This is a genomic window from Rouxiella badensis, from assembly GCF_026967515.2.
Classification (GTDB): domain Bacteria; phylum Pseudomonadota; class Gammaproteobacteria; order Enterobacterales; family Enterobacteriaceae; genus Rouxiella; species Rouxiella badensis.
Window position 1 is genome coordinate 2,292,148 of record NZ_CP114062.1, and the last position, 230,686, is coordinate 2,522,833.

At 52.2% G+C, this 230,686-nt stretch carries 226 protein-coding genes, 2 tRNA genes, 4 pseudogenes and 1 other annotated feature; of the genes and pseudogenes, 102 read left to right on the forward strand and 130 right to left on the reverse strand.

Annotated elements, in window-relative coordinates; genetic code table 11:
• Positions 1-81 precede the first annotated feature (81 nt).
• The 6 genes from O1V65_RS10565 to gstA all read left to right on the forward strand — a co-directional run bounded on the left by O1V65_RS10565 (position 82) and on the right by gstA (position 6,997).
• Positions 82-1,257 (forward strand): CMD domain-containing protein, encoded by a 1,176-nt coding sequence (locus tag O1V65_RS10565; protein WP_084912654.1) that lies wholly within the window; start codon positions 82-84, stop codon positions 1,255-1,257.
• Between the two features lie 563 nt (positions 1,258-1,820).
• On the forward strand, positions 1,821-3,344 hold the full coding sequence (dtpA, locus tag O1V65_RS10570; RefSeq protein ID WP_227956055.1) for a dipeptide/tripeptide permease DtpA: 1,524 nt from the start codon (positions 1,821-1,823) through the stop codon (positions 3,342-3,344).
• 254 nt (positions 3,345-3,598) lie between these two features.
• Positions 3,599-4,798 (forward strand): enoyl-ACP reductase FabV, encoded by a 1,200-nt coding sequence (gene fabV / locus O1V65_RS10575; protein ID WP_017492950.1) that lies wholly within the window; start codon positions 3,599-3,601, stop codon positions 4,796-4,798.
• A gap of 195 nt (positions 4,799-4,993) precedes the next feature.
• Positions 4,994-5,266 carry a hypothetical protein gene (locus tag O1V65_RS10580; RefSeq protein ID WP_017492949.1) on the forward strand — a complete coding sequence of 91 codons (273 nt, stop codon included), beginning with the start codon at positions 4,994-4,996 and terminating at the stop codon, positions 5,264-5,266.
• A gap of 186 nt (positions 5,267-5,452) precedes the next feature.
• Positions 5,453-6,319, forward strand: a complete 867-nt coding sequence (gene dapA / locus O1V65_RS10585; protein ID WP_269130485.1) for a 4-hydroxy-tetrahydrodipicolinate synthase — start codon at positions 5,453-5,455, stop codon at positions 6,317-6,319.
• Between the two features lie 72 nt (positions 6,320-6,391).
• Positions 6,392-6,997 carry a glutathione transferase GstA gene (gene gstA, locus O1V65_RS10590; protein WP_017492947.1) on the forward strand — a complete coding sequence of 202 codons (606 nt, stop codon included), beginning with the start codon at positions 6,392-6,394 and terminating at the stop codon, positions 6,995-6,997.
• Between the two features lie 40 nt (positions 6,998-7,037).
• Here the strand turns inward: gstA and pdxY are convergent, their stop codons facing one another.
• The 5 genes and pseudogenes from pdxY to anmK form a co-directional block, all read right to left on the reverse strand.
• Positions 7,038-7,898 (reverse strand): pyridoxal kinase PdxY, encoded by an 861-nt coding sequence (gene pdxY / locus O1V65_RS10595; protein WP_017492946.1) that lies wholly within the window; start codon positions 7,896-7,898, stop codon positions 7,038-7,040.
• 92 nt (positions 7,899-7,990) lie between these two features.
• Positions 7,991-9,265 (reverse strand): tyrosine--tRNA ligase, encoded by a 1,275-nt coding sequence (gene tyrS, locus O1V65_RS10600; RefSeq protein WP_017492945.1) that lies wholly within the window; start codon positions 9,263-9,265, stop codon positions 7,991-7,993.
• Between the two features lie 192 nt (positions 9,266-9,457).
• Positions 9,458-10,135: a pyridoxamine 5'-phosphate oxidase gene (gene pdxH / locus O1V65_RS10605; protein ID WP_017492944.1), complete on the reverse strand. Its 678-nt coding sequence runs from the start codon at positions 10,133-10,135 to the stop codon at positions 9,458-9,460.
• 169 nt (positions 10,136-10,304) lie between these two features.
• Positions 10,305-10,629 (reverse strand): annotated as a pseudogene (locus O1V65_RS10610) (MliC family protein).
• 40 nt (positions 10,630-10,669) lie between these two features.
• Positions 10,670-11,803 (reverse strand): anhydro-N-acetylmuramic acid kinase, encoded by a 1,134-nt coding sequence (anmK, locus tag O1V65_RS10615; protein WP_017492942.1) that lies wholly within the window; start codon positions 11,801-11,803, stop codon positions 10,670-10,672.
• Between the two features lie 264 nt (positions 11,804-12,067).
• Here anmK and O1V65_RS10620 point away from each other — a divergent pair, with 264 nt between their 5' ends.
• Positions 12,068-12,538, forward strand: a complete 471-nt coding sequence (locus tag O1V65_RS10620; protein ID WP_017492941.1) for an outer membrane lipoprotein — start codon at positions 12,068-12,070, stop codon at positions 12,536-12,538.
• Positions 12,539-12,699: 161 nt separating this feature from the next.
• Here O1V65_RS10620 and slyA read toward each other — a convergent pair whose 3' ends face one another.
• Positions 12,700-13,134 carry a transcriptional regulator SlyA gene (gene slyA / locus O1V65_RS10625; protein WP_017492940.1) on the reverse strand — a complete coding sequence of 145 codons (435 nt, stop codon included), beginning with the start codon at positions 13,132-13,134 and terminating at the stop codon, positions 12,700-12,702.
• Positions 13,135-13,326: 192 nt separating this feature from the next.
• On the opposite strand from slyA, the gene O1V65_RS10630 reads away from it, so the two are divergent.
• The 3 genes from O1V65_RS10630 to O1V65_RS10640 are packed head-to-tail and all read left to right on the forward strand — an operon-like array spanning position 13,327 to position 16,487.
• Positions 13,327-13,563 (forward strand): DUF1656 domain-containing protein, encoded by a 237-nt coding sequence (locus O1V65_RS10630; RefSeq protein WP_165429655.1) that lies wholly within the window; start codon positions 13,327-13,329, stop codon positions 13,561-13,563.
• Between the two features lie 5 nt (positions 13,564-13,568).
• Positions 13,569-14,426, forward strand: coding sequence for an efflux RND transporter periplasmic adaptor subunit (locus O1V65_RS10635; protein WP_017492939.1), 858 nt, complete (start codon positions 13,569-13,571; stop codon positions 14,424-14,426).
• A gap of 9 nt (positions 14,427-14,435) precedes the next feature.
• Positions 14,436-16,487 carry an FUSC family protein gene (locus O1V65_RS10640; RefSeq protein ID WP_026110680.1) on the forward strand — a complete coding sequence of 684 codons (2,052 nt, stop codon included), beginning with the start codon at positions 14,436-14,438 and terminating at the stop codon, positions 16,485-16,487.
• Positions 16,488-16,503: 16 nt separating this feature from the next.
• On the opposite strand, the gene O1V65_RS10645 is transcribed toward O1V65_RS10640, so the two are convergent.
• Together O1V65_RS10645 and O1V65_RS10650 are read right to left on the reverse strand one after the other, a co-directional pair.
• Complete coding sequence (locus O1V65_RS10645; RefSeq protein ID WP_017492937.1) at positions 16,504-17,400, reverse strand: aldo/keto reductase; 897 nt, start codon at positions 17,398-17,400, stop codon at positions 16,504-16,506.
• 75 nt (positions 17,401-17,475) lie between these two features.
• The gene (locus tag O1V65_RS10650) at positions 17,476-17,715 is read right to left on the reverse strand and encodes a DUF1289 domain-containing protein (protein ID WP_084912657.1); all 240 of its coding nucleotides are present in this window, start codon (positions 17,713-17,715) and stop codon (positions 17,476-17,478) included.
• A gap of 204 nt (positions 17,716-17,919) precedes the next feature.
• Between O1V65_RS10650 and nemA the strand changes: the two genes are divergently transcribed.
• The 3 genes from nemA (at position 17,920) to rnt (ending at position 20,340) form a co-directional block, all read left to right on the forward strand.
• A complete protein-coding gene (gene nemA / locus O1V65_RS10655) occupies positions 17,920-19,011 on the forward strand; it encodes an alkene reductase (protein WP_017492935.1) in 1,092 nt (363 codons plus the stop codon).
• Between the two features lie 131 nt (positions 19,012-19,142).
• The gene (gloA, locus tag O1V65_RS10660; protein WP_017492934.1) at positions 19,143-19,550 is read left to right on the forward strand and encodes a lactoylglutathione lyase; all 408 of its coding nucleotides are present in this window, start codon (positions 19,143-19,145) and stop codon (positions 19,548-19,550) included.
• A 127-nt stretch (positions 19,551-19,677) separates the two neighbouring features.
• The gene (gene rnt, locus O1V65_RS10665; RefSeq protein WP_084912658.1) at positions 19,678-20,340 is read left to right on the forward strand and encodes a ribonuclease T; all 663 of its coding nucleotides are present in this window, start codon (positions 19,678-19,680) and stop codon (positions 20,338-20,340) included.
• 84 nt (positions 20,341-20,424) lie between these two features.
• On the opposite strand, the gene O1V65_RS10670 is transcribed toward rnt, so the two are convergent.
• Positions 20,425-20,772 (reverse strand): Grx4 family monothiol glutaredoxin, encoded by a 348-nt coding sequence (locus O1V65_RS10670; protein ID WP_017493909.1) that lies wholly within the window; start codon positions 20,770-20,772, stop codon positions 20,425-20,427.
• Between the two features lie 477 nt (positions 20,773-21,249).
• Between O1V65_RS10670 and O1V65_RS10675 the strand changes: the two genes are divergently transcribed.
• Entirely contained in the window at positions 21,250-22,161 is a 912-nt protein-coding gene (locus O1V65_RS10675; protein WP_026110797.1) for a C40 family peptidase, read from the forward strand.
• A gap of 143 nt (positions 22,162-22,304) precedes the next feature.
• Here O1V65_RS10675 and cydH read toward each other — a convergent pair whose 3' ends face one another.
• Complete coding sequence (gene cydH / locus O1V65_RS10680) at positions 22,305-22,394, reverse strand: cytochrome bd-I oxidase subunit CydH (RefSeq protein ID WP_017493912.1); 90 nt, start codon at positions 22,392-22,394, stop codon at positions 22,305-22,307.
• 335 nt (positions 22,395-22,729) lie between these two features.
• On the opposite strand from cydH, the gene purR reads away from it, so the two are divergent.
• Positions 22,730-23,755: an HTH-type transcriptional repressor PurR gene (gene purR / locus O1V65_RS10685; protein ID WP_017493913.1), complete on the forward strand. Its 1,026-nt coding sequence runs from the start codon at positions 22,730-22,732 to the stop codon at positions 23,753-23,755.
• Positions 23,756-23,803: 48 nt separating this feature from the next.
• Here purR and punR read toward each other — a convergent pair whose 3' ends face one another.
• On the reverse strand, positions 23,804-24,706 hold the full coding sequence (gene punR, locus O1V65_RS10690) for a DNA-binding transcriptional activator PunR (RefSeq protein WP_017493914.1): 903 nt from the start codon (positions 24,704-24,706) through the stop codon (positions 23,804-23,806).
• A 169-nt stretch (positions 24,707-24,875) separates the two neighbouring features.
• On the opposite strand from punR, the gene punC reads away from it, so the two are divergent.
• Both punC and cfa read left to right on the forward strand, forming a co-directional pair.
• Positions 24,876-26,075: a purine nucleoside transporter PunC gene (gene punC / locus O1V65_RS10695; RefSeq protein ID WP_017493915.1), complete on the forward strand. Its 1,200-nt coding sequence runs from the start codon at positions 24,876-24,878 to the stop codon at positions 26,073-26,075.
• Positions 26,076-26,421: 346 nt separating this feature from the next.
• Positions 26,422-27,573 carry a cyclopropane fatty acyl phospholipid synthase gene (gene cfa, locus O1V65_RS10700; protein WP_017493916.1) on the forward strand — a complete coding sequence of 384 codons (1,152 nt, stop codon included), beginning with the start codon at positions 26,422-26,424 and terminating at the stop codon, positions 27,571-27,573.
• A gap of 78 nt (positions 27,574-27,651) precedes the next feature.
• Here cfa and O1V65_RS10705 read toward each other — a convergent pair whose 3' ends face one another.
• A complete protein-coding gene (locus O1V65_RS10705) occupies positions 27,652-28,323 on the reverse strand; it encodes a riboflavin synthase (protein WP_017493917.1) in 672 nt (223 codons plus the stop codon).
• Between the two features lie 273 nt (positions 28,324-28,596).
• On the opposite strand from O1V65_RS10705, the gene O1V65_RS10710 reads away from it, so the two are divergent.
• The 5 genes from O1V65_RS10710 to O1V65_RS10730 all read left to right on the forward strand — a co-directional run bounded on the left by O1V65_RS10710 (position 28,597) and on the right by O1V65_RS10730 (position 32,807).
• Positions 28,597-29,970, forward strand: a complete 1,374-nt coding sequence (locus O1V65_RS10710; RefSeq protein WP_017493918.1) for an MATE family efflux transporter — start codon at positions 28,597-28,599, stop codon at positions 29,968-29,970.
• A 191-nt stretch (positions 29,971-30,161) separates the two neighbouring features.
• A tRNA-Val gene (locus O1V65_RS10715) sits at positions 30,162-30,238 on the forward strand.
• 48 nt (positions 30,239-30,286) lie between these two features.
• Positions 30,287-30,363, forward strand: a tRNA-Val gene (locus tag O1V65_RS10720).
• A gap of 501 nt (positions 30,364-30,864) precedes the next feature.
• Entirely contained in the window at positions 30,865-32,277 is a 1,413-nt protein-coding gene (gene pykF, locus O1V65_RS10725) for a pyruvate kinase PykF (protein ID WP_084912660.1), read from the forward strand.
• A gap of 293 nt (positions 32,278-32,570) precedes the next feature.
• On the forward strand, positions 32,571-32,807 hold the full coding sequence (locus tag O1V65_RS10730) for a major outer membrane lipoprotein (RefSeq protein ID WP_017492465.1): 237 nt from the start codon (positions 32,571-32,573) through the stop codon (positions 32,805-32,807).
• Between the two features lie 204 nt (positions 32,808-33,011).
• Here the strand turns inward: O1V65_RS10730 and O1V65_RS10735 are convergent, their stop codons facing one another.
• The 7 genes from O1V65_RS10735 to sufA form a co-directional block, all read right to left on the reverse strand.
• Positions 33,012-33,980: a L,D-transpeptidase family protein gene (locus tag O1V65_RS10735; protein WP_084912661.1), complete on the reverse strand. Its 969-nt coding sequence runs from the start codon at positions 33,978-33,980 to the stop codon at positions 33,012-33,014.
• Between the two features lie 278 nt (positions 33,981-34,258).
• Positions 34,259-34,675 (reverse strand): cysteine desulfuration protein SufE, encoded by a 417-nt coding sequence (gene sufE / locus O1V65_RS10740; protein ID WP_017492467.1) that lies wholly within the window; start codon positions 34,673-34,675, stop codon positions 34,259-34,261.
• Positions 34,676-34,704: 29 nt separating this feature from the next.
• Entirely contained in the window at positions 34,705-35,925 is a 1,221-nt protein-coding gene (sufS, locus tag O1V65_RS10745) for a cysteine desulfurase SufS (RefSeq protein ID WP_269130486.1), read from the reverse strand.
• A complete protein-coding gene (gene sufD, locus O1V65_RS10750) occupies positions 35,925-37,226 on the reverse strand; it encodes a Fe-S cluster assembly protein SufD (RefSeq protein ID WP_017492469.1) in 1,302 nt (433 codons plus the stop codon). Before sufD ends, sufS begins: the two co-directional genes overlap by 1 nt.
• The gene (sufC, locus tag O1V65_RS10755) at positions 37,201-37,947 is read right to left on the reverse strand and encodes a Fe-S cluster assembly ATPase SufC (protein WP_017492470.1); all 747 of its coding nucleotides are present in this window, start codon (positions 37,945-37,947) and stop codon (positions 37,201-37,203) included. Before sufC ends, sufD begins: the two co-directional genes overlap by 26 nt.
• Positions 37,948-38,021: 74 nt before the next feature.
• Complete coding sequence (gene sufB, locus O1V65_RS10760) at positions 38,022-39,542, reverse strand: Fe-S cluster assembly protein SufB (protein ID WP_084912663.1); 1,521 nt, start codon at positions 39,540-39,542, stop codon at positions 38,022-38,024.
• Positions 39,543-39,572: 30 nt separating this feature from the next.
• Complete coding sequence (gene sufA, locus O1V65_RS10765; protein WP_017492472.1) at positions 39,573-39,944, reverse strand: Fe-S cluster assembly scaffold SufA; 372 nt, start codon at positions 39,942-39,944, stop codon at positions 39,573-39,575.
• A gap of 458 nt (positions 39,945-40,402) precedes the next feature.
• On the opposite strand from sufA, the gene O1V65_RS10770 reads away from it, so the two are divergent.
• On the forward strand, positions 40,403-40,807 hold the full coding sequence (locus O1V65_RS10770; protein ID WP_017492473.1) for a hypothetical protein: 405 nt from the start codon (positions 40,403-40,405) through the stop codon (positions 40,805-40,807).
• A 171-nt stretch (positions 40,808-40,978) separates the two neighbouring features.
• Here O1V65_RS10770 and O1V65_RS10775 read toward each other — a convergent pair whose 3' ends face one another.
• Both O1V65_RS10775 and ydiJ read right to left on the reverse strand, forming a co-directional pair.
• A complete protein-coding gene (locus O1V65_RS10775) occupies positions 40,979-41,398 on the reverse strand; it encodes a hotdog fold thioesterase (protein ID WP_165429079.1) in 420 nt (139 codons plus the stop codon).
• A gap of 22 nt (positions 41,399-41,420) precedes the next feature.
• A complete protein-coding gene (ydiJ, locus tag O1V65_RS10780) occupies positions 41,421-44,474 on the reverse strand; it encodes a D-2-hydroxyglutarate dehydrogenase YdiJ (RefSeq protein WP_017492475.1) in 3,054 nt (1,017 codons plus the stop codon).
• 211 nt (positions 44,475-44,685) lie between these two features.
• Here ydiJ and ydiK point away from each other — a divergent pair, with 211 nt between their 5' ends.
• Positions 44,686-45,783 (forward strand): AI-2E family transporter YdiK, encoded by a 1,098-nt coding sequence (gene ydiK, locus O1V65_RS10785; RefSeq protein ID WP_017492476.1) that lies wholly within the window; start codon positions 44,686-44,688, stop codon positions 45,781-45,783.
• A 559-nt stretch (positions 45,784-46,342) separates the two neighbouring features.
• On the opposite strand, the gene ppsA is transcribed toward ydiK, so the two are convergent.
• Positions 46,343-48,721 (reverse strand): phosphoenolpyruvate synthase, encoded by a 2,379-nt coding sequence (gene ppsA, locus O1V65_RS10790; RefSeq protein ID WP_084912806.1) that lies wholly within the window; start codon positions 48,719-48,721, stop codon positions 46,343-46,345.
• Between the two features lie 531 nt (positions 48,722-49,252).
• Between ppsA and ppsR the strand changes: the two genes are divergently transcribed.
• The 6 genes from ppsR to O1V65_RS10820 all read left to right on the forward strand — a co-directional run bounded on the left by ppsR (position 49,253) and on the right by O1V65_RS10820 (position 55,300).
• Positions 49,253-50,074 (forward strand): posphoenolpyruvate synthetase regulatory kinase/phosphorylase PpsR, encoded by an 822-nt coding sequence (ppsR, locus tag O1V65_RS10795; protein WP_017492478.1) that lies wholly within the window; start codon positions 49,253-49,255, stop codon positions 50,072-50,074.
• A 243-nt stretch (positions 50,075-50,317) separates the two neighbouring features.
• Positions 50,318-51,370 (forward strand): 3-deoxy-7-phosphoheptulonate synthase, encoded by a 1,053-nt coding sequence (locus O1V65_RS10800; protein WP_084912807.1) that lies wholly within the window; start codon positions 50,318-50,320, stop codon positions 51,368-51,370.
• Positions 51,371-51,608: 238 nt separating this feature from the next.
• Positions 51,609-52,640, forward strand: coding sequence for a hemin-degrading factor (locus O1V65_RS10805; RefSeq protein ID WP_017492480.1), 1,032 nt, complete (start codon positions 51,609-51,611; stop codon positions 52,638-52,640).
• Positions 52,637-53,467, forward strand: coding sequence for a heme/hemin ABC transporter substrate-binding protein (locus O1V65_RS10810; RefSeq protein ID WP_017492481.1), 831 nt, complete (start codon positions 52,637-52,639; stop codon positions 53,465-53,467). Before O1V65_RS10805 ends, O1V65_RS10810 begins: the two co-directional genes overlap by 4 nt.
• On the forward strand, positions 53,464-54,492 hold the full coding sequence (locus tag O1V65_RS10815) for a FecCD family ABC transporter permease (protein WP_227952814.1): 1,029 nt from the start codon (positions 53,464-53,466) through the stop codon (positions 54,490-54,492). Before O1V65_RS10810 ends, O1V65_RS10815 begins: the two co-directional genes overlap by 4 nt.
• Positions 54,485-55,300 (forward strand): heme ABC transporter ATP-binding protein, encoded by an 816-nt coding sequence (locus tag O1V65_RS10820; RefSeq protein ID WP_017492483.1) that lies wholly within the window; start codon positions 54,485-54,487, stop codon positions 55,298-55,300. The genes O1V65_RS10815 and O1V65_RS10820 overlap by 8 nt, the downstream gene beginning before the upstream one ends.
• Positions 55,301-55,354: 54 nt before the next feature.
• Here O1V65_RS10820 and O1V65_RS10825 read toward each other — a convergent pair whose 3' ends face one another.
• Positions 55,355-56,797, reverse strand: a complete 1,443-nt coding sequence (locus O1V65_RS10825) for a protein adenylyltransferase SelO (RefSeq protein ID WP_026110611.1) — start codon at positions 56,795-56,797, stop codon at positions 55,355-55,357.
• 24 nt (positions 56,798-56,821) lie between these two features.
• A complete protein-coding gene (locus O1V65_RS10830) occupies positions 56,822-57,523 on the reverse strand; it encodes a CerR family C-terminal domain-containing protein (RefSeq protein ID WP_017492485.1) in 702 nt (233 codons plus the stop codon).
• A 132-nt stretch (positions 57,524-57,655) separates the two neighbouring features.
• Here O1V65_RS10830 and O1V65_RS10835 point away from each other — a divergent pair, with 132 nt between their 5' ends.
• From O1V65_RS10835 to O1V65_RS10850, 4 genes are all read left to right on the forward strand, one after another.
• Positions 57,656-58,765, forward strand: coding sequence for an HlyD family secretion protein (locus tag O1V65_RS10835; protein ID WP_225741461.1), 1,110 nt, complete (start codon positions 57,656-57,658; stop codon positions 58,763-58,765).
• Positions 58,762-60,324, forward strand: coding sequence for a DHA2 family efflux MFS transporter permease subunit (locus O1V65_RS10840; RefSeq protein ID WP_227989492.1), 1,563 nt, complete (start codon positions 58,762-58,764; stop codon positions 60,322-60,324). The genes O1V65_RS10835 and O1V65_RS10840 overlap by 4 nt, the downstream gene beginning before the upstream one ends.
• Positions 60,325-60,330: 6 nt before the next feature.
• The gene (locus O1V65_RS10845; RefSeq protein WP_084912810.1) at positions 60,331-61,740 is read left to right on the forward strand and encodes an efflux transporter outer membrane subunit; all 1,410 of its coding nucleotides are present in this window, start codon (positions 60,331-60,333) and stop codon (positions 61,738-61,740) included.
• A 196-nt stretch (positions 61,741-61,936) separates the two neighbouring features.
• On the forward strand, positions 61,937-62,164 hold the full coding sequence (locus O1V65_RS10850) for a superinfection immunity protein (RefSeq protein WP_081601416.1): 228 nt from the start codon (positions 61,937-61,939) through the stop codon (positions 62,162-62,164).
• A 236-nt stretch (positions 62,165-62,400) separates the two neighbouring features.
• Here the strand turns inward: O1V65_RS10850 and O1V65_RS10855 are convergent, their stop codons facing one another.
• The 13 genes from O1V65_RS10855 to O1V65_RS10915 form a co-directional block, all read right to left on the reverse strand.
• A complete protein-coding gene (locus tag O1V65_RS10855) occupies positions 62,401-63,414 on the reverse strand; it encodes a lipoate--protein ligase (RefSeq protein WP_017492490.1) in 1,014 nt (337 codons plus the stop codon).
• Positions 63,415-63,495: 81 nt separating this feature from the next.
• The gene (locus O1V65_RS10860) at positions 63,496-63,975 is read right to left on the reverse strand and encodes an NlpC/P60 family protein (protein WP_017492491.1); all 480 of its coding nucleotides are present in this window, start codon (positions 63,973-63,975) and stop codon (positions 63,496-63,498) included.
• A gap of 161 nt (positions 63,976-64,136) precedes the next feature.
• Entirely contained in the window at positions 64,137-64,529 is a 393-nt protein-coding gene (gene arnF / locus O1V65_RS10865) for a 4-amino-4-deoxy-L-arabinose-phosphoundecaprenol flippase subunit ArnF (protein WP_017492492.1), read from the reverse strand.
• Entirely contained in the window at positions 64,526-64,870 is a 345-nt protein-coding gene (arnE, locus tag O1V65_RS10870; RefSeq protein WP_017492493.1) for a 4-amino-4-deoxy-L-arabinose-phosphoundecaprenol flippase subunit ArnE, read from the reverse strand. The genes arnF and arnE overlap by 4 nt, the downstream gene beginning before the upstream one ends.
• Positions 64,867-66,534, reverse strand: coding sequence for a lipid IV(A) 4-amino-4-deoxy-L-arabinosyltransferase (arnT, locus tag O1V65_RS10875; RefSeq protein WP_227952810.1), 1,668 nt, complete (start codon positions 66,532-66,534; stop codon positions 64,867-64,869). The genes arnE and arnT overlap by 4 nt, the downstream gene beginning before the upstream one ends.
• On the reverse strand, positions 66,535-67,434 hold the full coding sequence (gene arnD, locus O1V65_RS10880; protein WP_017494083.1) for a 4-deoxy-4-formamido-L-arabinose-phosphoundecaprenol deformylase: 900 nt from the start codon (positions 67,432-67,434) through the stop codon (positions 66,535-66,537).
• A 13-nt stretch (positions 67,435-67,447) separates the two neighbouring features.
• A complete protein-coding gene (gene arnA / locus O1V65_RS10885; RefSeq protein ID WP_017494082.1) occupies positions 67,448-69,430 on the reverse strand; it encodes a bifunctional UDP-4-amino-4-deoxy-L-arabinose formyltransferase/UDP-glucuronic acid oxidase ArnA in 1,983 nt (660 codons plus the stop codon).
• Positions 69,430-70,416: an undecaprenyl-phosphate 4-deoxy-4-formamido-L-arabinose transferase gene (arnC, locus tag O1V65_RS10890; RefSeq protein WP_084912812.1), complete on the reverse strand. Its 987-nt coding sequence runs from the start codon at positions 70,414-70,416 to the stop codon at positions 69,430-69,432. Before arnC ends, arnA begins: the two co-directional genes overlap by 1 nt.
• Positions 70,416-71,558, reverse strand: a complete 1,143-nt coding sequence (gene arnB, locus O1V65_RS10895; RefSeq protein WP_017494080.1) for a UDP-4-amino-4-deoxy-L-arabinose aminotransferase — start codon at positions 71,556-71,558, stop codon at positions 70,416-70,418. The genes arnC and arnB overlap by 1 nt, the downstream gene beginning before the upstream one ends.
• 369 nt (positions 71,559-71,927) lie before the next feature.
• Positions 71,928-72,677 carry a vitamin B12 ABC transporter ATP-binding protein BtuD gene (btuD, locus tag O1V65_RS10900; RefSeq protein WP_084912813.1) on the reverse strand — a complete coding sequence of 250 codons (750 nt, stop codon included), beginning with the start codon at positions 72,675-72,677 and terminating at the stop codon, positions 71,928-71,930.
• 77 nt (positions 72,678-72,754) lie between these two features.
• Positions 72,755-73,306, reverse strand: coding sequence for a glutathione peroxidase (locus O1V65_RS10905; RefSeq protein WP_017494078.1), 552 nt, complete (start codon positions 73,304-73,306; stop codon positions 72,755-72,757).
• A 79-nt stretch (positions 73,307-73,385) separates the two neighbouring features.
• Positions 73,386-74,393 (reverse strand): vitamin B12 ABC transporter permease BtuC, encoded by a 1,008-nt coding sequence (gene btuC, locus O1V65_RS10910; RefSeq protein ID WP_227952806.1) that lies wholly within the window; start codon positions 74,391-74,393, stop codon positions 73,386-73,388.
• A 168-nt stretch (positions 74,394-74,561) separates the two neighbouring features.
• Positions 74,562-74,939, reverse strand: a complete 378-nt coding sequence (locus tag O1V65_RS10915) for a DUF2502 domain-containing protein (RefSeq protein WP_227952804.1) — start codon at positions 74,937-74,939, stop codon at positions 74,562-74,564.
• Positions 74,940-75,204: 265 nt separating this feature from the next.
• Between O1V65_RS10915 and O1V65_RS10920 the strand changes: the two genes are divergently transcribed.
• Entirely contained in the window at positions 75,205-75,351 is a 147-nt protein-coding gene (locus O1V65_RS10920; RefSeq protein WP_227952802.1) for a hypothetical protein, read from the forward strand.
• A 416-nt stretch (positions 75,352-75,767) separates the two neighbouring features.
• On the opposite strand, the gene ihfA is transcribed toward O1V65_RS10920, so the two are convergent.
• The 9 genes from ihfA to O1V65_RS10965 form a co-directional block, all read right to left on the reverse strand.
• A complete protein-coding gene (gene ihfA / locus O1V65_RS10925; protein ID WP_004717732.1) occupies positions 75,768-76,064 on the reverse strand; it encodes an integration host factor subunit alpha in 297 nt (98 codons plus the stop codon).
• Positions 76,065-76,068: 4 nt separating this feature from the next.
• The gene (gene pheT / locus O1V65_RS10930) at positions 76,069-78,456 is read right to left on the reverse strand and encodes a phenylalanine--tRNA ligase subunit beta (RefSeq protein ID WP_084912814.1); all 2,388 of its coding nucleotides are present in this window, start codon (positions 78,454-78,456) and stop codon (positions 76,069-76,071) included.
• Between the two features lie 14 nt (positions 78,457-78,470).
• Positions 78,471-79,454, reverse strand: a complete 984-nt coding sequence (pheS, locus tag O1V65_RS10935) for a phenylalanine--tRNA ligase subunit alpha (RefSeq protein WP_017492522.1) — start codon at positions 79,452-79,454, stop codon at positions 78,471-78,473.
• Between the two features lie 81 nt (positions 79,455-79,535).
• Positions 79,536-79,660, reverse strand: a sequence feature (Phe leader region).
• Positions 79,611-79,655: a pheST operon leader peptide PheM gene (gene pheM, locus O1V65_RS10940; RefSeq protein WP_106120997.1), complete on the reverse strand. Its 45-nt coding sequence runs from the start codon at positions 79,653-79,655 to the stop codon at positions 79,611-79,613. It overlaps the preceding feature by 45 nt.
• A 71-nt stretch (positions 79,661-79,731) precedes the next feature.
• On the reverse strand, positions 79,732-80,088 hold the full coding sequence (rplT, locus tag O1V65_RS10945; protein ID WP_009635878.1) for a 50S ribosomal protein L20: 357 nt from the start codon (positions 80,086-80,088) through the stop codon (positions 79,732-79,734).
• A gap of 59 nt (positions 80,089-80,147) precedes the next feature.
• Positions 80,148-80,345: a 50S ribosomal protein L35 gene (rpmI, locus tag O1V65_RS10950; protein ID WP_017492523.1), complete on the reverse strand. Its 198-nt coding sequence runs from the start codon at positions 80,343-80,345 to the stop codon at positions 80,148-80,150.
• Positions 80,346-80,444: 99 nt separating this feature from the next.
• Complete coding sequence (gene infC, locus O1V65_RS10955; RefSeq protein ID WP_071882841.1) at positions 80,445-80,996, reverse strand: translation initiation factor IF-3; 552 nt, start codon at positions 80,994-80,996, stop codon at positions 80,445-80,447.
• A gap of 3 nt (positions 80,997-80,999) precedes the next feature.
• The gene (gene thrS / locus O1V65_RS10960; protein WP_227952795.1) at positions 81,000-82,928 is read right to left on the reverse strand and encodes a threonine--tRNA ligase; all 1,929 of its coding nucleotides are present in this window, start codon (positions 82,926-82,928) and stop codon (positions 81,000-81,002) included.
• A 346-nt stretch (positions 82,929-83,274) separates the two neighbouring features.
• Positions 83,275-83,907 carry a transglycosylase SLT domain-containing protein gene (locus O1V65_RS10965; RefSeq protein WP_026110622.1) on the reverse strand — a complete coding sequence of 211 codons (633 nt, stop codon included), beginning with the start codon at positions 83,905-83,907 and terminating at the stop codon, positions 83,275-83,277.
• 322 nt (positions 83,908-84,229) lie between these two features.
• On the opposite strand from O1V65_RS10965, the gene O1V65_RS10970 reads away from it, so the two are divergent.
• Complete coding sequence (locus O1V65_RS10970) at positions 84,230-85,093, forward strand: fructosamine kinase family protein (protein WP_017492527.1); 864 nt, start codon at positions 84,230-84,232, stop codon at positions 85,091-85,093.
• Between the two features lie 121 nt (positions 85,094-85,214).
• Here the strand turns inward: O1V65_RS10970 and O1V65_RS10975 are convergent, their stop codons facing one another.
• A complete protein-coding gene (locus O1V65_RS10975) occupies positions 85,215-85,763 on the reverse strand; it encodes a YniB family protein (protein WP_017492528.1) in 549 nt (182 codons plus the stop codon).
• A 181-nt stretch (positions 85,764-85,944) separates the two neighbouring features.
• Here O1V65_RS10975 and hxpB point away from each other — a divergent pair, with 181 nt between their 5' ends.
• From hxpB to O1V65_RS11000, 5 genes are all read left to right on the forward strand, one after another.
• Positions 85,945-86,622, forward strand: a complete 678-nt coding sequence (gene hxpB, locus O1V65_RS10980; RefSeq protein ID WP_017492529.1) for a hexitol phosphatase HxpB — start codon at positions 85,945-85,947, stop codon at positions 86,620-86,622.
• A gap of 225 nt (positions 86,623-86,847) precedes the next feature.
• Positions 86,848-87,684 (forward strand): 5-dehydro-4-deoxy-D-glucuronate isomerase, encoded by an 837-nt coding sequence (gene kduI, locus O1V65_RS10985; protein ID WP_017492530.1) that lies wholly within the window; start codon positions 86,848-86,850, stop codon positions 87,682-87,684.
• 46 nt (positions 87,685-87,730) lie between these two features.
• On the forward strand, positions 87,731-88,492 hold the full coding sequence (gene kduD, locus O1V65_RS10990) for a 2-dehydro-3-deoxy-D-gluconate 5-dehydrogenase KduD (RefSeq protein WP_017492531.1): 762 nt from the start codon (positions 87,731-87,733) through the stop codon (positions 88,490-88,492).
• A gap of 149 nt (positions 88,493-88,641) precedes the next feature.
• Complete coding sequence (locus O1V65_RS10995) at positions 88,642-89,199, forward strand: metal-dependent hydrolase (RefSeq protein ID WP_084912815.1); 558 nt, start codon at positions 88,642-88,644, stop codon at positions 89,197-89,199.
• 193 nt (positions 89,200-89,392) lie between these two features.
• Entirely contained in the window at positions 89,393-90,784 is a 1,392-nt protein-coding gene (locus O1V65_RS11000; RefSeq protein WP_017492533.1) for an L-cystine transporter, read from the forward strand.
• 189 nt (positions 90,785-90,973) lie between these two features.
• Here the strand turns inward: O1V65_RS11000 and kdgR are convergent, their stop codons facing one another.
• Positions 90,974-91,765, reverse strand: a complete 792-nt coding sequence (gene kdgR / locus O1V65_RS11005) for a DNA-binding transcriptional regulator KdgR (protein WP_017492534.1) — start codon at positions 91,763-91,765, stop codon at positions 90,974-90,976.
• Positions 91,766-92,025: 260 nt separating this feature from the next.
• On the opposite strand from kdgR, the gene O1V65_RS11010 reads away from it, so the two are divergent.
• Positions 92,026-93,408 (forward strand): MFS transporter, encoded by a 1,383-nt coding sequence (locus O1V65_RS11010; RefSeq protein WP_084912817.1) that lies wholly within the window; start codon positions 92,026-92,028, stop codon positions 93,406-93,408.
• Between the two features lie 64 nt (positions 93,409-93,472).
• Here the strand turns inward: O1V65_RS11010 and htpX are convergent, their stop codons facing one another.
• From htpX to O1V65_RS11030, 4 genes are all read right to left on the reverse strand, one after another.
• The gene (gene htpX, locus O1V65_RS11015) at positions 93,473-94,354 is read right to left on the reverse strand and encodes a protease HtpX (RefSeq protein ID WP_084912818.1); all 882 of its coding nucleotides are present in this window, start codon (positions 94,352-94,354) and stop codon (positions 93,473-93,475) included.
• Positions 94,355-94,613: 259 nt separating this feature from the next.
• Entirely contained in the window at positions 94,614-96,665 is a 2,052-nt protein-coding gene (gene prc / locus O1V65_RS11020) for a carboxy terminal-processing peptidase (protein WP_017492537.1), read from the reverse strand.
• Positions 96,666-96,684: 19 nt separating this feature from the next.
• Complete coding sequence (proQ, locus tag O1V65_RS11025) at positions 96,685-97,374, reverse strand: RNA chaperone ProQ (RefSeq protein WP_017492538.1); 690 nt, start codon at positions 97,372-97,374, stop codon at positions 96,685-96,687.
• 95 nt (positions 97,375-97,469) lie between these two features.
• On the reverse strand, positions 97,470-97,967 hold the full coding sequence (locus tag O1V65_RS11030; RefSeq protein WP_017492539.1) for a GAF domain-containing protein: 498 nt from the start codon (positions 97,965-97,967) through the stop codon (positions 97,470-97,472).
• A 322-nt stretch (positions 97,968-98,289) separates the two neighbouring features.
• On the opposite strand from O1V65_RS11030, the gene yebS reads away from it, so the two are divergent.
• From yebS to O1V65_RS11045, 3 genes are all read left to right on the forward strand, one after another.
• On the forward strand, positions 98,290-99,537 hold the full coding sequence (gene yebS / locus O1V65_RS11035) for a membrane integrity lipid transport subunit YebS (protein ID WP_026110623.1): 1,248 nt from the start codon (positions 98,290-98,292) through the stop codon (positions 99,535-99,537).
• The gene (locus O1V65_RS11040; protein ID WP_269130487.1) at positions 99,506-102,136 is read left to right on the forward strand and encodes a PqiB family protein; all 2,631 of its coding nucleotides are present in this window, start codon (positions 99,506-99,508) and stop codon (positions 102,134-102,136) included. The genes yebS and O1V65_RS11040 overlap by 32 nt, the downstream gene beginning before the upstream one ends.
• A 180-nt stretch (positions 102,137-102,316) precedes the next feature.
• Positions 102,317-102,559 (forward strand): DUF1480 family protein, encoded by a 243-nt coding sequence (locus O1V65_RS11045; protein ID WP_017492542.1) that lies wholly within the window; start codon positions 102,317-102,319, stop codon positions 102,557-102,559.
• Here O1V65_RS11045 and O1V65_RS11050 read toward each other — a convergent pair.
• The 4 genes from O1V65_RS11050 to O1V65_RS11065 all read right to left on the reverse strand — a co-directional run bounded on the left by O1V65_RS11050 (position 102,543) and on the right by O1V65_RS11065 (position 109,289).
• Positions 102,543-103,160, reverse strand: a complete 618-nt coding sequence (locus O1V65_RS11050) for a C39 family peptidase (RefSeq protein ID WP_017492543.1) — start codon at positions 103,158-103,160, stop codon at positions 102,543-102,545. The genes O1V65_RS11045 and O1V65_RS11050 overlap by 17 nt on opposite strands.
• Positions 103,160-103,552, reverse strand: coding sequence for an ASCH domain-containing protein (locus O1V65_RS11055; protein WP_017492544.1), 393 nt, complete (start codon positions 103,550-103,552; stop codon positions 103,160-103,162). The genes O1V65_RS11050 and O1V65_RS11055 overlap by 1 nt, the downstream gene beginning before the upstream one ends.
• An 83-nt stretch (positions 103,553-103,635) precedes the next feature.
• Positions 103,636-106,515 carry a WG repeat-containing protein gene (locus O1V65_RS11060; RefSeq protein ID WP_192503525.1) on the reverse strand — a complete coding sequence of 960 codons (2,880 nt, stop codon included), beginning with the start codon at positions 106,513-106,515 and terminating at the stop codon, positions 103,636-103,638.
• Positions 106,512-109,289: a WG repeat-containing protein gene (locus O1V65_RS11065; protein WP_269130488.1), complete on the reverse strand. Its 2,778-nt coding sequence runs from the start codon at positions 109,287-109,289 to the stop codon at positions 106,512-106,514. The genes O1V65_RS11060 and O1V65_RS11065 overlap by 4 nt, the downstream gene beginning before the upstream one ends.
• Before the next feature lie 473 nt (positions 109,290-109,762).
• On the opposite strand from O1V65_RS11065, the gene O1V65_RS11070 reads away from it, so the two are divergent.
• Positions 109,763-110,941: a M20 aminoacylase family protein gene (locus O1V65_RS11070; RefSeq protein WP_017493700.1), complete on the forward strand. Its 1,179-nt coding sequence runs from the start codon at positions 109,763-109,765 to the stop codon at positions 110,939-110,941.
• A 26-nt stretch (positions 110,942-110,967) separates the two neighbouring features.
• Here O1V65_RS11070 and O1V65_RS11075 read toward each other — a convergent pair whose 3' ends face one another.
• Positions 110,968-111,666 (reverse strand): extensin-like domain-containing protein, encoded by a 699-nt coding sequence (locus O1V65_RS11075; protein ID WP_227955258.1) that lies wholly within the window; start codon positions 111,664-111,666, stop codon positions 110,968-110,970.
• Positions 111,667-111,749: 83 nt separating this feature from the next.
• Here O1V65_RS11075 and O1V65_RS11080 point away from each other — a divergent pair, with 83 nt between their 5' ends.
• Positions 111,750-112,466, forward strand: a complete 717-nt coding sequence (locus tag O1V65_RS11080; RefSeq protein ID WP_269130489.1) for a Type 1 glutamine amidotransferase-like domain-containing protein — start codon at positions 111,750-111,752, stop codon at positions 112,464-112,466.
• Here the strand turns inward: O1V65_RS11080 and idi are convergent.
• From idi to O1V65_RS11095, 3 genes are all read right to left on the reverse strand, one after another.
• Entirely contained in the window at positions 112,435-112,998 is a 564-nt protein-coding gene (gene idi, locus O1V65_RS11085) for an isopentenyl-diphosphate Delta-isomerase (protein WP_017493703.1), read from the reverse strand. The genes O1V65_RS11080 and idi overlap by 32 nt on opposite strands.
• Before the next feature lie 4 nt (positions 112,999-113,002).
• Complete coding sequence (locus O1V65_RS11090; protein WP_139802819.1) at positions 113,003-113,398, reverse strand: hypothetical protein; 396 nt, start codon at positions 113,396-113,398, stop codon at positions 113,003-113,005.
• A gap of 202 nt (positions 113,399-113,600) precedes the next feature.
• Positions 113,601-113,870: a hypothetical protein gene (locus tag O1V65_RS11095; RefSeq protein ID WP_269130490.1), complete on the reverse strand. Its 270-nt coding sequence runs from the start codon at positions 113,868-113,870 to the stop codon at positions 113,601-113,603.
• Positions 113,871-114,389: 519 nt separating this feature from the next.
• Here O1V65_RS11095 and O1V65_RS11100 point away from each other — a divergent pair.
• A complete protein-coding gene (locus tag O1V65_RS11100) occupies positions 114,390-114,638 on the forward strand; it encodes a biofilm development regulator YmgB/AriR family protein (protein ID WP_017493706.1) in 249 nt (82 codons plus the stop codon).
• An 87-nt stretch (positions 114,639-114,725) separates the two neighbouring features.
• Here the strand turns inward: O1V65_RS11100 and O1V65_RS11105 are convergent, their stop codons facing one another.
• The 3 genes and pseudogenes from O1V65_RS11105 to O1V65_RS23210 form a co-directional block, all read right to left on the reverse strand.
• Positions 114,726-115,142, reverse strand: coding sequence for an NUDIX hydrolase (locus O1V65_RS11105; protein ID WP_017493707.1), 417 nt, complete (start codon positions 115,140-115,142; stop codon positions 114,726-114,728).
• An 834-nt stretch (positions 115,143-115,976) separates the two neighbouring features.
• Positions 115,977-116,141, reverse strand: a pseudogene (locus O1V65_RS23205) (integrase core domain-containing protein); the annotation flags it as partial.
• A 56-nt stretch (positions 116,142-116,197) separates the two neighbouring features.
• Positions 116,198-116,434 (reverse strand): annotated as a pseudogene (locus tag O1V65_RS23210) (transposase); the annotation flags it as partial.
• Positions 116,435-116,756: 322 nt separating this feature from the next.
• On the opposite strand from O1V65_RS23210, the gene O1V65_RS11115 reads away from it, so the two are divergent.
• Both O1V65_RS11115 and O1V65_RS11120 read left to right on the forward strand, forming a co-directional pair.
• Positions 116,757-117,032: a hypothetical protein gene (locus O1V65_RS11115; RefSeq protein WP_084912825.1), complete on the forward strand. Its 276-nt coding sequence runs from the start codon at positions 116,757-116,759 to the stop codon at positions 117,030-117,032.
• Positions 117,022-117,219, forward strand: a complete 198-nt coding sequence (locus O1V65_RS11120; protein ID WP_017493711.1) for a DUF1737 domain-containing protein — start codon at positions 117,022-117,024, stop codon at positions 117,217-117,219. The genes O1V65_RS11115 and O1V65_RS11120 overlap by 11 nt, the downstream gene beginning before the upstream one ends.
• Before the next feature lie 55 nt (positions 117,220-117,274).
• Here the strand turns inward: O1V65_RS11120 and O1V65_RS23160 are convergent, their stop codons facing one another.
• Positions 117,275-117,475 carry a DUF1203 domain-containing protein gene (locus O1V65_RS23160; protein WP_227955259.1) on the reverse strand — a complete coding sequence of 67 codons (201 nt, stop codon included), beginning with the start codon at positions 117,473-117,475 and terminating at the stop codon, positions 117,275-117,277.
• A gap of 305 nt (positions 117,476-117,780) precedes the next feature.
• Between O1V65_RS23160 and O1V65_RS11125 the strand changes: the two are divergent.
• A pseudogene (locus O1V65_RS11125) lies at positions 117,781-117,993 on the forward strand (site-specific integrase); the annotation flags it as partial.
• Positions 117,994-118,349: 356 nt separating this feature from the next.
• Here O1V65_RS11125 and O1V65_RS11130 read toward each other — a convergent pair.
• From O1V65_RS11130 to ftnA, 4 genes are all read right to left on the reverse strand, one after another.
• Complete coding sequence (locus tag O1V65_RS11130; protein WP_017493800.1) at positions 118,350-118,685, reverse strand: YebY family protein; 336 nt, start codon at positions 118,683-118,685, stop codon at positions 118,350-118,352.
• Positions 118,686-118,745: 60 nt separating this feature from the next.
• The gene (gene copD, locus O1V65_RS11135; RefSeq protein WP_017493799.1) at positions 118,746-119,630 is read right to left on the reverse strand and encodes a copper homeostasis membrane protein CopD; all 885 of its coding nucleotides are present in this window, start codon (positions 119,628-119,630) and stop codon (positions 118,746-118,748) included.
• A gap of 4 nt (positions 119,631-119,634) precedes the next feature.
• The gene (gene copC / locus O1V65_RS11140) at positions 119,635-120,018 is read right to left on the reverse strand and encodes a copper homeostasis periplasmic binding protein CopC (RefSeq protein ID WP_269130491.1); all 384 of its coding nucleotides are present in this window, start codon (positions 120,016-120,018) and stop codon (positions 119,635-119,637) included.
• 227 nt (positions 120,019-120,245) lie between these two features.
• Positions 120,246-120,737: a non-heme ferritin gene (gene ftnA, locus O1V65_RS11145; RefSeq protein ID WP_265576811.1), complete on the reverse strand. Its 492-nt coding sequence runs from the start codon at positions 120,735-120,737 to the stop codon at positions 120,246-120,248.
• 419 nt (positions 120,738-121,156) lie between these two features.
• Here ftnA and O1V65_RS11150 point away from each other — a divergent pair, with 419 nt between their 5' ends.
• On the forward strand, positions 121,157-121,387 hold the full coding sequence (locus O1V65_RS11150) for a DNA polymerase III subunit theta (RefSeq protein ID WP_084912439.1): 231 nt from the start codon (positions 121,157-121,159) through the stop codon (positions 121,385-121,387).
• A 37-nt stretch (positions 121,388-121,424) separates the two neighbouring features.
• Here O1V65_RS11150 and pip read toward each other — a convergent pair whose 3' ends face one another.
• A complete protein-coding gene (gene pip, locus O1V65_RS11155) occupies positions 121,425-122,378 on the reverse strand; it encodes a prolyl aminopeptidase (RefSeq protein WP_017491913.1) in 954 nt (317 codons plus the stop codon).
• Between the two features lie 485 nt (positions 122,379-122,863).
• Between pip and O1V65_RS11160 the strand changes: the two genes are divergently transcribed.
• Positions 122,864-123,628, forward strand: coding sequence for a carbon-nitrogen hydrolase family protein (locus O1V65_RS11160; protein ID WP_017491915.1), 765 nt, complete (start codon positions 122,864-122,866; stop codon positions 123,626-123,628).
• 17 nt (positions 123,629-123,645) lie between these two features.
• Complete coding sequence (gene exoX, locus O1V65_RS11165) at positions 123,646-124,311, forward strand: exodeoxyribonuclease X (protein WP_017491916.1); 666 nt, start codon at positions 123,646-123,648, stop codon at positions 124,309-124,311.
• A 77-nt stretch (positions 124,312-124,388) separates the two neighbouring features.
• On the opposite strand, the gene O1V65_RS11170 is transcribed toward exoX, so the two are convergent.
• The 3 genes from O1V65_RS11170 to cspE (O1V65_RS11180) form a co-directional block, all read right to left on the reverse strand.
• Positions 124,389-126,425 (reverse strand): S9 family peptidase, encoded by a 2,037-nt coding sequence (locus tag O1V65_RS11170; RefSeq protein ID WP_084912437.1) that lies wholly within the window; start codon positions 126,423-126,425, stop codon positions 124,389-124,391.
• A 26-nt stretch (positions 126,426-126,451) separates the two neighbouring features.
• Positions 126,452-127,834, reverse strand: a complete 1,383-nt coding sequence (gene dbpA / locus O1V65_RS11175) for an ATP-dependent RNA helicase DbpA (RefSeq protein WP_017491918.1) — start codon at positions 127,832-127,834, stop codon at positions 126,452-126,454.
• A 199-nt stretch (positions 127,835-128,033) separates the two neighbouring features.
• On the reverse strand, positions 128,034-128,243 hold the full coding sequence (cspE, locus tag O1V65_RS11180) for a transcription antiterminator/RNA stability regulator CspE (protein WP_017491919.1): 210 nt from the start codon (positions 128,241-128,243) through the stop codon (positions 128,034-128,036).
• Between the two features lie 254 nt (positions 128,244-128,497).
• On the opposite strand from cspE (O1V65_RS11180), the gene purT reads away from it, so the two are divergent.
• Positions 128,498-129,676 carry a formate-dependent phosphoribosylglycinamide formyltransferase gene (purT, locus tag O1V65_RS11185; protein WP_084912436.1) on the forward strand — a complete coding sequence of 393 codons (1,179 nt, stop codon included), beginning with the start codon at positions 128,498-128,500 and terminating at the stop codon, positions 129,674-129,676.
• Between the two features lie 57 nt (positions 129,677-129,733).
• Here the strand turns inward: purT and O1V65_RS11190 are convergent, their stop codons facing one another.
• The gene (locus tag O1V65_RS11190; RefSeq protein ID WP_017491921.1) at positions 129,734-129,916 is read right to left on the reverse strand and encodes a YoaH family protein; all 183 of its coding nucleotides are present in this window, start codon (positions 129,914-129,916) and stop codon (positions 129,734-129,736) included.
• Between the two features lie 150 nt (positions 129,917-130,066).
• Here O1V65_RS11190 and pabB point away from each other — a divergent pair, with 150 nt between their 5' ends.
• The 3 genes from pabB to O1V65_RS11205 all read left to right on the forward strand — a co-directional run bounded on the left by pabB (position 130,067) and on the right by O1V65_RS11205 (position 133,610).
• Positions 130,067-131,458 carry an aminodeoxychorismate synthase component 1 gene (pabB, locus tag O1V65_RS11195; protein ID WP_084912435.1) on the forward strand — a complete coding sequence of 464 codons (1,392 nt, stop codon included), beginning with the start codon at positions 130,067-130,069 and terminating at the stop codon, positions 131,456-131,458.
• Complete coding sequence (locus O1V65_RS11200) at positions 131,455-132,045, forward strand: CoA pyrophosphatase (RefSeq protein ID WP_017491923.1); 591 nt, start codon at positions 131,455-131,457, stop codon at positions 132,043-132,045. The genes pabB and O1V65_RS11200 overlap by 4 nt, the downstream gene beginning before the upstream one ends.
• A 200-nt stretch (positions 132,046-132,245) precedes the next feature.
• Positions 132,246-133,610: an L-serine ammonia-lyase gene (locus tag O1V65_RS11205; protein ID WP_017491924.1), complete on the forward strand. Its 1,365-nt coding sequence runs from the start codon at positions 132,246-132,248 to the stop codon at positions 133,608-133,610.
• Positions 133,611-133,687: 77 nt separating this feature from the next.
• Here the strand turns inward: O1V65_RS11205 and O1V65_RS11210 are convergent, their stop codons facing one another.
• Entirely contained in the window at positions 133,688-135,250 is a 1,563-nt protein-coding gene (locus O1V65_RS11210) for a TerC family protein (RefSeq protein WP_026110537.1), read from the reverse strand.
• A 535-nt stretch (positions 135,251-135,785) separates the two neighbouring features.
• Between O1V65_RS11210 and manX the strand changes: the two genes are divergently transcribed.
• The 4 genes from manX to O1V65_RS11230 are packed head-to-tail and all read left to right on the forward strand — an operon-like array spanning position 135,786 to position 138,937.
• On the forward strand, positions 135,786-136,757 hold the full coding sequence (gene manX / locus O1V65_RS11215; protein ID WP_084912434.1) for a PTS mannose transporter subunit IIAB: 972 nt from the start codon (positions 135,786-135,788) through the stop codon (positions 136,755-136,757).
• 10 nt (positions 136,758-136,767) lie between these two features.
• Complete coding sequence (locus tag O1V65_RS11220) at positions 136,768-137,568, forward strand: PTS mannose/fructose/sorbose transporter subunit IIC (protein ID WP_017491927.1); 801 nt, start codon at positions 136,768-136,770, stop codon at positions 137,566-137,568.
• Positions 137,569-137,579: 11 nt separating this feature from the next.
• Positions 137,580-138,422: a PTS mannose transporter subunit IID gene (locus O1V65_RS11225; RefSeq protein WP_017491928.1), complete on the forward strand. Its 843-nt coding sequence runs from the start codon at positions 137,580-137,582 to the stop codon at positions 138,420-138,422.
• A gap of 56 nt (positions 138,423-138,478) precedes the next feature.
• Entirely contained in the window at positions 138,479-138,937 is a 459-nt protein-coding gene (locus tag O1V65_RS11230; protein ID WP_269130492.1) for a DUF986 family protein, read from the forward strand.
• 68 nt (positions 138,938-139,005) lie between these two features.
• Here O1V65_RS11230 and rlmA read toward each other — a convergent pair whose 3' ends face one another.
• Positions 139,006-139,836 carry a 23S rRNA (guanine(745)-N(1))-methyltransferase gene (gene rlmA, locus O1V65_RS11235; protein ID WP_269130493.1) on the reverse strand — a complete coding sequence of 277 codons (831 nt, stop codon included), beginning with the start codon at positions 139,834-139,836 and terminating at the stop codon, positions 139,006-139,008.
• A 226-nt stretch (positions 139,837-140,062) separates the two neighbouring features.
• On the opposite strand from rlmA, the gene O1V65_RS11240 reads away from it, so the two are divergent.
• Positions 140,063-140,782: a purine nucleoside phosphorylase YfiH/LACC1 family protein gene (locus O1V65_RS11240; RefSeq protein ID WP_227952781.1), complete on the forward strand. Its 720-nt coding sequence runs from the start codon at positions 140,063-140,065 to the stop codon at positions 140,780-140,782.
• Positions 140,783-140,845: 63 nt separating this feature from the next.
• On the opposite strand, the gene cspE (O1V65_RS11245) is transcribed toward O1V65_RS11240, so the two are convergent.
• From cspE (O1V65_RS11245) to mgrB, 7 genes are all read right to left on the reverse strand, one after another.
• Positions 140,846-141,055: a transcription antiterminator/RNA stability regulator CspE gene (gene cspE / locus O1V65_RS11245; protein ID WP_002221949.1), complete on the reverse strand. Its 210-nt coding sequence runs from the start codon at positions 141,053-141,055 to the stop codon at positions 140,846-140,848.
• A 41-nt stretch (positions 141,056-141,096) separates the two neighbouring features.
• Positions 141,097-141,213, reverse strand: coding sequence for a DUF2627 domain-containing protein (locus tag O1V65_RS11250; protein WP_081601405.1), 117 nt, complete (start codon positions 141,211-141,213; stop codon positions 141,097-141,099).
• Between the two features lie 1,199 nt (positions 141,214-142,412).
• Positions 142,413-143,399 carry an MBL fold metallo-hydrolase gene (locus O1V65_RS11255; protein ID WP_084912431.1) on the reverse strand — a complete coding sequence of 329 codons (987 nt, stop codon included), beginning with the start codon at positions 143,397-143,399 and terminating at the stop codon, positions 142,413-142,415.
• Between the two features lie 254 nt (positions 143,400-143,653).
• On the reverse strand, positions 143,654-143,890 hold the full coding sequence (locus tag O1V65_RS11260) for a DUF4060 family protein (RefSeq protein WP_017491935.1): 237 nt from the start codon (positions 143,888-143,890) through the stop codon (positions 143,654-143,656).
• A gap of 136 nt (positions 143,891-144,026) precedes the next feature.
• On the reverse strand, positions 144,027-144,329 hold the full coding sequence (locus tag O1V65_RS11265; RefSeq protein WP_017491936.1) for a phage protein NinX family protein: 303 nt from the start codon (positions 144,327-144,329) through the stop codon (positions 144,027-144,029).
• A 126-nt stretch (positions 144,330-144,455) separates the two neighbouring features.
• The gene (locus O1V65_RS11270) at positions 144,456-144,725 is read right to left on the reverse strand and encodes a YebO family protein (RefSeq protein ID WP_017491937.1); all 270 of its coding nucleotides are present in this window, start codon (positions 144,723-144,725) and stop codon (positions 144,456-144,458) included.
• A gap of 103 nt (positions 144,726-144,828) precedes the next feature.
• A complete protein-coding gene (gene mgrB / locus O1V65_RS11275) occupies positions 144,829-144,957 on the reverse strand; it encodes a PhoP/PhoQ regulatory lipoprotein MgrB (protein ID WP_376783539.1) in 129 nt (42 codons plus the stop codon).
• 291 nt (positions 144,958-145,248) lie between these two features.
• Here mgrB and O1V65_RS11280 point away from each other — a divergent pair, with 291 nt between their 5' ends.
• Positions 145,249-145,485, forward strand: coding sequence for a YobH family protein (locus tag O1V65_RS11280; RefSeq protein WP_017491939.1), 237 nt, complete (start codon positions 145,249-145,251; stop codon positions 145,483-145,485).
• Positions 145,486-145,547: 62 nt separating this feature from the next.
• Here O1V65_RS11280 and O1V65_RS11285 read toward each other — a convergent pair whose 3' ends face one another.
• The gene (locus O1V65_RS11285) at positions 145,548-145,793 is read right to left on the reverse strand and encodes a DUF2766 family protein (protein WP_017491940.1); all 246 of its coding nucleotides are present in this window, start codon (positions 145,791-145,793) and stop codon (positions 145,548-145,550) included.
• Between the two features lie 120 nt (positions 145,794-145,913).
• Between O1V65_RS11285 and O1V65_RS11290 the strand changes: the two genes are divergently transcribed.
• The 3 genes from O1V65_RS11290 (at position 145,914) to O1V65_RS11300 (ending at position 148,247) form a co-directional block, all read left to right on the forward strand.
• The gene (locus O1V65_RS11290) at positions 145,914-146,105 is read left to right on the forward strand and encodes a YdfD/YebW family protein (RefSeq protein ID WP_017491941.1); all 192 of its coding nucleotides are present in this window, start codon (positions 145,914-145,916) and stop codon (positions 146,103-146,105) included.
• 119 nt (positions 146,106-146,224) lie between these two features.
• Positions 146,225-147,862, forward strand: coding sequence for an ABC transporter substrate-binding protein (locus O1V65_RS11295; protein WP_269130494.1), 1,638 nt, complete (start codon positions 146,225-146,227; stop codon positions 147,860-147,862).
• Positions 147,863-148,034: 172 nt separating this feature from the next.
• On the forward strand, positions 148,035-148,247 hold the full coding sequence (locus O1V65_RS11300) for a hypothetical protein (RefSeq protein WP_017491943.1): 213 nt from the start codon (positions 148,035-148,037) through the stop codon (positions 148,245-148,247).
• 42 nt (positions 148,248-148,289) lie between these two features.
• Here O1V65_RS11300 and O1V65_RS11305 read toward each other — a convergent pair whose 3' ends face one another.
• Positions 148,290-148,577: a hypothetical protein gene (locus O1V65_RS11305; RefSeq protein ID WP_017491944.1), complete on the reverse strand. Its 288-nt coding sequence runs from the start codon at positions 148,575-148,577 to the stop codon at positions 148,290-148,292.
• Positions 148,578-148,887: 310 nt separating this feature from the next.
• Here O1V65_RS11305 and O1V65_RS11310 point away from each other — a divergent pair, with 310 nt between their 5' ends.
• The gene (locus O1V65_RS11310) at positions 148,888-149,112 is read left to right on the forward strand and encodes a hypothetical protein (protein ID WP_017491945.1); all 225 of its coding nucleotides are present in this window, start codon (positions 148,888-148,890) and stop codon (positions 149,110-149,112) included.
• Positions 149,113-149,197: 85 nt separating this feature from the next.
• Here O1V65_RS11310 and icd read toward each other — a convergent pair whose 3' ends face one another.
• Positions 149,198-150,451 (reverse strand): NADP-dependent isocitrate dehydrogenase, encoded by a 1,254-nt coding sequence (gene icd, locus O1V65_RS11315; RefSeq protein WP_017491946.1) that lies wholly within the window; start codon positions 150,449-150,451, stop codon positions 149,198-149,200.
• Between the two features lie 132 nt (positions 150,452-150,583).
• Here icd and rluE point away from each other — a divergent pair, with 132 nt between their 5' ends.
• The 3 genes from rluE to mnmA all read left to right on the forward strand — a co-directional run bounded on the left by rluE (position 150,584) and on the right by mnmA (position 152,927).
• Positions 150,584-151,210, forward strand: a complete 627-nt coding sequence (gene rluE / locus O1V65_RS11320) for a 23S rRNA pseudouridine(2457) synthase RluE (protein ID WP_017491947.1) — start codon at positions 150,584-150,586, stop codon at positions 151,208-151,210.
• Positions 151,203-151,649, forward strand: a complete 447-nt coding sequence (locus O1V65_RS11325) for an NUDIX hydrolase (protein ID WP_017491948.1) — start codon at positions 151,203-151,205, stop codon at positions 151,647-151,649. The genes rluE and O1V65_RS11325 overlap by 8 nt, the downstream gene beginning before the upstream one ends.
• Positions 151,650-151,817: 168 nt before the next feature.
• Positions 151,818-152,927 (forward strand): tRNA 2-thiouridine(34) synthase MnmA, encoded by a 1,110-nt coding sequence (gene mnmA, locus O1V65_RS11330; RefSeq protein WP_017491949.1) that lies wholly within the window; start codon positions 151,818-151,820, stop codon positions 152,925-152,927.
• A gap of 124 nt (positions 152,928-153,051) precedes the next feature.
• On the opposite strand, the gene O1V65_RS11335 is transcribed toward mnmA, so the two are convergent.
• Positions 153,052-153,483, reverse strand: coding sequence for a lysozyme inhibitor LprI family protein (locus tag O1V65_RS11335; protein WP_017491950.1), 432 nt, complete (start codon positions 153,481-153,483; stop codon positions 153,052-153,054).
• Between the two features lie 247 nt (positions 153,484-153,730).
• On the opposite strand from O1V65_RS11335, the gene hflD reads away from it, so the two are divergent.
• The 5 genes from hflD to O1V65_RS11360 all read left to right on the forward strand — a co-directional run bounded on the left by hflD (position 153,731) and on the right by O1V65_RS11360 (position 159,393).
• On the forward strand, positions 153,731-154,357 hold the full coding sequence (gene hflD, locus O1V65_RS11340; RefSeq protein ID WP_017491951.1) for a high frequency lysogenization protein HflD: 627 nt from the start codon (positions 153,731-153,733) through the stop codon (positions 154,355-154,357).
• 73 nt (positions 154,358-154,430) lie between these two features.
• The gene (gene purB, locus O1V65_RS11345) at positions 154,431-155,801 is read left to right on the forward strand and encodes an adenylosuccinate lyase (protein ID WP_017491952.1); all 1,371 of its coding nucleotides are present in this window, start codon (positions 154,431-154,433) and stop codon (positions 155,799-155,801) included.
• Positions 155,802-156,012: 211 nt separating this feature from the next.
• Positions 156,013-156,687 carry a two-component system response regulator PhoP gene (gene phoP, locus O1V65_RS11350; protein ID WP_017491953.1) on the forward strand — a complete coding sequence of 225 codons (675 nt, stop codon included), beginning with the start codon at positions 156,013-156,015 and terminating at the stop codon, positions 156,685-156,687.
• A 5-nt stretch (positions 156,688-156,692) separates the two neighbouring features.
• Positions 156,693-158,147, forward strand: a complete 1,455-nt coding sequence (phoQ, locus tag O1V65_RS11355) for a two-component system sensor histidine kinase PhoQ (RefSeq protein WP_165429016.1) — start codon at positions 156,693-156,695, stop codon at positions 158,145-158,147.
• A gap of 124 nt (positions 158,148-158,271) precedes the next feature.
• Positions 158,272-159,393, forward strand: coding sequence for a ribosomal protein uL16 3-hydroxylase (locus tag O1V65_RS11360; protein WP_017491955.1), 1,122 nt, complete (start codon positions 158,272-158,274; stop codon positions 159,391-159,393).
• A gap of 47 nt (positions 159,394-159,440) precedes the next feature.
• On the opposite strand, the gene pepT is transcribed toward O1V65_RS11360, so the two are convergent.
• The 5 genes from pepT to lolC all read right to left on the reverse strand — a co-directional run bounded on the left by pepT (position 159,441) and on the right by lolC (position 164,813).
• Positions 159,441-160,679, reverse strand: a complete 1,239-nt coding sequence (gene pepT, locus O1V65_RS11365) for a peptidase T (RefSeq protein WP_084912427.1) — start codon at positions 160,677-160,679, stop codon at positions 159,441-159,443.
• Positions 160,680-160,779: 100 nt separating this feature from the next.
• Positions 160,780-161,610, reverse strand: a complete 831-nt coding sequence (cobB, locus tag O1V65_RS11370; protein ID WP_017491957.1) for a Sir2 family NAD+-dependent deacetylase — start codon at positions 161,608-161,610, stop codon at positions 160,780-160,782.
• 53 nt (positions 161,611-161,663) lie between these two features.
• Positions 161,664-162,905 carry a lipoprotein-releasing ABC transporter permease subunit LolE gene (gene lolE, locus O1V65_RS11375; RefSeq protein WP_206024005.1) on the reverse strand — a complete coding sequence of 414 codons (1,242 nt, stop codon included), beginning with the start codon at positions 162,903-162,905 and terminating at the stop codon, positions 161,664-161,666.
• A gap of 8 nt (positions 162,906-162,913) precedes the next feature.
• Positions 162,914-163,618 (reverse strand): lipoprotein-releasing ABC transporter ATP-binding protein LolD, encoded by a 705-nt coding sequence (gene lolD, locus O1V65_RS11380; protein WP_017491959.1) that lies wholly within the window; start codon positions 163,616-163,618, stop codon positions 162,914-162,916.
• Positions 163,611-164,813, reverse strand: a complete 1,203-nt coding sequence (gene lolC, locus O1V65_RS11385; protein WP_084912425.1) for a lipoprotein-releasing ABC transporter permease subunit LolC — start codon at positions 164,811-164,813, stop codon at positions 163,611-163,613. The genes lolD and lolC overlap by 8 nt, the downstream gene beginning before the upstream one ends.
• A 223-nt stretch (positions 164,814-165,036) precedes the next feature.
• Between lolC and mfd the strand changes: the two genes are divergently transcribed.
• On the forward strand, positions 165,037-168,486 hold the full coding sequence (gene mfd, locus O1V65_RS11390; protein ID WP_084912441.1) for a transcription-repair coupling factor: 3,450 nt from the start codon (positions 165,037-165,039) through the stop codon (positions 168,484-168,486).
• A gap of 71 nt (positions 168,487-168,557) precedes the next feature.
• Here mfd and O1V65_RS11395 read toward each other — a convergent pair whose 3' ends face one another.
• From O1V65_RS11395 to yceD, 22 genes are all read right to left on the reverse strand, one after another.
• On the reverse strand, positions 168,558-169,100 hold the full coding sequence (locus tag O1V65_RS11395) for a glycine zipper 2TM domain-containing protein (protein WP_026110759.1): 543 nt from the start codon (positions 169,098-169,100) through the stop codon (positions 168,558-168,560).
• Positions 169,101-169,403: 303 nt separating this feature from the next.
• Complete coding sequence (locus O1V65_RS11400; RefSeq protein ID WP_017493567.1) at positions 169,404-170,708, reverse strand: NAD(P)/FAD-dependent oxidoreductase; 1,305 nt, start codon at positions 170,706-170,708, stop codon at positions 169,404-169,406.
• Positions 170,709-170,941: 233 nt separating this feature from the next.
• Positions 170,942-171,484 (reverse strand): alpha/beta hydrolase YcfP, encoded by a 543-nt coding sequence (ycfP, locus tag O1V65_RS11405; protein ID WP_017493568.1) that lies wholly within the window; start codon positions 171,482-171,484, stop codon positions 170,942-170,944.
• A gap of 57 nt (positions 171,485-171,541) precedes the next feature.
• Entirely contained in the window at positions 171,542-172,564 is a 1,023-nt protein-coding gene (gene nagZ, locus O1V65_RS11410) for a beta-N-acetylhexosaminidase (RefSeq protein WP_017493569.1), read from the reverse strand.
• A 26-nt stretch (positions 172,565-172,590) separates the two neighbouring features.
• Positions 172,591-173,478: a phosphotransferase gene (locus tag O1V65_RS11415; protein WP_227955284.1), complete on the reverse strand. Its 888-nt coding sequence runs from the start codon at positions 173,476-173,478 to the stop codon at positions 172,591-172,593.
• On the reverse strand, positions 173,432-174,049 hold the full coding sequence (lpoB, locus tag O1V65_RS11420; protein ID WP_017493571.1) for a penicillin-binding protein activator LpoB: 618 nt from the start codon (positions 174,047-174,049) through the stop codon (positions 173,432-173,434). The genes O1V65_RS11415 and lpoB overlap by 47 nt, the downstream gene beginning before the upstream one ends.
• Positions 174,050-174,070: 21 nt before the next feature.
• Positions 174,071-174,439 (reverse strand): YcfL family putative periplasmic lipoprotein, encoded by a 369-nt coding sequence (locus O1V65_RS11425; protein ID WP_017493572.1) that lies wholly within the window; start codon positions 174,437-174,439, stop codon positions 174,071-174,073.
• Positions 174,440-174,503: 64 nt separating this feature from the next.
• Positions 174,504-174,854, reverse strand: a complete 351-nt coding sequence (gene hinT / locus O1V65_RS11430; protein ID WP_017493573.1) for a purine nucleoside phosphoramidase — start codon at positions 174,852-174,854, stop codon at positions 174,504-174,506.
• A 321-nt stretch (positions 174,855-175,175) separates the two neighbouring features.
• Positions 175,176-176,609, reverse strand: coding sequence for a PTS glucose transporter subunit IIBC (ptsG, locus tag O1V65_RS11435; RefSeq protein ID WP_017493574.1), 1,434 nt, complete (start codon positions 176,607-176,609; stop codon positions 175,176-175,178).
• 395 nt (positions 176,610-177,004) lie between these two features.
• Complete coding sequence (locus O1V65_RS11440) at positions 177,005-177,799, reverse strand: metal-dependent hydrolase (RefSeq protein WP_269130495.1); 795 nt, start codon at positions 177,797-177,799, stop codon at positions 177,005-177,007.
• A gap of 45 nt (positions 177,800-177,844) precedes the next feature.
• Positions 177,845-178,819 (reverse strand): DNA polymerase III subunit delta', encoded by a 975-nt coding sequence (gene holB / locus O1V65_RS11445; protein ID WP_227955286.1) that lies wholly within the window; start codon positions 178,817-178,819, stop codon positions 177,845-177,847.
• Complete coding sequence (gene tmk, locus O1V65_RS11450; protein ID WP_017493577.1) at positions 178,816-179,466, reverse strand: dTMP kinase; 651 nt, start codon at positions 179,464-179,466, stop codon at positions 178,816-178,818. The genes holB and tmk overlap by 4 nt, the downstream gene beginning before the upstream one ends.
• Entirely contained in the window at positions 179,456-180,481 is a 1,026-nt protein-coding gene (gene mltG / locus O1V65_RS11455) for an endolytic transglycosylase MltG (RefSeq protein WP_017493578.1), read from the reverse strand. Before mltG ends, tmk begins: the two co-directional genes overlap by 11 nt.
• Before the next feature lie 36 nt (positions 180,482-180,517).
• Positions 180,518-181,321, reverse strand: coding sequence for an aminodeoxychorismate lyase (gene pabC, locus O1V65_RS11460; protein ID WP_165429014.1), 804 nt, complete (start codon positions 181,319-181,321; stop codon positions 180,518-180,520).
• A 142-nt stretch (positions 181,322-181,463) separates the two neighbouring features.
• On the reverse strand, positions 181,464-182,705 hold the full coding sequence (fabF, locus tag O1V65_RS11465) for a beta-ketoacyl-ACP synthase II (protein WP_084912422.1): 1,242 nt from the start codon (positions 182,703-182,705) through the stop codon (positions 181,464-181,466).
• Between the two features lie 100 nt (positions 182,706-182,805).
• Positions 182,806-183,042, reverse strand: coding sequence for an acyl carrier protein (gene acpP, locus O1V65_RS11470; protein WP_009637825.1), 237 nt, complete (start codon positions 183,040-183,042; stop codon positions 182,806-182,808).
• A gap of 152 nt (positions 183,043-183,194) precedes the next feature.
• Entirely contained in the window at positions 183,195-183,929 is a 735-nt protein-coding gene (gene fabG, locus O1V65_RS11475) for a 3-oxoacyl-ACP reductase FabG (RefSeq protein ID WP_017494366.1), read from the reverse strand.
• 13 nt (positions 183,930-183,942) lie between these two features.
• The gene (gene fabD, locus O1V65_RS11480) at positions 183,943-184,872 is read right to left on the reverse strand and encodes an ACP S-malonyltransferase (protein WP_017494365.1); all 930 of its coding nucleotides are present in this window, start codon (positions 184,870-184,872) and stop codon (positions 183,943-183,945) included.
• Between the two features lie 81 nt (positions 184,873-184,953).
• Positions 184,954-185,907: a beta-ketoacyl-ACP synthase III gene (locus O1V65_RS11485; protein WP_026110859.1), complete on the reverse strand. Its 954-nt coding sequence runs from the start codon at positions 185,905-185,907 to the stop codon at positions 184,954-184,956.
• Between the two features lie 6 nt (positions 185,908-185,913).
• Positions 185,914-186,960, reverse strand: a complete 1,047-nt coding sequence (gene plsX, locus O1V65_RS11490; protein ID WP_269130496.1) for a phosphate acyltransferase PlsX — start codon at positions 186,958-186,960, stop codon at positions 185,914-185,916.
• Positions 186,961-187,024: 64 nt separating this feature from the next.
• Complete coding sequence (rpmF, locus tag O1V65_RS11495; RefSeq protein WP_002210931.1) at positions 187,025-187,192, reverse strand: 50S ribosomal protein L32; 168 nt, start codon at positions 187,190-187,192, stop codon at positions 187,025-187,027.
• 12 nt (positions 187,193-187,204) lie between these two features.
• Positions 187,205-187,729: a 23S rRNA accumulation protein YceD gene (gene yceD, locus O1V65_RS11500; RefSeq protein WP_017493514.1), complete on the reverse strand. Its 525-nt coding sequence runs from the start codon at positions 187,727-187,729 to the stop codon at positions 187,205-187,207.
• Positions 187,730-187,870: 141 nt separating this feature from the next.
• Here yceD and O1V65_RS11505 point away from each other — a divergent pair, with 141 nt between their 5' ends.
• On the forward strand, positions 187,871-188,476 hold the full coding sequence (locus tag O1V65_RS11505) for a Maf family protein (RefSeq protein WP_086005829.1): 606 nt from the start codon (positions 187,871-187,873) through the stop codon (positions 188,474-188,476).
• A gap of 45 nt (positions 188,477-188,521) precedes the next feature.
• Here O1V65_RS11505 and rluC read toward each other — a convergent pair whose 3' ends face one another.
• Positions 188,522-189,478: a 23S rRNA pseudouridine(955/2504/2580) synthase RluC gene (gene rluC / locus O1V65_RS11510; protein ID WP_017493516.1), complete on the reverse strand. Its 957-nt coding sequence runs from the start codon at positions 189,476-189,478 to the stop codon at positions 188,522-188,524.
• A gap of 606 nt (positions 189,479-190,084) precedes the next feature.
• Here rluC and rne point away from each other — a divergent pair.
• A complete protein-coding gene (rne, locus tag O1V65_RS11515; protein WP_269130497.1) occupies positions 190,085-193,627 on the forward strand; it encodes a ribonuclease E in 3,543 nt (1,180 codons plus the stop codon).
• Positions 193,628-193,700: 73 nt separating this feature from the next.
• Here rne and O1V65_RS11520 read toward each other — a convergent pair whose 3' ends face one another.
• Positions 193,701-193,988 carry a putative quinol monooxygenase gene (locus tag O1V65_RS11520; RefSeq protein WP_017493519.1) on the reverse strand — a complete coding sequence of 96 codons (288 nt, stop codon included), beginning with the start codon at positions 193,986-193,988 and terminating at the stop codon, positions 193,701-193,703.
• A gap of 226 nt (positions 193,989-194,214) precedes the next feature.
• On the opposite strand from O1V65_RS11520, the gene pyrC reads away from it, so the two are divergent.
• The 5 genes from pyrC (at position 194,215) to O1V65_RS11545 (ending at position 198,315) form a co-directional block, all read left to right on the forward strand.
• Positions 194,215-195,264, forward strand: coding sequence for a dihydroorotase (gene pyrC, locus O1V65_RS11525; protein WP_084912419.1), 1,050 nt, complete (start codon positions 194,215-194,217; stop codon positions 195,262-195,264).
• Between the two features lie 118 nt (positions 195,265-195,382).
• Positions 195,383-195,640 carry a DNA damage-inducible protein I gene (dinI, locus tag O1V65_RS11530; RefSeq protein ID WP_017493522.1) on the forward strand — a complete coding sequence of 86 codons (258 nt, stop codon included), beginning with the start codon at positions 195,383-195,385 and terminating at the stop codon, positions 195,638-195,640.
• A 254-nt stretch (positions 195,641-195,894) separates the two neighbouring features.
• Positions 195,895-196,149, forward strand: coding sequence for a biofilm formation regulator BssS (gene bssS / locus O1V65_RS11535; RefSeq protein WP_017493523.1), 255 nt, complete (start codon positions 195,895-195,897; stop codon positions 196,147-196,149).
• Positions 196,150-196,291: 142 nt separating this feature from the next.
• On the forward strand, positions 196,292-197,407 hold the full coding sequence (solA, locus tag O1V65_RS11540) for an N-methyl-L-tryptophan oxidase (protein WP_017493524.1): 1,116 nt from the start codon (positions 196,292-196,294) through the stop codon (positions 197,405-197,407).
• Between the two features lie 248 nt (positions 197,408-197,655).
• A complete protein-coding gene (locus tag O1V65_RS11545) occupies positions 197,656-198,315 on the forward strand; it encodes a LuxR C-terminal-related transcriptional regulator (protein WP_017493525.1) in 660 nt (219 codons plus the stop codon).
• A gap of 131 nt (positions 198,316-198,446) precedes the next feature.
• Here the strand turns inward: O1V65_RS11545 and proP are convergent, their stop codons facing one another.
• Complete coding sequence (gene proP, locus O1V65_RS11550; protein WP_084912418.1) at positions 198,447-199,940, reverse strand: glycine betaine/L-proline transporter ProP; 1,494 nt, start codon at positions 199,938-199,940, stop codon at positions 198,447-198,449.
• 653 nt (positions 199,941-200,593) lie between these two features.
• Complete coding sequence (gene trhO / locus O1V65_RS11555; protein WP_084912417.1) at positions 200,594-201,661, reverse strand: oxygen-dependent tRNA uridine(34) hydroxylase TrhO; 1,068 nt, start codon at positions 201,659-201,661, stop codon at positions 200,594-200,596.
• A gap of 149 nt (positions 201,662-201,810) precedes the next feature.
• Between trhO and O1V65_RS11560 the strand changes: the two genes are divergently transcribed.
• From O1V65_RS11560 to mdtG, 4 genes are all read left to right on the forward strand, one after another.
• Positions 201,811-202,908, forward strand: coding sequence for an NADH:flavin oxidoreductase/NADH oxidase (locus tag O1V65_RS11560; RefSeq protein ID WP_017493528.1), 1,098 nt, complete (start codon positions 201,811-201,813; stop codon positions 202,906-202,908).
• A gap of 522 nt (positions 202,909-203,430) precedes the next feature.
• A complete protein-coding gene (locus O1V65_RS11565) occupies positions 203,431-204,351 on the forward strand; it encodes a Kdo(2)-lipid IV(A) acyltransferase (protein ID WP_017493159.1) in 921 nt (306 codons plus the stop codon).
• Between the two features lie 231 nt (positions 204,352-204,582).
• Positions 204,583-205,017, forward strand: a complete 435-nt coding sequence (locus tag O1V65_RS11570) for a DoxX family protein (RefSeq protein ID WP_017493158.1) — start codon at positions 204,583-204,585, stop codon at positions 205,015-205,017.
• A 247-nt stretch (positions 205,018-205,264) separates the two neighbouring features.
• Entirely contained in the window at positions 205,265-206,503 is a 1,239-nt protein-coding gene (gene mdtG / locus O1V65_RS11575) for a multidrug efflux MFS transporter MdtG (protein WP_017493157.1), read from the forward strand.
• Between the two features lie 41 nt (positions 206,504-206,544).
• On the opposite strand, the gene O1V65_RS11580 is transcribed toward mdtG, so the two are convergent.
• Positions 206,545-206,949 (reverse strand): hypothetical protein, encoded by a 405-nt coding sequence (locus O1V65_RS11580; protein WP_017493156.1) that lies wholly within the window; start codon positions 206,947-206,949, stop codon positions 206,545-206,547.
• Between the two features lie 229 nt (positions 206,950-207,178).
• Between O1V65_RS11580 and O1V65_RS11585 the strand changes: the two genes are divergently transcribed.
• From O1V65_RS11585 to O1V65_RS11595, 3 genes are all read left to right on the forward strand, one after another.
• Complete coding sequence (locus O1V65_RS11585) at positions 207,179-207,784, forward strand: GNAT family N-acetyltransferase (RefSeq protein ID WP_269130498.1); 606 nt, start codon at positions 207,179-207,181, stop codon at positions 207,782-207,784.
• A gap of 3 nt (positions 207,785-207,787) precedes the next feature.
• Entirely contained in the window at positions 207,788-208,579 is a 792-nt protein-coding gene (locus tag O1V65_RS11590; protein ID WP_227952759.1) for an ornithine carbamoyltransferase, read from the forward strand.
• 119 nt (positions 208,580-208,698) lie between these two features.
• Positions 208,699-209,103: a MysB family protein gene (locus O1V65_RS11595; RefSeq protein WP_017493153.1), complete on the forward strand. Its 405-nt coding sequence runs from the start codon at positions 208,699-208,701 to the stop codon at positions 209,101-209,103.
• Positions 209,104-209,145: 42 nt separating this feature from the next.
• Here O1V65_RS11595 and O1V65_RS11600 read toward each other — a convergent pair whose 3' ends face one another.
• Positions 209,146-209,391 carry a YceK/YidQ family lipoprotein gene (locus O1V65_RS11600; protein WP_017493152.1) on the reverse strand — a complete coding sequence of 82 codons (246 nt, stop codon included), beginning with the start codon at positions 209,389-209,391 and terminating at the stop codon, positions 209,146-209,148.
• Between the two features lie 281 nt (positions 209,392-209,672).
• On the opposite strand from O1V65_RS11600, the gene opgB reads away from it, so the two are divergent.
• Positions 209,673-211,556: a phosphatidylglycerol--membrane-oligosaccharide glycerophosphotransferase gene (gene opgB / locus O1V65_RS11605; RefSeq protein ID WP_017493151.1), complete on the forward strand. Its 1,884-nt coding sequence runs from the start codon at positions 209,673-209,675 to the stop codon at positions 211,554-211,556.
• Between the two features lie 60 nt (positions 211,557-211,616).
• On the opposite strand, the gene mdoH is transcribed toward opgB, so the two are convergent.
• Together mdoH and O1V65_RS11615 are read right to left on the reverse strand one after the other, a co-directional pair.
• On the reverse strand, positions 211,617-214,202 hold the full coding sequence (mdoH, locus tag O1V65_RS11610) for a glucans biosynthesis glucosyltransferase MdoH (protein WP_017493150.1): 2,586 nt from the start codon (positions 214,200-214,202) through the stop codon (positions 211,617-211,619).
• Positions 214,195-215,730, reverse strand: coding sequence for a glucan biosynthesis protein G (locus tag O1V65_RS11615; RefSeq protein ID WP_026110708.1), 1,536 nt, complete (start codon positions 215,728-215,730; stop codon positions 214,195-214,197). Before O1V65_RS11615 ends, mdoH begins: the two co-directional genes overlap by 8 nt.
• Positions 215,731-216,051: 321 nt before the next feature.
• Here O1V65_RS11615 and mdoC point away from each other — a divergent pair, with 321 nt between their 5' ends.
• Positions 216,052-217,239, forward strand: coding sequence for a glucans biosynthesis protein MdoC (gene mdoC, locus O1V65_RS11620; RefSeq protein ID WP_026110707.1), 1,188 nt, complete (start codon positions 216,052-216,054; stop codon positions 217,237-217,239).
• A gap of 76 nt (positions 217,240-217,315) precedes the next feature.
• On the opposite strand, the gene O1V65_RS11625 is transcribed toward mdoC, so the two are convergent.
• Positions 217,316-218,350, reverse strand: a complete 1,035-nt coding sequence (locus O1V65_RS11625; RefSeq protein WP_165429011.1) for an HlyD family secretion protein — start codon at positions 218,348-218,350, stop codon at positions 217,316-217,318.
• Between the two features lie 56 nt (positions 218,351-218,406).
• A complete protein-coding gene (locus O1V65_RS11630) occupies positions 218,407-220,017 on the reverse strand; it encodes an MFS transporter (protein ID WP_269129749.1) in 1,611 nt (536 codons plus the stop codon).
• A gap of 176 nt (positions 220,018-220,193) precedes the next feature.
• Between O1V65_RS11630 and O1V65_RS11635 the strand changes: the two genes are divergently transcribed.
• Together O1V65_RS11635 and O1V65_RS11640 are read left to right on the forward strand one after the other, a co-directional pair.
• The gene (locus O1V65_RS11635; RefSeq protein ID WP_084912415.1) at positions 220,194-220,973 is read left to right on the forward strand and encodes an IclR family transcriptional regulator; all 780 of its coding nucleotides are present in this window, start codon (positions 220,194-220,196) and stop codon (positions 220,971-220,973) included.
• Positions 220,974-221,011: 38 nt separating this feature from the next.
• Entirely contained in the window at positions 221,012-221,458 is a 447-nt protein-coding gene (locus tag O1V65_RS11640; RefSeq protein ID WP_017493144.1) for a universal stress protein, read from the forward strand.
• Between the two features lie 144 nt (positions 221,459-221,602).
• Here O1V65_RS11640 and O1V65_RS11645 read toward each other — a convergent pair whose 3' ends face one another.
• Together O1V65_RS11645 and O1V65_RS11650 are read right to left on the reverse strand one after the other, a co-directional pair.
• Positions 221,603-221,956 (reverse strand): DUF2502 domain-containing protein, encoded by a 354-nt coding sequence (locus O1V65_RS11645; RefSeq protein WP_017493143.1) that lies wholly within the window; start codon positions 221,954-221,956, stop codon positions 221,603-221,605.
• 329 nt (positions 221,957-222,285) lie between these two features.
• Complete coding sequence (locus O1V65_RS11650; protein WP_158086751.1) at positions 222,286-222,462, reverse strand: hypothetical protein; 177 nt, start codon at positions 222,460-222,462, stop codon at positions 222,286-222,288.
• Positions 222,463-222,640: 178 nt separating this feature from the next.
• Here O1V65_RS11650 and O1V65_RS11655 point away from each other — a divergent pair, with 178 nt between their 5' ends.
• The gene (locus tag O1V65_RS11655) at positions 222,641-222,853 is read left to right on the forward strand and encodes a YccJ family protein (protein ID WP_009637785.1); all 213 of its coding nucleotides are present in this window, start codon (positions 222,641-222,643) and stop codon (positions 222,851-222,853) included.
• A gap of 32 nt (positions 222,854-222,885) precedes the next feature.
• On the opposite strand, the gene O1V65_RS11660 is transcribed toward O1V65_RS11655, so the two are convergent.
• From O1V65_RS11660 to O1V65_RS11670, 3 genes are all read right to left on the reverse strand, one after another.
• Positions 222,886-223,146, reverse strand: a complete 261-nt coding sequence (locus O1V65_RS11660) for a hypothetical protein (RefSeq protein ID WP_017493141.1) — start codon at positions 223,144-223,146, stop codon at positions 222,886-222,888.
• Positions 223,147-223,181: 35 nt separating this feature from the next.
• Entirely contained in the window at positions 223,182-223,460 is a 279-nt protein-coding gene (locus O1V65_RS11665; protein ID WP_017493140.1) for a hypothetical protein, read from the reverse strand.
• Positions 223,461-223,578: 118 nt separating this feature from the next.
• Positions 223,579-224,085, reverse strand: coding sequence for a YlaC family protein (locus tag O1V65_RS11670; protein ID WP_017493139.1), 507 nt, complete (start codon positions 224,083-224,085; stop codon positions 223,579-223,581).
• A 210-nt stretch (positions 224,086-224,295) separates the two neighbouring features.
• Between O1V65_RS11670 and O1V65_RS11675 the strand changes: the two genes are divergently transcribed.
• Positions 224,296-224,766 (forward strand): GyrI-like domain-containing protein, encoded by a 471-nt coding sequence (locus O1V65_RS11675; RefSeq protein WP_240905274.1) that lies wholly within the window; start codon positions 224,296-224,298, stop codon positions 224,764-224,766.
• Between the two features lie 75 nt (positions 224,767-224,841).
• Here O1V65_RS11675 and deoR read toward each other — a convergent pair whose 3' ends face one another.
• The gene (gene deoR / locus O1V65_RS11680; protein ID WP_084912413.1) at positions 224,842-225,609 is read right to left on the reverse strand and encodes a DNA-binding transcriptional repressor DeoR; all 768 of its coding nucleotides are present in this window, start codon (positions 225,607-225,609) and stop codon (positions 224,842-224,844) included.
• A 71-nt stretch (positions 225,610-225,680) separates the two neighbouring features.
• On the reverse strand, positions 225,681-226,340 hold the full coding sequence (locus O1V65_RS11685) for a metallophosphoesterase (RefSeq protein WP_165429006.1): 660 nt from the start codon (positions 226,338-226,340) through the stop codon (positions 225,681-225,683).
• Positions 226,341-226,629: 289 nt separating this feature from the next.
• Between O1V65_RS11685 and O1V65_RS11690 the strand changes: the two genes are divergently transcribed.
• The 5 genes from O1V65_RS11690 (at position 226,630) to O1V65_RS11710 (ending at position 230,498) form a co-directional block, all read left to right on the forward strand.
• Entirely contained in the window at positions 226,630-227,124 is a 495-nt protein-coding gene (locus O1V65_RS11690; protein ID WP_084912411.1) for a P-loop nucleotide/nucleoside kinase family protein, read from the forward strand.
• Between the two features lie 106 nt (positions 227,125-227,230).
• Positions 227,231-227,503 (forward strand): hypothetical protein, encoded by a 273-nt coding sequence (locus O1V65_RS11695; RefSeq protein ID WP_017494437.1) that lies wholly within the window; start codon positions 227,231-227,233, stop codon positions 227,501-227,503.
• 204 nt (positions 227,504-227,707) lie between these two features.
• Entirely contained in the window at positions 227,708-228,325 is a 618-nt protein-coding gene (locus O1V65_RS11700; protein WP_165429004.1) for a cupin domain-containing protein, read from the forward strand.
• A gap of 76 nt (positions 228,326-228,401) precedes the next feature.
• Positions 228,402-229,151, forward strand: a complete 750-nt coding sequence (locus O1V65_RS11705; protein WP_017490456.1) for an NADPH-dependent F420 reductase — start codon at positions 228,402-228,404, stop codon at positions 229,149-229,151.
• A 30-nt stretch (positions 229,152-229,181) separates the two neighbouring features.
• Positions 229,182-230,498, forward strand: coding sequence for an NTP/NDP exchange transporter (locus O1V65_RS11710; RefSeq protein WP_084912409.1), 1,317 nt, complete (start codon positions 229,182-229,184; stop codon positions 230,496-230,498).
• Positions 230,499-230,686 lie beyond the last annotated feature (188 nt).

Sequence of the window (230,686 nt, forward strand, 5' to 3'; positions counted from 1 at the left end):
TTTATCACTTAACAGTATTTTATATGGCGTGAACGATCGGCAAGGATAGAGTCTGAAATTGCCCTCGCAAAGGACTCGATCATGGAACAACAGCGCCGGGCCGCTATCGATGGTTGGTATCACGAAACCCAATCCAGCCAGCAGCGGCATACACCATTGGATCCCTGTCAAACTGAACCTGACAGCATTCTCTTAGGTCTTGAACAAAAGATAGAGCCCTCACTGCGCCGCTTGCTGACTCAGCGCAACGGTTTATTGTTTGCGGCTCAAACCTGTTACAACAAGCTGTTTCCTAAAAGTGTCTCACTCTCACGCTTTCAGACGCTCTCACTGTACGACAGACTCAGCAGCGCATTGACCGTGGCGCAGGTTACCGGCATTCAGCCGCTCTGTAGCCATTATGCCGCACGCCTTGCCCCGCTCAACTGTCCCGACGCCTCTCGTGAAAGCAACATTCGTCAGACTCATCTCGCCCAATACGCCAGACTGCTCGCCACTCAACCGACGCTGATTAATTCTGCGATGCTTAAGCAGCTCGCCGACGTGGGTCTGAGTCCGCAGGATATTGTGCTGTTCTCACAGCTGATTGGCTTCGTGAGTTTTCAGGCTCGACTGCTGGCGGTGGTTAATGCGCTGGCAGGCCGTCCGGCAACGGTATTGCCTGGTTTCCCACGGCCAGAAGATAACGACCAGCGCGGGTTCTCCCTGCAGCTGCGCAGCTGGCACGCATTTTTGCCGGAGGTCGATCTGCATAAAGCCAGCAAAGAACAGCTGGATGTGCTCGACTTCTGCGCCCCCGACGCACGTGAATCCTCGTTTTATCGCCTGCTGTTGCAGGATTCCGCCACCCTTGACGCGCTGTCTGCGGTGACAACGCACATTATGCAACAGCATGGCGATGAAAAATCGGCGCTTAAAGAGTGGGCTGCCGCTGCCACTTCGCGCATTAACGGCTGCCTGTTCTGTGCCGGTATCCACGGCCGCTATTATCTCGACTGCGGCGGAGAGACCGCGCATATCGACAGCCTGTTCCAGGACAATGAGGTGAAAAATGTGGCTCAGTCGTCGATTGACCCGCTGGTTAAATCCGTTAAAACCTTAACCCAGGCACCGGAAAAATTTGATGCCTCAGCCATCCAGCCACTGGTCAATGCGGGGTATAGCTACCCGCAAATTTTAGACGTTTTATTGAGCAGCGCGCTGTTTAACTGGTTGAATAGACTCATCCAGACGCTGGGCGAATCTCGTCCAGCCTAAGCCAACTGTTATCGTGGTTATTGCAGGGGATCTCTCTCTGCAATGACCGTTTTCTAGTCATCCCTCTCGCTCCCTACCTCCTCAACTGATACTTGGCTTAATTCCTATCTAAAATTTAGTGTTAAAAAGTGACGAATATCACATTACAATCGTCACCCAAAAAACGCTTGCAAAATCACAGAGTTTACTTATTTATAAAATCCTGCAAAATATTCTAAAAACAGAGTTTACTCTCAGTTTAATCCGATAAAGTGCCTTCATAAATCTGATATTACACTGTGATCCAGCTTTTAAACCCTCGTTATAAATGATTGATTATTAGTCAGGATATAAATTCAACAATTTTATTAAACATAAACTTTAATCCTGCGTAACAATTCGAACAGAGTTTAATCAGGGGGCGAAGTATAACTGTAACAGGATATGACAAAAAGCTTGCCTGAATACGAAAGATAGTGAACATTACCCGCCGTCACACATCCTATAACTATGCAAAGCGTGCTTGCCCGCACGACATTTGTAATGCCTGTCCTAGAAACAGGAAGAGATAAAAAGAGGTATTAGTGTCTAAAACAAACTCAACACCAACCCAAGAAAGCGTCAGCATGAACGCCTTCAAACAGCCTCGCTCGTTCTACCTTATTTTCTCCATCGAATTATGGGAAAGATTTGGTTACTACGGCCTGCAGGGAATTATGGCGGTTTACCTGGTCAAGATGCTTGGCCTGAGTGAATCAGCTTCTATCACCCTGTTCTCGTCTTTCAGTGCACTGGTCTATGGCTTCGTTGCCATCGGCGGCTGGCTGGGCGACAAAGTGCTCGGGTCCAAACGCGTCATCGTTCTCGGCGCCTTGGTGCTGGCACTGGGCTATGCTCAGGTTGCCTACTCCGGTCACGATATTTTCTGGGTTTACATGGGTATGGCGACTATCGCCGTCGGCAGTGGCTTGTTTAAAGCAAATCCATCCTCTTTGCTGTCTACTTGCTATGCCAAAGATGACCCGCGTCTCGATGGCGCGTTCACCATGTACTACATGTCAGTCAATATCGGTTCATTCTTCTCCATGCTGGCAACGCCATGGTTAGCCGCGAAGTACGGCTGGAGCGTCGCGTTCTCTCTGAGCGTGGTCGGGATGCTTATCACCCTGGTGAACTTCATGTTCTGCCGTCATTGGGTGAAAAACCACGGCTCCAAGCCTGACTTCCAGCCGATGCACCTGGGTAAACTGCTGATGGTTGTGGTAGGCGTGGTTGCGCTGATCGCCGTTTCAAGCTTCCTGCTGCATAATCAGAGCATCGCGCGTTGGGCACTGCTAGTAGTGGCTATTGGCATCGTTTGCATCTTCGGTAAAGAGACCTTCGCACTGAAGGGCATCGCCCGTCGCAAGATGATGGTCGCCTTCATTCTGATGCTGCAGGCTATCGTGTTCTTCGTGCTGTATGCCCAGATGCCAACCTCGCTGAACTTCTTCGCCATCCATAACGTGAACAACCATCTGCTGGGTATCGACTTCCAGCCAGAGCAGTATCAGGCGCTGAACCCATTCTGGATCATGGTAGCGAGCCCGATTCTGGCGACTCTTTATGCCAAGCTGGGTGACCGTATGCCTATGCCGCACAAATTTGCTATTGGGATGGTGCTGTGTTCACTGGCGTTCCTGGTGCTGCCTTGGGGCGCAACCTTCGCCAGCGATGCGGGTATCGTTTCCGTTAACTGGCTGGTGCTGAGCTACGCGCTGCAGAGTATCGGCGAGCTGATGATTTCTGGTCTAGGTCTGGCTATGGTCGCACAGTTGGTCCCTCAGCGTCTGATGGGCTTCATCATGGGCTCCTGGTATCTGACCACCGCGGCGGCGGCAATCATTGCCGGTAAAGTGGCGGCGCTGACCGCCGTTCCAGGCAACATCACCGATGCACATGCGTCTCTGGCTATCTATAGCCACGTGTTTATGCAAATCGGCCTGGTGACCGGCGTGATTGCACTGCTGATGCTGGTGACTGCATCAAAACTGCACCGCATGACACTGGATCGCGACTCCGATGAGAAACATCAGCAACAGGCGGGAGTTTCCACCTCTCGCGCATAATTTCTCGACGTAATCTGCTTTTCAACTCTCCCCTTAGACGATTTATGCGTCATCAGGGGGAGAACGCCGGTGCGGCATCCCCCGCCGCACCGGTGGCAAAAGCGATTAATCCTTGTCCTTTTGTTTCTCATTTCACAGCCTTAGCTATAATTAAATTCCGACAATTTACTCTGAGACAAAAGCAGAGTGTTAAGCTTGTCGAGAAAATAAGGTAATATTACCGTCCATCAATAACTAACAAGATAAGCCTTGTCATGATTATCAAACCTAAAATTCGTGGATTTATCTGTACGACCACTCACCCAATCGGCTGTGAGGCCAACGTGCGTGAGCAAATTGCATACGTGAAAGCGCAGGGCAAACTGAAAGACGGACCAAAACGCGTCCTGGTCATTGGTGCCTCCACTGGTTATGGGCTTGCCTCAAGAATTAACGCCGCGTTTGGTGCAGATGCTGCCACCATTGGGGTGTTCTTCGAAAAACCGGGCAGCGAAAGCAAAACGGGTTCAGCCGGCTGGTACAACTCTGCCGCTTTCGATAAAGCCGCTAAAGAAGAAGGCTTGTATTCTAAAAGCATCAACGGTGATGCATTCTCCAACGAATGCCGCGATACCGTCATTAAACTTATCAAAGAAGACCTGGGTCAAATCGACCTGGTGGTTTACTCACTGGCCTCTCCAGTGCGTAAATTACCTGATTCAGGCGAACTGGTGCGTTCTGCGCTGAAACCTATCGGCGAGCCGTACGAATCAACCGCGCTGGACACCAACAAAGACAAGCTGGTGACCGCCGTTGTTGAACCTGCAAACGAGCAGGAAATTGCCGATACCATCAAGGTGATGGGCGGTCAGGACTGGGAACTGTGGATGAACGCGCTGGAAGACGCAGGCGTATTGGCCGACGGTGCCAAGTCTGTGGCCTACTCTTACATCGGCACCGAGCTGACCTGGCCAATTTACTGGCACGGTACGCTGGGCAAAGCGAAAGAAGACCTCGATCGCGCAGCTCAGGCTATCGACACCCGACTGAAAGCCAAGGGGGGTTCTGCGAACGTTGCGGTGCTGAAATCCGTGGTGACCCAGGCTTCTGCCGCTATTCCAGTAATGCCTCTGTATATTGCTATCTCTTTCAAAATCATGAAAGAGCAAGGCATCCACGAAGGCACTATCGAGCAGATCCAACGTCTGTTCGCGACCAAACTGTACAATAACTCCGTGCCTGACACCGACGACAAAAATCGTCTGCGTCTGGACGACTGGGAACTGCGCGACGAAGTGCAGAAGACCTGCGGCGTTATCTGGTCTCAGCTGACTGATGACAACATCTATGAGCTGACCGACTATCAAGGTTACAAAGACGAATTCCTGCGTCTGTTCGGTTTCGGTCTGAAAGGCGTTGATTACGATGCCGACGTCAGCGCTGAAGCGAACTTCGACGTTATCGAATTAGTCTGATAACTCAGAGATAGAAAAGGGGGGGAACGGCGACGTTCCCCCCCTTTTTTTATCGCTGCCCTTCCCCCGGCGGTTCTTGATGTAAGAGACCGCACATTTTTAACAAAAAATGCTGATATTTTTAAATGCGGCCCAGTATTTGCTTATTCGTTTTGTTATATTTGATTCAATCTTGAATTCACCAGGAATGCCTCCATGGAAAAACGTAAAGTCCTGGATGAAGGACGCCAACTGAAGCGGCTCAACGCCGAGACCCGCAAGCTCTCACACGTGCATAAATGGTTCGCCATCGTCGCCGCGCTCGACTGCGTGCTGGTTTACTTCTACGACCGCGATATGCGAAATCTGGTGTTCTCGGGCGGAGTATGTCTGGTCTGTACCTTCCTGTGGTTAAAAGGACGACGGAAATCCCGGGCCTATCGCCGTGAATTCCGTGAAAAATACTCCAATACCTCTCCCAAACCCTGATCTGTGCTTCGGCATATGCCATTAGCCAGATAAATAATGCTGGCGGCCTTATTAAATCATTCCATTAGCCGACGCCGCCTTTTTACCGCAGACTGTTTGTAAGCTGAAAAGCAGCACGTTTTTATTTGGTTTGTGAAAGCCTTTCCTACAATTTTTTGGATGACCTCTGCGTCAGGCGTATAAATTATGTCAATATTTTCAGGTATTTGGGTTCCACTGGTTACGCCTTTCAATCAGGGTGAAATTGATTTTCCCGCGCTGACCGCACTGTGCCAGCACGTTATGGACAGAGGCATTGACGGCGTTGTGGTGTGTGGCACCACCGGCGAAGCGCCGATGCTCAGCAAAGAAGAACAGCTGCAAGTCCTCGACGCCGTGCTGACCGTCGTGCCGGGTAATAAAGTGATGATGGGCCTTTCTGGCACCCACATGCCCAGCATTGTGGCAATGCAGAAAGCCATTACCGAGCGTCCAATTGCCGGTATTTTGCTGCCTGCACCTTACTATATCCGCCCTTCTCAGGCTGCTCTGGAGGCGTTCTTCACTCAGCTTGCCGACAGCTCAAGCGTGCCAATCGTGGTGTACAACGTACCTTATCGCAGCGGTATTCATCTCGAGCTGGAAACCCTGCGTCGTCTGGCCAAGCATCCACGCATCGTGGCAGTGAAAGACTGCGGCGGCAGCACCGATTTGACCTATTCCCTGATTGCCGACGGCGAGTTGGACGTGCTGTGTGGCGAAGACGGGCAGATTCTGGCCACCCTGTGCATGGGCGGAAACGGCGCTATCGCCGCTTCGTCTCACCTGTTCCCAGAGAAATTCGTGGCGCTTGTCAAACAGGTTCAGGCCTGTGACCTTGCCGCCGCACGCGAGAACTTCTTCCAGCTGATGCCACTTATTCGCCTGATGTTTGCCGCGCCAAACCCGGCATCTATCAAGTTTGCGCTCTCATTGGATGGCCTGATGCAAAACGAACTGCGTGCGCCAATGTTGCCTGCCCCCGCAGAAGTTGAAGAAGCTATCGTCAATTATCTCAATACATTCAGCAGATAGATTATAATGTGAACAGCTGCAACCAGACGACGATATAGTTCCTGGCATACCATCTGATAACTCGGGGTTTGTATGAAACTTTATTATAAAGCGGGTGCCTGTTCACTTTCTCCACACATTGTCCTGCGTGAAGCCGGTCTTGATTTCACTATCGTTAAAGTCGATTTAGTGACAAAAAAGACCGAGCAGGGCGAAGATTTCTATCACATCAATCCCAAAGGCCAGGTGCCAACGCTGGTCCTGGATGACGGAACGGTGCTCACCGAAGGTGCTGTGGTGGTGCAATACATTGCTGACCAGAAACCCGACCGACAGCTTTTGCCGGAATTTGGCTCTCTGGCCCGCTATCATGCGCTGGAATGGTTGAACTATATTGCGACCGAAATTCACCGCAGTATTAGCCCGCTGTTTAATCCCAAAACCCCCGACGAATACAAATTCATGACCCGCGAGGCGCTGCATAAAAAGCTGGCCTACCTGAATACTTCATTGAAGGACAAACAGTTCCTGCTAGGCAACCGTTTTAGCGTGGCGGATGCGTATCTGTTTACCATGATGAGATGGGCCAAGGCGCTGAAGTTTGACCTCTCTTCACTGCCCGATTTGAACAGCTACATTGAGCGAGTCGCGGCCAGGCCGGCGGTGGATGCGGCGCTGGTGGCCGAGGGACTGAAATAATAGAAATCGGTTCCCCCTGAGCCGGGGGAACCTAATAATATCAAAGCTTAACGGCAGGGAAATGGTGGGTCGGATGCACAATCTTGTCCTGCGCTGCCACGACCTGTAGCTCGTATTCACCCATTGAATGAGTGGCCAGCATAACCTCGTAAACGGCCGCCGTCACGTGCTCTAGCGCCTGGTCAAGCTGTTGGCCTTTAAGCAAGTCCACCAGCAGTAATCCGCTGGTCAAATCGCCTACGCCCACCGGTTGACGCGCGCCGAAATCCACCAGCGGACGGTGGATATGCCACGCCGCCTCTGCGGTCACCAGCAGCATTTCGAAACGATCGCTCTGATAACCGGCACGGCTAAGGTGTTTGATAAGCACCACTTTGGGTCCTTTGGCAATAAGCTCACGCGCCGCTCTCACCGCGTCTTCGACGTTATTGACCGTGCTCCCGCTCAGCATTTCCAGCTCCAGCAGGTTTGGTGCGATAATATCGCAGTTAACCAGCGCCTGTTTGCAGTGGAACTCAGCCACGCCCGGTGCAACGATGCACCCCTTCTCAGGATGCCCCATCACCGGATCGCAGAAGTACCAGGCTTCTGGATTCGCCGCTTTGACCTGCTTAACGATTTGCAGGATATGCTCGCCCTGCTCCGCCGAACCAATGTAGCCACTCAGCACGGCGTCACAGTCCTTAAGACGGTCAATCTCGGCAATACCGCGTGCGATATCGGTAAGATGGCTGGCGGGCATCACGCAGCCGGTCCAGTGGCCATATTGGGTATGATTTGAAAACTGGACGGTATTCAGCGGCCAAACGTTTGCGCCCATACGACGCATAGGAAATTCTGCCGCGCTGTTGCCTGCGTGACCGAAAACGGTATGGGATTGAATCGAGAGAATATTTTTCATGAGAGTCCGATGCCAACGTCATCAGCGAGATGGCGCAACGGGTCAATGAGATTGCCGACGGCAGGCCTGGAGCGTCCCGTCGGCGGTTCGGTTTATTTCCAGACTGCCAGGCAGTAGTTCTTCTTGCCGCGACGCAGCAGCGTATAACGGCCAAAGAGGCGGTCGCTGTCGCTGAATTTGTATTCAGGATCGGCCTGCTTCTCGCCGTTGACCATCACCGCATTAGACGAAATAGCGGTACGTGCGCGGCCGCGTGAAGGTTCCAGCTCGGCGTTAACCAGCGCCTGCTGCAAATCAACATCACCTTCCAGCTCGATGCTTGGCATACCGTCTTGCGCCAGCTGGGCGAAGTCGGCTTCGCTCATGTCGCTTAATGCGCCGGAGAACAGGCTGGCAGTGATGCGACGCGCTGCGGCCAGGCCTTCTTCGCCGTGAACCATACCGGTAACCTGCTCGGCAAGCACGTACTGTGCACGCGGTGCGGTACCGCTATTTTTGTCTTCTTCTTCCAGCGCATTAATTTCTTCAATGCTCATGAAGGTGAAGAATTTCAGGAAACGATAAACGTCGGCATCCGCGGTATTGATCCAGAACTGGTAGAATTTGTAAGGGCTGGTTTTCTTCGGATCCAGCCACACGGCGCCGCCTTCGGTTTTACCGAACTTGGTCCCGTCTGATTTGGTGATCAATGGAACGGTCAGACCAAACACCTGCTTCTGGTGCAGACGACGCGTCAGGTCGATACCCGAGGTGATGTTACCCCACTGGTCAGAACCCCCAATCTGTAGCTCAACCTTGTGCAGGTCGTACAGAGAAGAGAAATCGTAACCCTGTAGCAGGTTGTAAGAAAATTCGGTAAAGGAGATACCGCTGTCGTCACGATTCAGACGCTGCTTAACCGCTTCCTTGTTAATCATCTGGTTAACTGAGAAGTGCTTGCCGATGTCACGCAGGAAGGTCAGCACGTTCATGCCGCCGAACCAATCGTAGTTATTGGCAGTGACCGCACTGTTCTCACCGCAGTTGAAGTCAAGGAACGGGGAAACCTGATGACGGATTTTTTCAACCCATTCGTTTACGGTTTCGTTGGTATTCAGCTTACGTTCGGTCGCCTTGAAGCTCGGGTCACCGATGAGGCCGGTTGCGCCACCGACCAGAGCAACAGGCTTGTGGCCGTCCAACTGGAAGCGTTTCAGGCACAGCAAAGGCACCAGATGGCCCAAGTGCAGGCTATCGGCGGTAGGATCGAAACCGCAATACAGTGCAATTGGCCCTTGCGCCAGTCGCTCTGCTAACGCATTTTCGTCCGTAACCTGGGCGATAAGCCCCCGCTCCTGCAATTGTTGAATCAAGTTGCTGCTTGCCATCAAAAACTCCATCAATTCTGGAAAATTGTTTATCGGGATTATTCATGCAAAAAACGCGCCGACACCCTCGTCCACGCGTTTGCGAAATCTGGGATTACAAAGACTGACCATTAAGGCACAGGGAGTTTGTAAGGGGTATAGAATAAAGCGCCCGAGGGACGAGCGCTAGGTTTTCAGACAACTTTTAGCGGCTTAAGGCGCGAGTCGGTCTATTTTCCAACCAGTTCCCGGCGCATTGCCTTCAGATGCCGTCTCGCGCTGATAAATGAAGCGGTCATGCAGGCGATGTTCGCCGCCCTGCCAGAACTCCATCGAATCGAATTTCACGCGGAATCCGCCCCAGAAGCTTGGCAACGGGACTTCGCCATTGCTGAATTTCTGCTTCAGCTCGAGGAACTTGCTTTCCAGCACGCCGCGGGCAGAGATACGCGTCGATTGCTGGGAGACCCAGGCCCCGATCTGGCTGTCTTTCGGACGGCTGGTGAAGTATTTCATCACCTCCAGCGTCGGTAAACGTTCGGCCTGCCCCAGCACGATGACCTGACGGTCAAGCATGTGCCACGGAAAAAGCAGGCTGATACGCGGATTCAGCGCCAGCTGCTGTGCCTTGCGGCTGCCCAGGTTAGTGAAGAACACCATGCCATGCTCATCGTAGTGTTTGAGCAAGACGATACGTTGGAAAGGCTGACCATTTTCGTCCACGGTAGCGACGCACATTGCGGTCGGATCCGGAAGTTTTGCCTCGCAGGCCTGTCTTAACCAGTGCTCGAACAGCGCCATCGGCTCTGCCGTCAAATCTTTGCGGCGCAAACCACCTCGGGTATATTCACGTCGCAGATCGGCAACGTCAAACTCATTATTTTCAGCCATATAGGTTCAACATTTAGTCAGTAGTGGGATGGGTTTATTTTGCGCCACACTTTAAAAGATAACAATGCTCTATCCCCAAGTAATCGGGATTACAGCAACGCGGCAAGTGAAAGCATTTCCGGACGCTGACTCAGGTAAGTGGCCGGGGTGAACAGGCACGCTGTCGCGCCTAGTTCGCAGGAACGATGACACAATCGTCGATGATCACGTCATCGCCGCGCTGGACTAATGCTGCGTTACCTTTGGACCAGAACGTGTAGGCTGTAGCGCGTACCGGACGCCGCTTCTACCTGCGGCAGATGCAGCTGAATCCCGTCGAGAATTAAACTGACCTGCCGTGCCGGTTTGTAAAGCGTTACGCTAAGCGGCGTCGTGCCGCATTCATAATGCAGTTGAACGCTGTCGGGAGCGGCGTCGGAGGCCGGTTGATGGCTAAACTGACTGCAACCGGCCAGTACAACGCTGGTTAGTCCGACGAGAATGGCTTTTTTCATTTTGATTTTCCTGATTTTTGCCCGTGCTAACCACTCTAGTCTATTCACGTACAACGTTGGAAAAAACCGGATAAATCGCACCGAGCACCGTTTCGCGGCTCGCACCAGTCACAGAAGGCAGATTGCCCGGCTGTCCCGAAAGCGTGCGAAACGCCAGCCACGCAAAGGCTAACGCCTCCATGTCATCACCGCTCACGCCAAATGCGTCAGTAGGGCTAACCTCGGTGCCGGGCAGCATCGCCGACAGACGCGCCATCACCAACGGATTTCTCGCCCCGCCGCCACACACCAGCAGCCGGTCGCAGCCGCCCGCCAGCTGAACCTGTTCGGAAATACTGGTGGCCGTCAGTTCGGCCAGCGTCGCCTGCACGTCCTCCGCCGCCAGCGGATGCGCACTCGCCAGCTGTCGCTCGAGCCACGCCAGATTAAAATATTCGCGGCCGGTGCTCTTTGGCGCAGGTTCGGCAAAATAGGCGTCGGAGAGCATGTGCTGTAACAACATCAAATCCACTCGCCCTTCACTCGCGAACGCGGCGTCTTTGTCGTAGGGCAGCGCGCGCTGCTGCCAGATCCAGGCGTCCATCAGCATATTGCCCGGACCGGTATCATAGCCGCGAATAGGCTGGCCGGGCAGCAACAGCGAAAGGTTGGCAATACCGCCGATATTAAGGATCATCCGGCGTTCGGTGGGATGCGCGAGCAGTGCCTGATGGAAGGCGGGCACCAGCGGCGCGCCCTGCCCGCCCCATGCCATATCACGACGACGAAAATCGCCGATGGTGGTAATGCCGGTCATCGCGGCAATGCGATTATTGTCACCCAGCTGCATGGAGAACGGCGTGTCGCCTTTCGGCTGATGCCACACGGTTTGCCCGTGGCAGCCGATGGCGGTCACCTCTTCGGCGTCGATCCCTGCCTTGTCGAGCAATCCCAGCACCGCCTCGGCGAAAAGACGTCCCAGACGGGCATCCAATTCGCCGACCTGTGAAAGCGTCACCGCCTGTCCCTGGCACATGCCGAGTACCGCCTCTTTAATGTCCGGCGGGATAGGATGCGAGTAGCTGGCCTGCTGGGCCACCATGCGTTCATCGATCGCCGCCAACACGACGTCAACTCCATCCAGACTGGTGCCTGACATAACGCCGATGTAACGGCCTGACTTCTTGGTTAGCATCTTATGAACTCCCGCAAAAATCCCGAAGGATAAAGGTTAATTAAACAGGCTGTCACAAAGAAAGGGTTTTGGTCGCGTATTTTTTTGCTAATCTCGCAAAAATAAACCAACGTTTATTATTAGTTGATAAGCGCGTCTATAAGATAATCACCAGTTTGAGTTATGATAGTAGCTGACACTATCTACAATGATGTTGAACTGTGTCCCGATTTCAAACGTCGACTCGCTGAACTGCGGGGACGTGACTATAAACAGGAGCTTTTTATGATTAAGCGTATTCTCATCGTCGCTCTGATGGGTTCCACTCTCGCCGGTTGCGTAAGCGACTCACTGTCAGGCAATGTCTACTCATCCTCACAGGCGAAGCAGGTTCAAAACATTTCTTACGGTACCTTGGTGTCTGTTCGCCCAGTGCAGATTCAGGGTGATGACCAAAACAACGTGATAGGCGCTATCGGTGGAGCCGTATTGGGTGGTTTCCTGGGTAACACCATTGGTCGCGGTGCAGGGCGCAGCCTGGCGACAGCCGGTGGTGCAGTGGCCGGTGCGGTTGCGGGTAACGCAGTCACTAATGGCCTGAACCGTGCAAACGGTGTTGAACTGCAGATCCGTAAAGATGATGGCAACACCATCCAGGTCGTGCAGAAAGTTGACAGCAGCACCAAATACTATGTTGGCCAGCGCGTCAGCATGGCGACCAGCGGCAGCACCATCACCGTTTCTCCGGGCGTTTAATCTCCCCTCGCTCGTGACCTTGTTACGGGCATAAAAAAATCGGAATCCCTGCCTGCAGGGGTTCCGATTTTTTTCCTGGCTACGGTCTTGCTTAAAAACAAATCGAAGATTAAATCACGGTAAACGCATGGCCATCGATGTGGTTCTAATGCTTGCTGTCGTTATGGTTTGTTTTGTAGAGAAGCAATGTTTTTTTCTAATCTTGCCAACATTTCTAACAGCAAATTAATATCGGTAGAAGACATCCCTGAGAGGATCTCTTTGCGGGTATCATCAATCACCGTTTCCATCTGATTAATGATTGGTGCCGCTTCTTCCGTGAGTTTAATGCGCTTCGCACGGCGATCGCTGGCGCAGGTTTGACGCGTTATCAGCCTTTTCTCTTCCAACTGATCCAAGGTTCGCACCAGCGACGGCTGTTCAATACCGATAGCTTTTGCCAATTGAATCTGAGACTGCTCAGGCGGTAAGATATTGATGTTATGCAAGGTAACCCAATGCGTTTGCGTCAGCTCCAATGGCTTCAGCCGATCGTCGATTAACGCACGCCAGACACGAACTAATCGTGCGAGATCTGACCCAAGGTTTGATTCCAATGCACCCTCCTTATAATTAGCATGCTAAGATAACTCCCCAGAGTTTAGCTTAGTTCTCGTGAATTTAATCGTAAAATTACAAATCTAAAACGGTAACACCTTATACAATTAATCTGAGACTCGTGCCCCGAATGCAAAACGCACCCAGAAGCCAGGTTATTTATAACACAACCCGATGCAGAGATTAATATTGTGATTGCGCAAATGTTCCATTCTGGCCCTTTTCTCCCAGATCTTGTGCTGGGTGCCTCTCTATATTTTCCTCCTATTTTTAAAGCTTTTTTACTTGGATTGTTAATTTGGTTGATTATTCACCGATTGTTGCGCAACTGGATCTATTCCGGTGAAATCTGGCATCCCACTTTGATGGATTTATCTATATTTGTCATATCGATATGCGCGGCGCTATTACTGATCGTTAATGAGTAAAAAAGATGAAATTTAAGACACTAAAATATTTTTCAACGCTTGCAGTGCTCGCCGTCGCATTATGCGCGGGTTGGTGGATGTGGAACTATTACATGCAGTCGCCGTGGACTCGCGATGGAAAAGTTCGCGCCGAGCTCGTCGATATCACGCCAGAAGTGTCAGGCAGGGTTACCGATATTACCGTGCATGACAATCAATATGTCCATGCAGGAGAACTTCTGTTTAACCTTGACCCGGTGCCTTTCCAGATTGCGGTGGATAATGCCCAGGCCTCGGTTGACAAGGCACAGGCAGACCTCGATAAAGCCAATCACGAAGCCGAACGCCGGCAGAAACTGGGCCGCGATGTCATCTCGAGCGAGTCGTTAGACCAGGCAAATCTCGAAGCCAAATCAATGAAAGCGACACTTGAAGCGACGAAAGCCATGCTGGAGCAGGCACGCTGGAATCTGAGCAAAACAAAAATTTTTGCTCCGACCGACGGCTACATCACTAACCTGGTGGCGCGTAAAGGCAACTATGCCACTACCGGTACGCCGCTGGTGGCGCTGGTCGATGCGCACTCCTTCTATGTTTTAGGCTATTTCGAAGAAACCAAGCTCAAGCACATCAAGGTCGGCAGTCCGGCCGATATTGTGCTGTATAACGGTAATATCCCGCTCAAGGGTGAGGTCGAGGGTATCGGGCGCGCCATTTACGACCAGAGCGTCGAAAGCGACACCGGCCTGTTGCTCGACGTTAAGCCGAACGTACCGTGGGTGCGTCTGGCTCAACGCGTTCCAGTGAGGATCAAAATCGATAATATCCCGAGTAATCTGGTGCTGGTTGCCGGGACTACCTGCACGATATCGATTCATTATTAAGGGAAAAGCTTGAATTTCTCGTGGCTGGAATGGAAAAACACGCTCTGGGGTCGATCCACGCGAGGACAGTGGCGCTATGCGTTGCGAAACTCTATCGCCATGTGTCTGGCGCTGTGGATTGCCTTTGTGCTACAGCTCGATGAGCCTTACTGGGCCTTTACCTCGGCGGCGGTGGTCAGCTTCCCGACCGTCGGCGGTGTCATAAGCAAAAGTATCGGCCGCGTCTTCGGTAGTCTGCTCGGCGCATCGGCGGCGGTGCTCATTGCCGGACACTGCCTGAACGACCCCTGGCTGTTCACGCTGTTTATCGCCGCCTGGCTGGGCGTCTGCACCTATGCCTCCAATCTGTATCAGAACAATGTCTCCTATGCCTTTGCGTTGGCCGGTTATACCGCCGCGATTATCGCCTTTTCAACCGTCAACGTGACCGATACCGGCACTATCTTTGACATCGCGCAGGCCAGGGTTTGTGAAGTCATTACCGGGATCCTTTGCGGGGGCTTCATGATGATGGTGATGCCCAGCACCTCCGACGGCGATGCGCTGCTGACTTCGTTGCGCAAGATGCACGTTCAGCTGCTGGAACACGCGCAGTTGCTGTGGCGCAGCGAAGTCACCAACCAGATTCGCGTCTCCCACGAGGGGGTAATCAATCAGATACTGACCCTCAACCTGCTGCGTATCCAGGCCTTCTGGAGCCATTACCGCCTGCGTCAGCAGAACAATCTGCTCAACTACCTGCTGCATCAGCAGCTGCGGCTAACCAGCTACATCTCCAGCCTGCGCAGGATGATGCTCAACTGGCCGAATCCTCCCGAGAACCTCAACGAGGTGCTTGCCGCCCTGCTGGACGAGCTGAGGAAACCCAATGCCAGCAAATATCAGCTGGCCAAGACGCTCAAAAACATCCGGCCTGTCGATCCCGCCGACTATCGTCATCACGCTTTCTGGCAACGACTGCGCGATTTTTGCTGGCTCTATTTGCGCAACGAACGACTGCTTCAACAGGTTGAAAACGCCAATGTGGTCTCGGTGGATCAGATTCAGGCCCCCAAGGTGAGTAAACTGACTCGCCACGCCGACGTCTATGAGGCGGCTTACAGCGGATTTCGCACTTTTTTGTGCATCGTGGTGGCCTGCGCGTATTGGATTAACACCCAATGGGACTCCGGGGCGTCGGGCGTCACGTTGGCCGCTATTGGCTGTGTGCTCTACTCCTCGACGGCTTCCCCCATCAACAGCATCAATCTGCTGACTAAGTCGTTGATGCTGCTGTTTATCGGCTGCTTCATTATCAAGTTCGGCGTGATGGTGCAAATCACCGATTTCTGGCTTTTTTGCGCGTTCATCCTGCCGGTATTGGCGACGATGCAGCTGTGCAAATTGCAGTACAAAGCGTATGCCGGTCTGTGGGGACAGCTGATTGTCTTCAGTGGATCGCTGCTCGCCGTGGCGAACCCACCGAGCTTTGACTATCAGTCGTTCATTAATGATGGCTTAGCCGAGATTGCCGGCGTGATGCTGGCCGGACTTTTCTTCCAGGTGTTGCGCCCAAGCTCGGACAGCCGCAAGAGTCGCCGCCAGATTCGCGCCCTGCGCCGCGATTTTATCGACCAGCTTAGCCGCAGACCGCAGATGTCACACTTGCAGTTCGAGTCGCTGATTTACTATCGCGTTAACCAGCTTAATCAGAGCAAGGATCAGGTCTCGCGCACCTGGTTGCTGCGCTGGGGCGTGGTGCTGCTCAACTGTAGCCACATTGTTTGGCAACTGCGAGAGTGGGAAACGCGGTCAAATCCGCTGTCAAAGGTGCGTGACGTGTGCATTCACTGTCTGAAGGGGATTATGACCGAGCGGGGCGTGAGTCATCCGAAGCTTGATGCCAGCCTAAACGAGTTGCAGCGCATCAGCGAAGCGTTGTCGAAGCACCCCGATGCCTCGGCGCGCGAACTGGCGGGTGTCATCTGGCGACTTTACTGTTCGCTGTCGCAGCTGCAGTCGGCTATCAATATAGAAGACGTGGCGGCAGGCGCGTCTGAGCCTGCCGGTAAACCGGCCTGAGGCCGGTTATTTTGCCTCAGGGAACATCGTATCCCAGTGCAGCCTTGCGTATGCGGAACCACTGCTGGCGGTTAATGTCCAGCGACAATGCCTTCCACGCCGAGGCGATACGCTCAATCTTGCCGCTGCCAAGGATCGGTAACGGACGTGACGGCAGACGCATGATCCAGGCATAGACCACTTGATCAATGGTCTCTGCGCCTGTCTCTTCTGCTACTTTCTGCAGTTCATCCCGCAGCGGTTGATATTGTGGATCATTGAAAAGACCCCCGCCTCCCAGACAAGACCAGGCCATCGGCTTGATCCGCAATTGCTGGCATTGATCCAGCGTGCCGTCGAGGATGGCCGGCTGATGAATCGGCGAAATCTCGACCTGATTGGTCACCAGCGAAAACGGCAGGCGCGATTGCAGCAGGGTAAACTGCGCCGGGGTAAAGTTGGAGACACCAAAATACTTCACCTTGCCGCTCTGATGCAGGGCAGTGAACGCCTCGGCGGTTTCGTCTGCGTTCATCAACGGGTCCGGACGATGAATCAGCAGCAGATCGAGGCTGTCAGTATGTAAATTTTTCAGCGAACGTTCGGCCTGCGCAATAACGTAAGCTTTATCGGTAATGTAATGGCCGATCGGATTACCTGGAGCGGCGGTGGTTGAGATCCCGCATTTGCTCACCAGCTGCAGCTTGTCACGCAGCGAGGGGTTGAGCTTCAGCGCCTCACCAAAGGCGGCCTCGCATTGGTAATTGCCGTAGATATCCGCGTGATCGACGGTGGTTATGCCAAGTTCAACGTGTTGATCGATAAACGCCAGCAGCTGTTGCGGCGTCATGCCCCACTCCATCAAACGCCAATAGCCGCAAATCATTGAGGAAAATTCCGGCCCCTGCGGCGCAATACGCGTGCGTTGTTCCATTGTGTATTCCTTTTCTCATTATGGTCGGCCAAGCATAGCCTGTTTTATGAATTTTTCATTGATTTGAAAGGGGAATTAAAACAGTGAGGGCTGTTCGGGAGCCGGATCGTCAGCGGCCCTGGCAGCGCGTTTTAGCCGCAGGAAGCGCTGGTGGCACAGGCGCAATACGTGGCGCTTTTCGGTATCGTTCATGCTCATCCAGCCAAAACGCTCCTCACGACTGCGAAAACAGCCGCGACAATAGCCGTTGGGCCCGGACTCGCACACGCCGCGGCAGGGACTGGGAATGTCGAAAAACTCGAGCTGCTGAGCCAAAATTACTCCGCGCTAACCGGTGGATGGAGAGAAAACAGGTAAAGATGCTGATATTTTATACCAAAAATCTGCAAAGGTGACATCTCGACGTAGCAAAATGAGCTGTGGAGCAAAGCCTCAGGTTGACCTAGACTGACTGGTCTATTAACGTGAGCCAAGAATGATTCATCATCCCATCTCATTATTGTTTCAGGAGATAGTTACATGACCAAGCTCTTCACGCCCCTGGTAGTCGGGCATAAAACCCTGCCAAATCGCGTATTTATGGCACCGTTAACCCGTCTGCGCAGCATCGAGCCGGGGGATATCCCTACCCCGCTGATGGGCGAATACTACGCCCAGCGCCATAGCTCCGGCCTGATTATCACCGAAGCGACGCAGGTCTCCTTCCAGGCGAAAGGCTATGCCGGTGCACCGGGTCTGCACACGCCGGAACAAACCGCCGCCTGGAAAAAAATTGTTGCCGGTGTGCACGCGAAAGACGGGCACATTGCCGTCCAGCTATGGCACGTAGGCCGTATTTCGCACACCAGCCTACAGCCAAATCAGCAGCCGCCGGTTGCGCCTTCCGCCATTGCGGCCGGGACCCGTACTAGCCTGCGCGACGAAAACGGCAATGCCGTCCGCGAAGAGTGCTCGACGCCGCGTGCGCTGGAAACCGCTGAAATCCCGGGGATCGTTAACGACTTCCGCCAGGCAGCAGCCAATTCGCGTGAGGCCGGTTTCGACTACATCGAGCTGCACGCGGCGCACGGCTATTTGCTGCACCAGTTCATCTCTCCGGCTTCTAACAAACGCGAAGACCAGTACGGCGGCAGCATTGAAAATCGCGCTCGCCTAACGCTGGAAGTGGTCGATGCCGCCGTTGCTGAAATCGGCGCCGACCGTGTAGGCATTCGCATCTCGCCGCTGGGCCCATTCAACGGTCTGGACAACGGCGAAGATCAGGAGTCAGCAGCGCTCTACCTGCTCGATGAGCTGAACAAGCGTGGTCTTGCGTATCTGCATATCTCGGAACCCGACTGGGCCGGCGGCAAGCCTTATACCGAGTCGTTCCGCAAAGCGATTCGCGAGCACTATAAAGGTGTCATCGTGGGTGCCGGTGCATATACCGCCGAGAAAGCCGAAGAGCTTATTGCGAAGGGCTACATCGACGCCGTAGCGTTTGGCCGCAGCTATATCGCCAACCCGGATCTGGTTGAGCGTCTGAAAAACCATGCTCCGCTCAACGAGCCGAAGCCAGAAACCTTCTACGGCGGCGGCGCACAAGGCTACACCGACTATCCTACGCTGTAAGTTGCCTCAAAACAGTCTCTAAGCCCGCCAGTGCTTAGAGACTGCTCAGTCGGGATGTCTCTTAAAGACAAAGCGATAGCATTGAGTTAGTCTAGTATTCAATATGTTTTAACTGGCAATCAGAGGAAATTATGCGTTTACTTCACACCATGATCCGCGTTGGCGACATGCAGCGCTCAATCAAGTTTTATACTGAAGTACTGGGCATGAAAGTGCTGCGTACCAGTCAGAATAAAGAATACAAATACGATTTGGCGTTTGTCGGTTATGAAGACGAAAGCGAAGGGGCGGTCATCGAACTGACCTATAACTATGGCGTAGAGAGCTACGACCACGGCACCGCATTCGGCCATCTGGCGCTGGGCGTTGACGACGTTGCGCAAACCTGTGAAGACATTCGCAAAGCAGGCGGCAAAGTGGTGCGTGAAGCAGGCCCGGTTAAAGGTGGTACCACGGTCATCGCCTTCGTTGAAGATCCAGACGGCTACAAAATCGAGCTCATCGAATCTAAACATGCAGGTCAGGGACTGGGTAACTAATCCCGTCTCACCGGTAACTTAAAGGGCGCAATCGAGGCGCCCTTTCTTGCTTTTTATTCTCTCCTCCTGCATCTGGCCTGAAAATTTGCCATAATGCGCGCTGAATTCGTTTAAAGATAAGATACCAATGGCTGACAAAAGTGACATTAACGCCCTGAAAGGTCGTTTCCGCGGGTTTTATCCTGTGGTAATTGATGTAGAAACCGCCGGGTTTAATGCCCAGACCGACGCCCTGCTTGAAATCGCCGCCGTGACGCTGAAAATGGACGAAGACGGCTGGCTGCAAAACGATGAAACGCTGCATTTTCACGTTGAGCCTTTCGAAGGATCGATTTTGCATCCTGAGGCACTGGCATTTAACGGTATCGACCCGACTAACCCTCTGCGTGGCGCAGTTAGCGAATACGACGCGCTACACGCCATTTTCAAGGCAATCCGTAAGGGGATGAAGGAGCAGGACTGCAATCGCGCGATTATCGTTGCGCACAATGCCAATTTCGACCACAGCTTCTTGATGGCCGCCGCCGAGCGCGCGGGCCTGAAACGTAATCCGTTCCACCCTTTTGCCACCTTCGACACGGCAGCGTTGAGCGGCCTGGTGCTTGGACAAACTGTGCTGGCCAAAGCCTGCATCAGCGCGGGTATCGTTTTCGACAGTTCTCAGGCGCACTCGGCGCTTTATGACACCGAGCAAACCGCTGCGTTGTTTTGCGAGCTGGTAAACCGCTGGAAACGCCTCGGTGGCTGGCCGTTGCCTATTGCTGAAGAAGAGAGCGTTGAAGAGAAATAAATTCTTCTCGTTAAGATAAATAGTAAGACATAAAAAAAGAGCGGCTACGATAGCCGCTCTTTTTATTTCAAGAGTCGAAGCCGATTATTCTGGCTGCTCTTCCTGAGATTTATATTTCTCAGCCGTTTCTTTGATCAGCTGCTGCAGTTCGCCACGCTGATACATTTCGATAACGATATCGCAGCCGCCGACCAGCTCACCGTCAACCCACAGCTGTGGGAAGGTCGGCCAGTTGGCGAATTTTGGCATTTCTGCACGGATATCCGGGTTTTGCAGGATATCGACGTAAGCGAAACGCTCGCCGCAGGCAGACAGCGCCTGAACGGCCTGAGCAGAGAAACCGCAGCTTGGCAGCTTTGGAGAGCCTTTCATATAAAGAAGAATCGGGTTCTCGGAAATCTGCTGTTGAATTTTTTCAATAGTAGTGGTCATTTTCTTGCTTCCTCAAGCCATTAATTGGCTGTCACGGTCATTACTTAAATCGGAAAAAACCTGATCAACTGTCTGCCATTGTAACGAGAGCAGCCCTCGGATAAAAACGCCATTTTTTGTGAGGTCTTTAGCGCACAAAAAGGCCTTTAATTGATGCATCCCTGTAATGTCGGTGATAGTATCCCTGATTGTCAAAACAGTGCAAAAATAAAGATTCATATAGAATAACATTTTTATTCTGTGACTTTAACCCAAACGATCCCAAAGGGATCTTTTAGGTAACGTGAGTTTAACCCTCTGAATCCTGGTTATTTTTTCGGCGCTATAGCTCATATTTTGCCCAGAAAAAAAGTTATTAACTTTTACTCACAATATGAATTAGAATCGAAGCAATTCGTGCTGTTTTGTCTCCCGCTTTTCGGGAATACTGGGACATCTTTTGATGTTTAACTTCGGCCTAATATTGGTAGCGACGCCATGCGTTTAATGTTTACGCTTTTTGTGCTGCTGTTTACCCAGCTCTTTTTGAATTTGGCGAATGCTTCGCCAAGTCATCGCGTCTCCGCCAAACAGGCCGAAACGCACGTAAGCCAGGCAAAGCCTGATGAGCGACGAAAGCGAAAGGTCGTCGCGAGAAGCAATAGAAAGACCAAGACTGTTCCGGTGAAAGAACAATCGAAAGCCAAAGAACACAGCAGGACGAAAGAGAAAGTGCACGGGAAGGCGAAAGTCGAGCACAAGCATCCTACCAGCACTAAACTCGTCAGGCACAAGGCCGAGAAGCCAACCGCTTCCAGGCTCGCAAGACACAAGGCAGAGAACTCGAAGAAAGAGATAAACTCGATTAGCCGTTCTCTGGCTGCTACCACTAACGTGGTCTGTGCGAAAGAAGGCAAAAAAGCCTACGGACGACACCGAAAGCATAAAACAAAAGAAGATACCTGCACCCCGTTAACGCTGAGTGCAGCGCACAAGAAAAAGTATTTGCATGCTAAAGAAACCGCGATGAACAAGCTGATGCACCAGGTCGGCAAACCTTATCGCTGGGGTGGAACCTCCCCGAATACTGGTTTCGACTGTAGTGGCCTGGTTTATTACGCGTACAAAGATTTAATGCGTATTAAAATGCCTCGCACCGCCAATGAGATGTACCATTTGCGCGATGCGGCCCCGGTTCCACGCGGTGAGCTTGAGTCTGGTGATTTAGTGTTCTTTAGAATTACTAAACGCGGCGCGGCGGACCACGTAGGTGTTTATCTCGGCAACGGTAAGTTTATTCAGTCACCGCGCTCTGGAGAAGACATCAAAATTAGTTATCTGGCAGATAACTACTGGCAAGACCACTACGTTGGTGCTCGCCGGGTCATGACGCCGAAAACGATTCGTTAAATAATGATTTCTCGCTTAACACCTGTGAATAGCATTTAACGAATGGTTTAAGCCTACCCCCTCTCGAGCGGGCGGTAAAATAGAAAAGGGCGATTTCTTTGATAAGAAATCGCCCTTTTTCGTTTCTGCCTGACGGCAAAAGATCAGTGCATGACGGCGGTAAAGCTGAATGCCACGATCGTCACCAGTGCGCACACCACGGTTATCAATGAGTATTTCAGATTGGTATCCACATAGACTCCTTGCCGGATAGAAGATTAAAAACCCTATATTTTATAAGCCTAAATATTTTGCGCGCTTTGCGTAAAAACGTCTACCGATCGTGCACCGATTTGCGCAACTTATCGCGAAAGCGCAAATTTGGCTTTCCCTTTCTTGAGATATAAGAGAAAATTAGCGGTTACCACGCTGTGTGCCCGGTCGGCGTTGTCCGACGCATCTTTCAGGATTCCTGAAACCACCCAACGAATTAACTGCTTAAAATGATTTATGCAGTTGAATGCACGCAGGCAAACGATTAACAAAAAACTAACGTGCTGAAAAGGGTTAGTTCAGGAGTGATTTTTACATGGCCACGATTAAAGATGTCGCTAAGCGCGCTGGTGTTTCGACTACAACGGTGTCGCACGTCATCAATAAAACCCGTTTCGTCGCCGAAGAAACTAAAGCTGCGGTTCGCGCAGCCATTAAAGATTTGCACTATTCCCCGAGCGCCGTCGCGCGTAGCCTGAAGGTGAATAACACCAAGTCCATCGGCCTGCTGGCCACCTCGAGTGAGGCGCCCTACTTCGCCGAAGTCATTGAAGCCGTTGAGAACAGCTGCTTCGCGAAGGGCTACACGCTTATCCTGTGTAACTCGCACAATAATCTGGAAAAGCAGAAAGCCTATCTGGCAATGCTTGCGCAAAAGCGCGTCGACGGCCTGCTGGTGATGTGCGCCGAGTATCCGGCCGAGCTGCTTGCCATGCTCGAGGAGTACCGTTCAATCCCGATGGTGGTGATGGACTGGGGCGAAGCGCAGAACGACTTTACCGACTCGATTATTGATAACGCCTTCGAGGGCGGATATCTGGCGGGTCGTTACCTGGTTGAACGCGGGCATCGCGACATTGGCGCCATTCCCGGTCAGCTGAACCGCAACACCGGCGGCGGTCGCTATCGCGGTTTCCTGAAAGCGATGAATGAAGCCAATATTGCCGTGCGTGATGAATGGGTGGTTCAGGGTGATTTCGAACCTGAATCAGGCTATCAGGCAATGCAAAAGATCCTCAACCAGAAGCAGCGACCGACGGCAGTGTTCTGCGGCGGTGACGTGATGGCGATGGGCGCGATTTGCGCAGCCGACGAAATGGGCCTGCGCGTTCCTCAGGATATTTCGGTCATTGGTTATGACAACGTGCGCAACGCGCGCTACTTCTCTCCAGCACTCACCACGGTACACCAGCCGAAAGAGCGCCTGGGCGAGATGGCCTTTACCATGTTGCTCGACCGCATTATTAGCAAGCGCGAAGTGCAGCAGACCATCGAGGTGAAACCCAAGCTGGTTGAACGCCGCTCCGTGGCCGACGGTCCTTTCCGCGACTATCGTCGTTAATTCTCGCTTTTCTGCGCTCCTCTCACGCCCGCCTTCGCGGGCGTGAGGCTATCTCAGCCATTCTTGATTCAGCGTTTCACTGTCCCCGAGATACTCCAACAACCAGTCTAGCGCCGGGGAATGATTTCGCTGGTCCCACGTCAGACAACACGGGCTTTCCGGAAACACGTTGGCAAGATTAAGCACTGCCAACCTTTGTTGCGCAATCCACGGCGCAACCCTATGTACTGGCAGCATGCCAACGCAGAGCCCTTCACAAAGGCAATCAATGGCGCAGGTCCAGTCCGGCACGACCAGACGACGCTGGTTGTCCAGCGTCCAGGTGTCGCGTTTGGGCAAATTTCTGGAGGTATCCTCTATACACAGCGCCGGATAAGGCCTCAGCGCATCATCGTCCAACGCCCTATTTTGTGCTGCCAGCGGATGCGTGGCGCTGACCACACAGTGCCAGGGTAAAGTCCCCATGTCCCTAAAGCTGAAACGCCCGCCGACCGGCACCGCGCTGGTGGCACCGATGGCGACGTCTGCACGATCATCGGCCAGCGCGTCCCAAACGCCGTTGAACACCTCTCCTTGAATCAATAACTCGGTGTCGGGGAAAGCGCGATAAAAATCGACCACCAGCTGCCGTATGCGATCGGGTTTTACTATTCGGTCGACCGCCACACGTAGCTGCCCGCTCCAGCCGTTGGCGACCTGCTGACACTGGCGACGCGTGGATAGCATTTTTTTGATAAGCACTCGGGCTTCATCAACGAAAAGGCGACCTGCGGGCGTCAATTCTACGTCGCGATGTCGGCGTTCAAACAGGGGGACCGCCAGCCATTCTTCGAGCTGTCGAATCTGATAGCTAATCGCTGACGGAACGCGATTGAGCTCAAGCGCTGCGGCAGTGAAGCTGCCGTTTCGCGCGACAGCGTCGACGACTTCGAGTGAATATTCAGACCACATAGGCACCGCCTTTTGTCGGGATGATCATTGCAACTCTCTGCTTTCAAATATTTTAATCACATGGTGCAAATATTAACGTTTCACAATCCGCAAGCCAAGCGGATACACTGCGCCACTGGCTTCACCCTACGAAATATTTAACTGCTTTTTTGAATTATAAGAGAACATCATGAAACCCTCATTTGGCTTTTTACTCTATCTGGCCGGGCTGAGCATGCTCGGATTTCTGGCGACCGACATGTATCTCCCGGCCTTTGGCAGCATGCAGGAGAGTCTGGATACCTCGGCCAGCGGAATAAGCGCTAGCCTGAGTATCTTCCTGGCTGGCTTCGCCGTGGCGCAGCTGTTCTGGGGTCCCCTTTCCGACCGCTTTGGCCGTAAACCTATTTTATTAACCGGACTGTCGCTGTTCGCCGTAGGCTGTCTGGGCATGATCTGGGTGCAAAACACCGAGCTGCTCCTGGCGCTGCGCTTTGTTCAGGCTATTGGGGTTTGTGCCGCGGCGGTAAGCTGGCAGGCGCTGGTGGTTGACCGCTATGCGTCTGACGTAGCGAAACGCACCTTTGCCAGCATCATGCCGTTGGTAGCACTTTCTCCTGCCCTCGCCCCATTAGTCGGCGCATGGGTACTGAATCATTTCAACTGGCGAGTCATCTTTGCCCTGCTGCTGGTGATAAGCGCCCTGCTGCTGTTCTTCACGCTGACGCTGAAAGAAACGAAAAAGTCTGTTGCCGAAAAAGCGCAGGCAAAAAGCGGTGTCACCGAGATGCTCAGCTCGCCGGTTTATAGCGGTAACGTACTGATTTACAGCGCCAGTTCGGCCGGCTTTTTTGCCTGGCTGACCGGTTCCCCCTTTATTCTAAGTGAAATGGGCTACGGACCTTCTGCGATTGGTTTGAGCTATGTCCCTCAAACTATTGCATTTTTATTAGGGGGTTACGGCTGTAGGATGATTATCAATAAAATTGATGGGGTTCGTCTGCTGCCCTGGCTTTTATTAGGCTATGCTATTAGCGTTATATCGCTTTATCTGGTTGCGACGTTAACTCAGGCTACGCTGGTAAGTTTGTTAGTGCCGTTCTGTTTAATGGCGCTGGTAAACGGTGCCTGTTATCCCATTGTCGTAGCAAATGCATTAATGCCATTTCCTGCTAATACAGGAAAGGCTGCCGCGTTGCAGAATACATTACAGTTAGGACTTTGCTTTTTAAGTAGCATGATGGTGTCGGCATTTATATCCCAGCCATTATTCTCGACGGTGACCGTTATGCTTACGACGGTGGTGCTGGTGGGAATGGGATACTTTATTTTGACGCGTTCAGCGAATAAGCAGAAGTCTGGACATCCAGAAGCAAAGCATGCTAACTAGTTAATATAATACCGTTATGTTACAATAACTTGAAGAATATGTTCGCCTGTTGCGATTTACAGTTGAGAATGCGCGCAGGCGAGCTTATACTCAATTCAACATAAGAAAATAACACTTTTACAAAACTTTTATCACAAGTAACTTTTGTGCGCGCGAATCGCGTCACATTTATTAGTGCAAGGATGATTCACCGCGGCGTATTACGCCTGGTGTCCTTCGTATTTTCCCTCTGTTCATAGTCATATATCAGACAAGGCGGAATATCCGTCTGTTCTCATAAGACCTGCCAATAGCCGTTGCTTTTTAAGCAGGTTAATAAGTCAGAAGAGAAAGTGATGGAGAAGCTATGAGTTCATCGTGTGTAGAAGACCTGAGTATTCAAGATAATCAGTGGTACCGAATCGCGAGCGAAATGTTATCAATGGCTGGCATTGAGGTTAATGGAACACGCCCTTTTGACATTACGGTAAAAAATCCCGATTTTTTTAAGCGCGTACTTCAGGAAGGTTCACTGGGTCTCGGCGAAAGTTATATGGACGGCTGGTGGGAATGTGAAAGATTAGACATGTTCTTCCATCGCGTCGTTGCCGCAGGGCTCGAGAACAAACTCCCACATCATCTTAAAGATACACTGCGTATCGCAGCAGCAAGGCTGACCAACCTGCAGTCCAGAAAACGCGCCTGGATCGTAGGTAAAGAGCATTACGACCTGGGTAACGATCTGTTCAGTAAAATGCTTGACCCTTATATGCAATACTCCTGTGCCTACTGGAAAGATGCGACCACGCTTGAACAGGCACAAGAAGCCAAACTGAAAATGATCTGTGAGAAACTGCAGCTTCAGCCGGGGCAACGACTGCTTGATATTGGCTGTGGTTGGGGAGGTTTGGCGGAATATGCAGCCCGAAATTACGGCGTCAGTGTTTTCGGCGTGACTATTTCTTCTGAACAGCAAAAAATGGCCCAGCAACGCTGCGAAGGTCTTGATGTCACCATCCTGCTGCAGGATTACCGCGATCTCAACGATCAGTTCGATCGCATTGTTTCCGTCGGCATGTTTGAACACGTCGGGCCTAAAAATTACCAGACCTATTTCGACGTGGTAAAACGCAACATCAAACCTGACGGTCTTTTCTTGCTGCACACCATCGGATCGAATAAAACCGATCTGAATGTCGATCCCTGGATCGATAAATATATCTTCCCGAACGGCTGCCTGCCTTCCGTTAAACACATTGCACAGACCACTGAAGGCCTGTTTGTGATGGAAGACTGGCACAACATTGGCGCAGATTATGATAGAACGTTGATGGCCTGGTTTGAGCGTTTCGTTCACGAATGGCCAAGTTTTGCAGAGAACTATTCAACGCGTTTCTATCGTATGTTCAGCTATTATCTGAACGCTTGCGCTGGGGCATTCCGCGCTCGCGACATTCAGCTGTGGCAGGTTGTTCTCAGCCCTAACGGCGTTGAAGGCGGCATTCGCGTTCCACGTTGATATGCTTCACATAATAAAAAAGCCGGCGGCAAGTGATTGCTTCCGGCTTTTTTACTTTTTGCATCTTAAAGAGGGCAATTATTCTTTGTCGTGTTCCTGGTGTTCGATTTCAGCCAGGGCGGCCGCAGCGGCCTGTGCAGCTTCGCGACTTGCCAGCACACGTTCGACGGTGTCGACGATGGCCTGAGTCTGCGGGTCGATTTCGATATTAATTTTGTCACCCAGGCGTTTGGCACCCAGCGTGGTGCGCTCGAGCGTTTCGGGGATCAGATGTACGCAAAAACGGGTTGGCGTGACTTCACCGACGGTCAGACTGATGCCGTCAATACCGATGTAGCCTTTGTGCAGAATGTATTTCATATATTCTGCATGCGGCATACGGAACCAGATCTGGCGATTGTTTTCAGAGGTGAGGATTTTCTGGACTTCGGCAGTGCAGACAATATGGCCAGACATCAAGTGGCCGCCAATTTCGTCATTAAAGCTGGCCGCACGCTCCAGATTGACCTCATCGCCTTCTTTAAGCTCGCCGAGGTTGGTCAGACGCAGCGTTTCCTTGATCAGGTCAAAGCTCACTAAATCCCCTTCAACCTTGGTCACCGTCAGACAGCATCCGTTGTGAGCCACCGATGCGCCAAGCGCCAGATTTGGCAGCATCGCCTCGGGCAGTCTGACCACGTGGGTTCTGAAGTTAGGTTTTTCATCGATAGACACTACAGTGCCTTTGCCTTGCACAATTCCGGTAAACATTAGGCGCGCCTCGTTAATTCAACGTTTATTACCACTTATATTACTTTTTTTGCCATGGCGCGTCACGAAAGCCCAATTAAAATCGGGAATAAAAGCACATCTCACCCATACTCGAGGGATAAAATCTCAGCAGAGTGGCATCTGTTGAAACTTAAGCATGCGATTTGATTAAAAAACCTGACAAGGTACAATCTTTCGGCAATTCCTCACTATATTATCGTCACCCTCGGGTGACTTTTTGGTTTTACTCATCATTATAAAAAAGGTGTATGCGTGCAGAAGTACCTCACAGAAGCGCGTAGTTTATTGGCTCTCGCGATCCCCGTTATCCTCGCTCAAGTTGCACAAACCGCAATGGGTGTCGTTGACACCATCATGGCAGGTTCGGTCAGCGCAACCGATATGGCTGCGGTTGCCGTCGGCACATCAATATGGCTCCCCGCCATACTGTTTGGCCACGGCCTTTTATTATCTTTAACACCCACCGTCGCGCATCTGAACGGGGCTGGTCGTCGTGAAAAAATCGGCGATCAGGTGCAGCAAGGCTTCTGGCTGGCCGCGGGTGTGTCGATCCTGGTGATGGTGGTGATTTATAACTGCGACCTGATGATTGGCATGATGCAAAACATCGATCCCCTGCTGAAAGAAAAGGCCATCGGGTATCTGCGTGCCATTATGTGGGGCGCGCCCGGTTACCTGTTTTTCCAGGTGTTGCGCGACCAGTGTGAAGGGCTGTCAAAGACCAAACCGGGCATGGTGTTCGGGTTTATCGGCCTACTGGTAAATATTCCGGTCAACTATATCTTCATCTATGGCAAGTTTGGCGCCCCGGCGCTGGGCGGCGTGGGCTGCGGCGTGGCAACCGGCACGGTGTACTGGGTCATGTTCATCATGATGCGCATCTACACTAAGCGCTCCTACTTCCTGAAAGATATCGTTGCAACGCGCCCGTTCGCCAAACCTGACTGGGCCGTACTGAAGCGTCTGTCGCTGCTCGGACTGCCGATTGCGCTGGCGCTGTTCTTCGAGGTTACGCTGTTTGCAGTGGTGGCGCTTCTGGTCTCCCCTCTCGGAATAGTTGCCGTCGCAAGTCATCAAATTGCGTTAAATGTCGGGTCTCTGATGTTCGTGGTTCCGTTGTCGCTCGGCGTGGCAGCGACCATTCGCGTTGGGTCACGTCTCGGTGAATCAAATCCATCGGCGGCCAAGGTCTCGGCGCTGACCAGCATCGCGACGGGCATTGTTATGGCCTGCATTATTGCAACGATGGTGGTTATCTTCCGCTCCCACATTGCACACCTGTACAACGACAATCCGGCAGTCGTCAGCCTGGCGTCGCATCTGATGTTGTTTGCGGCCATCTTCCAGATTTCAGATGCCGTTCAGGTGATTAGCAGCGGCGTATTGCGTGGCTATAAAGATACGCGCTCAATTTTCTTCATCACCTTTACTGCCTACTGGATCCTGGGTCTGCCTATAGGTTACCTGCTGGCGCTGACCAATTATCTGGTTCCGGCCATGGGTCCGAGCGGATTTTGGTGCGGATTCATCATCGGACTCACTTTTGCCGCCACCATGATGTCGCTGCGCATGCGCTGGATCCAAAAACAGTCTTCATTTTCTATTCTGCAACGCGCAGGGCGATAGTTTTTACCCTCTTACGGTGCGCTGTTTATCGCCAGCGCACCGTAATTAATGTTTAAAAAATCAACGTAATGAGCGTTAGCGCACCAATCGCACGCAATATGTCATTAAAATGCATTTTTTCCCTTGCCAGCCATCCGGTAGGTCGTTAATATTCGTCCCCGCTGCCGCACTGGCAGACAGAGATAAACGATGCGTCCGTAGCTCAGTTGGTTAGAGCACCACCTTGACATGGTGGGGGTCGGTGGTTCGAGTCCACTCGGACGCACCAAATCTCAAAACCTTAACCGGTTTAGCCGTAAAAATTGCATTAAGATGTGCGTCCGTAGCTCAGTTGGTTAGAGCACCACCTTGACATGGTGGGGGTCGGTGGTTCGAGTCCACTCGGACGCACCAATGCAAATTCCTGAACACCTCCCTGCCTCTTTCGATAAAATCCAACGCTTACCCTTATTTCCCTGATTAAATCCTGACATTTCACCCAATCTGCTTTACCTACTGAAAACGTCATGCGTAATCCTCAACGTTAAGCAAACGTTTGTTGTTATTGCGCACCCTGCTATTTTTTGTTTGGTTTCCCTCCCTCTTACCCTCTATACTATCGGCAACAAAAACTGGCACAGTTTCTTAGATTGAATGGATTCAGCCCCTTGATCTATCGATATCGTCATATAACAAGCGTTTTCACCCTCGAAACGAGCAAATGTCGTCCAGACAGTTGCGTGCCCGTCGAACTTTACACTGCATTTCTCCCGCACTCGCCTATTCTTAGTAATGTTTTGCTCATACTGAAGTGTTTCTCAAACCAGGTCATTAACTCATTCAGCGCGTTCGGCGACCGTTCTACCGCACTGCGCACTCTTATCCTATCCATCACAACTTGTAGAAAAAATCGTCATGAAAAAGACTAAAATTGTTTGTACTATCGGACCTAAGACTGAATCCGAAGAGATGCTGACTAAACTGCTTGATGCAGGAATGAACGTCATGCGTTTGAACTTTTCTCACGGTGATTATGAAGAGCACGGCCAGCGCATCAAGAACATCCGCAGCGTCATGGAAAAAACGGGCAAGAAAGCCGGTATCCTGCTGGACACCAAAGGCCCTGAAATCCGTACCATCAAACTGGAAGGCGGCAAAGACGCCTCTCTGATTGCAGGCCAGACCTTTACCTTCACCACTGACCAGAGCGTTGTCGGTAACACCGAGCGCGTTGCAGTCACCTACGCAGGCTTCGCAGCTGACCTGAAAGTGGGCAACACGGTTCTGGTCGATGATGGCCTGATTGGTATGGAAGTGACTCACGTCAGCGACACCGAAGTCACCTGTAAAGTGTTGAACAACGGTGATCTGGGCGAAAACAAAGGCGTTAACCTGCCGGGCGTTTCCATCGCGCTGCCAGCACTGGCTGAAAAAGACAAACGCGACCTGATTTTCGGTTGTGAGCAAGGCGTAGACTTCGTTGCGGCTTCTTTCATTCGCAAACGTTCTGACGTGGTTGAAATCCGTGAACACCTGAAAGCGCACGGCGGCGAACATATCCAGATCATCTCTAAAATCGAAAACCAAGAAGGCCTGAACAACTTCGACGAAATCCTCGAAGCCTCAGACGGCATCATGGTTGCTCGTGGTGACCTGGGCGTCGAGATCCCGGTTGAAGAAGTTATCTTCGCCCAGAAAATGATGATCGAGAAGTGTAACCGCGCACGTAAAGTCGTTATTACTGCGACCCAGATGCTTGACTCGATGATTAAAAACCCACGCCCTACCCGTGCAGAAGCAGGCGATGTGGCAAACGCCATCATCGACGGCACCGATGCCGTAATGCTGTCAGGCGAAAGCGCCAAGGGTAAATATCCGCTTGAAGCAGTGACCATTATGGCCACTATCTGTGAGCGTACCGACCGCGTGATGCCTAGCCGCATCGACGGCCAGAACGACAGCCGCAAACTGCGTATCACCGAAGCAGTATGCCGCGGTGCCGTAGAAATGGCCGAGAAACTGGACGCGCCTCTGATTGTTGTCGCCACCCACGGCGGTAAATCTGCGATTTCAGTGCGTAAATACTTCCCTAACGCCCTGATTCTGGCGCTGACCACCAATGAAGTGACCGCTCGTCAGCTTATCCTGACCAAAGGCGTAATCACCCAGCTGGTGAAAGAAATTGCTTCAACCGACGATTTCTATCGCATTGGTAAAGAAGCTGCACTCGAAAGTGGTTTAGCTCAAAAAGGCGACAAAGTGGTCATGGTTTCCGGTGCTTTAGTTCCAAGTGGCACCACCAACACCTCTTCCGTGCACACGCTTTAACGACGTGCAGGTTAAACATTAATAACAACGCCGCGAAATGCGGCGTTTTTTTTGACCAATTTCTCTGTTTTTTAGAAAAAGCTGTCAAATAGGATGTTCTGAAAATGGGACAAGTCTCATGGAATAAGCCTGTTTTAGATAACGTTTTTCAACTTTTATGTAAAAAAAGATGCTTCTTTGAGCGAACGAACAAAATAAAGCATTTGGCGATAAAAATTTATTCTCATTAGAAAAAGGTTTGTGTAATACTTGTAACGCTACATGGAGATTAACTTAATCTAGAGGGTTTTATAATGAATCGCACTAAACTGGTACTGGGCGCAGTAATCCTGGGTTCTACTCTGCTGGCTGGTTGTTCAAGCAATGCTAAAATCGACCAACTGTCTTCTGACGTTTCAACTCTGAACTCTAAAGTTGATCAGCTGAGCAACGACGTTGCAGCTGTTAAGTCTGACGTTCAAGCAGCTAAAGACGACGCAGCACGTGCTAACCAGCGTCTGGACAACCAAGCTCACGCTTACAAGAAGTAATATTTACTTCTCATAATGAAATGGCGCACATTGTGCGCCATTTTTTTTGCCTCGTTTTCGTTCTCATCCTCTCCTCCTCTGCCAAACCTCTTCAATCACGTTTAGAGCCATCCTCATCCTTACCCTCACTCTTTCAAGACTTTCAAACAAAAACGCCACTAAAGCGTTTTGGTGGCGTTTAAATGGCATCAAACCCGTCAAGACTTACATCGCACCCGCTGCGGGAGGGGTATTGATATCCTCATTGCCCGTATTTACCAGTACGGGCATACCGGAACGGCGTTCAATTGCGTCTTTCAAAACCTGCTTGTTAGTCTCGTCGCTAGCACGGAATTTCTTCAGCGCAGCGCTGAGGAGTATCGGCATCGTCTGCGGATCATCCGTTTCCGTCCGTGAGAGCGGCTGGTGAACTTCAACATAGCGCTTGCCGTCCGGCTCGATGTCAAATTTCACCGGCTGATTGATGACCTGAACGCGCGTTCCTTTAGGCACGCTATTGAACAATGCCTCGATATCGTCGGGACGCAGACGAATACAGCCCGAGCTCACGCGCATACCAATGCCAAAGTTGGCATTGGTGCCGTGGATAAGATAGTGCCCTTGTCCGGCCGCCAGACGCATGGCAAACAGACCCATCGGATTATCAGGCCCAGCAGGCACGACGCCAGGCAGCGTAATCCCCTGCTCCTTCAGATAGATTTTGCGAATATTAGGCGTCGGGGTCCAGGTTGGATTCGGGATCTTCTGGCTGATAGAGGTCACCATTTCAGGCGTATTGCGCCCCAGCTGGCCGATGCCTATCGGGTAGACCACGACTTTGTTTTCCCCTTTCGGATAATAGTAGAGACGCAGCTCGGCGAGATTGATAACAATGCCCTCTCGTTTGGTGTCAGGCAGCAACATCTGACTGGGTATGGTGAGCACGGTACCAGGCTTAGGCAGTAAAGGATCGACGCCCGGATTCGCTTCCAGCATCGCAATCAGGCCAATTTGATATTTAGCGGCCACGGCCTCGAGTGGTTTGCCATCATTGGGCACAACGTAAGTGGTGTTCTCGCCGATTAGGCGACTGTTATCGGCGGGAAGTGGATATTCCGCCGCCTTCGAGGCGGTCATTCCGGCGCTAAAAACGCTGGCGAAAAGCATTCCCATAAGAGGCAAAGTCAGTTTCATGCTAATTCCTGCTCATCTAGGTTATTGACCTAAGTATCAAGGTACTCGAGGATCATTCGTTATTAGAGTTAATATTAGCATTGCTGGTCTTAATGACAATTTAGGCTTCTAAAATCAACGCGTTACGCATCAGATCGCCGCAAGGAAATTAAGGAATTAAGCTGCTGAAAAATCAGAAATAAATCAGGGAAAAATCGGAGGGGAAACGAAAATGGCCCGCCCCATTAGCAGAACAATCCTAATGGGTCGGGCCATTGCACGGGGTAAAAGCGGCGTGGTTACGCCATTACCGCCGCTTTGGCACGAATAGCGCGGATCATTGCCTCAAGCCCCTGGGAACGGGAAGGCGTAAGATGCTGACTCAGCTCCAGCTCGCCAAAGAAAGGACGAACGTCAAGCGCCACCACTTCTTCTGCGGTCAGGCCGTGATACAGGCTGAAAACAATCGCCAGCAACCCTTTCACGATGGCCGCATCGCTGTCGCCAGCGAAATCAATCTGACCATTTTCGCCTGCGTGCATCACAATCCACACCTGGCTTTGACAGCCAGAAATCAGATTCTGCGCCTGACGATTTTCGTCGCTTAATGGCGCAAGCAGCGCACCAAGCTCGATCACATACAGGTATTTCTCTTCCCAGTTCGGGCACCGGGAGAAGTTTTTAACCAACTTTTGCTTATCTGGCAAATTTGCCATAAAAAACCATCCTGCTATTTTGCTTTTTGTTAACCCAGCAGCAGGCTAATACGTTTTAGTCCTGCGACCAAACGGTCAACTTCTTCGCGGGTATTATACATTGCAAGAGAAGCACGGCACATGGCCGGAACGCCGAAGAATGACATCAGCGGCATGGCGCAGTGGTGACCGGTGCGAATAGCGATACCGTATTGGTCAAGGAAGCTGCCCACGTCATAAGCATGATGCTTGCCGAGGTTAAAGGCAATGACACCAGAACGTTCTACAGGTCCATAGATATGGATATCCGGGATGTCGGCCATCGCCTCGAGCGCGTAGCTCATCAGCGACTGCTCGTACTCGTTGATAGCGTCCAGACCAAGTTCATTAACGTAGTCGAATGCAGCGCCCAGGCCAATCATGCCGCCGGTGTTTGGCGAGCCCGCCTCAAAACGCCACGGCGCTTTGACGTAGGTGGTTCCTTCGGTCAGGCTCACGTGCTTGATCATCGAGCCGCCGCCTTCCCAGGGTGGCATTTTATCTAGCAGTGCCGCTTTACCGTAAAGAATACCAATACCGGTCGGTCCATAGAGTTTATGGCCAGAGAACACGTAGAAATCACAATCCAACGCCTGCACATCCACCTTGTGGTGCATGACAGCCTGCGCGCCGTCCACCAGCACATACAGGCCGGCGGCCTTAGCCTGTGGAATAATGGTTTCAATGGGATTGCGCGTGCCCAACACGTTTGAGACGTGCGCCAGCGCCAGCAGTTTGGTCTGCGGCGTCAGCAGCGACGCAAACTGACTCATGTCCAGTTCGCCTTCCGGCGTCAGGTGCCAGATATCGATGTGCAGGCCACGTTCTTCGGCAAGCATCTGCCACGGAACGATATTGGCATGGTGCTCCATCTCGGTGATGATAATGCGATCACCGGCGGAAAGCTGGGTACGGCCAAAGGTGTTGGCAACCAGGTTGATAGCCTCGGTCGAACCTTTGACGAAAACAATCTCTTCGGCAGAAGCCGCATTAATAAATGCGGCGGCCTGCTTACGAACGTTTTCCATCTGCTCGGTGGCTTCAACGCTGAGAGTGTGGATCCCACGGTGCACAGCGGCGTAGTCGTGCTTATAGAACTGACTTTCACTGTCAATGACCTGACGCGGTTTCTGCGCGCTCGCCGCGCTGTCCAGGTAGGCCAGTGGCTGGCCGTTAACTTCACGGCTCAGCAGAGGAAAATCACTACGCACTCTTTCCAGTGGAAAACTCATTACTCACCTCGATTCAGTCGGCCTGCAATCCGTGCAATAACAACCTCACGCAGCGTCTCATTTTCAATTGCTTCAGTCAGCTCGGCTGCGAAGGCAAAGATAATCATGTTACGTGCATCAAGCCCGCTGATGCCGCGAGCACGAAGGTAGAACAGCTGCTCGTCGTCCATGCGGCCAACGGTCGCGCCGTGTCCACACTTGACGTCATCGGCAAAAATAACCAGCTGCGGCTTGGTATCGACCTCGGCTTTCGGACTCAGCAACAGGTTGTTGTTGGTCATCTTGCCGTCGGTTTTAATGGCGTTTTTAGCCACTTCGATCATGCCGTTAAACACCGCTTTAGCACGATCGTTAACAATCACCTTGTGCAGCTGATTGCTGTTGCAATAGCCTTTGTTGTGCTCGAGATAAGTGCGGGTATCCGCAATCTCGGCATCAATCGGCAACAGCAGGCTGTTGATGTTCAGATTGCTGCCTTCGCCGTTAAGCTGTGCGCTGGTGTTGTTACGGGTTAACCCGGCCCCCAGCAGGAAGCTGTGGCTGGAAACGCGCGCGTCACGGCCAACGACCAGATCGTTATGGGCAAAGTGGTAGCTTGCCTGGCTTTCGAAGGAGAGCTTGTAGTGCGTGAAATCAGCGTTATCGCCAATGTTCGCCGTCAGGCGTGCACCGGTGAAATGCCCTGCTTCGCCCAGGCTCACATAGTGTTCAATCACTTCGGCATTAGCACCGCGCTCAACCGCAACGTGGTAGCGATGATGCGCCGTGTTCACTTCGCGAGAATTGGCACGACCGCTGCTGATGTGCAGCAGGTAAAGCGGCTTTTCAGCCTGCTTGCCGGCGGCGAGGCGAATGTTGAGGCCATCCTGCGCCAGACTCTCGGTCAGGTGCAGGAACACTTCTGACTGAATCGCCTCTGGCAGCGTTTGCTGGCAGGCCGGGGTCAGTTTCTCAATCTCGAAATCGCCGGTGTCGGTATCGCTAAGCTCAGCGCTGAAACGGCCATCGATGAACACCAGACGGTAAGTATCGAGCGGCAGCGCCACGGATTTCAGCACGTCGGCAGACACCTGCTGTTTTTCAGGGGCAAAGAACTGGTTACCCAGCAGCGGCGCGACAGGCGTGTATTTCCAGTCTTCCATCTTCGCATGCGGGAAACCAAGGCGCAGAACCTGCTGCCAATGGTTGTGGGCATGGGAAGACTGCTCGCCACCTACGCTTTCGAACAGGCGGTAAAACTGCTGCATAGCATGTGAGCTGCCGGCTGCAGGGGCATTACTCTTCGTCGGTAAGCCAGCCATAACCTTGCTCCTCTAACTGTTTAACCAAGCTGAAATCACCGGATTTTACAATGCGGCCCTGCCACAGAACGTGCACGTAGTCAGGCTTGATATAGTCGAGGATACGCTGGTAGTGGGTCACAATAATAAAGGAGCGCTTACCGTCACGCAGGGCATTAACGCCGCTGGAAACGATTTTCAACGCATCGATGTCCAGACCGGAGTCGGTTTCATCAAGAATGCACAGGCTTGGCTCAAGGGCCGCCATCTGCAGAATATCGTTACGCTTCTTCTCACCACCGGAGAAGCCAACGTTAACCGAACGACTCAACAGGTCTTCAGGCATCTTCAGCATCGCAATTTTTTCGTCCATAAAATCGGCGAAATCAAAGCGGTCCATCGGAGGCTGTTCACGGTATTTACGAACCGCGTTTACCGCAGTTTGCAGGAAAAAGTTGTTGCTGACGCCTGGGATTTCAACCGGGTATTGAAACGCCATGAATACGCCTTCGCCGGCGCGGTCTTCTGGATCAAGCTCCAGCAGGTCTTTACCATTGAATTCGACAGAGCCTTCAGTCACTTCGTAATCTTCACGGCCCGCAAGTGTAGCGGAAAGCGTACTTTTACCTGAGCCGTTCGGGCCCATAATGGCGTGCACTTCCCCAGGCTTGATCTCGAGATCGAGCCCTTTAAGAATTTCCTTTTCTTCTACTCGGACCTTTAAATTCTTAATGCTTAACATGTGTATCCTTGATTTGCGTCTGTGCGCTCGTGTTTCTACTTATTCTGTTGTTCTTCAAGTCTGTCGGGTAAGACTTACCCGACGCTGTGCTCAAGGCTGATTGCGAGAAGTTTTTGCGCTTCCACGGCAAATTCGAGCGGCAACTCTGAAAAGACATCTTTACAGAAACCGTTAACGATCATTGAGATAGCATCGTCTTCACTGATCCCGCGCTGTAGGCAGTAGAACAGCTGATCTTCGCCAATCTTCGAGGTCGTGGCTTCGTGCTCCAGCTGAGCAGTGCTGTTACGCACTTCGATATACGGGAACGTATGTGCGCCACAGTCTGGGCCAATCAGCATCGAGTCACACTGGGTAAAGTTACGCGCGTTCTCGGCGGAAGGCAGGATTTTAACCAGACCGCGATAGCTGTTTTCACTCTTTCCGGCAGAGATACCTTTGGCAATGATGGTCGACTTGGTGTTTTTACCAATGTGAATCATCTTGGTGCCGGTATCGGCCTGCTGCTTGCCGCTGGTCAGTGCAACCGAGAAGAATTCACCGATTGAGTTATCGCCTTTCAGGATAACGCTCGGGTATTTCCAGGTGATGGCAGAACCGGTCTCGGACTGAGTCCAGGACATTTTGGAGTTTGCACCTTCGCAGATAGCGCGTTTGGTGACAAAGTTCAAAATACCACCGCTGCTCTCTTCGCTGCCGGAGAACCAGTTTTGCACGGTGGAGTATTTTACTTCAGCGTCTTTGTGGATGATGACTTCAACCACGGCCGCGTGCAGCTGATAGGTATCACGAACCGGCGCCGAGCAGCCTTCGATGTAGCTGACATAGCTGCCTTCGTCGGCAATCAGAATGGTACGCTCGAACTGACCTGTCTTCGCTGCGTTGATGCGGAAATAGGTCGACAGCTCCATCGGGCAACGCACGCCTTTCGGGATGTACACGAAAGTACCGTCAGAAGCGACAGCGGCGTTCAGCGCAGCGAAGAAGTTGTCTTCAGCAGGCACAACGGTGCCCAGATACTGTTTAACCAGCTCTGGATAATCGTGAATAGCTTCACCGAAGGAGCAGAAGATAACGCCGGATTCAGCCAGCTTCTCACGGTAGGTGGTCGAAACGGAAACGGAGTCGAAGATGGCGTCAACGGCCACTTCTTTACCTTCACGCACAGGAACACCCAACTGATTGAAGGCTTTTTCAACTTCGGTGGTCAGATAGTTTTTTTCGAGCGCAGGCACAGCCAGCGAGTCTGCGGTTGACTGCTGCGTGGCACCAGGCTGAGAACCACAGGAATCGTCACAGCTGCCGCACGATGGCGCGGAGTAATAGCTGTAGTCCTGATAGTCTAAAGGCTTGTATTCGCCCTTAAGCCAGTGCGGCTCTTCCATTTTGATCCAAGCACGGTAAGCCTGCAGACGGAACTCCAGCATCCACTCCGGCTCATTACGCTTGGCGGAAATGGCACGAACGACATCTTCGTTGATGCCGGATGCGAGTTCATCGGTTGCCAGCGCGGTGAAAAATCCTTCCTTGTATTTATTCCCATCGCCGACCCAAGACTGCACGTTGTCTGGAATTTCTACGTTGCTTCGTGACATGTTAGTTACATCGCTTCGATTACATTAGAATTACAGGCCAAAGCTTTCCCCACACCCGCAGGCGTGTTGAGCTTTTGGATTATTGAACTTAAAGATCTGGTTCAGCCCTTCACGGACAAAATCCACCTCAGTTCCATCGATGAAAGGCATTGCTTTCAACGGAATATACAGGTGAGCACCTTCGCGCTCGAAAACCAGGTCATCGCTCGCCGGTTGTTTAGTCAGGTCTAGCACATAGGCAAAACCTGCGCAGCCCGACTGCTTCACAGACAGCTGTAGCCCTTTGACTTCAGGATCCTGAGTCATTAGATTTTTGACCTGCTTGGCTGCGGAATCAGTCAGCGTCACGCCTTGCCATACGTTGTCATCCAATGAGAACGTGCCGACATTTTCGGTTTGCATCTGTCTACCTCATGAATATCAGGTTATTAATAGACAACCTTCTAGTGTCTATTTTAGTGATTACACTTGTCACTTCAACCTCTTGTTTTAAGAGGGTATAGCCATTACGGACCGCAAACAGCCCTGCTCGCGTCCGTGAATGAGATGCCGCCTTTTCTGGATAGAAACTACGCACCTCATCAACTAATTGAATAAATTGTCAATTTTTTGTTAAAAATTGACAATTTTGGCTTTTATGCCCTCTCTTTGCTGTAGATGTTTTACTACGATAAAACATTCATCGGAAATACCTATTTATGAATTTCTTCTACCCTATCGCCGAATAAGGCTCTTTTTGTCTCATGCCCCTACATTGATCAAGGACAAAAAAGGGCGTAGAAAACATTGATCCGCAGCTTTTTTGCAAATATGATATTTTTTAATATGATAATAGTTATCATTCAAATCGGAATGCGCTCATGGCTCAATCGGTAAATGCGTGGCTTCAGGCTAAAATCGACGAATATAAATTTAACGTCCGAGACGCAACGGTCGACTTTTATTTGGCTGATGCGGCGCTTTCCAGGCCGGAAGCAGATATAAACCAGCTCAAGGGCTACAACAGCCTTTGCCTGGATATGGCGAATCTCTGCCTGCAAAATGGCGATGACCAAAGCTACCTTCACGCCCTATGCAAATTGCATAACCGGTTGATAACGGAAATTAATAATCCTCAGCGCAGCAACCTGTTTCAGGTACAGTGCTACCACTTCGCCAGACACACTCTCAAAATGATTTGCCAGTATTATGCCATGATGGGCATCTGGGAAAAAGCCACAGCTTTCCAAACCGACTTTGTTAAGCGCGTTCCGTTCCAGCTTTAATCGCGGCGAATTTAATTCCCGAAAATAATCACACTCTTTATAGGGTTAATATCTGACCGTATATTTCAACCTATTGTGAAATATTAAATTCCAACTATTAACCCTATAAAGAATAAGGGTGAAGGCGTCACTTCCTTCATCCTGCTTTATTATTCTAGCATTAAAAGCCGATCAAAGTTCGATTACGGCGGTGGTCAGGCGGGAAATACAGCACAAGTTTTCACTTTCATCGAATATCTTGATTTCCCACACCTGATTGCGGCGGCCGACGTGCAGAGGACGACAAACTCCCTTCACGTAGCCGCTGTGCGCCGCCCGCAGATGGTTGGCGTTCACTTCAATCCCCACAATTTGCTGATCGCCACGGGTACATAGATAACCCGCCATTGATCCCAATGACTCCGCCAGCACCACAGATGCGCCGCCGTGAAGCAGCTTAAAAGGCTGGGTAGTGCGCGAATCTACCGGCATCGTGGCCTCCAGACGGTCATCTGCCAGCAGGGTAAACTCGATGCCGATGTGTCCGACCATGCATCCCTGACTGGTTTTATTAAGCTCTTCGAGCGTAGTTTCGCGTTTCCAAAGTGCCACGATGATGTTCTCTCCTTGAGGATTAAATGATTTCTAATAATGCCTGAAGCGGGTGACGCAGCCCGTTGCCTTCGATGCGTTTTACCTGACTGCGGCAGGAATAGCCGGTCGCCAGACAACGCTGACGCGGCAGGCGTTGCAGCGACTGATGCCATGACAATTCATAAATGCCGAGCGAGTTCTGAATGTTCTTCGCCTCGTGGCCATAGGTTCCCGCCATGCCACAGCAGCCCACACTGACGCTTTCCAGTTTTGCACCGAAGCGGGCAAAAATATCGCCCCACTGCTTGCCGCTGGTCGGCAGCGCAGTGCTTTCCGTACAGTGTCCAAACAGATACCACGACTCGCCGCTCTGCTGCATCTCCGGCTTTTCAGCCAGCACGGTTATCAGCCATTCGTGCACCAGCTGGACCTGGAAGGAGCCGCGAGACTCACCGAGGATCTCTTTATATTCATCGCGATAGCACAGCACCAGCGCCGGATCGACCCCTACCATCGGCATACCCAGCTGAGATACGCGGTTGAGAAACAGCGAGGTCTTTCTGGCCGTTTTAGCAAAGCGCTGGAGGAATCCTTTCACGTGCTGAGCCTTGCCGTTCGGAGAAAATGGCAGCAGCACCGGTTTGAGATTAAGTTTCTCCACCAGTCGCACAAAATCGGCGACAACCTTCGCGTCGTAATAACTGGTAAACGGGTCCTGCACGATGAGCACGTACTGCGCGCGCTCCGTCACCGGAATGCTTTCGAGCTGCTCCAGCGTCATGGTCGCGGCGCTGTGTCCGGAAAGTTGCTCCCGCAACGTTGGAGAGGAGAGTAAGGGCAAATCGACCATGCCGACGCTTTTACGGCTCAGCTCACGCACCCACGGCTGCCTGAAGAAGAAGTTGAACACTTTAGGTGCACGCGACATCAGCGGCGCATAGCTCTCAACGCCCGCGACCACGTAATCGCTCACCGGGCGCAGATAGCGTGTGTGGTAAAGCTGTAGGAACCGTGAACGGAACCCCGGGACGTCTATTTTGATCGGACATTGCGTTGAACAGGCTTTACAGGCCAGACAGCCAGACATGGCATCTTTGACCTCATGGGAGAAATCATACTCTCCCTTGCTGGCGTACCAACTGTTGCGCGTTTTCTCGATAAGCGTTCTAAAACTCATCGACTCCTGGGGGAGTGCCTGCTCCAGCGCCAGTGGCTCGACGCCCTGTTCTGAAAGCAGTCTCAGCCATTCACGAACCATACCAGCGCGGCCTTTCGGTGAATGAATGCGGCTACCAGTAATCTTGAACGAAGGGCACATTGGGCTTTTGACGTCGAAGTTAAAGCATAACCCGTTACCGTTACACTCCATCGCCCCGCGAAACGCGGTGCGTACCTCGACCGGAATACGACGGTCAAGGGTGCCGCGCTTAGGCGCATCAACCTTCATCATCGGCTCGTCGCAGTCAAGCGGTGGACAAATCTTGCCGGGGTTGAGGCGGTTGGCCGGGTCAAACGCGGTCTTGATACGGCGCAGTTCGTGGAACAGCTCGTCACCGAAGAACGCCGGACTATATTCGGCGCGGAATCCTTTGCCGTGTTCGCCCCACAACAGCCCACCGTATTTAGCAGTCAACGCGACCACCTCATCGGAAATTTTCTTCAGCAGCATTTCCTGCTGCGGGTCACACATGTCCAACGCAGGACGCACGTGCAGTACGCCCGCATCAACGTGACCGAACATGCCGTAGCTAAGGTTATGGCTGTCCAGCAGTGCACGAAACTCGACGATATAGTCAGCGAGATGCTCTGGCGGCACGCAGGTATCTTCGGCAAAAGGCAGCGGCTTGGCGGCGCCCTTGGCGTTACCCAGCAGGCCGACTGATTTTTTACGCATGTTATAGATGCGCTCAATGCCCGCCAGATCGGCACAGATTTGGTAACCGATCACCCCGCCCTGCTCTTCGGCAATCAGGCCGTCAAGACGTTCACAAAGGGACTCGACCTGCTTCTCGATGAGTTCCTGAGCATCACCGGCAAACTCGACGATATTCAGGCCCTGCATGTCTTTGCCTGGGACATCGGTGATGTATTCACTCACTGAATGCCAAACGATGTCCTCACGCGCCAAATTCAGCACTTTGGAGTCAACCGTTTCTACCGAAAGTGCGTTAGCTTCGACCATTAAGGGGGCGTTGCGTAGCGCAGAGTTGAACGAGTCATACTTAATGTTGACCAGACGTCTGACTTTTGGAATCGGCGTTATGTTCAGACGCGCTTCGGTAATAAAGGCCAGCGTGCCCTCAGAACCGGTGAGAATACGGGTCAGGTCGAAGGTTTGCAGATCGTCACTCAGGACATGGCGCAGGTCATAACCGGTGAGGAAGCGGTTAAGTTTCGGAAATTTGTCGATGATCCGTTGGCGATTTTCGCGACAGCTTTCGAGCACCGTGCGATAAATGTTGCCGGTGGTCGATTTCTCCTCGCCCAACTGTTCGGCAAGCAGCGTCGGCATAGCTTTGGTATCAAGCAGTTCGCCGCCCAAAACCACCGCGCGCAGGCCGAGCACGTGGTCCGAGGTTTTACCGTAAACCAGCGACCCTTGCCCTGAGGCATCAGTGTTGATCATCCCGCCGAGCGTGGCGCGGTTACTGGTCGAGAGTTCAGGGGAGAAGAAATAGCCCAACGGACGCAGGAATTCATTTAGCTGGTCTTTAATGACACCCGCTTCAACTTTTACCCAACCGGCTTCGGTATCAATATCGAGGATGCGATTCATATGTCTGGACATATCAACCACGATACCGCGGTTAAGAGACTGTCCATTGGTGCCGGTCCCGCCACCACGTGGAGTAAATACCAGCGTTTTGAAGCGGTCCTGACCAGCAAGGCGGGCGAGTAAGGCGACATCGGAAGTAGCGCGCGGGAACAAAACCGCATCCGGTAAAAGCTGATAGACGCTGTTGTCGGTCGCCATAGTCAGACGATCGGCGTAGCTGGTTGCCATGTCACCCGTAAAACCGTCTTTCTTTAACGCTTCCAAAAAGTCGAGCACCCGCTGAATAACGCCAGGTGCCTGAGAAATTTGTGGGATCATTGATTACGACTCTGTCTTTGTTGTTGTTTGCAGGCCTATAGGCGGCCGCTGGATCCGTAAAACGGACCCACCCTGTCTAAAGCAACTTAAAAACTACCATACTTCGTTTTCTAGTGCTTCTAAAACCCCTGATAATACTCCATGCTTATGAGGATAGATTGATGCCAGTTTTTATGGCCATGATGCTTTGCTTTTGAAACGAGAATGACTGATGAATCTCCCGAACAAAAATTATGATTTGCCACAAATCATGTTTGGCGTGCTGTTTATTGCCTTGATGACCATTGCCAGTATTTGGGTAGTGAAACCATTTATACTGGGCTTTTCATGGGCAGGAATGATAGTCATCGCCACCTGGCCTGTGATGATAAGAATTCAGGCTCTCCTCTGGGGGCGTAGAATACTCGCGGTTATCGTCATGACGGTGCTGCTTATCCTGCTATTTGTTTTGCCGATTGCCCTTCTTATCAGCAGTGCGGTTGAAAACAGCGCGCCGCTGGCAAAACTGGCGAGCAACCCTTCACAGCTGCACCTGCCTGACTTTACCTGGCTGGAGTCGATTCCGCTTATCGGCAAGAAGACCTATCTTGGCTGGCATACCCTGATCAACAGCGGTGGCAGTGCATTACTGGCGAAAGTACAGCCCTACATTGGGCAAACCGCCGGTTGGTTCGTCTCGCAGGCGGCCAACATTGGTCGCTTCATTTTACACTGTTCATTAATGCTGCTGTTTAGCGCACTGCTTTACTATCGCGGTGAGCACGTTGGGATAGGCATCCGCCATTTCGCCATTCGTCTGGCGGGTGGCCGCGGTGACGCCGCGGTCATACTGGCGGGTCAAGCTATTCGTGCCGTGGCGTTGGGCGTGGTTGTCACGGCCATCGTTCAGTCGGTACTCGGCGGCATCGGTCTAGCCATCGTTGGCATCCCCTATGCCACGTTGCTGACCGTGGTGATGTTTGTTTGCTGCGTGGCGCAAATTGGACCGCTGCTGGTGCTGATTCCTGCCATCATCTGGCTGTATTGGACCGGCGATAACACCTGGGGAACCGTATTGCTGGTCTGGAGCTGTGTGGTTGGCTCGCTTGATAGCGTACTGCGCCCGTACTTAATCCACATGGGTGCCGATTTACCAATGCTCCTTATTCTTTCAGGCGTTATCGGCGGCTTGGTTGCCTTTGGACTTATTGGTTTATTTATCGGCCCTGTGGTGTTAGCCGTTTCTTACCGATTGATTTCTTTATGGGTCAATGAAGCCCCTGAGCCTCAGCAAGACCTCGAAGAGGTTAACAAGTTGCTAGGGGAATAATCTGTTTATTAATACTGCCCCGGAGTATTAATGACTTCGGGGCTTTTTTTTATTTTTTCATCCCCCTTTGCAGGCTATTTCTAACTAAATTTTTTTGCTATTAAAAAGGCCTGATAAGAGAATCAGTTAAAATTTCCTATTAAGACAATTCTTAGAGACTAACATCCTGTTGGATCTTAGTATTATTAACAGTTGAATCAACAACCCCATGATTTATATGTAGGCTTTCCCCCAAGCTTGCATTACCAAAGAATTGCTGTGTGTAGTCTTTGCCTGTCATCTCGACGGGCCTTTTTTTTGTCAAAAATAAACTGGCGTAATATATCCAGTGCCCACTGCAGCGCCCACCTTTATATAATCACCTCTATAACGTAACGCAACACTTTATAAATTTTATTTTAATGATTAAAAATAATTTTGGATTTATCTGAAATATATTTTTACCTAAGACACTCAGTAATAGTTTCTATTAACAACATTTTCTTATTTACATCCGAATAAAAAAGCCGCGAACAACTGTATTCGCGGCTAATAATAAAGACAATCAGACTGTTAGCGATTATTTGCTTTCAGCAAGCGCCAACCAGGTTTGCACCACGGTGTCCGGGTTCAGGGAGAGGCTATCAATGCCCTCTTCCATTAGCCATTGAGCAAAATCCTGATGATCGGAAGGACCCTGACCACAAATCCCGACGTATTTACCCTGGCGTTTTGCGGCTTTAATAGCCATCGACAACAGCGCTTTTACCGCTTCGTTGCGCTCATCAAATAGCTCAGAGACCACACCTGAATCACGGTCAAGACCCAGCGCCAGCTGAGTCATATCGTTCGACCCAATAGAGAAGCCGTCGAAGTACTCGAGGAACTGATCGGCCAGCAGGGCGTTAGACGGTATCTCACACATCATAATCACCTTCAGACCATTCTCTCCGCGTTTGAGACCCTGATTCGCGAGTTCAGCCACTACCGCCTCCGCCTGAGCCACGGTACGAACGAACGGGATCATCACTTCTACGTTGGTCAGATCCATATCGTTACGTACGCGTTTCATTGCTTCGCATTCCAGCGCAAAGCAGTCGCGGAAGTTTTCAGACACGTAGCGACCTGCACCACGGAAACCTAACATCGGGTTTTCTTCATGCGGCTCGTACTTCTCACCGCCCACCAGGTTGGCATATTCATTAGACTTGAAGTCCGACAAACGCACGATGACGCGTTTCGGCCAGAAGGCCGCTCCCAGCGTGGCAATCCCTTCCGTCAAACGGGCAACGTAGTATTCAACGGGTGAGTCGTAACCCTGAATCAGCTTTTTAATCTCTTCCTGTAGCGCGGGCTCTTGTTTATCAAATTCCAGCAACGCTTTAGGGTGCACGCCAATCATTCGGTTGATAATGAATTCCAAACGCGCAAGCCCCACGCCTTCATTTGGCAGGCAGGCAAAGTCGAACGCGCGATCTGGGTTACCAATGTTCATCATTATCTTCAGCGGAAGCGTTGGCAGCTCGTTCACTTCTGAGCTTTGTACGCTGAAGTCCAGCTCGTCCTGGTAGACATAGCCGGTGTCGCCCTCCGAACAAGAAACGGTAACCTTTTGGTTTTCAGTTAAACGTTCTGTGGCGTCACCACAACCAACCACTGCTGGAATGCCCAGCTCTCGGGCGATAATTGCGGCGTGGCAGGTACGTCCGCCGCGATTGGTCACGATGGCCGACGCTTTTTTCATGATAGGTTCCCAGTCAGGGTCAGTCATGTCGGTCACCAGCACATCACCCGCTTTAACGTGATGCATTTCACTGATGTTATGAATTATCTTGACCGGACCCGCACCAATGCGATGGCCGATGGCACGCCCTTCTACCAGCACCTTGCTCTTGCCATTCAGCTGGTAGCGCTCCATCACCTGGCCGTTCGAACGCACCGTTTCAGGACGCGCCTGCACGATATACAGCTTGCCGTTGTGACCGTCTTTGGCCCACTCGATGTCCATCGGGCGACCGTAGTGTTTTTCAATCAGCAATGCCTGACGTGCAAGGTCATGAATTTCCGCATCGGTCAGTGAAAAGCGTTGGCTCAGCTCTTCGGGCACATCTTCAATCTGCACCTGTTTGCCGTGTTCTTGACTGTCGGCGTAAACCATGCGGATCTTTTTCGACCCCATGGTGCGGCGAACGATAGCCGGTTTATTTTTCGCCAGCGTCGGTTTGTGAACATAGAACTCGTCAGGGTTAACCGCACCCTGCACGACCATTTCACCCAGACCATAGGCTGAGGTGATGAAGACCACCTGATCGAAGCCTGATTCGGTATCAATAGTAAACATGACACCCGCCGCGGCGAGGTCAGAACGCACCATGCGCTGAACCCCGGCAGATAATGCAACGCCGCGGTGATCATAGCCCTGATGCACGCGATAAGAAATTGCGCGGTCGTTAAACAGTGAGGCATAAACGTGCTTCACTGCCGTCAGCACGGCGTCAAAGCCCTGCACGTTAAGGAAGGTTTCCTGCTGGCCAGCAAATGATGCGTCAGGCATGTCTTCTGCCGTTGCCGAGGAGCGAACCGCAAAAGAGGCATCCGGCTCGCCTTCAGACAGCTGCTGATAGGCTTCACGAAGATCCTTTTCCATTTCTGGAAGGAAAGGCGTTTCAACAATCCATTGTCGAATCTGTGACCCTGCCTTGGCCAGTTGAGCCACATCATCAACGTCGGTTTGATCGAGCAGATCATAGATACGCTTGTTGACACCGCTTTGATCGAGGAAATTAATAAATGCCTGAGAAGAGGTTGCGAAGCCGTTTGGCACCGAAACGCCCAGATCGGACAAGTTAGTAATCATTTCCCCAAGGGACGCATTTTTGCCCCCTACTTTGTCAACATCGTGCATACCCAACTGGTTGTACCAGAGAATATTGCGCAAATCAGCGTCAAGATTGGCCATGAAACAATCCTTTCTATTTATAGGGCGAAAATTGGAGAGTATGAGTCAATAACGGATTCATAAATTATGCGGTTGAGAAGCGCTCAACGTTTTCAGACTAGCATAATGATCCATATTGATAAGACTGGTGAATCGATACAGCTATTCAATAATTTTCGCTTTAAGAATTTTCACCGTTTCTTTCTTTTATCCGAGTCACAAAAAAATGAAATTCTTTTGTAAATCAGCCATCGTCCAGCCTCATATTGCTTGATATTTTAACCTTACGCTAATGGCTGAAGAGAAGCTGAAGTCTGTCGCAAAGTCTGGAACTCTGCCGAAAGATCCGTGATTTGGTTTCACGGTTTGCAAGAGTTTTGCGCAGGGTCTCGAAAACCCGACAGGAATGTGAGACAGCACTTTTTAATTTCGGAAAAACACGTTAATAATGAAAATATTATTTTTACAGACAAAGATAACTCAAAGATTTCACACAACGGGAAAACGGCAAACGCCGCCGCTACGTGAAAGATTAAGAGTTCGGGGAAGCTCATGGACAGGTGTGTATTCTATATTTCCGATGGCACAGCCATCACCGCAGAAGTGTTGGGCCACGCCGTGCTGTCACAGTTTCCGGTCAATGCCACCACCTTTTCTCTCCCCTTCGTGGAAAACGAAGGCCGTGCAAAGGCCGTGTGCCAGCAAATTAACGACATCTACGAGAAAACCGGCGTCAGACCCCTGGTGTTCTACTCCATTATTTCGACCCAGGTGCGCGATATTATCGCCAGCAGTCAGGGTTTTTGTCAGGACATTGTTCAGGCATTGGTCGCCCCGCTGCAAAATGAGTTGGGGGTAGACCCTTCGCCAATCGCCAACCGAACTCACGGTTTAACGGCCAGTAACATCAGTAAATATGATGCACGTATCGCGGCCATTGATTACACGTTAGCGCACGATGACGGCATTTCACTGCGTAATCTTGAACAGGCGCAGGTGATATTGATCGGCGTCTCACGCTGTGGCAAAACCCCCACCAGCCTGTATCTCGCACTACAGTTTGGTATCCGCGCTGCAAACTACCCGTTTACTGCCGATGACATGGACAACATTCAGCTGCCGGCGGCCCTCAAACCCCATCACCACAAGCTTTTCGGTCTGACTATCGACCCTGAACGCCTGTCGGCCATCCGCCAGGAGCGGGTCGAAAACAGCCGCTACGCCTCGCTCAGACAGTGCCGAATGGAAGTCTCCGAGGTCGAGGCATTGTTTAGAAAAAATCAGATTCGCTACCTCAACAGTACCAACTACTCCGTAGAAGAGATTTCGGCAAAAATTCTCGACAGCTTCGGCATGAGCCGCCGCATGTTCTGATGCGACGAACGGACGTGGGAATAAATCCCGATAAGCTTACGCAGGGGAGGTTATTCGGGTCAATGAGCGCAGCTAACACTGCTCTGAGGTCAAGAACGAAAGATTTATGCTGGAATTTGCGGATAGAGGCATTATTACGTGCTAACGGGTGTTGAATTGATCTGATTTTGGGTTATTGTGACATTCATCACTTCCCGGCACTCCTGCCGCTGCGAAGAACAAAATTTCAGAGATTCAATTCACATGTCACAAACAGATGAACTGCGCACCACGCGCGTTGGTAGTCTGATAACGCCAAAGGCGCTGGCAGATACCCTGCCAGTCTCTTTGGCCGTCGCAGACAATGTTACCGCATCGCGTCAGCGCATAGAAAAAATCATTAGCGGCGAAGATAAACGTCTGCTGGTCATCGTTGGCCCTTGCTCTATTCATGATATCGAAGCCGCTATCGATTACGCAGGCAAGCTAAACGTATTGCGCGAAAAGTACCAAGACAGCCTCGAAATTGTCATGCGTACCTACTTCGAAAAGCCGCGTACGGTCGTTGGCTGGAAGGGGCTTATTTCTGACCCAGACCTCAACGGCAGCTATCGCGTTAACCATGGCATTGAACTCGCACGCAAAGTCCTGCTGGCTATCAATGAGCTTGGCCTGCCGACGGCGACCGAATTCCTTGATATGGTCATTGGCCAGTACTTTGCCGATTTGATTAGCTGGGGAGCCATCGGAGCGCGTACGACCGAGAGCCAAATCCATCGCGAGATGGCGTCGGCCCTCTCCTGTCCGGTCGGCTTTAAGAACGGGACTGACGGCAACACGCAAATCGCTATCGATGCCATTCGTGCCTCTCGCGTGAGCCATATGTTCCTGTCACCGGACAAAAACGGCCAGATGACGGTTTATCGCACCTCCGGGAATCCTTACGGTCACGTCATCATGCGTGGCGGTAAGACGCCTAACTATCACGCCGAAGATATTGCTCAGGCCTGTGAAAATCTGGCTGAATTTGATTTGCCGCAGCGTCTGGTGGTTGATTTTAGCCACGGTAACTGTCAGAAGCAGCATCGTCGTCAGCTCGACGTCGCGAAAGATATCTGTGAGCAGATCCGCCATGGCGGTAACGGTATCGCCGGTATCATGGCCGAAAGCTTTATCGAGGAGGGCACTCAGAAAATAGTCAACGGTGAGCCACTGGTTTATGGTAAGTCTATTACCGACCCTTGCCTCAGTTGGGAAGATACCGAGACCCTGCTGGAGATGTTGGCAGATGCCACCCGCAGCCGCTTTCAGGCTTAATTGCCTGTAAGCAGAAAAAAGCATGCAGGATTATCAGGGGGCCTTATGGCCCCTTTTTTATTTTCTGCTTTAGATGAAAATTACGCTCAGCCCTTGGCTGACGGCACTTCCCGTTCACAAGGTAATGAAAATTAACTTGATGTAGCTCGACATTAAATTGATAATGATTATCAGATTGATATTGATTACCATTTAACATTAACGTTTTTGTGTCCACTCTTCATTCGCGAGAAACCCCATGACCCAAGTCAGCCATGAAACTTATCTGCAAGCTAAAGCACAGAACCCAGGAAAATATGCCCGGGATTTAGCCAGTATTCTGGGTATTAGTGAAGCCGAACTCCTCAATACACGCGTCGGATACGATGCCGTAAGACTGGATGTCGAGGTACGTACTCTGCTGGCTGCACTTGAAAATGTCGGGGGGACAAAATCAATTACCCGTAATGAATTTGCCGTTCATGAACAACAGGGCGAATACAAAAATCAGCATCTCAACGGCCACGCAGGATTAATTCTTAACCCTCGCGCACTGGACCTGCGCCTGTTCCTGAGCCAATGGCAGTCTGTTTTTGCGCTGACGGAAGACTCGCCTAAGGGGCCTCGTCACAGCCTGCAGTTCTTCGACGCGCAGGGCTATGCGGTCCATAAGGTCTATGCCACCGATGAAACCGATGCGCAGAAATGGGCGGCGCTGGTTGAACAATTTAGCGCACGATCCCCCCTGCCGCTGGCGGTGAGGCCTGCTGACGTCGTTGCACCGGCAGCCGGTGACACGCAAGGGCTCGACGCAGAATGGCGCGAGATGACCGACGTTCATCAGTTCTTCCAGATCCTGCGCCGCCGCGGCCTGACTCGCCAGCAGGCGTTTCGCGCCGTAGGTGAAGACCTGGCCTATCAGGTTGATAACGGCTCATTGACGCAAATCCTCAACGTCGCCTGCGATTACAAAAACGAAATCATGATTTTCGTCAGCAACAAAGGCTGCGTACAAATCTTTACCGGTGAAATTGAAAAAGTATTGCCTCACGGCGAGTGGATTAACGTATTCAATGAGCGCTTCACTCTGCACGTAGTTGAGACGGCGATCGCCGAAAGCTGGGTTACCCGCAAGCCAACCAAAGACGGTTTCGTGACCAGTCTCGAGCTTTTCGCCGCTGACGGCAGCCAGATTGCTCAGCTGTTTGGCCAGCGTACCGAAGGTAAACCCGAACAAAGCGCCTGGCGTGACCAGATCTCAACGCTCACCGTACAAGGCGTAGCCGCATGAAAAAAGGGTGGAAAATCGCGTTAGCCAGCCTTTTCTTGACTCAGTTGGCCTCGGCGCAGGCCGCCGAACGCGTGGTCAGCATCGGCGGCGATGTTACCGAAATTGTCTACGCACTGGGCGCAGGCAGTGAGCTGGTCGCTCGCGACAGCACCAGCACACATCCCTCTCAGGCCACCCAATTGCCTGATGTGGGTTACATGCGCATGCTAAACGCCGAGGGGATTTTATCGACCAAGCCGACGCTGGTCCTGACCTCAGACCTCGCACAACCCTCGCTAGCGCTACAGCAGGTGGCTGAAAGCCACGTGAAAGTGGTGCGCGTGCCCGGCAATCCTACGCTCGACACGGTGATTCAAAAGATTGAGGTCGTGGCCGATGCGCTGAATCGCAGACCGGAAGGTGACAAGCTGATTGCCGAATTCCGCAGCCAGCTGAAAGCCGTTAAAGGCTCCCCGCTGCACGTTAAAGTTCTATTCATAATGAGCCACGGCGGGATGGGGTCGATGGCCGCGGGGCAAAATACCGCAGCCGATTCAATCATCACCACAGCGGGCGCGCAGAATGCGATGCAGGGCTTTAGCCGCTACCGCCCCCTTTCGCAGGAGGGCATTGTTGCGGCCGCGCCAGATTTATTGCTGCTAACGACGGACGGCGTGAAGACGCTCGGCGGTCTGGATAATGTCTGGAAACTGCCGGGGCTGGCAATGACCCCAGCGGGCAGAAACAAGCGCGCTCTGGTCGTTGACGATATGGCCCTGCTCGGCTTCGGGCTGGAAACACCGGCAGTGCTGGCTAAGCTGCGTCTGGCGGCGGAACAGGCGAAATGAGTACCCTCAGCACGCCACTCCGTCAGCGGATCCCTGCTCAGCTTCGGATGTTGCTCGGGCTGGCGTTGCTGTTGATTACCCTGGCGGTGTTGGCGGCCAACAGCGGCGCTATCTCCGTTTCGCTGCCCGCTCTGCTGCGCCGGCCGTTTGATAACGAGCTGTGGCAAATTTGGATGACGATTCGACTGCCGCGCATACTTTTGGCCATGGTCGTCGGCTGTGGCCTCGCCTGCTCGGGCACGGTAATGCAGGGCGTGTTCCGAAACCCACTGGCCGACCCCGGCCTGCTGGGTATCAGCAGCGGTGCAGCGCTGTTTGTTGGGCTGATGATAGTCTTTCCACTCTCTCTTCCACCGGTGATAGTGCTCTACAGCCAGATGATTAGCGCCTTCGCGGGCAGTCTGGTTATCTCATTTATTGTATTCATGCTGAGCCGCATGGGGCAAAACGGCCTGTCGCGCCTGCTGTTGGCCGGTATTGCTATCAATGCCATCTGTGGGGCCGCCGTCGGAGTGTTGACCTATATCAGCAACGACAGTCAGCTGCGCCAGTTCTCGATGTGGGGAATGGGATCCTTAGGACAAGCGCAGTGGTCAACGCTCACGGTTGCGGCGTCGGTGATTGTTCCGGCCAGCATCGCGACCCAATTCCTGGCACGCAGGCTGAACCTGCTGCAGCTCGGCGACGAAGATGCCCATTATCTTGGCGTTAATGTCCGCCGAACGCAGCGTATTTTACTTTTGCTGAGCGCCCTGCTGGTCGGTGCATCGGTGGCGGTTTGCGGCATCATTGGCTTCATTGGACTGGTGATCCCACATCTGCTGCGTATGCAAATCGGGGCCGATCACCGCTGGCTGCTGCCAGGTTCAGCATTGGGCGGAGCCTGCCTGTTACTGTTGGCCGACACCCTCGCCCGCACGCTGGTCGCCCCCGCCGAAATGCCGGTTGGTCTGCTCACCGCTATCCTCGGCGGCCCCTATTTTCTATGGCTGATTTTACGTGCAGGAGGGCAACGCCGTGACTGAGGCTATTTTGTCAGACCACGCGACACAGGCGCAGCATCGGCTTGCGGCGAGTAATCTTTGTTATTCGGTCGCCAATCGCAGGCTTATCAGCGATATTTCTCTACAGCTGTCAAGCGGCGAACTGGTCGCGTTAATAGGCCCAAACGGCGCGGGTAAATCGACGCTGTTACGCCTTTTGACCGGCTATCTGACGCCGGATTCAGGGGATTGCGCGCTGGTTGGTCGTCCACTGACGGACTGGGACCCACTGGAATTGGCCCGCACTCGTGCCGTAATGCGCCAAAACAGCGAGCTGGCCTTTGGTTACAGCGTGCGTGAAGTCGTGACACTGGGGCGGTCGCCGCACAATAACGCGCAACTCCAGCAGGCTTTGCAACAGGTACTGGAGCAAACCGACTGTCTGTCTCTTGCCGAGCGTGACTATCGACAGCTTTCGGGCGGAGAACAACAGCGGGTGCAGCTTGCCAGAGTCTTGATTCAGCTCTGGAGTGCAAAGCCCTCGCCGCGCTGGCTGTTTCTGGATGAACCGACTTCAGCACTGGACCTCTACCACCAGCAGCACAGCCTGCGTCTGTTGCACCGTCTTACGCGACAGTCCCCGCTGGCGGTCTGCTGCGTCCTGCATGACTTGAATCTGGCAGCACTCTACGCCGACAGGATTTTATTGTTGCATCAGGGAGAGTTGGTGGCGGCAGGAACGCCGAAAGAGGTGCTGCAGGCCGACGTGTTACAACGGTGGTACCGCGCGGATCTGGGCGTGATTAATCATCCCGAAAGCCCGGTTCCTCAGGTTTTCCTCAGACAATAATCAGAGTTTCCTCCCTGATACATGGATTATCAGGGAGGATTTCTACCCAAACATTTAGCTCGAGCAGGACACTTCAAGGTGTTTACCCCAGTCCGGGGGCAGCGCTGCCAGCTCATCAAAGCGAGCATCGTCACTGTACGGCTGCTGTAGTGCAAGATGCAGCGCCTGCAAACGCCCGACGTCGTCAACCTCCGCGCCTTCAATCGCCTGCTGCGCCAGATAGTTGCGCAGAATAATACGTGGGTTAATCTTTTTCATCGCCTGCTGACGCGTCGCATCGTCCTGCTCTTCCAGCAACAGCCGCTGACGATAACCTTCGTACCATTGGTCAAACGCCTGGCGATCGATAAACTCGTCGCGGAGTGCCGAACGCGTTTCTCCTTTCTCAACGCCACTCAGCAGGCGGAAGGTGCGGGTGTAGTCACGCCCCTCTTGCGCCATCAGGCTTAGCAACCCGGTCAGGATATTGTTGTCCTGCTTGTTCTCGGTAAAGAAGCCGAGCTTGGCGCGCATCAATCTGCCGTATTCAAGCATCAGGGCAGGCTCGTAAGCCGCCAGCGCTTTTTGCAGATCTTCAGTGCTCATCAGGCCGGAAAGCGACTGCGCCAGACGATGCAGGTTCCAGTAAGCCACGGAAGGTTGGTTGTCAAAGCTATAACGGCCCTGGTGGTCGGTATGATTGCAGATGAAATCCGGTTTATAGTCGTCGAGGAAGCCGTAAGGACCGAAGTCGAGGGTCAGCCCGAGGATCGACATGTTGTCGGTGTTCATGACGCCGTGCGCAAAGCCCACGCTTTGCCATTTGGCAATCAGACGTGCGGTGCGTTCAACCACGTCGGTCAACCACAGGCGGTAGCGGTCAGCCTCGTTTTGCAGCGCTGGCCAGAAGTGTGCGATGGCATAATCGGCCAGCATCGCCACCTGCTCAGGTTGCTTACGATAGTAGAAGTGTTCGAAATGGCCGAAGCGAATGTGGCTCGGCGCTACGCGAATCAGCATCGCGCCGCGCTCCGTCGTCTCGCGATAGACCGGCTCGTCACTGGTCACAATGGTCAGCGCACGAGTGGTCGGAATGCCGAGATGGTGCAGCGCTTCGGAAGCCAAAAACTCGCGCACCACCGAGCGAAGTACCGCACGACCGTCCCCCATGCGTGAATATGGCGTGAGGCCTGCGCCTTTTAGATGCCAGTCGAGCATGCGCCCGTCTTCAAGCTTCTGCTCGCCCAGCAATACCCCCCGCCCGTCACCGAGCTGGCCGGCCCACTGACCAAACTGGTGGCCACTGTAGACCTGCGCCAGAGGTTTCATGCCAGGGAACAGCGCTTGGCCGCTCCAGTAGCCTGAATTTTCTGCCGTGAATAACGACGAGTCCAGCCCCAACTCTTCCGCCAGGGGCTCGCTGTGGTACAGCAGTCGCGCGCCAGCGAGTGGCGTAGGCTGCAATTCGGTATAAAAACCGGGGAGTTCGTCGAGATAACGGTGTTCAAATTGTGGCATAACTTTTTGCGACATAACTGCCTCTTAAACCATCCAGCTGCGCATCAATACCTGGCACTGCTCACGGACGTTGCTTTTAATTAATGCCATCTGCTCGGCCGGGAACTGGCGACCTTCTTCGTCAGCGTTAAACACGGGATGTTTCACGGTATAAAACGTTGTAGCCAGCCCAAACAGGGATAACACTCTGATTTGTGTACGTTCATTATCTACCGCGTTGCCCGATATCCTCGAGACCAGTTTGACGCCCGCACGATGGACGTGGTCGATAAGCTTTTCCTGAAACAGCAAGGAGGCCTTTTCCGGGCCCTGCCCCATTTTGATTCGTGCATGAAAAAGTCGGCGCTGATGTACGGCGCGGTTATTCAGCACGCGCTCCAGCACCGTTTCAAGCATCAGGCAGAACATTTCGATGCAGGTATCAGGGTCGGGATTCTCAAGCTTGCTAATTCGCGTAAGCAACGGCTCGAACCAGCCGTAACTCTCTTCGGCAAGATAATCTGCGCAGGTGACGTATAAGCCTTCTTTATTCTCGAAATAGTACTGCAACGCGGGCGTATTGACACCGGCATGCCTGGCGATTGCGCGCGTCGATGCGCCTTCAAAGCCTAATTCGCCAAACAGAACAATAGCGCTTTCGATAATACGTTGTCGGGTTTCGTCACCGCGCGCGTAGCCGCCGGAAGGGGGATGGCGGAGCTGTTTAGAAAGAGCGTTATCGGTCATGAATCAATTCCTGTAGCAAAACATGCGAATTATAACAGTCAAATTGCATAATAAAAGTATATCACTTGACACAATTGTGCCATTTGGAATATTTATCTCGAGCGGAATAATTTCACTAAAAAGGTTCTCACTTTGTTACTTGCATCCATGATTGCGTCCTCCGAGGCCGCCCCCACCGTCAACGCCCAACCCCAATCCAGCAAAAAACGCCGTATTTTGCTGCGACTGGCGTTCTGCGTGGTGCTGGTTTTGGTACTGGCTTCACTCTATTGGTTCTTCATTGCTCGCTTTAACGAATCCACCGATGACGCCTATGTTCAGGCGGACAGCGTCACGCTTGCGCCGAAAATTTCCGGCTACGTCACCAAGGTGCTGGTCAAGGACAACCAGTGGGTCAAGGCGGGCGAACCCGTGGTACAGATTGAAGACGACCAGTATCAGGCGCGCCTCAATCAGGCCAGTGCCAATATTCTGGCCGATCAGGCCGCCATCGACCAGGCTAATGCCGAGATAACGCGCCAGAACGCCCAGATTGAACAGGCTCAGGCGCAGCAGCGGTCTGCTCTCGTGCAGCTTAACTATTCAAATCATGAATATCAGCGCTATCTGCCATTGGCAGCCAGCGGTGCAGAAAATCAGGAGAAGCTCGCCGAGCTTCGTCGCAGCCGTGACCAGGCTCAGGCCGATTATGACGCTAACGTAGCCGCCGTAAAATCAGCTTCAGCACAGATTCAGTCAATGCATGCTCAAATTGAGCAGGCGAAAGCCCAGTTAGCCTCTGCCGAAGCAAACCGCGCACAGTCGAACATCGATTATCACGGCACCGTGGTATACAGCCCACTTGACGGCCGCGTCGGCGATCGTGCGGTACGCGTAGGCCAATATGTTCAGCCGGGAACTCGCCTGCTGACGGTGGTTCCGGAAAACGATCTGTATCTGGTTGCCAATTTTAAAGAAACGCAGTTGACCCATATGCTGCCGGGTCAGAAAGCCACGCTGCACGTTGATGCGTTTCCCGGCCATGATTTCAGCGGCGTAGTCGACAGCTTCGCTCCGGGCACCGGTTCACTCTTCGCCTTACTGCCACCGGATAACGCCACCGGTAACTTTACCAAAATTGTGCAGCGTGTTCCGGTACGCATCCGCATTACCGACAAAAGCGATGCAGCGAAACGTTTGCTGGCCGGTATGTCGGTGACCGTTGACGTCGATACGCATCCTAACCAGCAGGCGCAGCCATGAGCAGCACCGTCCTTCCCGCTACCCAGCAGCCCAGCGCCTCGGTAACGGACTGGATTGCGGTATTTGCCGGTGCGCTTGGCGCACTGATGGCGACGCTGGATATTTCTATCACCAACTCCGCACTGCCGCAAATTCAGGGCGAAATTGGCGCGACCGGCACCGAGGGCACCTGGATTTCAACCGGGTATCTGCTGTCAGAGATAGTGATGATCCCGCTGGCCGCCTGGCTCAGCCGCCTGCTTGGGCTGCGTAACTTCTTAATGTGGTGCGCCCTGATCTTTATCTGTTTTTCCGTCATGTGCGGTACGTCGGGCAGCCTGACGCAGATGATCATCGGACGTGTTGGTCAAGGCTTTGTCGGAGGGGCGATGATCCCCACCGCGCAGATGATCATTCGTACCCGCTTGCCGCGGCGACAGCTGCCGTTAGGGATGTCGATTTTCGGCGTCATTGTGATTCTCGGGCCAGTAATGGGGCCGGTGTTAGGCGGTTGGCTAGCCGAAAACGTCAGCTGGAACTGGTGCTTCTTCCTGAACTTACCGGTCGGTATCGGGCTGATGCTGCTGTTATTCAACGGCCTGCCGAAGGAGAAACCCCACTGGGAAGGCTTCATGGAGGCCGACTGGCTGGGCATTATTGGCATGAGCGTTGGGCTAAGTTGCCTAACGGTGGTACTGGAGGAAGGTCAGCGCGACAACTGGTTTGATTCGACGATGATTGTCACCCTCTCCATCGCGATGGTGCTCGGCTTTATTCTGCTGAGCATCGCGCAGCTCACGGCGAAAAAACCGGTTATTCGGCTCTCGCTGCTGCGTAATCCGCGCTACGTCAGCGTGCTGGTGATCGTGTTTGTCGTCGGCATGGGTCTGTACTGTGTGCTGTACCTTCTGCCTCAGTTTCTGAGCGGCGTGGCAGGCTACAACTCACAGCAGTCGGGAATGGTGCTGCTGGTCTCGGGGGTCCCGAGCCTGATCATGATGCCTATCTTGCCGCGCATGTTGCGTAGCGTGGACACGCGCCTGTTGGTCATCTGCGGCGTTATCCTCTTTGCCGTCAGCTGTTTCCTCGATATTTCACTGACCGCACAAAGTACCGGCGATGACTTCTTCTGGTCACAGCTGCTTCGCGGTGCAGGACAAATCATGGCAATGATGCCGCTGAATCAGGCCTCAATGGCCGCCGTCAATGACGATGAAGTCGCCGACGCAGCCGGTATTTACAACATGATGCGTAACCTTGGCGGCTCCGTTGGGCTGGCCTTGCTCGGAATCTTCATCGACCGGCAGCGAAAAATGCATGACGACGTGCTCCGCGAGTCGGTAACCGCCAACTCTCCGCTGGCAGAGAGCCGTATTTCCGGCAGCGCCAGCCAGTTCTTCAGTCAGACTGGTGATATGGTGCATGCAAAAATGCAGGCCATGGGCCAGCTGGCTAATGAAATCTCGCAGCAGGCGCTAGTGATGACCTATTCCGAGTCATTTTTAGTGCTCGGCATGGCGCTGGTGTGCTGTATTCCGCTGGCGCTGCTGCTGCGTGCGCCGCGTATGACTAATAAGTGACAGACTATGAACAATAAATTGATGCGTTTAGCGCCGCTCGGTGGCCTGGCGATGTTGCTCGCAGGGTGCAGCGTGGGCCCAGACTATCACGGTGCGCCAGGCGTGCCGCTGACGGCCAAGTTTACTCGCCTGCCTAACTCGGGCGTCAGCACCGGGCAGGCCCAGTCGCAGTGGTGGCTGGCCTTCCATGACGAACGCCTTAACCAGCTGATCGTCAAGGCAATGCAGCATAATCCTGATATCGATATCGCGCGTGCTCGTCTGCAGCAGTCGCGCGCGGCGTTGGCTGGCGATCAGGCTCAGGAGATGCCCAAACTCGACGCCACTGGGGCAATGGTGCGTGCGCGTCTGCCGGAAACCGGCACCGCACTGCCTATCAGTAATCCGGTAAATCTTTATAGCAGCGGCTTTGATGCCAGCTGGGAGCTAGACCTGTTCGGACAGAATCGTCGTACTGTCGAAGCTGGACGAGCGCAGCAAGAGGCCAGCGAGGCCAGTCTGGCAGATACGCAGGTGTCGATTGCCGCCGAGGTCGCGAGCAATTATTTGCAGCTTTGCGGCGCACAGGAACAGCTTGCCAATCTGCAAAAGAATATTGCGTTGCAGCAGCAAACGGTCGCATTGACCCAACAGCGCCAGTCGCGCGGAGCAGCGAACGATACTGACGTTCACCGCCTGCAAACCGATTTGGAAAACAGTCAGGCCGAGGTCCCGAATCAGATTGCGCAAATCAATGAGTACAAGGACCAACTGGCGTTTCTCTCAGGCCTGACGCCGGGCGCACTGGATAACCTGCTCTCGGGAGCCGTAGTCTTACCGGCAGAGCCGCAGCAAATTAACGTCGGTGACCCGGTTGACCTGATTCGTCGTCGACCAGACGTACGCAACGCCGAGCGTAAACTGGCTGCCAGTACCGCGACCGTGGGCGAACACGTGGCTGACCTATATCCGAAAATTACCCTGCGCGGCATTCTGGGATTTAGCAGCGATACCAGCAGCGAGATGTTCAGCCACGGAAATGAGTCGTGGCTGCTGGTGCCCATGCTCCAGTGGAATATTCTCGATTTTGGCCGTATCCGTTCGCAAATCAACGTCGCGAAAGCACAGCGTGATGAGGCTGAGGCTGAATGGCGTAAAACCGTGCTCAATGCGCTGCGCGACGCCAATGGCTCTCTTTCCCGCTACGGCGAACAGCGCCGCACGCTGGTGAACTACATGACGGTTGAGACGATGGCAGGTCAGGACGAACGGCTGATGAAGCAGCGCTACGGTGCTGGCGTTGCCAGTCTGATTGACGTACTCGATACCCAGCGTACGCAGCTGAATGCCAGCCAGAAGCGAATCCAGTCGCAGACCGACCTGGCACTGGACTATGTGGCCTTGCAGAAGAGTTTGGGCCTCGGCTGGGAGTCATAAAACGGTGATATAGCGTATCAGGGCAAAATAGGGATATTGCCCTGATACTGCCAAATATTATGCTGTTTCAGCGGCTGGAAGCACCGGAATAAAACATTGTTAGCGAATGCTTTATCAATTGAAATTTGCAAATAACAATTTTAAAGTACCGAATTACCCCATTATTTTCAGTGAATTGTTAATGAGTACTGGTGAGATGTTAGTTCCCGTCGCGGTTATTCTTTGCGTCGCGATGTATTTTCTGCCTTTTTTGATTGCCGATCATAGAAAACATAAAAAATTACCGGTTATTTTTGGCGTAAACCTGCTGCTGGGGTGGACGGTTATAGGCTGGGCGGTGGCGATGGTATGGGCGTTCTCGACTCCGGAAAACGCTTCTGACTCAGCTAAAAATCAGTCGCAGGTCTATTCTGAAGAGTCTTGATGCCAGCATCCGACTCGGGCCATCATGTTGACAACAAATACTTATCCTGCTAGGGGGCTCAGCCCCCTCTTCCATGCAACGTCTGTCTGCTCTTCTGCCAAAGTCTGCTGTTCACGACGTTCATATTGGCTCTTAGAATCATAGGCTATGTATACAACTTAACAAAGGCAGACCATAACAGCGGAATAGCCAATTAACGTTTCCTCCCCTGTCTTATTACTGCACTATCTTAACGCTTAACGAATACCCCCCACCATCCAGCCCTGAAGCTCAGTGAGCTCCGCCCTGAACTCCGGGAAGGCGGCACAGGAAGCCTGAGCGGCAGCGATAACGTCGTCGGCATAATACTTACCGCCCACCAGCCTGTTTGCGAAATCGTGGAGCGGGGCAGGATTAAGGCTGTCGGTGTACAGACGTGCGCGGCTGATGCGCCCTTTCTCGATATCGAAATAGACCTCCACCCCACCCCAGACAAAGCGCTCACTTAATTCATGGCTGAAGTCCGGCGCTTTGCCAAAATTCCAGTCCCAGCTGCGCTGTTTCTCAAACTGCTCGGCAAAACCGGGAAGATCGGGGAAAACGTCGGGAGAGATAACCTCTGGCTCGACGCGGGCACCGTACCACTCAAAAAATGCCTCACTCACTGCCTTACAGACTCGTGCGTGATCGATGTCATGCACCCATTCGTTAAGGTTTGCCACGCGTGATCTTACGGAAGTGATGCCCTTCGCCTGAAGTTTTTTGGGATCCGGATTGAGGTAATTGGCCAGACGACTGAGATCGGCATTCAACAGCAGCGTGCCGTGATGGAAACCACGGGTCTGCGTCTCGCGGTAGGCAGATCCCGAAATTTTGCGCTCGCCTTCGGCAGTGGTCGCGACCAGGTCGTTACGACCCGAGGCGCTGGCCTGAATTCCCAGGCTCGACAGGGCATTGAGGATTATCTGCGTCGAAACGCTTTTATCATACTCGGGCTTGCCGGCCATGAAGGTGAAACAGCTATTGCCGAGATCGTGAAATACCGCGCCGCCCCCGCTGCTGCGACGAGCCAGTCGGATGCCGTCCTGCGCCATGCGAGCGGTGTTGCACTCTTTCCAGGGATTTTGCCCCTGCCCGATGACGACGGTTTCGGCATTACGCCACAGAAAAAGCACGCGCTGGGTGGTCATTTGGCGAAAGATGCAGTCTTCAACCGCGAGATTAAACCAGGGATCGTAAGAATCGGAAAGTAGAAGACGTAAAGCCGTCATAATAAGGTGTCCTGCGAAGCGTGGAGCCTAGGGGTAAATTGCTCTAAAGATTGCTTAAATTATAAACATGGAAATAGCGGACTAAATCCGCCGCGCCTGCCAGTACGTTTTGCGCCAGTATTCGTTGTCCAGTGACGATCGCACCACGCCTCGACTGGTTGAGGCATGAATAAAGGCATCACCTGAATCATAAATCCCGACGTGAAGACCGTTTTCGCCAGCGCCTGTCTTGAAGAACACCAGGTCGCCGGGCAGCAGTTCTTTACGTGATACTTTGGTGCCAACCTCGGTTTGTTCGGCGGTCGTGCGCGGAAGGATAACGCCAAATCTATCGCGGAAGGTGCGGAACACAAAGCCTGAGCAGTCGATGCCGTTACGGCTTAGGCCGCCGTAGCGATACGGGGTGCCGTGCCATCTGCCCAACTGATCGTTTAACTGTGCGACAACAACTCGCGAGTTTGCCAGACTGCCGCTGGGCATCGGCGCGTGACTGCTACAGCCGCCGAGAATAAGCACAGCCAATGCCAACAGTGAATATAAAAGTCTTGAGCGCTTTTGCATGTCTTTTGTTCCCTGGCCGACATCCTGAAATCATTCCACGCTGGAAAATGGTGGAGAAGATAACTTGCCGTTATCTAAGGACTTAAAGAATTTAGCGCTATTTTATCCGCCATCCAACAAAAATCGCTGAGTTTTGCAAAAGAAAATCTGAGAAAGCGCCGTTATTCCGGCGCTTGAGAGGAGGTTTTACTGTGGATCAGCCAGACGCCGAAAAGAATGGATAATGCACCCAATGACTTCATCCAGTGCATATTTTCGTTAAACCACGGCAGCGAAACCGCACCGAGATAGACCAGCGCATAGCTCAGGCTGAGCAGACTGTAAGCACGATTAAGCGGCAGCTGACGCAGCGCGAAGAACCAGCAAACCATTGATAATGCATAGCCCGCAATACCGCAGCAGACAATGAAAACCGGCAGCAGGTTATTCATTACTAATGAATAAAGGTTGGCGTTCAGTGAAAACGTCGGCATGTGGGTCATGCCCCATTTCATCATCAGCTGCGCCATACTGACCAGCAGCAGGCTGGCGATGCCCCATCCGAACCCTTTCATCCGCTTATCCCCATCAGCAAAATACCCAACATAATAAAGGCCACGCCAAGCCAGTGTCTGCGGTCAATAATTTCGCCAAAGAATCCGCGAGCGCTGAAAGTGATGAGCACAAAGTTCATGCTCAGCATCGGGTAGGCAATGCTCAGGGGTAACAGCTGGAGGACGCGAAGCCAGAGTAGCAGGCCGCAGCCCATAAAAAACACGGCGGTAACCATCCAGCGCAGGATAGGTCCCAGATTACCTGAGACCTGTGCCTGCCCTACCTGTGCGGCTTTCTTCTGACAAAGCTGCCCTGCACAGGTAAGAATGCTCACCACCAGTACCAAGAGAAAACCGGTCATGGCAGTTTTTTATAGACCAGAAGCTTGAATCGACCTGAAACGGCTTCACTGTCGGCCGGTGGCAGGTTATCCGTGGTCTGGAATTTATTATCCAGCTTAATCATCACAGAAACGTCACCCTGCTCACGTGCTTTGAGCAACCACGTCGGGAAGTCAGGGCCGCTGATGTAGTGACCTTGCGCATCCGGATAGTTAAGGCCGTACTGCAACTCGCCCTTCTCGTCGAACATCAGGATATCGCTGCGCTTCAATTCCCAGGCCAGGCCTGCGGCAAAACCAACGTCATCGCAAAGCACATAGCGACTCTGTTGCAGAACCTGCATATTTTGCTGGATAAACGCCTGCGGCTGCTTGGACTCGATAACGTGGTTCGGTATTGCCTGTCCGACCAGCAGCGAAAGCACCAGCGGACAAGCTGCGGACCAATACCAGCGGCGAGGCAGCGTGAGACTCAACGCACCGGCCAGCGCCCAGGCAGCGAAACACAGTATGGCGATGAGCAGCTTGTAAAGTTCGTCGTGCCCATAGACAGGCTTGATGTGCAGAGGAAATAACCCGGAGGTCACGAGGAGTGCAATGACCGCCAATGAGCCGAAAAGAACGTTGATGATACCGTTAACTTTCAGCACCCGCGAAGTAACCGACTGGCGAACCTGCTCAAAGTGATCGGCCATCAACAGGGCCAACGGCGCGAAGCACGGCAGGATGTAGGTCGGCAGTTTGCCTTTGGCGATACTGAAGAAAATCAGCGGCATGATTGCCCAGCTGAGCAGGAAAAATAGTTCAGGGCGTAACGCTTTTTTCTTCCAGCCGCTTATCAGCGAACCGGGCAGCAGTGCCATCCACGGTAGGGTCCCAAGAATGAGAACGGGCAGGTAGTACCAGAATGGGGCACTGTGCTGGGCATTCTTTTCGGCGAAGCGTTGAATATGCTCAACCCAGAAGAAATAGCGCCAGAAGTCCGGTTCACGCTCACCGATTGCAATAACCCACGGCAGACTGAGCACAAAAGCACTGACAATCGCCAGTGGCCCCCAGCCAAGGAGAGTTTTGAAGCGTTTTTCACGCCAGACAATGGGTAAAACGGCAATCACCGGCACAGCCAATGCGAGGAAGCCTTTGGTCATGAAGCCCATCCCACAGGCGAGACCCAGCGCAATCCAGCTGATGGCTTTTTGGCGTGTTCCGCTGGCGCGCAAGCAGAAGTAGCTGCTCACCATCGCGGCCGTCATCCACAGCGTAATCATCGGGTCGAGCACCGCGTAGGTGCCGATACCAAAGACCAGCGCCGAGGAGAGATAAATCAGCGTTGCGACATAGGCTTTTTGACGATTGCGCCATATGACGTTCGCCAGCCAGAACACCAGTAAGGCGCTCATTGCCGTTGAGAATACGGAACCAAAACGTACCGCAAAGTTGGAATGACCGAAGATAATCTGGCCAATATTGTTAATCCAATAGCCGGCATCCGGTTTTTCGAAATATCTCAATCCCAGAAACTGGGGAACAATCCAGTCACCGCGCTGTAGCATTTCACGGCTGATTTCGGCATAACGCGTCTCATCAGGCTGCCACAGCGAGCGCAGATCCAATGGGACGAGATAAATCAGCGCGAAAAACACCAACAGCATGAAACCGTAGGCGCGTTTGATACTGTTCGACATTTATTGCGATCCTTTTTCCTGACAGCCCAACCATCCTTCCCTGCCGGGAAACGCCGAACGCACGACCCTTCCCACGGGCAGCGTCTGGCTATCGGCAGGCAGTAAACTTCCCAGTGTGCAAAACTCGATACCCTGCTGCTTTGCACGCGTCAGGAGATCGTCAAACATGGCGGAGAGCGACATGCCTTCGACTTCGGTATGAATGGTATAAACCGGCACGCCTTGGTCACGCGCGATGGCATCAAGAATGAAATCGTTGAAACCTTCTGCGGTAACCTGAGTACCAATCACTTCATCATAAGTCGGCAAGGTCACGGGGATTTGCACCGTACCCAACTCTCCGTTACCCAGGAGCGGTCGGAAAGGTGCGCTGCCGCGGCAGTCGCTGTTATAGCGGAAATTAAACTTTTCTTTCACGTCGATCACCCGCTGATCGGCACGCCATCCTGCTACCGCAGAGCAATCAATCGAACGGCCGATGCTGTTTTCAAGGGCAATGACCCCTTTACGCACCTGCTGTTCCAGCTGTTCTGATGACCATTTTTCAACCTTGGCCTGCCAACCCTGGTGGTCCCAGGCGTGCAGCCCGACCTCATGACCTTCGTCAGCGGTCTGCTTCATCAAGGGCGCGAAATCTTTGGCGATGAGCTTTCCGGGCCAGGCAGTACCGGCGACCAGAATATCCAGCCCATAGAGCGATGCCGCGTTGGATCGCAGCATCTTCCACAGAAAGCGGGGACGCAAAAGGCGCCATAAATGGCGCCCCATGTTGTCCGGCCCAACGCTGAAAAAGAAACTGCCCTTGATTTGATGTTTATCCAGAAGTCTTAACAACTCAGGGACACCCTTTCGGGTGCCGCTCCATGTGTCGACGTCTATCCTCAGGCCTACTTTTTTCATTGCGGTCAAGTCTTTATCCTTTATTTGCAGGCAATTCTACAGAACGCAGGAAGAAGTCCAGAGTGTCATCAATGGTTTTGCTCATATCGACCGTTGGCTGCCAATCAAGCAGACGGCGGGCATTTTTGATGCTCGGCGTACGGTGCTCAACGTCCTGATAGCCTTTACCGTAGTAGCTGCTGCTTTCGATAAGCTTCATGCCGGCAAACGGAGGGAACTGGTCACGCAGCGGGTGCGCATCGAAGCTCTTGAGCAGCATTTCTGCCAGCTCGCGGATGCTCGCTTCATTGGTTGGGTTACCAATGTTGATGATTTGACCTTCGCACAGGTTGTCGCGGTTCTCGATGATGCGGAACAGTGCCTCGATACCGTCGTTGATGTCGGTAAAGCAACGTTTCTGCTCACCGCCGTCGATAAGCTTGATAGGCGAACCTTCAACCAGGTTAAGGATAAGCTGGGTGATTGCACGAGAGCTGCCTACGCGTGCCGCGTCGAGGTTATCAAGACGCGGGCCCATCCAGTTGAACGGACGGAAAAGGGTAAAGCGCAGGCCTTCTTTTGCTCCGTAAGCCCAGATGACTCGGTCAAGCAGCTGCTTGGACACAGAGTAGATCCAGCGCTGTTTGTTGATTGGACCAACAATCAGGCGTGAGCTGTCTTCGTCGAACTCTTTATCGTCACACATACCGTAAACTTCTGAGGTAGATGGGAAGATAATGCGTTTTTTATATTTCACGCAGTCGCGAACGATTTTCAGGTTTTCTTCGAAGTCCAGTTCGAACACACGCAGTGGGTTACGGGTGTATTCGATTGGCGTTGCGATAGCGACCAGCGGCAGAACGACGTCACATTTTTTGATGTGATATTCGATCCACTCAGAGTGAATGCTGATGTCACCTTCAACGAAGTGGAAGTTCGGGTTGTCCATGAAACGGCTGATAGCATCGGAGCTGATGTCCAGACCATAGATTTCATATTTACCGTCGCGCAGCAAGCGCTCGCTCAGGTGGTTACCGATGAAGCCGTTGACGCCCAGAATCAGGACGCGGGTACGACGTTTCATCACAGAGGTCGGAAGCGAAGACAGGCGCACATCAGGCATAATGCCCATTTCCAGCGCAAGACGCGAACCCTGAACATACAGGCCAGACTCGTTCTGACCGGCGATAATTTCCAGCGCACCTTCGCCACAGGCGATTACCAGTGGATCGGCAGACAGTACGGTGCCAGGCTGCTTGTCGTGAGCCTGCTCCAACACGCGCGCACGCCAGATAACCAGCTTGCGTTGACCCAGGTAAGTGAAAGCACCCGGGTAAGGTTCGGTCACGGCACGGATCAGGTTGTTTATCTGTGTGGCTGATTTATGCCAGTGGATCTCGCCATCGGCTGCGCTGCGACGACCAAAGTAGCTCGCCTGAGATTCGTCCTGCGGGGTCAGGGTAATGTTACCCGCCAGCATGGAAGGCAGGGTTTTCTGCAGCACAGACTGGGCCGCTTCACGCACTTTGGCGTGCAGCGTCAGCGCGGTGTCCTGTGGGTCGATAGCCACAGCCTGCTGGGCAACGATGTCGCCAGCGTCAGGACGCTTAACCATTTTGTGCAGCGTAACGCCTGTCTCGGTCTCGCCGTTCACCAGCGCCCAGTTAACCGGCGCACGCCCACGGTAGCGAGGCAGCAGAGAACCGTGCAGGTTGAAACCGCCCTGTGGCGCGAGCGACAGCAGCTCTTCGCTCAGCATGTTGCGATAGTAGAAAGAGAAAATAACGTCCGGCTGCAAATCACGGATGCGGTCAACCCACAGCGGATGGTTCACGTCTTCCGGCGCGTAAACCGGTAAATTCAGTTCTGCGCCGGTACGGGCTACCGAGGCAAAGAAGTTGTTTTCGTCTGGGGAGTCGGTATGGGTGAATACCGCTTGAACATCATAACCCGCTTCAACCAGAGCTTTCAGTCCAACGCAACCAATATCATGGTATGCAAAAACAATCGCTTTCATTATTTATTTTCCTGATCTTCATCGACATCAGCGGCTTGAGCACCGATGACTTTTTGTACGAAATAACGTGGGCGCGCGCGCACGTCGGTATAGATACGGCCGATGTATTCACCGAGCAGTCCCATTCCGACAAATTGCGCACCGACAAACATAAACAGCAGGGCGAACAGCGTGAACACACCTTCCGCTGCCCACTCAGGACCTAATATCAAACGCATCAGGATCAACACCAGCGCCAGCAGGAAGCCGAACAGCGCAATAAAGCTGCCGACAACGCTGAGCATACGCAGCGGCGTGGTGGTCAGACAGGTGATCAGGTCAAACATCAGATTGACCAGTTTCATCAGGCTATATTTTGAATCACCAAACTCGCGTTCGGCGTGCAGCACCGGGATCTCCACGGTTTTGCGCGCAAAGGTATTGGCGAGGATCGGGATAAAAGTGCTCCGCTCGTGGCAGTGCAGCATCGCTTCGATGATATGGCGACGATAGGCGCGCAGCATACAGCCATAGTCACCCATCGATTTACCGGTCGCACTCTGGATCATCATATTGATGACCTTTGACGCACTTTTGCGGAACCAGGAGTCCTGACGGTTTGAGCGCACGGTGCCCACCACGTCATAACCTTCCTCTGCCTTGAGGACCAGACGAGGGATCTCTTCGGGCGGATTCTGCAAATCGGCATCCAGGGTGATAATCAGGTCACCGCAGACCTGATTGAAACCGGCCATAATCGCCGAATGCTGTCCGTAGTTGCGGTTCAGCAATACAGCAACGACACAGTTTTCAGGCTGCTCGGCGGCTTCGGTCAGCAGCTTAGCTGAATTATCCGTGCTGCCATCGTCGATGAGGACGATTTCAAAAGGCTGGGTTAACTGGCGACAGGCGGCAATAGTTCGAGAGAGCAGAACCGGCAGGCTCTCCTCCTCGTTGTAAACGGGAATAACGATAGAAACTTTCTTAATTTCTTCAAACTGAGCCACTACTGCTTCTCCACCAGGGACTTAAGAGCGTCAACTACCCGATCAACGTCACTGTCTTGCATATCTGGGAACATCGGCAAACTGCACAGACGCGCGGTATTCCACTCGCTGTTAGGCAACGACAAATCGGGATAACGTTCACGATAATATTTTTGAGTGTGCGCGGCGCGAAAATGCAGACCGGTACCGATACCCACCTCTTTGAGTTTTTCCATCAGCCTGTCGCGACTGATTCCGCAGCGCATTTCGTCAACTCGGATCATGAACAGGTGCCAGGTGTGCAGGTGCGGGTATTCAGGAACCTGCATCGGCAGGAACGGCGTCCCCTGTAGCTTCTCGAGGTAAAGCTGCGCCAGCTCTGCGCGGCGTGCGTTCATCTCGTGCAGGCGCTTGAGTTGCACAACGGCAATCGAGGCGTGAATGTCCGACAGATTGTATTTAAAGCCAGGCTCGATAACCTCCGCCTGAGGGCGACGGCCCTGAACCTGACGGTCAAAGGCATCAACGGCCAGACCGTGGAACTTCAGCGCACGCACTTTTTCAGCCAGTGCGTCGTCGTCTGTTGCTACCAGACCGCCTTCGGCGCAGGTCATGTTTTTAATCGCATGGAATGAGAAAATGGCCGTGCCCTGTGCGCCAATCCAGCGATCGCGATACTGGGTGCCCGCAGAGTGAGCGGCATCTTCGATAAGCGGGATGTTGTGGCGTTGAGCTATGTCGTACAGAGGGTCAAGGTCGAGTGGTGCGCCGGCGTAGTGCACCGGGATAATGGCTTTGGTTCTTGGCGTGATCGCGGCCTCTACGTCTTCGGCCTTAACCATCAGCGTGTGCGGATCAACGTCAATCATGACCGGCTCTGCACCGAGCAGTACAATCATGTTGATAGTAGAGACCCAGGTCTGAGAGGGTGTGATCACCTCATCGCCTGGCCCTATGCCCAATGCCATCAACGTGACGTGCATACCACCGGTGGCGGAACTCACCGCTATCGCGTGCTTGCAGCCAAATGCGGCGGAAAAATCCTGTTCCAGTTGATGAGTTTGTGGTCCGGTGGTTATCCACCCGGAGCGCAAAACTTGCTCAACGGCCTTGATTTCTTCATCTCCCATAGAAGGGCGGGAGAAAGGTAAAAAGTTGTCCATGTAGCATATCCTGTAATTTAAGGACGGCAAAGAGGCATGCAGTTACGCAAACTGTATAGTCTGGTTATTTAACGAAGAGTAAACGCCACCCTACAAATAGTGCAATAGATTATTGTCGTTTAAGCTTAATTTAACATTAAGGATTTTCAAGTATTTGGCAAGCAAAAGAAGATGTTTCGGGCAATTAGTTAATTCATTGTCTTAAATCAACTAAAGTTGGGATTTGGATAACATTTGTGGCGTTTTGAGATTGACTGGCAAGGTTAACGAAAAAAATTTATTTTAGGAACGTCTTTTTAAAATTTTGCGGTTTTTTATTTTTACAAAAAAACGTAGCGGTGAAATTATTTATATTTAATAGTTTCTACATCAAGGGGTCATAATCCATGATTTTCCTGAAAAATGCTGCAATTTAAAATCAACATCGTAAACAGGCGTCAGGTTTTCTGGCTGTAACACGTTCTGTGGTGTCCCCATCGCTACCGTTTTTCCCTTGTGCATCAACCATACCCAATCGGCGTGATGCAGCGTGTGGTTGAGGTCATGGTCGGTGACGAGGGCTATTCCTCCCACGGCGCAAAATTCATCGATAAGTGCGTCCATCGCCCGTTGATGGGCAATATCCAGGCTATTGGCTGGCTCATCGAGCAGTAAAAGCGCACCTTGCGGATTAATTGTTGGCCAAACCTGTAATAATGCGGCAACCAGGCGAACGCGCTGCCACTCACCGCCGGAAAGTCGAGTCACCGCTGTTGAAAGTTTGTCGGCCAAATGTAGCTTTCCACACAGCAGGTTTAACGTTTTTTCAAGCACAACGGGCTCCACGCCGACCGGCTGATGCAAGAATAAATACTGAAATACCGGCATGGTCGAAAGCGGTAAATATTGCTGGCATAAATAACTGCGGTAACGAGAAAGTTCTCTGCCGGAAAGTTTAGTGATTAATTGACCGTCGATTGATACCTCTCCGGTGGCATTTAGCATTCCGGCGATGCTGGCCAACAGACTGCTCTTTCCTGCCCCATTTGGCCCGACAATATGCACGCGAGCGCCCGCAGATACGCGGGTACTTAAGGGCAAAAAGCGTGACTCCAGCGCCAACTGTTTTATTTTCAGCATAAATTAACCAATATCTGTTGCCGGGAAAATAATAAAGTCAGGGCGGAAACTTTCCGCCCTTTTAGCCCAAACAAGATTTATTTCGCCAGCGCTTTTTTAACCGCCTCGAGCAAAATAGGATCTTCCGGCGTCATATCTGGTGCAAACCGTTGAAGCACTTCACCGTCACGTCCGATCAGGAACTTCTCAAAGTTCCATAGAATGTTTTCAGGCTTGACCGGCTCACGGCCTTTGCTTGCCAATCGCTGATAGAATTCGCTGCCCTCAGGTTTTACCGCCTGCGGTTTTGCCGCTGTCAGCGCTTTATACAGCGGATGTCGACCCTCACCGTTGACCTCGATTTTACTAAACAGCGGGAATTTCACGCCAAACTGGGTAGTACAGAAGGTCTGAATTTCCTCCTCGGTACCCGGCTCCTGCGCGCCAAACTCATTGCACGGGAATCCCAGAACCTCAAAACCTTGCTCATGCAAGGACTGATACAGTTTCTCAAGACCTTCATACTGCTTGGTCAGGCCGCACTGTGATGCGACGTTAACCACCAACAACACTTTGCCCTCAAAGGCACCCAGCGTGGTTGATTTGCCGTCAATGGTGGTCAGTGGAGTTGAATAAATCGCATGACTCATAATTCGTATCCTATTGTCGTGGTTAGGGTAAACACTGTGATAATAGCGAAAACGGAACAGCAATCGATGAAAATGCTGCCTAGTCGAGCCGCTCGCCTCTCGCCAGCAGCCAAATAAATAGGGGCGCGCCCAAAACGGCGGTCACGACCCCGATAGGGAGTTCGGCAGAATACAGCGCAATGCGCGCCATCACATCCGCCGATAATAATACGCCACCGCCGGCCAGCGCGCAGGCAGGAAGCAGTCGCCGTTGATCGGTTATGCCGCTTAAGCGCAGCAAATGGGGGATAACCAGACCCACAAAGCCGATGACACCTGCCAGCGCGACGCTAATGCCTACTATCCAGCCCATCGCGAGCACCAGCAAATTACGCCAGACGGCGACAGGCAGGCCAAGCTGCTGCGCCTGATGGGCGCCAAGTGAAAGCAGATTCAGGGGATGCCCCTGTGCGCAGAGCCACAGCAAAACCGGCAACAGCAGCAGACCAAGCCACGACTGACTCCAGTCGATACCGCCAAAACCGCCCATCATCCAGTACATCAGCTGACGCAGGTCGAGGCTGGAACTAAAGTACACCGCCCACGTCATGATGGCGCTACAGATAATGCCAATCGCGACGCCGACCAGCAGCAGTCGCGAATGCGCAAACAGCCGCCTGCGGGCGAAATACAGCAAGACGAAGGTGACTGCCAGCGAACCGGCAACCGCCGCAAGACTCATTATCCATATAGGAAGCAGGCCGTGGCCCAACAGGACACAAATCACCAGCGCTACGCCACCGCCGCTTGAGACCCCGAGCAGACCCGGCTCAGCCAGCGAGTTTTCAAACAGTGCCTGCATCACGGCTCCGCAAACGGCAAGCCCTGCCCCAACGAGTATCACCGCCAACGCGCGTGGCAGTCGAATCTGCCAGACAAACAGTTTAGCCGAAGGTGTCAGCCATTGATCCGGCCACAGCCAGCTGTCACCCGCGCAAAGGCTGAAAATCAGCACCGCTGCCAACAGCAGAGTCAGCGCCGTTAGCCGTTTAACGTCACGGCTTTTTTGTTGCTGTTCAAGCTGAATGAAAGAAGGGGTAGATGACATGTTAGCGGGGCAAGCTCCTGAGGCCATTCGGTGTTTCTGATTTTCATATTAAACAGTTAATAGCAGATTTGAACGCTAAATAGCGGCTTGCCGGAAAAAAGTCGATAAAAAAAGCTGCCGCACGGGTTGCGACAGCTTCATTGACTCCGCGCTTTTTACTGCGCGAGATTAGCTATGTGGACCGCTGGTTGGCGGAATAGGTCCATGGCCCTCTGCGCCGTGCGTGCCATTACCCTGGTCAGGACGCATGCCCCTTTCTGCACCGGCAAAGTGTTTTGGTGGCGGTTTAGGGTCCCAACGATCGCCATGCCAGTAAAGACCGCGGCTGTTGCGCTCCCCCAGGCGCTTGTTGTGGTGCTGATGCCACCACTGCGGCGAGCGCCACTCATAACCATCCCAATAGTGACCGCGAGTGTCTTGGTCACCAATATGAATGGAACCGCTCGGCGTATTGACGTCGACGTTTACAGCGGCCTGGGCAACGTTGATTTGCGCGACGGCCGGTAGGGTCAATGCGAGGCAAAACATCAAATGAGATTTTTTCACAACATCCACCTTAGTTTTATTTCCTGAGAAATTTAATAACAAGATGAATTATAGCTTAATCTAGGAAGACTGGGGATTTTCAGATAAATTGCGGCATGCTTACAATTAAAAAACAGTTGTATCAAAATAGAAATGAATTAATAGACTCTTGCGTAAATAACATTCAGCTTTCATAACTGCGCTAACATCTCTTAACGTTAGTCTGACAACAGATATTTTTCGTTTTATTTATAATCGGGCTGTTTAAACTAACAAAGGAATAATTATGCGTCGTATTTTGGCATTTGTTACCGTGGCTCTGGTTGCCTGTAGCCTCAGCGGCTGCTTATTCCCACCGTTCTGGGGTCCAGGTGGTGGCGGTTATCACGGCGGTGGCGGCGGCGGCTGGCACGGCGGCGGCCCAGGTCACTAATCGCGAGAAATGTTAACTTAAGCGTTTGTCGGTGGCATTACCGATATTAATCTCGCTAAGGTTTATTTTTTCGCAACAGTATTGACAACTTTATCAAGGGGCTTCGGCCCCTTTTTTTATTTTCCTAACGCTGAACAATAAAACAAAAAATCGTGCTCTAAATTAAATAAACTGCATCGTTAAATATTTAAAAAACGATTTAAGATAATTCCCTTTTCTCGATGAAATTTAATCTATCAGACTATTCCTGAAGATCCCAACACCTTAACGTTATCTTTTCACTTTCATTAAATACTTTTCAGTAGACACATTTTGGTCATATCTCGCGCCCCCTCCTTCATTCCCTGGCAGGGGTTCTTTTTTCAAATCGCGAGCAAAAAAAAAGGCCGCATACGCGGCCTTTTTATCAGACTGACTTATTCTTTCGGAGTGGCGTTTTCCACTCTGCTCTTCAACTTCTGTCCTGGACGGAAGGTCACCACACGGCGCGCCGTAATAGGAATGTCCTCGCCAGTTTTCGGGTTACGCCCCGGACGTTGGTTTTTGTCACGCAGATCAAAATTGCCAAAGCCAGACAATTTAACTTGTTCACCGTTCTCTAAAGCACGACGTACTTCTTCAAAGAATAGCTCAACCAGGTCTTTGGCATCCCGTTTGCTCAGCCCGAGCTTCTCAAACAGGTGTTCTGACATTTCAGCTTTAGTAAGCGCCATAGGTTCAATCCCTCAAGGATGCTTGGAATCGCTGTTTTAGAGCCTCTACACATCTTGCAACAGTAGCGGCAATCTCCTCTTCTTCCAGTGTACGAGCGGTATCCTGCAATACCAGACTGATAGCCAGGCTTTTAAAACCATCCGCTACGCCCTTGCCACGGTACACGTCAAATAAGTTTACGCCAACTACCTGATTTGCGCCAACTTTCTTACACTCTACCAAAATATCGTCTGCGGCGACGTTTTCAGGGACCACAACGGCGATGTCACGACGGTTTGCAGGGAAGCGAGAAATCTCGCGCGCGTCAGGCAGGACGCGGTCTGCGAGCTTATTCCACTCCATTTCGAACACCACAGTGCGACCATTCAGGTCAAGCTTACGTTCCAGTTCTGGATGTACTACTCCAATGAAACCAATACGTTCGCCGTGTAAATAAATTGCAGCACTCTGCCCCGGATGCAGCGCCGGGTTCACTTCTGCCTTGAACTGAATCTGGTCTAATTTGCCGGTAAGTTCAAGAATCGCTTCAAGATCACCCTTCAAATCGTAGTAGTCAACTGACTGACGCGCCAGATCCCAATGTTCTTCATTTCTGTTGCCTGAAATAACACCTGACAGCATGAGATCCTGACGAATACCCAAATATGCTTCAGAATCAGGAACAAAACGCAGGCCGCTCTCGAACAGACGCACGCGACTCTGCTGGCGATTCTGGTTGTAAACCACTGAAGTCAGTAAGCCAGTCCACAGCGAAAGACGCATTGCAGACATCTCTACGGATATTGGGTTAGGCAGGATCAGCGCTTCTTCGCCCGGATGCAGCCATTGCTGAACCTTAGGATCGACAAAGCTGTAGGTGATCGCTTCCTGGAAACCGCGATCAACCAGCAGATTTTTCACACGTTTCAGAGAAAGATCCGCTTCGCGATGCTGGGTCATTTCCAGATTGGCTTTAACGGGTACGTCAGGAATATTGTTGTAGCCGTAAACGCGCGCGACTTCTTCAACCAGGTCTTCTTCGATTTGCATATCGAAACGCCAGCTTGGCGCAACGGCAACCCAGCTTTCTGCCTGCACTTCAACCTGGCAGCCCAGACGCTTGAGAATATCAGTCACCTGCGCATCTTCTACGTGGTGGCCAATCAGGCGATCCAGCTTCTCACGACGCAGGGTAATTTTGGCCGCTTTAGGCAGCGTAGCGTCAGTGGTAACGTCAATAATCGGGCCAGCCTGTCCGCCACAGATTTCCAGCAGCAGCGCGGTAGCTCGCTCCATTGCCTTACGCTGCAACTCAGGGTCTACGCCACGCTCATAGCGGTGCGATGCATCAGTGTGCAGACCCTGACGGCGCGCACGGCCGGTTATTGACAGCGGGTTGAAGAAGGCAGACTCCAGCAGCACGTCCTGAGTCTGTGCGTTAACGCCGGAATGCGCCCCGCCGAAAATACCGCCCATTGCCAGCGCTTTCTTGTGGTCAGCAATAACCAGCACGTCGTCATTCAGTTTGGCCGTGGTGCCGTCCAGCAGCGTCAGCTCTTCGTCTTTGTTAGCCAGACGCACAACGATGCCGCCTTCGATGCGGTTCAGGTCGAAGGCATGCATTGGCTGGCCCAGTTCGAGCAGCACGTAGTTGGTGATGTCGACAACCGGGTCGATGGAACGAATACCGCAGCGGCGAAGCTTCTCGCTCATCCACAGCGGTGTTGGAGCGGCAACGTTAATATTTTTAACAACGCGGCCCAGATAGCGTGGGCAGGCCTCGTTAGCCTTAACCTCGATTGGCAGCGTGTCATTGATGGTTGCAGCCACTGGAGACATGTCTGGTTCAATCAGCGGCAGCTGGTTGATAACCGCGACGTCGCGCGCAACGCCGATGATGCCCAGGCAATCAGCGCGGTTAGGGGTGACGCTGATTTCGATAGTGTTGTCGTCAAGCTTCAGGAATTCACGGATGTCGGTGCCAATTGGCGCATCCAGCGGCAGCTCGATGATCCCTTCGCTCTCAACGTCAATACCCAGCTCGGAGAACGAGCACAGCATACCTTCAGAAGGCTCACCGCGCAGTTTCGCCGCCTTGATTTTGAAATCACCCGGCAAAACGGCACCAACGGTCGCCACGGCCACTTTCAGGCCCTGACGGCAGTTTGGCGCGCCGCAGACGATATCGAGCAGGCGATCGCCGCCCACGTTGATTTTAGTGACACGCAGTTTGTCGGCGTTGGGATGCTGGCCACACTCGACCACTTCCCCCACGACCACGCCGTTGAAAGCGCCAGCAACGGCATCAACACCGTCAACTTCCAGGCCGGCCATAGTAATTTGTTCTGATAGTTCTTCGCTGCTGATAGCTGGGTTTACCCACTCACGCAACCAGAGTTCACTGAATTTCATGTGATATTCCCGCCTTACTTAAACTGTTTGAGGAAACGCAGATCGTTTTCGAAGAATGCGCGCAGATCGTTCACGCCATAACGCAGCATGGTCAGACGCTCCATGCCCATACCGAATGCAAAGCCGGAGTAGACTTCAGGATCGATACCGACGTTGCGTAAGACGTTAGGGTGAACCATGCCGCAGCCCAGCACTTCGAGCCATTTACCGTTCTTGCCCATTACGTCAACTTCCGCAGAAGGTTCAGTGAATGGGAAGTAGGAAGGACGGAAACGAATTTGCAGATCGGCTTCAAAGAAGTTGTTCAGGAAGTCGTGCAGCGTGCCCTTCAGATTGCTGAAGCTGATGTTTTTATCAACGATCAGGCCTTCCATCTGATGGAACATCGGGGTATGGGTCTGATCGTAATCGTTACGATATACGCGACCTGGAACGATGATACGGATCGGCGGCTGCTGGTTTTTCATGGTGTGGATCTGTACCCCAGAAGTCTGGGTACGCAGCAAACGGGTCGCATCAAACCAGAAGGTGTCGTGATCGGCACGCGCTGGATGGTGGCTAGGAATATTCAGCGCATCAAAGTTGTGATAGTCATCTTCGATTTCAGGACCGGTTTCAACAGAAAAGCCAAGCTCGCCAAAGAAGGTCTCAATGCGGTCGATAGTGCGGGTTACAGGGTGCAGACCGCCGTTCTCGATGCGACGTCCAGGCAGGGAAACGTCGATAGTTTCCTCGGCCAGTCGTGCGTTGAGGGCCGCAGACTCCAGGTCGTTCTTGCGTGCGTTCAGCGCGTCCTGAACTTCCTGCTTGGCCTGGTTGATAACCGCACCCGCCGCCGGACGCTCTTCAGCTGGCAACTCGCGCAGTGAAGTCATCTGTAGGGTCAAATGCCCCTTCTTGCCTAAATACTCGACGCGGACTAAATCTAGCGCGGCGACGTCCTGGGCACTCTCTACGGCTGCCTTGGCATTGGCAACCAGTTCTGCGAGATGTGACATTGCTTTCCTCTTCTTCTGGCCGATGTGACCCGATGTGAAATAAAAGTATGAGTAAATCTTGAATTCGAATGGGCAAGAGCAAAAAAAAAAGCCTCCACTAGGGAGGCTTTAGCGCTTTTTTCCGTTTCTTTTCTTACGCGCGAAAGCCTTCCTGAGTCAGGCGCTAAAGTAAAAAAAGAAGCGGAAAATAGCAGCATTCATGCTTGCATTACCTTAAATATTAACGGTTTTATCAATGCAATATAAAAGAGGGAGCAAGCTCCCTCTTTCACCTGACTTACGCCAGAGCTGCTCTCGCTTTTTCGACCAGTGCAGAGAATGCCACTTTGTCGAATACTGCGATGTCAGCCAGAATCTTACGGTCAATTTCAATAGAAGCTTTTTTCAAGCCGTTAATGAATTTGCTGTAAGACATGTCGTTCTGACGAGCTGCTGCGTTGATACGCGCGATCCACAGCTGACGGAACTGACGTTTCTTTTGACGACGGTCACGGTAAGCGTATTGACCAGCTTTGATAACAGCCTGGAATGCAACACGATATACGCGCGAACGGGCACCGTAGTAACCTTTCGCCTGCTTTAAAATTTTCTTGTGACGTGCACGTGCAATCACACCACGTTTTACGCGAGCCATATGCTCTCCTGAGTTTTATTCTTGATTAAAAAAAGTGATATATCTTTAAGGATATATTTTTAAGCGTACGGCAAGCATGCAACAACCAGACCCAAATCGTTCTTGGATACTTGGCCTTTTGGACGCAGGTGACGTTTACGCTTAGTCGATTTTTTGGTCAGAATGTGACGCAGGTTAGCGTGCTTACGCTTAAAACCACCGTTAGCGGTTTTTTTGAAGCGTTTAGCGGCGCCGCGTACTGTTTTGATCTTTGGCATTATAAATAATTCCACTTCGCATTGTTGATAACATGAATCAGTAAGGCGAACATGACCCACGGCATGCAAGCACGCTGTGGGTCAGGCTACTTGAGAGCCTTATTGTTTCTTCTTGGGTGCGAGCACCATAATCATCTGACGGCCTTCGATCTTCGTAGGGAAGGATTCGACAACGGCCAGATCAATATCTTCACACAGGTCTTTACGGACGCGGTTAAGCACTTCCATACCGATCTGCTGGTGCGCCATTTCACGTCCGCGGAAACGAAGCGTGATTTTGGCTTTATCGCCATCTTCCAGAAAGCGAATCAGGTTGCGTAGTTTGACCTGATAGTCGCCATCATCGGTACCAGGTCGGAATTTGATTTCCTTAACCTGAATAACTTTTTGTTTCTTTTTCTGTTCTTTAGTCGATTTGCTCTTCTCGTAGAGGAACTTGCCGTAATCCATGATTCGGCAAACCGGCGGCTCGGCATTCGGACTGATTTCTACTAAATCAACACCAGCTTCCTCAGCTTTTTCAAGAGCTTCATTCAGACTGACAATACCAATCTGCTCGCCATCGACGCCAGTTAGGCGAACTTCTTGCGCGCGAATTTCTCTGTTAATGCGATTAGGACGCGCCGGTTGAACTCGTTTTCCGCCTTTAATACTTTATTCCTCCAGTTGATGAAGACTTCTGCTGCGGATCTCCGCCAGCAGTTTGTCAACGACTTCGCTAACGTCCATGCTTCCCAGGTCTTTACCGCGGCGGGTACGAACGGCAACTTTGCCTGCTTCGACCTCTTTATCACCACAAACCAACATATAGGGAACACGACGCAGCGTGTGCTCGCGGATTTTAAAGCCAATCTTCTCATTTCTCAAGTCGGCTTTAACGCGAATACCTGCATCTTGCAGTTTTTTGGTTAATTCTTCGACATAAGGCGCCTGTGAATCGGTAATATTCATCACAACTACCTGTACCGGTGCAATCCAGGTTGGGAAGAAGCCCGCGTATTCTTCTGTCAGAATACCAATGAAGCGTTCCATTGAACCCAAAATTGCTCGGTGAATCATAACCGGGGTCTTACGATCGTTGCTTTCGCCGATGTAAGTGGCGTCTAAACGCTCCGGTAATGAAAAGTCGAGCTGCACGGTACCACACTGCCACGCACGATCCAAACAATCATGCAAGGTAAATTCAATTTTCGGACCATAGAAGGCCCCTTCACCCGGCTGATATTCGAATGCGATGTCATTTTCGACTAACGCAGCCGCAAGGTCGGCTTCGGCACGGTCCCACATTTCGTCGGTACCGATGCGTTTGACAGGACGAGTCGAGAGCTTGACTACCACCTTCTCAAACCCGAAAGTGCCGTACATATCGTAGACCATTTTGATACAGCTGTTCACTTCATCGCGAACCTGCTCTTCCGTACAGAAGATGTGGGCGTCGTCCTGAGTGAAGCCACGAACGCGCATCAGGCCGTGCAAGGCACCCGACGGTTCATTACGGTGACAGCTACCAAATTCAGCCATGCGCAGCGGCAGATCGCGGTAAGACTTCAACCCTTGGTTGAAAATCTGCACGTGACCTGGGCAGTTCATCGGCTTGATGCAGTATTCACGGTTCTCGGAAGAGGTGGTGAACATTGCTTCTTTGTAGTTGTCCCAGTGGCCCGTTTTTTCCCACAGCACACGGTCCATCATGAACGGGCCTTTCACTTCCTGATACTGATAAGACTTCAGCTTCATGCGCACGAAGGCTTCCAGCTCGCGGAAGATGGTCCAGCCGTCGTTGTGCCAGAACACCATACCCGGCGCTTCTTCCTGCATGTGATACAGGTCAAGCTGCTTACCGATTTTACGGTGGTCGCGCTTACCGGCTTCTTCAAGACGTTGCAGGTAGGAGTTCAGCTGCTTCTTGTCAGCCCAGGCTGTACCATAAATGCGCTGCAACATTTTATTGTTGCTGTCGCCACGCCAGTAAGCGCCAGAAGTCTTCTGTAACTTGAAGTGGTGGCAGAAACGCATGTTCGGCACGTGTGGACCACGGCACATATCAACGTATTCTTCGTGATGATACAGGCCCGGACGATCGTCATGGCTGATGTTTTCATCAAGAATAGTCATTTTGTACTGCTCGCCGCGACTCTCAAAGGTGTCGCGCGCTTCCTGCCAGCTGACTTTCTTTTTAATAACGTCGTAATTCTTTTCAGCCAGCTCGTGCATGCGCTTTTCAAGCAGGTCGAGATCTTCCTGAGTCAACGTGCGGTCCAGGTCAACATCGTAGTAGAAACCGTTGTCGATAGTAGGACCGATAGCCATCTTGGTGTTAGGCCAGAGCTGCTTAATCGCATGACCCAACAGGTGCGCACAGGAGTGACGGAGAATTTCAAGTCCGGCATCATCTTTGGCGGTGATAATGGCTAATTGAGCATCGTTCTCGATGAGATCGCTGGCATCAACCAGCTCACCGTTTACACGACCGGCGATACAGGCTTTCGCCAGACCCGGACCGATATCCAGTGCCACATCATAAGGAGAAACGGGATGATCAAACTGACGCTGACTTCCGTCAGGGAGAGTAATAACAGGCATGTTGTTTCCTCATCTACAGTGGTGCCCCACACGACAGAGCACATATAGAAAAATATTTGTATTTGAATTCATTTGGTTAATTGCGCTATTTAGCTTTACCTTGCCAAATATGTACACGCATAAGCTCAATCAACGGCAGAACTTAGGGTGTGACGCAAACAACTGGAAAAGAGTGTAACACCCGTAAAGCGCATTTTTCCAGCAACTTACGTGGCTTTTTTTGGGGAATACAGGCGTTACTGGCGTTGAGCCCAGTGATAGCAGGAGTGTGCAAGATTTCATGAAAGCACGGAAAGATTAAACGCCCCCGGATGTGTATCCACAGGGGGCGTTTATTGAATTCGTCTTAACGCATCGCCAGATAGGCGTTGTTCACTTTCCACAGATAACGTGGGGCCTGAGCGGCGGGGTGATTTTTCTGTATGTGTTTATAGAACTGCTCAGGCGTCATTTGATTAATTTTAGCCACGGCATAAACCCGATCTTTCGAGAAGGTTCTCAGCAGTGCTCCAGCTCCGTTTACATAAGCAACCGTAGTGGCATAGCGCAGGGTCTCGGGATTACTTATTCCGGCCAATTGCTGCTGCAACATGCTTAGGTAAGCGGTACCTAAATCAATATTAACACGTGGATCTTTCAGTTCATGGGTGGTCGGTTGACCATAGCGTCCTTTCAGTCGGTAAGCGTCGCGTCCTGCGGTCGAAGCCTTGAGTTGCATTAACCCGACGGCGTTAGACTTGCTGACTGCGCCAGGGTTAAATCCTGACTCTACCTGAATAATTGCCTTAACTAATGTTTCGTCGACGCCGTAGGTGCTGGCTGCCTGTTTAATAACGCTACCGTAAGGTCCCTGATGCATTAACGAGGGCTCTTCCTGAACAGGGTATTGCGGCGTCAATTTACTTGTTTGTATTGGGGTTTCTTTCGCGCACCCCGCTAAAAATAGCGCAGTCATCAAATAAAGAAATTTGAGTTTCACGTGTTTTCTCTCGCGACCTGGACGAAAGCCAGCATATACACATTTTTTGAACACTAGAATATATTTTTCGTCTATTATTAATAATGCTAGATGAAACAAGGAACTGAGGAATTAGTCGATCGGATAAATCCTGTATTAATGTCAGTTTTTGGTAATAATGCCTTTTTTACGTGCTTTGCGTGATTTTAGAAATAATGAATGTAGTAATCTGCCTGATATAAATAATCAATACCCTGCCCTGTGCTGTGCGTTCGATCGGGGTTTTCCTGCAATGAAAAAGCTAACTTAATGAATTATCTGGCCAGTCAGAAGGGGTGATACCATGTGGCAAGCCGTTAATCGTCTGTTGAGTGAACATCTTGGTAGTGCAGAAATTCGTGAACGCGTAGAGCTTCCCGGCGGTGAGATCCATGCCGCCTGGCGAGTAAGCTACGGCGACAAAGAGGTGTTTGTTAAGTGCAATAGCCGGGAAATGCTCGAGCTGTTTGCCGCCGAAGCCGATCAGTTGGCTATGCTCGCCAAGAGCAAAACGGTTCAGGTTCCGGAAGTCTACGGCGTTGGCAGCGACCGCGATTACAGTTTTCTGCTGCTTGAATATCTGCCGCTTTCCCCGCTCGACGTCGATAACGCCTACCTCCTGGGGCAACAGTTGGCCGCGCTTCATCAATGGAGCGAACAGCTTGAATTCGGATTGGACTTCGACAACGAACTTGCCACCGTAACGCAGCCAAACGCCTGGCAACGGCGCTGGGCGACCTTCTTCTCCCAGCAACGTATCGGCTGGCAGTTACAACTCGCCGCCGAGAAAGGCATGAATTTCGGCGATGCCGAGCTTATCGTTGAGAAGGTTCGGGCCAGGCTGCAAAACCACCAGCCACAGCCTTCCCTGCTGCACGGTGACCTTTGGCCACACAACTGCGCGCAGTCTGAAACGGGGCCGATTATTTTCGACCCGGCCTGCTATTGGGGTGACCGCGAATGCGATTTGGCGATGCTACCGCTTTACCCCAATATTCCTTCGCAGTTAATCGATGGCTATCAAAGTATTACCCCACTTCCCTCCGGCTATATTGAACGCCAGTCGATTTATCAGCTCTACTATTTGCTGAACCGAAGCAACCTGTTTGGAGGGCAACATATGGTGGTGGCTGAACGCGCGATTGCAAGATTACTGCACGAGAAATAGCGGGAATAAGGATAAGATATTTCCGAAAATAAGCCTGACCATAAAAATATGATCAGGCTTATTAATTACTGCACCAACCGTCTAATAACCTAATGTTATTCAGGCAATATTCTGACGCGGATTAGCCCAGCAGTCCTAATAATTTCAGAACGAAATAGGCCACAATCGCAATAATAATGGGCAGGATATAGAGCGGAAAAAACTGCAGGAAGATGGTGTGACGGGGAATAACAATCCGCTCTTCAATCTGCTGTTGAGTTCTCGCTTCGCTGCCCTTAGTTTGCTCAAGGATTAGCTGATCCTGAACGCCCTCACGAATGTGTCTGACCTGACGTGACATTCGCGCTCCGCTCGCCTGTAGCGCCAGACCCACGAAAATAAGCCAGTAAATCAGAATGAACATGATGTTGGCGCTGGTCACGCCCTGCCCCAATACCGGCTGCGGTGCGTTGTACCAGAATACGTTTAGGAACGGGGTGTTGAATTTGGCCATGTCCACCATTACGTGGACAAAATCGATCATGACCGCGTTGATCCCCTTCTCGGCTTTCGTCTGCTCATAAAAGAAGTTAAGCAATGAAATCACAGTAGAAAGTAGTGCAGGGATAAAAATCACCCATCCCAGGATCCGTTTTAAGACGGCGACGCGGCCTGCCTGTTGATACGTCATGTATTCCCCTTGTTTAGGACGTCTCAGTAGAAACGCCAGTTTACCCATAGTTATCGAAAGACGCCTAAAATTTTGGTTAACATCTTTTAATGACTCATTATTTCGGCGCTGAGCCCCTCAGCAGTCTGTGATATGCTCTTTTTATCATCAAGCTAATTCAGTGTAATCGGGAGTGGTAAAAATGAGTCATGTAAAACCCGTTCAAGCCGCAATTTTTGACATGGATGGACTACTGATTGATTCAGAGCCGTTATGGATGCAGTCAGAACTTGAGATTTTTGAAAGCATCGGCGTTGATATCTCTCGAAAAGACCTGATCCCCCACACGTTGGGGCTGCGGATTGATCAGACCGTTCGTCTTTGGGCGCAGGCGCTGCCGTGGAAGGGACCGAGTGAGGCAGAAGTTACTGCGCGAATCATCGCGCGCTGCATCGAGCTGGTCGAACAAAGCCGCCCTCTGCTGCCCGGCGTGCAGCACGCGCTTGAGCTGTGCCAGGAGCGCGGGCTGAAAATCGGCATCGCCTCTGCCTCGCCTTTGCATATGATAGACAAGGTGGTGGAGATGTTTAACCTGCAATCTTATTTCCAGACCCGCCAGTCTGCCGAATACCTGGCCTACAGCAAGCCGCACCCCGAGGTCTACCTGCTTGCCGCAGAGCACCTCGACGTCGACCCACTAGACTGCGTGACGCTGGAAGATTCCTTTAACGGCATGATTGCCACCAAGGCCGCGCGCATGCGCTCTATCGTCGTACCCGACAGTTTGCTGGCGCAGGACCTCCGTTGGTCGCTGGCCGACGTGAAACTAGCATCACTGGCCGAGCTCACGGCGGAAGACCTCGGCCTGTTTAATCACTAAACACAGTGCATCATCAAACGACGGGCCACAGCGCCCGTCTTTTTTTGCTTGAGGTCCGAGAAAAGTCACAAAGTTTGCGTGCACCCACAAAAATTAAAACAGCATTTCATTTTTATTGAATTATTAGTCCAACGATCCTATGCTTCTCTCAGCAACGAAAACCGAGTGTGGAAATCGTCATGCGCTTTCCGCGTTTTATTTTGTTTACGTAGAAGAGGCAACGACATGCAAGTCCGTCAAAGTATTCATAGCGATCACGCCAAACAACTCGATACCGCAGGACTGCGCCGTGAGTTTCTGATCGAGAAAATTTTCGAGAAAAATGCCTATACGATGACTTACAGCCACATTGACCGCATCATCGTCGGCGGCGTTATGCCGATCGAAAAAACCGTCACCGTGGGCGATGAAGTCGGAAAACAACTGGGCGTCAGCTATTTTCTGGAACGTCGTGAACTGGGCGTCATTAATATCGGTGGACCAGGCTTGATTGTTGTCGACGGAAAAACCTATGAAATCGGCAAGGAAGAGGCGCTTTACGTCGGCAAAGGCGCAAGACAGGTCGAATTTAGCAGCGTCGATGCACAGCACCCGGCTAAGTTCTATTACAACAGCGCCCCGGCGCATACCCGCTTCCCGGACAAGAAAGTTACGCTGGCCGAGGCGTCACCGCAGACGCTGGGCGATCCGGCGAGCAGTAACCGTCGTACTATCAATAAGTTCCTGGTACCTGACGTGCTGGAAACCTGCCAACTGACCATGGGCCTGACCAAACTCGAGGAAGGCAACCTGTGGAACACCATGCCTTGCCACACTCACGATCGTCGTATGGAAGTCTATTTCTACTTCGATATGGATGAAGAAACTGCGGTGTTTCACATGATGGGTGAGCCACAGGAGACACGCCACCTGCTGGTGCACAACGAGCAGGCAGTTATCTCGCCAAGCTGGTCGATTCATGCCGGTGTCGGCACTAAGCGCTACACCTTTATCTGGGGCATGGTCGGCGAAAATCAGGTATTTAACGACATGGATCAGGTTCCGGTCAGCGCACTCCGATAAGGCGTTTAACTGACCTCCACCGCATAAGCAGAGACGAGAAACGATTATGGTGCTGAACAGCTTTGATCTTGAAGGAAAAGTGGCGCTGGTCACCGGCTGTAATACCGGCCTTGGCCAGGCAATGGCGGTGGGCCTTGCGCAGGCCGGTTGCGACATCATTGGCGTAAACCGCTCTGAGCCGAATGAAACACTCGATCAGGTGCACGCCCTCGGGCGGCGCTTCCTGGACTTACGTGCCGATCTGACCAGCATTGAAGCTATTCCTCGGCTGCTTGAAAGCGCCGTTAGCGAACTCGGCCATATCGATATTCTGGTCAATAATGCCGGTATCATTCGCCGCGAGGATGCGCTGAAATTCAGCGAGAAGGACTGGGATGACGTGATGAACGTCAACAGCAAGACGCTGTTCTTTATGGCGCAGGCAGTGGCGAGGCAGTTTATCAAGCAGGGGCGCGGCGGAAAGATAATCAATATTGCGTCGATGCTGTCGTATCAGGGCGGGATCCGCGTGCCGTCTTATACGGCGTCTAAAAGCGCCGTAATGGGGATCACCCGCCTGCTCGCCAACGAATGGGCGAAATATAATATTAACGTCAACGCCATTGCCCCCGGCTATATGGTTACCAACAATACCGAACAGTTGCGTGCCGACGAGGGGCGCAGTCAGGAGATTCTCGACCGCATTCCCGCCGGGCGATGGGGTGAACAGGAGGATATTATGGGACCGGTGGTGTTTCTGGCATCGGGCGCCTCTGACTACGTTAATGGTTACACGCTGGCGGTAGACGGCGGCTGGCTGGCGAGATAGCGATAAAATCGCTCATTACACTGTCACCGACACACTATTTTTCATTTATTATTCAAATAATTGACAAATAGTTACAGCGTAACACCTTCCGCATAAAAAGGCTTTCATCTATACTGGATAAAATAACAGTTATTCAGTTCGGATGCATTATGACTGCGGAAGGTCATCTCATTTTTTCAATTGCTTGCGCAGTCTTTGCTAAAAAAGCTGAGCTGTCGCCTGAGCTTGCTCACGGTGACTGGTGGCATATTATCCCTGCCTCACTGCTCACCTCGCTGCTGCCCGATATCGATCACCCTAAATCTCTGCTTGGGCAACGCCTGAAATGGATTTCGGCGCCTATCGCCCGTATGTTTGGGCATCGAGGATTCACCCATAGCCTGCTGGCCGTCGCCGCAGGGGTGTTTTTACTGAAAACCCGCCTGCCGCATGACTGGGTTATTCCAATTGATGCGCTGCACGGCATGGTGATAGGCTATCTCAGCCACATTATTGCCGATATGCTAACTCCTGCGGGTGTGCCTCTGCTGTGGCCCTGCCGCTGGCGTTTCCGTCTGCCGCTGATCCAAAGTCAGAAAGGCAACCAGCTTGAGCGCACCTTCTGCCTGCTGATGGTCGGACTTACCCTGTTCTGGCCGAACTGGACGCCTATCATTGATGCGGTCAATCCGCACGGTCTTAACTTCATTTTGAAGTATTTGACTTAATGTCGGCGAACAAGCCGCCAAATAGCGCGTAATTCATACAAAAAAAAGCCAAAAGTAATAGCCTATTCCTTTTGGCTATAAGTATCCCTCCGGCCTATCTGGTAATCTACGCGCATTGTAATACGCTGGTGCCCCCTTCTAAAGGCAGCATTCTTAAAGCATTGTTCGTTAAGTTATCTCTGGAGCTCTAGGTATGAATCTTCCGCTCGTACTAAACGTAGTGGTATTTGTTGTCCTTCTTTTATTGCTGGCAAAATCGAGCCGCAAGCAGTGGAGTCTGGCAAAGAAAGTCCTTGTAGGCTTGTTGGTCGGCGTGGTGTTTGGTCTGGCGTTACAGCTGATCTATGGTTCTGACAGCGCTATTCTGAAAAACTCTATTCCGTGGTTTAATATTGTGGGTAACGGCTACGTACAGCTGCTGCAAATGATTGTTATGCCGCTGGTATTTGTGTCTATTCTCAGCGCGGTTGCCCGCCTGCACAATGCCTCTTCACTGGGTAAAATCAGTTTCCTGACCATCGGCACGCTGCTGTTCACTACGCTGATTGCCGCACTGGTCGGCGTCTTCGTGACCAAGCTGTTTGGCCTGACCGCCGAAGGTCTGGTACAAGGCTCGCAGGAAACCGCACGTCTTGCCGCTATTCAGACCAACTATATTGGCAAGGTTGCCGATTTGACCGTGCCACAGATGGTGCTGTCATTTATCCCAAAAAACCCGTTTGCCGACCTGACCGGTGCAAGCCCAACCTCAATCATCAGCGTAGTGATTTTCTCCGCTTTCGTCGGTGTTGCTGCGCTTCAGCTGGTGAAAGACGATGCCGAAAAAGGGCCTAAGGTGCTTGCCTTCATCGACATCATGCAGTCTTGGGTGATGAAGCTGGTTCGTCTGGTGATGAAACTGACCCCTTATGGCGTGATGGCGCTGATGACCAAAGTGGTTGCCGGCTCCAACATTCATGACATCATCAAGCTCGGCAGCTTCGTGGTCGCCTCCTATCTGGGTCTGGCGATTATGTTCGCCGTCCACGCCCTGCTGTTGTCCTTTACCGGCGTTAATCCCGCGAAGTTCTTCCGTAAAGTGTGGCCGGTGCTGTCTTTCGCCTTCACCAGTCGCTCAAGTGCCGCCACCATTCCGTTGAGCGTAGAAGCACAAACTCGTCGTTTGGGCATTCCTGAGTCAATCGCCAGCTTCGCCGCCTCTTTTGGTGCCACCATCGGTCAGAACGGCTGTGCTGGCCTGTATCCAACCATGCTGGCGGTGATGGTCGCACCTACCGTGGGTATCAACCCGTTTGAACCGATGTGGATTGCCACACTGGTCGGTATCGTCACGCTCAGTTCAGCGGGCGTTGCGGGCGTAGGCGGCGGTGCAACCTTCGCAGCACTGATCGTACTGCCTGCGATGGGCCTACCGGTGACGCTGGTAGCACTGCTTATCTCCATCGAACCTCTGATAGATATGGGCCGTACCGCGTTAAACGTCAGTGGTTCAATGACCGCCGGGACTATTACCAGCCAGTTGCTGAAACTGACCGATAAAAAAGTCATGGACGAAGAAGAACACGCCGAACTGGCGCACCGTTAATCGAGACCGTTAAAGCCTGTCAAGGCGGCGTTAAAACAAGCGTCGCCGGCTTTACTCTCTGGAACAGAAGCAGGCTCGCACTCTTTATATTCTGGCCGTGATTATTGTTCCCAGCCTCGTTTGGCACCACAAAAAAAAACGCTCCACATCATGGGAGCGTTTTTCTTTTAAGCCTAAGCCGGAAATTTTTTAGAAAGGATAATCGTGATAACCGAGCTGCTCAGAGATATTTCTCGCCGCCGTGTGCAGCATCGCGACATAGTCCTGTTTGCTCTCTTCCGAGAAACGAATGGTCGGGAACGAGATACTTAGCCCTGCCACTACCACACCAAATCGGTCAAACACCGGTACAGCGATGCATCGCAGCCCTTGTTCCTGCTCTTCGTTATCTTCGCCATAACCCTGCTCACGCACCTGCTCAAGCACCTTCACCAGACTTGGTACATCCATGAGGGTATTTTCGGTACTGCGGGTAAACTGCATCTCGGCCAATATTGCCTGAACGTCGTTCTGTTCTCCCCAGGCCAACAATACCTTGCCGATAGCGGTACTGTGCAGAGGATTACGACGACCGATACGTGAGTGCATGCGCAGGTTATACATCGAATCAATCTTGTGGATATAAACGATGCCGTCTTCGTCCAGCGCACCCAGGTGAATGGTTTCACGCGTTAGACGAGAAAGCTCACGCATCTGGATGTCGGCGCTGCGAATAAGATCAACGTTTTGCAACGCTTTGGCACCCAGTTCAAACAGTTTCAGGGTCAGCGTGTATTTCTCCGACTCCCCTTCCTGATCGACATAGCCGAGAGACTTCATCGTTTGCAGGAAACGATATACCGTGCTCTTCGACATCATCACGCGCTGTGAAAGCTCCGTAATACCGATCTCGCGTTCGTCACCCAGGGCCTGCAAAATGCCAAATACTTTGAGTACCGAGGATACTGAATCGGGTTGCTTATCAAGATCTGCAATAGCCATAGTCTCTCTACCTGCCTGGATTTTGTTTTGTATATTATTGGCCCCATTATTCCATAAACAATCGTCGGATACTTTTTTTGTTTCATAAAAAATGGAACGCTATTTCTATGAAATTAAACCAAGCGCAAGGCGCGCATGTGAGTGAAATGTTAATTCTCGTTACAATTAATAAAGATGATGACTGGCTTGCAGATTCAGACGCTGGGTAGTTAGCGTGATAATATTCCCCTCTCTTACTAGCACAACGCTGACAATCAGACATGACAACCACGGTTTCCGACGGACTTCCCGCACCACAACGCTATGGGGCGATCCTGACTATCGCGCTGGGCCTCACCGTTTCAGTTTTAGACGGCGCTATCGCCAATGTGGCCTTACCGACCATCGCACAGGATCTTCACGCCAGCCCCGCCTCTTCTATATGGATAGTCAACGCCTACCAATTAGCGATCACTATTTCGCTGCTTTCGCTGTCATCGCTCGGTGAAATCTTTGGTTATCGCCGTATCTATATGATTGGCCTTGTAGTTTTCAGCCTCACTTCGTTGGCCTGTGCGCTGTCTGACTCGCTCGCCACGCTCACCTTTGCCAGGATATTGCAGGGGTTCGGTGCGGCATCCATTATGAGCGTGAACGTCGCGTTGGTGAGGATAATCTACCCGCAACGCTTCCTCGGCCGTGGAATGGGGATCAATGCGCTGATTGTGGCGGTGTCTTCGGCGGCAGGCCCAACCGTGGCCGCGGCGGTATTGTCATTCGCGAACTGGCCGTGGCTGTTCGCCATCAACCTGCCGATTGGGCTGGTTGCCTTCTGCCTGGCGGCGAAATTCCTGCCGGCTAACCCGGTGAAAACTTCAGGCCAAAAATTTGATTTCATCAGCAGCCTGATGAACGCCCTGACCTTTGGTCTGTTGATTAGCGCCATCAGCGGCTTTGCGCAGGGCCAAAACCGCCTGCTGATCCTCGCTGAAGTGATTGTGCTGGTCATCGTCGGCTGGTTCTTCGTCCGTCGCCAGCTGAACAAAACCTCCCCGCTGCTGCCGGTCGATTTACTGCGTATTCCTATTTTCACTATGTCGCTGTGTACCTCGATGTGTTCCTTCGCGGCACAGATGCTGGCCTTCGTGTCACTGCCGTTCTTTTTACAGAATACGTTGGGCCTTAACGCCGTCGAAACCGGTCTGCTGCTGACGCCTTGGCCGTTGGCGACCATGGTCATGGCGCCGATTGCCGGACGTCTGGTTGAACGCTATCACGCCGGTATTCTCGGCGGTATCGGACTGGTGGTGTTCTCAGCGGGTCTATATTCACTGGCGCTATTACCCGACCACCCTTCGCACCTGAACATCATCTGGCGCATGATAGTCTGCGGTGCAGGTTTCGGTCTGTTCCAGTCACCGAACAACCACACCATCGTCTCGTCTGCGCCGCGCAGCCGCAGCGGCGGTGCCAGCGGTATGTTAGGTACCGCCCGTCTTCTGGGGCAAAGCACCGGTGCGGCAATGGTAGCGCTGATGTTCAACCTGTTTAGCGCACACGGCACGCACGCTTCGCTCGTTCTGGCCGGTTCGCTGGCGTTGGCCGGTGCAATTGTTAGCGTGATGCGCATGACCCAAAAATCGGTCAGCCAGCAAAAAGTCTGACCCGCGACAGAAAGCAAAAAGGCCCGGCAATCATTGCCGGGCCTTTTTTATTTCATCCTAAGACTTACTTCAGATATTGACCGCTGCGCAGGGCTTCGATGCGCTTATCCAGCGGCGGGTGCGACATAAACAGCTCGCTAAAGGTCTTGGATTTACCGTTGATGCAAAACGCCATCATGCTGCCTGCTTCCTGCGGCTCGTGACTGGTTTTCAAACGCTGCAACGCAGCAATCATCTTCTCACGGCCAACCAGTTTTGCAGAACCGGCATCGGCGTAAAACTCACGGTGGCGCGAGAACCACATGGTGATGATGCTGGCAAGAATACCAAACACCAGCTCGAGCACCATAGAAACCGCGAAGTAAACCAACGGGTTGCCGTTACCGCTCTCTTCGTTTTCACGATCGCCCGACATAAATCCGGCAGCAATCTGCGCGAGAATACGTGAGATAAAGATAACAAAGGTGTTCACGATCCCCTGAATCAGGGTCATGGTAACCATATCGCCGTTAGAAATATGGCTGATTTCGTGGGCGATGACCGCCTCGGCCTCGTCCTGACTCATGCTCTGTAACAAGCCGGTACTCACTGCTACCAGCGACGCATCACGACGTGCACCGGTTGCAAAGGCGTTAATGTCTGGCGCGTGATAAATGGCAACCTGCGGCATCTTGATACCGGCCTGCTGCGCCTGACGGCTGACTACGTTCATCAACCAGCGTTCGGTTTCGTTACGCGGCTGCTCAATCACTTCCCCACCTACCGAGCGTAACGCCATCCATTTAGACATCAGCAAAGAGACGAACGCGCCGCCGAAGCCAAACAGACCGGCCATGATCATCAGTCCCATTGCACTGCTGGAACGGATGCCTGTCAGGCTGAGCACCAGCCCGAAAACGACCATGACCGCCAGGTTAGTTAACAGGAACAACGCTATACGCATCATAAAATTAATACTTCCTCATTGTTGTTGTCGTTGTTACTACATTGATACCGTCTCTATCAGACAGCATAACCTGATCCTATGGGCTTCCCCGCAGGATTCAAGGGTCAATACCCGCCAAAGCCGACAATTCACAATACTTTACATTTTGAAGCGTTTTGTAGACAACCTCGCTCGGCAAACAGCAGACAAAAAAATAGCGCACCGAAGTGCGCTACTCATTTTGTGACAACCGTTCGACTGACAACGGCTAAACGACAGCTTACTTGCCTTTAGTATCCTGCGCTTTTTCAAGCTTAGCCAGGTCAACGGCAATGTGGTCGGCTTCATCCAGATACGGATCCGGCGCAACGTAGTCTTTCGGCAGATCGTCGAGAGACTTGATGGGCTTCTTGCCTTCACGCTTGAAGCGTTCGTTTAAACGAGTCAAACGGATAGCATCGTCTTCTTTGTCTTCTTTATCCCGCTGAGCGAAATTCAGAGAAACGACGTCACGTTTGTCCTTGTTGGCGTTGTACTTGGCAATATCCTGCTGAATATACTGGAATTCTGGATCCTGCGCGATGCGCGCATCGTGCTCTTTCAGCAATTCCGGAATGAACGGCTTCATATCGCCGGTCTTGGTATAGGTCGCAGGATTAATGCTGTCCCAAGGCATCGCGTTGTCTTCAAAACGCTCGCCGACGTCGTTGTCGATGAGGCCAGTAGGCATGACGATGTCAGGTGTTACGCCTTTACGCTGCGTGCTACCGCCGTTAATTCGATAGAATTTCTGGATAGTATATTGCACGGAGCCAAGCGCAGGCCACTCAGGACGCAGCATCTGATCGTAAATACGATTCAGAGAGCGATACTGCTGAACGGTGCCTTTACCGAAAGTAGGTTCACCCACGATAAGCGCACGACCGTAATCCTGCATAGCGGCTGCAAAGATTTCGGAAGCCGACGCACTGTAGCGGTCAACCAGCACCACCAGTGGGCCATTATAGTAAACCACGCCGTCGTTATCGCTGTCTTGGCGAATACGACCGTTGTTGTCACGTACCTGCACCACCGGACCGCTCGGAATGAACAGACCAGACAGAGAAACCGCTTCAGTCAGCGCGCCTCCGCCGTTGGTACGCAGGTCGATAACCAGGCTGTTAACGTTCTGCTTGGCCATCTTCTGCAGCTGAACTTTAACGTCATCGGTCAGGCCAACGTAAAATCCTGGGATGTCCATCACGGCAACTTTTTCGTTACCGACTTTCTTGATGGTCATCTTCACGGCGCGGTCCTCAAGGCGGATTTTTTCACGGGTCAACGTGATAGTCCGGGTCTTGGTTCCTTTACCTGCTGGCAAGATTTCCAGTCGCACCTTGCTGCCTTTTGGACCTTTAATCAGCGCGACAACGTCATCAAGACGCCAACCGATAACGTCAACAACAGGCTTGCCGGTCTGCCCAACGCCGACGATACGATCACCGACTGCAATGGCTTTGCTCTTGGCCGCCGGGCCGCCTGCTACCATCGAGTTGATCACGGTATAGTCGTCATCGCCCTGCAGAACCGCACCAATACCTTCCAGAGACAGGCTCATTTCGGTATTAAACTGATCGGTGCTGCGCGGTGACAGATAGTTGGTGTGGGGATCAATTTCGTGGGCAAACGCGTTCATGATTAGCTGGAAAACGTCTTCGCTGTTGCTTTGCGTCAGACGTTTCATGGCGAATCGATAGCGTTTGCCGAGAATATCGCGAATTTCCTGATCGTTCTTACCGGTCAGTTTGAGGTTCAGCTCGTCATACTTGACTTTCTGGTCCCAAAGTTGGTCCAGCTCGGTGGCGTCTTTCGGCCACGGGGCTTTGGTACGATCGAGGTTAATCGAGTCGTTTCCGGTAAAGTTCATTGGCCGCTCAAGCACGGACAAGGCATATTCGTAGCGTTCAAAACGACGTTTCTGCGCCAGATTATACAGTGCGTAAGGCGTGACCAATTGACCGGATTTCAACTCTTCTCCCAGCGTTCCGCGCTTGTCGGCGAACTGGGCGATGTCGGAAGCCATGAATACATTATGGCTGTTATCGAGCATATTCAGGTATCTATCAAAGATTTTCCCTGAGAAGTCCGCATTAAGATCGAATTGACGATAGTGAGAACGGGTGAATCGCGCAGTGACGCGCTCACTCACCGTGGCATCCTGCGGTTCCTGAACCAGTTGCGGAAGCTGACTGAGAGTGACCGGTGCACTATCATTCGCAAAGCTGGTGTTAACCAGCCCTGTTCCCGCAAAGAGCAGACCCGCAATGACGCTTAATCTGACAAATTTGTTCATGCCTGAGTTGGCCTCCGTATCAGAACTGCAAGTGTTCTGCGCGCACGATCATCGCCAGACCCGAAGAGAGTTGCACGCGAACGCCGTCTTTTGCAATTTCCAAAACGGTGGCGTCCATAGCACTCTTCCCTGCTCTGACTTTGATTTCCTGGCCAATTTGCAGCTTTGTGATATCTGTCACTGGCACCTGACGCGGTTTGCTTACTTCACGTGCGGGACGTGGAGTACGCGGTTTGCGATTTTCTTGACCAGAAACAGCTGCAGGCGCATTTTCACGACGCGGAGCAGGTTTTTTTGCTGCCGGACGTGGACGACGCGGCTCGGCATTTTCACCGTTAGCTTCGCGGCGCTTGGCCTGTTGTTCAGCACGTTGTGCCTGAACGCGGGCTTTCGCTTCTTCCAATTGTTTACGGGCGTGCTCAACGTGTTGTTCTTCAAGAACACCACAGGCATTGCCGTCAAGGTCAACGCGCTGAGCGCCAACTTTAACGCCATACAAATAACGCCAACTTGAGGTATACAGACGCAGAGCAGAGCGTAATTGTGTTTTGCTCAGATTCTCTTCGCCTTGAACGCGCTCTACCAGATCCTGAAAGATACCGATCTTTAATGGGCGCGCTTCACCTTCGGCGCTGAAGCAAAGCGGGAAACGCTCTGCCAAAAAGGCGATGACTTCTTTACTACTGTTCAACTTAGGTTGATTTTCCATGAAATTTCCTGATTACAACGGGTTTGCCAACCGGCGCAGGCATGAACAGGCGACATTATAATGACGCTGCCCGTAAATGCTACGTGATCCGTCGATCAACTTGCGATCAAATTGACATATTTTGCAGCATCACTGTTTTCCAGGTGCTGACAAAGCCCGGCTACCAATTCTGTTAGCCCCTGTTCATCCACTTCGTCGAAGCGTTGATAAATAGTGCTATCGATATCCAAAACACCTATTACCTGGCCTGCAACGGTCAAAGGCAAGACGATTTCTGCATTACTGGCAGCATCACAGGCAATATGGCCGGGAAAAGCATGCACGTCGCCGACGCGCTGCACTGCATTCTCGGCAACTGCCGTTCCACACACTCCTTTGCCTACCGGAATGCGCACACAGGCGATTTTGCCCTGAAACGGACCCAAAACCAGCGAGGTGCCATCCATCAGATAAAAACCTGCCCAGTTTACGCCCTCAAGACGCTCGTAAAGCAGTGCACTGACGTTGGACAGTGTGGCAATAAAGTTGTTTTCCCCCGCGATTAACGCGTTCAGGTCACGTTTTAATTCCGTGTAGAATGCTTCTTTAGTCATGTTGTAACCATTAAAACCTACGGGTAGACCGCTATTTTGCACGCTTAGCCTCTATAAAATAAGCATTAAATGCGTATCTCGACAAGGTTAATCCAATGTGACTTCAAAAAGACTGGCCTACAATATATGTTTTGCCAGAGACAAATAGTTGTTCTGACGTTTGCATGATACGTTATTTTATCTAAAAATCCTGACCTTCTTAGTCCCAAGAGCGTCAGATAACCAAAATGTCTGCTGTATTTAGCATTTATTGAGGCAGCAGGCGGCGCATCAGTATGACAATCAGCCAAATTTTACTCAGGTCTTTTAGCTTGCAGGTCCAATGAAAATACGAACAATGTCAGGCCCGCTGCCGCATCCGCGCTATCAGCGCTGTAGCGAATGCGATTATCTTTTTACCCTGCCGGCGTTGCGCAGAACCCAGACTGCACACTGCCCGCGCTGCAATAGCAAGGTTGAAAAAGGTAAAGTCTGTTCGCTGCCTCGTCTGATAGTCATCGCCATCAGTATCCTGGTCCTGATGCCCTTTGCCTACACCGAACCTCTGATAAGCATTCGTTTACTGGGCACCCGCATCAATGCCAGCCTATTTGAAGGTATCTGGCAGATGTCGAGCCAGGGTTCACCGCTGACCGCCAGCATGGTGGCCTTCTGTACCGTGGGCGCACCTTTGACACTCGCTTGCTCGATTCTGTATCTGCATTTTGGCAGCAAGCTTGGCATGAACCTGAAACCCGTTCTGCTGATGCTCGACCGGCTCAAAGACTGGGTGATGCTGGATATCTACTTGATAGGTATGGGCGTGGCCTGTATTAAGGTCAAGGAGTATGCGGATATCGACACTGGCCCGGCGCTGGTCGCCTACATCATGATGACGCTGCTGGTCACGCTGACCCTGATTAATCTCAATATTGAGCAGCTGTGGGACGAGTTTTACCCGCAGCGCCGTCCGAAGGGCGTGCCAGAATCGCTGGTACTGTGCCTGGCGTGCAAATTTACCGGCCATCCGGACGCACGCGGGCGTTGCCCTCGCTGCCACGTACCGATGCCGCTACGCTACAAGCACAGCCTGCAAAAAACCTGGGCAGCGCTGATTTCAGCAATGGTGCTGCTTATTCCGGCCAACGTGCTGCCAATTTCGATAATCTACGCCAACGGCCAGCAGCTTAAAGACACTATTTTCTCCGGCGTCGTGTCGTTAGCGACCTCAGGCAACGTGCCAATTGCCGCCATCGTGTTTATCGCCAGCGTACTGGTGCCTTTTACCAAGGTGATCGTGCTGCTGACGCTGTTGCTAAGTATTCACTTCAAGGCGCATCAGGGGCTGAAAACCCGCATCCGCCTGCTGCGTCTGGTGACCTGGATTGGCCGCTGGTCCATGTTGGATTTATTCGTTATTTCGTTGATGATGTCACTGGTTAATCGCGATCAGTTACTCGCTTTTACTATGGGTCCGGCCGCGTTTTACTTTGGCTCTGCCGTGATACTGACTATTCTTGCCGTTGAATGGCTGGACAGCCGCCTGATTTGGGATGCACATGCAACAAGACACACCGAATACACCGACTGAAGCACGGGTCAAAAACAGACGCCGGATTTCTCCTTTCTGGCTGCTGCCGTTCATTGCTTTATTGATAGCCGGATGGCTTCTCTACAGCAATTATCAGGAACAAGGCACCACGGTGACCATCGACTTCCAGTCGGCGGCAGGCATCGTCGCTGGCCGCACTCCCGTGCGTTATCAGGGGGTTGAGGTCGGTACCGTGCAGTCACTGAGCCTGAGCAAAGACCTGCGCACCATCATGGTCAAAGTCAGCATTCGCAGTGAGCTGGCGGACTCTCTGCGCGAGGGCACCCAGTTCTGGCTGGTGACGCCTAAAGCCTCGCTGGCCGGTATTTCCGGGCTGGATGCGCTGGTTGGCGGTAACTATATCGGCATGATGCCGGGTACCGGCAAGACGCAGAGCCACTTCACCGCGCTGGACACGCAGCCAAAATATCGCCTGAACACCGGTGAGTTGATGATTCACCTGCATTCCAGCGATCTCGGTTCACTCAGCAATGGCTCATTGGTCTATTACCGCAAAATTCCTATCGGTAAAGTCTACGATTACGATATTGAGTCTGGAAACAACGGTGTCAGCATCGACGTGCTGATCGACAAGCGTTTTGCGCATCTGGTGAAGGATAACAGCCGTTTCTGGAACGTTTCCGGCTTTAAGGCCGACTTTAGCCTCAGTGGCGCGAAGATCGAAATGGAAAGTCTGGCGGCGTTGGTCAACGGCGCAATCGCCCTCGACTCTCCTGCCGACGGCAAAGAGGCCCGAACCGACCAGTCGTATGAGCTTTACCCTGACCTCGCGCAGAGTCATCGCGGCGTTGAGATCACGCTCGATTTACCGAGCGGTGACGGCCTGAGCGAAGGGCGCACCCCGCTGATTTATCAAGGCCTGCAGGTGGGTACGCTGACGCAGATTTCCCTTCAGCCGAACAACAAAGTCATCGGCAAACTCACCGTTGACCCTTCCGTCATCGACCTGATGCGCAGCGGCACGCGCATTGAGATGAATAGCCCGAGAGTTAGCCTGAACAACGCCAAGATTAGCCAACTGCTGACCGGCAACACCTTCGACCTTATTCCCGGCGAAGGCCAGCCTCAGAATCACTTCACCGTGCTCGACAGCAGCCAACGCATGCTGCAAGACCCCGGCGTGATGAGACTGCAACTGTTAGCGCCACAGAGCTATGGCATTGATGCAGGTCAGCCGCTGCTGCTGCACGGAATGGTGATTGGTCAGGTGCTTGACCGCACGCTGACCGACGCCGGTATCCTGTTCAACATCGCAGTAAAATCGCAGTATAAGAACCTGCTGCATCAGGACAGTAAATTTGTGGTCAATAGTCGTCTTGACGTGAAACTCGGCGTGGACGGTATGGAAGTGCTGGGCGCCAGCGCGCAGGAGTGGATTGACGGCGGTATCCGCGTCTTGCCGGGCAGTAAGGGAACGCCTTCAGGCCAATATCCACTTTACAGCAACGCCGAGAAGGCCGCAGAAGGCATTGTGGGCGAGAAACCGAGCGCGACGCTCACCTTAACCGCCAAGAGCCTGCCGGATATTCAGGCCGGTTCCGTAGTGCTTTACCGCAAGTTCCAGGTCGGTGAGATTGTGAATGTGCGCCCGAAAGCCAATGAGTTTGAGGTTGACGTCTATATCAGCCCTGAATACCGTAACTTGCTGACACCGAAAACGATTTTCTGGGCCGAAGGCGGTGCTAAGGTACAGCTCAACGGCAGCGGCCTGACCGTTCAGGCTTCTCCGCTGGACCGAGCCGTGAAAGGCGCGATTAGCTTCGACAACCTTGACGGCGTCACCGTAACTAAAGGCACCAAACGCGTGCTTTACGATAACGAGACCGCCGCGCGCGCCCTGGGCAGCCAGATAACGCTGAATACCTATGACGCCAGCAAAATCTCTCCGGGCATGCCGATTCGCTACCTCGGAATTACCATCGGACAGGTCGAATCGCTGAAGCTGGATCCCGAGCTGAATCAGGTGGCAGCGAAGGCGGTGCTGTATCCTGAATACGTGGATACCTTTGCTCGTCTCGGCACGCGCTTCTCGATTGTCTCGCCAGAGATTTCGGCGGCCGGCGTTCAGAACCTCGATACACTGCTTCAGCCGTATATCAACGTCGAAGCGGGTAAAGGTCCGCCTAACCGGACCTTTGACCTACAGCTGGCGACCATCACCGACTCGCGCTACACCGACGGTTTAGCGATTGTGGTGGATGCCACCGAAGTCGGCTCGCTGCAAATTGGGACACCGGTGCTCTTCCGCGGCATTGAAGTCGGCACCGTCACCGGCTTCCGCCTTGGCGAAATGGCCGACCGCGTTAATGTCTCCCTTCGCATCAGCAAGAAGTATCAGTACCTGGTGCGTGACAACACCACCTTCTGGCTGGCTTCAGGGTATAACCTGCAATTTGGTTTGACAGGCGGCACGTTCAAGAGCGGCACCTTCCAACAGTTCATTCGCGGAGGTATCGCCTTCGCCACGCCGCCAACCATACCGGTGGCACCAAAGGCCTCGACCGGACGTCACTTCCTGTTAATGCCGGAAGAGCCTAAGGACTGGCAGCAGTGGGGAACCGCCATCCCTAAAAACTGATCGTTCTAAGGCAGGCCTCGTTTCGAGGCCTGCCCGCTTTTCCCTCCCCAGAATGGCTTTCCCGATCCCAAGCTGGAATTTTCAGATGGCACTTTTTGCACATTCAGCTATTCTCAAGTAATGACCAAACTGGTCATACCTCTAGATATTCACACACATTGGTTCGATGCGGAGATTCTTATGGGAAAAGCAAACGTACGAATAGGCAGTTTCGAGATAGATGACGCACAGCACACCTCGCCGGACGGGCAAGGCGGCGACAAGGTGCACATTCCCTGCAAGTCTGACCCAGACTTATGCATGCAGCTCGACGGCTGGGATGAAAACGTTAGCGTGCCTGCTGTGGTCGATGGCCGTCAGTCGATACTCTACAAAGAGAAATATGACAGCCAGAAAGACGAGTGGATTATGCGTTTTGAATAGTGCGCGGCATCATTGCCACGCCTCGCCCGGCAAAGAATTGGGCAAATTGACTAACAGGAAGCTGCACGTAAGACTGCGTAGCCTCGTTGTGCCCTGATGGATTATGGAAGGTAATGGTGCCCTGCTCGACGGCAGTCACCAACACCAGATGACCACCAGTGCGAGGCGGCGCAATTTCCGGGTGACGGATCCCCGGATGCACCGACGCAATAAAGAAGTGATTTTTTTCGAGCTCGGCCGCGATATCCTCGGCGGTCAATTCAACCCTAACCTGACCGGTTATCTGCAACTCATGCTTTAAAAACTCAACGAAGGGCGCGTAAATCAGCCCGCGAATATGATCCCCTTCACGCACGTAGGTTCCATAGGGCACGCTGCGGCGGGTTAATTCAAGAATGGGCACCACGTTGCCGGTGGTGGCCGCCAGCGCCATCTTCAGGCAACACATACCGCACACGTGATTTGCCCACTCGACAAACTCCGCCTGCGACTGCGCGCCCGACGCCGGCCATGCGTCAATATCCTGCAGGCTTTTTTTGCCGCTCAGAATATCAGGCGCCAGCGACGGCGCCTCCCATTGGCTGAAATACGGCACGCTCATCAGAACGTTTCGACCAACGTGAATTTCATCAGCAGCAGCGGCATATCCGGTGCGAACATGTCGTACTCTTCGAAGAAACGCTGCTGCTCTTTGCGCCATGAAGCCAGCGTACGATCGCCCTCACCCTCGGCAAAAGCGTGCTCTTCCGTCACCAGGTCGAATGGCACCTGTTTGACTTCGGTCAGCTTTACCGCACAAACCGGATGATTGCGGCCGTCAACCACGACAAACACTTCACCCACTTCCGGCTCGCCTTCATCGTCAAGATTGGCACAGGTCGCAGTTTTAATGCCTGCGATAACTTTTTGCGCCAAATCGTCAGCCTGCGCCTCGTTGTCACCAAAAGACCAACGTTCCGCGTCTTTATATTTTTGCGGGATAGGAGGAAGCATAATTTATCCTTTTTATTTTACCGGTCTACGGGGTTAACTCTGTAAACATTAGCATGAAAATTTATCGTCGGGGATGCCGTCGATTACGGACACTTCACCGGCATCGTTTGCGGCCACAGGCGGGTATTGCCGCTGCCGTAAAGCACCTGTATACCGCACTCGTGGTCCACGCGAGCCAACGGTTTGCCGGTCGCGTCAAGCATCATCGACATTTTAGCCGTGGAGACAATCGCCACACCGCTGTTAAAGGCCGAGACGGCATTAAACACCGGCGGAATGACAAAGCTGCCCTGCGCATTGATATATCCATAGTTTTCCCCAACCTGCGCAAAAGCCAGCCCTTCGGAAATCAGCCCCAGACCGCTAAAGTTTATCGCTGCGGACGGGTGCCCCTGTGCGTCAATCCAGGTTTTATTGCCGTCGGCCTCGCTCAATACCGCCTGACCACCCTGCATGCCACTGCCGATGCCAGGGGTGGTAATCACCAGCTTGCCGGTGGTATCGACGTAGCGCGTGGTCGGTTTGCCATCTTCTGTATCGTAAGAAACCGACATATCGCTGCCGGCCGGAAGCTGCCAGTTGCCGTCAGGCATCGCGGCGACACGCACGCCTTTTTCATCGATAAGCTCGGTGCCCTGCGGCTGAATGCGCAGCGCACGGGCATTGACAAACGCTGAACTCGGCAGGATTTGTGGCTGAATCTGCCAGATGCCCTGCGCGTTGAGATAGCCAATCTGCGGTTGACGAGAGAGTTTGACCCAGTCGCCCACCGCCGTAATCTTGGTCTGCTGCTCGTGCAGCTCGATGTTGCCCTGCGCGTCAAGCAGCCACGACTGTCCTTCCGCCGAGGTCGCCAGAATGCGGCCGTCGTTGAACTGATTGACGTTGAGGTCGGTCGTCAGGCCAATGCGAACCTTGCCGTCGTTGGCAATAATTTCTGACTGTAGCTCCGACGCCGGTTGGTCTGGGGTTTTGCGCGGCAGAGTGAGCTGCCACAGCGCATTGTTGATGCGACGCACGCTGGCATAGTCCGGTGCCACCAGCAGTTTGCCGCCGGCATCGATAATACCCCATTGGCCGTTTGGCAACTGTACGTCAGCCAGACCGTTCTCGAAGGTGCCTACCGATTGATAGTTCGGCCCAACGATGACCTTCTGGTTAACCACGTCATAGATGCCCCACAGCGCGCCCTCAGCGGCCGTCTCGCGGAAACGGAACCAGCCGTTGCCCACCGACTGCAACTCGAACTCGTTCGGCAGCGCGAAATGCTTACCGTGAGTGTCGATAGTCGTCAGCTTGCCGTCTTGATAATCCAGAGCATAGCCATTGATAAACGGCGCGATATTATCCTCCGTGAGAGGAATAAGCGTTTTGCCCTGGGCGTCAACCACACCGGTTCCCTGCGCAGTTTTAACGATAAACTGCTGGGCCAGACCGCTGCGCGCCGACTCACTGCTGTCGGCTGGCTCAATATCCTGCCACTTGCCTTCAATCTGCACGCCGCCGTCTGCACGAATGAATCCGGCACCTGCTTTCGAAGCATCCGGGTCGGGCCTGATCAACGCCAACGGGGAAGATTTATCAGTCTGCTGGTCGTTAAGCGGCTGAATGCGATAATCGTTCAACGCGGCAACATTTTTGGCATTCAGCAGCGTTTTACCGGCGTTATCGATGATATTGATCAGCGCACCCTGCTCGTCGTGCAACCAGAGACGACCGTTGATCACCTCGGCATTGTTGACCTGCGCCAGCCAGTTCACCGGCTGCGCACCGCCAATCAGACTCCCATCGGGTGAGATGATGGCATTCACCTTGTGCTGATCGCCCCGCGTGGTCAGCAGGAAGCTGCCGCTAGGCTGGTCGAACGGCACACTGCCCTTCGGCAAAGTAATGATCTGTTTCTTGCCGGGCACAAATACCGTTAGGTTCTCTTTACCGCTGTTATCCAGCAGGAACTCGCCCTGCACGGTTAGACCGGCGACGGCCTCATTGCTCAGCGAGGCGATTTCATTGCCGTCGTTATCAAGCAGGCTATTTTTGTCGGCCGTTTTAGCCAGCCAGAACTTGTCATTCAGCGGGCTAACGGACTGATAAGTCTTGTCATTCAACACGCCGTCGGCGCGAATCAGCCGCACACCGTCTTGGGTTTTGGCTATCGCCAACGCCGTATTGCTGTCATTAAGCGTAATGTTGCTGAACTGTGGGTTGATACGCCAGTCCAGATTCTGACTGGCGATGCCATAGCCCTGATCGGCGTCGCGAGCGATAAACAGTCCGCTCTGCCCGAAAGGCAGCACCACTTCCATCTTGTCATTGGCCACGTGGCGCCTGTCGTCAGGCGACAGCAGCACGGTTTTGTAGTTCAGCGCCAGTCGGGCAGGATTACCGTCGGACAACTGTACGTCATCGACCAACGCATCGAGTGGCTTGCCAACGGTTTGTCCCTTACGGTTGATGATTTCGTTTTTGCCAGCATTGTTGACCACTGCAAGGTCAACCTGAGTGAAATTCCCGGCCTTATCAAAGATCGGCTGAATAACCCAGTTGCCGGTATTATCGATGTATCCCCATTTGCCTTTTTGCTGCGCCGCGGCGAGACCGTAGTAATAGTCACCGACCTGCTCAAAAACAGGTTTAATCACCAATTGACCCCGATTATCGAGGAAGCCCCAGCGGTGGCCGTCCAGGCCTTTCTCCAGCGCGACGTCATCGATAGCCTGCTGAGCATCGGGAAGCAACACGGCAGCACGGCCATCGTGCACCGGGCGGATACAAATATTCAGAGTGGCAGGCTGCGCCGTTTCGGCACGCAGCGTGGCGTCGGTCAGGTTAGACGGCCCGAAACAGGCGGTGTCGGTATCGGCCTGAGCCGCAAAGGTCAGACCCAGCAGGCCAACGGTCCCACCGACGGTGATAACCTGGCGCACGGCGCGCGAAAGAGGCTTAAGGTTCATCAGTTTCATTGTGCCTCTCCGTTTTGAGCGGAATTGGCACAACTCACCGTTTTCGCAGGCCAGGTTTGTTTGTTTTTGGCATCCAGAATAACGCGCTGATTACAGCGCAGCGCAAACTGCGCCTGCACAGCGCCGTCGGTGTTGATAACCTGCACCAGCCCCTTGGCGGCCACCCAGGCGCGTTTCTCGCTAAAGTCGGTCGCCCAATTGTATTTCGGTAGAATTGTGAAGCTACCGGTGCCATTGATGTAACCAATAAGCGGACCGTAGGTATCCTGCTTCACCGCTTTGGCACGGGTGTCTTTCATCACACCGACCTGGGTAAAGTAGCTGCCAATCAGCTGTTTGCCGCTGGCATCGATGAATCCATACAGACCGTTAGCGCCCCGCAGCGGCACCATGCCCTCGCTCGAGGCGGCAGGCAGGATGCTGTTCAAGCCAGGATAACGTTGAACTTCATTGCCCTGCGTATCAAAGAGTACGGTTTCGCCGGTGCTGTCGTCATTCATGACAATACGATCCATCGAGGCAAGCGGCTGTGCATTGTCTTTATCAGCCAGCGGCTCAATGCCGTTTTGATCGATCAGGGTAATGCGTTTGTCGCTCAGCGCGCTGGCCCAGTTTTGTGGCGTAATAAAGTTCAGCGGAGCCGAATAGGCTGGCGCAATCTGCCAATTGCCCTGGTCATCGACAGCACCATAGTGCGGCCCAAAGCTCAGCAGCGTCCAGTCACCGTCAATGTGAATAGACTGCGGCACAACGTCTTTACTGACCACCGAACGGCCGTCGTCATCCATCAGGCCAACGCCGCCGTTTGCCGGCTGGATTAACCAGTGATTATCCCCCACCTTCTGCGGGTTGCTCAGCAAATCGCTTGCTAATGCCAGGCCGCTGATGGCGCTGTAGAGGCTATAGCGCGTGCTGCCGTCACCGTGTTCGCCCGGCTGGTCGCCGTCGGCAATCACGAAAATACTGTCGCCTACCGGCTGCGGCTTGCCGGTTCGGTTAGCGTCTGGAGCAATGGCCCACTGACCTTTGGTATCGATAACTCCCCATCCTGCGGCCACTTTTGCCAGTGCGTAACCGTCGTGGAATGCCTCAAGCTGTGTGAAGCGGGTTGGAATTTTAGCGCTGTTGCTGGCGATGTCCCAGATACCCCAACGGCGGTCATTATTGTCGCCCTCGGTGTAAAGCAGGTCACCGCCGGAAATTGACTGCGCGGTCTGTATCACGCGAGTTGGGATATCAATAAGGTTGCCCAGTGAGTCAATAACCTTGCGGCTTTCAACGTTCTTGTCATCGACGACCATCGCCCATGCATAAGGCCCGTCAAACGGCGATATCTGCTTGAATTTTGGCTGGATTACCCACTGACCGTCGGCATTGACCGCGCCAGTCGTGCCGTTTTCGGTTTTCACCACCAGCGGCCCCATATGGCCCGGCGCATCCAGCGACGCCCACTGCGGGCTGTTAAAGATAAGCCCTTGCGAGGTGAGAATCGCAGGCACTTTCTTTTTGTCGACCGGCGTCAGCAGCGCCATCGGCAGCCCCGCAGGCTGAGACACGGCGTTGTCGTCAAGTCCGCGAGCATCCAGCGGCTGAACCTTGTAATCGTTTAGCGCAGTCAGCGTTGCCTGCGTCAGCAGACCGACGCCGTTGCTGTCATAAACCTGCACCAGCTGGGCAGATTTATCCTCTGTGCCACGGTCAGCCTGCAATACCCAAAGATGCCCGTTCTGGGTGAGTAACTGAGGCTTGTTGGCTTTAACATCGACAATGCGATCGTCAGGGCCCACCATCACGATGCCCTTACTGCCCTGACCAATCAGCCAGTGGCCCCAGGTGTGGAATTCCTCGGCCTGATCGGCTGGAATATCCTGAGTTTTCTCTAATTTATTACTGAGTAATTGCTGAACATTGTTTGCATCCACCACCAGCCAACTGCCTGAACTCAGTGGTTTTACGGATTTGTACTGTTCTTTGCTCAGACTGACGCCGTTGCGGTCGAAGAAGGTCCAGCTTGACTTGCCCTTCACCGCAACCACGTTACCGTTAAGCAGCGGTTCGTTGCGGGTCTTCAGCTTCATGGGGTCAATCGCCCATTCGCCGCTGTCATCGAGGTAACCCCAATATCCACTTTGCGCCGTATCGCGCTGCTGAGCAGGAATAAGGCCAGACTGCGGCTCGTCAAGGTTCATAACATCATCCGGTAGCGACACGGAACGGCCTGATGATGCATTCCACAGCGCAGGAGAGATCTGCATCTGGACGCTGGCCAGCGGCTGCCCTTGTTTAAAACCTTCAGAGTTGAGAGAGGCGGCGAACGGTAAGGTCTTGATGACTGCCCCCTGGCGGTCTATCAACGCCAAACGATCGTCGATGACCACCAACGCAGTGCCTTTGGCGTTGAAATCGGTAGCGCGGGTGAAGCGTGCCGGGATTGCCAGATTGCCTTTTGCATCTATATAGCCAAACAAGTCATCTTTCTTGACAGCGGCCAGTCCGTTGACAAAGCCACGGGCTTCACGATATGCAGGCTCGATGGCCATCTTACCTGAAACATCGATGTATCCCCACAGGCCTTGCGACTCACGGGCCGAGCCCATCATTACCGGTGCCAGCCCCTGCTGGAAAGGCTGCTGGCAGCCATCCGCGGTTTTGGCAATGGCACACGCGCGAAGCCAAGCCTCATCGGCATGGGCTGGCGTAGAAAATGCTGCTCCGAGAACCAGCGCTAATGCACTGAAATTCATGACATGTTTTAGTGTTTCGGAATAAATCATCCGATTCCCTTATGACTGAAAAATGATGAAAAGTTTGAAGCTGGAACCCACAGAGATTGATAAGGTACCGCTGGCAGCGAAAATTCGATGATAATCAGATTCAATGTAATGTTGTCCGCTGTTTCTTATAGGGTGTCAGCTTGCGCAAGAAAAAGCAGCTATTTTATTAGCTGGTAACGAATGAATACACTTTATAACGACATCAGCGTGTAAAAAAACGACATTTTGCCCTTTCTAGCGCAAAAATTTGTTTAAAACTCGGCAACCTGACGCTGAACTGCGCCACAGGCTTCGCCCATAACGCCGTTTTACGAAATTCTCATCTTAAATTTATAGCAGATACAGAGCGATAGTCCGTCCTTCGTTTGACACTCTGTGAGGCATTGCCAAGCGCATTCAGAAACTGCATCCTGTGTGATGCACAACGCAACCTCTCAACAGTTATCCTCTTATAAAGAGACAGATTAACCGCTATGACTATTAAAAATCTTTGCACCATTGCTGACGTAGCCGACCTCGAGCCTGGCCTGCGTGAGATTCGCCAACACCTGCATCAAAACCCAGAATTATCCAACGAAGAAGCCAAGACTGCCGAACTGGTTGCCAAAAAACTCCATGAGCTGGGGTTTGAGGTTACGACCGGCGTTGGCGGCTACGGCGTTGTGGGCTCACTCAAGGTCGGTAACGGCACGCGCAGCATCGGTATTCGTGCCGATATGGACGCCCTGCCTATCCTCGAACAGACCGGTCTTGCGTACGCCAGCAACGTGAGCGGCAAAATGCACGCCTGCGGCCACGATGGCCACACCACGATGCTGCTCGGTGCGGCCGCACAGCTGGCACGCAGCCGCAACTTCTCCGGCACCGTGCACCTTTTCTTCCAGCCTGCGGAAGAAATTGGCTTCAACAGCGGTGCTGAACGCATGCTGGCTGAGGGACTGTTCGACAGATTCCCTTGCGACGCAGTCTTCGGCCTGCACAACCACCCGGGTTATCCCGTGGGTAAAATGATGTTCCGCACGGGCGCGTTTATGGCAGCTTGCGATACCGTTAACGTGACCATTCACGGTAAAGGCGGTCACGCGGCGCGTCCTCACATGACCGTTGACCCAATTTTGGTCGCCAGCAGCCTGGTTGTCGCACTTCAGAGCATCATTTCACGCAACATCGACCCTAATGAAACCGCCGTTATCACCATCGGTTCGCTGCATTCGGGCTTTGCCGCCAACGTTATCCCTGATAGCGCGCGTCTCGAGATGAGCGTGCGTTCATTTGATACCGGCGTGCGTAAAATTCTGGAAGACCGTATCAAAGCGCTGATCGCCAGCCATGCGGAAGGTTACGGCGCTCGCGCAGAGATTGACTATGTGCCCGGTTATCCGGTGTTGGTCAACCATCAAAAAGAGACCGAATTTGCCACTCAGGTCGCCCAAGAGCTGCTCGGTGAAGAGAACGTGGTACCCGACCTGCCGCCTATCTCCGGCAGCGAGGACTTTGCCTACTTCCTACAGCAAAAACCGGGCTGCTTCCTGCGTATGGGCAACGGTGACAGTGCCGTACTGCATAACCCGGCCTATAATTTTAACGACGAAAGTCTGCCCTTTGGCGTCGCCTACTGGACCCGTCTGGTCGAACGCTACCTGGCCGATTAATTGAAAGACTCTGTCAGCGTCTTCTGTTAGCGGCAGAATCCAAACCAGCGCATGCCAAGATGAAAATGATTGGCGTGCGCTGCGTTATAATCCGGCCCAATAATATTGCCAAAAAACGGACAGGCTCCGCGAAAGACCTGATGCAGATAGTCGGCGTCCTTTCCCTCTCGTTTCCATCCGCTTGCTACGGTCACATCTTCACCGTCATTCATCCTGAAACCCGCGACGTCCAGGGCCTCGGCAGTCGCATGCTCACTCAGCCTGCCCACCGCACGGTGATAAACATTGCGACAGGCAAAGCTGCCGAGGTGGTCGATTCTGACCAGCCTTTGGCCAAAGACCTGCTCGGCAAGGGGTGCGGCCGCCTGTGCCACAAACATCGTGCCGCTGACTGCCAACGGACAGCTCGCCAAAAAGCTCGAGCTCAGCGCCACCGAACCGAAATTTTGTACTCGCACTGCGCCGGTCAAAGGACACTGGCCACCGCTATCAGGTACAGATTGGAAATTAATCAGGCCTGCGGCCCTGGCACTCTCGAGCACGGCAAGGCACGCAGCCTGATTTTTACTTATTTTCCTGAGTTTATACTGAGTCATCAGGCCGGGAGCATCGGTCACTGACAATGGCGTAAAAGGATTGTATTGCGCGGGCAGTTGGCTCTCTAACCACGGAAAAAAGGCGACACTCACACCCAGTAAAACCAACGCGAAGAGGATATAACGCATACCCTTTGCTCCTCTGGCGACCATGACATTACGAATTTTCTATTATAGTGAAGGATATGCGATTTATTTGAGACGAGGTAAAGATGACCGTCAACGCTGAAAATACCGTACCGAATCAGGTCCACATTGTAGCTATAGGCGGTGAGACTGCGGCCGATATGCAGCAGATTACGGCCATCGATCGCTATATCCTGTCCTTAAGCCAAAAAGAAAGTCCGCAGATTCTGTATATCTCCACGGCGAGCGGAGACGTTCCAGAGAGGATTGAGCAATTCGAGAAAAAATTCGCGTCGGCCGGCTACCTGGTAGAGAGCCTGTCTTTCTTCCGCACGCCTTATCCTACGGTTAAACAGATCGACGAGATGATAGCGCGAGCTGAAGTGATTTTTGTCGCGGGCGGTAATACGCGGGCCATGCTGGCAGTCTGGAAAGAATTTTCAATCGATCAACAGCTCAAATCGGCCATGCGCCACGGCACTATCCTCTGCGGCGTGAGCGCCGGAGCTATCTGCTGGTTTGATTTAGGGCATTCGGATTCGGGCGGTGGCTATTCACTCATCCCAGGCTTGGGGCTGCTGACGGGCGTCATGTGCCCGCATTTCGGATCTGAGGAAGGACGCGAGGAATCTTTCAGTGCGTTGCTGGCAGAGCAGAACATTTTGCCCGCCTACGCCGCCGATGACGGCGTAGCCCTGCATTTTCGAGATGGGAAACTTCATAAAATAATCAGGACCGATGCGGCAGAACACGGCAAAACACTGATCTCACTCAGCGATAGCGAGAGGCCCACTGCTGAATAGTCTCTTGCCCGAAATGGGCAAGGATAACCTTGAACCACGCAGTAAACCTTGAAGAGTCCTGCTCGACGGCAGTAAAGACGTCGGGCACCGAGATCCACTGCCAACCTTCCGCCTCTTCCGGATTAAGCTCGGGCGTTCTTTCGAACAGGCCGATAAAAGTATGGTTAAATTCATTTTCTACCAAACCATTCGAGACATCGACGCGGTAGAGGATCTGGTCTACTTCCTGCAATTCACAGTGGAATCCCATCTCCTCATACAGCCTGCGGGTAGAGGCAGCCAGGTTACTCTCACCGGGACGTGGGTGGCCGCAGCAAGAGTTGGTCCAAAGACCGCCAGAATGGTACTTTCCACTGGCGCGTTGTTGAAGCATGAGACGTCCCTGACTATCAAAAATAAATACCGAAAAAGCGCGATGCAGTGCGCCCTGCAGATGAACCTGCATCTTGGTGCCTACGCCGACCTTGTTATCCTGTTCATCAACCAGAATCAGGCGTTCTTCTTGCACTTTATCTTCAATAATGAGGGACATAACTTTACTTCACTCTTGTCAGGCTATAGCGTTGCGCATCATTTAAAGCCGTTTCATAACTTTGCGGCGTACCGTCCACCTGGATGGTCAATGCTTTATCTATAGGGGTTATTGCACAGGAAAATTTCACTTTCAGGCTGTGCACACCGTTCGCCAGATACAGGTCAACATACTGATTTTTCTGTAGTCCGGCCGCTTCTTTGTCATCAACATAAACAATCAGCGGACAGCTCTCGTCAAGAATCGATCCCGCAAGTTGGGGCTGTCGGTGTACACGAACTTTGGTGGTGTCGGGTTTACTGGTGGTATAGGCCTGCAAAACCTGTTGCGTTGGGGCATAAGGGCCACTAGAACACCCAGCCAACACCAGTGCAGCACAAATCATGAGTAACTTTCGCACGTTAAGGTCTCCGCGAGATAACAAAGGAATTGTTCATCGCCTTAAAGCAATCAAATTTCAGAGAGCTAAACCGTGGCAGAGTACTCATGATGCTTGAATCGGCGATATCTGATTTCATCTGCACTCGCGCTGCTAAGGTAGCGCTAGTGCAGAGAATAGAGAAGGCCTGTAATGTAACGGAAGTTGAAGAATTAAAATGTTCTTATGGTGCGTTTCCCAAGATGTTGCTGGTCTCGAACTCAACATGCCCACCGACGTGGAAATGATGTTGATCAAACGCCTCACGGCCCATCGGCGTCACTTTCGTTATCTCTCCTTCATAATTACCGTCTGCAACCTCCGTAATCCTCGTCTCGAGTCGATAACTCACCGGCGGATTTCCTACGGGGAAGGTCACCAGAGTCACTTTGTCACCCAGCGTAAACTGAGTTAACAGCGGCAAAGGCGCTTGCTCAAACATGGCTTCACTCATTTTCAGTTCCTTTTAGGATGAGAGGGGTAGACGAAGATAACAGTCGTTGTTTTTTTCACCATGAGCTTAAAACTCACTCACCCATAAAGCGTAGAACATTGGACAACTTTTATTTGTGGTCTTGATTAGGAAATTCAGAAAATCTCTCGGAATTATGGTCGCTTAGCGATCTCGGAAAGTTGTACAACCTGGTCAAAATCCTGTACCGATTTTGCTAGCAATTCTGTGCCAGACACGCCCTTTCCTGGCATGAAAGAGTGAAGTCACAGCATGACTAACCCATTAAAAAATTTAAGTTATCTTTAATTAATTAATTGCCTTAGCGTTTTATTAGTACGTATTTAAGAATACTTAAATAGCACAAATTGATCAAATGTAAGTTGTACAAAGTAAGAGTTTTGTATAAGTTTAATGAAGCTCAATTAGAGCTCGTAACGAAGATGCTTTGCATTGCCACTGAAGGTGCCACTCGATTTCCACCTTCAGTGGTATTTTTTTGACTACTCATGGGGTTATAAAATGTCTCAAATAAACAGCGTTGAGTTAGAAAAATCCCGCGTCAAGACTGCTCATGCCATTAAAAGCGAATCAGACGTCATTCAGGAAATAAAGATAGAACTTTCCCTCAAAGGACGACTGGTCAATAACAAAGCAATCATGGCAAAACTGCTCGAACGATTAGAAATAGAAACAGACGTGGTCAAATCAGATATTTATCGAAACGCCCTCGAAACTGTAGTATTTCGTACCCCGGACGACCTGATTTAAAAAATCTTCATCACAGGGCGCGATACCTTATGTGCCTTGTGATGGTCAGATTATGCGTATGTCGCTGCATCCTTTGCATATAGGCTCTCAAACTGGGTTAATGACTCGCCCTACTGCTCGCCCTATCGACGTCTTGTACCCCATTGGCATATTGAGCTCTGCAATCTCATTCAGACTAAACATCCCTATTTCTTTATGCTCATGGCTGACTTTTATCGTTTGGCTTGAGGCCGGTTCAACCTTCATGAGATAGGTCACAATCAATATTTCTTTAGCACCAATCCGGTAAAGCCAGGCGTCGATAATGCCCTGCACCGACGACGCTATCTGCGTCTCCTCATACATTTCACGGATAAGACATTCTTCAGGCGTTTCCCCTTTCTCGAGCTTTCCCCCCGGCAACTCCCACTCTTCCCGCTCGTTTTTTAATAGCAGAATCTTGTCGCTAATCTGCACAATCCCCTTAATCGAGACGGGAAATAGCGATTCCTGGTACGGCTGCATAAGCTTCTCCGTAAGAAAGAGAGGATGTTTTTATAAAAGATAGATAAAAAATAAGACCATCAGATGACAGATTTATTCGTCAAACTGAACGCGACACTCAGAGCTCTCAGATATTTAAGGCACGAATGTTAAGGTAATAAGAATAGAGACATTGCGCCTTGCTCCTATAACCAACGCCTGCACTGAGAGACCTTGAGATGGCTGTTGTAGAAGACTTTGTGCTTACGGACCCCGCATCCCTGACAGCGGGCAATCACGTAGGTAGAAGGATAAGCTCTGCCTGATGGGCTCATCGCGCCTAAATGCTGAAGTTTTAGAATTTCCCAACGATGACCGTGCGGGATAAAGAGTAGCTGACGAGGTTTGCGGAGAGAACGGAAATGGTAACGATGGAAGATTTTTAAATATTTTAGATATCCTCGTCGGCAAACCGTACTTAGAGTGATTTCAAATACCATAACAACGGACAAATAGAACAACGTAAACATTGTTTTTACCCAGATATTTTCAACAGCATTAAAATTTGTCGCTATTTTTCTTAGGGCTGATGGGAGCGGGATTAAAAGAATTTGGCCCCAGACTCACGACGCATAAACAGCGGGGAGTAATTTAGTTAATTTCATTATCTGGGATGTTGATGTAGCGCAAGGATGGGGTGATAGGACAGGCTTTAAGGCTATTATAGAGAGCAATATTTCACGCTAAGTAAGATGTCGTTAATGACTAAGATGAGATGTGAAACTTGTTGACCCGCTCCCCGTATGTGATCCAGCCATATTCAGGAATAACCGGCTTCATTCTGGCTGCATATTCTGGAAACCGGCAAATTCGGAGGGCATCCTCCAGAGACATAAACCCACTCTCGTTCAGGCATTTCTGCCTTAACCTGCCGTTGAAGGACTCCACCGTCGCATTGTCCGTCGGCGTTCCTGGGCGTGAGAAGTCGATCCTTACCCCTCTTTCATACGTCCACCTGTCCAGCATTTTTCCTGTAAATTCAGAGCAGAATTCGCATTTCAGTGATCCCACGGATACGCAGGCGCAGTGCGCTGCCATCGGCAGTTCTTTTTTGCCAGCACGTCCTGCAGCATCGCCTTGTCGAGGCTGAGGTCAGCAACCAGCCTCTTCAGCCGCAGATTTTCCTCTTCCAGCTGCCGCATATGTTTGAGTTCAGAAGGAGAAATTCCGCCGTATTTCTTGCGCCAGGTGTAAAACGTGGCATCGGAGATACCCAGCTCGGCATGCTTGAGAGCAAAGACAATCTGCTCTTCGGTGAATCGTGACTTTTTCATCTGCCCCCCTCCGTTCAGGGGAGTCAATATCATGCCGGAATTCTGTTTCTGAATGGAGCAGGATTTTGGGTCAAGGTCACGCGTTTATAGCAACGATCAACGGAAAAAAATCCTAGTGATCTGCCTGCGTATATGTCGAGATTTAAACCAGATGAGACATACGTCAAAGCGGCTCTTTCGATGGTTAGAAATGAGAATTTCTGATAGCTTTAAATAGAATGTTAAAAGATTTAGATAGCGTGCAGATTATATCAAAACGGTTTTATTTTCGGAGGTAACCATAGAGTCGATTAGCGCTCTGTCTTCAGAGAGATTTTTAAGCATGATGACCGCTTACTTTGTCACACCGGTCGAACTATTCACGGCTGCCCGCAAGAAATCTTTCAGTATTTACAGTGAAAATAGCCGACTGTTTATCCTGAACTCCAAAGGCAATCAACGCCCATTGCGTCAAACCGAGTTAGAAGAGTTTCATAATCTGTTTAAAAAGACGGGAGGCATTATGCCAATAACCTATCGCGACGTTACTTTCAACTCGTCTTATATCTTAGCGGCAATTGAGCACATCAATTTTAAGGAAGCTATACATGCCAAATAATCCACCCGAAGGCTTACCAAGATACAGGCTTTTGACTGGCCCGGATGACGCATCTTTCTGTCATCGTGTTTCTGCCGCACTTGAGCTTGGGTATGAGCTTTACGGAAATCCGGCAATTACCTACGACTCTGACAAAAAGACCGTGATCGCTGCCCAAGCAATAATTTGGAAAAGTGAAAAGAGTTAGATCACCCTTTTTCTAACAGGCCGGGCGGGTTATGGAATAGACAATCATCAGAAATCTAATCACGAGTTATTCGACATGAAAAACATCCCTTTTTCGCATTATGGGCCAGAATAAATTTAACTTCTGGCCTCTGTAATAACGCTAAAATTTTTGCCTTAACTTCTTCAGGTTGCGTAACTGTACCCTCGACTATCAGTGTTTTATTGATTTCGACAGGGCCGTCAAGCGTGACTTTGCCTGTGATTTTTTTCCTCACGATTTGAACCGATATATCCCTGACACAGCGGCAGCCAACCGGTGGTTAACTCGCCGATGGTGAATGCCCACGACTTAAGAGCGGTCTCGAACTTTACCCTTCTCAGACTGGCGTCAATCTTTATGGTCCTTAGGTGTCATCAGCAAAGGGTGGCGTTACGCCTCAGGATTGGACGTTTATTCTTTGCCAAACGGCACCGCAGAGTGAGCAAGCAGGGGAAGCTGAGCAACTTTGGTCACGCATTCCAAAGTCTCTGCTAGATGAAAAGGATTGGGAATGCGTTGAGCTTAGGTATAAAAAACCGCCACTTTATGATGTCCGGCGGCAATATTGTCGTGCTACAACGCATCCTCGGTCACTCGGACATCCGCGTCACAATGCGTTACGCCCACTTTGCACCGGACCATTTAGAAGATGCATTAACCAATAATCCGTTGTCGATTTTGGGTGCAAAAATGCCTGCCAAAAGTGGCGGTAAAATGGCTACAGAGGTTCTTTCTGGGAACAATTCAGGGTAACTAAGTGGAGTTAAGTAGTTGATTTTATTGTAAGTTGTTGGTTTGAATAGTGGGCAAAAAAAAGACCGAATACGATTCCTATATTCGGTCTAGGGAAATGGCTCTTGGGAGAGAGCCGTGCGCTAAAAGTTGGCATTGATGCAGGCGGTTAAGCCATACAACTTAAAGAGTAGTCGAGCTTAAATGCTTTTCCAGCGAGTTTGGCGACCTGTGATAATTACTTAACGAAATGAGTTACGTTTTGTGACAACATTCGCAAAACCATCCATTAACTGTGTGGAATTCAAGCGAGAAGGGGGTTTTTAGACAGGGGGATATTAAAGAGGCCGACGTGGATCAGCCTCAGGAAGCTCAACTTAACACAGGGTTCCAGCGCGCTCGATAAACGGGGCAAGACTCATCTTGTGGCCGGGATTTTTGGGGTCATCCAGCTGAATAATGCTCAGCGGCTGTGCACTCACCTTCCCTTCTTTCACCCACTGCTCTGCTACATCATTCAGCGGATACTGCGCCAGCGTGCTGTCATTAATCACGAACAGGGCTTTGCCCGGTCGGCATTGCAGCATCACTTCTTCACGGGTGAACGCCCATGCCTTGCCATATTCCAGACGGCTCACGGTAACAACTTGCGGCGCTGCGAAACAGCTGGCAGACAGGGTGAGCAACAGCCCCCCAAGTAGCGTTTTTTTCATGACTCTTCCTCGTTAAACTTCTCAATAACAATCTTGTTGCCAATCCAATGCTCAGCACAACTAATTAGGCGATAGGGTAGCAAAAAGGCTCACCAAAGCAATCACCAACAGTGCCAAAGCAAACTCCAGCCAGCAAACGGCGATCATGCGTCGCTGCGTATGCTCATTGTGGTGCGCGAACTGCGGAACCAGCCAATAGCGGTTATAAATGGCCACCGCGACCATCACGGCCACCAGCGCGGCCTTACAAACAAGCAGCAGCTCATAAGGCGAGTGAATGTCCGTTGGCCAACGCTGCAAGATGAATGCGCTATTGGCGATACCGGTCAGTACGACAAGCGCAACAGCCGCGTGCCCGAGCGTTGAGAATCGCAGCAGAGCCACAATCGCCTCAGGTCGAGTCGCGGGCTGATGGGTCAGCCTCATGCAGGTCAGCAACGGGATCAGGCTGCCAAACCAGTATGCGGCACTGAGCAAATGCACGGCGTGGTTAGTGCGCTGCAATACGCCCAAGGTGCCTTCATGCATGGCCGCATGACCGATGAGCGCCTGCCCTATCAGCATTCCGGCGCTTAGCAGCATCGCCATCAGAAAACGTCCGGGCAGGCCATCGATAAGAATCAGCAGCAGCGCGACCAGCGCCATCAGCATATGCCAGCGCCAAACCTCTCCAAAGGTGGTGGTCAGCACCAGCAGCCAAACATTCACATTGAGCATGTCGGTCCATCCGTTGCCCATAACCCCTGCCTGCACGGCGACCATCAACAGCGCGGTTAACGCAGAAAGGCAGGCCGAGGTCAGGATCAGGGTCTGGTTTTTACGCGCCAGGAGTGCGGACAAACCTTGCGGAGACAGCAAACGAGTGAAGACGCAGGCGCCAAAAAGTTGCATCACGGAAATAAAGTGCACAAAGCGGCACAGGACAAACAGCGATGCCAGGCTCATAACGTTACTTTACCGTAAAGCTGTAGGTACCTTGGGTCTTATGTCCATCAACGGAAACAACGTGCCATGAGACGTTATATTTACCGCGGGTCAATGGCGCAGGTAGGGCAATCAGGACCTGAGTGTTGTCGTTGGTGGCCAGTTTGAAATCACCGGTTTTTACCGGCTGATTGTTCGGACCTTCCAGCACGACTTTACTGAAGCTGGGTTCCACGCCCTCGCTAAATCCGAGAGTGAGCTCGGTCGGTGCTAAGCTGACTTGGCTATCGGCAGCCGGCGTCTCACTCTTGAGATGAGCGTGGGCAAAAGCCTGTTGTGAAATCAAACCTGCGGCTAGAACGCAGGCAGAACTGAGAATACGCAGACGCATCAGTTTTTTAATAGACACAATTATTCCTTGGCTAATTGAAGATGAAAATTCAGCCGCAACTTTAGCGCAATCTGCCGTTGGGATCTGTGGAAATTAACGGGTAATCAATGCAGAAAATAAGAAATGTGCAAATTTCGCACGAAAAGCTCAGCGGGGATGTCAATAATCACATGAATAATAAGAGTAAAATAAAAAAACGCAGAACACGGTTAACGTATTCTGCGTTTCAACACTTAGCGGAAAAATCAGGCTGACGGCGATTGGCCAACCATGTTTTTCAGATCTTTATCCACGAAGAACAGACCGTTACCGGTATTGCTCACCAGACCGAGTTTATCCAGGACAGATTTGAACAGAGTCTCTTCTTCATGCTGTTCTGCCACATACCACTGCAGGAAGTTGAAGGTTGAGTAATCTTTAGTGGTCATCGCCAGGTCAGCCAACTTGTTGATCTCTTCAGTGATCAACTGCTCGTGCTGATAGGCAAGATTGAAAACGTCGGCCAGTGATTCGAAATCGGCACGCGGGGCGTCGATAGAGCCGAGCAGCGGCAGTGCACCGGTGTCGCTCACATATTTGAACAGGCGATGCATGTGGTCCATCTCTTCGCGAGAGTGTTCCATCAGGAAGGCCGCAGCACCTTCAAAACCTTTATCACTGCACCAGGCACTCATCTGCAAATATAAGTTAGCGGAATAGAATTCAAGATTCAGCTGTTGATTAAGCTGTTTGATCATATCTTCTTTAAGCACGATGAGGCTCCAGATTTAATATTTAAATTTATATGGATATTAGAATGCGTTATTTGTGTGCATTATGCCTAACTCTATATAAAATAAAAAGCGTTGTTTCCCACAATAGAATAAAAATCAAAGAATAAATATAACCACATGATTTTAATGAATTTAAAATAACATCTAAATAAGAACGAAGTTGTTAGTGATAATTATTCACGATAAAAAATCCATTAAAAAGAATCATTCTTATTAATATTCTACTTTATTTAATTTAAGCGCAGGCAATTAATAGACATTCAATTAAATGAATAAAAATGATTAGTAGTCTCATTTAGATTGAAGTGACACGCGTCAGGGCATTCACCTCGGCCGGACTGTCTTGTACAATGCGCCAAGAATCGCTAATCAGGAACAAAATGATGAACCGTAATCTGGCCGAGATAGCCAAAGAAGAGATGGACAAAATTAACGTAGATTTGGCCGCATCCGCCGTCGCCTTCAAGGAACGCTACAACATGCCGGTGGTTGCCGAGATTGCCGAGCGTGAGCAACCCGCCCATCTTCGCGAATATTTCCGCGAGCGGGTCGCCTTTTACCGCGTGGAGTCACACAAATACTCTCGCCTGCCGTATGAACCGAAGCAAAAATAATCCGGCCGCCCGTCAGGAGAGAGTGAGCTAACGTCTTTCAGCTGCGGGCAAATTTCTGGTTAGCGCGAATAAGCCGATCGAGAATGCCGGGTTCGTTAAACGAGTGCCCTGCTCCTTCAATAATATGCAGCTCAGCTTCAGGCCAAGCCTTGGCAAGATCCCAGGCATTTTGCACCTGACAGGCCATGTCATAGCGCCCGTGAACAATCACCGCCGGAATGTGGCGAATCTTGTCGACGTCGCGCAGCAACTGGTCATCCGTCTCCATAAAGCCCAGGTGTGTGAAGTAGTGATTTTCGATACGGGCGAAGGCCAGCGCGAAATCATCTTCACCGAACGAGGCAGAGTCCTCGGTGGGCAGCAGGGTCACAGTCTCGCCTTCCCACAGGCTCCAGATTTTAGCCGCCTGAAGTTGAATGGCGCGGTCACTGTGGGTTAAACGTGCACGGTAAGCCGCGATAACGTCTTTGCGTTCCTCTTCAGACAGAATAGACAGTACGTTCTGCCATTTTTCCGGGAAGAAACGCGAAGCGCCGTCCTGATAATACCACTGTAGCTCCTGCTTTCTGATGGTGAAGATGCCGCGCATAACCAGTTCACTGACGCGGTCTGGATGGGTCTGCGCATAGGCCAGTGCCAGTGTAGAACCCCATGACCCGCCAAAAACCAGCCATTGATCGACGCCTGCCATCTCACGCAGGCGTTCAATATCCTGCACCAGGTGCCAGGTGGTGTTGTTTTCCAGGCTGGCGTGAGGCAATGAGCGCCCGCAGCCACGCTGATCGAACAGCATGACGTCATAATCGTTAGGGTCAAAAAGTTGACGATGTACCGCAGAACACCCGCCTCCCGGGCCTCCGTGCAGGAATACCGCAGGCTTGCCTTTGGGGTTCCCGCTGCGCTCCCAATAAATCTGATGACCGTCGCCGGTATCCAGCAATCCACTGGCGTATGCTTCCCGAGGTAAATACAACCCTTTCAATTTAGGCATGAAATTTCCTGTTATTTTTTCAGTCCAGTGTATTGATTTGCTTGCTCGTGTTAATAACAGCGTATCCAGAGTATAGGGTCAATCTCTTACCACTCTGGGTTTCAAAAAAGGATGTTTTTTTCGAGCGGCAGCACAGTAAAACGCCTTACTGCACAGATAATCAGCAACATGGCTTCCTATAAAAGAAAAAAAATAGCCATAACAGGATATTTTCGAAAAAGTCGGGCTGCTCTATTGCAAGTTATCGCAAATAGGCAGTAAATAGCATAGTGACCGTATCCACCCGCTTGAGAGAGGCCAATATGAGTAAAGGAATGGATAGCAAAAAGAATGCGAAGAAAAAACCGTTAAAAACCCCCGCAGAGAAAAAAGCAGAAAAACGTGCCAAGAAGGCATCTGCTTAATACGGAATTCGCATCATAAAACCCGCTTAACGCGGGTTTTTTTGTTAATTGGCCTTACAAATAAACATCCGGGAACACCTCATGAGTGATTTTTCAATCGCTGCCGCGCAGATTACCTGTGTCGCGGGGAATATTGATGTAAATATTCAGCGCCATTCGCGGGCCGTTGCGCTTGCCGCAGAGCACGGCGTGAGCCTGATTATTTTTCCTGAACTTTCTCTCACCGGCTATGAGCCCGAGTTGGCGCGCAAGCTAGGACTGACGCTTCAGGACTCGCGTCTCGAACTGCTGCGAAATCAGGCAAAAAATCATAACATCACTATTGTGTGCGGTGCGCCACTGTGCTGTAACGACGGCGATGCCCTGTATATTGGCGCCATCGTTTTTGCCCCAGACGGCACACTGTATTCCTACACCAAACAACATTTACACGATACTGAAGAGCACTTCTTTACCCCCGGTCAGGGCGGCCCTCAGCTCAGTCTAGGCGAGAGAACATTGGGTCTGGCTATCTGCGCTGACATCGCCTCACCTTCGCATCCGCAGCTTGCAGCCGCTGGCGGGGCAGACATCTACGGCGCGGGTGTCTTAATCTCTAAACCAAGCTACGACAAAGAAAGCGAGATGATGCGCGGTTATGCCGAGAAACACCGTATGACGGTGATGCTGGCAAACCACTGCGCGCCAACCGGTGGGTGGATCCCGGCAGGCAAGAGCGCCATCTGGTCCGAACTCGGCCATGAAATTGTTGTCGCACCTGCCAATCAGGACGCACTGGCGATTGCCCGCAAAACCCACGAGGGATGGCACGGACACGTCGAGCTGATAAGCTATCAGGGAGCCTAAATTATCAGGAGCAAGCAATGAGTTTTAGAGTGATTGATACAGAAACCTGTGGGTTTAACGGCGGCGTGGTCGAAATTGCCTCGGTCGACGTGGTTGAGGGCGTTATCACGCAACCCATGAGCGACCTGGTGTGTCCAGACCGTGAAATTAGCCCTCAGGCGATGGCAGTTCATCAAATCACCGAGGAGATGGTCGAAGGCAAGCCGCGTATCGCGGTAGCCGTGCGCCGCTATCAGGGTCATCCCTACTACGTTGCGCATAACGCAGCCTTTGACCGTGCGATGCTGCCCGAAATGAACGGGCAATGGATCTGCACCGTGAAACTGGCGCGCGAGGTGTTTCCCGGGCAGCCGAGCTACAGCCTGCAAAATCTGCGTCATAGCTTAAATCTCGACACGCATCCGCCAGCGCATTTACACCCACACCGAGCGCTGTACGACTGCTACGTCACCGCTTCGCTTCTGATCCGCATTCAGGAAGAATCCGGTCTGAGTGCTGAAGAGATGCTGGCGATAGCCGAGCGCCCTACGCTGCTGCGCACGCTTAAATTCGGCAAATATCGCGGCCAGAAGATTTCTGAGATAGCCTCACAGGACCCTGGTTATCTGCGCTGGATGCTGCGCGAAGTCAGCAGCCTCAGTGCGGATATGAAATACAGTCTGAACTACTTTTTGGATAAGTAGGCTCAGACTCCAGACAGTAAAAAGGCGACCATTGAGTCGCCTTTTTTATTGCTGATTTTTTCCTGAAGAATCCTTAATTACTGCTGGCTAAGCGCGATGACAAACGCATATTCCATCGCGATATCTTCGTAAGCCTTGAAGCGCCCTGACTTGCCGCCGTGACCAGAATCCATGTCGGTGTACATCAGCAGCTGATTGTTATCCGTTTTCAGGTCACGCAGCTTGGCAACCCACTTTGCCGGTTCCCAGTATTGCACCTGTGAATCGTGCAGCCCGGTAGTGACCAGCATGTGCGGATAATCCTGCGCCAGAACCTGATCGTATGGGCTGTATTGCAGGATGTAGTCGTAGTACGCCTTGTCATTCGGGTTGCCCCACTCGTCGTACTCACCGGTAGTCAGTGGGATAGATTCATCGAGCATGGTGGTTACCACGTCAACAAACGGAACCTGCGCCACGATGCCGTGATAAAGCTCAGGGGCCTGATTGATAATCGCGCCCATCAGCAGGCCGCCGGCGCTGCCGCCCATCGCATACACCCGATCTTTATCGCCGTATTTTTGTTCGACCAAGGCTTTAGTCACGTCGATAAAGTCGTGGAAGGTATTCAGCTTGTTGAACAGTTTCCCGTCTTCGTACCACTGTTGACCGAGATCGGCACCGCCGCGAATATGTGCCAGCGCAAACACGAAACCGCGATCCAGCAGGCTCAAACGGCTGCCGCTGAAACCTGGATCCATGCTGCTGCCGTAGGATCCGTAGGCGTAGATCATCAGCGGATTGTGCCCGGCTTTGAACGTGTCATGACGATATACCAGAGAGACCGGCACCTTGACGCCGTCGCGTGCCGTGACCCAAACGCGCTCGCTGCGGTAGTTGGCTGAATCGAAGTCTTTCACTTCCTGCTGTTTGAGCAGCCTGCGCTCGCCGGTGTCGAGGTCCAGCTCGAACAGGGAACTGGCGGTGGTCATCGACGAATAACCGTAGCGCAGCAGTGACGTATCAGGCGTTGGATTGTAGGAAAGCCAAGTCACGTAGGTCGGATCGTCAAACTTCAGCGATTTCTCCTCGCCGCTCTGCCAGTGAATCTGACGCAGGTGGGTCAGCCCCTCCTGACGTTCTTCGATAACTAGCCAGTCGCGAAACAGGCTGAAACCCTCGAGCATCACATCGTCACGTGCAGGGATAAGCGTCTGCCAGTCGGCCTCTGCAAAGCTGTCGCTCTTGTACAGGCCGAAGTTTTTGCCGTCTTTATTGGAGCGAATATAGAAATGGCCCTGATAATGATCCAGCGCGTATTCATGATCTTTCCTGCGCGGGGCAAACAGCTGTGGCTCGGCCAGCGGGTTATCGGCGTCCAGCAGCAGCACTTCTGAGGTCGTTGTGCTGTCGAGGTGAATAATGATGTATCGCTCAGAAGTGGTTTTGTCGAGGCCGACGTAGAAGGTGTCGTCTTTCTCTTCGTAAACCAGCACGTCCTGCTCAGGATCAGTGCCAACCTGATGACGATAAACCTGATAAGGCAGCAGCGTGGTCTTGTGCTTGCGCACGTAGAAAATGGTCTTTGAGTCGTTGGCCCACTCGGCACTTCCTGAGGTATTACTCAGAACTTCCTCAGACCAGCTGTCATCCAGCAGGCTCTTGACGCGAATATCGTACTGACGGCGCGACAGAAAATCTTCCGCCACCAGCAGTTGCGTATTATCAGGGCTCACGTCAAGGCCACCGAGGGTATAGAACTCACGGTCGGCGGCGCGCTCGTTGCCGTCGATCAGCGTTTGCCAGTTTTCGCTCTCGGCCGCCGGTTGACGCAGGTAGATAGCATACTCGTTGCCCGGCTCGTAGCGCGTCTGATAACGATAGCCGTGCTTCACGTAAGGAACGGAGTGATCCTGCTGAGGAATGCGGTCAACCATCTCCTGATACAAGGCTTCACGCAGTGCCTGATGCGGCTTCATCGCCTGTTCTGTCCAGGCATTTTCCGCCTGAAGATAATTCAGTACGTCTTCATCGCTGCGCTCATCGTCGCGCAGCCAATAGTAATCGTCTACGCGCGTGTCGCCGTGCGTAGTCATAGGATACGGACGCTTTTCAGCCTTTGGCGGAATCATCATTGTCGAGTTTCTCTCCTCAATTTCACTTAGCGCAGTAAGAAGGCCTTGCAGCTCTTGCCTTTAATTTTGCCTTCCTGCAGGCGTTGCAGGGCTTTCTTGGCGCTGTTTTTGCGAATAGCAACATAGGCATGAATCGGGAACATGTCGATTTTGCCCACTTCGGCGGCGGTTAAACCCGCATCACCGGTCAGCGCGCCCAGAATATCACCCGGACGAATCTTGGCTTTACGGCCACCGTCGATGCACAACGTCAGCATCTCGGGTTCCAGCGTCGCGGCAGGGGCAGAGAGACTCTGAGCAGCAGGCTGCCATTTGAAGCTTTTGCGCATATAGTCTTCGAGCGCATGAACGCGGACCATTTCCTGCGGCGTAACCAGACTCACCGCCACACCGCTGGTACCTGCACGACCGGTACGGCCCACTCGGTGAACGTGCACTTCAGGGTCGAACGACAGTTCGTAGTTGATGACCAGTCCCAGCTGTTTGATGTCAAGACCACGGGCGGCAACGTCGGTGGCAACCAATACGCGGCAGCTGCCGTTGGAGAAACGCACCAGAACGCGGTCGCGGTCGCGCTGCTCGAGGTCGCCGTTCAACGCCAGTACGCTAATGCCCTTGCTGGCCAGCGTATCGGCAATCTCCTGGCAATCGCGTTTGGTGTTACAGAAAACCACGCACGAGGTCGGCTGATACTGATAAAGCACCGCAGTCAGCAGCGACAAACGGCTGTGGCGGTCGGCTTCGATAAATACCTGTTCGATGTCGGCAACGTCTTCGCCACCCTCTATTTCCACGTTCAGCGGCTGACGCTGGAATTTATTGCTGATGCGCTCGATGCCTTCCGGATAGGTCGCGGAGAACAGCAGCGTCTGGCGAGACGGCGGCGTATAGCTCACCACGTCTTCGATATCTTCGCTAAAGCCCATATCCAGCATGCGGTCAGCTTCATCGAGCACCAGCACTTTCATCTGGTCAAGCTTCAGGGTGCCTTTGCGCAGATGTTCCTGAATACGGCCCGGCGTACCCACCACGATGTGCGGCTGGTGCACCAGAGAGTCAAGCTGTGGCCCAATCGGCTGGCCGCCGCACAGGGTCAGGATTTTGATGTTTTGGGTGAAACGCGCCAGACGACGCAGCTCTTTACTGACCTGATCCGCCAGTTCACGCGTTGGGCACAGCACCAGCGCCTGGCAGAAGAAATCGCCGACAGTAATTTTATCTAACAGCCCGATACCAAACGCAGCGGTCTTGCCACTGCCGGTCTTGGCTTTCGCGCGCACGTCCTGACCCAGCAGGATGGCAGGCAAAGAGGCTTCCTGAATTGGCGTCATTTGGGCGTAGCCCAGTTCTTCGAGGTTAGAAATTTGTTCGGATGGCAAAGTCAGTGTGGAGAAAGAATGCGTGCTCAAGGCGATAACTCTTATGTAAGGCGAAAAAAACGAAGCGGCGCAAGGCTATCAGCGCCATGTAATGCTTTAGATAATAACAGAGAAGGGGATATTGCGCCTTAGCGCTAATGACTGGAGTCAAAAAAACCCGCAACGCAGGCGGGTTTTAGAAAATCGTTATCTAATGATCAGTTGGCTTAAGTAAGCCAGAAGTGACTGATTACAGAGCGACGACGTTGGCAGCAGACGGGCCACGTGGGCTGTCTTGAATGGTGAACTCTACGTTCTGACCTTCAGCCAGGGTTTTGAAACCATCGCTGTTGATTGCAGAGAAGTGAACGAAAACGTCTTTAGAGCCATCAGCTGGAGTGATGAAACCGAAGCCTTTGCTTTCGTTGAACCATTTTACCTGACCGTTTAACTTACTCATTTTACTATCCTTTACTATTCAAAAAGCATCCGCCTCGATCGCGAATGCCCGACTATTAACGCACATTCGCGCCCCGCACGCAAATACTGGCGCAGGTGCGCAATCGTTTTCGTGGTGAGACTTTTTCCTATATAATGCCGCCAACTATTTTCGCAACGTCCTCTGTCACCGCAATCTGCCACGCAGAATGGGTGCCCAAAACGCGATTTTACGACCGATATTTTCATCACCGACAACGAGTTAGGTATCCAGCTATGTTAACCATTGGAACTGCACTGCGCACCGACGCGACCCGCGTCATGTTATTGGGCTCTGGCGAACTGGGCAAAGAGGTGGCTATTGAATGCCAACGTCTTGGTCTGGAAGTGATCGCCGTCGACAGATACGCCGACGCGCCTGCAATGCAGGTTGCCCACCGCAGCCATGTGATCAACATGCTGGACGGCGAGGCGCTCAAGCAGCTTATCGAGAAAGAGCGTCCTGACTTTATCGTCCCGGAAATTGAAGCTATTGCTACCAGCATGCTGGTTGAGCTGGAAAAGCAGGGTCATAACGTGGTGCCATGCGCCGAAGCAACGCGCCTGACCATGAACCGTGAAGGCATCCGTCGTCTGGCGGCCGAGACGCTGAAACTGCCAACCTCGACCTACCGTTTTGCCGATGATGAAGCCAGCTTCAAACAGGCAGTGCAGGAAATTGGTTATCCGTGCATCATCAAGCCGGTCATGAGCTCTTCCGGTAAAGGCCAGAGTCTGATCCGCAGTGGAGAAACGTTGCAGGCCGCGTGGGACTATGCGCAGCTTGGCGGCCGCGCAGGCGGGGGGCGGGTCATCGTTGAAGGTCTGGTGAAGTTTGATTTCGAGATTACCCTGCTGACTATCAGCGCCATTGACGGTATTCACTTCTGCGCCCCTATTGGCCATCGTCAGGAAGACGGCGATTACCGCGAATCATGGCAGCCACAGCAGATGAGCAGTCTGGCGCTCGAGCGTGCGAAAGATATCGCAAAAAACGTGGTGGAAGCACTGGGTGGACACGGGCTGTTTGGCGTTGAGCTGTTCGTTTGCGGTGATGACGTGGTGTTCAGCGAAGTGTCTCCTCGCCCACACGATACCGGCATGGTAACGCTGATTTCTCAGGACCTGTCTGAGTTTGCGCTGCACGTGCGCGCGTTCCTCGGGCTGCCAATCGGCACTATCCGCCAGTTCGGTCCCTCGGCTTCTGCCGTCATCCTGCCGGAACTGACCAGCAACAACGTTAGCTTCAGCGGTTTGGAGCAGGCTTTAGTGGGTTCTAATCAGGTGCGCTTGTTTGGCAAGCCGGAAATCAGCGGAAAACGTCGTCTGGGTGTTGCGCTGTCAATCGGCGATACCATTGAGCAAGCGGTTGAAACTGCAATCAAGGCAGCAGCAGCCGTGGTCGTTAAGGGTTAACGCCTGGCTTCTGGCCGTTGTGCAGTCGATGTGCAACGGCCAAATATTCAGTAAGGCTTATTCTTCGTCTTCATCGTCAAAGATAACCGTCACACGGTCACCCTTGTGGGTTTCACGAATCTCTGCCGCAACCACGGCAATCGCCTGACCACTGCTCATCCCCTCTTCCATTAACTGGCGGATACGGTCAGCGGCTTGCTGCTGCTCTGAGTGCGAAAGTGAAGGCATACCGGTCAACATGAATGTGTTCCTGTTCTATTTCTATAGTGAAGCGAGCTTAGCCGCACATTATACGCCTTAATTTGCCAATGACCTACCCACATCAAATCTATGCTAGGATCGGTTCGCCAGGAATTGCATTGTCACCGTGTCGGGAATTTTCAAAATACTATGCCATCCGTTCAATCCATTGATTTTTATAAATTAGATTATCAACCTGATGCGCTGCTCACGCGCTTTGCCTCCCTGTCGTCACTGCCTTGGGCCATGCTGCTGCACTCCGGCGCTGCCGACCATGTCCACAACCGCTTCGACATTTTGGTCGCCGACCCGCAGGTCACGCTGACCACGCGCGGGCTGCATACTGAAATCTGCCGAAAAGACGCCTCGGGCGTGACGGCTGAAATTAGCGAGGCGGACCCATTCCAGCTGTTACAGCAGGAGCTTGAGGCCAGCGGAATGCGGGCAGAAGTTAACGCCGACTTCCCTTTTCAGGGTGGCGCGTTAGGGCTGCTGGGCTACGATTTAGGCCGCAGGATTGAAAAGTTGCCGTCGCTGGCGGAGCCTGACATTACTCTGCCGGATATGGCGATAGGGATTTACAGCTGGGCGCTGATTGCCGATCACCATTTACAGCGGCTGACGCTGGTGAGTCAGGGAGATATCCACACCCGCCTTACGTGGCTCGAGCAGCATCAACAAACGCTGCCCACCGAGCCTTTCCAGCTGACTTCGCCTTGGCAGTCGAACATGACCCGCGAAGCCTACGGTGATAAATTTCGCCAGATACAGGAATATTTACACAGCGGCGACTGCTATCAAATCAACCTGACTCAGCGCTTTAAAGCCCAATATCAGGGCGATGAATGGCAGGCATTTCTACGCCTGAACCAGACTAACCGTGCGCCGTTCTCGGCGTTCCTGCGTCTGCCAGAAAACGCTGTGTTGAGCCTTTCGCCCGAGCGTTTTATCTGGCTGGAAGAAGACAGGATCCAGACCCGTCCGATCAAGGGTACAATGCCGCGCCATGAGGATCCGCTTCTCGACCGACTTCAGGCCGAAAAGCTGAGATCTTCAGCTAAAGATCGCGCCGAGAACCTGATGATCGTCGATCTCTTGCGTAATGATATTGGCCGTGTTGCCACCCCCGGCAGCGTAAAAGTGCCTGAGCTGTTTGTGGTCGAACCCTTCCCCGCCGTGCATCACCTGGTGAGCACTATTACTGCTCGCCTGCCCAACGCCTGTCATCCGGCGAGCCTGCTGCGCGCATGTTTCCCCGGCGGGTCTATCACTGGTGCACCGAAAATCAGGGCAATGCAGATTATCGAGCAGTTGGAGCCACAGCGCCGTAACGGCTACTGCGGCAGCATCGTCTACATCAGCTGTTGCGGTACGATGGACAGCAATATCACTATCCGCACTCTGCTGGCCGAAAAAGGCGAACTGTTCTGCTGGGCCGGTGGCGGCATCGTCGCCGACAGTCAGGAGCAAGCGGAATATCAGGAAACCTTCGATAAAGTGGCGCGCATTCTGCCGCTGCTCGGTGAGGATATCGCGCCATGATGGACTTCAGTCCTCAACCTTTACCGCCAGACGTTGAGCGATTTGTTCGCCAGTTTCAGCTGAATTTGCCCACCACGCCGGTGCGCAAGGCCGTTGGACGACGACAGGCTGCGGTGCTGATCCCGATCGTCTGCCGCGAGCAGCCCACCCTGTTGCTGACCCGCCGATCCGACAATTTACGCAAGCATGCGGGTCAGGTGGCGTTTCCGGGCGGCAAGGCGGACGCGTCCGACCCTTCGCTTATTTTCACCGCGCTGCGCGAGGCGCAGGAAGAGGTCGCCATTCCCCCCTCTTGCGTGCGCGTACTGGGCCAGATGCAGCCGGTCGACAGTAGCAGCGGGTTTCAGGTGACGCCGGTGGTGGGATTGATTCCGGTCGATGTGCCGTTACACCCCAATGAAGACGAAGTGGCAGAGCTGTTCGAAATTCCGTTGCAGGAGGCGCTTAACTTTGCGCGCTATCATCCGCTGGATTTTCAGCGCGCAGGCGTTCGTCGTCGAGTGTATTTATCCTGGTATGAGGAGCAATTTGTGTGGGGAATGACCGCCGGGATCATTCTTCAGTTGGCTAAACAGATAGGCAACTGACGACGAGTTGTGATCCCGCTCCTCACCCACTTCACACTTATGCGATGAATTACTTTTTTTCATGCGAAAACCGCTGTGTAATCCTTCACACCCTTTTACACTATAACGCTAACAACCGAACAATAAATAAACAAAGCTTGTGCAAATTTGGCCACCCAAGATTCACCTGCAGCCGATTTGCTTCTATCAGGAGCCTTTAAGTGATCAGTGTTTTCGACATGTTCAAGGTGGGTATTGGCCCGTCCAGTTCCCATACGCTCGGCCCAATGAAAGCCGGCAAACAATTCGCCGATGATCTGTTGGAAAAAAACCTGTTGCCTAACGTGACCCGCATCGCGGTCGACGTCTATGGTTCATTATCTCTGACCGGTAAAGGTCACCATACCGACGTGGCGATTATTCTGGGCCTCGCCGGTAACAGGCCGGATACGGTCGACATCGACGCCATTCCACACTTTATCAAAGACGTTGAGCAACGCCAGCGCCTGCCTATTGGCGATACCCACCACGAGGTAGATTTCCCGCGTGATACCGGTATGGTATTCCGCGGTGAAAACCTGCCGCGCCATGAAAACGGCATGCAGATTCACGCGTTCGTTGGCGAGCAGATGGTTTATAGCAAAACCTATTATTCGGTCGGCGGGGGTTTTATCGTCGACGACGAGCATTTTGGTCAGCCGGTACTGGACGAAGTCAGCGTGCCTTACGCCTTCAATTCGGCCAGCGAAATGCTGCAAAAATGCCGTGAAACGGGCCTCTCATTGTCGGGACTGATGATGAAGAATGAGCTGGCGCAGCACAGCAAAGCCGAAATCGACAAGTATTTCGAGTCAATCTGGCACACCATGCAGGCGTGTATCGACCGCGGCCTCAATACCGAAGGCGTGTTGCCGGGTCCGCTTCGCGTTCCACGTCGGGCCTCGGCGCTGCGCCGCATGCTGGTGTCGAATGACAAACTGTCGAATGACCCCATGCACGTCATTGACTGGGTCAATATGTTCGCGCTGGCAGTCAACGAAGAAAATGCCGCCGGTGGCCGCGTGGTCACGGCGCCGACCAACGGGGCCTGCGGCATCGTTCCTGCGGTGCTGGCCTACTATGACAAGTTCATTGGCTCGGTCAGCCCAGACATTTACCAGCGTTATTTCCTGACTTCGGGCGCCATCGGCATCCTTTACAAGATGAACGCCTCGATTTCGGGTGCGGAAGTTGGCTGTCAGGGAGAGGTCGGTGTGGCATGCTCGATGGCAGCAGCGGGTCTTACCGAACTGCTTGGCGGCAGCCCGGAGCAGGTGTGTGTAGCGGCTGAAATTGGCATGGAACATAACCTGGGTCTGACCTGTGATCCGGTCGCCGGGCAAGTTCAGGTTCCATGCATCGAACGTAACGCGATCGCCTCGGTGAAAGCCATCAACTCGGCGCGCATGGCGCTGCGTCGTACCAGTGAACCGCGCGTCTCGCTGGATAAAGTTATTGAAACGATGTACGAGACCGGCAAGGACATGAACGCCAAGTATCGTGAGACCTCACGCGGCGGTCTGGCTATCAAGGTACAGTGTGACTAAAGGCTGAGTGATATTTTACTCACAAAAAAAGGGCAGGTTTCGATAAGAAGCCTGCCCTTTTCTATTCTGATTACGGATTACTCTTCTTCATCACGCATCTCGTTGGACGATATCTTGGTAATACGCACACGTTCGATGCGATATTCAGAGACCTCGATCACCTCGAAGCGCAGCGGAGGCATCTCGATAACTTCGCCTTCGAACGGCATCTGACCGGATTCGGACAACAGCAGTCCGGCAAGGGTCGCGTAATCGGCGTTTGGACTCACCAGCTCATAGGTGTTGAGCAGCTGTTCCAGCGAATGAAGGTCGGTACCGCCCTTCGCCATCCAGCCGTCGCCGTCTACCACGACATCCGGCGTTTCGTCTTCGTCAGGGAATTCACCGGCGATAGCCTCAAGCACGTCGAGCGGCGTCACCAGCCCTTGAATGACACCAAACTCGTTGCTCACGACGACCAGACGCCCCTTGGCACGACGCAGCACGGCCAGCAGCTTGATGACGTCCATGGTTTCGGGCACCACGATCGGCGGCGTTTTCTCCGCGAAGGCAACAATGTCTTCACCGTTTTCCAGCGCCACCAGCAAGTCTTTCGCCCGCACCACGCCTATCACGTCGTCCAGCGACTGACGGCAAATTGGGAACAGGCTGTGCGGCGTGTCCAGCAATTGTCGTCGAATCTCGTCGGGAGAGCGTTCGCAGTCTACCCAAGAAATGTCGTTACGCGGTGTCATGATGCTGCGCAGCGTTCGTGAGGCAAGCGTCAGTACACCGCTTATCATGAAGCGCTCTTCTTCGGCGAAGGTTTCTTGTTTCGGCTCAGCGGTATCGTGTGCGTCTTCTTGCTGCACGTCGCTGTCGCGTTTTCCACCCATCATGCGGAAAATAGCTTCAGCGGTGCGTTCGCGCAGCGGTCGATCTGACTGATGCTTAATAAAGTTTCTGCGCGCAATCTGGTTGAACAACTCGATCAATACCGAGAATCCGATCGCCGCATACAGATAACCTTTCGGAATATGGAAACCGAAACCTTCGGCTATCAGGCTCAAGCCGATCATCAGCAGGAAGCTGAGGCACAGGACAACCACCGTAGGATGCGCGTTAACGAAACGCGTTAGCGTTTTAGAGGCCAGCAGCATCACGCCCATCGCGATGACAACGGCGGTCATCATAACCGCGAGGTTATTCACCATGCCGACGGCGGTAATCACTGCGTCGAGCGAGAATACGGCGTCAAGCACCACTATCTGTGCCACTACGGCCCAAAATCCGGAATAGCCGCGATTATTACTTCCTAACCCATTGTGGCCTTCCAGCCGCTCATGCAGCTCGCTGGTCGCTTTAAACAACAGGAACAGCCCCCCGACCAGCAGGATAAGATCGCGCCCCGAAAAGGTAAATTGCGCGATGCTAAACAGCGGCGTCGTCAGTTTCACCATCCAAGAGATAAGCGAAAGCAGGCCCAAGCGCATCACCAGCGCCAGTGATAAGCCAATGATTCTCGCCTTGTCGCGCTGTTTCGGCGGCAGTTTGTCGGCCAAAATAGCGATAAATACCAGGTTGTCGATCCCCAGCACGATTTCCAGAACGATAAGCGTCAACAGGCCGACCCAAATCGAAGGATCCATTAAGAATTCCATTGCAGTCTCCGAAATTCGGCGCAGCGGCCATGACTGAGGTGTGTTGCTTTATGGGGAGTTGATAATGCTGAGGATTCAAATGCGGTTAAACGTCTTCGGTGACAGTCCATAGGGTGGGCTGATGCCCGGCACTCCTGTGTAATAATTGGAAATACAATGTAACAGGTCTATTTGTTTTAGAAAAGCGTCTTTTAGAGCAGGTCCCTTCATCCCTGCCTATGCTCAATGTTGTTTTATGCGGTAAATCATTTAAATCGTGAAAACAGGGTTAACGCGGGGTAATTCGTCTCTGAATAGCAGACAGGGGTCACAAAATTTATTTTTTCACGCACTAAAATAAATCCAGTCGATACTTTCGACAGATTTTTTCGATGTTTGGTTATTGATTTTTCAGAAACAAAAGGATTAGAGAGTTTTTTTAACTCAAAAATAATGTAGGGAACACAGCATTCGTCAAGGGAATCTGTTGGCGAATTAAAAAAGCTTTATCACTAAGTGCAGGACTCGCAAAGCGGGTCACAAGAGGAGGTAGCAGGTGAGTATAGCTATTATCATCGGCACTCATGGTTTGGCGGCTGAACAGCTGCTAAAGACGACGGAAATGTTAATAGGCGACCAAGAAAACGTCGCCTTTATCGACTTCGTCCCAGGGGAAAATGCCGATACACTGTTTGAAAAATATAATGTAAAACTTGAACATCTCGACACCAGCAGCGGCGTTCTGTTTCTGGTTGATACCTGGGGCGGCAGCCCGTTCAACGCCGCTAACCGTATCTGCGTTGATCGCGAAAACTACGAAGTCGTTACCGGCGTTAACGTCCCTATGTTGGTCGAAACCTTTATGGGACGCGACGACAACCCATCCCTCAGTGAACTGACAAGCATTGCGCTGGAAACCGGCCGTCTTGGCGTCAGAGCGCTGAAGTTTGTCGAACCGGAAGCCCACGCTGAAAAACCCGTTACTGCCCCGGTGGCTGCTAAACCTGCCGCGCCAGCCAAAGCCCTCGGCCCGAATGACCACATGAAAATCGGCCTTGTCCGCATCGATGACCGTTTGATCCACGGCCAGGTCGCGACCCGCTGGACCAAGGAAACCAACGTTAACCGCATTATCGTCGTCAGCGATGAAGTCGCCGCCGACACCGTGCGCAAAACGTTGCTGACCCAGGTTGCCCCTCCCGGTGTCACCGCCCACGTGGTTGATGTTGCTAAGGCCATTCGCGTCTATGACAACCCGAAATATGCCAGCGATCGCGTGATGCTGCTCTTCACCAATCCTACCGACGTCCTGCGTGTGGTAGAAGGCGGAGTCAAAGTCACGTCGATCAACATTGGTGGCATGGCCTTTAAACAGGGGAAAACCCAGGTCACCAATGCCGTCTCCGTTGATCAGAAAGATATCGAAGCATTTAAGAAATTAAATGAAAAAGGTATCGAACTCGAAGTGCGCAAAGTGTCTTCAGACAGCCGTGTGAAGATGATGGATTTGATTAACAAGATGAATTAGGAGAAGGTCAATGGAGATCACCACACTACAAATTGTGCTGATATTTATTGTCGCATGTATTGCAGGGATGGAATCCATCCTCGATGAATTTCAGTTTCACCGTCCGCTCGTCGCCTGTACCTTGATAGGTATTGTTCTCGGAGATATGAAAACCGGGATCATTATCGGGGGTACGCTGGAAATGATCGCCTTAGGCTGGATGAACATCGGTGCTGCCGTTGCACCAGATGCCGCCCTCGCCTCAATCATCTCTACCATTCTGGTTATTGCAGGTGGGCAGTCGATTGGTGCCGGTATCGCGCTGGCTATTCCGCTGGCCGCCGCCGGTCAGGTATTAACCATCATCGTCCGTACCATTACCGTCGCCTTCCAGCACGCCGCCGACAAGGCTGCCGAAAAGGGGAATCTCAGTGCGATTTCCTGGATACACGTCTCCGCGTTGATTCTGCAGGCGATGCGTATCGCTATCCCTGCGGCGATTGTAGCGGTTTCAGTCGGTACCAGCGTGGTTCAAAGCATGCTGAACTCAATCCCTGAAGTGGTAACCAGCGGTCTTAACATCGCCGGTGGCATGATTGTGGTTGTTGGTTACGCCATGGTTATCAACATGATGCGTGCTGGCTACCTGATGCCTTTCTTCTATCTGGGCTTCGTGACCGCCGCATTCACCAACTTCAACCTGGTTGCGCTGGGCGTAATCGGCGTGGTGATGGCAGTGCTTTATATCCAGCTGAGTCCAAAATACAACAAGTCTTCACAGGCTGCCGGACCGGCTCATGGCGTTAACGACCTCGACAACGAATTGGACTAAGGGTGAGAGAAATGGTTGATCAAACTCAAGTAAAAAAACTCACGCCTGGCGATATTCGCGGTGTGTTTCTACGCTCCAACCTGTTCCAGGGTTCATGGAACTTCGAACGTATGCAGGCACTGGGCTTCTGCTTCTGTATGGTGCCGGTCATTCGTCGTCTTTATCCTGAAAACAACGACGATCGCAAACAGGCGATTAAACGCCACCTGGAGTTCTTTAACACCCACCCTTACGTCGCCGCCCCAGTATTGGGGGTAACGCTGGCGATGGAAGAACAGCGTGCCAACGGCGCACCTATCGACGACGCGGCCATTAACGGCCTGAAAGTCGGTTTGATGGGGCCGCTGGCTGGCGTAGGTGACCCTATCTTCTGGGGGACGGTGCGTCCGGTATTTGCAGCGCTTGGCGCGGGAATTGCAATGAGTGGCAGCCTGCTTGGCCCGCTGCTGTTCTTCTTCCTGTTCAACCTGGTTCGCCTGCTTAACCGTTATTACGGCGTGGCATACGGCTACAAGAAAGGGGTCGATATCGTTAGCGATATGGGCGGCGGCTTCCTGCAAAAACTGACCGAGGGGGCGTCCATTCTCGGCCTCTTTGTCATGGGGGCATTGGTCAATAAGTGGACCCACGTAAACATTCCGTTAGTGGTGTCCAAAATTACCGACCATACCGGGCAAACAACGGTGACCACGGTTCAGGGCATTCTCGATCAGCTGATGCCTGGCTTGGTGCCGCTGCTGCTGACCTTCGGCTGTATGTGGCTGCTGCGTAAGAAAGTCAATGCGCTGTGGATTATCATGGGCTTCTTCGTACTGGGTATTTTCGGTTATTGGATTGGCCTGCTGGGTCGCTAAGCGCTGAACATCCACCGGGGGTTTCAAAGCCCCCGGTTTTTTATTGGGAGAAAGGGATGTCGGTCACAGATATTGCGTTGATCATTTTTATTATTTTTCTGCTGGCGTATGCGATTTATGATGAATTCCTCATGGACAAACAGAAGGGAGAAACCCTGCTTAGGGTTAAGCTACAGCGTAGAAACAAGCTTGATGCGATTATCTTTATCGGGCTACTGGCCATTTTGCTCTATAACAACCTGAATGCCCACGGCAGTACCGTGACCACCTATTTGCTCATTAGTCTGGCCCTGATTGCGTTTTATAACTCCTTTATTCGCTGGCCCAAGATGTTGTTCAAAGCGGGCGGATTCTTTTACGCCAATATCTTTATCACCTATGACAGAATCAAGGCGATGAATCTGTCTGAAGACGGGATTTTGGTGATTCAGCTCGAACAGAAGAAACTGCTGGTGAGGGTTCGCGAGTTAGACGACCTTGAGAGAATTTACAAGCTGATGGTTAACTTCCAGTAAGGCTGTTACCCCCCCAACATTCATTGAAATCAGGCGGACTCTCCGCCTGACTGACTCTCGAATAACCTTTAAGCGTCTACCTCCTCTTTGCGACGAAACAGGCTAATTACAAAGTCCGTTTCGCAGGCAAAGGCTTCGCGCTGAGAAAGACTCTGCATCAACGCTTCTGTGGCGCGCCATGCAAAGGGAGTCATCTGCAGTAAATTAAACGCCTGCTTGCCATCAAGGGCCATCTCATAGCCGAGCGACTCGGTGCTGATGCGTTCAAAACCTTCGAGACTCTCTTCGGCGTCGCTGTGAAGCTGAACGTCGGCATAAATGCACGCCTTCAGCTGATACAGATGCCTTGGCCCCGGTGCAACGGTAAGCACCAGCCCAGAGGATTTCAGCACACGATGCAGCTCAGGGGCCTTGCAGGGGGCGTAGATGCGCACAATGGCGTCCAGAGAGTCGTCGGCGAAAGGCAGACGATGGCTCGAGGCCACGCAAAATTCGACCTGGTGATAGCGTTTTGCCGCATAGCGAATGGCGACCTTCGAGACATCAAGACCGTAGACCTGCATCTTGCGGCTGGCATTGAGCCCCTGCTCTATCGCCGAGGTGTAATACCCTTCCCCACAGCCGATATCCAGCAGCGCGTCGGCATCGCTCCGCAGATGCTCATTGAGCAGCGCCACCAGCCTATCCCGCAGCGGCTGATAGTGGCCTCCTTCAAGAAAGGTTCGCCGTGAGAGCATCATTTCGGCGCTATCGCCAGGCTGCTTCGAACGCTTGTGTTGGACCGGGAGCAGGTTGACGTATCCCTCTTTGGCATTGTCGAACTGATGATTATTCTCACAGCGCCATTGTTTATCAAGGCGTTGCAAAGGGAGATGACAAAGAGGACATTGATAGGTCATGCAGGTTTCCAGAAAGGTGAAGACCGGGAATAGTGACACGCCGGTGTCTTGCAGGGTTGCTGGCGCTAAGTCTAAAGAAGCCGACTGCCAGTTGCAACTTTTGCCCTTATCGGGCGGGGACATAGATGAAAATGCGATGGTCAGCGGCCTGCGAGGCTACTACACTGCTTTGACGCGCTTTCTGAATCTTTCCCATTAACCGATGTTTTTAACCAAAAGTGATGTCATGAGTGATATGTCTACCCTGCTCAGCCAAATTCCCGCCGTCAGGCACGGTTTTGGCAGTAAAGAAGCGTTATTACCCGAATCGCTCCAGCCGTATAGCGCTACCCTGCCCGAAAAGAAACAGGTGCATGGCGTCAGAATTGTCGATGTGATGCAGCCGCAGCAGGCCTGTGGGGAGGCAGACGGATTCTATACCGAACAGCCGGGAATTCTGCTTACCGTCTTTACCGCCGATTGTTTGCCGATAGTCTTCAGCCATCGTCAGGGAAAGGCGGTTGCCGTAGTCCATGCAGGCTGGCGCGGACTGCTCAATGGAATCATTGAGCAGATGGCCGCTCGCATTAATCAGCAGAGTACTACGCAGGATTGGGTGGCATCTATTGGCCCTGCCATAGGGGCGTGCTGCTATGAGGTGAGCGAGGAACTGGTGACTGAGTTTAGGCGTGGCCTGGATTTACCGCCGACGTTGATTTCACCCTCTTACCGCCATCTGGATCTGCCCGCCATTGCGTTTGCCAAACTGACCCAGGCCGGATTCTCCGCAGTAGACTTTGCGGGCAGCTGTACCCTTTGTACTCAAAATCCGCGCCATGAGCTGTCAGCACCGAAATTCAAATACACCAGCTTTCGTCGCAACAGCCTACAGCGCGCGAGAGACCCTCAGATTCCAGGCATCAGTGGCCGTAACCAACAATCAGGTATTCTCATCCTGCCTGCGTAAATGTGCAGGGGACAAAAACAAAAAACCCGCACATTGGCGGGTTTTTTTTACAGCTAACGCTGCTTAGATTGCAGTTACGTTAACTGCAGATGGGCCTTTCTGGCCATCTTGGATTTCGAACTCAACGTTCTGGCCTTCAGCCAGGGTTTTGAAACCGTTACCCTGGATTGCAGAGAAGTGTACGAACACGTCTTTGCTGCCGTCAGCTGGAGTGATGAAACCGAAACCTTTAGACTCGTTGAACCACTTAACTTGACCTTTGATCTTTGCCATTTTGAGTATTTCCTTTGGATTGTTTAAACCGCCCTGCGGCGTTACACAGACAAACTTGAGTCGTTACTGCTTGAGGCACCAAGATAAAAATCGGCAGAGAAGCGGTATTCAACGATAACGTCTTTACTCAAAACTTCTTTACTGAAAATGCCACACATATACAGAACTGTACCTCGTTTTACCCAGATGCGTTATCACATACTCTGAATTCAATGGCAAGCCATTTTTAATCAGCGATGGACTTGTCGCACATATTTGAGCCGGTTAATCGCACTTACTGTTAAGTAAGGCGAAAATAGGTTGATAGGTCTGCTATTTTCTGCTTTCAACAAAGCAGGGCTGACAATCAAATCTATAACCACTCAAACTAGAGTATTGATCAATAAACGCTAAACCGTAAGACTAAAAATCAGCTTTAATTGAATCATTATTGTATTTGATATAACACAAATCGATTTTACGCAAGTTTTTCAACACTTCTGGTGGCAAATTAAAACCTGATTTCAACTCGCCCTCTTCAGTCATAGCAGGGTTCTCTTACACATTGTTAGCCCGGCGCGCCCGTCAAAGAGGCGTTACGGCGAAGCCGTGCAATTGCACAAAGGATGTACAGGCTTCTAAAGAAATTGATTGTATAACTACTCGTCAAAACAGGCAGTAGAGTACTACTGTGGTGCAAAACAATTGCTGCACTCTATTCTACTGCACCTTTAGCGTGCGCATTTAGAATGCGGAAATAGGAGATCAAGAATGTAATAAAATTCGTCAAAGAGAACTTTTTTGATCCGGATCAATAAATAAGCACTTTGCAATAACCCTTATACTGCATGAGATTTACAGGCCAGTGAATTTTATATTAAAGCATTTGCACAAAAATCAGACGGCATATTCAAATTAACGCATAGCTATTTCAATATTTAAATTTAGAATAACCGTGAGCCATGCTGCATTTCTATTATTTCCCCTCATTATTTTGCGGTTTTTGTTCTACGCCCGGCACACATTTTCTCATCCTTCATCACCCAAGCACGCGGGGACCCCAGAGCCGGAGCAGCTTACGGCGAAGCTCCCGCTCAGTGGGCAGAGTAACAAAGGTGAAATCCTCTAAACGCCATGGGGAAAATCAAATTATGTTTGGAAAGAATGGCAATAACGAGACTTAACAACCCATTGTTCTGAATAGTGGAACTATGACTATCATCAAATGTGAAGCAATAAAGTAAACAAAATGTTAATCATTTATACAAGAATCGGTAAGCGACGGGAAATCTCGACTAGTTTTTGCATGAAAAAATATCTCGTTTGAAGAAATGAAGGCGCTATTTCCTACAGGTAAGAAAATAAAACGCCCACATTTTTACAGCGAAATATGTTCGCCTATTTTTAGCGGCGCGAAATTTTCACCGCTTAGACCGCCCTCTTCAATCGCGACACGTAATTCCTTTGGCGGTTCATCGAGAGACTCATCGGCCAATTCAAATACCCCCCAATGTATGGGGACGGCACGATGACATTTCGTTTCCTTGAACACCTGTACGGCCTGCTGCGGGTCCATGTGATGAGAATGCATGAACCATCTTGGTGCATAGGCGCCAATCGGAATTGCCGCAATATCAAAGGGCCCCAGACGTTCGCCAATCTCGGCAAACTGGTCGCTGTAGGCGCTGTCACCGGAAAAATAGAAGTTTAGCTCATGGTGTTTTACCACCCATCCACACCACAGCGAGCGATTGCGGTCCCACGGCGTGCGCATACTCCAGTGTCGTGCGGGTACCGCATGGAAGCTCACCCCGTCAAGCACCAATGCGTCCCACCAGTCCATTTCTTCGATGTAATGAGCCCCCTGGCGTTCCAGCCAGGGTTTCATGCCCAGCGGCACCATAAAGATACTTTGTGGGAAACGTTTGACCAGCTTGCGAATGGTCGATTTATCCAGATGATCGTAGTGATTATGGGAGATGAGGACATAGTCGATCACCGGTAAATCGGCCACCGTCACTGCGGCAGGCGTCTTACGTTTCGGGCCATAAAAACTCAGCGGCGAAGCACGTTCAGACAGCGCGGGATCGGTCAGAATATAGCGACCTGCTACACGCAGCAGCAGGCAGGCGTGCCCCAAAAACCACAGTCTGTCTTCGGTCCCGCTAAAATCGGGTTTCTGGCACCACTCGCGAATGAACTGCTCATATCCCCTGCCAGGCGGACGCGGAAATCCCTGCTTTTTGCGCTCCTGACGCCAGCGTTTGAGATCTCCCTCTTTTCGCGTTTCGGGTTCAGGATTAGTAAATCCGTACGGCGTATGGTGAGGTTTTGCAGGATCATAATAGGGATTTTTTTCGGCCATGATTTCCCTTATCGATAAATTTTTTGTAGGAAAAGTTGATAAAAAACCAACCTCTTTCTCTTTAGTAGCATAAAGGTTTGAAGGTTTTCACTACAAAAAGTGCAAGACGGTGTATGTAAAGCCACTTAAGCTAATGTCAGGAATTTTTAAGCGATACTCAGGCAAAAAAACCCCGCCGACGAGGTTAAGCGTCGGCGGGGTTTGCGGCTATTACAAAAACAGGTTAGTCAGATGTCTACACTGCCAGCCTGGACTCAGGCTGCCATCCCACAAAGCTTGGTAAGGTTTCGGGCTCCAATCATTAATGTCGCAACGTAAGACTGCCTGCGCGTAACGACTTCTACGGCAACACGCGTGTCTTTGTATTTGATCAGGTAAGTTGAGGGCCAGCCCTGGCGTCTTTTACCGAAGGCTTTTTCATGACTGTCTATGGCTGCATGAGCCACGACCAGATGAGAGAGAGTTTTATCACCTTTAATGATGCGCTTCATAATGGACTCCGCCTTAGACACTACTGTCAAAATGAGGAAACATTAATCACTTGATACGCATCGCTTTATGCGATGCTTATTCGAATCACTGCTTTGTATATAGCTTGTAACAGAATGAGTATCTCTGCGCTTTTTGTTACGCGCAAGTCTTACTTAACAAGAAACAAATCATTGCCGCACGGAGTGGCCTGGCGCAACGGGCCTGCCATTGGCCTTCGGCGCTTGAAATCTGCGCAGACCAGTCTTTACTCTCTGGCAATTCATTGAAATTAAGGCTTATTTTATTGGCGCAGATAATCGGCCAAGCGTCGGAGGGGTTGTTGCAGTAGTCTTTTCCTTTCACACCGCCGTAGGGATACCATTTATCTGGATCTTCTCCAGTCAGTAAAGCGATGTTGTGATTCAGTTCGTTGTCGTGTTCTTCAGACCATTTAATCATCTGGTAATCATCCTGCTGAGTTGTTATTGAACAAGTTACAGCAGAAATAAGACACTTTTATGAACGAAAAAACCGCCTGTTGAGAGCGGTTTCTTCTTTCAACCCGTTATTTTTCGAACGATATGATTATCTTTCCGGGATGAAGCCCTTGAGGCTATACGCAGAGTCGTCATCGTTGTTCTCCAGAGAACCCTGACCTTGCGCTTTGACTAACTGCTCCAGCAGTTCGGTTTGACGGCGTTGCTGATCGGCAATTTCAGTCAGCAGCTGCACCTGTTGATTCGCTTTGACACTGGAACGGTTGACAACAAACCATACCAGTAAAAATAACAGTGCGCCCAAGAGGCTTAACACTATTGGGGCCAGACCAGATTGGCCAATTACTTGATCGAACATTGACAACCCTACAACGTGATTAACCAGACGAGTATCTTATCATCGTCTGCTGTACAGGGAAGGTATTCACAAAAAAACAGAAGCTTCTGACAGGCTTTTGGCCCTACCAGGGAATAAATGAGGTCACTGAACAAATCCCGAGATCGAAGTTACCGCCTTGATCGCAATAGCTGTTAAGTGCCAGTAGATAAAGCCCAATACAGAGCAGCAGGAAAACGATGAAAGCAGCGATTCTCCTGACAGAAAAAATGGGTTTTTTCAGTTTTATGGCAGATCTCTTAGGATTTATCACGCGCTTATTGCTGCCCAATATCTGCGTCCGAAAGGAAGTAAAACATAACCTATCCTACTCTGTATAAGTTAAACAATATTAAAACGGAGCAGTCCCAATGAACTCATTAGCCGTTTTAATGCATCTGACGATCCTTTTTTTCATGATTTTTTTCAGAGAATTAGAGAAGCGTTGCAGAGCAGTATACGATTATACTCAGTGTCGGCTTAAGCCATAAAGGGAGTGTAAGAAATGGGCGTCATTAAAACAATAATCGTACTGGCGGTGATTTATGCTGTTTTCCTGTTTTCAGGCTATGGGGTAACCGTAGGCAGCAGTGAAAATGCAGCGGGACTGGGACTTAAATGCCAATATTTGACGGCACGCGGAATTGTTGATTCGCAGTATCTCCACTCTGACAGTGGTATCGTTGGCGTAGCAAAATGCCCGATTCTGAAACAGGTCAGCGAGGTGGTAGATAAGTCATAACATCCTGTAAAATAGAGAATAACCCGCAGTTTTCTGCGGGTTATAACCACACTTCTTCTTTCTTAGCTGTCGTGCTTGGTAAACTTGAGCTCAATCAGCGAAATCGCTTTCTCAATCGCACGACGAGTAACAGGATCGGCACCGGCAGGATGGGTGCTAAAATCGATACTTTTCAGTTGGTGAGACATTTTGTCACGCACTTCGGTCGGCGCGATAACGTCAATAACGTCCAGAATTTGTTTAATAACCAGCTGGCACGCAACCAAATCTGACTCAAGTTCCTGCTCTTTAGATAAGCTCTCTGACATCCCCGTAACTCCTCGGTACTCAATTTAAGCGTAAAAAATTCGGCGCAAAGGATAACACGTCGCTGTTGAATTTCATCAGAGCTTCTATGCTTAATGAGGTAAATTGCAGAGGAGGCAATGATGTTCGCACTGGTTCTCACAGTATGTTATCTGGGTGGTGGATGCGACGATATGGTGGTCGATGCCTTTGATACAGTTCAGGAATGCCACATCGCCATGCGCCAACAGGGGCTGCATCAGGCAGGGTGTTATCCCATTGAAGAGTTTATCGATGGCGACTGGATCCCTGCTCATTCCCATGCTGATTTTTAAAACTTAAGCGCCGTTAACGCAAATCCAATCATTAAACGTTGATTATTCTTAGCAATAGCGCTATCAATTACCTGTTATTCATTGATATTTAATATATTAATTGAAATAGGAAAATAGCGATGCAAAGAAGCAACACCTTCGGAAAACGACTTCCTCTTGTACTGTTGATTTCAGGCTTTTGTTTATCTCCGCTAATGGCTCAGGCAGCCACCGTACCTCAGGGCGTCGTGCTTGCTCAAAAACAGGAAATTGTGCGTAACAACGGTTCTGAACCTGCCACCCTGGACGTTCATAAAGCCGAAAGCAGTGTGGAAAGCAACATCCTGAGCGACCTGTTTGTCGGATTGGTCAGCATCGATGATAACGGTAATCCGCGCCCTGAATTAGCGGCAAGCTGGGACACCAAAGATAATAAAACCTGGGTGTTTCATTTACGTCCGGGATTACGCTGGTCGGACGGCTCACCGATTACTGCGCAGGATGTGGTTTACAGCTGGCGACGTCTTATCGATCCCAAAACCGTCTCCCCTTATGAAAGCTACCTTGGCACGGTGCACGTGTTGAACGCCGACAGCATTATCGCAGGTAAAACGTCGCCCGACAGGCTCGGCGTCAAGGCGCTAGATGCGCAGACCGTGCAGGTTGAGCTCGACCGTCCGATGTCCTACTTCCTGCAGATGATCTCACACTATTCTCTGTTCCCGGTCAGTCAGGCCGACGTTGAGAAGTATGGCGATAAATGGACGCAGCCGGGTAATCTGGTCAGCAGCGGGCCTTTCAAGCTCAAAAGCTGGACAGTAAATGAGCGCGTGGTCGCCGAGCGCAACCCGAATTACTGGGATAATGCGCATACCGTTCTTTCACAGGTCACTTACTTGCCCATTGCTTCAGGTGCCGCAGACGTCAACCGTTACAAGGCCGGTGAGATTGATATTACCCTGACCATTCCTGAAGTTCAGTTTGCCTCACTGAAGAAAGAGCTGGGTTCGCAGGTTCACACCAGCCCTTACCTCGGGGTCTATTACTACGCGTTTAATAATCAGAAACCGCCATTTAACGACGTCCGTGTACGTCAGGCGTTGAGTCTGGGAATAGACCGCGGCATCATCGCGGATAAAGTGTTGGGTCAAGGCCAAACGGCGGCGTATACCATTACCCCAGATAATACGGGCGGCTACACTTTCAAATTACCGGCTGTCGCCAATATGACGCAGGATCAGCGTAACGCCGAGGCCCGCAAGCTGTTAGCCGAGGCCGGATTTGGTCCACAGCATCCTCTGAAATTCAATCTGCTTTATAACACTAGCGAATCACACCAGCACATCGCGATTGCAGCCGCCTCAATGTGGAAGAAAAATCTGGGCGTGACGGCAGTGTTGCAGAATCAGGAATGGAAGACCATGCTGGATACCATGCATCAGGGCAACTACGACGTGGTGCGTTATGCATGGATAGCCGACTATAATGAACCCTCGACCTTCCTGAATACTTTCCGCAGTGATAACAGCGAGAATACCCCGAAATTCCACGACGCCGACTATGATAAGGTGCTCGACGATGCGCTGGCGGCCACCAGCAAAGATCAGGTACAAAAGGACTATCAGAAGGCTGAGGATATTCTGAATACTCAGGCCCCGGTGGTTCCGCTTTATCACTATGTCAGCGCCAAGCTGGTTAAGCCTTATATCGGCGGCTTTGATGACCACGATCCGCAGGGAAGGGTTTTTGCAAAAAATTTGTATGTGATTAAACACTGATTTTAGATTCTACTCAGACTAAAAAGCCCCGCCAACTCCCTGAAAGGCGGGGCTCATTTCTAAATTCCCCTCGATGTTGCCGATAATCCGCCCCCAACTGTTCGCCGAATAGGCCTTGCCACCGGTGTCTCAGATGATAAATTGAACATCATTCGTACAGATGGGAGGCCTTATGCAATTCTCGGAAAGCGAGATCCAACCCCTTTGGGACGAAGTTGCTCGCATTATTGGTGAGGGAGTGATTGAGCTACGCCATCGCGGCGAGCCCCTCACGGCAGATTCGTTAATTGATTATCTGGAACATAAACTGAGCACTGCGGGCGTTCAGCAGCGTATCTTGATTGGGGCTGCGGTTAACCTGCTAAAAGCAGACAGGCGCTCATAGCCTGTTGATGCTAAAGGGTAAAGCAGCGCTGTCTTGTCCAGGTTAGCGGGATTGAGACGCACGCCCTTGAGCAAACAGGAAAATGCGCTGGGTAATATCATCGGCCCCGAGGATATTGCCTTTCTGCTCGATATTGGCTCTGGCATAGGCGATATCATGGGCTTGATCGACCATATGGATCACCTTGTCACGCGTGGTTTTATCAAGATTGCCCAGTAGCGTGGTCAGGATTGCCTGATAAGCATTCGATGCATAGGTAAGTTGTTTTTCGCGCTCTTCCAGCGCGTCAATACGCGCCATCAGCACCTCAAACTGCTCTTGATTGGACATAGCGGCACCCCTCTTTGTCTCGCAGTGAAAACTGTTGCGGTGATATTGAGTGAATTTCATACAGTTTATTCCACTTTAGAACAAAATCTGCGGTAAACCAATCCCGCTCCTGCACAAATAATGACAGGACCGTGCATATAATTGTAAAGGTCGGCAGGCTTTTATTCCCTTCTGTGCTCTATATTCAAGCTCGAAGGCTACATAATGCGTAACATAAGCAGTAATTGCTTACAGAAGGCACCATGACAGCAGGCTGGAAGTTATGACATGTTAATAATGAGTCTATTCTTTCCTTTGGGGATATAATTCTATGCGTAAGATTTCCTGTTGCTTTATCGTTTTCGCTACGCTGATGTCAGCAACGACTTTTGCTCACGCTGAAGGCTGCCTGAAAGGCGCGGCCGTTGGCGCTGTCGCGGGCCACGTTGCGCATCACCACGCCGTATTAGGTGCCGTTGGCGGCTGTGTCGTCGGCCACCACATGGCGGCAAAAGCCAAAAAAGAGAAGGCCGCCGAAGCGCAGAAACAGCAGTAATCTGCCGGGCTACTTACAGCAGACTGTAAGCGAATAAAAAGGGAGCCCTCAGGCTCCCTTTTTTATGTATTCCGGTTTCCCGAAATTACATATTGGCGATCATCGCATCGCCGAACTCTGAACATTTCAGCAGCTTAGCGCCTTCCATCAGACGTTCGAAATCATAGGTCACGGTTTTCTTGGCAATCGCCGCTTCCATGCCTTTAACAATCAGATCAGCCGCTTCGAACCACTCCAGGTGGCGCAGCATCATTTCCGCAGAAAGGATCACTGAGCCTGGGTTCACTTTGTCCTGACCGGCATATTTCGGTGCAGTACCGTGGGTGGCTTCAAACAGCGCACAGTCGGAACCAATGTTGGCCCCCGGCGCAATACCGATACCGCCAACCTGCGCCGCCAGGGCGTCAGAGATGTAGTCGCCGTTCAGATTCATACAGGCAATCACGTCGTATTCAGCAGGACGCAGCAGAATCTGTTGCAGGAACGCATCGGCAATCACGTCTTTAATGATGATATCTTTGCCGTTGTTCGGGTTCTTGATTTTAACCCAAGGTCCGCCGTCGATCAGCTCACCGCCAAACTCTTCGCGAGCCAGCTGGTAACCCCAATCCTTGAACGCACCCTCGGTGAATTTCATGATGTTGCCTTTGTGTACCAGCGTCAGTGAATCACGATCGTTAGTGATGGTGTATTCAATCGCTGCACGTACCAGGCGTTTAGTGCCCTCTTCGGAACATGGCTTCACGCCGATGCCGCAGTCATGAGGGAAACGAATTTTGTTTACGCCCATCTCGTCTTGCAGGAACTTAATGACTTTATCCGCTTCGGCAGAACCGGCTTTCCATTCGATACCCGCATAAATATCTTCGGAGTTCTCACGGAAGATAACCATATCAATATCTTCAGGGCGTTTAACCGGGCTCGGCGTGCCGGTGTAATAACGCACAGGACGCAGGCAGATATAAAGGTCAAGCTGCTGGCGAAGTGCGACGTTTAAAGAACGAATACCCCCGCCGACCGGAGTGGTCAGTGGACCTTTAATAGCAACGCGATATTCGCGGATCAGATCCAGCGTTTCCTGCGGCAGCCACACGTCCTGGCCGTACAGCTCTACAGATTTCTCACCGGTGTAAATTTCCATCCAGGAAATTTTACGCTCACCGTTGTAAGCCTTCTGAACAGCTGCATCGACAACTTTAAGCATTGCCGGGGTTACATCAACACCAATACCGTCACCCTCGATAAAAGGGATAATAGGATTATTTGGAACAACCAGTTTACCTTTGGCATCAACGGTAATCTTGGTACCTTCAGTAGGGACAACAACTTTGCTTTCCATTAATCTCTCCTTTAGCGCACTATTTGTTAATGATTTGTAAGATGCGAGTCAATACTACTTGATTATTTTCACGACGCCAATCGCAAACAATTTTCAAGTATAATGCTCTAATTCTCGGCTACTTCAACGACTATGAAAAAATTCCCTTTTAAAAATCACCAAGTTAAACGTTTCAGCACCAAGCCACATCGGGAAAGCACTTCGTTGAAAAAAGAGCGTAAAGTCCTGCTTTTCAACAAGCCATTCGACGTGCTGCCGCAGTTCACCGATGAGGCAGGTCGTACCACTTTGAAGGATTTCATCCCCGTGAGCGACGTGTATGCGGCGGGTCGTCTGGACAGAGACAGCGAAGGCCTGTTGGTGCTGACCAACGACGGTCAACTCCAGGCTGCGTTAACCCAGCCGGGAAAACGGACGGCCAAGGTCTATTACGCGCAGGTGGAAGGTGAGCCGGACGCCCTCTCTTTGAAAGCGTTTCGCAGCGGGCTGGAGCTTAAAGATGGTAAAACGCTGGCCGCAGGCATTGAGCTTGTTCCCGAACCCGAGTGGCTATGGGCGCGTGTTCCGCCGATTCGTGAGCGTAAAAGCATTCCCACCAGCTGGCTCAAAATCACGCTATATGAGGGTCGAAACCGTCAGGTTCGTCGCATGACGGCAAACATCGGCTATCCTACATTACGACTTATCCGCTACAGCATGGGCGACCTGACGCTCGATAACCTGGCGCCGGGACAATGGAAGGAAATACCTTATGTTTAGACCCAACGTCACCGTTGCTTGTGTTGTGCAGGCAGAGGGGCGGTTTTTGCTGGTTGAAGAAATCATCAACAACAGGCTGACGCTGAACCAGCCCGCCGGACATCTCGAGGCCAATGAAACGCTGCTCACCGCCGTGCGCCGCGAGCTGTTCGAGGAGACCGGCATTGACGCATCGCCGCAGTTTTTTCTCGGCCTGCATCAGTGGCAGGCGCCCGATGAGACGCCTTTTCTGCGTTTCACCTTCGTGATTGATTTAGCGGAAATCGTGCCGACTTTCCCGCAGGATAGCGATATTTCTGGCTGCCGCTGGCTCACCGCCGACGAGATCTTCAACGCTAAAGAACTGCGCTCACCGCTGGTTGCCGAGAGTATTCGCCTGTATCAGCAGCCCGCGCGCTACCCGCTGGCGCTGTTCGGCAATTACAACTTGCCCGACTAACGTCCTATCTCCGTCTTGCGCACCAATCACCGGTGCAGCAAGGTGGCCAACGTGATAAAATTCTGCCTGCTATTTTTTATGCCCCCGAACAAAACGTCGTTGGCACGCGGCCTTCATCCTCGTGTGGGCGGCGTTTAACGGGTTATGACTCTATGTTTTGGAACTGCTATGTCAGACAACAGCCAGAAAAAAGTGATCGTCGGAATGTCCGGCGGCGTCGACTCCTCGGTATCTGCCTACCTGCTGCAACAGCAGGGATATCAGGTCGAGGGACTCTTTATGAAGAATTGGGAAGAGGACGACGATGAAGAATATTGCTCCGCAGCCACCGATCTTGCCGATGCACAGGCGGTAAGTGACAAACTGGGCATCAAGCTGCACACCATCAATTTTGCGGCAGAGTATTGGGACAACGTGTTCGAACATTTCCTGCAGGAATATAAGGCAGGACGCACGCCAAACCCGGATATTCTGTGTAACAAAGAGATTAAGTTCAAAGCGTTTCTCGAGTTCGCTGCCGAGGACCTGGGTGCAGACTATATTGCCACCGGTCACTACGTCCGTCGTCACGACGTTGACGGTCAAAGCCAGCTGCTGCGCGGTCTGGACGGCAACAAGGACCAGAGCTACTTTCTTTATACGCTGGGCAGCCATCAGATTGCCAAAAGCCTGTTCCCGGTGGGTGAGCTTGAAAAGCCAGAGGTTCGTCGCATTGCCGAAGAGCAAGAGCTGGTCACGGCCAAGAAGAAAGATTCAACCGGCATCTGTTTTATCGGTGAGCGTAAATTCCGTGACTTCCTCGGCCGCTATCTGCCTGCTCAACCTGGCGTGATTAAAAGCGTCGAGGGTCAAGAGATGGGTAAACATCAGGGCCTGATGTACCACACGCTGGGTCAGCGTAAAGGCCTCGGGATTGGAGGACAAAAGGACGGCGGAGAAGATCCGTGGTACGTGGTCGATAAAGACGTCGCCAACAATATCCTTTATGTGGCACAGGGGCACGAGCACCCGCGTCTGATGTCGGTCGGCCTGATTGCCCAACAGCTTGACTGGGTCGATCGCCAGCCGATTACCGCGCCGTTTAACTGCGTGGTGAAAACCCGTTACCGTCAGGAAGATATTCCGTGCGTGGTGACACCTCTGGATGACAACCGCATCGAGGTTCGCTTCGAATCACCGGTGGCAGCCGTCACCCCGGGTCAGTCCGCCGTGTTCTATCAGGGCGAAGTCTGCCTTGGCGGCGGCGTGATTGAACAGCGTATTCCGCTGACGCAATAAGCCTTATCAAGTCTCGCAATACCCGATAACGGCAACCGAATGCACCCCCAGACGCTTACACCCGTAAGTGACTGGGGGTGAACGAGAACTTTCAACGCCGTTCCAGCATGAAATCCTGAGGGGTTTAGCCCTGCCCGTTACTTAAATCCAGACTCCCTGCAAAAGCATTTAATTCAATCGCCTTGTGGCGGATAAAATCGAGCTTGGCCTGCGCATCCACGATGCCCCAGACGGTTCCCTGCTGCTGGCGATAAAAATTGTCCAACGCGTTAAAATACGATTTCTGATAAGTCAGCCAGTCGCGCTGTGACTGGACGATAGCCTTTTTAACCGCCGCCGGTTGCCCCTTGAGCAGCGCCTGATACTGTACGTTAAGCTCTTTGTCCCAGTCGGTGTAGCCCTGTTGCAGACAGGCCTCTGAATCCAGCGTCGAGACCGCCTTTTTTGAACAGGCCTCAATTTTTTGATCGATAGCCTTTCCCGGCACCTCGGCATGGGCGGCCAAAGCGGTCAGCAAAACGCTCGGACACAGTATAAGCAGCCATAACTTCTTCATCTTTTATTCCTTTTTTATGAAAACGTAAAAGCAGGTTCTGCACGTATTCCGTGGGCAGACTGGCGTTTCGCCTCCTGATTAGCGCCTAGTTTAGGCTATCTCACCCATTTTATCGGGCTAAGACTCGCATTCCCTGCTTTTCGGCGCTGTGTTTAGCCTGCGTTTTATGGCATGATCTGTCGCCATTAGTTTGGCGTACGCAAAAGTCACAGAATCTTGCCGTCGAATAACGCTTACAGGAGTAACCGTGGCCAAAAATTATTATGACATTACGCTCGCCTTGGCCGGAATGTGCCAGTCTGCGCGTCTCGTTCAACAATTGGCCCACGAAGGCAGCTGCGCGAAAGAAGAGATGATGGTCTCCCTGCGCAGCCTGCTCGAAATGAACCCGGCGTCAACGCTCGCGGTATACGGAAATAACGAAGCCAACCTGAAAATGGGGCTCGAAACCCTGCTCGGCGTGCTGAATGCAAATCGTCAGGGGCTGGGTGCCGAGTTGACCCGCTATACTCTAAGTCTGATGGTGCTCGAACGTAAGCTGCACGCCAAAAAGTCCTCGATGGAACAACTCGGGCAGCGTATCGACCAGCTCGATCGTCAGCTGGCGCATTTCGAGCTCGAGTCAGATCAGGTAATGAGCTCACTGGCCTCGATTTACGTCGATATCGTCAGCCCTGCGGGGCCAAGAATTCAGGTTGTCGGCTCACCGGCAATTTTGCAGAACACACAGATTCAGGCTAAAGTCCGTGCCTTGCTTCTCGCGGGTATCCGCGCAGCAGTACTTTGGCAGCAAGTAGGCGGTGGCCGTCTGCAGCTAATGTTTTCTCGTAACCGATTGTTCGAACAAGCGAAAACCATTCTCGCTCGTTGCTGAAAATCAGATTTGCCACACCTGTATCACGTAGGTGTGAAATTTTACTGTTAATAAGATCCTGGAGTTGCTACCGATGGAATTATCCTCACTGACAGCCGTTTCCCCCGTTGATGGACGCTACGGTGATAAAGTCAGCGCGCTGCGCACAATTTTCAGCGAGTTTGGTCTGCTGAAGTTTCGCGTGCAGGTTGAAGTACGTTGGCTGCAAAAACTGGCCACCTGTGCAGAAATCAAAGAAGTTCCCGCTTTTGATGCCGACGCAAACGCTTTCCTTGACCAGTTAGTGGCTAATTTCGATGAAAATGATGCGCAACGTATCAAAGACATCGAAAAAACCACCAACCACGACGTCAAGGCCGTGGAATATTTCCTGAAAGAAAAAGTAGCAGCGATCCCGGCTCTGCACGCTGTGTCTGAGTTCATTCACTTTGCCTGTACTTCTGAAGACATCAACAACTTGTCTCACGCGCTGATGCTGCAAACCGCACGTCAGGACGTGGTGCTGCCTTACTGGTTGAAAATTGTTGATTCTATCAAGGCACTGGCTCTGCAATATCGCGACATTCCACTGCTGTCCCGCACCCACGGCCAGCCTGCGACCCCGTCTACCATCGGTAAAGAGCTGGCCAACGTCGCCTACCGTATGGACCGTCAGGTCAAGCAGCTACAGCAGGTCGAAATTCTGGGCAAAATCAACGGTGCCGTCGGCAACTACAATGCCCACATCGTGGCTTACCCAGAGGTTGACTGGCACCAGTTCAGCGAAGAGTTCGTCACCTCACTGGGCATTACCTGGAATCCGTACACCACGCAGATCGAACCCCATGACTACATCGCCGAGTTGTTCGACTGCATCGCGCGCTTTAACACCATCCTGATCGACTTCGATCGTGATATCTGGGGTTACATCGCGCTAAACCACTTCAAGCAAAAAACCATTGCCGGTGAGATTGGTTCTTCAACCATGCCGCACAAGGTTAACCCAATCGACTTCGAAAACTCCGAAGGCAACCTGGGCCTGGCGAACGCCGTTCTGGGCCACCTGGCGAGCAAACTGCCGGTTTCTCGCTGGCAGCGTGACCTGACCGACTCTACCGTGCTGCGTAACCTTGGCGTGGGCATCGGCTATGCGCTGATAGCCTATCAGGCAACCATGAAAGGTATCAGCAAGCTGGAAGTGAACGAAGCAAATCTGGTCGGTGAACTGGACCGCAACTGGGAAGTATTGGCTGAGCCTATTCAGACCGTGATGCGCCGCTACGGCATCGAAAAGCCCTACGAGAAGCTGAAAGAGCTGACCCGTGGCAAACGCGTTGACGCTGAAGGCATGAAAGTCTTCATCGATAGCCTCGAGCTGCCGGAAGAAGAAAAAGTTCGCCTAAAAGCGATGACGCCAGCCAACTACATCGGCCGCGCCACCACCATGGTCGACGAACTTAAATAATCGTTTAAACCATTACGTTCAACGGGGGAGAAAACGCAGGTTTTCTCCCCCGTTTTTTTATTATCCTGTTGAATTACTTCCCTTCAGAAAAAATAACTCAGCGTGCCTTTCTTTTCTCGTTTATATTTCGTTTATATTTTAAATCTTATGGTTGATATCAGGTTTATCTTGTAGCGATGATAATGAGCCCTTGCCGAAAACGGAGAACGTTATGCGAATTTTAGTCGTTGAAGATAATGCGCTTTTGCGCCATCACCTTTCTGTGCAGCTGCGCGAAATGGGCAATCAAGTCGATTCTGCGGAAGACGCCAAGGAAGCCGACTATTTTCTGCAAGAGCACGCCCCTGATATCGCGATCGTCGACCTGGGTTTACCGGGTGAAGACGGCCTGAGCATGATCCAACGCTGGCGTAACCACCAGGTCAAACTGCCGATTTTGGTACTGACCGCACGTGAAAGCTGGCAGGACAAGGTTGCCGTGCTGGAAGCCGGTGCTGACGACTACGTGACCAAACCTTTCCACCTCGAAGAAGTGATTGCGCGCATGCAGGCGTTGATGCGCCGCAACAGCGGGCTAGCCTCACAGGTTATCGCCCTGCCGCCGTTCGTCATTGACCTCTCACGCCGCGAATTGACGGTCAATGAACAGCCGGTAAAACTCACGGCCTTCGAATACACCATTATCGAGACGCTTATCCGCAACGCCGGAAAAGTGGTGAGCAAAGACAGCCTGATGCTACAGCTGTACCCTGACGCCGAACTGCGCGAGAGCCACACGGTTGACGTGTTGATGGGCCGTCTGCGCAAAAAATTGCAGGTTGAACATCCGGCTGAGGTCATTACTACCGTGCGAGGTCAGGGTTATCGCTTTGATATCCGAGGCTAAAGCCGATGATAACCAAAAGCAAAAATCCGTTTTCGCTTCGCGCCCGCTACATGATGGCTACCGCCGCCGTGGTGCTGGCGCTGTCGCTCGCCTACGGATTAGTGGCCGTCGTCGGCTACATGGTGAGCTTCGACAAGACCGCCTATCGGCTACTGCGCGGCGAGAGTAACCTGTTCTTCAGCCTCGCGCAGTGGCATGACAACAAGTTGACCATCAATGTTCCCCCCGATCTCGATCTCAATTTCCCCACGCTGGTATTCATTTACGACAGTAACGGGAAACTGCTCTGGGCTCAGCGACGCGTACCCGATCTGGAATCACAAATCAGCAAGTCATGGCTGAATAAACCCGGCTTTTATGACCTCGACACCGACACGCAAACCTCCAGCGAAGTCGTGGGTAACAACCCCAAAGCGCAAGACCAGTTGAAGAATTACGACGGGACTAACGCCACCGCAATGACGCACTCGGTGGCGGTAAATAACTATGCCGCAACCTCACGCCTGCCCGCGCTGAATATCGTGGTCATCGACAGTATTCCGCAGGAGTTGCAGCATTCCGATTTAGTGTGGGAGTGGTTCAGCTATGTGCTGCTCGCAAACCTGCTTCTGGTGGTGCCCTTACTCTGGCTGGTAGCCTACTGGAGCCTGCGGCCGATCAAGGCATTAATCGGCCAGGTGGCAGAGCTTGAAACCAAAGAGCGCGACCTGCTCGACGAGCAAACTCCCTCCGAGCTGCGCGGACTGGTGCGCAATCTCAATATTCTGCTCAGCAGCGAACGCGGCCGCTATGACCGCTATCGCACAACGCTCGCCGACCTGACGCACAGCCTCAAAACACCGCTGGCGGTGCTGCAAACCACGCTGCGCTCGCTGCGCAACGGCAAGGAGATGAGCATAGAGAAGGCCGAACCGATAATGCTTGAGCAGATAAGTCGTATCTCGCAGCAGATTGGCTATTACCTGCATCGCGCAACGCTACGCTCTGAACACCTGATTCTGGTCCGCGAAATCCACTCAGTCCCGGCGCTGCTCGACAGCCTTTGCTCGGCGCTCAATAAGGTTTATCAGCGCAAGGGGGTGGTATTGACGCTCGATATCTCGCCTGAAATCACTTTCATCGGTGAAAAGAACGACTTTATGGAGGTGCTGGGCAATGTCATCGACAACGCCTGCAAATACTGTCTGGAGTTCGTCGAAATCAGCGCGGTGCACACCGAAAACGAATTAGTGATTCTGGTGGAAGACGACGGTCCTGGCATTGCTGAAAACCAGCGTGAGCTTATCTTCAAGCGCGGCCAACGGGCAGATACGCTGCGTCCGGGGCAAGGTCTCGGCCTGTCGCTGGCGAGCGAAATCATTGAACAGTACGACGGTAAGATCCTTATCGGTGACAGCGAATTAGGCGGCGCGAGCATGCGCATCTGCTTCGGTCAGCAGTACGACAGCGATCAATCCTGAGTTTTTTGCCGGTGTGGGTGTGATTCACATGTCAGAGTTTAAATTTGCCGATGATTGCCTGCGCCAGCGCACTGATGTTCCGTTATAATCCATGTCAGACTTTAGCAATCCGCGGAACAAACACATGGATTATCAACTTGATTTAGACTGGGACGATTTTCTCGCCAACTACTGGCAAAAGCGTCCGGTCCTGCTTAAACGTGGTTTCAAAAACTTTATCGACCCGATTTCCCCGGATGAACTGGCGGGTCTGGCGATGGAAAACGAAGTTGACAGCCGCCTGGTCAGCCATGACAAAGGGCGCTGGCAGGTTAGCCACGGCCCGTTCGAAAGCTATGACCACCTCGGCGAGAATAACTGGTCCATTTTGGTTCAGGCCGTCGACCACTGGCATGAACCTTCCTCACACCTGATGCGCCCTTTCCGCCAGATCCCAGATTGGCGCATGGACGACCTGATGATTTCCTTCTCTGTTCCCGGCGGCGGCGTTGGCCCGCACCTCGACCAGTATGACGTCTTCATCATTCAGGGCACCGGCCGTCGCCGCTGGCGCGTTGGGGAAAAAATCCCGATGAAACAGCACACGCCGCACCCTGATCTTCTTCAGGTTGAACCGTTTGACGCCATCATCGACGAAGAGATGGAACCGGGCGATATCATCTATATCCCGCCTGGATTCCCGCATGAAGGTTACTCGCTTGAGAATGCCCTCAACTATTCCGTTGGCTTCCGTGCACCTAACTCACGCGAAATGATCAGCAGTTTCGCCGACTACGCGCTGTCTCGCGAGCTGGGCAGCAAACGTTATAGCGATCCAACGCTGGTGAAACGCGATCATCCTGCCGAGATCCAGCAGCACGAGCTTGACGGCCTGCGCAACATGATGCTGGATCTGGTGAACAATCAGGAGCATTTCAACAGCTGGTTTGGGGAGTTCATCTCTCAGTCACGCCACGAGCTTGACGTTGCGCCACCGGAGCCGCCTTATCAGCCGGGTGAAGTGTACGAGCTGCTGGAGTCGGGTGAGACGCTGCAACGCCTGGGTGGGCTTCGCGTTCTGCACGTTGGCGATCGTTGCTACGTGAACGGTGAGGCGATTGTGACCGAACAGACCGCCGCTGCGGATGCGTTGAGCCGTAACCTGACCGTCACTCATGCCATGCTGGGCGACGCGCTCGAGGATCCTTCTTTCCTCGCAGCACTTTGCGCATTAGTGAACAACGGCTACTGGTATTTCAACGACTAAGCCTTAAACGATCCCCTTCTTCGCTCATGGACGAGGGGATCGAACCGCTATCTTTTCTTAGCCGCATTCTCCGCGGTTAGCGCTACAATCCGCATAATCACCGATACCGCACTCTCCATCCCTTCCAGGGTAATAAACTCGTGCTTGCCGTGGAAGTTATAGCCACCGGTAAAAATATTCGGGCAAGGCAGTCCGCGAAATGAGAGCTGTGCGCCGTCTGTGCCGCCGCGAATCGGTTTGACCGTCGGCTGAATATTGCAGTCTTTCATCGCCTGCTGAGCACATTCGATCACATGCGGATGCTTCATCACCTGCTCTCGCATGTTGTAATAGTGATCGTCGAGGGTGACATCGATATAGCAGTCGCGGTGCAGCCCTTCCCCTACCCACTGCGCCACCTCTATGATTTTATGCTTGCGGGCTTCAAACCGAATTCGGTCGAAATCACGCACAATGTAGTGCATTTCGGCGCGTTCTACCGTGCCCTTGATGCTAACCAGATGATAAAAACCGTCATAACCCTGCGTCTGCTCGGGCGTTTCTGAAGCCGGTAGCGCCTGATGGAAACGCGTCGCCAATGACAATGCGTTGACCATCACGCCTTTTGCGCTGCCGGGATGCACGTTGTTACCCACAATTTTGATTGTCGCCGACGCGGCATTAAAGTTCTCATATTCAAGCTCGCCTACCCCGCCGCCATCGACGGTGTAGGCCCACTCAGCGGCAAACTGCTCGACGTCAAAATTCTGCACGCCTTTGCCAATCTCTTCATCAGGCGTAAAGGCGAAGCGCACATCACCGTGAGGAATATCGCCATTTTTGAGCCGCACCATCGCGGTGACTATCTCGGCGATCCCGGCCTTGTTATCGGCACCGAGCAGGGTTTTACCGTCGGTGGTAATGAGGGTCTGCCCAAGCAGTTGATGCAACACCGGGAACATCACCGGAGAGAGTATCTCTTCGCCCTGTCCCAGCGCGATATCACCGCCGCGATAGTTTTCGACAACCTGCGGGTTGACGTTTTTGCCGCTGAAATCAGGCGCTGTATCAAGGTGAGAGATAAAGCCAATGGTGGGTACTGGCCAACTGACGTTGGCAGGCAGCGTAGCGGTCAGGCAGCCTTTAGGGCTCAATACCACGCGGTCAAAGCCGAGCGAGATGAGTTCGTCGCGCAGTGAGAGAGCCAGTTTGACCTGTCCTTCACTGCTCGGGGTGGATTTTGCGTTGGCTTTTGATTGGGTATCAAAAGAGACATAGTGGAAGAAACGGTCAAGCAAGTTATCCATATTCAGGCATCCTCTGGCGACAGAGTTTCATTATGCGCAGCCTGAATATCTCAAATATTGCGTCAGGTCATTTTTAGTACGTTTACAGCCTGGTGGGAAATTAACGCCAGCTGTCGCTCTTCTTGCTCAGAAATGCGTGCACGAACTCGGGAACCACCTTACTGGCAAGCCCGTAAATGCGCTCATCGAATTGGCTTTCGACCTGACTCGGCTCCAGATTGAGCTCGAAGGTATGCGCTCCCTGAACCCGTGCCTCATGCACAAAGCCTGCCGCCGGATACACATGTCCGGAAGTGCCGATAGCAATAAAGAAATCGGCTTTGCCCAGTGCGGTGTAGATTTCGTCCATCCGCAGCGGCATCTCACCAAACCACACCACGTGTGGGCGCAGCGGGGCAGGAAACTGGCAGCAGTGGCAGCGGTCATCAACCGAAAGGTCGTGGTTCCAGTCAAACACCTGTCCCGACTCGGTACAACGCACCTTCATCAACTCGCCGTGCATATGCAGCACCCGAGAACTGCCTGCACGCTCGTGCAGGTTGTCGATGTTTTGCGTAACCAGCAGGAAGTTGTCTCCCAGCGCCTCTTCGAGCACCGCCAGCGCCTGATGCGCCGCGTTGGGCTGAATCGTTTCCTGTTGCAGCTGCTGACGCCGAGCGTTGTAGAACGCCTGCACCCGCTGCGGGTCACGCCGATAGCCTTCCGGCGTGGCAACGTCTTCAACCTTATGCTCTTCCCACAGCCCGTCTGCGGCGCGGAAAGTGCGGATCCCTGATTCGGCCGAGATCCCGGCACCGGTGAGCACCACCACGAACGGTCTTTTCAACTCCGCCGCGGCCATACTGTCGCGATGGAAGATATTCGACCGAAAACGCTGATGGCGTATGCGCTTATTTTTGCGAAACCGACGCAGCCGATGGCGTGTGCGCATATTCACCGCTCCTTTTCTTTATCCGGAAAAACTTCTTTGCTCAAGAAGACTGATTACTGACCACCGCTCAATACGCGCGCGGGGTCGATGCGGCTAGCGCGACGCGCTGGGTACCAGCTGGCGAGCAGGCTCAATACCAGGGCGGTCGCTAAAACGCTTAAAACGTCTAACCAATGCAATTCCGACGGTAGAAAATCGATGAAGTAGATATCACCGGATAAAAATTTATGACCGACCATTTTTTGCAACAGGTTGATGATGTTGGTCAGCTCAAGCGATGCCACCACGCCAATCACCACGCCCAGCACGCTGCCTACCAGCCCGGCCATCAGCCCGTACCAGATAAACACCGCACGGATAAGTCCGTCTTTGGCACCCAGCGTTCTCAGTACTGCGATATCGCTGCTTTTATCCTTAACGGCCATCACCAGCGTGGAGACAATGTTAAAGCAGGCTACACCTATCACCAGCACCATCGCTAAATACATTATGGCGCGGATCATCTGGATATCACGGTACATATAACCGTAAGTCCCTATCCAACTGCTAATGTAGACGTAGGCTTTTGTGACCTCGCCCGCATCGCGTACCAGCTTGTTGGCAGCGAAAACATCGTTAACTTTGATATCGATTCCGGTTACGCTGGATCCCATGTCCTGATACTGCTGGGCATCGGCCAGCGGCACCATCGCCATACTGTGGTCAAGCTGTCCGCTGAGCTGCAAAATTCCGCTCACGTGCAGACGGATACGCTTAGGCTGAAGCAGCTTCATGTCAGGGTCGCTGTTGGGGATCATCACTGTTACCCAATCGCCCTGCTTGACGTTAAGCGCATCGGCAACCCCTTTACCCAGAATCACCTGCTGCTCGCCAGGCCTGAAGTTCTGCCAGGCATCGCCCTGTACAAATTTCGGTGCTGCGCTGATGCGCTCTTCCTGTTGGGGATCAACCCCCTTAACCTGTAGCGCCCTCAGCTTGGCCCCGTTTTCGACCAAACCGCTGAACTGTATGTAAGGCGCCGCCGCAACGATGCCCGGCACCTTCTCGACGCGCTGGATAACGTCTTCCCAGCCAATAAATGGCTGATTAACCGGGCGAATTTCGCCATGCGGTACCACAGCCAGCACGCGGTCCTTAAGCTCTCGCTCAAAACCGTTCATGGCGCTGAGGCCCACAATCAGTACCGCTACCCCGAGCGCAATGCCCAGCGTGGAAATCACCGAAATAAGCGACACCATGCCGCCACGGCGGCGGCCACGGCTAAAACGCAGGCCAATAAGAAGGGAAAAAGGCATAGCTGACATTAACGCGCCCCCAACAGGGTTGAGTCCTGCTGTAACTTACCGTCGCGCATTTCGAGCTGACGGCTGAGACGATTAGCCAGATGCAAATCGTGCGTGACCACCAGGAAAGCCGTGCCCTGACGCACATTGAGCTCGCCGAGCAGCTCAAAGATGCTGTCGGCGTTCTTTTGATCGAGGTTACCCGTTGGCTCATCGGCCAATACCAGTGCAGGATTGTTCACCAGCGCACGGGCAATCGCCACGCGCTGACGTTCACCGCCGGAGAGCTCGGACGGACGGTGCTTGCTGCGATGCTCGAGCCCCACGGCCGCCAGCATCTCACGCGCCTTGTCCTGCACCTCTGACGCCTTGTTTTTACCGATTAGCAGCGGCATGGCCACGTTTTCGAGGGCGGTAAAGTCCGGCAGCAGGTGGTGAAACTGATAGATAAAGCCTAGTTGGCGGTTACGCAGTTCGGCCTTGGCGGAAGAAGACATCGCGTTCAGCGACTGACCCTTAAACACCACCTCACCCGAGGTCGGGGAATCCAGACCACCCAGCAGGTGCAGCAAGGTACTCTTGCCGGAACCGGAGCTGCCCACGATAGCCATCATCTCGCCCGGCTTGATGGCAAACGAAACGTTACGCAGCACGTCGGTATTGAGTTTGCCTTCATGGTAAGTCTTACAGAGGTTTTCGCACTGCAACAACAAAGAATTATTCATAACGTAGAGCCTCTGCGGGTTGGGCGGCGGCGGCGCGCCATGAAGGGTAGAACGTAGACAACAACGCGATGACCATCGCCACCAGCGCAATAACAATAACCTGCATCGGTTCGATGTCGACCGGCAGAGACGCGCCGTCAAGCATCACGCCAATCGCAGGCATGATGGTGTTCAGTTGCGTCGCGAGCAGCACGCCCAGCACCGCACCGAGCAACGCGCCGATGATACCGGCGCTCGCACCCTGCACCATAAACACCGCCATAATCTGCGCGCGGGTCAGCCCCTGAGTTTTGAGGATAGCGACCTCACCCTGCTTTTCCATGACCAGCAGGCCCAGCGAAGTAATGATGTTAAATGCAGCAACCGCCACAATCAGACTCAGCAGCAGGCCCATCATATTTTTTTCCATGCGCACCGCCTGGAACAGCTCGCCGCGACGCTCGCGCCAGTCCTTCCATTCAGTGCCCTTTGGCAGCGCCTGAGTGCTGAGCGTATCGACGTCGAGCGGTTTATTCAGATACAGCCTCCAGCCAGTGACATTGCCCAGCGGATACAGCATCATGCGCGACGCGTCCTGAATGTTGACCAGCATCTCATAGCCGTCAACTTCACTGTTGGCGTCAAAAGTGCCTGCTACAGTAAAAATACGCTGGCTCGGGATATTGCCCATCGGGGTGAACTGGCTGACGCTGGTGACCATCAGACGCAGCTTGTCGCCGCGCTGCACCTTGAGCTGCTGCGCGAGCTGACTGCCGAGGATGACCTTGTACTGGCCCGGCTGTAGGTCCTGCTGACTGACACCCACCAGGGATTTCGAGAGCGTGTCATTCTCCTGAGGGTCAATACCCAGCATCACGCCTACCGCAACGTTACCGGGGCTTTGCAGCACCACGTCACCGGTCGTGAAAGGCACAGCACGATTCACACCCTGCAATTTTGCAGCGTCGTCGTGGGTGATTTGTTTTGGATTTAGCGATCCCTGCGCCGTGGTGATGTACGCCTGAGGCATCAGTCCCAAAATATTACTTTCGAGATCTTTCTCAAAACCGTTCATGACCGACAGCACCGTGACCAGCGCCATCACCCCAAGGGTGATGCCAATGGTGGATAGCCAGGAGACAAACCGCCCAAAGCGGTCTGAAGCACGCCCGCGCATGTAGCGCAGGCCGATAAATAACGCGACAGGTTGATACATGAAATCCGTTAAGTGCAGTAGCTCATTGCAAAGTGATCAAGGATAATAAAGGCTACCAGTGCTTTATGGAACCATTAACGGTGTAACTATGCGGCTTTTATTTATGTAGAGTCGTGTACAAATCGGATTGACCTGATAGCAAACCGCATCGCAAGATACGGTCTGAAAATTCGGACTTCCCCCGCCGACAAACGAGATTGCGAAACTGCTTATGCTTCAAAATATGCCTCAAGAGCCGCGTTATTCACTGCCAGAGCGTCCCGGCGATACCCGTCAGTTGGGGCAACTCACCGGCTCGGCCTGCGCGCTGGAGTGCGCCCAAATCAGCGAACGCCACGCGGGTCCGGTGATGCTTATCGCGCCGGATATGCAAAATGCCTTGCGTCTGCGCGACGAAATTCAGCAATTTACCGAACATAAGGTGATCAGCCTCTCCGACTGGGAAACGCTGCCTTACGACAGTTTCTCTCCGCATCAGGAAATTATTTCCGCCCGTCTGTCGAGCCTGTATCAGCTGCCGACCATGGAGCGTGGCATTATCATCCTTCCAGTCAATACCTTGATGCAGCGTGTTTGTCCTCACGAGTTCCTGCACGGGCACGCGCTGGTGATGAAAAAGGGCCAGCGCCTGTCGCGCGACAAACTGCGCGCACAGCTTGAACAGGCGGGCTATCGCAGCGTTGACCAGGTGATGGAACACGGCGAATTTGCTACCCGTGGTGCCCTGCTCGACCTCTATCCCATGGGCAGTGAAGAGCCTTACCGCATCGACTTCTTCGATGACGAGATTGACAGCCTGCGTCTGTTTGACGTCGATACCCAGCGTACGCTGAGCGAAGTCGAGTCTATTAATCTGTTGCCCGCGCACGAATTCCCGACCGACAAGAACGCTATCGAGCTGTTCCGCAGCCAGTTCCGCGAGAAGTTCGAGGTGCGCCGCGACGCCGAGCACGTTTACCAGCAGGTGAGTAAAGGCACCTTCCCCGCCGGTATCGAATACTGGCAGCCACTGTTCTTTAGCCAGCCGCTGAGCACGCTGTTCAGCTATCTGCCAGAAAATACGCTGGTGCTGAACACCGGTGACCTGGAACACGCCGCCGAACGCTTCTGGCAGGACGTGGTGCAGCGCTACGAGAGCCGCCGCATTGATCCAATGCGCCCGCTGGTTGAGCCTGACCTGCTGTGGCTCAAGGTGGATGGCCTCTATTCAGAGCTAAAAAAATGGCCGCGTATTCAGCTCAAGGCCGAGCGACTGCCGGAAAAAAGCGCCAACACCAACCTGGACTATCAGCCGTTACCAGACCTCTCCGTGGTGCCACAAAACAAGGCGCCGATGGACAACCTGCGCCGTTTCAACGAATCCTTTGGCGGCAGTCTGGTGTTCTCGGTCGAGAGTGAGGGCCGCCGCGAGACGCTGCAGGACCTGCTGGGCCGTATCAAGCTGAATCCGACCCTGATTGAGCGCATCGAAGAGGCTACCGCACCGGGTCGCTACATCATGATAGGCGCGTGTGAAAAAGGATTTCTCGATAACCAAAAACAGCTGGCACTGGTCTGTGAAAGCGACATGCTGGGTGAGCGCGTGGCCCGCCGCCGTCAGGATACGCGCCGTGCTATCAACACCGATACGCTTATCCGCAACCTCGCCGAGCTGCGCCCCGGACAACCGGTGGTCCACCTCGAACACGGCGTCGGCCGCTATCTCGGCCTGACGACCCTCGAAGCCGGCGGTATCAAAGCGGAATACCTGATCCTCACCTACGCCGGTGAAGACAAGCTTTACGTACCGGTCTCGTCGCTGCATCTGATAAGCCGCTACGCCGGTGGCGCAGACGAAACCGCGCCACTGCATAAACTCGGTGGCGAAGCCTGGTCCAAGGCACGGCAGAAGGCGGCAGAGAAGGTTCGCGACGTAGCCGCTGAACTGCTCGACATCTACGCCCAGCGCGAAGCCAAAGCCGGTTTTGCCTTCAAGCATGACAAAGAACAGTATCAGCTGTTCTGCCAGACCTTCCCGTTTGAAACCACGCCGGACCAGTCGCAGGCCATCAACGCGGTGCTGACTGACATGACTCAGCCGCTGGCGATGGACCGTCTGGTCTGTGGTGACGTAGGCTTTGGTAAAACCGAAGTCGCGATGCGCGCCGCGTTCCTCGCGGTTTCCAACAACAAGCAGGTTGCGGTGCTGGTACCGACCACTCTGCTGGCGCAGCAGCACTTCGACAACTTCCGCGATCGCTTCGCTAACTGGCCTGTGCGCATTGAGATGATGTCGCGTTTTCGCAGCGCCAAAGAGCAGCAGGCGGTGCTGGAAGAGGCCATTGAGGGCAAGGTCGATATCATTATCGGCACCCACAAGCTGTTGCAGAGCGACCTGCGCTGGAAAGATCTCGGCCTGCTGATAGTCGATGAAGAGCACCGTTTCGGCGTGCGGCACAAGGAACGTATCAAAGCGATGCGCGCCGATGTCGATATTCTGACCCTGACCGCCACACCGATTCCTCGTACGCTGAACATGGCAATGAGCGGCATGCGTGACCTGTCAATTATCGCTACGCCACCGGCACGCCGTCTGGCGGTGAAGACCTTCGTTCGCGAATACGACAATTTAGTGGTTCGCGAGGCTATCCTGCGTGAAATCCTGCGCGGTGGGCAGGTTTACTACCTGTATAACGACGTGGCAAACATCGACAAGGCCACGGAACGTCTGGCGGAGCTGGTCCCTGAAGCGCGCATTGCGATCGGCCACGGCCAGATGCGCGAACGCGATCTCGAACGGGTGATGAACGACTTCCACCACCAGCGTTTCAACGTGCTGGTCTGCACCACGATTATCGAAACCGGTATCGATATTCCAACTGCCAATACCATTATTATTGAACGTGCCGACCACTTGGGCCTGGCGCAGCTACACCAGCTCCGTGGCCGCGTGGGACGTTCTCACCATCAGGCTTACGCTTATCTGCTGACGCCAAATCCGAAGGCGATGTCGGCGGATGCGCACAAACGCCTCGAGGCGATCGCCTCACTCGAGGATCTGGGTGCGGGCTTCGCTCTGGCGACGCACGATCTTGAGATCCGCGGTGCAGGCGAACTGCTCGGCGAAGATCAGAGCGGCCAGATGACCACCATCGGCTTCTCGCTGTACATGGAGCTGCTGGAAAACGCCGTCGATGCGCTGAAAGAGGGGCGCGAGCCGTCTCTCGAAGACCTCACTACCAGCCAGACCGAGGTTGAGATGCGTATGCCTGCGCTGCTGCCCGAGGAGTTTATTCCTGACGTCAACACCCGCCTGTCGCTGTACAAACGTATCGCCAGCGCACGCAGCCAGCAGGAAGTCGATGAACTGCGCGTAGAGCTGATTGACCGTTTCGGCACCCTGCCAGACGGTGCGCGTAACCTGCTGAGCATCGCCGTGCTGCGACTCAAGGCGAAAGCGTTGGGGATTAAGCGCATCGAGGGCAACGAGCGCGGCGGTTTCATCGAATTCAGCGACAAAAACCGCGTCGATCCGGGGTATCTGATTGGTTTACTCCAGAAGCAGCCTCAGGTGTACCGACTGGACGGCCCGAGCAAGCTGAAGTTTATGCTGGACCTGACCGACAGACCGAAACGCCTGAAATTTGTCGATGAACTGCTTGAGGAGTTCGCCGGGCACCAGCTTCCCGCCTGACGATTTCCTGAATAACCGCCATAAAAAAACCTGAGCTAAAAACTCAGGTTTTTATTTTTAGGATTTGGCGATTAGCTACGCGTTGAGGTCAACTCAAGCTGACCGCTTTTATCCAATGGGATCTTGGTGCCCGGATCGTGGTCCATCCGCACTTTGCCCTGCTGGTCGCCAATTTTATAGGTGACGTCATAGCCCAGCATTTTCTCCGACTTGTCATAGACCGTGGTGCAACGTTGTCTCTGCGTGGAGTAGGTGTCGTTATCCTGCATGCTGCTCTGTACGCGGTTCCCTGCATAGCCGCCACCCAAGGCACCCGCTACCGTGGCCAGGCTGCGTCCGCGCCCACTGCCGAACTGATGGCCTATTACCCCACCCGCTACTGCCCCCAGTAAAGAACCCGCAATCTGATTCTCGTCTTGTACCGGACGACGATGCGTTACCGTCACGTTCCGACACTCCTGACGAGGCGTTTTGGTGGTTTCTTTAATCGGTGTCGCGCTTACGACCTGCGCATACTGCGGACCAGAAGAAAATACGTTCATACTTGCTACAGCTGCGACACCCAGTGCCGCAGCAACGCCGATCCCGACGCCAGCTAACATTGACTTATTCACAGGACATCCTCCTGAAAGTGTTACCACGCATTTTGCTCCCCCCTAACAAAATCCCTCTGAGGAAACGGCGTGCGTGAATCGCCTGCTGTAAAGAGTTCGTTTGAACCTGTGTCAAAGTTTGCGCAATTAGCGTCCGAGGGACAATAAGACTTTTGGATAAAACCAACAGATAAAGTGCAGGTGAAGCAGGAATTGGGAGGATTCTTAAGAGAAGTGCGAGAGAGTGGCAGTAAAAAGCCAACAGTCTATGGCTCGAATCGATTCAGCCTCCGATTTAAAAAAAATCGGAGGCGGGTCAAACGTTTAGTGCAGTTTAAGACGCGGACGAAGCACGCGGTTAATTCTGCCAACAAACATCATCAGGCCTGTTTTTACATACCCGTGCAGCGCAATCTGATGCATACGGTACAAGGAAACATAGACCAGACGTGCCAGGCGACCTTCAATCATCATCGAGCCCTTGGTCAGGTTACCCATCAGGCTGCCGACGGTGCTAAAGCGCGAAAGCGAAACCAGTGAACCGTGGTCCTTATAAACGTACGGCTTCAGGCTCTGACCGCTGCGCTGCGCCAGAATGTTGGCATAGCAACGTGAGGCCATCTGGTGCGCAGACTGTGCGCGCGGAGGCACAAACCCGCCCGCCGGCAGAGCGCAGGAAGCACAGTCACCGATCGCGTAAATATCTGGGTCACGCGTGGTTTGCAGCGTAGGCTCAACCACCAGCTGATTGATACGGTTGGTCTCAAGACCCGCGATATCTTTCATGAAATCAGGAGCTTTAATCCCCGCAGCCCACACCATCAGATCGGCTTCGATAAATTCGCCGTCTTTGGTGTTTAGCCCGTTTTTCTCGGCGCTGGTCACCATGGTTTTGGTCAATACGCGAACACCAATCTTGGTCAGTTCCTGATGTGCAGCGGCAGAAATGCGCGGCGGCAAAGCAGGAAGAATACGTTCACCGGCCTCAACCAGCGTTACGTTCAGCGCCTGACTGTCCAGACCTTCGAAACCGTAGCTGTGCAGCTCTTTCACCGCGTTGTGCAGCTCGGCAGAAAGCTCAACGCCGGTCGCGCCGCCGCCCACGATAGCGATGTTAACGGTGCCCTGTTTATCGGGATTGGCCGAATATTTAAGGAACAGATTTAACATTTCATTGTGGAAACGGTGTGCTTGATGCGGGTTATCCAGGAAAATGCAGTTTTCTTTCACGCCCGGCGTGCCGAAGTCGTTAGAAGTACTGCCCAGCGCCATCACCAGTTGGTCATAGTCCAGATCGCGCTCAGGCACCAGCAGCTCTCCGTTGGTGTCACGGATTTCGGCCAGCTTAATGCTTTTATTTTCGCGGTTGATATCGGTCAGTGTACCGATTTGGAATGTGAATCCATGATTGCGCGCGTGGGCAAGATAGCTCAACGCGTCAACGCCGTCATCCAGGCTTCCGGTGGCGACTTCATGCAGCAGAGGCTTCCACAGGTGGCTGTGGTTGCGGTCCACCAACACTATCTCGGCCTTCTTGCTACGGCCAAGTTTGTGACCCAGGCTGGTTGCAAGCTCAAGACCGCCCGCTCCACCGCCGATAATCACAATTTTCTTCTTTGCTTCAGTCACTATGACTCCCTCAAATGTAAACCAAATGTTATCTAAGGGTAACGTTATTATCCTTAGATAACATAGGGTTGCTCAAGTTAAATCATCTTGAAAGACGAGGATAACATGCGGGAGTCGGATGATTATACCAAAATTGATCTGCATCAATTCTTTTTGACTGCGTCCCAGAGGTAACAAAAATTTTGCATCTTGCTATTCAATCAGTTAGCACCGGGACGCGAAGAGACTATTTTTCAGGAAAGATTTTTGAAGGCGTTGATTCGCTGCAAATGGACCGAGATATCCTTAAACTTATGGCTTTGAACCTGGTCCCAGACGATAGAATAATAGGGAGAGAGAGCCTTGGCCGTTTCGGCGCTGTCGAGGACACCGTCGTCACGCGAGAGGATAACCAGACAGCGACCGCGGTTTTTCTCTCTAAAATCACTGATACATTTGGTCGCAATATCAACGTACTCTTCTGGCCTGTCTATCTTGCCTGTCATGTTGTTCTGTGGTGACAAATTGGGGTTGAACATCACCTGACGAACGCCGCATAAAAAGCCGATCCGTTCTGCCCAATAGCCTCCCAGACCCACGCCGCAAATCACCGTATGTGGGTCTGGAGCCTGTTGCAACGCCTTATCAACTTCCTTAAGCAGGTGCTGCATGTCGTGACGCGGATGCAGCGTGCTGTAGCTGATAAAGCGCACGTCGGGGTCAATAAACTGTAGCTGTAACACCTTTTCATGATTACCCGGACTGGTTGAGTCAAAGCCATGCAGATAAATGATCATATCTTTCCTCATTAAACCTCGGTATCACTGCAAAAGCCTGAAACAGCTAACGCGCTGTCAGGCCTGCTTGTGCGCCTGCCAGCGCTCATTCAGCGCCGTAAGCTCCTGGTGAGAACGCTGCCAACGGCGAGTGTCTCGCAAAGCCTGACGACTGGATTTACCCTGATAGGCCCCACCATGGTACAAGCCCGCCACCTTGTCCGCTTTGACTGGAGACAAGTTATCCAGCACGCTGACCGCACCGTCGCGGTTGTTGCACACCAGAATCATATCGCAACCGGCATCGAGAGAAGCCTGACCGCGTTCGGCGTAGCTGCCCATCACCGCCGCGCCTTCCATCGACAAATCGTCGGAGAAAATCACGCCGTTGAAACCCAGTTCCTGACGCAGGATCTGTTTCAGCCAGTAGGGCGAACCACTGGCAGGACGTGGGTCAGCCTGAGTATAAATCACGTGTGCCGGCATCACCGCGTCGAGCATCTTGCGTTCAATAAGCTGGCGGAAAATCGCCATATCATGAGCGCGAATCACCTCAAGCGGGCGTGAGTCGAACGGCGTCTCTTTGTGTGAGTCTGCGGTGACCGCGCCATGACCCGGGAAGTGCTTGCCGGTGACCTTCATTCCTGCGGCGTGCATGCCGCGGATATAGCGCTCGGCGATATCCAGTGCCTTCTGTGGATTTTCATGGAACGAACGTTCACCGATAGCGGCGCTGATGTGGCCGATATCCAGGACCGGCGCGAAGCTTATGTCGATGTCCATGGCGATCATTTCTGCCGCCATCAGCCAACCCGCCTCTTCGGCCAGACGTCCGGCCTCAGGTTCATCGTTCAAAGCTGCAAAAGATTGCGCCGCCGGAATACGGGTAAAACCTTCACGAAAGCGCTGCACCCTGCCCCCTTCCTGATCGACTGCCAGCACCAGACGTTCGCGGGACGCCGCGCGAATCTGGCGGATCAACTCCTGCAACTGATCCACGTCGTGGTAGTTGCGGGTAAACAGGATCAGGCCACCGACCAGCGGGTGTTGTAAAATCTCACGCTCTTCAGCATCCAGCTCATAGCTGGCGACGTCTAACATTACTGGACCCAAGACCCACTACTCCTTTACTGAAATTCAGAAAATAATTGCTGGCGCAGAGGCTGCGCCCAAAGCGTATAGCGCGCATCGGCGGTTTGCTGCCAACGCACTTCAAACCACATTAACATCAGATAATCGAGCCAAGGTTGCCAGAGGCGGATCTGCGCCTCAAGCCGCACAAGGTCGGGGTATCCGCCGCACCGGGCATAGTCCAGCAACAGCTGCGATTGCTGAGACGGACTGTAGCCATTGCCGCGAAACAAGGCGGCGAACTCCAGTGCGATATCGGCAGAAACCGCGTATTCCCAGTCGATGAGGCGCGTGCCCTGCGGACTCACGACCCCATTTTCAGGATGAATATCCATGTGTGTCACCGCCGTCTTCAGCGCCTTTGGCGGCGAGCGTTTCATCATTCGCTGATGCACTCGCAGCCACGCCGGTGTCAAACGCCGCCGGTCAATCGCCTGCCAGTATCGCCCCAGCCGCCGTCGGATATCCAGCACCTCGCCCTGCGGCGCAACGCCGTGCAGTCGGGCCAACAAGGCCGCCAACTGCCGCTGCTGCTCGGCGGAGAAAAACAGCGCCTGACTCAGTGTTTCGCCGTCCACCCAACTCACCACCAGCCAGGGATACGCCCAACGCAAGACCTGAGGCGCGATGCCCGTGGAAGAGAGGTGGCGCAGCAGGCGGTTTTCACGCCGCCGGTCGATCCCCAGCAACTGTTTTTCAGCCGATTCAAGGCGGGCAAGATAGCGATGCGTGGGCGATTCAATCCGCCAGCTTTCGCTGCTCAACCCTTCTACCGGAGTAAAAACACAACCGGCGGAATAATCCGCCGGAAGATGTTTTTCAACGAGACTGCGTAAACTACTGTTGATTTTGAACGGCACCGCTGCCAGACCAGACAATTTCACCGGTCTGCACGGTCATCAGCTGCATATCGAGCGTTGGCGATTTCACGTTGCCGCTCGCATCGCTGTACAGCACATACTGGGCATTGACCTGACGCGCCAGCGCAATCGCCTTGCTGCGCGAGACCAGGTTGTCGTCAGCAGAAAGGCCCATCGCCTGTTTGGCGCTCGCCAGCTGCGAAGCCGGAACCACGGTGAAGGTGTTGTTAGACGCCAGTGCGGTATGCATTGCATCGGTTATTTTACCGGTTTGCAGCGAACCGTTAGTGCTGTTCTTCACGTTATCCAACAGTAAAACGCTGCCAGACTGAACGCCGTCAGCCTTGAGCATTTTCGCCACTAACGGCTGTACCGTTGCGCTCCAGTCAATGGATTGCAGTTTCGGCGGCTGAGGAATAGTTTCAACCGGCGGCTGACCCGAGGTCTCAGGCGTACCGATAGGCGGCACGGTGGTGATAGGCGCGGTCGTCGGCGGTGGTGTCTGAGGCTGTTGCTGCTCTTGTTGTTCTTGCTGGGTGGAAATACAACCGCTTAACGCTAAAGTTGCCAATGCCACGATTAAATACTTTTTCATCAACCCTCTCCCTACGGGAAATTAAAGGTAAAGGTGGACACGTACACTGTACGCATCAAGATTGCCGTTAAGCGAATAGATATCGGCGTCGGAATTTGCTGGAACGGTAATGGTTCGCGGCGCAGCAAACGGCAGCAGGTCCAACCCCTGCTTATCATACCAATAGAATACATAGTGTATCTGTATCGGTTTAGACTGATTATTGCTGAGCGTCAGCGTCGCCTTTTGGCGTCCTTCGTCGTTGGAAAGTGACGGCTCGCCTGGGATAATCCCTGCGGTCAAGACCGGCGACTCCATGATAACCGTTTGCTGATTATTCAGCGCAATGCCCGGTTTCGTACTGCATCCTGCCAGACAAAGCAACATCGCACAGGCAATCAAAAATCGCATAACCTTCCCTCAATAAGCGCTAGAACACCCGCAGCAGCGGGCATCCTGATGGCGAAACCGCGTGTTAACGCGACAGCAGAGGGCCAAGATTATGACCGCCCACCAAGTGCATATGGATATGATACACCACCTGACCGGCGTCTTTATTGCAGTTCACAATTAAACGGTAACCATTTTCTGCAATACCTTCCTGCTCGGCGATTTTCGCCGCGACGGTCATCATGCGACCCAGTGCGGCTTCATGCTCGGCGGTCACGTCATTCATGGTCGGGATCAGGATATTGGGAATAATCAGGATATGGCTTGGCGCCTGCGGGGCGATATCGCGAAACGCGGTCACCAGTTCGTCCTGATACACCACGTCAGCCGGAATTTCGCGGCGGATAATTTTACTGAAAATCGTTTCTTCGGCCATGATAGTTCTCCATTGAAAGCTCTTTATTACAAATAACTGCGAGCGCAGTATGAGTCAGCCATTCTGCTATTTTCAAGTTTATTAGGGCGTTTGCAACTCAATACCCGAATAAGGAGCGGCGGCAACGGAAATCAGATCGTCTTTTGTCTCTCTGCCGCCACGTTTGATTGGCTAAAACCCAACCGATGTCGCCTGCTATTTTGTAATCACCAGCCGGTCTTTTCAACAACGCCACCCACGACACTCTCATGAATTTTAAAATAAAAAAGGAGACCGAAGTCTCCTTTTTTATTTTTATGATACGAGTGTTTTACTTGTCGATTAGTGGTTGCGGATATAGTCGTCCATATCCGTTTTCAAGTTATCAGACTTGGTGCCAAAAATCGCCTGTACGCCCGAACCTGCGACGACCACACCCGCGGCGCCCAGTTGTTTCAAACCCGCCTGATCGACCTTGGAAACGTCGGCCACGCTCACCCGAAGACGGGTAATGCAGGCGTCGAGGTTGGTGATGTTTTCTTTGCCGCCGAACGCCTTGACCAGTGAGGCGGACATTTCGCTGCTGCCCTGTGCCGTCTGTGTCGTCGCAGTGTCTTCACGGCCCGGTGTTTTGAGGTTCAGTTTGACAATCAGCACGCGGAAAATAGTGTAGTACACCAGACCATAAATCACGCCAACGATCGGGAACAGCCAGATACGACTGCTGTTGCCGCTCAGCACCACGAAGTCAATCAAGCCGTGGGAGAAACTGGTTCCGTCACGCATCCCCAACAGAATACAAATCGGGAAAGCCAAACCGGCCAGAATCATATGGATCACGTAGAGGATTGGCGCGACGAACATGAAGGCAAATTCAATCGGCTCGGTAATACCGGTCAGGAAGGCGGTCAGCGCGGCAGACATCATGATGCCGCCCACTTTGGCCCGGTTTTCAGGTTTTGCCGAGTGCCAGATAGCAATCGCTGCGGCCGGAAGGCCGTACATTTTGAACAGGAAGCCGCCGGACAGTTTGCCCGCCGTCGGGTCACCCGCCATGTAGCGTGGAATGTCACCGTGGAACACCTGGCCCGCCGAGTTAACGTATTCGCCAACCTGCATTTGGAAAGGTACGTTCCAGATATGATGCAAACCAAACGGCACCAGCGCGCGTTCTACGATGCCGTAGATACCGAACGCCACCACCGGGTTCTGGTAGGCTGCCCACTGGGAGAAGGTCTGAATTGCGCTGCCGATCGGTGGCCAGATAAAGGACAGCACAACGCCGAGGATAATCGCTGCCAGTCCGGAAATAATTGGCACGAAGCGTTTACCGGCAAAGAAGCCCAGATATTCCGGCAGCTTGATGCGATAAAAGCGGTTAAACATCGAGGCTGCAATCACGCCCGACATAATCCCGCCGAGTACGCCGGTGTCGGCAAGATGCTTGCTGACAATCTCCTCCGCCGGAAGATGCAGGACCAACGGTGCTACTACGGCCATGGTTTTAACCATGATGCCGTAGGCCACCACCGCCGCCAGCGCAGAGACGCCGTCGTTGTTGGTGAAACCTAGCGCTACGCCGATAGCAAAAATCAGCGGCATATTGGCAAAGACTGATCCACCCGCTTCGGCCATAACGTGAGAAACGATGACGGGCAGCCAGCTAAAGTTTGCCGAACCGACACCCAGCAGGATCCCTGCGATAGGTAAGACGGAAACGGGCAGCATTAGCGATTTACCGACCTTTTGAAGGTTTGCAAACGCGTTCTTGAACATATGAGAGTGCTCCTGAGTAATGGTCATACCCTTGTTACTCAAAGACTCAGCCAAGGCTGAGTCTTGATGACGACGGGTATCTGCTTCGTAGGGTCTTTAGCGGGTGCCGTAAACCCTGTTGCGGCGGCTTTTCTCGCCGCTGCGGGCGGGACATATTTTTGCCCCTTTTATTTTTTACGAAGGGTAAAATAAATCGCCTCAATATTATTTGATGACAGTCACGTTTTGTTAAAAAAACGCCAACGATGGCGTAAAAAGTGGCGTATTTTCAATAAATCAGGCGTTTTATATCCGGATCGCCGGCGAGTATCGCCCAAACCGCGGCGTGCAGATTAGCGGTTCAGACGATTAATTACGAGGTGAAAAATAAAATGCAGAAAACGCTACACGCAGTATCAGGCGAGGCGGGCAGCGTCTACGTGGAACAGGCGTGAGAAGTTTTGCGTCGTGGCTACGGCCAGCGTTTCGAGGCTGACACCCTTAACCACCGCGAGATACTCAGCTACGTCGCGAACGTAGGCCGGCTGGTTCTCTTTTCCACGATGCGGCACCGGTGCAAGATAAGGCGAGTCGGTCTCGATCAGGATGCGGTCCAGCGGCACGTAGCGCGCGGCTTCCCGAATTTGTTCGGCGTTTCTGAAGGTGACCATTCCCGAGAAGGAGATGTATAACCCGAGATCCAACAGTTGCTCAGCCGTGTCACGGTCTTCGGTAAAGCAGTGAAGCACGCCGCCACATTCACCGGCCTTCTCTTCACGCAAAATATCCAGCGTGTCCTGACGGGCATCACGGGTGTGCACGATAACCGGCTTGTTAAGCTCACGACCGACGCGGATGTGATGACGGAAAGAATCCTGTTGCAGCTTAATCAGCGCCTCTTCTTTCTGATAGAAATAGTCCAGCCCGGTCTCACCCATCGCGACGACGCGCGCACCAGCAGCCTGAGTGCGCAGCTCTTCGAAGTCATATCCGCCCTCAATATTCAGCGGATGAACGCCGCAGGAGAAGGACACTTCTGGACGATCGCCAATCAGCTCTGCCATCGCGCGGTAACCGGGCAGCGTACAGGCTACTGCCAGCATAAATTTCACGTCGCGTTCGCGGGCTTTTGCCAGCACATCGTCAACGCCGCCGTGCAGTTTTTCGTAGTCCAGGCCGTCAAGATGGCAGTGTGAATCGACTAAAAACATAGATTTAACTCTTTGTATTTGCAGGTAAAATTTACAGGAACAGGCTTAAAGCGAGTTTTCCCATTCCAGCAACTGTTCGGTGAGCAGCAGCTCTCGGTTAACGCCAACGACGCTGAGCAACTGTTGCCTACAGCGCATCCAACCCTGCAGATTCTGCTGCAACGCCTCATTGCTTAAGGTATTGGCCAGCGCGGCAATCAGCGGCTGCTGATCGAGATTAATCACGTAATGACCCGCACCCTGCTGATATTTGATGACGTCAAGCAGCAGCGAACACAGCCAGAACAGGCGTTCAACGGCATCATCATGATTCAGCTGAGGGAGCAGCGACAGCAGACAGCGCTGCTGGAAGCTGGCGGAGACCTGCTGACACAGCTGTTCGCGCTGTTTCCAGCGCTCCGGCTGAAGCAGTTCCAGCGCGGCCAACGGTGTGCCTTCGCCGAGACGCAGTGCGGTCTGAATCGACAGTGGCGCAACCTGAAGCTGACGGGCAATCCACTGTGCGGCCAGTGAGGCCTCCGGCGTCGCTAGATGCCAGTAAAAACAGCGGCTGCGAAGCGTCGGCAACAGCCTCGACGGCTCACGGCAACCCAGCAGGAAATAGGTCCCGGCCGGGGGTTCTTCGAGCGTCTTGAGCAGGGCATTGGCCGCCGCCTCGGTCAGCAGTTCGGCCTGCGGCAGCCAGACGACTTTTGCCCCCCCCTGCTGAGAATAATTGTACAAGGTTTCAATCAGCTGACGAACCGGCTCGACGCCGAGGGTATTTTTCCCCTTTTCTGGCGTCAAGACGTGCCAGTCCGGATGGTTACCGGCAATCATCAAATGGCAACTGTGGCATTTTCCACAGCTTTTTTCCCCGTCAGGATGCTGACACAGCAACCAGCGGCTCAGACCATAGACCAACGCCTCGTCGCCCATGCCTTTGGCAGCATGCATCAACAGGGCGTGATGGCCGCGACCGCCCTGATACTGGGCGATCAGCTGGCGGTAAGGACCGTTTAGCCAGGGATACCAATTCATCCGCGGCTGTCCTGCTGGCGCTGGCGGGAAATCCAGCCAATCAGCGCGCGGCGAATATCGGCGGTCACCTGCTCGAGCGTTTGTGACGCATCGATAGTGATAATGCGGTCATCTTCGGCGGCCAGACTCAGGTAACGCTCGCGGGTGCGTTCAAAAAACGCCAGTGACTCCTGCTCGATTCGGTCGAGCTCGCCGCGCGCGCGCGCGCGTTGCAGGCCAATAGCCGGGGGCAGGTCAAGATAAAGCGTCAGGTCAGGGCGAAAATCGCCGAGCACCGTGTCGCGCAGAGAGGTCATCAGGCGTGCGTCGATACCGCGACCACCGCCCTGATAGGCCTGGGAGGAGAGGTCGTGACGGTCGCCGACGACCCATGCACCGCGTGCCAGGGCCGGTTTAATCACGTTTTCGACCAGCTGTACGCGCGCGGCATAGAGCATGAGCACCTCTGCCTTGTCGGTGAGCGGCTCGCCCTCAATCCCCTGTTTAATAAGGTCACGCAGTTTTTCGGCAAGCGGCGTTCCGCCCGGCTCACGAGTAAACTGGATGTCTTTGATGTCCTGTTCGCGCAGCGTATTGACCACGACGTCACGCGCCGTGGTTTTACCTGCCCCTTCAAGGCCTTCGATAACAATAAAACTACTTTTCATTCTTGTTTTTCATCAGGTCGCGATACGCGCGCACTGCCTTGTTATGGCTGTCGAGGTTAGTCGTAAAGGTATGTCCACCCTTTCCGTCAGCGACAAAATAAAGGAAATCGGTTTTCGCCGGATGCGCCGCAGCCTGAATGGATGCCTCACTCGGCATAGCGATTGGCGACGGCGGCAGGCCTTCGATAATGTAAGTATTATACGGCGTTGCGGTCTCAAGATCCTTCTTAGTGATCGCCCCTTTGTAGGCATCACCCATACCGTAGATAACCGTCGGGTCAGTTTGCAAACGCATGCCGATACGTAAACGGTTGATAAATACCGATGCAACCTCTTGGCGCTCGTCTTTTAGCGCGGTCTCTTTCTCGATAATCGAGGCCATGGTCAGCAGGTCGGTCGGCGTCTTGTACGGCAGTGACGGGTCGCGATCGGCCCAGATCTGCGCCACGGTTTTTTCCATTCGCAGATGAGCACGCTTAAGCAGCGAGACGTCGGTGGTGCCCGCCGTATAGGAATAGGTGTCAGGATAGAGCCACCCTTCGGCATTTTTAGCGTCCTTCATGCCCAGCGCGGTGGCGATGTCGTCATCGCTTTTGCCGGTCAATTCATGCTTGAGATAGCCCGCCTTTTGCAGCTCCTGCATCCAGTCTTGCAGGCGGAAACCCTCCACAAAACGAACGTTGAATTGGGCCTCTTTGCCGCTTTTTAGCAGCTCGAGCATCTGACGCACGGTCATACCCTGCGGGAATCGATAGGTCCCGGCCTTGAATTCGCTCAGCGCCGGTTCGATGCGCAGTAGCCAGCCGAACAGGGTCGGAGAATTGATAAGCTTTTGGCTCACCAGCATGTCCTGCAATACCACGCGCCCGGTACCGGCTGGCAGGGTGAAAATCTTTTCCTGGACGATGTTCAGCTTGCGATCGGCAAAACGTTCAACTTTGACGTAGCCCGCAATCATCAGCGCCACTAAGACGATGACGATAATGCCAAAAATTTTGATCTTTTTATTTTTCATGACGTTGTTCACTTTACAAAAAAACAGCAGCGGCGCTTAGCTGCAATGCGGATGTAAAAATTCAAATAATTTCGAGGCGTTATAATGCCAGTTTTCGGCCTTTCTGACTGAAAGAATTGGCATTAAGGCATTACAAACGAGCACTTCTTCAGCATCTGCCAACGTAGTAACGGGTTGGTTGACAATCTCGAGGCTGAATGAGTCCGAATGGGCTAAAACGTCGATAATTTTTTGGCGCATGAGGCCGTCCACGCCTGAGTTTGACAGGTCGGGCGTGAATACCTGGTCTCCCTTACGCCAGAACAGGTTGGCGGCGCAGCATTCGACCAGCATACCGGCGGTGTCCACCACCAGCGCCTCATGAGCATCGGTGTTATCGAGATGAGCGCGGATCATCACCTGCTCGAGACGATTCAGGTGCTTGATGCCCGCAAGAAGCGGACTGCGCGCCAACGCCACCGGACTAAGCGCCAGCGCAATGCCCTGCTCTCGCCAGGCGTGATAGTGCTGCGGGTAACCGCTCAGGGAAACAATCCGCGTCGGGCCTTTCACCCCTTGGGTACTGTAACCTCGCCCGCCCTCTCCGCGAGAGAGTATGACCTTGAGCACGCCCTCGTCACACCCCTCGGCGGCGGCCTGCATCTCTGCGCGCAACTGTCCCCAGTTGCAATCGGGCATCAGCAGCGCTGTAACGGCTTTTTGCAGCCGTATAAGGTGCGCGTCAAGGTGCTGCACCCTGGAGTTCTTTACCCACGCGGTGGTGAAACAGCCGTCACCGAACTGCACCGCGCGGTCACCCAGCGCAACCGAGTGCTGAGAAACACCGTTAACCCAATACATCTTATCTCTCTCCTTCGGCCTTAGACTGGCGTAGTCCCCCCATGGATACCACGAGAGCATTCCGACTTTCAATCCGATTTCGGCGTCTGACAGACAGCAAAAAGGCCCGCAGAACGGGCCTTTCTTTCAGCTTAAGTGACGCTTACAGTTTGCGGAACAGCAGAGAACCGTTGGTGCCGCCGAAACCGAAGGAGTTACACAGGCTGTATTCCATGCCTTTAACCTGACGCGCTTCGTGTGGTACGAAGTCGAGGTCGCAGCCTTCGTCTGGATTATCCAGATTAAGCGTTGGCGGTACGGCCTGATCGCGCAGCGCAAGCAGCGTGAAGATAGACTCTACCGCACCGGCCGCACCCAAAAGGTGACCGGTCATGGACTTGGTCGAACTGACCAGAACCCTGTGCGCGTCTGCACCGAAGACCGACTTCACTGCCTGCGCTTCAGCCTTGTCGCCTGCAGGCGTAGAGGTGCCGTGCGCATTGATGTAGCCAACCTGAGACGGAGTAATTCCGGCATCACGGAGCGCATTTTGCATTGCCAACGCGGCACCTGCGCCGTCTTCCGGCGGTGAAGTCATGTGGAATGCATCGCTGCTCATGCCAAAACCGACGATCTCGGCATAGATTTTCGCGCCGCGTTTTTTCGCATGTTCGTACTCTTCCAGCACCATGATACCGGCGCCGTCACCCAGCACAAAACCGTCTCGGTCTTTGTCCCACGGGCGGCTAGCAGCCTGAGGGTTGTCATTACGCGTTGAAAGGGCACGCGCTGCGCCAAAACCACCTACGCCCAATGGCGTACTGGCTTTCTCACCGCCGCCTGCCAGCATCACGTCTGCGTCGTTATAAGCAATGATACGTGCCGCATGACCAATGTTATGGACGCCGGAAGTACAGGCGGTGGCAATAGAAATACTTGGGCCTCGCAGACCGAACATAATGCTCAGATGACCGGCAATCATGTTGACGATGGTAGAAGGTACAAAGAACGGGCTTATTTTACGCGGGCCGCCGTTAACCAATGCAGTATGGTTTTCTTCGATGAGACCCAATCCGCCAATGCCTGAACCAATCGCGGCACCAATACGCGGGGCATTTTCTTCTGTCACTTCAAGGCCGCTATCTTGCATAGCTTGAATACCGGCAGCAACACCGTACTGAATAAAGGGATCCATCTTGCGAGCATCTTTACGCGAGATGTACTCTTCACAGTTGAAATCTTTTACTAAGCCAGCAAAACGCGTTGCGTAGGCACTAGTATCAAAATGGTCGATTAGGCCAATGCCACTCTTACCGGCAAGAAGAGCGTTCCAGGTGGACTCTACCGTATTGCCGACAGGAGAAAGCATGCCAAGTCCAGTCACAACAACTCGACGTTTAGACACGTGTGTCCTCCAGGGAGGGAAAAAATACCGTGGGACGAAAAAAACTTAGGCGGTCAAATGACCGCCTAACTATCAAAACCTGTTAAAAGAACAGTTTCGATTACGCCTGAGCGTTGTTGATGAAATCAATAGCTGCCTGAACAGTAGTGATTTTTTCAGCTTCTTCGTCAGGGATCTCGGTATCAAACTCTTCTTCCAGAGCCATAACCAGCTCAACGGTGTCGAGAGAATCTGCGCCAAGGTCGTCTACGAAAGATGCAGAGTTAACTACTTCTTCCTGTTTAACACCCAGCTGTTCAACGATGATTTTCTTAACGCGTTCTTCGATAGTGCTCATACTATTAAATTTCCTATCAAAACTCGCTTTCGCGATGGTTTTCGTAGTGTATAAAATGTTGGAAAAGATGCAACTAAATCCCGGCTGGTCAAACCACTATTTTGCTATATTTGACTATTTTTAAAGCCAAATAAGCAGATTCCTAGTGATTATCAGACCATATACATGCCGCCATTGACATGTAAAGTCTCACCAGTGATGTAGCTGGCCTCATCAGAGGCTAAAAATGCAACAGCGCTGGCAATCTCTTTTGCATCGCCCAACCGGTTGGCTGGAACTGATGACAAAATGCCTGCGCGTTGATCATCTGTCAACGCCCTTGTCATGTCCGTCTCAATGAAGCCGGGAGCCACGACGTTGACAGTAATGCCGCGTGAAGCAACTTCACGCGCCAAAGACTTGCTAAAACCAATCAAACCGGCCTTAGCTGCCGCGTAGTTAGCTTGCCCTGCGTTACCCATGGTCCCAACTACAGAACCAATGGTGATGATCCGGCCAAACCGCTTTTTCATCATAGATCGCATTACTGCTTTTGACAGCTTAAACACAGAAGTCAAATTCGTATCCAGGATATCCTGCCACTCGTCGTCTTTCATACGCATCAGAAGGTTATCACGGGTAATGCCAGCATTATTGACTAAAATGTCGATTTCGCCAAATTCAGCACGAATCGTCGCCAATACTTGATCAATTGACGACGAATCAGTCACATTGAGTGCAAAACCTTTGCCGTTTTCGCCTAAATAAGCACTGATAGCTTCAGCACCTTGTTCGCTGGTCGCGGTGCCAATAACACGTGCGCCACCGGCAACCAGTTTCTCTGCAATAGCTCGGCCAATACCCCGGCTTGCGCCGGTGACCAAAGCAATTTTTCCGTTGAAGCTCATGGTTTTCCTCTTCTTATTGTTCAATCGCCGCAGACAGGCTTGCAGTATCGTTCACTGCTACTGCCGTCAGGGTGTCAACAATACGCTTGGTCAGTCCGGTTAATACTTTACCAGGACCCACCTCTACTAACTGCTCAACGCCTTGCTGCGCAATGAATTCGACGCTTTCAGCCCAACGCACGGGACTGTAGAGCTGGCGAATCAACGCACTGCGAATTTCTTCTGCCGAGGTTTCAACCTTCACATCCACGTTATTAACGACAGGATACTGTGGTTGGCTGAAAGAAACTTGATCCAGCGCAATTGCCAACTTATCTGCTGCAGGCTTCATCAGCGCGCAGTGAGAAGGAACGCTGACTGGCAATGGCAGGGCACGTTTTGCACCGGCGGCTTTACAAGCTTCGTTAGCACGTTCAACCGCAGCTTTGTTACCCGCGATAACGACCTGGCCCGGAGAATTGAAGTTCACCGGCGAAACAACCTCACCCTGTGCAGACGCTTCACAGGCTTTGGCGATAGACTCGTTGTCCAGACCAATAATAGCGGACATTGCGCCTGTTCCTTCCGGAACGGCTTCCTGCATCAGTTTGCCGCGCAGTTCAACCAAGCTGATAGCCTGCTTGAAATCCAGAACACCGGCACAAACCAACGCAGAGTATTCACCCAGGCTATGACCGGCCATATATGCCGGCTCAGCGCCCTTTTCCTGCTGCCATACGCGCCAGATAGCGACAGAGGCCGCAAGGAGCGCAGGCTGGGTCTGCCAGGTCTTGTTCAGCTCTTCAGCAGGACCCTGCTGAACCAGCTGCCACAAATCATAGCCTAATACTGAAGAAGCTTCAGCAAAGGTCGCTTCCACTACGGGATGCGACGCCGCCAGATCTGAAAGCATGCCCAGAGCCTGAGAACCCTGGCCAGGGAAAACGACTGCAATCTTGGTCATTTAACTATCCTGTCAAAATAAAGCGCGTGTAACACCCATCGCGCCTGTGTTAGTCAAAAGAGTAAATATAGGTCCGAAAAATTAGAAACGGACTAAGGCAGAACCCCAAGTAAAGCCACCACCAAACGCTTCGAGCAGCACTAACTGCCCGCGCTGGATACGGCCATCACGCACGGCTTCGTCGAACGCAGTAGGAACGGACGCTGCTGAGGTGTTGCCGTGTCGGTCGAGGGTAACCACGACTTTATCCATCCCCATACCCAGCTTCTTAGCGGTTGCGCTGATGATGCGCAGGTTTGCCTGATGCGGCACCAGCCAGTCGAGCTGCTCACGGTCCATATTATTGGCCTGCAGGGTTTCATCAACAATGTGCGCCAGCTCAGTAACGGCCACTTTGAAGACTTCATTACCTGCCATTTTGACATAAGCGGGTTGGTCAGGGGTTTTCTGGTTTGGATACTCGAGGCTCAGCAGATTGCCATAGTGGCCATCGGCGTGCATATGAGTAGAGATAATTCCCTGTTCTTCAGAGGCACCCAGCAAGACTGCGCCCGCGCCGTCACCAAACAGGATAACGGTGCCGCGGTCTTCGTCGTCGAGCTTGCGGGACAGCACGTCGGAACCAATAACCAGCGCGTAACGCACGGCACCGTTTTTGACGTATTGGTCCGCCACGCTCAGTGCATAGGTAAAGCCTGCACAGGCCGCTGCGAGGTCAAACGCCGCCGAGTCACGAATGCCCAGCAGATTCTGAATCTGGCAGGCTGAACTTGGAAACGCGTGGGAAGATGAGGTTGTGGCAACAATGATCAGTCCTACGTCGTTTTTATCGACGCCGGCCATTTCCAACGCCCTTTCGGCCGCAGTCAAACCCATTGTTGCAACAGTCTCATCCGGCGCCGCAATGCGTCGCTCACGGATACCCGTACGAGTGACTATCCACTCATCGGAGGTTTCAACCATTTTTTCTAAGTCGGCGTTAGTCCGAACTTGTACGGGCAAGTAGCTCCCCGTACCGAGAATCTTTGTATACATGTACAGTCAGTCACTCTTGGGTAGTAAAGCCTCAAGGCGCGCGGCAATCCGCTCGGGAACCTGCCGCTGCACCGCCTGAACAGCCTGTTCGATAGCAACAGCAAACGCCCGCTGATTTGCTCCGCCGTGGCTTTTTATCACGATGCCGCGTAATCCTAACAAACTTGCGCCATTGTACTGGTCCGGATTGAGATGACTGAAACGCTTTGCTAATTTTTTCTGTACTATTTTTTGCAAAGCTGGCCCAAACCACCTCATCCACCAAGACTTCTTGCCATTCTCCCCAGAGGATTTAAGCAACGACAAAAACATCCTGATCACACCTTCCATAGTTTTCAGTGTGACATTACCTACAAAACCGTCACATACCATGACATCAGTTTTACCGGTCAAAAGGTCATTGCCTTCAAGATAGCCGATATAATTGATTACGGGTATGTTTTTTAAAATCGTAGCGGCTTCGCGAATATTATCCAGCCCCTTCGACTCTTCTTCACCGATATTTAATAGAGCCACGCGCGGATTAGGCGTACCAACCACCTCTTCCGCCATGACCGACCCCATCACAGCAAACTGCACCAGCATCTGGCTGTCGCATTCGACGTTGGCCCCCAGATCGAGCACCACGGTTTTTCCGCGCTGCTGATTCGGTAAAACGGTGACCAGCGCCGGGCGCTCAATGCCTTCGAGCGGCTTGATAAACAGCTTTGCCAATCCCATCAGTGCGCCGGTATTCCCGGCACTGACGCAGGCCTGCGCCTCTCCACTCTTGACAAACTCCAGCGCTACGCGCATAGAGCTTCCACGACTGGTGCGTATTGCCTGCGAAACTCTCGCATCATTCGCAATCACAGACTCAGCGGCAATAACACGTATCCGGTCCAGTAAAGAAGGATCGGTCTTAGCCAGGAGTGGTGTGATTTTATCGGGATCGCCGACGAGAAGAAGATTGAGTTCAGGATTAGAGGTCAGTGCCTGCAATGAAGCAGGCACTGTGACGGAAGGACCGAAGTCCCCGCCCATAACGTCTAACGCGATGGTCAAACGTTTCAAGGTATCGCCTTGCTATTACTTAACAAGTTTAAAGTTATCAAGTAAATAGTTAGCAAGTAAGAAATCAGCCGATAACCTTGCGACCGCGGTAGAAACCGTCGGCAGTGATATGGTGACGCAGGTGAGTCTCGCCAGAAGTTTTGTCCACAGACAAAGTGGCGGTGGTCAGAGCATCGTGTGAACGACGCATGCCACGTTTAGAACGGGTTGGTTTATTCTGTTGTACGGCCATGGACCTTACTCCTCAATTACTTTTCTTTAAACTCGCTAATACGGAAAACGGATTCGGTTTCTCGGCCTCAGGAGGCAATTTGCCAAATACCATTTCCGCGTCGGACACTTCACAGTGTTCAGATTCATGTACCGGAACGACAGGCAGTGAAAGAATAATTTCGTCTTCAATCATTGCCAGCAGATCAACTTCGCCAAAATCGTCGACTTCGATCGGCTCGTACGCTTCCGGTAATGCCTCAGCCTGCTCATCGTTCTTAACAGGACTAAAACAATATGTTGTGTGAACCTGATGCTCAAACGTCTTGCCACATCTCTGACATTCCAGAGTAACAGTAACATCTGAATGACCTTTAATTACGGCCAGACGTTGATTGTCGATATCAAACGACAAAGAGGTTTGTACATCTGAATCCACACTGACCACTGATGCGGCAACTCGCGTCACTTGTTCGGCGTCGTAGACTCCAATGTAGTCTAAACGCTTTTGGGCGGTACGAACGGCATCAACGGCCAGGGGTAATTTTACCTTTTGCATAGGGCGCGCATATTAACTTTGTAACGACGTAGAGTCAAAGAAAAAGGGCATTTTACTGCGCCTTTCACCAATATTCGCTTCCTCAGCGGCGGACAGTTTAAAATGTGTGATTCAATAACGCTATGCTTTGTGAAAAAAATTATGCAAACAATGCCACAAAAAAGGATCCTTCTGGCCTCCACCTCGGCCTATCGTCGCGCAATCCTTGAGAAAACTACGCTGAAATTCGACTGGGCGGCGCCAAACATCGACGAGACGCCGCTTGCCGGAGAGTCTGCCGTCTCTCTGGTGATGCGTCTTTCCGAGCAAAAAGCCCGTGCGCTGGCGGAAAAACATCCTGGTTACCTTATCATAGGATCGGATCAGGTCTGTGTTATCGAAGAAACGATCCTCGGTAAACCTCACAATTTTGACAATGCGTGTCGCCAGCTCAGCATGGCGAGCGGCAAAAAGGTGCGCTTTTATACCGGCCTGAGCCTGGTCGATGCCGACAGCGGTCAGGCTCAGACGCTGTGCGAAACTTTCGACGTGCATTTTCGCGCCCTTTCAGAACAGGAGATTGCCGGATACGTTCAGCTTGAACAACCTTATGACTGCGCGGGAAGCTTTAAATGTGAGGGGCTGGGGATTAGCCTGTTCGATAAGCTCGACGGCCGCGACCCGAATACCTTGATTGGCCTGCCGCTGATTACCCTGCTCGCCCTGCTGCGCGACCACGGCATCAATCCCCTGACCCCAACGGCATAAAAAAAGCGCCCGCAGGCGCTTAATTTTTTGAGCAGAAGGCGGTGATTACTTCACGCCTTTACGCAGCTTGGTCAGCGCGTTGCGCAATTTAGGCTCCAGAGGGGCCTCAATTCTTACTGTTTCACCGGTTGCCGGATGCTCGAACCGCAGCGCGGCGGCATGCAGGAACAGGCGATTAATGCCGCTTCCTGCCAGCTGGGCGTCAAACTCGCGGTCACCGTAGCGGTCATCATAGGCGATGGGATGACCGGCATACTGAGTGTGCACGCGAATCTGGTGCGTACGGCCGGTGACCGGGCTGGCCTTCACCAGGGTGGCAAAGGCGTATTTTTCTTCAATCTTGAAGCGCGTCTCGGAAGGTTTGCCTTCGCTATTGACGCGAACGATACGCTCACCGCTCTGCAAGATGTTCTTTAATAAAGGGGCCTGTACAACTTTACAGTGTGACTGCCACTCGCCGCGCACCAGCGCCAGGTAATCCTTTTGCATGGTTTTCATGCGCAGCTGTTCGTGCAGGGAGCGCAGCGCCGAACGCTTTTTCGCGACCAGCAGCACGCCGGAGGTGTCACGGTCGAGGCGATGAACCAACTCCAGGAAACGCGCATCGGGACGCAGCGCGCGCAGTCCTTCAATCACGCCAAAGCTTAATCCACTGCCGCCGTGCACAGCGGTGCCGGAAGGCTTATTAAGGATAAGGAGGTGATCGTCTTCAAACAGAATGCAGTGCTCAAGCGCGGCAACCTTGTCCAGCTTGGCTGAAACCGGCGCCTCTTCTTTCTCGGCAACCCGCACCGGAGGAACGCGAACCTCGTCCCCGGCCAATAATTTATATTCCGGCTTGATTCGCTTCTTGTTCACACGAACTTCGCCTTTTCGCAAAATGCGATAAATCATGCTTTTCGGCACGCCTTTGAGGAAGGTGCGCAAAAAGTTATCAATTCTCTGACCGGCTTCTTCTTCGGTGATGGGGATTAATTGTACAGTTGGATTCTCAGTTTTCATTGGCCATGATTCTAGATGATTCTAAATATTGAGGGCGGGGTTCGCGCCGCTGATTTTTCTGTGCTTAACTCTAAGTTTACCAGCAACTGTGAAGGAATACTTAAAACAGGCAATTTAATCGGTGAATAAAGGCGGTGCTAAAGCGCACAAAGGTGCCAAATAACTTTAGCTTCCCCTAAAAGTCACCTTGCTATCTCAGTGCCAGCAATGGAATAATGGATTCACTTCCGCGTTGATTCTCTTGAACTTAGGGAAAACGCTGGAATTATAGATTTGCCTGATGACACAAAAACGCAGCAATGGCGTAAGACGTAATGTGAAATCAAGCAATTAGCGGGCTGCGGGTTGCAGCTTGGCCGGCAAATGGAATGAGATCTGGCTACATAAAATCAGAGGCTATTCCCCTACTAAAAGTACTGCTTTCACCACGCTGTGGTTATTAACCCGGCAAAAGCAGTCTTACCGAAAATAATGCGCCCCTATGCAGGCGACAACCGGGAGGTTGACGACTATGCGAGAAGACTCGGGGCCAACGGTTTAATCCGGCCATAGAGGTTATTTTGCCCGCAGTTCTGACAATAATGCAAAAATAACGAGTAAGTTAAGATGAAAAGAATGTTGATTAACGCAACTCAGCAAGAAGAGTTGCGCGTTGCTCTTGTAGATGGACAGCGGCTTTACGATCTGGATATTGAAAGTCCTGGACACGAGCAGAAAAAAGCCAATATTTACAAAGGTAAAATCACCCGCATAGAGCCAAGCCTTGAAGCAGCGTTTGTTGATTATGGTGCGGAAAGACATGGTTTTCTCCCTCTCAAAGAAATCGCCCGCGAATACTTCCCCAGCAATTATTCCTCTCATGGCCGTCCAAACATCAAAGATGTTCTGCGCGAAGGTCAGGAAGTTATTGTTCAGGTAGATAAAGAAGAACGTGGTAACAAAGGTGCAGCGCTGACGACTTTCATCAGCCTGGCCGGCAGCTATTTAGTGTTAATGCCTAATAATCCGCGCGCTGGGGGTATTTCCCGCCGGATTGAAGGCGATGACCGTACCGAACTGAAAGAAGCCCTCTCTTCACTGCAACTCCCTGACGGCATGGGCCTCATCGTGCGTACCGCCGGTGTAGGTAAATCCGCAGAGGCCCTGCAGTGGGACCTGAGCTTCCGCCTGAAACACTGGGATGCCATCAAGAAAGCCGCTGAAGGCCGCCCTGCTCCATTCCTGATCCACCAGGAAAGCAACGTGATTGTCCGCGCATTCCGCGACTATCTGCGTCCTGACATCGGCGAAATCCTGATCGACAACCCAAAGGTTCTCGAACTGGCGAAAGAGCACATTGCAGCACTGGGTCGTCCTGACTTCAGCAGCAAAATCAAGCCATACGTGGGCGAAATTCCGCTGTTCAGTCACTACCAGATTGAATCGCAGATTGAATCTGCCTTCCAGCGTGAAGTTCGTCTGCCTTCCGGCGGTTCAATCGTTATCGACACCACCGAAGCACTGACCGCTATCGACATCAACTCCGCACGTGCAACACGCGGGGGTGACATCGAAGAAACGGCGTTCAACACCAACCTTGAAGCAGCCGACGAAATTGCCCGTCAGCTGCGTCTGCGTGACCTCGGTGGCCTGATCGTTATCGACTACATCGATATGACCCCGGTTCGCCACCAGCGTGAAGTTGAAAACCGCCTGCGTGATGCTGTTCGCCAAGACCGTGCACGTATCCAGATTGGCCGTATTTCTCGTTTCGGTTTGCTGGAAATGTCGCGTCAGCGCCTCAGCCCGTCACTCGGTGAGTCTACGCACCACGTTTGCCCACGCTGTAGCGGTACCGGGACCATTCGTGACAACGAGTCGCTTTCACTGTCTATTCTTCGTTTGATCGAAGAAGAGGCGCTGAAAGAAAACACCAAAGAAGTTCACGCTATCGTGCCAGTGCCGATTGCCTCTTACCTGCTTAACGAAAAACGTGAGTCGGTGAATGCCATCGAGAAGCGTCAAGGCGGCGTGCGTGCGGTTATCGTGCCAAACGACCAGATGCATACCCCGCACTACCACGTAATGCGTGTGCGTAAGGGCGAAGAGTCTTCAACGCTGAGCTACCTGTTGCCTCAGCTGCATGAAGCCGAAATGCTGCAACCTTCCGAGGACCCACCTTCAGAGCGCAAGCGTCCTGAGCAGCCTGCTCTGGCGACCTTTGCTCTGCCGGTAGAAGCACCTCCTGCTTACGAGCAGCCAGTGGCAGCACCGCAGCCTGTACAAACTCGCACCACGGCGGTTAACACGGCTCCTGTGGCAGCGGCTCCTGCGGCAAAAACCGGCTTTATGGGCAAACTGCTTGGCGGCCTGAAGAATCTGTTCGGTTCAACGCCAGAGCCTGAAGCTAAACCGGCTGTGGTTGAAGAAGTTAAAGCACAGCCAGAAGCTACCGAGACTGAAAATCGTCGTAACAACGATCGTCGTAATCAACGCCGTCAGGGCACCCGTCGCAATGGTGAACGCGGCGAGCGCAATGAGCGTAGCGGTGAACGTGGCGAGCGTAACGGTGAACGTAATAATCGTAATGAACGCAGCGATCGTAACGAACGTTCTGACCGCACCGAAGGTCGCACCGACCGTACCGAGCGCAATGACCGCAACGAAAGCCGCAGCGAGCCGCGTGAAGAGAATCGTCGTAACCGTCGTAATCAAGAGCCTGTTGCGGTTGAAGCCGCTGCTCAGGACGTTGAAAACGTCGTTAACCGCGAAGAACAGCAGCAGCCTCGTCGCGAACGTGGCGATCGCTCACGCCGTCGCAATGAAGACAAACGCAAAAATCAGCCGGAAGATAAAGCGGCTGAAAACATCGTCGTGGAAGAAGTTGCCGCAGCGCCAGCACAGGTTGCCGCCGTTGAAGACCAGGACGAGCGCATGCCGTCTCAGCGTCGCCAGCGTCGTCAACTGACCCAGAAGATTCGTTTCGAGTCTGAAGTGGATCAGGACGTTGAAGATGCAGCACAGATGCTTATCACCGGTGTTAAACCGGCCGAGCGTCCAGCTGAACCTAAAGCGGCCGAACCGGCACTGAATGATGCAGCGAACGACGTGGACTCCGAAGATGCGCAGGGTGACAACACCCGTGAAAACGGTATGCCACGCCGCTCTCGTCGTTCTCCTCGCCACCTGCGCGTCAGCGGTCAACGCCGTCGTCGCTACCGCGATGAGCGTTACCCGACTCAGTCCCCAATGCCATTGGCCGGTGCATTCGTGTCGCCAGAAATGGCTTCAGGCAAAGTGTGGATCTCCTATCCTGTCGTTCAAGCTGTCGATGCCGTTCAGAACGTTGAGCAGGAAGCAGCGGCAGCGGACGTTGCCGTCCAGGCCGCAGTATTGACCGAGCAGGTTGTTATCGCCCAGGAAAATACCCCAGCGCCTGCACAAGTGACCCCGGTTGCCGAAGTGAAGCCGACGCCGGTAGAATCTGCGCCAGCCGTTGAAACTCACGTTCCGACCTCTACCCTGACGTTTGCAGAAGCGCAGGAAGTGATCGAGCAAGAAGTCGAAGCGACTAAGGCCTTCGTTGCCGCTGAACCCCACGTCGTAGAACCGACGACCCTCGAAGCGACCGATGCAGAAGTCCCTGCACCGACGCCAACCGAGCCAGTGGTTGTTGAACCTGCCGCCGTGGAAGCCGCCGCCGAAGAGCCTGCCGTTGTTGAGCCAGCAAGGTCTGAGCCTGTTGCAACCGCAGAGGCAGAAGTCGTCAAGCCAGCCGCAGTAGAACCGGTTGCCGAACCTGTCGTAGAATCTGCGAAAGTTGAAGAAGCGCCGGTTGAAGCTGTTAAACCGCAGGTTGAAGACGCGGTTAAACTCGAAGTTGCAGGTATTGAAGCGACAGAAGCTCAGGCTCCTGCTATTGAGATTCCGGCAGCGCCAGCCTCTGTTGCACCGGTTCCAGCGTCAACCGCAGACGACCAGCCACGCTTTAAGCATCACGCCAGTGCGCCGATGACTAAAGCCCCTGCTGCCGCCTACGTTGCAGAGCCAGCACGCTTCAGCGATTGGGTTCGCCCGGCATACGATTTCGAAGGTAAAGGGTCTGCCGGTGGCCACGCCGCCGCCAGCACCTCGACGGCACCGGCTACCAAGCCGGAAATGCCGCAGTAATATCGCGTTATCGTTAACACTAAAAACCCGCCAATGGCGGGTTTTTTTATGTCTGAGGATTGCCGTTGACAGATCAGGCAAACAGTTTCAGTTTCTTGATTTCAATCTTCTCGAGTTTGCCTTCAATCTGGCTCACAAAGTGTTTGAAGTGCGCGCTCTGCTCGTGCTGAGCAATGGCCTCATCGGAGCGCCAGCGCTCATAGAAAACGAAATTGTTTGGGTTATCAATCTCTCGATGCAAATCGTACTGTAGGCACCCGAGCTCTTCGCGGCTGGCGCTGACGACGGCCAGCAGTGCGGTGGTAACCTCTTCAATAAATTCCGGTTTAACGGTCAGTGGGGCAACGATTCTGATTTCCATAGTTTCAACTCCTGTATGATAAATTTAGCTTCTTAGCGCGTAGCGAAGTGCAAGACTTCTAATAATTGAGGACCACTATGCTCCCCGGCCCCTACTGATTTCAATGTTAGCTTAACAAACTGATGCATCCTTAGCAGTTTGCGCTTATCCTTGTACCCCGCCGATAATGCTCCCATTACTGCACCTGTTTTGAACGTCCTGTCTCTCAATGCCGGAGTTTTGTAACATGACCGCAACACCGCAAGTTTTGAAAATACGCCGCCCAGATGACTGGCATATCCACCTGCGTGACGACGCTGTGCTGAATACGGTTCTGCCGTATACCAGTGAAGTTTTTGGTCGCGCGATAGTGATGCCAAACCTGACGCCGCCGATCACCACCGTCGACGCCGCTATTGCCTATCGCACTCGCATCGAAGCCGCTATTCCTGCCGGTCACGCGTTTACTCCACTCCTGACCTGCTACCTGACCGATTCCCTGGACCCGAACGAAGTTTCTCGTGGTTTCGAGGAAGGCGTATTTACCGCCGCGAAACTTTACCCAGCCAATGCCACCACTAACTCCAGCCACGGCGTGACCAACGTCAAAGGGATTTATCCGGTGCTGGAACGCATGCAGAAGATTGGCATGCCTCTGCTTATTCACGGCGAAGTGACCCATGCAGACGTTGACATCTTTGACCGTGAAGCGCGTTTCATCGATGAAGTGATGGATCCTATCCGTCGTCAGTTCCCGCAGCTGAAAGTGGTTTTTGAACACATCACCACCAAAGAAGCCGCGCAGTATGTAAAGGAAGGCAACGAGTTCCTGGGCGCGACCATCACGCCTCAGCACCTGATGTTTAACCGTAACCATATGCTGGTGGGCGGTATACGTCCTCACCTGTTCTGCCTGCCGATTCTGAAGCGTAACGTTCACCAACAGGCGCTGCGTGAAGTTATCGCCAGCGGTAACAAACGTTTCTTCCTGGGCACTGACTCTGCGCCTCACGCCAAGCATCTGAAAGAGTCCAGCTGTGGCTGCGCGGGCTGTTTCAACGCCCCGCTCGCGCTCTCTGCCTATGCGACCGTATTTGAAGAGATGAACGCCCTGCAACACTTTGAAGCCTTCTGCTCTGAGAACGGCCCTAACTTCTACGGCCTGCCGTTGAACGAAGGCACCGTTGAACTGACCCGCACACCCGTGACTCAACCGGAAACCATTCCGCTGGGCAATGATTCGATCGTGCCATTCCTTGCCGGTCAAACGCTTAACTGGAAAGTCACCGCCTGCTAAGCCTCGCGATACTCTTTTAACGGGGAGACTGACCTCTTCCCGTTTTTTATTCGCTCTCTATTGCTCTTCCAAAATTAACTGTATATATTCACAGTATAAATTATACGGAGGGAGTGTTATGCGTATTGAAGTCTGTATCGACAGGACAAAACCTTTGCCGGTTGGCGCTCTAGAAGCGCTATCAGCTGAACTGAGCAAGCGGGTCAATAAACAATTTTCCGAGACGGATAATAGCGTACACGTCCGCTATGCCGGGGCAAACAACCTGTCGGTACTGGGCGGCGCAAAGACCGATAAAGATATTATTGAAGAAATTCTGCAGGAAACCTGGGAGAGTGCCGACGACTGGTTCTCGGCCGAAGGCCAGGATTTCTAACCCTATAAATTAATAACAATCAGGCCGCACAGGCCAGTTAAGACTTTGCCGGGCGTCGCTGTCCGGCTTTTTTATTTGTCCCCTTCCTGAACAAAATGCCTACAAATTGTACTCAAATTTTTTTTTACCTCTAAATAAGGGATTTCTATCGATAAAATCAAATATATGCTTATACTTATATTGCTCACTTGATAATGAGCCGCATTGATCCTCGTTAGTCACTCATGATAGTCACTACAAAATAAGGGGTCTATATGGACAGAAATGATGAAGTTATTCAGACACACCCGCTTGTTGGTTGGGACATTAGTACAGTAGATTCGTACGACGCCATGATGATACGTCTTCATTACCTGTCTTCTAAAGACCAAACGCCAGAGGATGCTCAGGTAGATAGAACCCTATGGTTAACTACCGACGTTGCAAGGCAACTGATCAATATCCTTGAAGCTGGCATAGAAAAGATCGAATCGCACGAGTATGAGTACATTGATCAACGTAAACATTAATCTTCACACCTTAGTCTAAGGCACCTGCGAGCTCTCTCGCGGTGCCTTTTTTAATGCCTGCTTCTGCCTTGCCATCCGCTAGCAAAACTCACTATCATGCCCTGTCCCCTATTTAATTTTTTTGTCGAGGAACCGTCGTCTGATGGATTATGACTTAATTGTGGTTGGCAGTGGTTCAGTGGGCGCTGCCGCAGGTTTTTATGCAACGCGCGCCGGGCTGAAAGTACTGATGATCGACAGCGCCATGCCGCCGCATAAAGAAGGTAGCCACCACGGCGAAACGCGAATTATTCGTCACGCCTATGGCGAAGGTGCCCGCTATGTTCCCCTTGTGCTTCGTGCACAGGCACTGTGGAACGAACTCGCAATGCTGACCGGCGAAGAGATTTTTCGTTCCTGTGGCGTGATCAACATTGGTCCGCAGGGTTCAGAATTTATTGCCAACGTGAAAGCCAGCGCAGTAGAGTTCAACCTTAATACACAGTCTCTGAGCGCTGAACAGATCCGCCATAAATGGCCGCAGCTCAACGTTCCTGAAGGTTATAGCGGCGTTTTCGAACCTGATTCCGGCTACCTTTACTGTGAGAAAGCTATCGAAGGTTACATCAAGCTAGCGCGAGATGCCGGATGTGCCCAGCTGTTTAACTGCCCGGTAGACAGTATTCGCTACGAAGGTGATATGGCTATCGTCAGCACCCTCGACGGTGAATACCGGGCGCGTAAGCTGGCATTGACCGCAGGAACCTGGGTAAAAAAACTGCTGCCAGACCTGCCGATGACGCCAATGCGTAAAGTTTTCGCCTGGCATCAGGCCGACGGGCGCTACAGTGAAGAGAACAACTTTCCGGCGTTTACTGTGGAAACCGAGGCCGGCGATCAGTTTTACGGCTTCCCGGCGGTTAAAGACAGCCTGAAACTCGGCAAGCACAACGGCGGTCAGCCTATCGACTCACCCAAGCAACGCACGCCGTTTGGTGCGGTCGCAGAAGACGGTCCGGAAGTCTTTGGTTTCCTGCGTCAATTCTTACCGGGTGTCGGCGTCTGCCTTTATGGCGCATCATGCACCTATGATGTCACTGTCGACGAAGATTTCATCATTGATAACGTGCCGGGACACGACAATACGTTGGTAATTTCCGGACTCAGCGGCCACGGCTTCAAATTTGCCAGCGCGTTGGGTGAAACCGTATCGTTGTTTGCTCAAGGTCTCGCGCCTAAAGCCGATCTCACGCCGTTCTCCCTGTCACGTTTTAAATAATTATTCACTACAGACGAATTATTCGCCGAAGAGAACGTCGGCGAATAATGTCTCCAAGCTTCGGCATTTCTTTATGAAGTAATTCCCCAATCAATACAAATTAAGATACTCATATCCTTCGTCAATAATCTGTCTCTTTTTTATTCGCAAATTTGACAGCGGCTATTATAAAAACATATCCTCAGCGCTCAGGATCACATGGAGTGGTCGTTATATTTATTTAAAGAATAAAAACAAGGATGTTATTGATGAAAATATTGATTATAGAACCCTGCGGCTTTATGCGCCTCGGGATGCTTTCTGTTCTCGCGGACCATAAAGATATTAACGTCACTGGCGTTGAAAATATTGAAGAGGGATTAATTCAGGCCGAGAAGATTAAGCCAAATATAATATTGGTGAATATGACCAGCCACTGCCACTGTACGGAAACCGACAGCGTGGTCAGCAATTTCCTGAGACTAAGGGTAACGAGCAAGATCTATTGCTATCTGGATGCCAATTACCCCGATCACGATGAACCCATCATGATTGCCGAAAACTTCCTGATCCTTCGAAAACATCAGGTTAATGCCATACTGAACAAAATTATCTCTCATACTTTGTCAAAGACCCCCGCCACGCTGTGTACACAGCCTTTCTCCATCTTCAGCGATCAGGAAGTCCTGGTGATCGGCGACTGGATGGCAGAGATGCCCAACTATCGGATAGCCAGAAAACTCAATATCAGCGACAGAACGGTGTATGTCCACAAACGCCACATCACGCAAAAGATTAAGGTCAGAAATCGTCTTGAATTTTGCTTCGTATATAATCTCATCAAATATTTCCACTGGCCAATGAACCCCCTTGCGCTGCGCCCATTAAGCCGAAAAATTAAAGCCGATATTATGACACTGATGCGTTGAATATTAAGAAGACCGGCAGTCCAGTTATTTATATATTCTTAACGAAACACTTTTTTATGCAGAAAAAAAGAGGCCACCTTATCGGTAGCCTCTTATTAAATTTCATCTAACTTATTGTGATCGCCAGATGATTATGACGTTGGGGTATTATTTCCCAGATTTGCCTTTTCTTCTTCACGTTTCTTTTTACGCAAATGCAGTTTCTTAAGTAGCTTTTTCGCTTCTTCTTTAGTTTCAACCGCGGGTGCCGAACCAATCAGAGGCTTACGCGCCGTCTCTTTCAACGAGAACACGGTAATAGCGCCAATCAACGCCGCACCCATCAGATAGTAAGCAGGAACCATAACATTGCCGGTTTCTGATACCAACCATGAGGTCACCAGCGGTGTCGTACCACCAAACAGTGAAACCGAAATGTTAAAGCCAATTGCCAATGCGCTGTAACGCGTGTTGGTGGTAAACAGTGCTGGCAACGCCGCAGGCATGGTGCCTGAGAAGAAGGTATGCAGAATACCCAGGAGCATCAGACCACAGAACACACCCACCATTCCGCCATGACCAATCAACATCAGCGAAGGAATAGACAGAACAATCAAACCAATGGCACCGGCCAGCAGCACAGGTTTACGACCCAGACGGTCATTCCAGAAGCCCAGAACCAGCGTCAGTGGCATCATGATAAACATTACCACCATGATAAGCATCAGGCCGCTCAACTCGCTCAGACCCAGTACGCTAGTCAGATAGCTCGGCATATAAGAGGTCAGCATGTAGTTTGACACGTTGAACAGCAGCACCAGACCAATACACTGAAGCATCGGGCGCCAGTATTTACGCAGCATCTCGAACAGTGTTTGTTGAGGTTTGTTGTGCTCGATCTCTTCCTGCTTCTCCATGTGTTTCTGGAACGCAGGGGTCTCTTCAAGTTTCAAACGAATATACAGACCAAACAGACCTAACGGCGCGGCGATGAAGAACGGGATGCGCCAGCCCCAGGCAAGCAGCTGATCGTTAGACATATAGGCCGTCAGACCAGTCACCAGACCCGCCCCCAGCAGATACCCCCCGAAGGTACCGAACTCCAGCCAGCTGCCCATAAAGCCACGGCGTTTATCCGTTGAATATTCAGCAATGAAGGTCGCAGCGCCGCCATACTCACCACCGGTCGAGAATCCCTGCACCAGTCGTGCCACCAGCAGCAATATAGGTGCAGCGATACCGATACTTGAGTAACCCGGTATCAGGCCGATACTAAAAGTACCGGCCGCCATCATGATCATGGTAAAGGCCAGTACCTTCTGACGACCGATTTTGTCGCCCAGCGGACCAAACACCATGCCGCCCAAAGGACGAACCAGGAAGGCCGCGGCGAAGGTCGCGAAGGTCGCGATAAGCTGTGCCGATGCACTGCCGCTTGGGAAGAAGACGTGCCCAATGGTCACCGCAAGGAAGCTGTACACCCCGAAGTCGAACCACTCCATGGCGTTACCTAATGCCGCAGCGCCCACTGCGCGGTTCAGCATTTTTCTGTCTACAATGGTGATATCGTCGAGCGTCAGCTCGGGCTTGTTGCGCTTACGCCAGAATTTGATGTGCGAAGTATGAGATTCTGTTGAATCTTTCATAAAATTACCTCAGATGTTGCCTAAATTATTATCAGTGCAGCACCATAGCTTTCGCTTCCCTGGTAGATTGGTCTGCTCATTCCTGATGAACAAACATGATGCGAGAGCTATGCAGCTGCGTTTATTATTCACTTTTTTTTATGCCATTTACGGCATTAAAATTCGTGCCACTATTAATAATAAAACGCTTATTTACTTATCTTTAACCTATACAAGATTTTGTTCTTGGTCAAGTTTACTGTATATACCGACATGTGATTGGGGTGTAAACCCAGGATGAAAATACAAAACAAATATCAATAACTCACTGATATAAATAAACAATAAAAACAATGTCTGCACACGCTTATGTCACTTTATGCTTTACTTACAGTCAAGTATAGAACAGCAAAATTCAGGTCTTAAAAAAAATTCATCCTGACAAAAAAATGACATTTCCCTGATTTTTTCGGCAGATAAAAACACTACCTCGATAGGTTTGATGAGGAGAAAATTTCGCTTATGTCAGCGATGATTGTTGGCAAAAGATAAGCAACAACGCAGGTATTAAAATGGAGCTAATAGCGTGGACATCAGGAAGATGATAAGGGGATATATCAGAAAGGCTAAGCCTGCGGCACAAGGCCAGCAGGCTTAAGGTCAAACCTCGTTAATCACTCTTGAGAGGCTGAGTCCTTTGGTTCGGGAATGTGCATGGTAGTCTGCAATAATCCTTTGGATTTATTGAAGATTTTGTTGCCATTCTCACGACCGGCTCGCAGTGCGCGCTGCTGCTCAGGCGGCAGCTTGAGCTCAGTTTGGCAGATTTCGCTACAGCAACCGTCAAACTTAGCGGCGCAGGCCGGGCATTGGATGAACAGCAAATGACAGCCGTCATTCAGGCAATTGGTGTGATTGTCACATTCAGCACCGCACTGATGGCAGTTGGCAATCACGTCATCGGAGATGCGTTCGCCCATGCGCTCATCGAAGACGAAGTTTTTGCCTTTGAACTTCACCGGCAAGCCCTGCTCTTTCGCACGGCGCGCGTATTCGATAATCCCGCCTTCGACGTGATAAACATTTTTAAAACCGTTATGCAGCATATAGGCGCTGGCCTTTTCACAGCGGATACCGCCGGTACAATACATAACAATTTTCTTTTCTTTATCTTCCTTCAGCATATCGACGGCCATTGGCAGCTGATCGCGGAAGGTATCGGAAGGAATTTCGATCGCGTTGTCAAAGTGACCCACTTCGTATTCGTAGTGGTTACGCATGTCGACAAACAGGGTGTCGGGATCGTCAATCATCGCGTTGACCTGTTCCGCCTTGAGGTATTCACCCACGTTGGAAGGGTCAAAGGTTTCATCATCAATACCGTCGGCCACAATGCGCTCACGCACTTTGAAACGCAGTACCCAGAATGATTTACCGTCGTCTTCAAGCGCGATATTCAGACGAATATTGTTGAACGCGGGATGACACTCAAACAAATGCTGTTTAAAAGCTTCAAACTGGCTTTGTGGAACGCTTATCTGCGCATTGATGCCTTCTTTAGCCACATAAATGCGGCCAAAAACATTTAATTTAACCAGTTCAAGGTAGAGCCGATCGCGAAATGCTTTAGGATCATCGAGATGGAAGTATTTATAAAAAGAAACTGTGGTACGCGGCTCGGTTTCAGCCAGCATGCGCGCCTTCAGTTCCTCGTTAGAAATTCGGTTATGTAACACTGGCATGGTGTACTTTCCTGTCTTTCGTTGAGGCTATTCTAAGCAGAGTAAAAATAAAACCGCGCTATCATACATGAAACAGCTATCAGGATTAAAGCTTCGGTTAACGCCGGTTTCGCGCATACTACATTAACCTAATCTTACTCGAGGCAACTATGAGCAAGCTATTTGAGAGCATCACGCTGGGTTCACTGACGCTGGAAAACCGCATCGTCATTGCCCCTATGTGCCAGTATTCAGCAGAACACGGTAAGGCCACCTCGTGGCATCACGCCCATCTCGGTCAACTTTCGTTTTCCGGCGCGGGCCTGCTTATTCTCGAAGCCACTGCCGTTGAGGCCGTGGGCCGTATCTCTCCCCAGGATCTTGGCCTGTGGAACGATGAAACTGAAGAGGCGCTGGCGAGCCTGGTGACCTCTTTGCGAGACAACAGCGATATGCCGCTGGGTATTCAGCTCGGCCACGCCGGGCGCAAAGCTTCCTGCTACGCGCCATGGGAAGGCGGAAATCAAATCAGCGCCAAGCTGGGCGGCTGGCAGACTGTTGCCCCTTCTGCAGTAGGCTTCGCCGAGAGCGACGCTGCCCCAGAAGCGATGTCACTGGAAAGAATCGAGCAGTTCAAAAAGGCCTTCGTCGAGAGCGCCAAACGCGCGAATAAGCTGGGCTTTGACCTTATTGAACTGCACGGCGCGCACGGTTATCTGCTGCACCAGTTCCTCTCACCGCTTTCCAACAAACGCACCGACCAATACGGGGGTTCTCTGGAAAACCGCGTACGTCTGCTGCTGGAAATCTATCAGGAAGTGCGTAAGGTCTTCTCCAATGACAAACCGATTGGCGTGCGTATTTCTGCCAGCGACTGGGTTGAGGGCGGTTGGGACATCGAGCAGTCTATCGAGCTGGCAAAAGCGTTAGAAAAACTGGGCTGCGCCTACATCCACGTTTCCAGCGGTGGGCTGTCAACCCAGCAGAAGATTCCGGTGGGTCCGAACTATCAGGTGCCTTTCGCAGAAAGCATCAAGAAGGCCGTCAATATCCCGGTGATCGCCGTCGGTTTAATCACCGAAGCCGAACAGGCAGAAGCCATTATCGGCACCGGTCAGGCAGACATGATAGCTCTGGCACGTGGGATCCTCTATGACCCACGTTGGCCTTGGCATGCGGCGGCCAAACTGGGGGCCAAGGTAAGCGCGCCTAAACAGTACTGGCGCAGCGAACCTCACAGCGTTAAGGGTCTGTTCAACGCCAAATAAGATTTTGGTTAATCGAGGGACGCCATCGCGATGGCGTCCCTTTTAGTCACGATGGCGTCTCTCCCTTCGCTAAATCTGCCCTGTTACACTTTTATTACTGGTTAACATGCCAACAGAATTGACAAAGTCGGGTTCTCTATCAATATTCAATTCGCTAGTATCAGCGAGCTAAACCCCATTTGTTTAATGCGACTAAATCATCTGCTGTTCAGAAAAAATTAAGACTTCAAGCATAAAATTCAGACGTTTTAAGGAGATATCAGGGCTTAATCCTTCATAAATGAGGTTTTAATGCCGTCTTTTTTCACCTTGGTTAAAAAAAGTGTCACAATAAACGACTTTGTTTAGGAAATTTTATCCCCTGTAATCATGCCAATTTACTTAAGCAGGCGATTTCCTTAACTAGCGGCTAGCAGACTGTATCCCGTTATTAGGTCGTAGAATCTCTGGGATTCCTATTACCTGATACCGTCTGGACAGAGCTTATATTTTCCTACTTCAAAACTATGACGCAGAGATTTTATGACTCAGGTACCCACCTTTAACCGTTCGTTGTTGCATCCCCGTTACTGGCCTACCTGGATTGGTCTGGGACTGTTGTATTTACTGGTACTTTTGCCTTATCCACTGATTTATAAAATGGGATGTGGGATTGGCCGTTTTTCGATGCGTTTTGTAAAACGCCGCAGCTGTATCGCCCAGCGCAACCTCGAGTTGTGCTTCCCTGATATGCCGCAAAGCCAGCGCGACCAACTGGTGGTGAAAAACTTCGAATCCGTGGGTATGGGCCTGTTTGAGACCGGCATGGCCTGGTTCTGGCCGGACTGGCGCATCGAGCGCTGGTTTAAGGTCAGCGGGCTTGAGCACATCCAAAAGGCCCGTGATAACCAGCAGGGCGTACTGCTTATCGGCGTACACTTCCTGACACTTGAGCTTGGCGCACGCATCTTCGGGATCCATAACCCCGGCATCGGCGTTTATCGTCCGCACGACAACAAGCTGATGGATTGGGTACAAACCAAGGGCCGCATGCGCTCCAACAAAGCGATGCTGGATCGCAAAGATCTGAAAGGAATGATTCGTAGCCTGAAGCAGGGCGACATCATCTGGTATGCGCCTGACCACGACTATGGTCCGCGCGCCAGCGTGTTTGTGCCATTCTTCGCGGTGGACAAAGCGGCAACCACGACAGGCACCTATCTGTTGGCCCGCATGGGTAAACCGGCGATTATCCCTTTCACTCCGCGTCGTTTGCCGGGTGGAAAAGGCTACGAGCTGCTGCTGCATCCAGCGGTGGAAAACTTCCCACTGGAGGACGAAGTTGTCGCAGCAACCTACATGAATAAAGTCGTGGAAAACGAGATAAAACTCGCGCCAGAGCAGTACATGTGGCTGCACCGTCGCTTCAAGACGCGCCCCGAAGGCGAGCCTTCACTGTATTAATTAATTTTCATAATCTATCTCCACTCTCTGGCATCACTCTTGATGCCAGAGAGCAAACCTCTTCAACCAACCTGATTTGTTTAAACAGTTTTTTTGAAAGACTCCATCAATCTTATCTGATTTCCTCGTGCCGTAATTCAGCGAATACTTAAGCATAATTTCCAACCGTGATTAATTCCCTACGCTTTCTTCACGGCTAACCACTACGTTAATTATCTTAAGGACATTGCTATGTTGGCTAAATTAAACGCTTCTTTTACTCGCGTTACCGATCACCCTGATTTTGGTAAGCTATTGTTGAGACTAACTTTTGGCATCCTTATTCTGTTCCACGGCGTGGCAAAGATGGAAAATGGCGTAGGCTGGATTGCCAAAATGCTTGAAGCGCACGGTCTGCCGGGCTTCATTGCCTACGGTGCCTACATCGGTGAAGTGATTGCGCCCGTCCTGATCATTTTGGGCATTTTCACCCGTCCCGCAGCGCTGGTGATGTCTTTCAATCTGGTTATTGCCGTTCTGCTCGTGGTGGGTGGTAAGTTCTTTACCGTGACAGAGGTGGGTGCATGGGGCCTGGAAGGTGAAGCAATGTATTTCTTCGGCGGTCTGGTGATTATGTTCCTCGGCAGCGGTCGTTATTCCGTGGTCAGCAACCCCGCTCTGCGTTAATCAGAACCTTAAAAGTTGGGCGGCATACTCCCGCCGCCCGGCTATTTTCTCCGCAATTTGTCCCTACCTTTCAACGCTTGTGCTGCGGTTAATTCCTTTCTACGTTCTTATTTAATTTTTCGTAATAAGTCTGCAACATGATTGAAGTGGGTAATAATTCGGCGCATAATTATCGAGCTAATTCATTATTGTTGCGCTCTGTTTCGCCCTCTTCACAGAGTAAATGGACCTCACTCATTGGTAATTTATGACTTCGGCACCTGCATCGGATAAAGCACCAGAACCCATTAATTGGAAACGCAATCTGTTCGTTGCCTGGATCGGCTGTTTTCTTACCGGTGCGGCATTCAGCCTTATCATGCCCTTCCTTCCCCTTTATATAGAAACACTCGGCGTTACCGGCCATGAGTCTCTCAACATGTGGTCAGGCCTGGTGTTTAGCATCACCTTCCTGTTTTCTGCCATTGCCTCCCCCTTCTGGGGCGGATTAGCCGACCGCAAAGGCCGAAAAATCATGCTGCTGCGTTCTGCCCTCGGTATGGCTATCGTGATGGTGCTGATGGGAATGGCGCAAAATATCTGGCAGTTTCTGGTACTGCGTGCACTGCTTGGTCTGCTTGGCGGCTTTGTGCCTAACGCGAATGCCTTAATTGCCACTCAGATCCCACGCAATAAAAGCGGCTGGGCGCTGGGTACGCTATCGACAGGCGCGGTGAGTGGCGCACTGATTGGCCCGCTGGTCGGCGGAATCCTTGCTGACACCTACGGACTGCGCCCGGTGTTCTTTATTACCGCCAGCGTGCTGTTTGTCTGCTTCCTCATGACGCTGTATATGATTCGCGAACAGTTTGTGCCGATCAACAAGAAAGACATGCTCAACAGAAAGCAGGTCTTTGCTTCGCTAAAAGATCCCAAACTGGTGCTGTGCCTGTTTATTACCACCATGATTATTCAGATTGCCACCGGCTCCATCGCCCCAATTTTGACGCTCTACGTGCGAGAACTCGCAGGCAATACCCAGAATCTGGCATTCATCAGCGGCATGATTGCTTCCGTACCGGGCGTGGCGGCACTGATAAGCGCGCCCAGACTGGGTAAGTTGGGTGACAGAATTGGTCCGGAAAGGATACTGGTCGCCATGCTGGCGATGTCTGTGCTGCTGCTGATTCCTATGGCGTTTGTGCATAATCCACTGCAACTGGGCATTCTCAGATTTTTACTGGGCGCCTGTGATGGTGCGCTGCTTCCCGCCGTGCAAACACTGCTTATCTATAACTGTACCAACCAGGTGGCAGGACGCGTATTTAGCTATAACCAGTCGTTTCGTGACGTAGGGAATGTGACGGGACCCTTGCTGGGCGCATCGGTGTCGGCAGGCTATGGTTTCCGCGCAGTATTCTGCGTGACGGCCTGCGTGGTGTTGTTTAATGCCTGTTACTCATACTGGAGTTTACAGCGCCGCCCGAGTCAGGCAACGGTCGAATAAACCGCCTTTCCCTTTGCGAAACGGCGCTGAATCAATGCCGGTTATTTTCCGTTATTGCTCTGCGGGTCGCGTGGACCATGCTCGTGACGCGGGAAGTCAGGAACTTCAACCACGGAAACACGCACTTCATAGTGTTTGCCTGCGGTCGCGGCCGGAATAACGCCGTTCAGCTTCTGCAGCGTGTCAGTCGGGTTATCGCTGGCAACGGACGCACAGAACAGTTCACCGCCGTGGCAGAATCCGTGCATTGGCGGAGGCGGCATCATCATTCCCATCGGCGGGAAGTGTGGCATACCTTCACCGTGGAATGGCGGTTCGTCCTGAGGTTGAGTCATCGGCGCGCCCTGAGGGGCTTTATCAGTTGACTCGGCAGCCTGACTGCCAACGCTGATTAACGCGGCGATACCACAAAGTGGAAGTAAGAGAGTGCGGGTAGAAATTTTCATAGCAACGGCCTTTTCTATGGAGTTCCCGCTTACTTTGAGCCAAGAAAATCGGCGAAGAAACCCTGTTTGCTAAACCTTTACCCTACCGCACCATGCCCTTTGCAAAGCTGAATTTGCGTTGACAATTACGACGATAAATTCGCCATTATTCTCCCTAAAATCAATTGGCAAAACCCTCTTTGGGATATAGGGTATAGGAAAGGTCTAATTAAAGGAAAAATAAAGGATTATGGCTACTGAAAATGGGTTGCATGAAATCACCCTGCGCGGCGATACGGTCACCTTAATCCCACTGCGTGCCGAACACGCGCAAGATCTATTGAAGGCTGCCGCCGACGGTGAACTGTGGAATCTATGGTATACCTCTGTCCCCAATGAAGAGCGGATCGACGCCTATATTACCACTGCACTGAATGAGCAACGGGCGGGCGTCTCTCTGCCATTTGCGGTGGTGCTCAACGCCACGCGGCAGATAGTTGGTACCACGCGCTTCTGCCGGGCCGATGTTCAACACCGTCGCGTTGAGATTGGCTTTACCTGGTATGCGAAGAGCGTGCAAAAAACAGCGGTGAACACCGAATGCAAATATCTTCTGCTTAAGCACGCTTTTGAAGATCTGAAAGCTATCGCAGTCGAATTCAGAACGCACTGGCATAACCAGACTTCCAGAGCCGCTATCGCCCGTCTTGGCGCCAAACAGGACGGCGTACTGCGTAACATGCAGCAAGACGCCGACGGAAGCTACCGCGATACGGTTATTTTCTCCATCATCGACAGCGAATGGCCGACGGTGAAAAAAAGCCTGAGCTACAAGATGAGCCAGAACAGGAAATAACCCGTGAACCTTATTTCCCTTAACGACCTACAGCCTGCCGATGTTCATGCCATTTGGGCGCTTGCCGAAAGCCCGATGGCAGCGCTAACCAAGCGGGCAGCCTGGTCATTTGAAGGAAACGGTATCAGAACGCGAACCACCTTTATTCAGGCCTTTAAAGAACTCGGCATCGCTTATATCGAGCTGCCGAATTTGCTAAAAACCGGCGAAAGGGTTGAGGATTTGGCCGGGTATCTTGACGCCTTTTACGACATTTATGTGATACGTGAATCTAATCATCAGCGGCTTGCCCAGTTTGCCGAGAAGTCATCCAGGCCCGTTATCAATGCTATGTCCAGTCTGGGGCATCCTTGTGAGGTGTTGACCGATGCCTATTGGATAAACAAAACCCTCGGCGCTATCCAGGACCTGCATATTTGCCTATGGGGCCCAACGACCAACGTTTTTCGCAGCTGGCATCAGCTTGCTGTGCTGATGGGTCTTCAGGTCACTCACGTTTGCGGGAAAGAACTTCACGATGGCACTCCCGGCGTAAATTTCACTGACCTGGCTAAGGTGACCGCCGACGTGGTTATCACTGACGGCTGGCCGAAAGACAGCGGGCGACCGACGTCTCTTACGACCTCACACCTGCAAAGCATGGGCACCCCGCTGCTGCTGCCTACCCCACCCTTTACCCTCGGCCAGGAGCTGGATTTCGATCCTTTAGGCTATCCTCGCTTTGCCGGTTATGAACAGAAATCGTGGCTACTGCCGGTGCAAAAAGCGATTGTTGCCCACATCTTAACCAAGTAATTCAACATGCTGCACCCAGAGTTTTCAAATTTAAACTTTTTTACATCCAAAGCCCTTTCCCTGCTGAATCTTCAACTATCCTTTCCTAAAACCACCGCAATCTGGGCAAAGGAGGAAATATGTCACTGTATGCAACGCTGGAAGAGGCTGTAGATGCAGCACGCGAAGAGTTTCTGGAGAAAATCGCTGAAACCTCATCAGATGATGAGTCACCTTCCGTCAGCCAGTTTACTCTGCAGAAATACATCATGCAGGACGGAGACGCCATGTGGGAGGCCGAGTTTTCCGCAGAGGAAGGCGAGGAAACCGAAGGCCTGAGCTTTCTGAGCGGTGAGGCGGCGCAGGCGATTTTTGATGACGACTTCGACAAGCAAGAGTTGCTAGAAGAGTGGCAGGACGAAAATACGCTGTACGAGTGGGATGAAGGTGAATATCTGCTTGAGCCTCCGCTAGACACGGAAGAGGGTGCCGCCGCAGCCGAAGAATGGGATGACGAAGACGAGTTCCCGGGACGCGAAGACTAATTCTTTTTCGGAGTGATGTGTCAGGCGCAGACAGCCTGATGCTTACTTGTAGGGACCGTGGCGGGCATCAATGGGCAGCATAAAAGTGTCGACTATCATTGAAAGCGGCACATCGATGACAGTAACGTAACGCCACGGCCCGTCTCTCAGGTCCCACTGTACCCCAGGGTAATACTGATTTTCATGGCCCTGTCCCGGCACCGTGCGGCTAATAATACTGCCGCAGCCCGAGAGGGTTGCCATTGCGATACCCACCACTGCCGTTCTTACGAGTAAACCTTTATTCACGCCGAACCTACCCCTTTTAAGCCCTTTCAGCGGTAAAGTTTACCACAGCCTCCCCGGTCAACCGCGTTAAGCTAACGTAAAATAGGCCTTTTCCTTACTCTCACTTAACCGCATCAAACGCTATAAAATGCTGTGTAATCATCACGTATATGAATTGTTTATTGTGTTTATATTATGATGACCCGAAGGGTTTTATGCGAACAAAATAAGATGGCGAAAACTTACTGATTATTATCATAAGGTTACGCAATTATTGGTCACTGGTCATACAAGGAAAGTGCATGGCACTAGAATTCATTTCTGTTTTGTTTTTTATCGCCTCGGTTATCGTTTGCATGCTCAAGGCGAAACGAAACTCATTTTGGATTACTCTCACGCTGTTGCTCTCGGCGCTCTTCCTGCTGCTGAGTGCCATTTGGATTGCCAGTAATTACTTTACCGGTGAAGGTGTTAACGACGAGGTGATCTTTACTATCACCAGTAGCCTAACCGGTGTCGGCGTCGGAAAATATGTGCTGCCTGCACTCGGGCTTTTCGCCTTTATTTTGCTGATTTTTGCCCTGCTGTCCTGGCTGATTTTACGTAACAAGAACACCAACAGAAAAATTAGCTATAACTTTGCGGCACTCTTTCTGTCGCTGCTGGCCATTGCTACCGCCCCCGCCACGGCTCAACTTTATCGCCTGACCTCAACACAGTATGGTGATGATAAATCGGACTTTGCCGATAATTACCGCGACGCCAACAAGACGATTAACGGCAGCAAACCGAACCTGGTCTACATCTTTGGTGAGAGTCTGGAACGCACCTATTTTGATAACAATGTTTTCCCGGATCTGGTGCCGGAACTGGGTGCTATTAAGAAAGAATCGATAGATTTCAGTAATACTATTCAGATCCCTGGTGCAGAAAACACGATTTCCGGCATGGTTTCGGCACTGTGTGGGATCCCCCTCTTCGCGCCTTTTGACAACAATGCCTCAAGCTCGCTTTCAACTTTTTATCCACGCAGCATCTGTCTTGGTGACGTGTTAAAAGCTTCGGGCTACACAAACTATTTCTATCAGGGCGCCAATCTGGCCTTCGCCGGTAAAGAGCTTCTGCTCTCATCCCACGGTATTGACCACCTCTATGGTTACGAAGAACTGAAGCCTTACGTCAAAGATCCCAACTATAAAAATGAGTGGGGCTGGTATGACGACACCACGCTCGACTTCGTTTACAACAAGTTTGTCGAACTGTCTAAAGAGGGCAAACCTTTCTCGCTGTTTGCATTAACCGTCGATACTCACCACCCTGACGGCTATATCGATGCAACCTGTAATAGAAAGGACTATTTGTATAATAATAAGCGCAATCAGTCATTAAGCGCCGTTGCCTGTAGTCAGGAGCAGGTCGCGAAGCTGATTAACAAAATCAAAGCGTCACCGTATTTCAAGAATACGGTCATCGTGGTGTCGTCTGACCATCTGGCAATGAACAATACCGCCTACTCGATTCTCACCAGGCAGGACCGACGAGACCTGTTCTTTATTCTGCGTGGCACCGGTGAAAATAATCAGGTCATCGACCAGAAGAGAACCACTATGGACAACGGTGCTACGGTGCTCGACGTGCTTGGCGGCAGTAACTTTATCGGGTTGGGCCGCAGCAGCCTGTCGAGTGAGTCGCTGGCCAACAACTACCGCGACATCCGCAAGCATACTCTGCGCTGGAAGCAGGCTATCATCAAAATGTGGGACTTCCCGAAAACCATTAGCGACTTCGCGTTGAATACCGACAGCAAAATGCTGACCTTCTCGGGCGTATCGTTCAAATTCCCGCTGATTTTGCGGGTGAATGACGGCAGAATCGACCCGATGTTTGACGTTTACCTGTCAGACTCGCTTGAGAAACAGCTCTCACAGCTGGATCCTAACGAGAAATTCGTGTGGGTCGATAGCTGTAGCAAGATGGGCAATATCTGGGACCCAAGCCTGCAAAAGGTGAATAACGTCTGCGTGGCAACCGGTAGCCTGAACACCAAACCCCACATTGTCGAGGCCGACCGTGACCTCTATCGAGGCAAAGTGGTGTTCGACGGACTGCCTAAGCTTGACGAGGATACCTATCACACCACCGTCGAGAAGCTGAGCGCCGTTAAAGACGTTGCTGCGGCACAGTAAATCGCGAACATAAAAAAGGGCAGCCTGCGGGCTGCCCTTTTTATTTATTTTCTCAGACGGTTACGCCGTTTTTGCTTCCAGAGTTTGCGTCTCAGGGAAGGCCTGAACGTTGCGCGGCAGCTCAGCGTAATACGCTTTCCACTCGTGCAAGTCTGGGTTGGTCCACACCGCCGAATGCAGACGCGCCAGGATAACCGGGTCGCTTAGCAGCATCAGGCGATCGGCCTTACCAAGATTCTTCGGACCGCTTTGCAGGGCTTTCTCAAGCATTTGCTGACGACCATTTTCAATCGACTGGCGCAGCAGGTGACGAGAAGTCGCCATACCGGTTGCCAATGCGTTGAAGGTCGGGTTAAACACGGCGTGCATAAAGCCGTTTTTCAGCATACGTTCGCGGTTCAGCTTCAGATACTCTTCCGTTGCTACCAGCTCACGCGGCGGGTCGTACTCTTCCGGGATCAGGAACAGTTTCGCCGCCTTGCTCTTCATCCCCAGCGTCGCACGGCTAGAAAGCACAGAAACGATCGGCGAGAGGATCAGTGAGAAGACGATTGGTGCCAACCACCACAGGAAACGCAGGTCAAGCCATGCCATACCGCTGGCCCAGACCACGCCAAGTGCCAGCTGTGAACCGTGACGGCGGAACGCTTCACCCCAAGGGGTATCGTCATCGTCACGCTGCGGAGAGTTCCATACCACTTCCCAACCGAGGAACGCGCTGACCACGAACACGGTGTGGAACAGCATACGTACCGGCGCAAGCAGCACGGAGAACAGCATCTCCAGCAGCATCGACACCAGCAGGCGCAGCCCACCGCCGTACTGTTTCGCGCCTTTGGCCCAAATCAGCACCACGCTAAGAAGCTTAGGCAGGAACAGCAGCACCATGGTCGTTGAGAACAGCGCAATCGCCAGCTCAGGACGCCACTGCGGCCACACTGGGAACAGCTGCCGCGGCTGTAGGAAGTACTGCGGTTCCATCAGCGTATGCACCACCTGTAGGGCCGTTGAAAGCGCCAGGAACATAAACCACAGCGGTGCCGACAGATAAGACATAACACCGGTCAGGAACACGGCACGGTGAACAGGGTGCATGCCCTTAACCAGGAACAGACGGAAGTTCATCAGGTTACCGTGACACCAGCGACGGTCGCGTTTCAACTCGTCGAGCAGGTTCGGCGGCAGCTCTTCGTAGCTTCCCGGCAGATCATAGGCAATCCACACGCCCCAGCCAGCACGACGCATCAACGCAGCTTCTACGAAGTCGTGCGACAGAATCGAACCGGCAAAAGAGCCCTCGCCCGGCAGCGGTGCCAGCGCACAGTGCTCAATGAACGGCTTGACGCGGATAATCGCGTTGTGGCCCCAGTAGTGGGACTCACCCAACTGCCAGAAGTGCAGACCGGCGGTGAACAGCGGACCATAAACGCGAGTCGCAAACTGCTGGCAGCGCGCATACAGCGTATCCATGCCCGACGCTTTTGGCGCAGACTGGATGATACCGGCGTTCGGGTTGGCGTCCATCAAGCGCGCCAGACCGGTGAGGCACTCACCGCTCATCACGCTGTCGGCGTCGAGAATAACCATATAGGCATATTCCCCACCCCAACGGCGACACCAGTCATCGATGTTGCCGCTTTTACGCTTCACGCGACGACGGCGGCGGCGATAGAAAATACGACCATGACCGTCTACGTCGCGGCACACTTCCATCCAGGCCTTTTGCTCCGCCACGCAGATATCCGGATCGTAGCTGTCGCTCAATACGTAGATATCGAACTGATCCAGATCGCCGGTGGCTTTGACAGATTCGTAGGTCGCACGCAAACCGGCAAACACCCGCTCAACGTCTTCATTACAAATCGGCATGATAAGCGCGGTACGATTTTTCGGGTTCAGCGGCTCGTTGCCGGTGGTTGAGGCGGTAATACTGTATTTATCGCGCCCAATCATCAGCTGCAGGAAGCCCATTAGCGCAGTCCAGAAACCGGCCGAGACCCAACAGAACAGGATGGCAAACAGCACCAGGATCCCTGTCTGCAACACGTAAGGCAGCAGCTGCAGCACCGATTGCAGCAGATCCTGATTCAGCATGTCGGAAGGGTCGATCAGCGCCCAGCCCTGATAAGGCAGAATGGTTTTCATATACCAGGTGGCAATGGCGGTTTGCACCAGCATCAGTGCCAGCAGGATATAACGACGAATAGAGCCAGCGGCACGCCATCTCTTCTCAGACTCGGGCATTTGAGAAGAGGTGTAGCGGCGCGCAATGGCGGTACGGCCCATCAGTGAATCCCAGAAACGGCCTACCGGGTTGGTACGCCAAATCTCAGGGAACATGCTGGAACGCTTGACCGGTGGCATGGCTTTCACCACGTCGCGACCTTCATTATCTTTGGCAGATAATGTGCCGTGCTCCTCGGCGTCAGGCCAGGCGTCAGCGACACGTGCCTTTACCGAAATCAGCGGAGCCTGTGGGTCAACCACGTCGTTTGACGTCGAAGTATCACCGCCCAGACGGTGATGCAGAGACGTGAAGGCTACGTCCTCAGCAGCCGGAAGCTGCTGAGTAAGATTCCCTTTCTGAGTCTCAGTCAGGGGCAATGCCTCTACGTACTCTTGGATAGAATGCGTTTTTTTATTCATTGGCAGGTAACTGATTGCTCCAGGTTTCGCTCAACGTTTTGTCGCCATTGACCAAAGCAGCGCGCATTTCAACGGGCTTCTTAGGATCCTTCACTTTCAGGCGCAGCGTTAAACGCCATCCTTTGGTGACTGAATTATAGCGGACAGAGTTCTCAAGCAGATCGGCGTTGTCGCCCATGCTGACCTGAGACGCAACCGGGGTATCCGGTTTAAGAGACTTAAGCGCAGGACCAACGAAATCAACAATGTAAGCGATGCTGCCGTCTTGCTCACGCACCAGATTAGACTGCTTCACGTCACCGGCTGAACGCAGGGTCTGAGAAACCCATGAGGAGTCAGGTGAGTGCAGCTTGTCTTCATCACGCGTGAAGTGCAGACGATAGCTGATATCGATTGGCGTTCCGGTTGCCGGCAGCTGATCCGGCGTCCAGAAGGCAACGATGTTGTCATTGGTTTCGTCGGCTGTCGGGATCTCGACCAGCTCAACCTTGCCTTTACCCCAGTCGCCTTTCGGCTCTACCCAGGCGCTTGGACGCAGGTCGTAGCGATCGTCGAGATCTTCGTATTGATGGAAATTACGGCCACGCTGTAGCAGACCGAAACCTTTCGGGTTTTCCATGGTGAACTGGCTAACCGACAGGTGCTTAGGATTATTCAGCGGACGCCAGATCCACTCACCGTTACCGGCGTGGATAGACAGACCGTCTGAGTCATGCAGAGCAGGACGGTAGTTCATGACCGTTGAAGGCTGGTTTGGCCCAAACAGGAACATGCTGGTCAGTGGCGCCAGTCCCAGTTTGCCCACTTTGTCACGCAGGTAAACTTTCGCCTGCACGTCTACGCTGGCTTCTTTGCCTGGATAAACGTCGAGACGGTAGGCTCCGGTGGCGCGCGGTGAATCGAGCAGCGCATAAATGATCAGATGCTTCTCGTCAGGATTAGGACGTTCAATCCAGAATTCGCGGAAACGCGGGAACTCTTCGCCTGAAGAAAGCGCAGTATCGATAGCCAAACCGCGCGCGGACAGGCCATAAACCTGACCTTTGCCGATCAGACGGAAGTAGCTCGCCCCCAGCACGCTCATAATTTCATCATCTTTATCTGCTTTATTGATCGGATAAAGAACTTTGAAACCGGCGAAACCGAGGTTTTTGACGGAGTCGGCATCGTGTTTTACGTTACCGAAATTAAAGTAGTCCGGGCTGTATTTGATCTCTTTGACACTGTTCGCGGTCACTTCATTAATTTTAACCGGTGTGTCGAAGTACATTCCCTGGTGATAAAACTCAAGCTTGAAAGGCGTGTTCAGATTATTCCAATACGCTTTGTCGTGATTGAATTGTATTTGTTGGTAGTCCGCAAATTTCATGTCGCGGAATTGAGATGGCAGATTACTTTTTGGTGCTTCGTAACCTTTATCAGCGAGCGCTTTAGCTTGCTTGGCAACATCATCAATTGAAAAAGCCCATGCGGATGAAGTGAACAAGGTCATCAACACAGCGGCACTAAGCAAACGGACTTTAGTCATATCTGGCCCTTTGGAAAAATTTTTACCCGGCACGTCCCCTCCTTTAAATGTGCTCAACTCATTAGTCCATTTTAAGGAATAGTCGGAAATCCGACAACATGAGGGTGATGTGTTCATCACATTGATGAACCGTTTAAGCACATAGCGGTACAAGGATATCAATTCGGAGAAAGTCCCGCTATGGAAAGTTGTCTGAGTCTATAGTAGGGTTGCGGCCCGCTGCTCTTGTCGCTTTACAAAAAGCAGACAGTTCTTATCCGAGAGAAATCCGATGGGAATTTTGGCAGTGGAAGGTAGGAAAATTTGCTAAAATGGATCTCTATGAAACCACAAACTCAACCAAGAGAGTTCTTTTTGGACTCGATCCGAGCCTACCTCATGTTGCTCGGTATTCCATTCCATATATCGTTGATTTATTCCAGCCATATCTGGGCGGTAAATAGCGTGACGCCGTCCGATGGTCTGACAATATTCAACGATACTATCCATGCCTTCCGTATGCAGGTTTTCTTTGTCATTTCAGGCTATTTCTCGTACATGCTGTACGAACGCTACGAGCGTCAGAAGTGGCTAAAAGTCCGGCTTGAGCGTGTGGCAATCCCGCTGGCGGCGGCCTTCCCGCTGATCACCATCCCGCAGCTGTTCTTCCTGGCCAATTTTACCGACAAGTTCTCCAACTGGAGTTCGATGGACTTCTACCAGAAACTCAATATTACCGTCTGGGAACTTGTCTCGCATTTATGGTTCCTGTTAACGCTGGTTATATTAACCAGTATTTCTTTCTATTTATTCCGTGCATTAAAAGAAAATAAGAAAAGTCGGATTTTAAATATTATTCGCGATGCAGATTCGCTCGGAAAAATCTCAATATTATTTTTATTTTTCGGATTAATTTACGCTGCATTTAACCGCACCCTGTATCTTTTTGCTCCACAGCTGTTGGGTAATGGTGCATTTAATTTTATTGTCATGCAGACTTTGTTTTATCTGCCGTTCTTCTTTATTGGTGCCTGTACCTATAAATTCGCCAATCTGAAGAGCATGTTCCTGAAGCCATCGGTGCCGGGTTGTATCATTTGTATCCTGTTGTTTGCGGCCTACATGATAAACCAGCACGTCAATACGCCTGAGCTGTACTCGATGGAGCTGGACGCGATCATCACCAGCCTGCTGGGTATCCTGATGGTGAACGTGGTGTTCTCGTTCAGCCACTATGTGCTGAACTTCCAGTCGCCGTTTGTGACCTATCTGGTGAATGCGTCGCTGTTTGTTTACCTGATTCACCACCCGTTGACCTTGATTTACGGCGCCTTTATTACGCCACTGATCAAAAGCGACTGGGTCGGTTTCTGGCTGGGTCTGGTGTTTGTTTTCGGTATTGCCTTCTTCCTTTATGAGGTGCATAAACGCATCCCTCTGCTGCGCTTCCTGTTCTCAGGTAAATGGCAGTTTATGAAGAAAGAAGAAAATGAGGCTCCGGCAGCGAACAGCCGCCAGCAGCAGAACTAGGTAGGATAAGTCGTAGGCCTCTGCGTGACGTGACCGGTTGAGCCGTCACGCAGAGGAAATTAGGGCGATAAATGTATTAATGGCTTTCAGTATCAATCGTCGGTACGACCGACATCCCCACCCTCAAACGTGATAAATCCTTCTGATTTTTCTCCAGTAAAATCTTCACCGCCAGTCGCTGCGTCACCTTGGTGTAGTTACCGGTGGCGTTATCTGGCGTGATCGGCGAGAAGGTCACGCCAGTCGCTGGCGCAATGCTGTCCACCCTGCCCCTCAGCGTCACGCCAGGTAAAGCATCAACCTTGATACTGACCGCCTGATGCGGCTGCACATGTGCCAGCTGCGTTTCGAGATAGTTTGCCACAACGTAAGCTTTATCGACCGGCACCAGCGCCAGTACACGCGTTCCCGCGCTAACGTAAGCTCCGACACGCAGTGAACGCACACCCACTTGACCATCAATCGGCGCTTTGATTTCGGTATAAGACAGGTTCAACTTCGCCTGCTGAAGCGCGGTGGTTGCAGAGTCGATGGCGGCGCTGGCTTCGGCCTGCTCGGCTTTCAACACCTCGAGCTGCTTCTCTGCGGCCTGCACGGCGGCAACATCACTCTGCTGCGATGCCAGCTTTTGACGATAATTCGCATCGGAATCATCACGTTGGTCCAGCGAGGTTGAGCCGTTAAGCGACAGACGCTTGTAGCGTTCGGCGCTTTGACGGGCATAAACCAGTCCTGCCGCATCGGCAGCTACCACGGCGCGCGCCTGGTCAATAGTCGGTCGCTGTTTGGCAGTCTGCGCCACCAGACTCTGCATTTGTGCCTGTGCGGTTTCGAGTGAGGCCTGGGCGGTTTGTACCGCATTTACGTAGTCGCGGTCATCGATTTTAGCCAGCAGCTGCCCGGCCTTGACCTGCTGGTTATCTTCGACCAGAACATCCTGAATGGTGCCGGAAATACGCGGCGCGACTAGCGTCGAGTCGGCAGAAATCACCGCGTCATCGGTCGTTGGCGAGGTTTCGCCCGCAAGCAGATACCAGCCTACAACGAAAAGCAGGAGGATAATGACGGCAACGGCCAGCCAGATGGGACGAAATGAGGATGTCTTGGACATAATACTGTTCTCTCGATTGTTCTTATTAATAGTCTGTGTCAGGAAACCGGCGTGGCTCAATCGGCTTTTTTCACCAGCGACTGCGGCGGGTAGGCGCGTTTGGGCAGTAGAACCGTCAGCAAAGCTAGTGCGATCGCGACGCCGATAATCATCAAATAGCTGTCGGACAGCCCCAACACCGTGGCCTGTCTTTTAACCAGCGATGAAAAGGCGCTGAGTGCTTCTGTCGATACCGCTGAACCCTCGGGATTCAGCGGGGCGAGATAGGTGCCATCGCCGTCGTAAGGCTGAGAAAGTAGCGCACTGACGCTGCCCGCGTGATTGAGCAATACGTTGGAGTGGAACTGTTCACGCTGGCTGGAAAATTCCCCGACCACTGCCGTGCCGAGAACGCTACCCAGCCCGCGGACGGTATTAAACATCGCCGATGCAAAAGGCCCTTCAGGCGGCTGCACCACGCCGGTCGCGCCCATCAGTACCGGCAAGATGGCCATCGGCTGGCCGAAAGACTGCATGATTTGCAGCCAATAGAAATTCTCTCTAGCCCAGCTTTCGGTGAGATGACTGCCGCCGTAGCAGGAGACGCCGATAAGACCGAGACCGCCGAGCAAGATATAGCGGCTGTCTATCCAGCGGAAATTCAGCACCGTTGCCACGAGCGGCGCTAACAGTAGCTGCGGCAGGCCAATGGTCAACGACAGCGGGCCAACCTGAACGGCGCGAAATCCCTGCACGCTTTCCATATAGCTTGAGGGTAACGCCGAACCGGAAAGCACCAACGTCATCAGCCCGCCGAGGGTCAACAAACCGTGGCTGAGGTTGTGCCTCTTTAGCATCTGCAGTTTAAACAGCGGCAGCGGATGCGACCATTCATTGACGAAAAATACGCTAAGCAGGCCGACCGAAGACAGCAGCATCACCACAATCAGCGGCGAACTCAGCCAGTCGAGCCGCTCGCCCTGCTGTAAGACCAGTACCAGCAGCGCGATACCGCTGCTGCCCGTGAGCATGCCGACCACGTCCATCTGTTTGAAGCGTTCGAAGCGGGAGGGATCCTGCGGAATACCGTAGCTCACCATGCTCGCAGCAAGAAGACACGGCGGGATCACCTGCCAGAACACCCACTGCCAACCGACCACGTCGGTCCAATATGCCGCCAGCGTTGTCGCGATATTCGGCCCAAAGGTTGCGGTCAAGGCATAGGCGCTGAGGCCATATAATTTGATGCCCGGAGGCAGAAAACGCAGTGCGGCGGTCATCAGCAGCGGCGGAAGCGCGCCGCCAAAGATGCCCTGCACGATGCGTAAGGCAATAAACACCGAGATATTCGGCGAGTACGGCAGTACGGCGGCCACCAGCGAAAAACCGATCGCGACGCCGATGGCAAAACGGCGCAGCGAGAAGGTCATCGCGAACCAGGGTGCCAGCATCATGGCGGCGACTTCGGCGGCCTGATAGGCACCGATCGCCCAGGATCCGGGATCGCTGCTGATATTAAGCGCACCGCGCACGTCGGCCAGCGCAATGTCTGACACGCGATCGTTGAGGCCTGAAAAAAGTGAGGCGATGAGAATACCGATCAACCCAATCACCAGCCTAAGCGTAAAAGGCTGCGGGGGAGGCGGAGCAGGTATGGCAGGGCTGACCTGGGTCGTTTGCTGAATCATAAATGTGCTCTTATTATAATGATGCAATGCACCGCTATACGGTACACCGAGCCGATACTATAATACGGTGCAGTGTATTGCAATGTGGTGGGTGATTGTTTTTCGCACCGCCTGACATTACATTGGGCGGGTGTTAATAAGATAAGGAAGGAAATAATCATGGATAAATCAATGCTATGAATACTGAATACTCGGTCGAGGAAGAGCGCAGCGGCGGAATACAGGTCATCTCGCGCGCGGCGGCCATTCTTAACGCATTGGGAAGTCACCCCGCAGGACTCAGCCTCGGGGCTATCGCCAATGAGGTCCAGCTGCCACGCTCGACGGTACAGCGCATTGTTGCCGCTTTGGGTGAAGAAGGGATCGTGCGCACTGAGGGTGCAGGTGGCGTAAGATTAGGCCCGATGCTGCTGCGTCTGGTTTCCACTATCCATACCGACGTGGTCGCGATCGCCTCGCCCTACCTGCAGCAGCTTTGCAATGAAACCGAGGAAACCGTCGCTCTGGGTCGCGCCAGCGGCAGACAAATTGCCAACATTCACTACATCGTCGCCGAACGCGAGCTGCGCGTGGTGCCAAAATTTGGCTTAAACTTGCCGATTTATAGCACCTCGGCCGGCCGCGCCCTGCTCTCGCTAAAGAGCGACCTGGAAATTCGCCAGCTGGTCGGTGAGACGCTGGAACCGGCGACGGAAAATACCGTCAAGGATATCGATGCGCTGATGCAGAAAGTGGCCCAGGTGCGCGCCACCGGCATCTCGATGGAAAGTGGCGAAACGGTGCTCGGGATCTCCACCTTAGCCATCGCCATCGACACCATTCTTGGACATTATTCTATCTCGGTACTGATGCCGACAGAGAGGCATGCCGCTAAGCTCGAGAGCGTACAGCAGGCCGTGCTGCGCTGCAAAGAGGCTCTGATTGGAGAGATTGGCAAACTGGGCATCGGCAAATAGCCGGCGCATTTCTTCATCTCGCACAAAAGGAAGACTGTATGTTTGATGTCATTCTCGTTGCCGTCGACGGTTCTACACAAACGCCACAGGTGATTAAATTAGCGAGTCAAATCGCACGTTACGGTAAACCGGACGTGTATGTCACCTGCTGTATCGACGAGTCTTACGCCTTGGCTAATCAACATGAACAGCCGGGGGACATTCTCGAATATCCTGCTGCGGCGGCCGAGCAGGATAGCGCGACGGCAGTGGTTGAAAATGCGCTGCGCCAGTTGGCGGAAGCCGGTATTACGGCGCGCGGTAATCTGGTCGTTGGCTCGGCGGGAGAAACGCTGGTCTCTGAGGCAAAAAGCAAAAAGGCGTCGGTTATCGTGATGGGCCATCGCCAGCTTACGGCGTTCGGCAGGATCTTAAAGGGATCGGTCAGCGCAGAAGTGGTTGCCAATGCGCACTGCCCAGTTTTAGTCGAGGTTCGCGGAAATTAAGTGAAAGGATGCAGAAACTAAAAAGTACAGAATTGACGTTGGGGATGCTTTCGCATAGCCAGCGCCAACCCTGTACTCAAAATCTTTTACTCGTTAATCAATCGGACTTTACTTCGTTACCACGCTTGGGTCGCTACTGACTGATTACCAACGACCAGGGGGTGGACCATCATGCCAGTGACCCGGCGGTGGACCTTCATGCCAGCGGCCTGGAGGTGGACCCTCGTGCCAGCGTGGCGGACCTTCACGCCAGTAATAGCGCGGTGGCGGTGGCGGCGCCTCATAATAAACCCAATGGCCACGGTCATAGCGGTGATGATCCCACCAGCCCGGCGGACGCCAACCGCCCCCGTCCCAGTAGTAACCGCGTGGATCGCGGTCACCGATGTTAAGCGATAAACCAGGGGTGTTAATCCCAATCGAAACATTTGCATGTGCTACGGCGGGTATGCCTGAAAGGGCTGACAACGCCGCGAGCACTAATAATATTTTTTTCATGTCTAACTCCAGGATCTGTCCGATCTGATGCTGCTAAGTTAACCCTGGCTATCTTGCTGTTCTATAGGAATTTATCCCATTTACTCACGCCTCACGATTTCCTCACAGTTGCGTCAAATCGCTTACAATTGTTGCGGATTCGTAAGGCCATGGCGGAAAACATAAATTTTTCTGCCAGGCGAAAAAGGCGTCGATTTGCTGTTCGAATCATGGTTGAAAGCTGCGCATAAAAAAATGCTTGCGATGTGGCAGTTCTGCGTTTCAGAAACAAAAAAACCGCCGAAGCGGTTCCTTTTAACAATATTCAGTCGGTGCAAACGGGTGCTGACTTAGATTTTGCAGCCTTCGCAGTCTGCTTCATCTTCCAGAATTTCCGGTAAGGCAGACGCTTTTTCAGCCGCTTTCTCTTCGGCAGTTTCCAACGCAGCATCTATATCGAAATCAAAAATATCGTCACTCATGTTTTTCACCTTGTCGTCGCGCACTGCGTGTTTTGATAATTTCACTGCCTCGCCCTACGATAAAGCAGGCAGTCAGCGTTGAAAGAGTATAAACGACAGCGGACCGCAGATACCATTAATCTGTGCTGTGCCCCGCCCGTCTGTGCAAGCTTCCAGCATTTGAATTTGCGTCTCCCCACTCTAGCGCTCATAGTTAAGGGGTGCCAAAACTAAGGAGAAACACATGACAAGTTCAAACATTAAAGCTTGGGCCAACGTGCGTGAAACCTCTCACGAGATTGCTGAAGCTATTTTCGAACTGGCAGATAACGATGAAGTTCTGGCCCAGAAAATCTGGGAAGAAGGCAACGATGAAGTGCTACCGGTCGCTTTCGCCAAAACCAAAGAGGATTACTTGTTCTGGGGCGAAGAAAAGATAGATCGTAAAAACGTCTAATCAGGACGTGTGCCCTGGAGCGATTCCAGGGCTCAGCTGTCGAAACCAAATCCCATCTGATGCGCCCACTCGAAAACCTGCTCTTTGTAAACAAAGCGCGGCTCGCACACGCCCGGCTGACCCGGCGTCTGGATCATTACGGCAATACAGGGATAGGCGACAGGACGCGCATCAAAGATAAAATCCTCAATCTCCTGGTCAGCAAATTCCGAGGACTCACCCACTGCGGTGACCTGGAAGATTTCATGCATGATCCAGTTTCGGTATTCAAATTCATTATTCAGAAATTTCATTTCTCGCTCCTGAAACAACGTATTCACGTTAGCGCTTAAACGTGCAGACTCTCATCGCCACCACAGCATGAACACACTTCAACGCGGGAGACGTCCATGCTGGCCTCACCGTCACAGTCCCACTCCACGCGCAGCGGCTGACCGTTATCATCAGTGGCATGAATAAATCGGTCATACCAGACGGCTTGGCCCTGCATATTTTCTACCAGAATGAGCTTATCACCGGCATAAATTCGTGCCGTTGCCTGAGCATCCTGCTTTTCGCCCGCAACATATTTATGTAAGTGATGAATTGAGAGTTTGATACGTTCCACGGCGGCTCCTGTACTGAGGCAGCAAAGTCAATTTATCATTTCTTTGCGCATGATATAACCATCAGTTTATCAGAGCCGCCAGTGAAGAGTCATAGCGGGAACAAATGTTGTTGCACTTTTACAAAGCGATTTGTGCGGTATGCGTGAAATCTGGCGATGTTTGATATCGGCGTGCCAGGTCATACACATCATAAAAATCAATTGCGCCTTTGTGCTGCACGATGGATTGAACGTGTGATTTAAAACGACCATCGACTGCACTGCTGTTGAGCAGCGTATTAACCGCATCGGAAGAGATTTCGCGGCTAAAGAACCATTCGCCGTTGTAACAGACGCGCAAATCCAATACCCCAATGTCTTCGTAGCGATAGGTGGGCTTGATTTCCAGCAGCAGCATAGCCGCCATAAAGATTAAAAACGCGGTAAAACCGGCAAACCAGCCGAGTCCCATATAGGGCGACGCGTACATCACAATACCAACGGCAATGTAGCCGACAAACATCGCCAGACACAGCCATGGGTGATTGATGAAGAACTCACTGTTGATTCTCGGCTTGCCATCTCGACCTTCGGCACGGTTAATGCGTTCGATCTCACTATTCAGAATACTTTTAACGACATCCATTGATAACCTCACTACAGTCAGGACTATACTGCAATTTGATAGCAAGATTTTAACATGGCAACTGTTATAGCAAGTAGAGCAGTTCATCGAAAATTTCTCGCCATCTGTTATACATCCGACACTTCCTGACCAACGGAAAGCGTTCGGAATCAAGGAGAATACGCAGTTATCACTTAACTCACTGAAGATGAGGAATGCACCGTGGCATTTATGATTCTGGAAAAACCTGCAAAATTCGTTGCCAGTTACCGCGTTACCGGCCCCTATGAAATCAGCATCAAAAAGGGATTCGACGCGTTGACCCCGTGGGCAAAACAGCATGAGCTCATGGAAGGAGAATGGTTGACGGTATTTTGGGACAATCCGAACATCACCGCGCCCGAGGCCTGTCGCGCCGATCCTTCGGTCAGCGTCAAAGAAGGTTTTCAGCTCGATAACGAGAGTCAGGGCATTGCGCTTCAAACCCTACCCGCAGGGACTTACGCGGCGTTTCATACCACCATTGATGACGACAACTTTGCTCAGGCGTGGACCGACTTTTTCAACGTTCATATCGCCAACAGCGGCTATCGTCCCGACGGTAAAGCCTGCTACGAGCAATACCTCAACGACGGTACAAAGACGGGCATGTTTGAAGTGGTGCTCTATCAGTCAGTCGAGAAGATTGCCGTAATACGCTAAGCGGCAGAGGGGTGAGTAATTCGGGCGTCTCGTATTGCAGCCGCCCAAAGAGTTTCTATAAGCTGGATTAAATTGCTAATAGTAAAGTTGGATATCTGACTCGCGGCAATAATCGATATAGGACTGCTGCGGCGCGCTGTCGGTTACCAGCGTGTTGAATTTGCTCAACGGCGCGATAGCCGCAGGACGCACCTGACCGAACTTACTGCTGTCGACCACCAGTATTTTTTCACGCGAGCGCTGCATCGCCTGATGCTTTACCAAGAGCTCATCGAAATTAAAACAGCTGACGCCATATTCGATGCTGATACCCGCCGCAGAAATAAAGGCCTTGTCCGGTAAGGTGTTATCCAGTTCGCTGCTGCTCTTACCGAAGGGAATGAAGATGCTGTTGCTGGGCCGATACATGCCGCCACACATCATGACCTCACAGTTAGGCTTATCCTGCAGCGCTAAAAACGTGTTAAACGAATAGCAAATTGCGCTAAACACCCGTTCATCAGGGATCTGCTCAATGATATATGGCGTGGTTGTCCCGCAGTCGAAAAACACCACGTCATCATCATTGATAAGCATTGCCGCCTGTTTCCCCAACCGCTGTTTCTCTGCCACCTGCCGCATTTTTTGTTCGCTGACGAAGTAGTGTGTCGCCGGACTGTTTTTAGGATCGATAACAATGTATCCCCCGAGCAATATGAGTGGCGACACGCTGTCACCCAAGTCTCGCCGCACGGTCATCTCCGAGACATCAAGCAGGAGGGCGGCATCTTTAAGGTGGATTTTGTCAGTTTTTTTTAACGCCACCAGCAACCTTTGTAGCCGGTCTTCTCGCTTATTTTCCATTATCAACTCTCGGGGAGACAAAAAATCAGAACCTGAAATCAGTGATACCGTTCCGTGTTAAACCAATAATATCATTGAATTTGCAGGAGGGTCAGCCTGCCTCCAAATACCACGCCAGTATCAATATAATACTGATTGGCAAATTGCTGTAGATTCTCCACCGGCGTATGGCCAAAGAAAAAGCTTTCCGCACCGGTAATTGGCTTCACGTGACCGGCGTTAGAATCGGCAATTCGCTGGCGACTCCACACGACCTCGTTGGCATCTACCGGCTGACCATACTCATAACGATTTAACGGATAATCAGCGTGGGCAATCACCATCAGGCCATTGTTGCTTTGAATTTCAATGATATGGGGCAATGTGTCGGCCAGCGCAATCAGTTCACGAGCGATCGACTCTTTGGCTGAATCGAGCTTGTAAAACCAGTCGCCGCCGTTCTTCAACCAGCGTGGCACGTTGAGCCCCTTAAGGGCATCTATCGCCATTTGTTCATGATTGCCACGCACAGAGGCAAACCAGGGTTGTTCAATCAATGACAGGCAGCTAATGCTATGCTCGCCGCGATCGATTAAGTCACCAACGGAAACCAGTAAGTCCTCATGTTTCTGGAAATGCTGGGCCGACAGGGCGCGATTCAATTGTTGCAGGCAGCCATGGACGTCACCCACCACAAATATACGCCGATATTTTGACCCATCAATTTGCTTGTATTGCGCAAAATCAGACATTTTTGCCCCATTTTTACGGCAGCCTCGACCCCATTTTGCTCAGTCTTTTACTGCACTCATTTTATAACGTTAAAAGTAAACGATGTTTTACGAAGAATTTTGACAAACATTCCTTAGCACGTTATCAATATTACTATGAAAAATGAAAACCGACCTGTGGCACGAATTATTATCACCTTGATTATCGGGGTGGGATAACGGCTGCACATTTGTCGCATTCAATCCACCCGACGGGTGGGGAGAAAACTCACCGGCGGGACAATCAACCACGGTAGAGGAAGGCAAAATCATGGAAAAAGTCATCAACCCGGCACGGCTTTATTTATTGTGCGGAAAGATAGGGTCAGGGAAATCTACGCTGGCGCACCAACTGGCAGAACGCCATAATGCGCTGCTGATTTCTGAAGATGACTGGCTATCGACGCTGTTCGCAGGGCGGCAAAATACCCTCGAACAGTACATCGAAAACTCCGCTCGTCTGCGTCAAGTCCTGCAATCGCACATTGAAAACTTACTCGGCAAAGGCGTGAACGTGGTGCTCGATTTCCCGCTTAATACCCCAACATTGCGCGCCTGGGGGAAAAGTATTGCCGAAAATGCCGACAGAGAACACCAACTCCACTTTCCCAATGTTCCAGATGATGTTTGCCTCCAGCGCCTAAAACTGCGCAATGAATCAGGCTCACACGCCTTTCAAACCACTGAACAACAATACTTTCTTATCTCGAGTTACTTCGTACCGCCTCATGAACAGGAAGGCTTAAAGGTGATCGAGTACGTATAAAATTGGGCTTAAATCAAAATTGGTAGCCTTTTACTCAATTAGCGCTAAGGGCTTGACCGCTTTTTGCGCTATACTGCTTGCTGGCCCAAATAAAACCGGAGGTTTTATGAGTTCCACCGCTGTTCACACTCCTGACGAGTGTCCATTATGCCAAAGTACAATCAAGACCAAGACTTCACTTAATCTGACCGAAAAAGTGCTCAACGTCACCTGCACCAGCTGTGGTCGTTACAGTATTTTCCGTAAGACAGTGCAAGAGATTTCCATTGACCGAAGCAAGCGCGTTGCCCTGCAGGCCTTCTTCTCAAGTCAGCCAAATTATCATTTGCCCCTTTCTCTCAAGGCTATTGATAATCCGGAACCAGCGGGTGATTTCTAACCCTATAACTGCCCTTCGGGGCTGTTTTATCCTCCTTTGTCACACTCTTCCACATTTTCATTTCCCCCATTGCCTTGACAAAATTGCGATCTGACTCACATATTTTAACTGTGAGTTCGCGACATCCTGTGGCCTTCGGTCCGGGCTGCCTGCGTTCAAAAAGCCTTCCTCGGCAATGATTTAACCAAAGCACAGGAGCGCGCCATGAAGATAATAAGTCCCCGACAATTCTCTCGCAGAGACTTCTGTCAGCTTCTGTTAGTGGCTTCTGCCCTACCGCTGACGGGGTATGCACAAGACAGACGGCCGAACATCAATATCCGTTCACTGCTGCTAAATAAAACGGTGAACGGCGTACCTAACGACCGTCTCCCCCTGCTGATTTACCAGCAGGCTGTCCCCAAAGGGACTAACAATACGGATGCATACCTCACCGATCTTTTTTCCCGTAACGGTTGGCCAGTACAGTGGCGTTACCAGATATTCACTTTCACCCACTATCATTCCAATACCCATGAACTGCTGGGCGTCAGCAGCGGCAATGCAACCGTGCAGCTGGGCGGCGAGACCGGCCCTACGGCGACGCTGCAAAAAGGCGATGTTATTCTGATCCCCGCAGGCGTGGGCCATAAGCAGCTCTCGGCAAGTGCAGACTTTGAGGTGCTTGGCGCGTATCCACAGGGACTGAGTCCTGATCTGTATCACGACGATATACACAAATTGCCAGAGGCACGGCGCAATATTTCACAGGTCGCGATACCCGTGACCGACCCGGTAACGGGTTCCCAAGGAGGGTTCAAACAGCTTTGGCAGCAAACCTAGCCCATAGCCAGATATTAAAAAGCACAAATGGAATCGATACCATTCACTGTCGCGACGGAAGATTAAGGATAAAATCATGTTTTTAAGGGGAATATCAGACAAGTTTCACCGACTAGGACGCCTCGCTTTTGCCGTGCCCTTATTGGCGGCGTTCGCCATTATCGCTGCCCCCACCGCCCTGGCAGCCGCAACGCCGGTGCATAAAATCGGTATTATTGGCGCGGGTCAAATGGGCTCGACGCTTGGCAAGCTGTGGGTCAATGCCGGTTATCAGGTAATGTTTGCCTCACGCCATCCGGATGAACTCAAGCCGCTGGCGGCCTCTTTGGGGCACGATACGCAGGTTGGAACAGTGCAACAGGCCACACAGTTTGGTGACGTGGTAGTGATGGCGGTGCCCTACGGCGCCCTGCCAGGCCTTGGGAAAACCCTCGGAGGCGCATTGAAAAATAAAATCGTGCTCGATGTCGGCAACCCTTATCCCGGCCGTGACGGCCAAACAGCCGAGACAGCGCTGAAGATAGGCAGTGGACGTGCCACTGCGCAGTTCCTGCCGGGAGCTCAGGTAGTCAGAGCCTTCAACTCGATTGCGGCCAGCACCCTTGCTTCAGATGCCCATCAATCGCCATCGATTGCCGTCCCGCTTGCCGGAGACAGCCAGGCTGCCGTTGACGCCGTATCAGCACTCATAACCCAGGCAGGGTTCGTGCCTGTCGTGACCGGTAATCTCGACAGCGCCAGACTTTTCCAGCCAGGATCCTCGCTATTCCTGCAGGCCCTGAGCGAAAAAGATCTGCGTGCCGAACTGGCTAATGGCCATTCATGAGCCTGAATCCATCGAAAAAGAACGCCTGAAATGACCCAACCTGCCATGATTTCACTGCACCGCAGGATGAGCAAAGTGGTACGCATTCGCCGTGAGGAAATCGCCCCGCTGCTGTGGGGCTGGCTGTATATTTTCTCGCTGCTGGGTGCCTATTACATGATCAGACCCATTCGCGACACGATAAGTACCCTGACCGGCGCTCATTCACTGCCGTGGCTGTTTAGCGCCGTGTTAGTCACTATGCTGTTGTTGCAATGGCCTTACAACAAATTGACGCAATGCCTGCCGCGCGAGCGTTTCATCAGCTATAGCTATCAGTTCTGCGCCGCCATACTGCTGCTGTTTGCCGCACTGTTTACACTACCGGGTGGACTGAACAATCCCTGGGTAGGGCGACTCTTTTTTATATGGGTCTCGGTTTTCAACCTGTTTGCCGTCTCAGTATTCTGGGCATTAATCGTTGATGTCTTTGATACCCGACGCGGCAAACGGCTCTTTGGGCTGCTCGCCGCGGCGGCCACGGTGGGCGCAATTGCTGGCTCCTCGATAACCGCCCTGCTCGCTCGTCATCTTTCAACGTCAATGCTGTTGATACTCTCCGTAGTGCTGATTCAGATTTCGGTCTTCAGCGCGGTAAAACTTTCGCGCAGCGGCCAGCGACTGAAAAAGCCCCCATCGCAAGGCGAGAAAGTGCGGGACACTCTGCAAGGGAAAGGCGCATTGGCCCCGCTGTTCACGGGGATAAGCCAGACAATGCGCTCCCCCTATCTGCTGGGAATTTGCGGATATATCCTGTTTTACTCCATCACCTCGACGCTGCTTTACTTTCAGCAGGCCAGCATCGTCAGGCAGGCATTTAGCGATGAGAGCCAGCGTACGGCGTTTTTCGCCAGCGTTGACCTGACCATCAATGTGCTCACACTTATCTGCCAACTGACCGCCAGCGGCAGAATCATCTCTCGCTTCGGCACGCCCTATACGCTAATGCTGTTGCCGCTGGTCAGTATTATTGGCTTCGCTTGGCTAGGATGGGCGCCCTCTCTCGCCGTTTTAGTGGGGTTCACTATTCTACGTCGGGCAATAAACTTCGCGCTTTCCAGACCGAGCCGCGAAATCCTCTTCACCGTGGTCAGCAAAGAGGAGAAATATCACGCCAAAGTATTTATCGACACGCTGGTGTATCGCGCCGGCGACCAAATGGGCGCATGGTCCTATCAGGCAATCAGTCTTCTGGGCTTGGCGCTCGGCCCACTGACGTTATTTAGCGTCGCGCTGGCCTGCGGCTGGGCGGCACTCAGCTTTGCATTAGGTAAAAATCAGGAAAAAATCAGTCGCCATCGTGCCTGAAAAGACACTCGGCGTGGCATAGTGTTTGGCAGAATTACCTGCTGTTTGGCTATAAACTTTATTTTAATAATTACTGAATAAGTTTTGCGCAAAATGCGGATAAATATCTGCAAGCATTGGAATAGCAGCGAGAAGCGATTAATCTTATCAGATTAAAGATATCAGTGAATTCCGCTATTTTTTTACAT

Bases quoted from the DNA above. Each gene is read 5' to 3' on its own strand.
- gstA (WP_017492947.1), top strand. From the start codon at position 6,392: ATGAAACTTTATTATAAAGCGGGTGCCTGTTCACTTTCTCCACACATT.
- O1V65_RS10670 (WP_017493909.1), bottom strand. From the start codon at position 20,772: ATGACCACTACTATTGAAAAAATTCAACAGCAGATTTCCGAGAACCCG.
- anmK (WP_017492942.1), bottom strand. From the start codon at position 11,803: ATGCTAACCAAGAAGTCAGGCCGTTACATCGGCGTTATGTCAGGCACC.
- O1V65_RS10675 (WP_026110797.1), top strand. From the start codon at position 21,250: ATGCGTTTAATGTTTACGCTTTTTGTGCTGCTGTTTACCCAGCTCTTT.
- idi (WP_017493703.1), bottom strand. From the start codon at position 112,998: ATGTCCCTCATTATTGAAGATAAAGTGCAAGAAGAACGCCTGATTCTG.
- O1V65_RS11255 (WP_084912431.1), bottom strand. From the start codon at position 143,399: ATGGCCGAAAAAAATCCCTATTATGATCCTGCAAAACCTCACCATACG.
- nagZ (WP_017493569.1), bottom strand. From the start codon at position 172,564: ATGTTAGACGTCGCCAGCTATGAGCTGGATGCTGAAGAGCGTGAGATT.
- rpmF (WP_002210931.1), bottom strand. From the start codon at position 187,192: ATGGCCGTACAACAGAATAAACCAACCCGTTCTAAACGTGGCATGCGT.
- holB (WP_227955286.1), bottom strand. From the start codon at position 178,819: ATGAATTGGTATCCCTGGCTAAACGGTCCTTACCGCCAGCTGATCGCC.
- O1V65_RS10805 (WP_017492480.1), top strand. From the start codon at position 51,609: ATGACCCAAGTCAGCCATGAAACTTATCTGCAAGCTAAAGCACAGAAC.
- ptsG (WP_017493574.1), bottom strand. From the start codon at position 176,609: ATGTTCAAGAACGCGTTTGCAAACCTTCAAAAGGTCGGTAAATCGCTA.
- rplT (WP_009635878.1), bottom strand. From the start codon at position 80,088: ATGGCTCGCGTAAAACGTGGTGTGATTGCACGTGCACGTCACAAGAAA.
- O1V65_RS11295 (WP_269130494.1), top strand. From the start codon at position 146,225: ATGCAAAGAAGCAACACCTTCGGAAAACGACTTCCTCTTGTACTGTTG.
- O1V65_RS11010 (WP_084912817.1), top strand. From the start codon at position 92,026: ATGACAACCACGGTTTCCGACGGACTTCCCGCACCACAACGCTATGGG.
- O1V65_RS11635 (WP_084912415.1), top strand. From the start codon at position 220,194: ATGAATACTGAATACTCGGTCGAGGAAGAGCGCAGCGGCGGAATACAG.
- acpP (WP_009637825.1), bottom strand. From the start codon at position 183,042: ATGAGCACTATCGAAGAACGCGTTAAGAAAATCATCGTTGAACAGCTG.
- purB (WP_017491952.1), top strand. From the start codon at position 154,431: ATGGAATTATCCTCACTGACAGCCGTTTCCCCCGTTGATGGACGCTAC.
- cfa (WP_017493916.1), top strand. From the start codon at position 26,422: ATGAGTTCATCGTGTGTAGAAGACCTGAGTATTCAAGATAATCAGTGG.
- sufS (WP_269130486.1), bottom strand. From the start codon at position 35,925: ATGAGTTTTCCACTGGAAAGAGTGCGTAGTGATTTTCCTCTGCTGAGC.
- O1V65_RS10815 (WP_227952814.1), top strand. From the start codon at position 53,464: ATGAGTACCCTCAGCACGCCACTCCGTCAGCGGATCCCTGCTCAGCTT.
- rlmA (WP_269130493.1), bottom strand. From the start codon at position 139,836: ATGACCTATCAATGTCCTCTTTGTCATCTCCCTTTGCAACGCCTTGAT.
- O1V65_RS10635 (WP_017492939.1), top strand. From the start codon at position 13,569: ATGAAATTTAAGACACTAAAATATTTTTCAACGCTTGCAGTGCTCGCC.
- O1V65_RS11325 (WP_017491948.1), top strand. From the start codon at position 151,203: ATGTTTAGACCCAACGTCACCGTTGCTTGTGTTGTGCAGGCAGAGGGG.
- cspE (WP_002221949.1), bottom strand. From the start codon at position 141,055: ATGGCAAAGATCAAAGGTCAAGTTAAGTGGTTCAACGAGTCTAAAGGT.
- O1V65_RS10580 (WP_017492949.1), top strand. From the start codon at position 4,994: ATGGAAAAACGTAAAGTCCTGGATGAAGGACGCCAACTGAAGCGGCTC.
- O1V65_RS11670 (WP_017493139.1), bottom strand. From the start codon at position 224,085: ATGGATGTCGTTAAAAGTATTCTGAATAGTGAGATCGAACGCATTAAC.
- O1V65_RS11615 (WP_026110708.1), bottom strand. From the start codon at position 215,730: ATGACTAAAGTCCGTTTGCTTAGTGCCGCTGTGTTGATGACCTTGTTC.
- O1V65_RS11685 (WP_165429006.1), bottom strand. From the start codon at position 226,340: ATGTCTGATTTTGCGCAATACAAGCAAATTGATGGGTCAAAATATCGG.
- O1V65_RS11000 (WP_017492533.1), top strand. From the start codon at position 89,393: ATGAATCTTCCGCTCGTACTAAACGTAGTGGTATTTGTTGTCCTTCTT.
- O1V65_RS10840 (WP_227989492.1), top strand. From the start codon at position 58,762: ATGAGCAGCACCGTCCTTCCCGCTACCCAGCAGCCCAGCGCCTCGGTA.
- ftnA (WP_265576811.1), bottom strand. From the start codon at position 120,737: ATGATCAAACAGCTTAATCAACAGCTGAATCTTGAATTCTATTCCGCT.
- thrS (WP_227952795.1), bottom strand. From the start codon at position 82,928: ATGCCTGTTATTACTCTCCCTGACGGAAGTCAGCGTCAGTTTGATCAT.
- purT (WP_084912436.1), top strand. From the start codon at position 128,498: ATGTTAACCATTGGAACTGCACTGCGCACCGACGCGACCCGCGTCATG.
- O1V65_RS11505 (WP_086005829.1), top strand. From the start codon at position 187,871: ATGCAAACAATGCCACAAAAAAGGATCCTTCTGGCCTCCACCTCGGCC.
- icd (WP_017491946.1), bottom strand. From the start codon at position 150,451: ATGGAAAGCAAAGTTGTTGTCCCTACTGAAGGTACCAAGATTACCGTT.
- O1V65_RS11520 (WP_017493519.1), bottom strand. From the start codon at position 193,988: ATGGAAATCAGAATCGTTGCCCCACTGACCGTTAAACCGGAATTTATT.
- rluE (WP_017491947.1), top strand. From the start codon at position 150,584: ATGAAAAAATTCCCTTTTAAAAATCACCAAGTTAAACGTTTCAGCACC.
- O1V65_RS10845 (WP_084912810.1), top strand. From the start codon at position 60,331: ATGAACAATAAATTGATGCGTTTAGCGCCGCTCGGTGGCCTGGCGATG.
- yebS (WP_026110623.1), top strand. From the start codon at position 98,290: ATGAAAATACGAACAATGTCAGGCCCGCTGCCGCATCCGCGCTATCAG.
- rnt (WP_084912658.1), top strand. From the start codon at position 19,678: ATGGCTGACAAAAGTGACATTAACGCCCTGAAAGGTCGTTTCCGCGGG.
- O1V65_RS11585 (WP_269130498.1), top strand. From the start codon at position 207,179: ATGGCTACTGAAAATGGGTTGCATGAAATCACCCTGCGCGGCGATACG.
- proP (WP_084912418.1), bottom strand. From the start codon at position 199,940: ATGAAAGATTCAACAGAATCTCATACTTCGCACATCAAATTCTGGCGT.
- pykF (WP_084912660.1), top strand. From the start codon at position 30,865: ATGAAAAAGACTAAAATTGTTTGTACTATCGGACCTAAGACTGAATCC.
- O1V65_RS10565 (WP_084912654.1), top strand. From the start codon at position 82: ATGGAACAACAGCGCCGGGCCGCTATCGATGGTTGGTATCACGAAACC.
- rluC (WP_017493516.1), bottom strand. From the start codon at position 189,478: ATGAAAACTGAGAATCCAACTGTACAATTAATCCCCATCACCGAAGAA.
- punR (WP_017493914.1), bottom strand. From the start codon at position 24,706: ATGTGGTCTGAATATTCACTCGAAGTCGTCGACGCTGTCGCGCGAAAC.
- ppsR (WP_017492478.1), top strand. From the start codon at position 49,253: ATGGACAGGTGTGTATTCTATATTTCCGATGGCACAGCCATCACCGCA.
- O1V65_RS10920 (WP_227952802.1), top strand. From the start codon at position 75,205: ATGCGTCGTATTTTGGCATTTGTTACCGTGGCTCTGGTTGCCTGTAGC.
- O1V65_RS11695 (WP_017494437.1), top strand. From the start codon at position 227,231: ATGAGTTCCACCGCTGTTCACACTCCTGACGAGTGTCCATTATGCCAA.
- ihfA (WP_004717732.1), bottom strand. From the start codon at position 76,064: ATGGCGCTTACTAAAGCTGAAATGTCAGAACACCTGTTTGAGAAGCTC.
- mltG (WP_017493578.1), bottom strand. From the start codon at position 180,481: ATGAAAAATAAAAAGATCAAAATTTTTGGCATTATCGTCATCGTCTTA.
- deoR (WP_084912413.1), bottom strand. From the start codon at position 225,609: ATGGAAAATAAGCGAGAAGACCGGCTACAAAGGTTGCTGGTGGCGTTA.
- O1V65_RS11120 (WP_017493711.1), top strand. From the start codon at position 117,022: ATGCCAAATAATCCACCCGAAGGCTTACCAAGATACAGGCTTTTGACT.
- O1V65_RS11700 (WP_165429004.1), top strand. From the start codon at position 227,708: ATGAAGATAATAAGTCCCCGACAATTCTCTCGCAGAGACTTCTGTCAG.
- O1V65_RS11300 (WP_017491943.1), top strand. From the start codon at position 148,035: ATGCAATTCTCGGAAAGCGAGATCCAACCCCTTTGGGACGAAGTTGCT.
- phoQ (WP_165429016.1), top strand. From the start codon at position 156,693: ATGATAACCAAAAGCAAAAATCCGTTTTCGCTTCGCGCCCGCTACATG.
- O1V65_RS11190 (WP_017491921.1), bottom strand. From the start codon at position 129,916: ATGTTGACCGGTATGCCTTCACTTTCGCACTCAGAGCAGCAGCAAGCC.
- fabV (WP_017492950.1), top strand. From the start codon at position 3,599: ATGATTATCAAACCTAAAATTCGTGGATTTATCTGTACGACCACTCAC.
- O1V65_RS11225 (WP_017491928.1), top strand. From the start codon at position 137,580: ATGGTTGATCAAACTCAAGTAAAAAAACTCACGCCTGGCGATATTCGC.
- O1V65_RS10770 (WP_017492473.1), top strand. From the start codon at position 40,403: ATGGCTCAATCGGTAAATGCGTGGCTTCAGGCTAAAATCGACGAATAT.
- O1V65_RS11280 (WP_017491939.1), top strand. From the start codon at position 145,249: ATGGGCGTCATTAAAACAATAATCGTACTGGCGGTGATTTATGCTGTT.
- O1V65_RS10830 (WP_017492485.1), bottom strand. From the start codon at position 57,523: ATGACCGATAACGCTCTTTCTAAACAGCTCCGCCATCCCCCTTCCGGC.
- O1V65_RS11305 (WP_017491944.1), bottom strand. From the start codon at position 148,577: ATGTCCAATCAAGAGCAGTTTGAGGTGCTGATGGCGCGTATTGACGCG.
- mfd (WP_084912441.1), top strand. From the start codon at position 165,037: ATGCCTCAAGAGCCGCGTTATTCACTGCCAGAGCGTCCCGGCGATACC.
- tyrS (WP_017492945.1), bottom strand. From the start codon at position 9,265: ATGGCAAGCAGCAACTTGATTCAACAATTGCAGGAGCGGGGGCTTATC.
- fabG (WP_017494366.1), bottom strand. From the start codon at position 183,929: ATGAGCTTCAACGGAAAAATTGCTTTGGTCACCGGCGCAAGCCGGGGT.
- O1V65_RS11240 (WP_227952781.1), top strand. From the start codon at position 140,063: ATGAGTGATATGTCTACCCTGCTCAGCCAAATTCCCGCCGTCAGGCAC.
- O1V65_RS10730 (WP_017492465.1), top strand. From the start codon at position 32,571: ATGAATCGCACTAAACTGGTACTGGGCGCAGTAATCCTGGGTTCTACT.
- O1V65_RS11705 (WP_017490456.1), top strand. From the start codon at position 228,402: ATGTTTTTAAGGGGAATATCAGACAAGTTTCACCGACTAGGACGCCTC.
- O1V65_RS10905 (WP_017494078.1), bottom strand. From the start codon at position 73,306: ATGAGTCATGCGATTTATTCAACTCCACTGACCACCATTGACGGCAAA.
- pheS (WP_017492522.1), bottom strand. From the start codon at position 79,454: ATGTCACATCTCGCAGAACTGGTTGCCAATGCCAAGGCAGCCGTAGAG.
- O1V65_RS11200 (WP_017491923.1), top strand. From the start codon at position 131,455: ATGATGGACTTCAGTCCTCAACCTTTACCGCCAGACGTTGAGCGATTT.
- dinI (WP_017493522.1), top strand. From the start codon at position 195,383: ATGCGTATTGAAGTCTGTATCGACAGGACAAAACCTTTGCCGGTTGGC.
- O1V65_RS11625 (WP_165429011.1), bottom strand. From the start codon at position 218,350: ATGTCCAAGACATCCTCATTTCGTCCCATCTGGCTGGCCGTTGCCGTC.
- O1V65_RS11080 (WP_269130489.1), top strand. From the start codon at position 111,750: ATGACCGTCAACGCTGAAAATACCGTACCGAATCAGGTCCACATTGTA.
- arnD (WP_017494083.1), bottom strand. From the start codon at position 67,434: ATGAAAAAAGTAGGCCTGAGGATAGACGTCGACACATGGAGCGGCACC.
- O1V65_RS11250 (WP_081601405.1), bottom strand. From the start codon at position 141,213: ATGTGTGGCATTTTCAGTAAAGAAGTTTTGAGTAAAGACGTTATCGTT.
- yceD (WP_017493514.1), bottom strand. From the start codon at position 187,729: ATGCAAAAGGTAAAATTACCCCTGGCCGTTGATGCCGTTCGTACCGCC.
- arnA (WP_017494082.1), bottom strand. From the start codon at position 69,430: ATGAAAGCGATTGTTTTTGCATACCATGATATTGGTTGCGTTGGACTG.
- sufA (WP_017492472.1), bottom strand. From the start codon at position 39,944: ATGCAAACCGAAAATGTCGGCACGTTCTCATTGGATGACAACGTATGG.
- O1V65_RS11290 (WP_017491941.1), top strand. From the start codon at position 145,914: ATGTTCGCACTGGTTCTCACAGTATGTTATCTGGGTGGTGGATGCGAC.
- O1V65_RS11640 (WP_017493144.1), top strand. From the start codon at position 221,012: ATGTTTGATGTCATTCTCGTTGCCGTCGACGGTTCTACACAAACGCCA.
- O1V65_RS10620 (WP_017492941.1), top strand. From the start codon at position 12,068: ATGATTAAGCGTATTCTCATCGTCGCTCTGATGGGTTCCACTCTCGCC.
- mnmA (WP_017491949.1), top strand. From the start codon at position 151,818: ATGTCAGACAACAGCCAGAAAAAAGTGATCGTCGGAATGTCCGGCGGC.
- O1V65_RS11230 (WP_269130492.1), top strand. From the start codon at position 138,479: ATGTCGGTCACAGATATTGCGTTGATCATTTTTATTATTTTTCTGCTG.
- O1V65_RS11565 (WP_017493159.1), top strand. From the start codon at position 203,431: ATGACTCAGGTACCCACCTTTAACCGTTCGTTGTTGCATCCCCGTTAC.
- pepT (WP_084912427.1), bottom strand. From the start codon at position 160,679: ATGGATAACTTGCTTGACCGTTTCTTCCACTATGTCTCTTTTGATACC.
- O1V65_RS10860 (WP_017492491.1), bottom strand. From the start codon at position 63,975: ATGCAAAAGCGCTCAAGACTTTTATATTCACTGTTGGCATTGGCTGTG.
- kdgR (WP_017492534.1), bottom strand. From the start codon at position 91,765: ATGGCTATTGCAGATCTTGATAAGCAACCCGATTCAGTATCCTCGGTA.
- O1V65_RS11095 (WP_269130490.1), bottom strand. From the start codon at position 113,870: ATGAGTGAAGCCATGTTTGAGCAAGCGCCTTTGCCGCTGTTAACTCAG.
- ycfP (WP_017493568.1), bottom strand. From the start codon at position 171,484: ATGATCATTTATCTGCATGGCTTTGACTCAACCAGTCCGGGTAATCAT.
- O1V65_RS11595 (WP_017493153.1), top strand. From the start codon at position 208,699: ATGTCACTGTATGCAACGCTGGAAGAGGCTGTAGATGCAGCACGCGAA.
- O1V65_RS10995 (WP_084912815.1), top strand. From the start codon at position 88,642: ATGACTGCGGAAGGTCATCTCATTTTTTCAATTGCTTGCGCAGTCTTT.
- hinT (WP_017493573.1), bottom strand. From the start codon at position 174,854: ATGGCCGAAGAAACGATTTTCAGTAAAATTATCCGCCGCGAAATTCCG.
- opgB (WP_017493151.1), top strand. From the start codon at position 209,673: ATGGCACTAGAATTCATTTCTGTTTTGTTTTTTATCGCCTCGGTTATC.
- ydiK (WP_017492476.1), top strand. From the start codon at position 44,686: ATGAATCTCCCGAACAAAAATTATGATTTGCCACAAATCATGTTTGGC.
- O1V65_RS11655 (WP_009637785.1), top strand. From the start codon at position 222,641: ATGACAAGTTCAAACATTAAAGCTTGGGCCAACGTGCGTGAAACCTCT.
- arnE (WP_017492493.1), bottom strand. From the start codon at position 64,870: ATGACCGGTTTTCTCTTGGTACTGGTGGTGAGCATTCTTACCTGTGCA.
- O1V65_RS11690 (WP_084912411.1), top strand. From the start codon at position 226,630: ATGGAAAAAGTCATCAACCCGGCACGGCTTTATTTATTGTGCGGAAAG.
- O1V65_RS11485 (WP_026110859.1), bottom strand. From the start codon at position 185,907: ATGTATACAAAGATTCTCGGTACGGGGAGCTACTTGCCCGTACAAGTT.
- ydiJ (WP_017492475.1), bottom strand. From the start codon at position 44,474: ATGATCCCACAAATTTCTCAGGCACCTGGCGTTATTCAGCGGGTGCTC.
- pip (WP_017491913.1), bottom strand. From the start codon at position 122,378: ATGCCTAAATTGAAAGGGTTGTATTTACCTCGGGAAGCATACGCCAGT.
- rne (WP_269130497.1), top strand. From the start codon at position 190,085: ATGAAAAGAATGTTGATTAACGCAACTCAGCAAGAAGAGTTGCGCGTT.
- mdoH (WP_017493150.1), bottom strand. From the start codon at position 214,202: ATGAATAAAAAAACGCATTCTATCCAAGAGTACGTAGAGGCATTGCCC.
- O1V65_RS10850 (WP_081601416.1), top strand. From the start codon at position 61,937: ATGTTAGTTCCCGTCGCGGTTATTCTTTGCGTCGCGATGTATTTTCTG.
- O1V65_RS10975 (WP_017492528.1), bottom strand. From the start codon at position 85,763: ATGACGTATCAACAGGCAGGCCGCGTCGCCGTCTTAAAACGGATCCTG.
- fabD (WP_017494365.1), bottom strand. From the start codon at position 184,872: ATGACCAAGATTGCAGTCGTTTTCCCTGGCCAGGGTTCTCAGGCTCTG.
- O1V65_RS11580 (WP_017493156.1), bottom strand. From the start codon at position 206,949: ATGAAAATTTCTACCCGCACTCTCTTACTTCCACTTTGTGGTATCGCC.
- O1V65_RS11130 (WP_017493800.1), bottom strand. From the start codon at position 118,685: ATGAAAAAAACGCTACTTGGGGGGCTGTTGCTCACCCTGTCTGCCAGC.
- pabB (WP_084912435.1), top strand. From the start codon at position 130,067: ATGCCATCCGTTCAATCCATTGATTTTTATAAATTAGATTATCAACCT.
- O1V65_RS11425 (WP_017493572.1), bottom strand. From the start codon at position 174,439: ATGCGATTTTTGATTGCCTGTGCGATGTTGCTTTGTCTGGCAGGATGC.
- O1V65_RS11660 (WP_017493141.1), bottom strand. From the start codon at position 223,146: ATGAAATTTCTGAATAATGAATTTGAATACCGAAACTGGATCATGCAT.
- O1V65_RS11105 (WP_017493707.1), bottom strand. From the start codon at position 115,142: ATGCAGCCGTACCAGGAATCGCTATTTCCCGTCTCGATTAAGGGGATT.
- O1V65_RS11645 (WP_017493143.1), bottom strand. From the start codon at position 221,956: ATGAAAAAAATATTATTAGTGCTCGCGGCGTTGTCAGCCCTTTCAGGC.
- lolC (WP_084912425.1), bottom strand. From the start codon at position 164,813: ATGTATCAACCTGTCGCGTTATTTATCGGCCTGCGCTACATGCGCGGG.
- prc (WP_017492537.1), bottom strand. From the start codon at position 96,665: ATGAACAAATTTGTCAGATTAAGCGTCATTGCGGGTCTGCTCTTTGCG.
- mdoC (WP_026110707.1), top strand. From the start codon at position 216,052: ATGAAACCACAAACTCAACCAAGAGAGTTCTTTTTGGACTCGATCCGA.
- O1V65_RS11075 (WP_227955258.1), bottom strand. From the start codon at position 111,666: ATGCGTTATATCCTCTTCGCGTTGGTTTTACTGGGTGTGAGTGTCGCC.
- O1V65_RS11100 (WP_017493706.1), top strand. From the start codon at position 114,390: ATGTCTCAAATAAACAGCGTTGAGTTAGAAAAATCCCGCGTCAAGACT.
- btuD (WP_084912813.1), bottom strand. From the start codon at position 72,677: ATGCTGAAAATAAAACAGTTGGCGCTGGAGTCACGCTTTTTGCCCTTA.
- pdxH (WP_017492944.1), bottom strand. From the start codon at position 10,135: ATGGCTGAAAATAATGAGTTTGACGTTGCCGATCTGCGACGTGAATAT.
- O1V65_RS10735 (WP_084912661.1), bottom strand. From the start codon at position 33,980: ATGAAACTGACTTTGCCTCTTATGGGAATGCTTTTCGCCAGCGTTTTT.
- O1V65_RS10970 (WP_017492527.1), top strand. From the start codon at position 84,230: ATGTGGCAAGCCGTTAATCGTCTGTTGAGTGAACATCTTGGTAGTGCA.
- O1V65_RS11040 (WP_269130487.1), top strand. From the start codon at position 99,506: ATGCAACAAGACACACCGAATACACCGACTGAAGCACGGGTCAAAAAC.
- pheT (WP_084912814.1), bottom strand. From the start codon at position 78,456: ATGAAATTCAGTGAACTCTGGTTGCGTGAGTGGGTAAACCCAGCTATC.
- O1V65_RS11335 (WP_017491950.1), bottom strand. From the start codon at position 153,483: ATGAAGAAGTTATGGCTGCTTATACTGTGTCCGAGCGTTTTGCTGACC.
- O1V65_RS11310 (WP_017491945.1), top strand. From the start codon at position 148,888: ATGCGTAAGATTTCCTGTTGCTTTATCGTTTTCGCTACGCTGATGTCA.
- btuC (WP_227952806.1), bottom strand. From the start codon at position 74,393: ATGTCATCTACCCCTTCTTTCATTCAGCTTGAACAGCAACAAAAAAGC.
- phoP (WP_017491953.1), top strand. From the start codon at position 156,013: ATGCGAATTTTAGTCGTTGAAGATAATGCGCTTTTGCGCCATCACCTT.
- sufC (WP_017492470.1), bottom strand. From the start codon at position 37,947: ATGTTAAGCATTAAGAATTTAAAGGTCCGAGTAGAAGAAAAGGAAATT.
- mdtG (WP_017493157.1), top strand. From the start codon at position 205,265: ATGACTTCGGCACCTGCATCGGATAAAGCACCAGAACCCATTAATTGG.
- arnF (WP_017492492.1), bottom strand. From the start codon at position 64,529: ATGAAAGGGTTCGGATGGGGCATCGCCAGCCTGCTGCTGGTCAGTATG.
- O1V65_RS11045 (WP_017492542.1), top strand. From the start codon at position 102,317: ATGGGAAAAGCAAACGTACGAATAGGCAGTTTCGAGATAGATGACGCA.
- htpX (WP_084912818.1), bottom strand. From the start codon at position 94,354: ATGATGCGTATAGCGTTGTTCCTGTTAACTAACCTGGCGGTCATGGTC.
- O1V65_RS11060 (WP_192503525.1), bottom strand. From the start codon at position 106,515: ATGAAACTGATGAACCTTAAGCCTCTTTCGCGCGCCGTGCGCCAGGTT.
- pdxY (WP_017492946.1), bottom strand. From the start codon at position 7,898: ATGAAAAATATTCTCTCGATTCAATCCCATACCGTTTTCGGTCACGCA.
- O1V65_RS11170 (WP_084912437.1), bottom strand. From the start codon at position 126,425: ATGATGATTCCGCCAAAGGCTGAAAAGCGTCCGTATCCTATGACTACG.
- sufE (WP_017492467.1), bottom strand. From the start codon at position 34,675: ATGGCAAATTTGCCAGATAAGCAAAAGTTGGTTAAAAACTTCTCCCGG.
- O1V65_RS11115 (WP_084912825.1), top strand. From the start codon at position 116,757: ATGATGACCGCTTACTTTGTCACACCGGTCGAACTATTCACGGCTGCC.
- sufB (WP_084912663.1), bottom strand. From the start codon at position 39,542: ATGTCACGAAGCAACGTAGAAATTCCAGACAACGTGCAGTCTTGGGTC.
- O1V65_RS11065 (WP_269130488.1), bottom strand. From the start codon at position 109,289: ATGATTTATTCCGAAACACTAAAACATGTCATGAATTTCAGTGCATTA.
- O1V65_RS11360 (WP_017491955.1), top strand. From the start codon at position 158,272: ATGGATTATCAACTTGATTTAGACTGGGACGATTTTCTCGCCAACTAC.
- O1V65_RS10825 (WP_026110611.1), bottom strand. From the start codon at position 56,797: ATGCCACAATTTGAACACCGTTATCTCGACGAACTCCCCGGTTTTTAT.
- exoX (WP_017491916.1), top strand. From the start codon at position 123,646: ATGAGTTTTAGAGTGATTGATACAGAAACCTGTGGGTTTAACGGCGGC.
- purR (WP_017493913.1), top strand. From the start codon at position 22,730: ATGGCCACGATTAAAGATGTCGCTAAGCGCGCTGGTGTTTCGACTACA.
- kduD (WP_017492531.1), top strand. From the start codon at position 87,731: ATGGTGCTGAACAGCTTTGATCTTGAAGGAAAAGTGGCGCTGGTCACC.
- O1V65_RS11050 (WP_017492543.1), bottom strand. From the start codon at position 103,160: ATGAGCGTGCCGTATTTCAGCCAATGGGAGGCGCCGTCGCTGGCGCCT.
- O1V65_RS11710 (WP_084912409.1), top strand. From the start codon at position 229,182: ATGACCCAACCTGCCATGATTTCACTGCACCGCAGGATGAGCAAAGTG.
- O1V65_RS11160 (WP_017491915.1), top strand. From the start codon at position 122,864: ATGAGTGATTTTTCAATCGCTGCCGCGCAGATTACCTGTGTCGCGGGG.
- O1V65_RS11220 (WP_017491927.1), top strand. From the start codon at position 136,768: ATGGAGATCACCACACTACAAATTGTGCTGATATTTATTGTCGCATGT.
- arnT (WP_227952810.1), bottom strand. From the start codon at position 66,534: ATGTCGAACAGTATCAAACGCGCCTACGGTTTCATGCTGTTGGTGTTT.
- tmk (WP_017493577.1), bottom strand. From the start codon at position 179,466: ATGAAAAGTAGTTTTATTGTTATCGAAGGCCTTGAAGGGGCAGGTAAA.
- O1V65_RS10645 (WP_017492937.1), bottom strand. From the start codon at position 17,400: ATGGAACAACGCACGCGTATTGCGCCGCAGGGGCCGGAATTTTCCTCA.
- lpoB (WP_017493571.1), bottom strand. From the start codon at position 174,049: ATGAAAAAGTATTTAATCGTGGCATTGGCAACTTTAGCGTTAAGCGGT.
- O1V65_RS11560 (WP_017493528.1), top strand. From the start codon at position 201,811: ATGAGCAAGCTATTTGAGAGCATCACGCTGGGTTCACTGACGCTGGAA.
- O1V65_RS11055 (WP_017492544.1), bottom strand. From the start codon at position 103,552: ATGCTTCCTCCTATCCCGCAAAAATATAAAGACGCGGAACGTTGGTCT.
- punC (WP_017493915.1), top strand. From the start codon at position 24,876: ATGAAACCCTCATTTGGCTTTTTACTCTATCTGGCCGGGCTGAGCATG.
- lolD (WP_017491959.1), bottom strand. From the start codon at position 163,618: ATGAATAATTCTTTGTTGTTGCAGTGCGAAAACCTCTGTAAGACTTAC.
- dapA (WP_269130485.1), top strand. From the start codon at position 5,453: ATGTCAATATTTTCAGGTATTTGGGTTCCACTGGTTACGCCTTTCAAT.
- gloA (WP_017492934.1), top strand. From the start codon at position 19,143: ATGCGTTTACTTCACACCATGATCCGCGTTGGCGACATGCAGCGCTCA.
- O1V65_RS11030 (WP_017492539.1), bottom strand. From the start codon at position 97,967: ATGACTAAAGAAGCATTCTACACGGAATTAAAACGTGACCTGAACGCG.
- hxpB (WP_017492529.1), top strand. From the start codon at position 85,945: ATGAGTCATGTAAAACCCGTTCAAGCCGCAATTTTTGACATGGATGGA.
- O1V65_RS10800 (WP_084912807.1), top strand. From the start codon at position 50,318: ATGTCACAAACAGATGAACTGCGCACCACGCGCGTTGGTAGTCTGATA.
- bssS (WP_017493523.1), top strand. From the start codon at position 195,895: ATGGACAGAAATGATGAAGTTATTCAGACACACCCGCTTGTTGGTTGG.
- O1V65_RS10705 (WP_017493917.1), bottom strand. From the start codon at position 28,323: ATGTTTACCGGAATTGTGCAAGGCAAAGGCACTGTAGTGTCTATCGAT.
- ppsA (WP_084912806.1), bottom strand. From the start codon at position 48,721: ATGGCCAATCTTGACGCTGATTTGCGCAATATTCTCTGGTACAACCAG.
- pabC (WP_165429014.1), bottom strand. From the start codon at position 181,321: ATGTATTGGGTTAACGGTGTTTCTCAGCACTCGGTTGCGCTGGGTGAC.
- cspE (WP_017491919.1), bottom strand. From the start codon at position 128,243: ATGAGTAAGTTAAACGGTCAGGTAAAATGGTTCAACGAAAGCAAAGGC.
- pyrC (WP_084912419.1), top strand. From the start codon at position 194,215: ATGACCGCAACACCGCAAGTTTTGAAAATACGCCGCCCAGATGACTGG.
- O1V65_RS11210 (WP_026110537.1), bottom strand. From the start codon at position 135,250: ATGGAATTCTTAATGGATCCTTCGATTTGGGTCGGCCTGTTGACGCTT.
- O1V65_RS11265 (WP_017491936.1), bottom strand. From the start codon at position 144,329: ATGATTAAATGGTCTGAAGAACACGACAACGAACTGAATCACAACATC.
- O1V65_RS11285 (WP_017491940.1), bottom strand. From the start codon at position 145,793: ATGTCAGAGAGCTTATCTAAAGAGCAGGAACTTGAGTCAGATTTGGTT.
- O1V65_RS11440 (WP_269130495.1), bottom strand. From the start codon at position 177,799: ATGTTTTTAGTCGATTCACACTGCCATCTTGACGGCCTGGACTACGAA.
- O1V65_RS10855 (WP_017492490.1), bottom strand. From the start codon at position 63,414: ATGACGGCTTTACGTCTTCTACTTTCCGATTCTTACGATCCCTGGTTT.
- O1V65_RS11630 (WP_269129749.1), bottom strand. From the start codon at position 220,017: ATGATTCAGCAAACGACCCAGGTCAGCCCTGCCATACCTGCTCCGCCT.
- O1V65_RS11150 (WP_084912439.1), top strand. From the start codon at position 121,157: ATGAACCGTAATCTGGCCGAGATAGCCAAAGAAGAGATGGACAAAATT.
- O1V65_RS10810 (WP_017492481.1), top strand. From the start codon at position 52,637: ATGAAAAAAGGGTGGAAAATCGCGTTAGCCAGCCTTTTCTTGACTCAG.
- O1V65_RS11545 (WP_017493525.1), top strand. From the start codon at position 197,656: ATGAAAATATTGATTATAGAACCCTGCGGCTTTATGCGCCTCGGGATG.
- sufD (WP_017492469.1), bottom strand. From the start codon at position 37,226: ATGGCTGGCTTACCGACGAAGAGTAATGCCCCTGCAGCCGGCAGCTCA.
- cobB (WP_017491957.1), bottom strand. From the start codon at position 161,610: ATGCGCACACGCCATCGGCTGCGTCGGTTTCGCAAAAATAAGCGCATA.
- O1V65_RS11570 (WP_017493158.1), top strand. From the start codon at position 204,583: ATGTTGGCTAAATTAAACGCTTCTTTTACTCGCGTTACCGATCACCCT.
- solA (WP_017493524.1), top strand. From the start codon at position 196,292: ATGGATTATGACTTAATTGTGGTTGGCAGTGGTTCAGTGGGCGCTGCC.
- proQ (WP_017492538.1), bottom strand. From the start codon at position 97,374: ATGGAAAATCAACCTAAGTTGAACAGTAGTAAAGAAGTCATCGCCTTT.
- trhO (WP_084912417.1), bottom strand. From the start codon at position 201,661: ATGCCAGTGTTACATAACCGAATTTCTAACGAGGAACTGAAGGCGCGC.
- arnB (WP_017494080.1), bottom strand. From the start codon at position 71,558: ATGGACAACTTTTTACCTTTCTCCCGCCCTTCTATGGGAGATGAAGAA.
- O1V65_RS11070 (WP_017493700.1), top strand. From the start codon at position 109,763: ATGACTATTAAAAATCTTTGCACCATTGCTGACGTAGCCGACCTCGAG.
- O1V65_RS11260 (WP_017491935.1), bottom strand. From the start codon at position 143,890: ATGAAGCGCATCATTAAAGGTGATAAAACTCTCTCTCATCTGGTCGTG.
- kduI (WP_017492530.1), top strand. From the start codon at position 86,848: ATGCAAGTCCGTCAAAGTATTCATAGCGATCACGCCAAACAACTCGAT.
- rpmI (WP_017492523.1), bottom strand. From the start codon at position 80,345: ATGCCAAAGATCAAAACAGTACGCGGCGCCGCTAAACGCTTCAAAAAA.
- lolE (WP_206024005.1), bottom strand. From the start codon at position 162,905: ATGCCTTTTTCCCTTCTTATTGGCCTGCGTTTTAGCCGTGGCCGCCGC.
- O1V65_RS11270 (WP_017491937.1), bottom strand. From the start codon at position 144,725: ATGTTCGATCAAGTAATTGGCCAATCTGGTCTGGCCCCAATAGTGTTA.
- copD (WP_017493799.1), bottom strand. From the start codon at position 119,630: ATGAGCCTGGCATCGCTGTTTGTCCTGTGCCGCTTTGTGCACTTTATT.
- nemA (WP_017492935.1), top strand. From the start codon at position 17,920: ATGACCAAGCTCTTCACGCCCCTGGTAGTCGGGCATAAAACCCTGCCA.
- O1V65_RS11675 (WP_240905274.1), top strand. From the start codon at position 224,296: ATGATTCTGGAAAAACCTGCAAAATTCGTTGCCAGTTACCGCGTTACC.